Here is a 230,686-nt window from a genome sequence, read left to right on the forward strand (position 1 = left end):
GAATTGTTCCGCCAGGTCTCGCTGGCGGAGATTGGTATGTCCAGCCTGCAATCCCGCGCATTGGCCGGCATGAGCAATGGCGTGCTGGTGTGCTGTCTGCCGGGTTCGCCGGGGGCTTGTCGGACCGGTTGGGAACAGATCCTGGCCGGGCAGTTGGACAGTCGCACCGGGCCGTGCAATTTCACCCCCCATCTCAAGCCCCAGGCGGGCGTCGCGCCAGTGGCCTGCGAGACGCGGCCATGAGCGGCCACGGATGTGGATCGGCGTGCGACAGTGGAACGCTGATGCCGGTGGATGAGGCCATCCGTCACCTGCTCGACCAGGCGCCACCGCCGCCACCGATCCAGCGAGTCGGCCTGGACCAGGCCCTGGGTCATGTGCTCGCTGCCGATGTCCTCTGCCCGATGAACCTGCCTGCCTGGGACAACAGCGCCATGGACGGCTACGCGCTGCGGGCCGCCGACCTGTCTCCCGTCGGAGGATACCTGGCGTTGAGCGGACGAATCGCCGCCGGCGATGGCCCCGGTGAGCCATTGCGGGAAGGCCAGGCGGTACGGATTTTCACCGGCGCACCCTTGCCGCCGGGTGCCGACACCGTAGTGCCCCAGGAGAGCTGCCGGGAGGAGGGCGAGCGGGTCTGGATGCCGGCGGCCAGGCCAGGGGACCATGTGCGCAAGGAGGGTGAAGAGCTGCGCCAAGGCGAACGATTGTTCAACGCCGGTACGCGCTTGCGGGCCCAGGAACTGGGGCTGCTGGCCGGCGCCGGGATCGCCCGGGTGAAGGTCTATCGCCCATTGCGGGTTGTCCTGCTCAGCAGCGGCGACGAACTGCGTGAGCCGGGTGAGCCCTTGGCGCCGGGGCAGATCTATAACAGCAATCGCCGCAGCATCGCCGCGTTGTTGCGTGGCTGGGGTTTCGAGGTGCATGACTTCGGCGTCATGCCCGATCGACTCCAGGCCAGCCAGCAGGCGCTGAGCCTGGCGGCCGCCGACTGCGACGTGCTGTTGACCTCCGGCGGCGTCTCCGTGGGCGAGGAAGACCATCTCAAACAAGCCATCGAGCGCCTCGGCAGCCTCGACCTCTGGCGCCTGGCGATACAACCGGGCAAGCCCCTGGCCTTCGGCGAGGTGGCCGGTACGCCCTGGATCGGCTTGCCGGGTAATCCGTCGGCGGCGCTGATCACGGCGCTGGTGGTAGTGCGGCCGTTCCTGTTCCGCGCCCAGGGCATGGCTCAGGTGCTACCCGTGCCCTTGCATTTGCCGGCCGGTTTCGACTGGTTGCAGCGCAACCGTCGCCGCCAGTACCTGCGGGCCCGATTGGTGCCGGACGCCGAAGGTCATCTGTGCGTGGTGCCGCACCCGCAACAGAGTTCGGCCATGTTGACCGCCGCCTGCTGGGCCGATGGATTGGCGGTGGTGGAGTGCGAAGCCAAGGTGCACAAGCACGACCGGGTGATGTACCTGCCGTTCGCCGACCTGATGCATTGACGGCAATTGACTGCCGTCAAGGTCGCCGGCTGACGGCTGGCTAGACTGGCGGCGCCCCAGGTTTTCTCACGAGGATGCCCCATGCAACTGGTTTGCCCGGCAGGGAATCTGCCTGCCCTCAAAGCGGCGGTGCGCCAAGGCGCCGATGCCGTCTATGTCGGCTTTCGCGATGACACCAATGCCCGGCATTTCGCCGGGCTGAACATGGACGACAAACAGTTCGACGCGGCTGTCGCCCACATCCGCCAGCATCAACGCAAGCTCTATGTCGCCGTCAACACCTACCCGCAACCCAAGGGCTGGGAGCGCTGGCAGCGGGCGGTGGATCGTGCCGCCGATTTCGGCGTGGACGCCCTGATTGCCGCCGATCCCGGCGTGCTCGGCTATGCCAGCCAGCGTCATCCGAACCTGGCGCTGCACCTGTCCGTCCAGGGCTCGGCGACCCACGCCGCCGCCCTGGCGTTCTACGCCCAACGCTATGACATCCGGCGTGCCGTGCTGCCTCGGGTGCTGTCCCTGGCCCAGGTCCGGCAGGTGGCGGCGGGCAGCCCGGTGCCCATCGAGGTCTTCGGCTTCGGCAGCCTGTGCATCATGGCCGAGGGCCGTTGCCACTTGTCCTCCTACATCACCGGCGAATCACCGAATCTCTGTGGCGTCTGCTCGCCGGCGAAGGCCGTGCGCTGGAGCGAAGACGCCGAGGGGTTGAGTGCCCGTTTGAGCGAAGTGCTGATCGACCGCTACACCCCACAGGAGTCGGCCGGTTACCCGACCCTGTGCAAAGGCCGCTTCCTGGTGGGCGGCAAGCGCTTCCATGCATTGGAAGAGCCCACCAGCCTGGACACCCTGGACCTGCTGCCGGAGTTGACGGCCATCGGCGTCGAGGCGGTGAAAATCGAAGGCCGCCAACGCAGCCCCGCGTACGTGGAACAAGTGACCCGGGTCTGGCGCGCCGCGCTGGATGCACACCGGGCCGCGCCGCAGCGTTTTCGCGTGCGCGAAGAATGGCGCCAGGTGCTGGCCGGTCTGTCGGAAGGCAGCCAGACCACCCTGGGTGCCTACCATCGATCATGGCAATGAGGAAGGCCAGATGAAGCTCAGCCTGGGACCGGTCCTGTTCTACTGGGACAAAACACAACTGGGAAATTTCTACGCCGAGATGTCGGCCTTGCCACTGGATGTGATCTACCTGGGGGAGACGGTGTGCTCCAAGCGCCGGGCCTTTTCCCTGGATCAATGGCTGGGGTTGGCCCGCGAACTACAGGCGTGCAGCCAGGCCCAGATCGTGCTGTCGAGCCTGACGCTGATCGAGGCGGCCTCGGAGTTTTCCACGTTGCGTCGCCTGTGCGACAACGGCCAATTGCTGGTGGAGGCCAACGACATGGGCGCCGTGCAAGTGCTGGCCGAGCGCAAACTGCCTTTTGTCGGCGGGCCGGCGCTGAACCTGTACAACGGTCACGCCCTGGCGCAGTTGCTCGACAGCGGCATGATCCGCTGGGTGCCACCGGTGGAATGTTCGGCGGCGCTGATCAGCGATGTACTGGAGCAAGTGCGGGAAATGGATCGTGAAGTGCCCGAGGTGGAAATCTTCGCCTACGGTCATCTGCCCCTGGCTTACTCGGCGCGCTGCTTCACCGCCCGGGCGGAAAACCGACCCAAGGACGACTGCCAGTTCTGTTGCATCAACTACCCCGACGGCCTGGCGTTGAGCAGCCAGGAAGGCCAGCAACTGTTCACCCTCAACGGCATCCAGACCCTGTCTGGCGAGGTGAGCAACTTGCTGGCCGATTACAACGCCTTGAAGGCATGCGGTGCCGACGTGCTGCGCCTGAGTCCGCGGGCCCAGGGCATGGCCGAGGTGGTCATGGCCTTCGACCGGGTCCGCCAGGGCGAGGCGCCGCCGCTGTTTGTGGAAGGGTGTAACGGCTACTGGCACGGCCATGCCGGCATGCTCAAAGTAGAGGAGGCGGGGCTGTGCTGAGTCCGAAGAAGTGGATGCTCAAAGGCGCCGACCGCTTGCTGCCGTTGATCGGCAAGGTACCGTTCGTGGTGCAGCGCCTGGCGTTGCAGCAGGCGCTCAATCGGTGCCTGGCCGAACCGCTGCGCGATGGCGGGTTCGATGTGCTGCGTGATCGTTGGTTGTGCCTGCGGGTGCCTGACCTGGGCTTGCGCTGGTACCTGACGCTGGGGCGCGAGGGCCTGCGCATCGCCGAACGCGCCGAAGCCCAGGTCACCATCAGCGGCAACTGGCGCGAGTTCCTGCTGCTCGCCAGTCGTCAGGAAGACCCCGATACGCTGTTCTTCCGACGGCGGCTGGTCATCGAAGGCGATACCGAACTGGGATTGGCACTGAAGAACCTGATCGACAGCCTCGATCCGGACGTGTTGCCGCCCTGGTTGTGGCGCAACCTGGAGCGGGCGGGGAAAGGCCTGGCAACGGTGGGATGAGATGAAGGCTCTCGATGATTTGCCCCTGGTGTACTCCTGCTCCGGCTGCTCCAACGTCGCGCAGCTGGCCAATACCGTCGCCCTGCGCCTGGATCGCGCAGGCCTGGCCGAGATGTCCTGCATTGTCGGGGTGGGCGGGCATGTCGCGGCGCTGGTCAACAAGGCCCGCTCGGGACGGCGGATCATTGCGCTGGACGGCTGCCCCTTGCAATGCGTGCAGGGCTGTTTGCAGCAGCACGCATTGCAGGCGGATGTGCATGTGATCCTGAGCCAGTTGGGCTTGCGCAAGCGGTATGGGGTCGATTGCACGGATGAGCAGGGGGATGTGCTGTTCGAGCATCTGGTGCCGATGATGAAGGGTGTGCCAGAGACAGACTAAAGGGCGCAAGACCTGTGGCGAGGGAATTTGCTCCCTCGCCACAAAACAGCGGTGCTATTGCTGGTAATCCGCCAGCGCATCCTCGGCCAGGATGCGAATGTTGCGTCGCTCCATGGCGATCAAGCCGCCGTCCACCAGGCGATGGAGAATGCGCGAGAAGGTTTCCGGCTGAATGCCCAGCTTGGAGGCCACCAGGCGCTTGGACACTTGCAGCACCACCTGGCCGTCGCGGGGATCGCGTTCCTGCAACAGGAAATTGATGACACGCCGGCTGGCGCTGGCCAGGGTCAGGTTGTCGATGTCCTTGAGGCGCTGGTGCAAGTGCATGCTGATGCTCGCCAGAATCGCCAGGCAGACCTTGGGCTGGTCTTCCAGGGCCTTGCGATAATGGGTGCCTTCGATACTCACCAGCACACTGTCCTTGATCGCCGCCGCGCTTACCGGATAGCAACGGGCCTGGCTGAACAGCAGCGCCTCGGCGAAGGTCTGGCCGGGCTGGATGATCTCCACGAGGTTCTCCTGGCCTTCGCCAGTGACCCGGAACAGCTTCACCTGGCCGCTGATCAGCAAGAAAAACCGCTTGGCCGGGTCGCCCTGATGCATGAGCGTGCCGTTGCACTCCAGGCGCTTGAGCACGGCCAGGTTGCACACCTCTTCGAAGACGCGCTCCGGCAAGTGGCTGAACAAATGGTGACGACGCAACATTAGAACGATGGAAGGGTGAGTCAGCATGGCGTACCTCCGCGTGCCGTCATGGTAGAACCCCAAGCGCCGCCGGCCTATGCCTCGGCAGGCCTACCTCCGAAGAGGGATGGGGTCGTGAGTTTCCTCCGAACCCACAATGTGATCTGTGCCAGACACAAAACCAGCAGACACCCGGAACTACTGTGGGAGCGAGCCTGCTCGCCAGAGCGGTGTGTCAGCTTGCCCGGATGTTGGCTGTGCCGACGCCATCGCGGGCAAGCCCGGCTCCCACAGGGATTTGTGTCGGACGCAGAGCTAATCGGCACCAGAAACCACTGTGGGAGCGAGCCTGCTCGCGATAGCGGTGTGTCTGCTTGCCGGGATGTTGGCTGTGCCGACGCCATCGCGAGCAGGGCTCACTCCCACAGGGGATCTGGGGCAGACACACTGCCTGCAAGCACCAGGTGGGGGAGCTGGTTCAGCCGGCTCCGCGCAAATGCTCCATCGCCCAGACCGCCGCCTCGACCCGCGAGCGCAAGCCGAGCTTGTGCAGCAGGTTTTTGACGTGGACCTTGACCGTGCCTTCGGTGATGCCCAGTTTGTGCCCGATGACTTTGTTGCTGTGGCCGCTGGCGATGGTCTTGAGGACCTGGCGTTCGCGTTCGGTCAGTTCCACTTCGGGCTGGCGCGGTGGCGAGCGCAGGGCCTGGGCCATGACGCGGGTCAGGCCGGGACTGATCACCAGGGCTCCACCGAGGGCATCGCGGATGTACTGGATCAGCAATTCGGGCTCCATGTCCTTGAGCAGGTAACCATTCGCGTCCAGGCGCAGGGCATCGCGGATGTCGTCCTCGGCGTCGGACACGGTGAACAGCAGTACCTTGCCGCTGTAGTGCATGGCCCGCAGTCGACGCAGGGTCTCGATGCCGTTCAGATGCGGCATGTTGTTGTCCAGCAGCACCAGGTCGGGCTTGAGCGGCTCGATCAGCGCCAGGGCTTCTTCGCCATGGCTGGCTTCGCCGACGATCTGCAGATCGTCTTCGAGTTCGAGCATCTGGCGGATCCCGCGACGCATCATCGGATGGTCGTCGACCAGGAGCAGGGAGTGGCGCAGGGGGGCGTTCATGTGGCAAGGCCTTCGGTGTGTTGACCCAGGAATTCCGGTTGGAAGCGCACCTGGATACGGGTGCCCTGGGGTGTTCGGGAGAGAATCTGCAATTGGCCGCGCAGGCTGCGGGCCCGTTCGTTCATGATGTTCAGGCCATGGTGTTCGCGCTGGTCCACCTCACCGCTGAACCCACGGCCATCGTCTTCGATCGACAATTGCACCGTCTCGCCTTCCTGGCGCAACTGCAGCCAGGCGTTCTCGGCATGGGCATGGCGCAGGCAATTGGACAAGGCTTCGCGGGTGATCTGCAGAATGTGGATCTGCTCGCTGGCCGATAGCTCGAAGGCCAGGGTGTCGATGAACAGATGCACCTGGAAATCCCCGCGGGCGGAGAACTCCTCGGCGGTGTCCTTGAGTTCCTCCACCAGGCCATCGTCATGGATCTGCAAGCGAAAGGTGGTCAGCAATTCGCGCAACTGGCGATAGGCATTGTTGAGTCCTTCGCGCAGCTCGCCGGTGACGGTTTCCAGGGTCTGCACCGGTTCGCCGCGACGCATCAGGGTCTGCATGCGGCTGACTTGCAACTTCATGTAGGACAAGGCCTGGGCCAGGGAGTCATGCAACTCCCTGGCAATGATCGTGCGTTCGTCGAGCAACAACAGGCGATGGTCCTGCTCGCGCTGGCGCTTGAGGGACAGCGAGGTGCCGATCAGGTTGGCCAGGGCCTGGATCAGCGCGGTCTCCCAGGGTTGGGCCGCGTGGCCGTCGACAAAGTGCGCCTTGAGTTCGCCCAGCTCATTGCCCTGGTTGCTGATGCTGAACGTCAGTGGCTGCGCCGCACCGTGTTTCTGGCAGTTGGCGCAATCGCTGCTGGCGCAGATCTCGCGGTTGTTGGCGCCATGAATGGCCAACAGGTGCCGCGCGGGTGCCTGCAACTGCCCCTGCAGGCACAGTGACAGGCGCAGCCCCGGCAGCCGTTGCTGGAAGCGCTGGATCAATTCATCCAGCCCCTTGGCATTGGCCTGTCGCGTCGCCAGGCTGCGGCTGCTCTGGTACAGCAGCTCCAGGGCAGCATTGGCCTGTTGCAGGTTCAAGGTCTTTTGCCGGACCTGGTTCTCCAGGGTGCGATGGGATTCCTCGATGGTCTCGGCCATGGTGTTGAAGCTCGTCGCCAACTGGCCCAACTCATCCTCGGACTGATGATTGACCCGCACCTGGAATTCGCCACGGCGAAAGCGCTGGGTCGCGACCACCAGCTCCTGCAAGGGGCTGACCACGCTGTACTGCAATTCGTACAGGCCGACCAGCAGGATGATCATGGTGCTGAACAACGCCATGCCCTGGATCGTCTGCTGCCAGCCCTGTTTGTGCTCGCTCTGGCGTTGCAGCAGGGTGACGAACTGGTCCAGTTGCTCGACGAACGAACGGGCACTGTCCTGGAAGAACGCCGAGTCGCCGCGCTCGACGGCAGGGCGCAGGGTCTGGTTCCAGCGTTGCAGGAGATCGCGATAACTCTGGTGCAGGGCCGTGCTCGGACCGTCTTCCAGCACGACGCGAAGGGCAGGGCTATTGAGGCGTTGCTGCAGGCTGTCGATGATCGGGGCGATGTCCCCGGTGGCACCGGCCGCCAGTTTCCAACTGAGGTGGTAGGTCTCCATGCGCACCGAACCGGCGGTGTTGATCGCTGCTGCGTCGCCCTGGCTGAACCAGGCGATCAACCCGGCGCTCAGGGAGCTGGCCAGGGCGAGGATGGCGATGAGAATCACCGCGACCCCGGCGCGGGCGGGCAGGGAACTGCGCAGCCAGCCCATCATTGTGGCTGGCTCTGGAAAAAAAGGTTCAAGCCTGACATGGGGCGTCCCGGACCAGGGGTGTTGCAGCCGTCCTGGGCGCACTACCTCTAAAGAGTTGTTGGCCGTTCCGTTTCGATAAAAGCTTCGGCCAACTCGGTCAAGAGATTGATAAACAAAGGGTTTTATCAATTTCAAGGTCTACCCCTTTGGAGGTAGACGGGCCCAGCATAGGCCAGGATGGCTCCAGGGCTCGTTGACCCAGGTCAAGTTTTTAACGGGTTCGCATCACTAGGCTGCGCTCATCGAATCGAGGGGAGTGCAGCGTGATGCGAGCGCAAGTGCAACAAGGGCTGGTACTGGGGATGAGTACCCTGGCCTTCACCGTGTGCTTCATGGTCTGGATGATGTTTGCCGTCCTGGGCGTTCCGATCAAGGAAATGCTCGCGCTTAACGAAACCCAATTCGGCCTGCTGGCCGCCACCCCGGTCCTGACCGGCTCGCTGGTGCGCCTGCCCCTGGGAATCCTGACCGATCGCTTTGGCGGGCGGATCGTGTTCTTCCTGTTGATGCTGTCCTGCGTGTTGCCGCTGTACCTGATCACCCTGGCGACCGCGTTCTGGCAATTCCTGGTGCTGGGCCTGTTCGTCGGCCTGGCCGGCGGTTCCTTTTCGGTCGGCGTCGCCTACGTCGCCAAGTGGTTCGACAAACAGAACCAGGGCTTCGCCATGGGTGTGTTCGGCGCCGGCAACGCCGGTTCCGCGCTCACCAAATTCCTCGCCCCGGGCCTGATCGCCCTGGGCACCTGGCACCTGGTGCCGAAGGTGTTCAGCGCCATCCTGTTCATCACCGCGCTGTTGTTCTGGTTCCTCACCGCTGAGAAGAAAGAGCACCGCAGCGTCGGTGGCGCGAGCCTGCGCGAACAACTCAAGGCGTTGAAAGAACCGGCCGTGTGGCGCTACTGCCAGTACTACTCGATCGTGTTCGGTGGCTATGTCGCCCTGGCCCTGTGGATGACCAAGTACTACGTACAGGAATACGGTTTCAGCCTGCAAAGCGCCGCGCTGCTGGCCGCCTGCTTTTCCCTGCCGGGCGGCGTTCTGCGGGCCGTCGGCGGCTGGATGTCGGATCGCTGGGGCGCCCAGAGCGTGACCTGGTGGGTGCTGTGGATCAGCTGGATCTGCCTGTTCCTGCTGTCCTACCCCCAGACCCAGCTGCAAGTGCACACCGTCAACGGCATCGTCGATTTCCACATCGGCCTCAACGCCACGCTGTTCACCGTGCTGCTGTTCGTGATGGGCATTGCTTTCGCGTTCGGCAAGGCCTCGGTCTTCAAGTACATCGCCAACGACTACCCCAAAAACATGGGTGCGGTATCCGGCATCGTCGGTCTGGCCGGCGGCCTGGGCGGCTTCGTGCTGCCGATCCTGTTCGGTGCCCTGGTGGACCTCACCGGCGTGCGCTCGTCCTGCTTCATGTTGCTGTACGGCGTGGTCTGGGTCTCCCTGATCTGGATGTACCTCAGCGAAATCCGCAAGCGCCCGCTGCTGGGCAAGCAACCACTTGCCAGCCAACCCCCGTTTTCCAGCATTGCCCAAGGAGAAGAACATGTCCGTTCTGCAAACGCCTGACAAAGGCCCGGTCATTCATGACTGGCGCCCGGAAGACCCTGCCTTCTGGGGCCGCAGTGGCAAACAGACCGCGCGCCGCAACCTGTGGATCTCGATCCCGGCGCTGCTGCTGGCCTTCGCGGTGTGGATGGTCTGGAGCACGGTGATCGTGCGCCTGAATGCCATCGGTTTCAGCTTCAGCACCGACCAGTTGTTCTGGCTGGCGGCTCTACCGGGGCTGTCCGGCGCGACCTTGCGCATCTTCTATTCGTTCATGGTGCCGATCTTCGGCGGACGCCGCTGGACCGCCCTGAGCACCGCGTCGCTGCTGCTACCCGCGCTGTGGATGGGCTTCGCCGTGCAGAATCCGGCCACGCCCTACAGCGTGTTCGTGCTGATCGCGCTGCTCTGCGGCTTTGGCGGTGGCAACTTCGCTTCGAGCATGTCCAACATCAGCTTCTTCTATCCCAAGTCCCAGCAGGGCACCGCCCTGGGCCTGAACGCCGGCCTGGGCAACCTGGGCGTGTCGGTGATGCAGTTCAGCGTGCCGCTGGTGATTTCCTTCGGTGTGTTCGGTTTCATGGGCGGTCAACCGCAGGTGCTGGCCGACGGCAGCTCGTTGTGGTTGCAGAACGCCGGGTTCATCTGGGTGCCGTTCATCCTCGCCGTGACCTTGATTGCCTGGTTCGGCATGAATGACCTATCCAGTGCCCGTGCTTCGTTCAGCGAGCAGGCGGTGATTTTCAAGCGCAAGCACAACTGGCTGATGTGCTGGCTGTACCTGGCCACGTTCGGCTCGTTCATCGGCTTCTCCGCCGCGTTCCCATTGCTGATCAAGACCTCGTTTCCGGACGTCATCGCTCTCAAGTTCGCTTTCCTCGGCCCTCTGGTGGGTGCCCTGGTGCGGCCATTGGGCGGCTGGCTGGCGGACAAACTCGGTGGCGCGAAAGTCACCCTGTGGAACTTCGTGCTGATGATCGCGATGGTGTTCGGCGTCATGCACTTCCTGCCGCAAGGCGGCCAGGGCGGTAGCTTCTACGGCTTCCTCGGCATGTTCATGCTGCTGTTCATCACCACCGGCGTGGGCAACGGTTCGACCTTCCGCATGATCCCGGTGATCTTCCGCACCCTTCACGAAAAGGCCGCCCTGGGCAAGAAGCCCGAGCAGCGTGAGCAAGCGCTCAAGAACGCCGGCAAGGAATCGGCCGCGGTGCTGGGTTTCAGCTCGGCCATGGGGGCGTTCGGCGCGTTCTTCATTCCCAAGTCCTTCGGCACTTCGATGGCCCTGACCGGCGGCCCGGAGATGGCCTTCTACATGTTCGTCGGCTTCTACCTGAGCTGCATCGTGGTGACCTGGTGGTGGTACGCGCGCAAGGGCGCCGCGACCCCCTGCTAAGACGAATTCAAACAGTGGCCTGTACGGTTAATTAGCGTGCTCAAGTTCGAGTGTCAGGACTCGTCGGGCAAGGCGCCATGACGAGTCGTAGCCCGCTACGGCGAGGAATGGCAACGCAGCTTGACGAGTCCTGGCGCCGAAATTGAGTGCGCTAATTAGCCACACAGGCCACCAGTGCGTGGGCGGGGCGCAGACCCCGCGGAGCAAGCCTGAGAGGAAAGACATTGTGAGTCATTTACTGGATCAACTGCGGTTCTTCAACCGCAAGCAAGGCGAGTTTTCCGAGGGGCATGGCGAGACCCGCAAGGAGTCCCGGGACTGGGAGAACGTCTATCGTTCCCGCTGGCAGTACGACAAGATCGTGCGTTCCACCCATGGGGTGAACTGCACCGGCTCGTGCTCGTGGAAAATCTACGTCAAGAACGGCCTGATCACCTGGGAAACCCAGCAGACCGACTACCCGCGCACCCGCAACGACCTGCCCAACCACGAGCCGCGCGGCTGCCCTCGCGGCGCCAGCTACAGCTGGTACATCTACAGCGCCAATCGGCTCAAGTACCCGAAGGTGCGCAAGCCATTGCTCAAGCTGTGGCGTGAAGCCCGGCAGACCCTGCCGCCGGTGGAGGCCTGGGCCAGCATCGTCGAGAACAAGGCCAAGGCCGACTCGTACAAGAGCAAGCGCGGCATGGGTGGCTTCATCCGTTCCAACTGGGAAGAAGTCAACGAAATCATCGCCGCCGCCAACGTCTATACCGTCAAGCGACATGGCCCTGACCGGGTGGTGGGCTTCTCGCCGATCCCGGCCATGTCGATGGTCAGCTACGCCGCCGGCGCTCGCTACCTGTCGCTGATCGGTGGCGTGTGCCTGAGCTTCTACGACTGGTACTGCGACTTGCCGCCAGCCTCGCCGATGGTCTGGGGCGAGCAGACCGACGTGCCGGAATCGGCCGACTGGTACAACTCCAACTACATCATTGCCTGGGGCTCCAACGTCCCGCAGACCCGTACCCCTGACGCGCACTTCTTTACCGAGGTGCGCTACAAGGGCACCAAGACCGTGGCAATTACCCCGGACTATTCGGAAGTCGCCAAGCTCACCGACCTGTGGCTCAACCCCAAGCAGGGCACCGACGCGGCACTGGCCCAGGCCTTCAACCATGTGATCTTCAAGGAATTTCACCTGGACAAGCCGAGCGCCTATTTCACCGATTACGCCAAGCGCTACACCGACCTGCCGGTGCTGGTGATGCTCAAGCCGATGCTCGGCACGGCGCCGGGCGCGGGTTTCCAGCCGGACCGTTTCCTGCGGGCCAGCGACCTCACCGCTAACCTCGGCCAGGACAACAACCCCGAGTGGAAAACCATCGCCCTCGATGCGGCCGGCGAACTGGTCTCGCCCCAAGGCTCCATCGGCTATCGCTGGGGTGAGAAGGGCAAGTGGAACATCCTGCCCCGCGAAGGCGGCGAGGGGCGTGAGATCGACCTCAAGCTGAGCCTGATCGGCGGCGACGTAGCCGAAGTGGCCTTCCCGTACTTCGCCGGCGAAACCCAGGAGCACTTCCAGCACGTGGCCGGTGACGCGGTGCAGTTCCGCCGGGTGCCGGTGCACAGCGTAGTGCTGGCCGACGGCAGCGTGGCGAAAGTCGCCACCGTATTCGACCTGTCCGCCGCCAACCTGGCGATCGACCGTGGCCTGGGCGGCGCCAACGTGGCCAAGGACTACAACGACGCCTCGGTGCCCGGCACCCCGGCCTGGCAGGAGCAGATCACCGGCGTCAGCCGCGAGAAGGCGATCCAGATCGCCCGTGAGTTCGCCGACAACGCCGACAAGACCCGTGGTCGCTCGATGATCATCGTCGGTGCGGCGATGAACCACTGGTACCACATGGACATGAACTACCGCGGGCTGATCAACATGCTCATGCTCTGCGGTTGCATCGGCCAGACCGGCGGTGGCTGGGCCCACTACGTCGGCCAGGAAAAACTCCGCCCGCAGTGCGGCTGGCTGCCCCTGGCCTTCGGCCTGGACTGGAACCGTCCTTCGCGGCAGATGAACGGCACCAGTTTCTTCTACGGCCACAGCTCTCAATGGCGCCACGAGAAGATGAGCATGCACGATGTGCTCTCGCCCCTGGCGGACAAGTCGCAGTTCCCCGAGCACGCCCTGGACTACAACATCCGCGCCGAACGTGCCGGCTGGTTGCCGAGCGCGCCGCAGCTCAACACCAACCCACTGCACATCTGCCGCGATGCCGCCGCCGCAGGCATGGAACCCAAGGACTACGTGGTCAAGTCCTGGCAGGACGGGTCGCTACGCTTTGCCTGTGAACAGCCCGACAACCCGGTGAACTTCCCGCGCAACATGTTCATCTGGCGCTCCAACCTGTTGGGTTCCTCGGGCAAGGGCCACGAGTACATGCTCAAGTACCTGCTCGGCACCAGGAACGGTGTGATGAACGAGGACATCGGCCAGGTCGGCGACTGCAAACCGACCGAGGCCGAATGGGTCGACGAGGGCGCCATCGGCAAACTCGACCTGGTGACTACCCTGGACTTCCGCATGTCTTCGACCTGCGTGTATTCCGACATCGTCTTGCCGACCGCCACCTGGTACGAAAAAGACGACATGAACACCTCGGACATGCACCCGTTCATCCATCCGTTGTCGGCGGCCATCGACCCGGCCTGGGAGTCGCGTTCGGACTGGGAAATCTACAAGGGCATCGCCAAGGCGTTCTCGGCCATGGCGGTCGGACACCTGGGTGTCGAGAAGGACCTGGTCACCGTACCGTTGATGCACGACAGCGTCGGCGAGCTGGCCCAACCGTTTGGCGGCACCGACTGGAAAACCGCCGGCGAGGCGCCGCAACCGGGCAAGAACGCGCCGAACCTGCAAGTGGTGGAGCGCGACTACCCGAACATCTACAAGCAATACACCTCCCTGGGCCCGCTGCTCGAGAAGCTCGGTAATGGTGGCAAGGGCATCAACTGGAACACTGACACCGAAGTGAAATTCCTTGGCGAGCTGAACCACCACGAAGTGGACGCGGGCATCAGCCAGGGCCGGCCAAAAATCGACAGCGCCATCGATGCCGCCGAAGTGATCCTGTCCCTGGCCCCGGAAACCAACGGCCACGTAGCGGTCAAGGCCTGGGCGGCGCTGTCGGAATTCACCGGCATCGACCACAGCCACCTGGCCGTATCCAAGGAACACGAGGCGATCCGCTTCCGCGACATCCAGGCCCAGCCGCGCAAGATCATTTCCAGCCCGACCTGGTCCGGCCTGGAAGACGATCACGTGAGCTACAACGCCGGCTACACCAACGTTCATGAGTCGATCCCATGGCGCACCATCACCGGCCGCCAACAGTTCTACCAGGATCACCCTTGGATGCAGGCGTTCGGCGAACAGCTGATGAGCTACCGGCCACCGGTCAACACCCGGACCATCGAAGGGGTGAAGGGCAAGCGCAGCAACGGCGAGCCCGAGATCGTCCTCAACTGGATCACGCCGCACCAGAAGTGGGGCATCCACAGCACCTACACCGACAACCTGTTGATGCTCACCTTGAGCCGTGGCGGGCCGATCATCTGGCTCTCCGAGATCGACGCCCGGCGCGCCGGCATCGAAGACAACGATTGGGTCGAGTGCTTCAACGCCAACGGCGCGCTGACCGCCCGGGCGGTGGTCAGCCAGCGGGTCAAGGAGGGCATGGTGATGATGTACCACGCCCAGGAACGGATCGTGAACGTGCCCGGTTCGGAAACCACCAAGACCCGTGGCGGCCACCACAACTCGGTGACCCGCGTGGTGCTCAAGCCCACCCACATGATCGGTGGCTACGCCCAGCAGGCCTACGGTTTCAATTATTACGGCACGGTCGGCTGCAACCGCGACGAATTCGTCGTGGTGCGCAAGATGGCCAAGGTCGACTGGCTCGACGGTTCCAGCGGCGATGACCTGCCGCGTCCCCTGCCGACTGAGCTGGATTGAGGAGATTGAAATGAAGATTCGTTCACAGATCGGCATGGTCCTGAACCTGGACAAATGCATCGGATGCCACACCTGTTCGATCACCTGCAAGAACGTCTGGACCAGCCGTGAAGGCATGGAATACGCCTGGTTCAACAACGTCGAGACCAAGCCCGGCATCGGCTACCCCAAGGAATGGGAAAACCAGGACAAGTGGAAGGGCGGCTGGATCCACAATGCCGACGGCTCGATCAACCCGCGCATCGGCGGCAAGTTCCGCGTGTTGGCGAACATCTTCGCCAACCCGGACCTGCCGGGCCTGGACGACTACTACGAACCGTTCGACTTCGACTACCAGCACCTGCACACCGCGCCCCTGGGTGAGCACCAGCCCACCGCGCGGCCGCGCTCGCTGGTCTCCGGCAAGCGCATGGAAAAGATCGAGTGGGGTCCGAACTGGGAGGAAATCCTCGGCACCGAGTTCGCCAAGCGGCGCAAGGACAGGAACTTCGACAAGATCCAGGCGGACATCTACGGCGAGTACGAAAACACTTTCATGATGTACCTGCCGCGCCTGTGCGAGCACTGCCTGAACCCGGCGTGCGCGGCGTCGTGCCCGAGCGGCGCGATCTACAAGCGCGAAGAGGACGGCATCGTCCTGATCGACCAGGAAAAATGCCGCGGCTGGCGCATGTGCATCAGCGGCTGCCCGTACAAGAAGATCTACTTCAACTGGAAGAGCGGCAAGTCGGAAAAATGCATTTTCTGCTACCCGCGCATCGAAGCCGGGATGCCAACGGTCTGTGCGGAAACCTGCGTCGGCCGGATCCGCTACCTCGGCGTGCTGCTGTATGACGCCGACCGCATCAGCGAAGTGGCGAGCACCGCCAACGAACAGGACCTGTACGAGAAGCAACTGGAGATCTTCCTCGATCCGAACGACCCGGCGGTGATTCGCCAGGCCCTGGCCGATGGCGTGCCGCAGTCGGTGATCGACTCGGCACAGCGCTCGCCGGTCTACAAGATGGCCGTGGACTGGAAACTCGCGCTGCCGCTGCACCCGGAATACCGCACCTTGCCGATGGTCTGGTACGTGCCGCCACTGTCGCCGATCCAGAACGCTGCCGCCGCCGGCACCGTGGGCATGAATGGGGTTATCCCGGACGTCGACAGCCTGCGCATTCCGCTGCGCTACCTGGCCAACCTGCTGACCGCCGGCGATGAGAAGCCCGTCAAGCTGGCCCTCAAGCGCCTGCTGGCAATGCGTGCCTACAAGCGTTCCGAACAGGTGGATGGTGTGAAAGACCTGCAAGTGCTGGCCGATGTCGGCCTGAGCGTGAACCAGGTCGACGAGATGTACCGCTACCTGGCCATCGCCAACTACGAAGACCGTTTCGTCGTGCCGAGTGCTCACCGCGAAGATGCCATGAGCGACGCGTTCGCCGAGCGCTCCGGGTGCGGCTTCAGCTTCGGCAGCGGTTGCAGCGGCAGTTCCGACACCAACATGTTCGGCGGCAAGAAGGCCAACCGTCGCGACGTGATCAAGACCGTACAGTTGTGGGAGGACTGAGCATGCGCATTCTCAAGGTGATTTCGTTGTTGCTCGACTACCCGACCGAGACCCTGGTGGCCGGTCGTGACGAGCTGGAGCAAGCGATTCTCCAGGCGCGGGAAATCAGTCCCAACCAGCGCGCCGGGCTGTTCGAGTTGCTGGAGGTGATCTGCGCCAAGGACCTGATGGACGGCCAGGAGCACTACGGCGCGTTGTTCGGCCGCGGCCGTTCGCTGTCGTTGTTGCTGTTCGAACATGTCCATGGCGAGTCCCGCGACCGGGGCCAGGCCATGGTGGACATGATGGCCCAGTACGAGGCGGCCGGTTTCGCCATCGGCGTCAAGGAGCTGCCCGACTACATCCCGTTGTACCTGGAGTTTCTCTCCACCCGCGAAGACCTCGAGGCCCGCGAGGGCCTCGCGGATGTCGCGCACCTGCTGGCCTTGCTTGCCGCGCGCCTGGATGAGCGTGAAAGCGCCTACGCCAGTTGCTTCCGGGCCTTGCTGCAAATCGCCGGGGCCGAACCCCAGGGCGCGGTCGCCGAGCTGCGGGAGCAAGTGAAGGCCGAGCCACGGGACGACTCCCTGGAAGCCCTGGATCGGGTCTGGGAGGAAGAGGCGGTGGATTTCATGAAGGCCGAACAGCAGGACCGTTGCAGTTCGCTGCCGAGCTCGCCGGGCAGGGCCCGGGAAGAAAGTGCGGTGCCGTTGCACTGGGTGGATTTTCAGCATGAAGGGCGGGCCGCTGCGCCGGCCGGGGAGGTGGGCAATGTCTAAGTGGGATCTGTTGTTGTTCGGGGTCTACCCCTATGTCGCCCTGGCGATTTGTCTGCTCGGCAGTTGGGCGCGTTTCGACCTGTCCCAGTACACCTGGAAGGCCGGCTCCAGCCAGATGCTGAACAAGCGCGGCATGCGTGTGGCGAGCAACCTGTTCCACGTCGGCGTGCTGTTCGTGTTGGCGGGGCACTTTGTTGGCCTGCTGACGCCGTCGGCGGTCTACCACCATGTGCTGAGCACCGAGAACAAACAGCTATTGGCGATGGTTTCCGGTGGCTTTTTCGGCGTACTGGGCCTGATCGGCTTGCTGATGCTGCTGAACCGGCGCCTGAGCGACCCACGGGTGCGCGCTACGTCCAATACCTCGGACATCCTGGTGTTGGTGGTCCTGTTGGTGCAACTGGTGCTGGGGCTGATGACCATCGTTGCCTCCACCGCCCACATGGACGGTTCGGTGATGGTGATGCTGGCCGACTGGGCGCAGAACACGGTGCTGTTGCGTCCGGTGGAAGCCGCTACGTCGATGGCGCCGGTGGGCCTGGTCTACAAGCTCCACGTGCTGCTGGGCCTGACCCTGTTCGTGCTGTTCCCGTTCACCCGCCTGGTGCACATCGTCAGCGCGCCGGTCTGGTACCTGGGACGGCGTTATCAAATCGTTCGGCAGAAATTCTGAGGAGGCGATCATGGCCAGTGGATGCGGATGTGGTGGCGGTAACGGCGGCAGCGGCGGTTGTGGTTCTTCGGCAAAGGCGGCGCCCGTGGCGGATGTCGCGCCCGTCGGGGCGGTGCAGTTCGAGCCGGTGGCGGTTGATGAAGCACCGCCGCAGTTGATTGCCAGTAGCGAACAGGAATGGCCGATCATCAGCGTCAACGGGGTGTCGATCACCCCGCAGGCGATGGCCCAGGAGCTGCAGTACCACCCGGCGCAGAGCCGGGAGGACGCGGTCTACCAGGCCGCGCGGGCCCTGGTGATTCGCGAATTGCTCCAGCAACGCATCGCCGAGCTGGGCTTGTCCCTGCAGGTCGGTGCCGGTGAAAACGAAGAGGAGGCGGCGACGCGGCTACTGCTCGAACGCGAAGTGCAGGTGCCGCAATGCGACGAGGCGACCTGCCAACGTTACTACGAAAGCAACCGCGCGCGCTTTCACAGCGCGCCGTTGCTGGCGGTGCGGCACATCCTGCTCGAGTGTGCGCCGGACGACGCCGAGGGGCGCAGCCTCGCGCATGTCCAGGCCGAGCTGCTGCTGGAAAGACTGGACCAGGCCCCGGGCAGCTTCGCCGACCTGGCCCAGAAGTACTCGGCCTGTCCGTCCAAGGAGCAGGGCGGGTCGCTGGGGCAGATCAGCAAGGGCCAGACCGTGCCGGAGCTGGAGCGTCAGTTATTCGCCTTGCCGGCGGGACTGTGCGGCAAACCCCTGGAGAGTCGCTACGGCTGGCACGTGATCAGCATCGACCAGCGCATCGACGGCCAGCCGTTGCCTTACGAGGCGGTGGCGGCGGCGATCCGCACCCAGCTGCAGCAGGGCGTCTGGCAGAAAGCGTTGGTGCAGTACCTGCAAACCCTGATCGGTGCGGCGGACATCCGCGGCATTCATCTTCAGGGCGCCGACTCGCCGCTGGTGCAATGAGCATCGACTCGAACAGGGGGGCATTCATGAACGCTGTGCTGCAGGATGGATTTGGGCGCCAGATCGATTATTTGCGGATGTCGGTGACCGACCGTTGTGATTTTCGTTGTGTGTATTGCATGGCGAAGAACATGACCTTCCTGCCGCGTCAGCAGGTATTGACCCTGGAAGAGCTCCAGCGGTTGGCGCGGCTGTTCGTTGGCCTGGGGGTGAAGAAGATCCGCCTGACCGGCGGCGAGCCGCTGATCCGCCCGGGCATCGTCGGGTTGTGCCGCGACATCGCGGCATTGCCCGGGCTGCGGGAGCTGGTGATGACCAGCAACGGCTCGCAGCTCGGGCGTCTGGCCAGGCCGCTGGTCGATGCCGGCGTCAAGCGCATGAACATCAGCCTCGACAGCCTGGACGGCGAGCGTTTTCGGGCTATCACCCGCAACGGCAGCCTCGACCAGGTGCTGGCCGGCATCGAAGCGGCGAAGACGGCCGGGTTCGAGCGGATCAAGCTCAACTGCGTGGTGATGAAAGGACGCAATTTCGATGAGGTGCCGGCGTTGGTGCAGTACGCCATCGAGCAGCGCATCGACATCAGCTTCATCGAAGAAATGCCGTTGGGGGAGGTAGGGCGTTCCCGGGGCGAGTCGTTCTGTTCCAGCGATGAGGTCCGGGCCGTGATCGCCCGTCATCACCGCTTGCTCGACAGCGCCGAGAACAGCGGCGGGCCGGCGCGCTATGTGCGCCTGGAGCGCCACCCCGGCACGCGAATCGGCTTCATTTCGCCGAACACCCACAACTTCTGCGCCAGTTGCAACCGGGTGCGCATGACCGTTGAGGGGCGCTTGCTGCTGTGCCTTGGACAAGAGAACTCCCTCGACCTGCGTGGCCTGCTGCGGCGCTATCCGCTGGAGGATCGGCCTGTGATCCAGGCGGTGCAACAGGCCTTGCGCGGCAAACCCCTGCGCCACGATTTCGACCCGGGTGGGGAAGTGCAGATTGTGCGGTTCATGAATATGAGTGGGGGGTGAGGATAGGCGTCGCCTGGACTGGCGCTATCGCGAGCAGGCTCGCTCCCACATGGGTTTGGGGTGATGGGGAGATTTGTGTTCACCCAGGTCCCCTGTGGGAGCGAGCCTGCTCGCGATGACGTCGGCCCAGTCACATCCCTATCAACTGACTCCCCTCCGATTCTTGACATCAGTCAATTGCAAACCAGCCTCCAACCCGTACTCTCCACTGCATATTGTGTTTTATGAACTTCAAAAGCCTATATGTAGTGTCTGGAGCCCAAATGCAAAGCACGTTGATTTCAGTAGGGTGCAACCGCCTGCACAAGCGCGACGGCAGTGTGGTCGCCTTCGATGCGGACAAGATCCGCCAGGCGCTGATCGCCGCCGGCAAGGCCACCGGCGAGTACGCCGAGGTTGAAGCCGAAGCGCTGCTCAACGCCGTGCTGGCCCGGTTGGAAGGGCAGTCGCGATTGAACGTCGAGCAGATCCAGGATCGGGTCGAGCGGGTGTTGATGGACGCCGGTTTCTTCCTCGCCATGCGCGCCTACATCGTCTACCGCGAGCAACATGGACGCTTGCGCCGGGATCGTCGGACCCTGGTGGAAGTCGCCACGTCGATGAACGAGTACCTCGACCGCGAAGACTGGCGCGTGCAGGCCAACGCCAACCAGGGCTATTCCCTCGGCGGGTTGATCCTCAACGTGTCGGGCAAGGTCACCGCCAACTATTGGCTCGACGAGGTCTACAGCCGTGCCATCGGCGAGGCGCATCGCGAGGCCGATCTGCATATCCATGACCTGGACATGCTCGCCGGCTACTGTGCCGGCTGGTCCCTGCGCACGCTGTTGCACGAAGGCCTCAACGGCGTGCCGGGGCGGGTCGAGGCCGGGCCGCCCAAGCATCTGAGCAGCGCCCTGGGGCAGATGGTGAATTTCCTCGGCACCCTGCAGAACGAATGGGCCGGGGCCCAGGCCTTCAGCTCGTTCGACACTTACCTGGCACCGTACGTGCGCAAGGATCGGCTCAGCTACGACGAGGTCCGCCAGTCGTTGCAGGAGTTCATCTACAACCTCAACGTACCCTCGCGCTGGGGCACGCAAACGCCGTTTACCAACCTGACGTTCGACTGGGTCTGCCCGCAGGACCTGCGTGAACAGATCCCGGTGATCGGCGGCGAAGAAATGCCGTTTGCCTACGGCGACCTGCAAGCCGAAATGGAGTTGATCAACCGTGCCTACATCGAGGTGATGCAGGCCGGCGATGCGAAAGGGCGGGTGTTCACCTTCCCGATCCCGACCTACAACATCACCCATGACTTCCCATGGGACAGCGAAAACGCCGACCGCCTGTTCGAAATGACGGCCCGCTACGGCTTGCCGTACTTCCAGAATTTCCTCAACTCGGACATGCAGCCCAACCAGGTGCGATCGATGTGCTGCCGCCTGCAACTGGACGTGCGCGAGCTGCTCAAGCGCGGCGGCGGTTTGTTCGGTTCGGCGGAGCAGACCGGCTCGCTGGGGGTGGTGACGATCAACTGCGCCCGGCTGGGCTACCTGTACAAGGGCAACACCAGCGCGCTGTTGCAACGCCTCGATGCCCTGATGGAGCTGGCGAAGGAGAGCCTGGAGGTCAAGCGTAAGGTGATCCAGCACCACATGGACGCCGGCCTGTATCCCTACACCAAGCGCTACCTGGGCACCTTGCGCAATCACTTCTCCACCATCGGCGTGAATGGCCTGCACGAAATGCTGCGCAATTTCACCGATGACCAACAGGGCCTGCACACCGAGCAGGGCCGCGAGTTCGCGCTGCGGTTGCTCGATCATGTGCGGGCGACGCTGCTGCGCTTCCAGGAGGAGACCGGCCACCTCTACAACCTGGAAGCCACGCCCGCCGAAGGCACCACCTACCGCTTCGCCAAGGAAGACCTCAAGCGCTACCCCGATATCCTGCAGGCCGGCAGCCCGGTCGCGCCGTACTACACCAACTCTTCGCAATTGCCGGTGGGGTTTACCGAGGACCCATTCGAGGCTTTGGAACTGCAGGACGAACTGCAATGCAAATACACCGGCGGCACCGTGTTGCACCTGTACATGGCCGAGCAGATTTCTTCCACCCAGGCTTGCAAGCAATTGGTGCGCAAGGCCTTGGGGCGGTTCCGGCTGCCGTACCTGACGGTCACGCCGACATTTTCGATCTGCCCGGTGCACGGCTACCTGGCTGGCGAACACGAGTTCTGTCCCAAATGCGACGAGGCGTTGTTGCTGCAACAGCAACAGGCACGCAGCGTCCACTGATCCGATCATCCACCGCAAGGAGTTTCACCATGAATGAATCGCGCAACCTTCCGCAGACCCAGCGCCAACGTTGTGAAGTCTGGACCCGGGTGATGGGTTATCACCGCCCGGTGGCGGCGTTCAATCCGGGCAAGCAGTCCGAGCACCGCGAGCGGGTGCATTTCACCGAACGCGCGGCCGGGCGTCCATGAGTCGAGTGCTACGGGTCGGGGGCATGGTGCCCCTGACCACCCTCGATTATCCGGGCCAACTGGCCTGCGTACTGTTTTGCCAGGGCTGCGCCTGGCGTTGTCGTTATTGCCATAACCCGCAACTGATCCCGCCCCGTGGCAACGAAGAGGTGGATTGGTGCCGGGTGCTGGCGTTCCTTCAACGCCGCCAGGACCTGCTCGACGCCGTGGTGTTCAGCGGCGGTGAGCCGACCTTGCAGGACGGCCTGGGCCCGGCCATGGAGGAGGTGCGACAGATGGGTTTTCGCATCGGCCTGCACAGCGCCGGCATCAAGCCGGCGGCGTTCGCCAAGGTGGTCGGGCAAGCCGACTGGGTGGGCTTCGACGTCAAGGCCCTGGCCGAAGATGCCCTGGACGTGACCCGGGTCGAAGGCAGCGGCACGGCCAACTGGCGCAGCCTCGACCATCTGCTGGACAGCGGCGTGGATTACGAGTGCCGCACCACGGTGCATTGGCATCTGTTCGACCCCGAGCGGTTGCTGACCCTGGCCCGGCGCTTGAGCGAACGAGGTGTCAGCCGGTTCGCCGTGCAATTGGTGCGCACGGCCCGGATGCTCGACCCGCACCTCTCCAGCGTTTCGGCACACGCCTTGCAGCCCGAACTGTGGGCCGCCCTGCGGGAGCTGTTTCCCTCGTTCGTGTTGCGCAGCTAAGCCTGGTCGGGACGAACGACACAGCGGCTCGGGATGACCGGGCCACTCTTTTTTCCAAGGTTTTCAAATGCGCTGCCGGATCGGCAGGTAGTTGAACAGGGAGCATTTGATATGACCAGACTCACCACCGCCCAACGTATCGTGATCGGCTTTGCCATCGCACCACTGGCCTTGATCGCCCTGGCGTTGTACGCCTTGAACGACCTGGCTGTGTTGCGCGACCAGGCCGAGCAGATCGTCCGGCAGGATTGGCCGAAGATCGACCCGATCATGGTGATCGCCACGGGCGTGCGCGATAACGCCAGGAACACCCGGGACTTGCTGATCGACAAGAACAATGCGCAGGTGCAGCAATCCATCGATGCCACGCGGCAGCGCATCACCCAGGCTTTCGCGACGTTGGAGCCGCTGTTGTTTCAGCCCGAAGGCAAGGCGGCTTTTGCCGAATTGAAGAAGCGGCGAGAGGCCTATGTGGCGGCGTTCGTCCAGGTGCAGACGCTGATCCGCCAGGGCGCGACGGATGAAGCGATGACGCAACTCAGGCAAGGTGTGATCCCGGCAGAGCTTGAGGTGTACAAAAGCCTGGAAGGGTTGATGGCGATGCAGGGCAAGCTGTTTGCCGAGCGTGAGCAACTGGCCCAGGCGCGCTACAGCGATGCGCGGCGCAACATGCTGATGTTGGTCCTGGCCTGCCTGGCCGTGGTGAGCACCGTGGCGATACTGGTGACCCGCAGTGTGACCCGTCCGTTGGGCGGCGAGCCGGATGATGCCGCGCGGGTGCTGAGCCACATCGCCCAGGGCGACCTGACGATCCGCGTGCCGGTGGGCGTCGGCGCCAACGACAGTGTGATGAGCAACATGCATGACATGCAGCAGAACCTCAACACCATGGTCCGGCACATTGCAGCCTCGGTGGATCGGGTAGCCAGTTCATCCGAAGAGCTGAGTGCGGTGAGCAGCCAGACCAACAGCACGTTGCAGTTGCAAGGCATGGAGATCGAGCAGGCCGCGGCGGCGGTGAACCAGATGACAGCGGCGGTGGACGAGGTGGCGCGCAACGCCGTGAGTACCAGCGAAGCCTCGCGGGTCTCCGAGCAGACCGCCCAGCGTGGCCGTGAGCAGGTCCAGCAGACGGTCGCCTGCATCTCGGCGCTGGCGGACGGCGTGACGGACACCTCGGCGCGCATCCAGCAACTGGCAGGGCGGGTCGAGGGCATCAGCACCGTACTGGACGTGATCCGCGGCATTGCCGAGCAGACCAACCTCCTGGCCCTGAACGCCGCCATCGAAGCCGCCCGGGCCGGCGATGCCGGACGCGGCTTTGCGGTAGTGGCCGACGAAGTCCGTGCACTGGCTCATCGCACCCAGGATTCGACCCGGGAGATCGAGGACATGATCGGCAACATCCGCCAGGACAGCGGGCACGCCGTGACGGCCATGCAAAGCAGTAGCGAACGGGTACAGGACACCCTGCAAGTCGCCCAGCGTTCCGGCGACGCCCTGGATGAAATCGCCCGTTCGATATCGCAGATCAACGAGCGCAACCTGATGATCGCCAGCGCCACGGAACAACAGGCCCTCGTGGCCCGGGAAGTGGACCGCAATCTGGTGGGCATTCGTAACCTGTCGGAACAGGTGCTGCTGGGGGCAAGGCACACCGATACCGCCGGCCAGGACCTGGCGCAAATGGCCGGCTCGCTGCATGAGACGGTGGCGCGGTTCAAGGTGTAGCCGAGTCGGGGTGAAAGGTATGTGGGAGCGAGCTTGCTCGCAATAGCGGTGGGTCAGCCCAGGAGGATGTTGGATGTGCTGACGTCATCGCGAGCGGGCTCGCTCCCACAGTTTTTGCGTTGTACTGGATGCTGTGTACGCCGCAGACCCCATGTGGGAGCGAGCCTGCTCGCGATGGCGGTGTGTCAGTCCAGGAGGATGTTGGATGTGCCGACGTCATCGCGAGCGGGCTCGCTCCCACAGGTTCTGGCGGCGTATGCACTGTCTCGTGGGATCACCACCCCCAGAACTGCAACCACCAGCCATATCCCACCAGGCCGCAGGCCAATGCCAGGCAGGTCATGGCAGGTAATCGTCGAACCGGGGGCACCTGTTCCAGGCGTTTCCAACCCAGCCACAGGCTCCAGGTCATCGCCGCCAGCAACAGCGCGGCCCGAGCCGGTTGCACCCAATCGAGCGACAATCCTTCATAGCGCAACAGCTTCACCGTAGTGGCCGACAAGCCGAGAAACAGCCCTGCACCACCAAGAGGCGTCAAGATGATGGCTAAGGGCCAATAGTGTGCAGCATCCCCCGAGATTTTCGCCGCCAGACGAATCAGCAGCGTCAACGAACCACCCAGCAGCAAGGCACTCATGCCCAGGTAGGCGAGGATGCAGAAACCATCGAGCCAGCTGAAACTGTCATTGAGCTGCGGGTAGTGCGTCAACAGCCACCAGGGCGCGCTGTCCTGGAGGGGCCAGAGCAGATCGTGAGTCACCAGCCATTGGGCCAGGTTCTGCTTCAAGACAATGAACCACGGGCTGACGGTCCACTGGAAAGCCCCCATGGCCAGGCCGATGACGCCGAACAACAGCAAGCGTACGTCCCACGGCGAGACGCTGTTCGGTGTCGAGTGAAGGATTTCCTGGTTACTGGAACGGGCGATCAGACGCACGGCATCGCGCTGGCCGCTGCAACGACCGCAGGCGTGGCAGTCGGCAGCGCCGCGCATGCGACGAATGTCCAGCAACGGCGCGCAGTTGGGCGGTGGTCGACGGGGCGCCGGGTTTTCCAGCCAGCGTTGTTCGTCCACTTGAAAATGCACCGGCGCCAGGCGGGCGAGCAGGGCGAAGACGCCGCTGACCGGGCACAGGTAGCGGCACCATACCCGTTTACCCCGGGCGAACAGCAGGCCGACGAGCACCGCCGCGACGGTCGAGCCGCCGAGGATCAGCAGCGCTGCCTGGGCATAGTCGTAAACGCTGATGAGTTGCCCATAGATCGTGGTCAAACAGAACGCCAGGGTCGGCCAACCGGCCCAGCGCAGGCCTCGCGGCATGCCCAGGCCTTTGCCGTATCGGCTGGCCCATTCGCTCAAGGCACCCTCCGGGCACAGCACACCACACCAGAGCCGACCGAACAGCACGATCGACAGCAACACGAAGGGCCACCAGAGGCCCCAGAACAAAAACTGAGCCAGCAACGTGAGGTTGTCGAACAGGCGCGCCTGGCTGTCCGGCAAGGGCAGGAACGCGGGGATCACCAGCAACACCCCATAAAACAGCACCACTGCCCATTGCACGGCACGGATGGTCGCGCCGTGGCGGCGCATGCCGTCGCCCAGGCGCTGGAGCCAGGCGTTCAGGTCGGACATGGCAGGGTTTCCACCTTGCGCGGCCGCAGCCAGCCGACGACGGCCAGCCAATAGCCGATCCACACCAGCAACGTCAGTGCGCTGGGACTCGCCCGATACCCGGCAAAATCGGCCAGGAAACCACCGAACCCATGGCCGTCATCCAGGATCGCACTGCTGTCCCACAGGGCATCGCCGATGCCGCGATACACCGCCTCGGACCAGTCCATCGCAAGCAACTGCCCGCCGATCCGCTCGATGCCGCTGACCAGCAACGCCGCTCCTAACAGCAACAGAATTGCCTCGCTGATGGCAAAGAAACGTGGCCATGAGATGAACCGTCGACCGCTGTGCAGCAAGGACACGGTCAGCAGCGCCAGCACCAGCCCAGCCACCGCGCCGACGGCGAACAGGCCCAGTTGCGTCCCGTGCAGACGGGCCCCTGCGCCATACAGGAAAACCACGGTTTCACTGCCTTCGCGGCTCACGGCCAACAGCGCCAGGACCAACAGGCCGAGGCCACCCTGGCGATCCAGGCGCTGGTCGGCGTGACGGGTCAGTTCCTGCTTGAGCGTCCTGGCGTTGCGGCGCATCCAGCCCACCATCTGCACGATCAGCACACTGGCAACCAGCGCCAACGAGGCCTGGAACCAATCGTTGGCCGCGCCGCTCATGGCTTCTCCGGCCAGCAGGATCAGCCCGGCCAGCCCCGCCGAAAGCAGCAGGCCCAAGGCCGCGCCGCTCCAGACGTAGCGCAGCAACGGCCGGGTCTGTCGCTGCCGACTGACCCAGGCCTGGAGGATCCCGAGCACCAACAAGGCCTCGACGCTTTCGCGCCAGACAATAAACATCGATTGAGTCATGCAAACGCCTCCTGCTGACCGATCATTGGGCCAGGATGCCGCCCTCGGGCAGTTGCGGATTGAATTCATCGAAAAATGGATAGCGCCCCGGACGCAGCGGATGAATCACGACGAAGGTGGTCACTCCGGGCGACAGCACTTTCTCCACGCGCAATGGCGTGCTCTCGAACTCCGTCGGGCCCTGGCCGACGTTCTTCAGCACGATCTTGAAGCGCTGCCCGGCCGGTACTTCCAACAGCGGCGGGGTGAAATGTCCGTCGCGGATGCTCAGTTCATAGGTCGGCAACTCGGCTTGGGCCAGCGACGGCAGCAGGCCCGCCAGCATCAGCCAGGCCAGGCGTCCATGCCTCGCGACAGGCTGCCCGCAGGTTCGGCGGGCCATCTTCAATATCCGCCTTTCTTGCCGATCCCGGCGTAGACGAATTCGTAGTGCAACTCACATCGTTCGAACCACGGTGCGACGCCGGTTTCCTTGTCGGTATGACGACCGAGGGCGCCATGGCCGCCCGGGGGCAGGACGGTGAAGGTCAGTTGATATTTGCCGGGACCGAGCAGCTTCACGTTGTCGCCATAGTGCGGTCCGTCATTGGCGACCATGGCGTGGAAATCACCCTTGAGCTCGGTGTCGTTGCCCTGCTTTTTCAGCTGGAACGACACGTTGAGGTAGGGCACGAAACTGCCTTCCTGAAAGCCTTGCGAGTTGTCCGCCGTGGCGCGGATGTCGGCTTCCAGGTGGACATCGGAATCGGCGGTGGCGCGCATCATGCCGGCTGGGGCCATTTCAATCGGTTGCAAATACACCGCGCCCACCTCCAGTCCCGGGCACAGTTGCGGTTCGCCGATGGGGTATTCCTTGGCCTGGGCCAGTGGCGTGAGAACGAGGAGGGCGAGAGACAGGGGAGCGAGCGTGCGCATGATGACTTCCTGGACGACATGAGAGTTGGCCGGAGTCTAGGGAGCTTCGCTGCGAATAATAATGATTATTGTCAATTTCCCGCGTGATTCCGCGGAGGAAATGGCGAGGTGGTTCTTGATCGAAATCAAGGGCGCTCCAGGCCCGGCGCGGTAGGGTGCAGGTACACCCACCTGTCAGCGGGGTTCCCATGGCCAAGCCCTTTCCCCTCAGCCCCAAACACCCTGAACGCATCTGCTGGGGCTGCGACCGCTACTGCGCGTCGAACGCCCTGGCCTGTGGCAACGGCGCCGACCGGACCATGCACCCGGCCGAGATGATTGGGGAGGATTGGTACCTGCATGGGGATTGGGGGTTGGAATTGACTGACATTACAGACCAAAGCGCCAATCCGAAGGAATAGACCAAAGCACCTGTCTGAAGGAATAGACCAAACCTGTGGCGAGGGGATTTATCCCCGCTGGGGCGCGAAGCGGCCCCACAATCTTAGGCTCTGTGTGAAAAGTCTTGAGACGAAGGTCAGGCAAGGCGAAAACAGCCGAGGAAGCGGAGTTTACGGGTTGTAAATGAGCATTCCGAGGCTGTTTTCAACGCAGCATGAACGAGTATCAAGGCTTTTCATACAGAGCCTAGGGCCGCTTCGCAGCCCAGCGGGGCGGTGCGACGTTTCGCTGAATCCCCTCGCCACATTAAACCTGCCAGCCTGGAACTACCTGGCTGGCAGATGTATTCAGAGCTTCGGCATCTGCCCGATCCGTCCCATCATTTCGGTCACGATCTGCAAGTCCAGCATGAACTGCTCGACCGTCTTGAACTCGTTGTCGTTATGACCGGTGTACTTGACGTTGGGCATTGCCAGGCCGAACTGCACGCCGTTGGGCAGGTCGTGGACCGACGTGGCGCCCGCCGAAGTGCCGTACTTGTGCTCCATGCCCAGGTTCTCGGTGGCCACGGCCAGCAGCGCCTTGACCCATTCACCCTCGGGGTTACGGTACATCGGCTCGTCGATGGAATAGTCGAAGGCCACCGCCACGTGGGACTTCTTGCTCCAGGCCGCGAGTTTGTCGGCGATCTCGGTCTTCAGCGCTTCGGTGGACTTGCCGACCGGAACGCGCAGGTTGACGGCGAGCTTGAAGGTCTTGTCATCCATGCCGACAAAGGTCAGCGAGGCGGTCAGCGGGCCCATGAACGCGTCGGAGAAGCCAATCCCCAATTGTTTGCCCAAGTAGTCCAGGCCCCAGTTGTCGGCGGCGTAGCGGGCGGCGTCGGTGATGTGGTTGTGCTTGAGTGCGACCTTGCCATCGAGGCCGTTGATGAAGACCAGCATCCGCGCTACCGGGTTGACGCCGGACTCGGGCTCTGACGAGTGAGCGGAAACACCGGTAAAGGTCAACTGGACGTCCTTGCCGACGACCTGGCTGGCGACCTCGAAGTTGCCGCCATTGCGCTTGGCATAATCGGTACCGGCCTTGAGCAGGCTGGCGGCCAGTTCGGCAGGCTTGTCAGTGACGAAGGTGGCCACCGATGTCGATGGAATCTGATTGGTTGCCAGGCCACCGGTCAACCCAGTGATTTCGGCGCCTTTGCCTTGCGCAGGACGGCGGGCAAAGTTCGCCATGACCGTGCCATAGCCTTTCTCGGCAATCACGACCGGATAGCCGCCATCCAGTGCCAGGTTGTAGTTTGGCGTCGGGTTGTGCTCGAAGTAGTAGGGGATCGCATCACCGGTGGTTTCCTCGGTGGTGTCCACCAGCAGCTTGAAATTCCGCGCCAGCGGCAGCTTCTCTTCCTTGATGATCTTCATGGCATAGAGCGCCACGACAATACCGTTCTTGTCGTCCTCGGTGCCTCGGCCGTACATGCGGTCGCCCACCAACGTGACTTTGAACGGATCGAGTCGCGTGCCGTCCTTCAGCACCCAGTTTTCCGGCGTCACCGGCACCACATCGGCATGGGCGTGGATGCCCACGACTTCGTCGCCACTGCCCGGCAGGGAGATTTCGTAGACGCGGTTGTCGATGTTGCGGAAGTTCAGGTCGAAGGCCTGGGCGAGGCTCTTGATCTTGTCGGCGATCTTGAGGAACTCGGGGTTCTCGTGCTGGGCCACGCCCTCCTTGCGGAAGGTCGGGATCGCCACCAGCTCTTTCAGGGTTTCGGTGGCCGCGGCGCCATATTTCACCCGCGCGTAGATACCCAGCAGGCGATGGATTTCGTTCTGTTGTTCGGTCGAAAGTTCTTTGTTGTCGAGAAAGGCGCTGATGGCCGGCCCCAGGTCAGCGGTTTTGGCAACGTCGCTCTTGGCCACGCTGCCCAGGAACTGCCTGAAGTCTGTGGCCGACGTGTCGGCGAGGGTCTTGACCAGGGTCGCGCTCTGCTGCGCGGTGATGTTGGCGAGTGCTGGCGCGGAAAGCGTAGCGAAGCTGGACAGCAGCAGGGTGGTCACAGCCAGGTGCTTGAGCGAGAAGTCCATTGCTGGGGGCATTCCTTTGCAGGGAGTTGAAGGAAGATGTTTCATTGGCGAAACAACTACGCAACGTAACACTGCAGGTCAGCGGGCGGGGAGTCCACGAAGTAGGATTTGTCGCACACTCAGGCAAAAACGGCGCAGAAATGAAAAACAAGAGTAGGCAGCCCATGTGTGGGAGCGAGCTTGCTCGCGATGACGGCGGCACATCCGACATCATTCCAGGCTGACCAACCGCTATCGCGAGCAGGCTCGCTCCCACAAGTCAGGTGGCGTACCCGAATGTCGCGTACGTCCGAGAACCACTGTGGGAGCGAGCCTGCTCGCGATGGCGGTGGGCCTGTCACTGAGATGCCGACTGGACCGCCGCCATCGCGAGCAAGCTCGCTCCCACATGGAGGGTGTGACGTTGCTTAATGCGGGGCGCGAGGAATCGTCTTGAGCAGGTCTTCAGGGCTGATGTACCCGACCACTGGCTGCGCCGTGCTGCCTGGCAATGGCAGGTCGAGGATGTGGCCCTTGATCTTGCCGACCACGTGCATCTCGCAGGGTTTGCAGTCGAACTTCAGCGTCAGGACTTCATCGCCGTGGATGAGCTGCATCGGCGCGACCTTGGTGCGCACGCCGGTGACGCCCTTGGCCTGCTTGGGGCAGAGGTTGAACGAGAAGCGCAGGCAGTGCTTGGTGATCATCACCGGCACTTCACCGGTTTCCTCGTGGGCCTCGAACGCCGCGTCGATCAGCTTGACCCCGTGGCGATGATAGAAGTCCCGGGCCTTCTGGTTGTAGACGTTGGCCAGGAACGACAGGTGCGACTCCGGGTACACCGGTGGCGGGTTGGTCTCCGCCTTGCGGCCACCGCGTGGGTGCGCTTCGATGCGGGCGGCGGTCAGGGCTTCGATGGCTTCGCGACGCAACGCCTTGAGCTGCGAGTTGGGAATGAAGAACGCCTGGGGCGCATCCAGCTCGATGGCGGTGGCGTGGTATTCGGTGGTGCCCAGTTGGCCGAGCAGGTCGTGCAATTGCTCCAGGGCCTGTTCCGGCTTGTTGGCCACGCCGAATGGACCGTCCAGGCCGACGCTGGCACTGATGCCTTCCTCGCTGGTGGCGGTCAGTTGCAGGCGTTCTTCGCGCAGGCGCGCGACCCAGGCCAGGCCGACACGGCGCTCGGATGAGGTTTTCAGCAGCGCTTGCTGCCAGTTATGGTCCAGGTTGCGGCTCAACGGGTGGTTGGGGCGCAACTGGTACATCCCGGCCGGCATCTCGTTCGGCTCGACGCGGTAGCGGTAGCGCTTCTGGCCGTCTTCTTCGAATTCGCCTTTCGGCTCGGCGATGTTGGCCCGGAAGCCCACCACTTCACGCTTGACCAGCACGTTCAGGCCGTCGCCGTTGGACAGCGGATCGAAGGTCACGACCTGCAGGTCACGCTTGCCGACTTTTTCCACCACGCCCACCGGCACGCCAGTGAAGGTCGGTGAGTCGAAGGCGCCGATGTCGATCTTGCGCTCACTGACGAAGTAGTCGGTGCTGCCCCGGTGGAAGGTCTTGTCCGGGTCGGGCACGAAGAAATGCGCGGTACGGCCGCTGGATGCACGGGCCAGGTCCGGACGGTCTTCGAGGACGTCGTCGAGGCGCTGGCGGTAGTAGGCGGTGATGTTCTTCACATAGCCCATGTCCTTGTAGCGCCCTTCGATCTTGAACGAGCGCACGCCGGCTTCCACCAGGGCGCGGATGTTGGCGCTCTGGTTGTTGTCCTTCATCGACAGCAGGTGTTTTTCATAGGCGACGACCCGGCCCTGGTCGTCCTTGAGGGTGTAGGGCAGGCGACAGGCCTGGGAGCAGTCGCCACGGTTGGCGCTGCGACCGTTCTGGGCGTGGGAGATATTGCACTGGCCGGAAAACGCCACGCACAGCGCGCCGTGGATGAAGAACTCGATGGCGGCATCGGTTTCGTCGGCGATGGCGCGGATCTCCTGCAGGTTCAGCTCGCGGGCCAGTACCAGCTGTGAAAAGCCGGCCTGATCGAGGAACTTGGCCCGGGCCAGGGTACGAATGTCGGTCTGGGTACTGGCGTGCAGCTCGATCGGCGGGATGTCCAGCTCCATCACCCCCAGGTCCTGGACGATCAACGCGTCGACACCCGCATCGTAAAGCTGGTGGATCAGTTGGCGGGCCGGCTCCAGCTCGTTGTCGTGCAGGATGGTGTTGATCGTGGTGAATACCCGGGCGTGGTAGCGGTGGGCGAACTCCACCAGCCGGGCGATATCGCCCACCTCGTTGCAGGCGTTGTGACGCGCGCCGAAACTCGGGCCACCGATGTACACGGCGTCGGCGCCATGCAGGATGGCCTCGCGGGCGATGGTCACGTCGCGGGCAGGGCTGAGCAATTCCAGATGATGTTTGGGCAAGGACATGTGTTTTTTAGTCAGGCTGGTCACGGTCGAAGCGACCATTGTAGCCGCCAGGCGCCTTGCCGGCACCTGTGGACTTGGATTTGCGCGATCCGGACCGATGCACGGCGGTCCTTTAGCGCGTCAACCCGACGTTGCGTTGGCACTGCACCAGCGGTTTCGCCCGGTGTTCTTGGCCAGGTACAGAAAGGCGTCGGCGGCCTTGATCAACATGGCGGGCGTCACGTCCACCGTGCCCGGCTGGCTGGTGGTGATGCCGGCGCTGGCGGTGACGATGCCCAATGGATGATCGCCATGTTCGATGTCCAGCGCCCTGATGGCGTCGAGAATGTCCTGGGCAATCTTGGTGGCACCGGTACTGTCGGTATTGGGCAGCAGGACGGTGAACTCTTCGCCGCCGTACCTCACCGCCAGGTCGCTCGGCCGCTTGACCGCGCCCTGGATCGCCCCGGCGATGGCCCGCAGGCACTCATCCCCGGCGGCATGCCCGTATTTGTCGTTGAAGCGCTTGAAGTAGTCGACGTCGAGCATGATCAGCGCCAGGGACGAACCCTGGCGCTTGGCCAGGCGTAGCTCATCGGCCAAGGCCAGGTCCAGCTTCCGGCGGTTGCCCAGCCCGGTCAGGCTGTCGGTCAACGCCATGTCCCGCATGCTCTGGTGTGCATGACGGATCTGCTTTTCCATGGTCATCCGGTAGCGCAGTTGGCTGAGCACGATGAGCCCGAAGCCGACCAGGGTGACGATCAGGAAGACCAGCACGAAACCGGTCTTGAGCAGGTCGCGGCGCCAGGGCGCGATGATGGAGTCCCGGGACAGGCCGGCTTCCACCACCAACGGATAGGTGGTCAGCGCGCGGTAGCCATACAGGCGTTCGGTGTCGTCGATCACGGCGCGGGCTTCGGCGGTGCCCTGGTTCGACGTCGGCAGGAAGTTCTTGAAGATCACGCTATTGACCAGGCTCTTGCCGATCACCGTCTCGACGAAGGGGCGCCGTACCAGGACGGTGCCGTTGCGCATGGCCAGGACCAGGGCACCTTTGTCGTCGATCTTGAAGTCGCCGTAGTAGTCCACGAAATAGGCGACCTTGACCGTTCCAAGCAGCACGCCGGCGAACGAGCCGTCGGGGTTGTTCAGGCGTCGGGAGATGGGAATGATCAGATCATTGGTGGAGCGGCTCCGGATGACCTCGCCAATGCGCACGTTGCGATCCGTGTGGGTGCGGTGATACTGGAAATAGTCACGGTCCGCGTTGTTCGCCGGTTCCGGGATCGTTTCCTTGTCGGTGACCACCCATTGTCCATCGGGTCCGTAGATGAACAGCCCATGCAACTGCGGCATGATGGCGGATTGCTGCACCAGCAGTTTATGGATGCGCGGGATGTCGATGTTCTTGAGCCCGTCGCCTTCCACCCGCTCGCTGAGCGCGGCGGTTACCACGTCCACCTGGCGGATGGTGTCTTCGGCGTGCTGGGCCGTCGCTCGCGCCAGGTTCGTTACCGAATCGCGGGCGGCCGAAAACGCCGCACGGTAGTCACGCCATGTTCTCCAGCCTTCCACGGACAGAAAGGCGATCACTACCACCAGCATGAAACTGACGGTAAGCCTCAATGCCGCACCTGGCCGCGCAGCCTGGGGGTCGAAATCCTGGACAGGGCTTTCGCTCTTTGGCTCCGGCCGTTTGCGTCCGAGCATTAACATTTCCTTTTACGACAAGTCTGCGCACTATGGCTGCGCAGCCTATCTTATTCAATTCCAGCACGTTAGCCATTGCGACGACGCAGATACAGCGGGAAATCACATGAAAGTTGGCGTCATTTCCGATACCCACGGCTTGCTTCGCCCTGAAGCGCTTGCCGCGCTGGCGGGGTGCGAGCGGATCATTCATGGCGGTGATATTGGGAGCCCCGGGATCCTCGAGCAACTGGCGTCCATTGCGCCGCTGCACGTGGTGCGCGGCAACAACGACCTTGACGCCGATTGGGCCGGTCAACTTGCCGATAGCCTGCAGTTCGATCTGGGTGGATGGCAGGTGCTGCTGGTGCATGACATTGCCGATGTGCCGGCTTCGCTCGATCCGGACGTGAAGATGGTGGTCACGGGGCATTCCCACAAGCCGGGTATCGAATGGCGCGGCGAGCGTTTGTACCTGAACCCCGGCAGCGCTGGCCGGCGGCGTTTCAAGCTGCCGGTGACGCTGGCGTTGCTTGAGGTGAGTGCGGGTTCGATCGAGCCGCGGATCGTTCGTTTATTGGAATGACGACAGGGGCTTAGTACTGGGACTCTCCTGACCCACCGCTTTCGCGAACAGGCTCGCTCCCACACCGGCGGGCTCGCCGCGAGGTCACTGTTTCACCATCAATCCCTGTGGGAGCGAGCCTGCTCGCGATGGCAGTCTGTCAGTCTCATCAGTCTTGGCTGATCCACCGCTATCGCGAGCCGGTTCGCTCTACACTGGTTTCCGGGCTGGGCGCGAGATCGTTGCTCATCTTCAGAATGCCTGACGCACATACAGTTTTTTCCTCTCCAGCAACTACAAAAACCCTCGTTTCGCAAATTCCCGCCTGCCAACACAATCGCTTCACACCCTTCAAGTCCCTGTACCGCAGAACAAAAACAACACAACCGAGGCGGCCGCCATGACCGACCTGATCAACTCTCCTGCCGGAAGAGCAAGACATGACCGTTGAAACCCTACACATCGATACCCTTGTTGTCGGCGCCGGCCAGGCCGGTATAGCCATGAGTGAGCACCTGAGCCGGAACGGCGTGCCGCACCTCGTCCTGGAGCGCAACCGCATCGCCGAAGCCTGGCGCACGGCGCGCTGGGACTCGCTGGTTGCCAACGGCCCGGCCTGGCATGACCGCTTCCCGGGGCTGGAGTTCGAGGGACTCGACCCGGATGCATTCGCAGCCAAGGATCAGGTAGCCGATTACTTCGAAGCCTATGCCGACAAGTTCAGCGCGCCGATCCGCACGGGTGTGGAGGTCAGCAAAGTCGAGCGCAATGTCGGCCGTCCCGGCTTCAGCATTGAAACCTCGGAAGGATTGATCGAGGCCCTTCATGTGGTGGTTGCCACCGGACCGTTCCAGCGGCCGGTGATTCCACCGATTGCGCCGGACATGGCGACGATCACCCAGATCCATTCCGCCCAGTATCGTAATCCGCGGCAATTGCCGGACGGCGCGGTGCTGGTGGTGGGGGCAGGGTCGTCGGGGGTGCAGATCGCCGATGAGCTGCGGCGCGCCGGCAAGCGGGTCTATCTGTCGGTAGGCGCCCATGATCGTCCTCCACGGGCCTATCGCAACCGTGATTTCTGCTGGTGGCTGGGCGTACTGGGCGAATGGGATGCCGAAGCCGTCCAGCCCGGCAAGGAACACGTGACCATCGCCGTGAGTGGTGCCCGTGGCGGTCATACGGTGGATTTTCGCCGGCTGGCCCACGAGGGCATAACCCTGGTGGGGCTGACAAAGGCATTCCATGAGGGCGTGGTGACGTTCGAGGCCAATCTTGCCGAGAACATTGCCCGCGGCGATGAAAACTACCTGGCGCTGCTGGATGCCGCCGACGCCTACATTGCCCGCAACGGCCTGGACCTGCCGCTCGAGCCAGAGGCACGCCAGCTGCTGCCTGACCCGCAATGCCTGACCCACCCGAGCCTCGAGCTGGATCTGGTCGATGCTGGCGTGACCACGATTATCTGGGCCACGGGCTACTCGGTGGATTACAGCTGGTTGAAAGTCGATGCGTTCAACGCCCATGGCAAACCCCGGCACCAGCGCGGAGTCTGCAGCGAGCCGGGTCTGTATTTCGTCGGCCTGCCATGGCAGTCGCGTCGAGGGTCGGCCTTCATCTGGGGCGTATGGCATGACGCCCGGCATGTCGCTGATCACATCGTGAAGCAGCGCACCTACCTCACCTATCGAGACGCAGTCCAGCGTCGGGCCGAGAGCGTTCACGCGCAGTCGCCCGGCACCGATTCACGCAATCCAGAAGCCAGCCTCATGGGAGTCCGCTGATGCCTACCCACACTCGTATCCGCATGTTCAACACCCAAGATACCTACCCGAACCAGACGCTGGACAACGACTTGTGCCAGGCCGTGCGCGCCGGCAACACCGTCTATGTACGCGGTCAGGTGGGCACCGATTTCGACGGGCAACTGGTGGGCCTCGGCGACCCTCGTGCCCAGGCCGAACAAGCCATGCGCAACGTCAAGCAATTGCTCGAAGAGGCCGGCAGCGACCTGAGCCATATCGTCAAGACCACTACCTACTTGATCGACCCGCGCTACCGCGAGCCGGTGTACCAGGAGGTCGGCAAATGGCTCAAGGGCGTGTTCCCGATTTCCACCGGACTGGTGGTCAGCGCCCTTGGCCAGCCGCAGTGGTTGATGGAAATCGATGTGATCGCGGTGATCCCCGAATAAGGAGCGGAACATGACTTTTTCTATCGTCGGGCGTTGCGCCGAAACCGGTCAGTTAGGCGTCGCCATCAGTTCCTCCAGCATTGCCGTCGGTGCCCGCTGTCCCTGGTTGCGGGCCGGTGTCGGCGCGGTGTCGAGCCAGAACATTACGCTGCCGGCTCTGGGACCGCTGATCCTCGATGAACTGGCCGACGGCCTGGATGCACGCGAGGCGGTGGACCGTGCCCTGGCTCGCAATGGCTATAGCGAGTACCGCCAGGTGGCGGTCGTCGATGCTCATGGACATACCGCGATCTACAGCGGCTGCCATGCCTTGGGCGTTCACAATTCGCTGGCCGGTGAGCAGTGTGTGGCGGCTGGAAATCTACTGGCCGACGAGGGCGTGATCGACGCCATGATTGCTGCTTTCGAAGGCAGTGAAGGCTGTCTCGCGGCCCGTCTGATGAACGCTTTGCGAGCCGGCCAGGAGGCGGGTGGCGAGGCCGGGGCGGTGCACTCCGCCGCGCTTTCGGTGGTGGATGATTTGACGTGGCCAATTGTCGATCTACGGGTGGACTGGGCCGAGCAGAATCCCATCGGTGAACTGGAAAAGCTCTGGGTCGCCTACCAGCCACAATTGCAGGACTACCTGATCCGCGCCCTGAATCCGACCCTGGCCCCCCGCTACGGAGTGCCGGGTGATGAGTGATTTGCGCAGCCGCGCATTGCTTGCCAGGCTGGTGGGTTTTGCCACGGTAAGCCGCGACTCGAACCTGGCATTGATCGGGTTCGTGCGCGACTACCTGCACGGCCTGGGGGTGGCCTGCGAACTGGTCTACAACCCGGAGCGGACCAAGGCCAACCTGCTGGCGAGTATCGGCCCGTCGGTGCCTGGTGGCGTGGTGCTGTCCGGGCACACCGATGTGGTGCCGGTGGACGGGCAGGCCTGGACGGTCGAACCGTTCTGCCTGAGCGAGGCAAATGGCAAGCTTTTCGGGCGTGGCACGGCGGACATGAAGGGCTTTCTCGCTTCGGTACTGGCGGCGGTGCCGATGTTCCTGTCCAGCCCGCTGCGGCGACCGGTACACCTGGCGTTCTCCTATGACGAAGAAGTCGGATGCCTGGGCGTGCGCGGCTTGCTGGAGGTACTGCCGCAGCGCATCGAACAACCGGCTCTATGCCTGATTGGCGAGCCCACCGGGCTTCAACCTGTGCTGGGTCATAAGGGAAAGCTGGCGATGCGTTGCCACGTCAAGGGCGCGGCTTGCCACTCGGCCTACGCGCCTTCCGGGGTGAACGCCATCGAGCAGGCGGCGCGCCTGATCGGCCGGTTGGGCCAGATCGGCGCGGGGCTGGCCGAACCGTCACGGCATGACGCACGTTTCGATCCGCCGTACTCGACGGTGCAGGTCGGGGTTATCCAGGGCGGCACGGCGTTGAACATTGTCCCGGCCGATTGCCGTTTCGATTTCGAAGTACGTGCCTTGCCGGACTTTGCTCCCCAGGCCGTCGTCGAGCAACTGCGCGCCTATGCCGAACAATTGCTGCCGACGATGCGGGCCGTGCAAGCCGACACCGCGATCCATTTTGAGCATCTGTCAGCTTATCCCGGCCTGGCAACCTCGCCGGACAGTGCCGCGGCGCGCCTGCTCGCCCGACTGTGCGGCAACGATGCGTTCGGCACCGTGGCTTTCGGTACCGAAGGCGGGCTGTTTCACCAGGCAGGTATTGCGACGGTGATCTGCGGCCCCGGCAGCATGGAACAGGGGCACAAGCCCGACGAATACGTGAGCGTTGAACAAATGGCGGCCTGCGATCGCTTGATGGATCGCCTGGCCAATGACCTCAGCGAGTCCGACGACCGCTGACAAAGGAACCTGCGATGAACGATTTCAATGACTGGAAGAGCCGGGCGGCAGAGCTGCGCCTGAGAGATTGCGCCTTGATCGATGGCGTGCCGACAGAGGCGGTCGACGGCGCACGGTTTGAGGTCATCAATCCGGCCAATGGGACACGGTTGGCGAATGTGGTGGCGTGCGGCGAGCGCGAGGTCGATCTCGCGGTGAAAGCCGCGAGGCGGGCTTTCGAACGAGGCCCTTGGGCGCGCATGGCGCCGGGTGAGCGCAAGACCGTGCTGTTGCGTCTGTCGCAACTGATGCTGGCGCACCGCGAGGAGCTGGCGTTGCTCGACAGCCTGAGCATGGGCAAGCCGGTCATGGATGCCTGGACCATCGACGTGCCCGGTGCCGCCCATGTCTTTGCCTGGTACGGCGAGAGTCTCGACAAGCTGTACGATCAGGTCGCGCCATCGGCGGCGAATGTCCTGGCCACCATTACCCGTGTGCCACTGGGTGTGATCGCGGCGGTGGTGCCGTGGAATTTCCCGCTGGACATGGCGGCCTGGAAAGTCGCCCCGGCGCTGGCCGCCGGCAACAGTGTAGTGCTCAAGCCCGCCGAACAGTCACCGTTCTCGGCCTTGCGCCTGGCCGAACTGGCCCTGGAAGCCGGCTTGCCGCCGGGCGTGCTGAACGTCGTACCGGGCCTCGGCGAGCAGGCCGGGAGGGCGCTGGGCCTGCATCCGGACGTCGACTCACTGGTGTTTACCGGCTCTACGGAAGTCGGCAAATACTTCATGCAGTACTCCGCGCAGTCCAACCTCAAGCAGGTCTGGCTGGAGTGCGGCGGCAAGAGCCCGAACCTGGTATTTGCCGACTGCCGGGACCTGGACCTGGCGGCGCAGAAAGCTGCATTCGGGATTTTCTTCAACCAGGGCGAAGTGTGCTCGGCCAACTCGCGGCTGCTGGTGCAGCGCTCGATTCACGATGAGTTCGTCGAGCGGCTGGTCGCCCAGGCATGCCATTGGCAACCGGGCAACCCCCTGGACCCGGCGAGTCGCGCCGGGGCCATCGTCGACGAACGCCAGACCGCGCGAATCATGCAGTACATCGGGCAGGCACAGGCCGAGGGTGCCCGGCTGGTCTGCGGTGGCCGTCAGCTGAGCTTCGATGGCTCCGGAAATTTCATTGAACCGACGATCTTTACCGGTGTGAAGCCTGACATGCAGTTGGCTCGCGAGGAGGTGTTCGGGCCGGTCCTGGCGGTCAGTGCATTCGAGGATGAAGAGCAGGCCATCGCCATGGCCAACGAGCATATCTACGGACTGGCGGCATCGCTGTGGACGGACGACTTGAACCGTGCGCACCGCGTGGCGCGACGCCTGGATGTGGGTACGGTTTCGGTCAACACCGTGGATGCGCTGGACGTCACGGTGCCATTTGGCGGTGGCAAGCAATCGGGCTTCGGCCGCGATCTTTCCCTGCATTCGTTCGACAAGTACACGCAACTCAAGACGACCTGGATTCAGCTTCGCCACTGAGTGCAATCCGGTCTTAAACCGCAATCGATTTGTTCTCCCCAAGAAAAAGAAAAAGGAGCAACCGATGGACAGTTCTTCAAGCGTGCCGTTGCAATCCGTTGACCCATCCCTGGCCAGGCCTCGCCGACGCCTGGGCCTGAGCGCCCTGCTGGCGGTGGCCGTAGGCCTGGTAGTGTCCCAAGGCGTCATGGTGTTGATGCTGCAAGGCGCCGGTATCGCCGGCATGGGCTTTGTCATACCGCTGGCCCTGGCCTGGCTGCTGGCCTTGAGTTACGCCTGTTCGTTTTCCGAACTGGCGATGATGATCCCTCGCGCCGGCAGCCTGAGCAGCTACACCGAGGTCGCCATCGGGCAGTTCCCGGCGATCCTGGCGACGTTCTCCGGTTATGTGGTGGTGGCAATGTTCGCCTTGTCGGCGGAACTGCTGCTGATGGAGTTCATCATCGACAAGGTCTACCCGCACTCGATGCCGCCGTTGAGCGTGGCGCTTGGGGTGTTGTGCCTGTTCACGGTGCTCAACCTGTTCAACATCGACATTTTCTCGCGCCTGCAAACAGTGCTGGCGCTGGTCATGACGGTGATGTTGCTGGTGATGGGCCTGGGGGCGCTGACAAGCGACGGGGCCGGCAGCGTCTCGACCCTGGTGACGACATCCGGCTGGAACCCCATGGGGCTCGGGGTCGTTGCACTCACGGCGATGGCCGTATGGGGCTTCGTCGGGGCTGAGTTCGTCTGCCCCCTGGTGGAAGAAACCCAGCACCCGGAACGCAACATCCCGGCCTCGATGATGATCGGCTTGACGGTGATTTTCGTCATCATCTGCCTGTATTGCCTGGGGGCCTTGCTCACTGTGCCGCAGGCCGAACTGGCCAGTAATGGCCTGCCGCATTACCTGTTCGCGACCACCGTGTTCGGCGAAGCGGGCCAGGTCTTGCTGGTCAGTGCCGCCATCACCGCCACGTGCAGCACCCTCAACAGTTCGCTGGCGGCCATCCCGCGGATGTTGCTGGGCATGGCGCAGAACGGCCAGGCCTTCGGTGTATTCAAACGCACCGGCAAGCGCAGCGGCGCACCCTGGGTTGCCGTGCTGTTCGTGGCGGCCGTCACCGGTGTGCCATTGCTGTTGATGCACGACCACCCGGACGCCATCAATCTTCTGCTGCTGGCTGCCGCCCTGGCCTGGCTGCTGGCATACGTCATCACCCACATCAACGTGATTGCCCTGCGTCGACGTTATCCCCACGTGCATCGCCCGTTTCGCACGCCGTTCTATCCGCTGCCCCAGCTGTTCGGCATCGCCGGCATGCTGTTTGCCATCTGGCATGTATCCCCGAGCCCGGAAATGACCGTGCCTATCTTCGCCAGCGCCGGTGCAGTGCTGGGCATTGTTTCGCTGATCGCGGTGGTGTGGATCAAGTGCGTCATGGGCAAGCCGCTGTTCAAGCCCGAGCCGCTGGCGGCAGGCCGAGGCACCGACAACGAAAAGATCAATCAGCAAGGAGATTTCCAATGAACGCGTCATTCAACGCAACCCGCAGCACCCGTGAATACCAGGCGCTGGACGCAGCACACCATATCCATGCGTTCCTCGACCAGAAAGCCCTCAATGCCGAAGGGCCCCGGGTAATCGTTCGCGGTGAGGGCCTGGCGTTGTGGGATAACGACGGCAAGCGTTACCTGGACGGCATGTCCGGGCTGTGGTGCACCAACCTGGGTTATGGTCGCCAGGACCTGGCCGCCGCGGCGAGCCGCCAGTTGGAGCAATTGCCTTATTACAACATGTTCTTCCATACCACCCATCCATCGGTGGTGGAATTGTCCGAACTGCTGTTCAGCCTGCTGCCGGGGCACTACAGCCACGCCATCTATACCAATTCCGGCTCCGAGGCCAACGAGGTCCTGATTCGCACGGTACGGCGCTACTGGCAGATTCTCGGCAAGCCGCAGAAGAAAACCCTGATTGGCCGCTGGAACGGCTACCACGGTTCGACCCTGGGTGCCTCGGCCTTGGGCGGCATGAAATTCATGCACGAGATGGGCGGCGTGATCCCCGATGTGGCGCACATCGATGAACCGTACTGGTTCGCCCACGAAGGCGATTTGAGTCCGGCCGAATTCGGTCTGCGGGCCGCTCGCCAACTGGAGGAAAAAATCCTCGAGCTGGGTGCCGACAATGTCGCCGCATTCGTTGCCGAGCCTTTCCAGGGCGCGGGCGGGATGATCTTCCCGCCCGAAAGCTACTGGCCGGAGATTCAGCGTATTTGTCGCCAGTACGACGTGCTGTTGTGCGCCGATGAAGTGATTGGCGGCTTCGGTCGTACCGGCGAATGGTTCGCCCATGAACATTTCGGCTTCGAGCCGGACACCTTGTCCATCGCCAAGGGCCTGACCAGCGGCTACATCCCCATGGGAGGGCTGGTTTTGTCCCGGCGCATGGCCGAGGTGCTGGTGGAGCAGGGCGGGGTATTCGCCCATGGCCTGACCTACTCCGGACATCCGGTGGCCGCCGCGGTGGCAATCGCCAACCTCAAGGCCCTGCGCGACGAGGGCATCGTCAGCCGGGTCAAGGAGGACACCGGGCCGTATCTGCAACGTTGCCTGCGAGAGGTCTTTGGTGGCCATCCCCTGGTTGGCGAAATCCAGGGGGTGGGCATGGTCGCGGCCCTGCAACTGGCCGAAGACAAGGACCGTCGCAAGCGCTTTGCCAACGAGAACGAGATGGCCTGGCAATGCCGCACCTTCGGTTTCGAGGAAGGCGTGATCATCCGTTCCACCCTCGGCCGGATGATCATGGCTCCGGCGCTGGTGGCCAGCCACGCCGACATCAACGAACTGGTCGACAAGACCCGTATTGCTGTAGACCGCACCGCCCGCGCCTACGGTCGCCTTTGAGTCCCGTCGCCGGCTCGTGCGGGCGAGCCGGCTCCAAACAACCTGGCTTCGTACAGGTCATGAGAGGAATCGATCGATGTCCAGATCCTTGCGTTGCACTGTTGCGTGTATGGTGGCGTTGTCGAGTGCCAGTATCGTCGCCGCGCCGCCGAGTCTCACTGTGATCTCCTTTGGCGGGGCCACCAAACAGGCCCAGGACAAGGCCTATTTCCAACCCTTCAATGCCAGCGGCGCGGGAAGCGTCGTGGCCGGTGAGTACAACGGCGAGTTGTCGAAGATCAAGGCCATGGTCGCAGCGGGTCACACCAGCTGGGACGTGGTCGAAGTGGAAAGCCCCGAATTGCTGCGTGGCTGTGAAGAGGGGCTGTTCGAGAGACTCGACCTGACGCATCTGGGGGATCCGGCGAACTTCGTTCCCGGTACGCTCACCGAGTGCGGCGTGGCGACCTACGTCTGGTCGATGGTCCTGGCCTATGACCGGAGCAAGCTCGCCAAGGCCCCTGGATCATGGGCGGACTTCTGGAACGTCACCGACTATCCTGGCAAGCGCGGTTTGCGCAAGGGCGCCAAATACACCCTGGAAATCGCATTGCTGGCGGACGGGGTCAAGGCGCAGGAGCTGTACAAGGTGCTGGGCACCCCCGAAGGTGTGTCCAGGGCGTTCGCCAAACTGGACCAGATCAAGCCGGACATCCAGTGGTGGGAGGCCGGTGCCCAGCCAGCCCAGTGGCTGGTGGCGGGCGATGTGGTGATGAGCGCTGCCTACAATGGCCGGATCGCCTCGGCGCAGAAGGAAGGCATGACGCTGGAGATTGTCTGGCCGCAAAGTCTGTATGACCCGGAGTATTGGGCGGTGGTCAAGGGGACGCCGAACAAGGCCCTGGCTGAACAGTTCATCGCTTTCGCCAGCCAGCCGCAGGCGCAGAAAGTGTTCTCCGAAAACATCCCCTATGGGCCGGTACATCGCAAGACGTTGAGCCTGCTGCCTGTAGCGGTGCAACAGCAACTGCCCACCGCCGAGGCCAATCTGGCTGAAGCGCGGGCGGTGGATGCCGAGTTCTGGGTTGATCACGGCGAGGAGCTTGAGCAGCGTTTCAATGCCTGGGCTGCGCGCTAGCGGCCTAGCCACACTGTTCATTGCAGCCATTGCCGGAACTGCTCCTTGCAATAATCGACGAACAACTGCGCCGGCTTGGTGAGGTGCGCCCGTTTGAGCCAGCCGGCCACCAGTGCCGAGCCGGTCACCTCTTCGGTGATGCTGACGCACACCACCTGTTGCCCGTCGTAGGTGCAGGTGGAGTGCGGCCGGGTGACCAGTACCGAGAAGCCGAATGCCTGGCCGACCATGCCCCGCACCATTTCAATGGACGGCGAGCTGAAGACGATATTGGGCGTCAGGCCCAGCTCTTCGAAAATGCTGACGAAATAGGTTCGGCTGGGTTGTACGTCCAGCAGGATCATCGGCTCCAGAGCCAGGTCACGAAGCGATACTTGCGCCTGGTTGGCAAAGCGATGCCCGGCCGGCAACAGTGCGTAGGGTCGCTGTGGCGCCATCAGGGCCTCGGTTTCGATGGTGCTGTCCAGATCGTGCTCATAGAAAATCGCCAGGTCGAAACGACCGCCGGTCAATCCCTGCATGAGTTCCTGTTGCTCGCCGTCCCGCAGGCGTATCTCGACGCCCGGGAAGCGCTCGCGAAATCCCGCGATCAGTCGCGGCAGATAGAGCGGGGCGACGGTTTCGAAGCAACCGATGTCGATCTGTCCGCTGATCACATCGTTATCGGCCAGCGCATTCTGCTCGAACTCCCGGGCCATGCGCAGCAGTTCCTGGGCCTTGCGATAGAAGCGAGCGCCGCCCGGTGTCAACGACACTCCCTGGGCGTGATGGCGAATAAGCAACTGCACGCCAAAACTGTCCTCCAGGCCTTTGACGGCCGTGGCTATGGACGGTTGGGCGATGTACAGCTTGCGAGAGGCTTCAGCCACGCTGCCACATTCAACCGTCGTGACGAAGTACTTAAGCTGACGCAAGGAATAGGACGCCACGGCACACCTCGATCCGGATGGTTTTCTTGCCTACCTTACCTTGTGATGCGTGGACAGGGGACGTGGATTGACGCGGATTTTCCTGGGCAGTGGCGATATTCAGGCTGGGCAGACACGAAAAAACACCCGCCGAACCATCCATGGCGGGTGTCTGGGAAAAACCGGCTCAGAAAGGAGGGACCTGGCCGGGGTTGGTAGGTGAAATCACGCCACCGGAATCGACGGATCGGCCGCTGCCAGGGCTGCCGCGCGATCGGCGGCGGGCGGGTAGATCCAGATCGAGTTGATCTGGTTCTTGAGGCTCTTGGCTTCCTGGCCCACCAGTTTGAGCTGGCGATCCCATCCTTCGGTGTACACCGCGCCCCAGGCGCCCAGGTCCAGGCAGGTCACGTACTTGGGCTGGCTGTAGGGCATCGGTGCCACGCCCAGCAGGTCGGCGGCGACGTTGTTGCCGGCGTAGCGCCCCAGGGCGATGGCGTGCTGGCAGGACATCGCCGCGTAGTTGCCCACGGTGTCGGTGGCGGCATAGGCCACGTCACCGGCGGCGAAGATGTGATCCTGGCCCAACACCTTCAGGTTGCCGTCGACGTGCAAGCGGCCCTGGCGATCGCGGGTGCCGGGCACGTGTTCGGTCAACGGACTGGCGCGGAAACCCACGGTCCAGACCACCGTGTTGGATTCGATGCGCTGGCCGTTCGACAGGATGACGCCGCCGGCATCCACCGATGCGACCGAGGCGTTGAGGATCCATTCGATGCCCAGGTGAGCCGACGCTTCGATCAGGGACGGGCGGATGCCCTCGCCCAGCGAGGCACCGATCTCTGGGGCGCGGTCGACGACGATGACCCGGATCTTGGCCTGTTCGCCGAGGGCCGTGCGCAGGCGGGCGGGCATTTCGGTGGCGGTTTCGATCCCGGTAAAGCCACCGCCGGCCACCACTACGGTGTTGCGGGCAGGGCTTTCCGGCAGATTGCCGAGGGACTTGATGTGGGCTTCGAGACGGGTTGCCTGTTCGATTTCATCAACGTCGAAGGCATGTTCGACCACGCCCTTGAAGTCAGCGCGCATCAACTGGCTACCGGCGGCGAGCACCAGCCGATCATAGCTCAGCGTGCCTTGGGCACCGGAGGCGTCGCGATAGCTCACCTGCTTGAGATCGGCATCGACGCTCTGTGCCGAGCCCTGCACGAAATTCACTCCGACCGCGTTGAACAACCCGTCCAGCGGGGCCGTCATCGTATGGACGTCCGGCTCGTAGAAACGCGGCCGGATGCGCAGCTCTGCCTGGGGCGCCAGGACAGTAATCTGCACATCGTTGCGATCATGCTGGTCCAACAGGCGGGCCGCGCTCAAGGCGCTCCATACCCCACCGAAACCTGCGCCAATTACCAGAATATGCTGTTTCATGATGTGCTCCCGAAGACAAAATCGATACGTTGAATTGTTCAGCTGTTTCAGCGTGACCGTGTCGCGAAGTACCCGAACGTGCGTGGCTTCATGCATTCAGCTTCGGTTCGCTGTAGGAAATGGTATGCGTCGGTTCGGCGGCCGACACTTCTACATAAGGTCAGCGGCGGCATGTCTGCGTATGAAAGATCTATACGAAGGTGTTAGAGCGATGGGCGAGAGGATTGGCGGGTTGGACGCTGCCTTTGTGCACGCCGCAGAACCTGTGGGAGCGAGCCTGCTCGCGATGACGGCGGTACATTCAAAATGGATGCAAGCTGACCCTCCGCCATCGTCGGATCGCCGCCCGGAGCAAGCTCGCTCCCACAGGAAATGTGTGATTGTTTCAGCCAACCGGCCGATTGAGTACCGATTCGATACTGGCGATCAGTTCAGCGCAGTGAAACGGCTTGGGAAAGAATGCCACCGGCTCCGCTGCGCCGGCCTTGACCCGGGGCATGGGGGCGAGATGGCCGGTGATGAAAATGACCGGGATGTGAATGCCTTGGTCGGCCAGTTGGTTATACATCTGGATGCCGCTCATGCCGGGCATCGTGATATCGGAGATCAGGCAGGCGGTCTGTTCTGGGCCGCTGGAGGAGAGGAAATCCAACGCGTTGGCATAGGTTCGAACGGTGTAGCCGCTGGAGCGCAGCAGACCTTCCAAGGCAATTCGAACGGACTCATCGTCATCGACCACTGAAATAATTGCGGTATTGGACATTTAGGTACCGAAAGTGATGTCAGGTCGCCATAAAGGCCCCGTCTTCCCTGCAAGATACCTTGTCCTGTCACCCCGCCAAGTTATACCTGGGTATGAACTTTCACTCGCCGCGATGCATGTCCAGCGCCTGGGCCATGCGCACCAGATCGGCGAATGAGCGCGCGCGCATTTTGCGCATGGCCTGGCCCCGGTGGATCTTGACCGTGATTTCACTCAAACCGATTTCCCCGGCGATCTGTTTGTTCATCAAGCCCGACGCGGCCAGGGCCATGACCTGTTGTTCCCGGGCCGTCAGGCTGGCGTAACAGTCCTGGAGCGCCCGACGGCTACGATCGGACTCGCGGCGCAACCGATCCCGCTGGAGGGCGGCGGACACTGCATCGATCAGGTCCTGCTCCCGGAAGGGTTTGCTCAGGAAATCCACCGCGCCGGCTTTCATGGCCTTGACCGTCATGGCGATGTCGCCGTAGCCGGTCATGAACACGATCGGCAGATGGGTATCGGTCGTTGCCAGTTGCTGCTGGAAGTCCAGGCCGCTGGTGCCGCGCAGCCGCACGTCGAGCACCAGGCAACTGGGTTGGTCGGGGCGAGGGTATTGCATGAACTCCGTCACCGAGCCGAACAGTGCGACCTGCAGGCCAATGGAGCGCAGCAGGCCGCCGAGGGCCTCGCGCAGCGGTTGATCGTCGTCGACGATATAGACGAGCGGCTCGTCGTTGATGGCCTGGCAGGCGGAGTGGGTGGGCGTCATCGGCTTTCCGAAACGAATCTGTGCAAGTGAGTAGGAGGGGCGAACCTGCACGAAGTGCCTTGGGCTGCGCTCGGATCCTACGGTCATGGGAATCGTTGCATCTTAAAAGTGCCGCTTGCCGCCAGGTAGGACATAAAACCCTGAAATTGCGCCACGGTCCTGAAGCGCTGCATACCGAAGTATCAGTGGGCTTGCCCAAAGGTTGAATGGGTTGTCCCTAGGTACAACAGACAAGCGCGCGCCGCGGGAATAACCTGCCAGGCATACCGTCGCCGGTGCGTCTCGATGAAGGGGCCGGCGATGATCCTGTCCACTCCTGAATCAATGGCCTGGTGCCTGGGACGGCTACTATGATGAACAGAAATGACCTGCGTCGTGCTGACATCAATCTGCTGGTTGTCTTCGAAACCCTGATGCATGAGCGCAATGTCAGCCGTGTCGGTGAAAAGCTGTTTCTTGGTCAACCGACGATCAGCAGTGCACTGGCCCGCTTGCGACTGATGTTCGATGACCCCTTGTTCATCCGTTCGGGCCGGTTGATGGAGCCGACGTCACGGGCCCAGGAAATATTTTCCAACCTGAGCCCGGCACTGGATGGCATTGCCGCTGCCCTGAGTCGCTGCCAGGCGTTCGATCCGGGCACCAGTGAGGCGACCTTTCATGTCGGACTGTCCGATGACGTTGAATACGCGTTGCTGCCGGATCTGTTGCGCCGCCTGCGGGTCGAGGCGCCGGGCACGACACTGGTGGTGCGCCGGGCTGATCAATGGCAGATGTCCCAGTTGCTGATCAGCGGGGAAATCACCCTTGGCATCAGCCACACCCTGGAGTTGCCGGCCAATGCCCGGCGCAAGGACTTGCGGCGGATTCGGCCGATGCTGCTGCGGGCCGACTCGCAGCCCGGCGAATTGTCCCTGGACGAGTTCTGCCAACGACCCCACGCGGTGGTGTCGTCCATGGGCAATGTCATCGATGACTCTGATCGCGCCTTGAACCTGATCGGGCGCCAACGCCGGGTGGTGTTGACCGTGCCACAGTTCAGCGCCTTGCCTGTGCTGTTGGCCCATAGCGACATGATCGCCATCGTGCCGGACTATGTCGCCCAGGCCATGGCGACGGCCGCTGGCCTCAGGGCCGAGCCGGCGCCGATCCGCTTGCCCGAGCACGCGCTGTCGATGGTCTGGGGTGGTGCTTCACACAACGACCCGGGGGAGTGCTGGCTGCGCTCCCGTTGCAGTGCGTTCGTGGCCGAGCACGCCGAACACCATGCCTCGCGGAAGGTCGCCTGAGCGCTGCAAGGCAGGCTAAGAGGCGTATCCTGCCGGGTCGATACGGGCTTGCGCCTTCGCCACCAGGCGCTGCACCCATTCGGCATCCTGCTCGTTGATCACTGCGTAGCGGTCCGGTGGAAAAAAGGTCCAGTGATGGGCTGCTTCGGCAAGGCGCTTGAGTTCATCGCCAGACAACCAGTAAGACGTGTCGATCAAGGGGATCGGTGCGCCGTCGAAACGCCGGCCCAGCGGCAGTTGGGTACCGGGGGCAAAGGCAATCGCCAGTTGCGCTCGTGGTTGAAGCCGCTTGGCCGGCGCAGGCGCCTGCCCGATCCGAGCGTAGGTGAAGTTGCCCGGAAATTGCTCCTTGAGCACCAGCCAGTGCCCCGCCTCGGTCCTGGTCAGGATCCACTGCGATACACCGCTGTCCTGCATGTGCACGATTTTATCGTTGACCCAGAGCATGAGGGTGTTGCAGTCAGGGTCAAAGTCGTTGGACCACAGGCAGAAACCCGAGACCAGGGTATGGCGCTCGAGCTCGACCACCCCCTGATCCGGCATGGACTGCCAGTAGCGTTTGGTCGGGTCGTGCTTGTCCCGCAGGAAATTGCGCAGCGCCCAGGCCGTGGTGAAAAGCACTGTTGCGACCGCCAGCCATCCCAGGGACTCACCGATGATGGTGTCCAGATCGAGGCCAGGGGCGAACAGCGCTTGATAGAGCAACAGTCCCAGGAGGAATGCGATGGGGGGCAACAGGGGGCCGAAGCACAGCGGCGGCACCAGCACCATGACCCAGTTGAAACGGTGGTGAGCCGCGTAGTCATGGGCCCAGGCCTGCTCCTGGGGCAGCATCGGCGCCTGTTCACGCGGGCCGATGGCTGGGTCCGGGGTCCAGAAACGTATGTACTGTGTATAGGAGAAGTCGCTCATGGACGAAGTCATGCTCGTTGAGGTAATCGTTGGGAACCCCAGTCCGGTCAGCGGGAAAAGCGCTTGCGGTAATCCCGGGGTGAAATCGAGAGGTGGCGCTGGAAGGTAAGGCGCATTCGCTCTTCGTCACCGAAACCGCACGAGCGGGCGATCTGGTCGATGTTGCGTTGGGAGTCTTCCAGCAATCTTCGCGCGGCTTCCAGGCGAAACAACTCGATGGCCTTGGCCGGGGTTCGGCCGGTCTGGCGCTTGTAGACCCGGGCGAAGTTGCGCGGACTCATCCGCGCCTGGCGGGCCAGCCGTTCGATGGTCAGGTCGTCGCTCAGGTGCTCGGTAATCCAGAGGTGCAGCTCGTCGAAGCCGGCGCTGTCCTGGGTTTGCAATTGCAGCAGCTGGCTGAATTGCGCCTGGCCGCCGGGTCGCTTGAGAAACACCACCAGCTCTCGGGCCACTTGCAGGGCGACGTCGCGTCCGCAGTCGGCTTCCACCAGTGCCAGGGCCATGTCGATGCCGGCGCTGACCCCTGCCGAGGTCCAGACGTGGTCCTGCTGGATGAAAATCGCATCCAGGTCCACCTCTACCGCCGGGAAACCGCTTTTCAGCATGTCGCACATCGCCCAATGGGTCGCGGCACGGCGTCCGTCCAGCAAGCCGGCCTGGGCCATCAGGAATGTGCCGCTGCACACCGATGCGGTGCGTCGCGCCCTGACCGAGGCATGGCGCAGCCAGTCGACCAGGTCGACGCAATCGATCATCGCCTGGCGGATGTCGGGCGCGCCGGGGACGATCAGCGTGTCGACCGGGACGTCGTCGAACTGGCCCAGGCCGCAGGTCTCCACGACCAGGCCCTCGGCGGTTCGCATCAACCCGCCCGCGAGGCTGGCGGTATGCATGGCGTAACCGGGCAGGCCGCGTTCGACCATGGCTTTGGTCGCGGCCCAGAACACCGTCTGGGCCCCGGTCAGGTCCAAAAGGCCCATTTGCGGGTAGGCCAGGAAGACCAGCGTGCGTGGTTGGGTGATCGACCGGGTGGCGAGGTCGATGTCACTGCTCATGTCATTCATGGTGGCGTGGAGGTTCAAGAAGTCGATTTCATTGTGCTTTATACACCGGAAGGCACTCCATGCCGGGTCGATTATCCATTTTCGGCACAATTGCGCGGTGTTTCCGGGAGACGGAATGGAACTTGCCTGATCTTTGCCCAACAAGCCCAGGAATCGATGAAGGTCGGGTCAATGAATAACAACACCATCGCATCGCCGGTCAATCGGTTCCGTACCGTCGACATCGACGAGCACGCCCGGAACATGGGCGGTTGGCAGGTCTGCTACGACCAATTGACCCCTGGACGCTTCGAAGGCGAGTTGATCGAATTCCGTTCCGACTGGATGCAATTGGTGCGCGACCGCTCTAATCAGGCCATGACCAAGCGTGGGACGGCCTGGGAAGGGGCCATCACCTTCAGCATGCCGTTGGTGGCGGACGGCCCGGTGTTTTGTTCCGGGCACCCGATCCTCGAGCCCAGCCTGCTGGTGGCCCGAGGGCAAAACTTGCCTGAGTTGCGCACGCCCCAGCATCTGGATGTGCTGGGCGTCGCCATCGACGAGCAGGCGTTGGCGCATGTGCTGGAACGCCAGGGCAGTCGTTTTCGAATTACCGATCTTCCCAAGTGTTACCGCCTCGGTGACTCGACGCTGCCGGCTGAGCTGGCGGCGCTGTTCGCCGAACTGGAAAGCGACCAGGGACGGGACTCACTGCTGGGCTACGAGTCGATCCGCCGTGGCCTGCGCGATACGGTGATGCTGCATATGCTGGAACTGGTGGCGCCGGACGAGGCGCCGCCCCTCAGCCCCACGGCGCGCAAGCGCATGGTCGACCGGGCCCGGGAGTACGCGTTGGCCCATGTCGACGAGCCGCTGTCGATCCTTGACCTGTGCAACCACATCGGTGCCAGCCGGCGCAAATTGCAATACTGCTTCCAGGAAACCCTGGGCATCAATCCCGTGGCTTATTTGCGCGCGTTACGCCTCAATGCCGTGCGCCGTGAGTTGCGCAACGGCGATCAGGTCCAGGGTGTGCAGGAGGTGGCGGCACGCTGGGGGTTCTGGCATCTGAGCCGGTTCTCCAGCGACTATCGGGTCCTGTTCGGCGAAACCCCTTCGCAGACTTTGCGTCGCACGCATCTGTGCTGAAAACGGATAACGGCCGATAACGCCTGCTCCCTAGGATGACCCCACCACCATATGGTCGGAAGGGGCATTCGATGAATCACAATAAGAAAACAAACGTCTTGCGCTTTACGTGGTTGACCCTGGGGATGCTCGGCCTCTGCGCCGGCGCCCATGGCACCGAAAACGGCGCGCCGACCACGGCGGTCGGGGTCTATGACTTCGGTGCGGGCATGATGCCGCCGGCCACGCCCTTCGGGACCGTCGGCCTGCGCACGGCGTTTTATTCGGCCAACGTGCAGAAAGACCGCCACGGCAACTCGGCGGACAACAATTTCTCCCTGGATGTGCTGTCCATCGGCGTCGCCTACATGCGCATGACCGATTACACCGTGCTGGGCGCCAAATATGGCTTCGGCACCGTGGTGCCGTTCTTCAAGATGGACGCTTCGGTACAGGTGCAGACCCCCGTCGGCCCGCTGGATCTTGAGGCCGATCCGTTTCGCCTGGCGGACGTCCAGTTCCTGCCGGTGATCCTGCAGTGGACCCTGTCGCCGAACCTGTTCGTCAATACGCAGTTCCAGATCCAGGCACCCACGGGCGACTACGACAAGAATCGCCTGATTTCCCCCGGCCTCAATCACTGGACGTTCTCACCGATCGTCAACGCCACCTACCTCTCCGACAGCGGCTTTGAAGTGTCTTCAAGCTTCGAGGTCGATGTGAACACCCGCAACAACGCCACCGACTACAAGAACGGCGTCGAGTACCGCCACGAGTTTGCCGTGGGCCAGCACGCAGGCCCCTGGACGGTGGGGGTGGGCGGTTATTACTACCGCCAATTCACCGATGACGATGCACCGGGGCTGGAGAGCGGCAACCGCGCCCGGGTGATGGCCGTCGGGCCGGCGGTGAGTTACTTCAAGCCCGGCATCCCGCCGGTCTGGCTGCACGTCTACAAGGAGTTCGACGCACGTAACCGTGCCGAGGGCTACACCGCGGCGTTGCGCATCTCTCAAAGTTTCTGAAGGGGCTCGCCATGAATCAATCAAGTTCCGTTTCAACGGCCGCGACCCCATCGCGCCAGCCTGGCCGGCGCGAGGGCCTGGTGCTGATGCTGGGCAGCAGCCTGACCATCATGGGCTCGGTCATGGTCGCGCCGATCCTGCCCCGGTTGGGCGCCGAATTCGGTCCTGTCGAGCCCCGTGCCGATCTGCTCGTGCCACTGGCCGTCACCGGGCCGGCCCTGGCGATTGCCGTGTGTGCGCCACTGGCCGGTTGGCTGGCCGACCGTATCGGGCGCAAGGCGTTGCTGGTGCTTGCCACCTTGCTTTATGCCTTGCTCGGCGCCTTGCCGGCGCTGCTCGACAGCCTGCCGGCGATTGTCGGCACCAGACTGTTGTTTGGCTGTACCGAAGCAGCGGTCATGACCTGCTGCGCAACCTTGATCGCCGACTATTGGCACGGTGAGGAGCGTTTGCGCTATGTCAACCGGCAGGTGGTGACGATCGGCCTGGTAGGCGCGCTGTTCTTCGTCGTGGGCGGGGCGCTGGGAGAGCACTCGTGGCGTTCACCGTTCCTGCTCTATCTGCTGCCGTTGCTGCTGGTGCCAGCGATGGTGAAAGTGCTGTGGGAACCTCCGCTGGCGAGGCGCCAGGTGGTTCAGCAGCCAGCCGATGAAACGGGTCCGACCAAGGTCGCGGTGCGGCAACTGGTGGTCGGTTACCTGATGATTCTGGGCGGCATGGTCCTGACGTTCGTCGTGCCGGTGCAGGCACCGATGCTGCTGGTCAGCCTGGGCATCACGTCGAGCACGATGATCGGCCTGGCGGCGGGCCTGAGCCTGCTGGCGACCCTCGGAGGGTCGTTGATGTGGCCGTTGTTGCGTCGCCGCTTGGGTGTGGCCGGTTGCAACGCGCTGTTGCTGGGCCTGATCGGCGTGGGTCTATGGCTGCTGATGCGCGGGCAGAGCTACAACGCGGTGCTGGTGGCGGTCTTCATCCAGGGGCTGGGTTCCGGGTTGCTGGTGCCGAATGTGATGGCGCCGGTGATGAACGCCTTGACCGCCAGCACCCGTGGCCGGGGCTTGGGTGGATTCACCTCGTTTCTTTATATCGGCCAGTTCGTCAGTCCGCTGGTGGTGGCCTCCGTGATGGCCTTCGCCGGAGACCTGCGCCACGCCATCCAGTGGATGGCCATCGCCGGCCTTGTCGCGGCATTGCTCTGGGTGATCGCCGGCTTGCGCGCTCGCGGCCACGACCAGGCGAACATTGTCGATCCAACACGCCCGGCTCACGCCAATCGTCATGAATAAGGAATCCGAAGCATGAGTATGCAAGACATCCACCAGTTGATGGATCGCGAAGACGCCATGGGACTGGCCGAGTGGGTCCGGCGCGGCGAGGTCCGGCCTGGCGAATTGCTCGAGGTGGCCATTGAGCGCCTGGAGCGGGTCGAGCCGCAACTCAATGCCGTGGCCGAGCGGCTGTACGACTCGGCGCGGGCGGAAGCGGATACGGCTCAAACGGGACAGGGCCCGTTGGCCGGCGTGCCGACCTTGATCAAGGACCTGTTTTCGCCGGTCAACGGTGCGGCGATGACCAACGGCTCGCGCTCCCTGGGAAGCGCTCGGGCGGATTTCGAGGCGGAAGTCGTGACGCGTCTGCGCCGGGCAGGGTGCCAGTTGATGGGCACCAGCACGTCGCCGGAGTTCGGCACGTCGTACTCCACCGAGTCCACGCGTTTCGGCGCGACTCGCAACCCCTGGAACACCGACTACAGCGCCGGGGGATCCAGCGGCGGTGCGGCGGCGTTGGTGGCGGCCCGGGTGGTGCCGTTCGCCCATGGCAACGATGGCGGCGGTTCGTTGCGGGTGCCAGCGTCCTGCTGCGGCGTGTTCGGCCTCAAGCCCAGCCGTGGCCTGTTGCCGTCGGGGCCGATTGTGGGCGAGGGCTGGGCGGGGATGGGCACGCCCCATGCAATCACCTTGTCGGTGCGTGACAGCGCGGCGTTGCTGGACGCGACCGCCGGGATGGATCTCGGCGCACCCTATGCCGCCCCGGTGCAGGCGCTGCCTTATGTGACCGCGGTGCAGCGCGATCCGCAGCCGCTGCGTATCGCCCTGGTCGAGCAACTCGGCCCCTGGCCGACGTCGCCTGAGAGCTTGCGGGCGGTGGGCGAGGCGGCACGCTTGTGCGAGTCCCTGGGGCATCGTGTCGAGCCGGTGAGCCTGCCGGTGGTGTTGCCGGAGTTTCTTGACCAGGTGTTCACCATCATCGGCGCAAGCACCCGCCATTATGTCGATCTGCTGGGCCAGATGCGCGGCCTCGCGGTCCAGGCCGAAGAACTGGAAGTGCGCACCCGGATCATTCTGCGGGACAAGGGCAATGTGAGTGGCGCCCAGTACGCGGCGGCCGTGGAATGGATACACGGGCTGGGCCGGCAACTGGCGCTGTTCATGCAGGATTACGACCTGATCCTCACGCCGGTCCTGACCCGTGAGCCGGCACCGATTGGCGAGCTGGACATCCAGGATGTGTGCCTGAGCCTTGACCAGTTGATCGAGCGCTACCACAGCTACTCGCCGTTCACCGCGTTGTTCAATGCCAGCGGTCAACCGGCGATGTCGGTACCGTTGTCCTGGAGTACCAGAGGCTTGCCCATGGGGGCGCATTTCGCCGGACGCTTTGGTGAGGAGGCTACGTTGCTGGCCCTGGCCGGGCAACTGGAGCGAGCCCGGCCGTGGCGAGGGCGGATGCCGGCGGTGAATGCTTGTTGGTGAGGTCGGCTGGCTGAAAGGCAAGGCGATGCTCGCCCTGCAGGGAGCGGGCATCGGCAACTTTCTTCAAAACGGGTTAAGCCTTTTCTACTGTCTGTAACCTGCGGTTTAGAGCGGTTTGTCCTTCGCAAGGCACCAAGAAGGCACAGGCCGGCGCAATAATTTCAAATCAATATCAAAGAGCCATATTGACCCATTGTCCTACAATCAGTAACCTTTGCTGAATGTTTCAAGGACTGAAAATATGACTGACGGATTAGTTGCGCCTGCTCGCCTGTGCCTGATAGAAAAATTCCTTTCTTGCCCATCTTCTCGCCTGACCACGGTCCTGGCGCAGGATGCCGTTGTCTCCTTGAAACAGTCCGACATGCTGGCCCGGGTGGCTTGTGCACGCCGGGTATTGCGTCAGCGTGTCTTGGCGCCTGAACAAGTCGTTGCCATCGCTCTGCCTTCCAGCATTGAAGTGCTGGTCATGGTGCTCGCGTGCTGGGCCGAGGGCTTGGCGATTGCCTTGCTGCCCCACGAAAGCAAACGTGAAGGGGCAGGGATAGAGGCGATGCTGGCATTGCTCGATCCGGCCTTGATCCTTACCTCCGAGCACATCGCGCAGCAGCTTGCGCAAGAATGGGCGGAGCGGGTCTTGACGGATGGCGCCCTGGTCGAGCGTATGCAGGCCGTGGAAACACCCGTCGATGAGCCGGTGCTCAGCCGTCCTGAAAACCTCGCGATCCTGCAGTTTACCTCCGGCAGTACCGGCGCGCCGAAAGCGGTGTGCATCACCCAGGCCATGCTCAGTGCCAATTGCCAGGCTATCGCCGAACGCGTGTCCGTCGCAGCGGCGGATCGCATGGTGAGCTGGTTGCCACTGCATCACGACATGGGGCTTTCTGCCTTGACCCTGGCCTGGTGGTGCTCCATCGACCTGGTGTTGATGCCCACCAGCGAATTCAGCCGTCAGCCCTTGGCCTGGCTTCATGCCCTGTCGCGCTACAAAGGCACGCTGTCACCGGCGCCGACCTCGGCTTTCGCGTTGCTTGGCCGTCTGGCGGGACGCTTGCGTGACGGCGATCTGGATCTCTCCCATTGGCGCTACGCGTGGGTCGGTGCCGAACCGGTTTTTCACGCGCATCTTCATCAGTTCGAAACTGCCTTCAGCGCTCATGGCCTGAAAGCGGGCGTACTGCAACCAGCCTACGGCATGGCCGAAGCGGTGGTAGCCGTATCCCTCAATGCGCCAGGCCAGGCGTTGCGCGTGCGTTGGCTGGACACCCAGAGCCTGCATGCCGACGGTGTGGTCCGCGAGCAATCGGAAGGAGCACCCGGCGCCGCAGCCTATCTGGGCAATGGCACCGCGGTCGGGGACGTCGAATTGCGCGTGGTGGACGAACACGGCCTTGAGGCGAGCGCAGGCCTGCTGGGCAGCCTGCAGATTCGTGGCAGCAGCGTGATTCGCCGGTACCTGAAGATGGAGCCCGTGCGCCCGCAGGCCAGCGACTGGTACGACACGGGTGACCTGGGTTTCATGCTGGACGCCGAGGTCTACATCACCGGCCGGACCAAGGACCTGATTACCCGTGCGGGGGTGAATGTCAGCCCGCATGTCGTTGAGTGGTCGCTGGAGCATGAACTGGGTCTTGCGGCAGGTTCTGTCGCGGCGTTTTCCTGCATTGACAGTCGGCATGTCAAAGAGAGCGTCGTGGTGGTGATCGCCGTCAATGCGTTGGGCAATCGTGACCTGGAGGAACTGCGTCGCGAAGTCGCCCGGACGGTGGCGCGTCATGCCGGCGTCCAGGTCGACGACCTGGTGTTGATCCGTCGCGCCGATTTTCCCAAGACCACCAGCGGCAAGATCCAGCGCCAGGCGCTGAGTCGCTTGTACCTGAGTGGCAAATTGAATCCCGCAGCGGTCGCCACAGACGCTGTAACCGCCTGATCCTTCCCTTAGCAGCACGGATTGCATACGTGCAAGGAGCACCTGTGTTTGATGTTATTTGCCAGACCATCCACCGCCTCTCGACGCAAGGCATTCTGCCGGCCCACCTCAATGGCTATCCATTGAAGGCCAGCGACACGCTGTTGGACCTGGGGCTCGACTCGATGGGGCAGTTGACGCTGCTTTCGGAGCTCCGGGGACAGCTGTCGGCGGATTTTTCCGCGTCTGTGATCGACGCAATGACCACCCTCCAGGAGTTGGCGCAGTTGCTCGAACACGCCAGCACATTCGAGTTGTCTGCCGCGGTCTGAAGGGGCTCAAGCATGTCCAATATCATCTCTGACAAGGCAGCGTGGTTCGTCAGTGCGCGAGCCGACACGCTGGCGATCCTGATTGGCGGTCCGCTTATTTCCGTCGCGCTGCTGCTGGCGATCATGCAGGGCCCGGCGTTCCTGATCGGTGCGTTGCTGTTCGCACTGTTCCTGGATATTCCCCATGTGCTGCACACCCACGTCCGGCTGTTCGCCGAGCCGCTTGAATACCAGCGCCACAAGAAGCGCTTCTGGGCGAGCCTGCTCGTGATCTCGGCGGTTTGCGTCGGGTTGTATGCGCTGAACGCCTTGCCTTGGCTGGTCGCGATCTGGGTGTACTGGCAACCCTACCATGTGTGCAAGCAACACTTCGGTGTGGCCGCGCTCTATGCGAAGAAGGCCGGGTACCGGCATTCGACCCAGTCGGTTCGCGACATGGTACTGGCAGGCTTCGCAGCTCCCTTGATGTACCGCATCACCCATGGCGGATTCCACTTCGGCGACTACCAGCTGTTCGGGCAGGCGCTGCCGTTCGCCAATATTTCCATCCCGACACCGGCGCTCGATCCGTACTGGGCCTGGCTCGCCTACGGGGTATTCGCGGTCATGACCGTGAAGTTCATCGTGACCGAGTGGGCCCATCGGCGACAGGGTGAGGGCATGCCCCGCTTTGTGCTGGTGATGCTGGCGGTGTCGTTGGGGTTGTACAACACCGCATACCTGTTGGTGGACGACCTGTATGCGCTGATTCTGATCGGCACCAGCATCCATGCCTTGCAATACCACTTGGTCTGCACCTCGACGGTCCTGGCAGGCCTGCGCAGAACCCAGGCGCAGCCAATACCCTCCGGTGCGTTGGGGGTGGCCCATGACTGGGTAAGGCGCATGGGGGCCAAGCCCTGGATCTGGCTGAGTACCCTGGGCCTGGCCAGCCTGCTGGTCCTGAGCCTGGAAATGCCCTCGGTCGGCTTGGTGCCCCTGATCGTCGTTCTTCATCACTTCTACCTGGACGGTGTCATTTGGAAACGTCGATGAAGACTGTGCCCGAGCGGGAGGGGCGAGCGTTTATCGCGGCGCTGCGGCCATTGATCGAGGACTTGCGACGCCATCATGGGTGGCGTTATCGCCTGGATTTCGGGGTGAGCATCGCGCTGTTCTGGACCGCCTTGTCGCTACTGGAGACCAGCCGCTTTCCGGCCTGGCTGGTGCTTTATTCGGTGGCGGTGTTCACCTTGTACCGGTCGGCCATGTTCATCCACGAACTGGTCCATATGCCTCGGCGAGCCGTACCGGGATTCAACCTGATGTGGAACCTGGCCTGTGGGATTCCATTGCTGTTGCCGTCGTTCCTGTACCTGAGTCACATGGACCACCATACGCTGACGCGATACGGCACCCGGCAGGATCCGGAGTACCTGCCGTTTCAACGACAGTTTGGCCGTAGCCTGTTCACCTTGCTGGTGGGCACGCTCCTGACGCCACTGTTGCTGCTGTTGCGATTTGCCCTGGTCGGGCCGCTGTCATGGTGCATGCCGTCGCTACGGCGGGTGGTGATCGAACGCTACAGCGCCGTCACCCTGCATGCGGCCTATCGAAACAGCGCCGCGCGGTTCAGCGCTTCACAGGGATACAACCGCCTGCTCGAGGGACTGACCAGCCTGTATGCCTGGGGGCTGATCCTGATGGCAGGGAGCGAATGGTTGCCCTGGTCCCGTATCGGCCTGTTCCTGGCCGTCATCTATGGGGTGCTGGGGATCAACATGTTCCGCACCTGCCTGGCCCATCGTTATGCCTCCAGCGGTCAGCCGGTGTCCCTGCAGTGGCAACTGAGCGATTCTTCGACCCATGCCGGCCAGGGGCGCTGGCTGGAGTTGTTCGAGCCTCTGAGCCAGCGTTATCACGCGCTTCATCATCTGTTCCCGGCGTTGCCCTATCACGCCATGCGGCCTGCCCATGAACGCATCGTGGCGGCCCAGGGCATGGCGGCAGATCTCTATCGGCAGACCTGCTGCCATCCATCCTCCGTTTCCACGCCTTACTCCACCGAGAATCCGTCATGAGCCGCTGGCAGCAAATGAGTCCGTTTGAGCAATACGTCAACCCCGAGATTGGCGAGTTGATTCGCCGGGTCGGCCTCGACAAGACGTTCGTCCGCGGCGAAGGCTGCTACCTGTACGATGAAGAAGGCCGTGACTACCTGGACTTCCTCGGCGCTTACGGTGCGTTGCCGTTCGGTCACAGTCCGGATGAGTTGCTGGCGGAGCTGGCCAGTTTCCAGCACACCCGCGAACCGATTTTCGTCCAGCCGTCGAGCCTCGCCGCAAGCGGTCTGCTGGCGCAACGTCTGCTCGCCATCGCACCGGGCCAATACCGCAGCGTGACCTTCCAGAACAGTGGTGCTGAGACGGTCGAAGCCGCGCTCAAGGCATGCCTGATCAAGACCGGACGCAAGCGCATTCTGTCGACGTATCACAGTTTCCACGGCAAGACCCTGGGGGCGCTCTCTGCCACCGGCTCGGACAAATACCAGGCCGGATTCCAGGCCCCGTTGCCGGGTTTCGACTTTGTCGACTACGGCGATATCCAGGCCCTCGAAGCCCAGTTGCAGCAATATCCGGGCGCCTATGCGGCGGTCATTGTCGAGCCAGTCCAGGGGGAGGGCGGCATCAACCTGCCGCCGGCCGATTACCTGCGGCAAGTCCGGGCAGCGTGCGATCGCAGTGGCACGTTGCTGATCATCGATGAGGTCCAGACCGGACTGGGACGTACCGGAACCCTGTTCGCCAGTGCCGGTGTGCAAGCCGATTGCTTGCTGCTCGCCAAGGCCCTGGGCGGCGGCGTCATGCCCATCGGTGCGTGCCTGCTGAGCGAGAACGCCTACAGTGCGGATTTCCAGAACAAGCATTCGTCCACCTTCGGCGGCAATACGCTGGCCTGTCGCATCGGCCTGAAAGTGCTGGATCTGCTGCAAGAGCGCCAGGGCTTGTTGGACAGCGTCCGTGAGAACGGACAGTACCTGCTCGAACAGCTCCAGGCCCTGGCCGCACGACACCCCTCGTTCATCAAGGAAGTCCGTGGCGCAGGTTATCTGATTGGTATCGAGTTCCAGCTTGATCGCAGCCACTATCCGCAATTCCACGGCGGTTTCACCGGCATCATGGGCGAGCAGGAAAGCCTGGTGCCGGTCCTGGCCAGTTACCTGCTCAACGTCGAAGGCATACGCGTGGCGCCGACGCTCAATGGCGCCAATGTGATGCGTGTCGAGCCGCCATTGATTGCCGGGCGCGCCGAGTGCGAACGGTTCATCCAGGCCCTGGCCCGGACCCTGCAGTGGGTCGAGGACGGACGAACGGGCACGCTGCTGGCGCACTTGCTGGACGCCGAGCCCAGCCCTGCGGGACCGGCCGGGCAAGCCAGGCACGCGGTGAACTTCAGCGAGCCGGTGGCCGAGAACCATTTCGCGTTCGTTCTCCATCCGCTGGAGCTGTCGAACTATGCCGAGTTCGATGAAAGCCTCAGCCACTACTCGCAGTCGTCGTTGCACCTGCTGGAGCAGCGCTTGAACCCGCTGCTCGATCCATTCTTCGTCTCCACGGTAACGCTGACATCGCCCGCCACGGGCCGCACGGTCACGGGCGACTTCATCATGGTGCCGCGTTCGGCGGCCCAGCTTGCCGCGATGCCCGTGGAGGAGTCGTGTGCGGTGATTGGCCAGGCCATCGACATGGCGCGGCAGCGCGGCGCTACCCTGGTGGGGCTGGGCGGGCACACGTCGATCGTGACGGGAGGAGGGATGCGCCTGCTGGATAAAGGCGTGGCGCTGACCACCGGCAACAGCTACACCCTGTTGACGGCGGTGGAAGCCGCCTGTCGCGCGGTGCGAATGACCGGGCGGCGGATGCAAGACATGCGCGTCGCCGTCGTCGGTGCGACGGGCAGCATCGGTTCGGCCATCGCACGGTTGATCGTGGCGCAGGCCGGCCAGGTCACCCTGGTGGGCAACCCCAAGAGCGCACGCTTCAACACCCCGCGTTTCGCTTCAGTGATCAACCAGCTCGTGGCCTATAGCGCGCAGGCGACGGCGGCACCGGGTAGCGTGCTGGCGCATATCGCGCAACGCCTGGACGGCCAGGACAGTGCCAGCCTCGGCTCGCTGCTCCTGGCGGAAAACGGCCGTCACACGGCGTTGCGCTGGAGCAACGATGTCCAGCAGTCGCTGGCCGACGCCGATCTGGTGCTGATCGCGACCAACAGTGCCGAACGCTTCATCAGTGCGGACGATATCGCTGCCGACGCCATCCTGTGCGACATCTCCAGGCCGGCCAACGTCAGTCAGGACATCGCCATTCGCCGCCCGGACGTGCTGGTACTCGATGGGGGCATCGTCGAAATGCCCGGCGACGCCCGACTCGGCTCGCGCTACGGCATTCCCGACGACCTGGCTTACGCCTGCATGGCCGAGACCATGATGCTCGCCCTGGAAGGCCTCTCCCGGCATACCAGCCTCGGCCTGGACCTGAGCAACGATGACCTGGAACTGGTCCAGGCGTTGTCCAGCCGCCACGGCTTCAAGCTTGCCGGCTTCCGCAGTTTCGACAAAGCCCTCGACCCTGTCGCCTGGCAGCGATACGCCGAGCGTTTCAATCTCGCCACCGCCGAACCTATCTGACCGAGGAAGCCCGAATGCCGGTATTGGAAAAAACCACGCTGATCAAGGGGCGTAGCTGTGCGGAGGTCTTCGATTTCTGCATGGAGGGGGTCAACTTCCCGAAAATCTTCCCTGAGCGCGTCACCCCGTTGGGCAACATCGACATCGCCGATCTGCGGATCGCCCAGGGGCGCCAGTTCCGCTTCCGGCACTGGATGCTCGGGTTCATTCCGGCCAACTGGACCGTGGCCATTCGCGAGGTCAAGGAGAACGAATACTTCATCGACGAGATGATCAAGGGGCCATTGAGCGCCTTCCGGCACGAGCATCGGGTCGCAGCGGCGGCTGGCGGCACGCTCTATACCGATCGGGTCACCTACAAGGCGATAGGCGGGGCATTGCTGGAGCGGTTGTTTGTGGATGCCTACATGGACCGCATCTTCGAAGCCCGTCATCGCAACATGCGACAACTACTGGATGCCTCATGATCTCGATTGAAGTAGTGAACACCGCCAAGCGCCTGAAGCAGTTCATCGAGCTGCCTTTCCGCTTGTACGCCGACGATCCGAAATGGGTGGCGCCCCTGCGCAGTGACATGAAGCGCATCCTGTCGCCACGCCATAACCCGTTCTTTCGCGAAGCGCAGATCGAGCATTTCCTGGCGGTGGACGGACAGGGCCAGGCGCAAGGCCGGATAAGCGTGAGTATCCATGCCGAGTACAACCAGCGTTTCGGCGACGAGCATGTGTTCTTCGGCTTTTTTGAGGTGACCCCTGACCCTGCCGTTGCGCGCGCGTTGTTCGAAGCGGTTGCCAATTGGGCCCGGGCTCGCGGCAAGTCCAGGTTGTTGGGGCCTTACAGTTACACCTCGACCCAGGACGCCGCGCTGCTGTTGGAAGACCTGGATGGACGTCCTCCGACGCTGCTGCAAACCTATAACCCGCTCTGGTACGCAGAGACCCTCAAGCAGGTAGGCTTCGACCTGGCGTTCACTTTCAGCACCTACGGTGTCGATGCCGAGCAGTATCGTGCGCGACGCAAGGCCAGCCGCAGCGAGAAAGTCCTGCCCGGCAGCCAGTTCAGTGTGCGCACGGCGACGCGGGCCGACCTCAAGTCCAACCTGGAAGAGATCCGCTGCCTGTTCAACAGCGCCTTCGCCGAAAACTACGAAGTCGCGCCGATCTCCCAGCCCAGCTTCAAGTTTCATATCGACAGCGTGAAAGCCTTCATCGACCTGGAAGGGATCAAGCTGATCGAGCTCGACGGCCGAGCGGTGGCGTTCTTTGTGATTCTGCCCGACCTGAATCAGATACTGAGCCAGCTCAAGGGCCACTTCGGTTTGTTCGATCTATTCAAGTTGGGACGCTACAAACGCAGCGTCAATGGGGCGGTCATCGCCTTGATCGGTGCCGATCCGTCGGTACAGGGGCGCGGTCTCGGGCGGTTGATTGGTGATGAAATCGTCCGCTATGCCGAACCGCGTTTCGAACGGGTGGACACCATGTGGATCGACGACCGCAACCCATCCAGCTACGTGCTGGCGCGCAACGTCGGGATGCGCCGGACCAAGCGCTATGGCGTTTTCGGACTCGATCTGGCTGAAGCAGCGCTCTGACCTGGAGTTGTAGACGAAATGGATATCCCTTTGATTTCCTTGACTGGGCTGAAAAAATTCTACCCCAGTGGCGATGAACGCAGCCTGGTGCTCAACAGCATCAACCTGGACATTTCCCGTGCCAGCATGACCGTGATCCGGGGTATATCCGGATCGGGCAAAACCACGCTTCTCAACATACTCGGCGGCCTGGATCGAGCCGACGAGGGCCAGGTGCGCGTGGGAGACGCGAGCCTGGACAGCATGGACTTCAAGGCCTTGACCCGGTTCCGGGCCGAGCGCGTGGGGTTCATCTTCCAGTTCCACAACCTGATCCCGACGTTGACGGTCAAGGAGAACGTGTTGACCGGGCTTGAGCCGATCCGTTCGGTCACGCCACGGGACCATGCGCGTGCCGAGGAGTACCTGCATAAGGTCGGGCTGCATGAGCATGCCGAGAAGTTTCCTTCCAAGCTGTCGGGCGGGCAGCAGCAGCGGGTGGCGATCGCGAGGGCGCTGATCAAGGAACCGCAATTGATTCTTGCGGACGAGCCCACCGGCAGCCTGGATGAAGAGACCGGGATGCGGGTGTTCGAACTGTTGCGCCAGATGCAGGAAGAGAAGCAGATCACCGTGGTGATCGTCACGCACAACCCCGGTCTGGGGCAGCATGCCGATCATGTCTACGAGATGCGCTCGGGCAATCTGCACAGGGCCGACTCATGAACATGCTGGTGCGGCATGTGCTTCGCTCGGTTCTGGTGATTCGCTATCGGTTGCTGACCATTGCGCTGATCTGTGCCTCGACCTTTGGTGTGCTGGTGGGTGCCTACTCGGCCATCGACAGTTTGTTCAGCACCGTCGAGGACATCCAGTCCAACGCCGCCATGGCGGAGCTGGAGGTGATCTTTGCCCCCGATGACCTGATCAACCTGCCGGCGTTCGATGACATCGACGGCGTGACCGCCATTCATCATCGGTTGTTGATGCCCGGGCTGGCGCCCCTTGGTGGTGAGCAGCCGGTCGCCGGATTGATGGTCAGTGCGCCCGCGCAGGATTTCCTGGCGGTCAACCGCTTGAAGGTTCTGCAGGGGCGCCTGCCCGATGCCATGGAGACCACCGGGATCGCGCTGGAGCGAAACTGCGCGCAGTTCCATGGCAAGGGTGTGGGGGATCGTTTCAACTTCACCGCGGGCCGGGCTGAGTACCCGGTGGAGGTGATCGGGATTGTCGAAAGCCCCGAATACCTGGTTGCACCCCTCAACCCCAGCGTCTATGTGCCCAGCAACGGTTCGCTGTGCGTGCTGTTTGCCGACCAGGCGCTGATGCACCAGCAGTTGGGCTTCTCGGCCATCAACAGCCTGTTGTTCAGCCGGTCGCCGGACGCCTCGCTCGCGCAGGTCAAGCAGCGCATCACCGAGCGGGCGCAGTCACGCCTGGCGGTGGATTATGTGTTGCCACGCCAGGAGCAGTTCAGCCAGAAGTTCCTCGAGCTGGACCTCAACACCTTCAAGGTCTTCCTGCCCACGGTGGTGCTGATTTTTGCGTTGTCGTCGACCCTGGTGGTGTTCTTCCTCATGTATCAATGGGCCAAGGAAGAGCGCCCGCTGATCGCCATGTTCCTGACCCTGGGTTATAGCCGTCGACAGGTGGCCTGTGCCTATGGTTTGCCGGCACTGATGTTGATCGTTCTGGCGCTGGTCCTGGGTTGTGGCTTCGCGCTGTTCGACATGTATGCGTTCGGCTTGAACTACGCGCGAGCCATCGGCATGCCCGAGCCGCAGCTGATGTTCAAGCCACCTTATCTGTGGCGAGCCGGCCTGTTGCTGTGCGGTACCGTTGCGTTGGGCATGTACCTGCCCATGCGCTCCATCCTCAGTATCACGCCCATGGACGCCTTGCGTGACGTCGGCGCCGGTCAGGAGCAAACCCTGGCGCTGCGCCTGGTGGCGTGCCTGCGACACATTGGCGGACCTTTCTGGTTCCGCTATTCGTTGCGCAACCTGCTGCGCAGTTGGCGCATCAGCCTGGTGACGGTCCTGGCCATGTCAGCGAGTATCGCGATCACCATCGCGTTCTACATTTCCCTGACGTCGATGGAGCGCACCGCCATCAGTAACGTGGAACGTGACAACTGGAGCCGCGTGGTCGACCTGGACGTGGCCTGGTGGGATGAGGACATCGCCCGTCTCAACGGCCTGGCGCCCGGCAGTCGCTGGTCGACCTTCGTCAAGGGCGGTGCCCAGGTCAGCGGCCAGGGCCAACTGGACAACGCCAGCCTGCTGGGTATCGAGCCGGCGGACGGTGTGCGTCACGTGAACCTCATGGAAGGCCGGATGCTGTTGGACGGCGACCTGGAAGCCCTGGTGATCGAGCGTCGTATCGCCATTGCACAGGGTGTTGGCCCGGGCGACCGGCTGACCCTCAAGGTGCGCGGCAATCTCTATCCGGCCAAGGTCGTCGGGGTGTTTTCCGGGGCGCTGCCGGGCGAAATCATCACCACTCGACGTTTCGCCCAGCGCATGTTGGCCCTCGATGAACAATTCACCGGCGCCTACCTGGTCGACGCGGGAAGCAGCGGCCTGGACGACGCCGCGATCTATGCCTTGCCGGGCGTGGTACGGGTAACGTCCAAGCAGAACATTGTCGCGTCCATTCTCGAAATCAGCTCGCACATCTGGGTGATCATCCATATCTCGGCGCTGATGAGCATCGCCATCGCCCTGTTGTTCGCGATCACCAGCATGAACTTCAGCATCGTGGGGCGGCGCGGGGAGTACGGTGTGCTGCGGATCCTCGGTTTCAGCGACCGCAGTGTGTCGCTGATCATGCTCTGTGAAACCCTGAGCATTGCCGTGGTCGCGGGCGTTGTCGCCATCCCCCTGGGGTATGGCCTTGGCGCCGTCCTCAACCATCGCTTGACCGATGTCTGGTTCAAGATCAACACCGACCCTGCCTTCAGCGATTTCTGGCGAGTCATCCTGCCAGCGTTGGTGATCATTCCCTTTGCGGCGATGCCTGCCATTCGCCACGTATTCCGCATCCCGGCGGTCGACACTCTCAAGCTCAGGAACTTCGGATGAACCACAAGCTGCCTGTTACTTTTTCCCTGTTGATGATGTGCATCGGCTCAGCCCATGCCGACGATGCGCTGTCTGTCATGCGCGATTCCGATCGCCGCATGAAAGCGGCGGATGAAAGAGTCGATTACCGCATGGAATTGCTGGAAGGCGAGCGGTTGACGTTCACCCGCCAGCTCAGCCGGCTGGACAAGCGAATGAGCGATCGCACCGGGACCTTGGTGCGCTTTACCGCTCCGGCAGCCGTGAAGAACGTTGCGCTACTGATCGAAGACAGCGGCAAGGCCATCAACGATATCTGGTCCTACACCCCGTCGACCAAAAGCCTGCGGCGCCTGGCGGGGTCGCAAAAGCAGAATTGGTTCATGGGCACGGACTTCACCTACGAGGATTTTGAAGACTACAAGCTGGACAGTTATCAGTTCACCAGCCTCGCGTCTCCCGAGCCTTGCCTGAGCTGGCCGGCCTGTCGGCGCATCGAGGCGAAGGCAAAGAGCGAAGAGGCGGACGTGTCCGGTTATTCGCGCAAGGTCTACTACCTCGAGGAAGCCAGTCGCTACCCGGTGCAGGTGGACTATTTCGATCGCCAGGGCGTGCTGGTCAAACAGCTGAAGACCGAGGGCCTGCAAGTCGTCGATGGCTTCAGCAGGCCGACGGTGCAGACCATGCACAACCTGGCTGCGAACAAGAGCACACGCCTGATCGTCGAGAAGGTCAGCATCAATCTCGGCGTCGCTGACGCTGAGTTCACCCAACGTGCATTGCGCACTGAACACTGATCCCGGGTAGTCATTTATGTCGACGCAATCGCTGCAAGCACTGGTATTGGAGCTACTGGCCAGCACCCTGGAACTGGATATCACGGAGATGGACGTCCAACTGAGCGTGGAAGAGCTGGGGCTCGACTCGCTGGACGTGTTGAAGCTGACTTACGCGATTGAAAAGCGCTTTGGCGTCAATCTCTCTGCCTACAGCCATACCGACATCAGTTCAGTGCATCGCCTGGTGGAAATACTCGCCGAACAGCTGGCCACCCAGCGAGCCGTTTCATGAATGCCGTCGTCATCACCGGGGTTGGCTGCGTTTCGCCTTTCGGCGTCGGCCGCCAGGCTTTATGGGACGGTCTGGCCCAGGGGCGTGGTGCGATTGGCCCGGTGCCAAGTCTGAGCGAGGCGGTCGGTGCCGCCTGCAACGCCGGCGCGGCTCCCGAGGACGCCCTGGTCGGCCGGTTCAGTGCCAACGAGTTGCTGCTGTTGGACCGGGCCAGCCAGTTCGCCTTGCTGGCTGCCGCCGAGGCCGTGGACATGGCCGCGATCGACCTGGCACAGGTTGATCCGACGCGCTGTGCGGTCTACATGGGCACGGCGGTGGGCGGCAGCGAGTCGCTGCACAACGCTTACCTGGATCTCTACCAGGCCCGCAGTTCCACCCTGGCGCCCTGGACCGTGCCACGGGTCATGGCAAACGCCGCCGCCAGCCACCTGAGCCTCAAGTACGGCTTCAAAGGGCCCGCCCTGACGATCAGCACGGCATGCGCGTCTTCGACCCAGGCGATTGGCGAGGCTTATCGCCTCCTGCGCCACGGTGATGCCGACCTGGTCATGGCGGGGGGCACGGACGCCTGTCTCAACGCACTGGTGTGGAAAGCCTGGGAGGCCTTGCGGGCGATGGCCCCGGATACCTGCCGACCGTTTTCCTCCGGTCGCCGGGGCATGGTGCTGGGGGAGGGCGGCGGTGTCCTGGTCATGGAAACCCTGGCCCACGCCCAGGCCCGGGGGGCACCGATCCTGGCCCAGGTATTGGGCTATGGCGTCAACAGCGACGCCGGCGACTTGCTCAAGCCTTCTGTAGACGGCCCGGCACAGGCGATGCGCCAGGCCATTGCGGACAGCCGGCTGCCCGCCGAGACGTTCGGCTATATCAACGCCCATGGAACCGGCACGTTGCTCAACGACCGTTGCGAGACCGCGGCGATCAAGCAGGTTTTTGGCAGCCACGCATCGCAGCTGTGCGTCTCCTCGGTGAAATCGGCCATCGGTCACCTGATGGGAGCTGCGGGTGTGGTGGAGTTGATTGGCGGCCTGATGGGCTCGATGCAGGGGCAGATTCCCGGCACCCTCAACTACCTGGGCCGCGATGCGGAATGTGACCTGGATTATGTGACCGAGGGCACACGCCAGGCGAATGTCCAGGCCTGGCTGAAAAACTCCTTCGCGTTTGGGGGGCTCAACGTTTCCTTGGCGCTGGCCACGGGGTCGTGTCGATGATTCTGGTCACGGGAGCCAGTGGGTGCCTGGGCAGTCATATCGTGCGCAGGTTGCTGGAGCAGGGGGAAGCGGTGGCGGTGCTGGTGCTGCCGGAGGACCCGGCACCGGCGCTGGCGGGCTTGCGTGAACGCCTGGACTGGTGTGAGGGCGATCTGCTGGATCCGGCGAGTCTTGTCCCGGCACTCCGTGGCGTTACCAGGATCTATCACGCCGCCGGCCTGGCCTTGCCCTATGAGAGCGAGCGCCAACGGATGTTCGCGGTGAATGTGCAGGGAACGGTCAATTTATTGCAGGCCGCCCGCACTGCCGGTGTCGGCCGCATCCTGCATGTGTCGTCCATTGCCGCCGTGGGGTACCCGGCCCGGCAAGCGGATGAAACCATGGCCTATAACGGCGACGCGTTTCGCCTGGCCTATATGCACAGCAAGCGTGAGGCCGAGGAACAGGTACGCCGTTTCTGCGCCGAAGGCATGGACATCGTGATTGCCTGCCCGTCGGCAGTCATTGCCTCCCACTGCGATGTGCTGCACGGCTGGGGCAAGGTCATGCTCGATCTCCAGTACCGGCGTCTGCCGTTCATTCCGCCCGGCGGCATCGCCGTTATCGGTGCGCGGGACCTGGTCGAGGGGCTGCAGGCCGTCATGGACCGCGGGCAGCGTGGCGAGCGCTACATCCTCAGCGCCCACAACATCAGTTACCGCGAACTCTTCAGCTGCATGGCGGATGCGCTGAGCGTCAAGGCGCCACGCTGGCGACCCCGGTCACTGGCCTGGATCGTCGCCTTGCTGCGCCCGTTGGATCTGCTGATTGGCCGGGTCCCGCTGCGGCTATCGGCTGACGTGGTGGCCTTGTTGGGCCGACAGGTCCATTACCGAACCGACAAGGCCCGGCAGCAATTGGGTTTTGTTCCCAGCCAGTCGCTGGAAGATCTGGTGCACGAGACGGCCCATTGGTTGACCCGTCTACAGGAGCGTGAGCGTTGAACGAAAGGATGATGCCCGAGGTGGGTGTCCTGGCCGATACACCGGCGGTGGTGCAGTTGAATGCCTGGCTGCGGAACTGGGCCAAGCGCCTGGATTTCCGCTTGGTGGACGAGCGTCGTTGCCTGCCGCCGCATTGGGTATTGGCGTTGGGCAACAAAGGCTTGCTGGGCATGCAGGTGGCCGAACGCGACGGTGGCCTGTTGGGGTTATCGAATTTCGAACTGCTGCGGGTTCAGCGTCAGTTGGGAGCGATTGACCTGACGCTGGCCTTTTTCGTGGGGCTCAACAACGGGCTGGGCATTCGACCGATCCAGCGTTTTGGCTCGCCGGCCATGAAAGAGCGCTATTTACCGCAATTGGCCAGCGGACGAATACTCGCCGCGTTTGCGCTGACCGAACACGGCGCGGGCTCCAATCCTCTCGGCCTGTCGGCGACGGCCCGGCGGGAGAGGGAGGGTTTCAGGGTGGACGGGACCAAGTCCTGGTCGGGGTCAGCCGCCTGGGCGGGGGTGATCTCGGTATTCACCCGGCATCTCGATGAACAGGGGCGCGACTGCGGTTTCGTCGGCTTGTGTCTGGATGCCGAGCAACCAGGCATGCGCCAGGGCAGCGAGGCGCTGACCCTGGGGCTTAAAGGCATGGTGCAGAATCAAGTGCATTTCGACGCCGCGCTGGTGGACGCGGACCGGGTGCTGGGCAGTCCGTTCGCCGGCATGGCCGTGGCCAGCGACACCATGGCCTATGGGCGCCTGGGCATCGCGGCCACTTGTGTCGGCGGGCTATGGCGGTGTCTGCAACTGATGATGCGTTACAGCACCCGGCGCAGTTTGGGCAGTCACCGGCTTTGGGACCACCAGCACACGCAACGGGTCGTGGACGATGCGCTGTGTGCCGCGACCGCGATTGGCGGTTGGGTCGATGATCTCGCGCTTCGCCTGGACCAGGGCCTGCCCGAGGCGCCGCCGCAGGTGTTGGCGGCGGTCAAATGGATGGCCAGCGAGATGCTCGGTGAAGTCAGTGACGCCGCCTTGCAGATGCTCGGTGCGCGGGGTTACTGCGACAACAATCCCATTGGCCGGTTATGGCGCGACGCGCGCATTACCCGTCTGTTCGAAGGGCCGTCGGAAACGCTGGCAACTTTTATCGGCCAGCGGGTGCAGGAGCAGCCTGTCGCGACGCTGGATTACCTGGAGCAAACGACGCCCGGGAAGATCGCCGCCCAGCGACTGCGGCAATGGCTGGCCGACGCGGGACCGATGGAACGCCTATCGGCTGGCACGCTCCGCCTGGGGGAATGCGTGGCTTGGCTGATGCTCTACGCCCAACCGTTGGATGAGTCACCCAGGCAATGGGTCGAATTCCGCCTGGAACAGGCGCTGCACACCTGGGAGCGGGTCCGTTCACCGGTGCGGGCCATGCCCGGACTGGCTGAGTGGATCAATGCCAACGCAGGCCTGTGCGATGAGCCCCAGCCCGGTGAAGACAGCACCATCGATCCTCTGCTCATGTCACGGGAAGGCCTATGAAAAGCACCGCATTGAAGGCCGGGCTGGCAATGAGTCTGCTCAGCAGTGCCTGCCAGGGTGCCGCGCTGGAGGCCTTGGATATCAATGGCCGCCTGGAAACCCGGCAAGCACTGACGCGCGAGGGCGAATGGGGCCTCAACGAGTACTCGGCCCTGCTGGGCGGCAGTTGGCAGGACGACTCGGGCTGGCGATACAAGGTGCAAGTCCGGGCGCTGCAGGAAAACCAACTCGACGGCGACTATCACGAAGTGGAACCGCGTGAGTTGTTCGCCGAGTACCAGGGTGACCGTTGCACCAATACGTTGGGTGTACAACAAGTGGTCTGGGGCAGCGCCGATCGCCTGCGGGTCCTGGATGTGATTCATGCGTTCGACCGACGCGAAGGCTATTTTGGCGACTATGTCCAGCAGCGTCGGCCACTGGCGATGCTCAACAGCGAGTGTTCGGTGTTCGAGGATCAATCGCTACAGTTGCTGGTGATCCCACAGACGCGCAAGGACCTGCTGCCCGATGCCGGCTCACCCTTCGCCGAGCCCAGCGTCGGGAATGCCTTGGCGGGCATCCCCCGTACCGAGGCGGACGACCCGGACTGGCGCAAGCCCGCCGACTGGACACCGGCCCTGAAATGGAGCGGCAACCTTCAGGGCATCGACTACTCATTGAATGCCTGGCATGGATGGCAAACGGAGGAGAGCTACACCGCGCGCTTGTCCCAGACCGGCCTGAGTTATCGTGAGTCGCTGAAACGCCGCACCCTGTTCGGCGGTTCGTTCGCCATGCCGGTAGGCCCCGTGGTATTCAAGGGGGAGGCGGCGTTGGTTCCCGACGCGTACCGCTATTCGAGGGCGCCGACCGGTGTGCTGGAACTTGAAAAAAACCGCCAGCAACAACTGCTGTTGGGGGTCGATTACCTCAGCGGCGATTGGTTCTTCGGCATGCAGTACTACAACCTCTGGAAAGACGAGGTGAAGGACGCCGTCGATCAGGATCGCTCTGAAATCGTCAGCCTGGCGATCCGGCGGGAGATGTGGCAGGGCCGGCTTTACCTGACGGGCTACCTGGCCCAGGACCTGCGCAATTCTGCGCAATACGCTGCCCTGGAGATGCGTTACGACCTCGATGCCCATTGGCAGTTGCGCACCGGCTTGGACCTATTCGATGGCGACCGGCAGAGCTTCGGGTATTTCGACGAGCAAAGCCGGTGGGTGAATGCGGTGCGTTATTCGTTCTGAGTTTACGCAAAGTCTTGCAGGAGTGATTCACTTCGATGCCTCTGCAAGTTGAACCACTCCCATGCGGATCAAATAGGCTTCAAGCTCCGCTGTCCGGTCTGCGGCAAAGATCGCGCCGACATATCCGTCCGGACGGATCAACACGCATTCGTCTGGCGTCACTTCGTAGCCATCGCGCAAGTGTCCCCAGGTATCGATGAGATCACCTTTCGGGCCGATGGAGTACACGCGCAGGCCCGGTCGTGATCCCAGTGTCTCAAGCTTCGCCTCGTGGACGAGCAGCGTCCAATGGGGTCCTTGAAACAACTGGAACAGCCGCGACGATTGACCCGCCGCGCCTTGGACCCTGGCATCCGGGGCGCGGTCCCCGGCGCGAATTCCAGCTTGGCGTTCGGGCCGTTCCCAGGCGAGCGGTGAGTCCGGGTAACCGATATCGAGTTGGTGCACCTCGCGACCGCGGCGCATTCCGCCCCGTTCCCGGGCATTGAGCAAGCGTGTCGAAAGGCCAAGCACCGACTCGGCCACTGGGCGACGCTCGACCTCGTAAGTATCGAGCAATTCTTCGCCTGCCCCCTTCAACACGGCCGCCAGCTTCCAGCCCAGGTTGTAGGCGTCCTGCACGCTGGTGTTCAGCCCTTGTCCGCCAGTGGGTGGGTGTACGTGAGCGGCATCGCCGACCAGGAATACCCGGCCCACGCGGTAGTGCTCGGCCAACCGGGCATTCATTTGGTAATCCGATGCCCAGGAGACTGAGTGGACGATCAGGTCTGTACGTCCCGTGCGTTCAGCGGCGAGAGCGGTCAGTCCTTCGGCAGAAAGGTCGGCCGGCGCATCTGGCGGGATTGGTGCCTGGATCTGGAAGAGGTCGGTACCGGCAAGCGGACAGATTGCGAACATGCGCGCCATGTCACCGTCGTTGAATTGGTGCCAGGCGTCGCGCTCCAGCCCGGTCAGCACGACATCGGCAACAATGGCGCGTACGCCCAGGGTCTTGCCGGGAAAATCCACACCGAGGGTTTTTCTCACAAAACTGCGCCCACCATCCGAACCGATCAGATAGCGGGCCCGAAGCAGTTCCTCGCCCGCCGGTCCGGCGATGCGCGCGGTGACGCCGTTGTCGTCCTGCTCGAAGCCCAGCAATTTCTGGTTGAAAACCACTTGATGACCCAGCTCGTTCAACCGCTCGCGCATGATCTTTTCCGTCACGCATTGGGCAATCATCAATGGCCGTTGATAGGGCTCGGCCGGGGTGGGAACGGTCTGCTCGGCCATGTCCGAATCGAGATAGCTGCCGTCGTCACGGTAGACCCGCTGGCGGGGATAGGGCCCACCGGCCGCCGTCATCCGGTCGAGGATGCCCAGGTCCTCGAAGATCTCCTGTGTCCGTGGCTGGATGCCCTTGCCCCGCGAGCCCGGGAACGGTGTCGCCAGCTTCTCGATCAGCCGGAACGAGACGCCGCGTCGCGCCAGCTCGATGGCAAGGGTAAGGCCGGCGGTGCCGGCGCCGCAGATCAAGACATCGAGCATTGGTTGATTTGTCATGGCAGCTCCAATATGTGTAGGATGCACGTAATAGGAGCCATGCTATGCCATCGATGAAAAAGGTGCAAGATACACATATTTCCGAGCAGTTGAAGGTGCTGCATGGCGCGATGATCAGTCTCGTCAGTGCAATGAACCGGCCGCAGAACGACGAGAGAATGATCGAGGAGGCCGGCATCCGGCTCGACCGGGCGTTGTTCTTCGTGCTTGTGGGCATCGAGCGATTGGGGCCAATCGGTGTGGTGGATCTGGCTGAGCGTTCGGGACGCGACTACACCACCATCAGTCGTCAGGTAGCCAAGCTCGAAAGCCTGGGCCTGGTGACGCGCCGGGCAAGTCCCGCCGATCGCCGCGTGCGCGAAGCAGTCATTGCGCCGGCGGGAAAGGCGATGACGGATCGAATCGATGCTGCGCGTGAGCGGATGGGGCGTGCGGTCTTCAAGGATTGGGACGGGGAGGAGTTCGAGACATTCGTCAGGCTGATGCGCAAGTTTGCCGATGGCCTGGAGAAGGAACTGTCCGTGGACGCTTGACCTGACCTCAATCAGCGTCCTGCACAGCACCGCGGATAAGCGCCGCGAGCGCTTGAGTCACCTCGTCCTTGCCATGCCGACCCCGCATCAAGGCTCCCGCAAGCGCCTCTCCCGCACCGACCAGGCCGGTACAACGGCGTTCCAGTTCGGTCGCGGGCAGCGCGGTGTGAGGCTTGAGCACACTGATGAACATTTGCACGCAGTTATCCAGCAGCTCCTGGAACACCGCGGCTTTTTCGTTGCTTCCCGCCAGCGCCGCACCGACCGCAAAGAACTCGTCGGTGTTGTCTGCCGCGCATTGGATATAGGCACTGGCGAGCACCTGCGCGGTTTCTTCCAGGGGCCGCTCGCTTCCTGCCATCGCATCACGGAACGCGCTGACCCGCTCGGTATCGATCCATCTGTAAAGCTCGATCAGCAGCCCCGATCGGGTGCCGAAATGATCGTAGACCACCGGTTTGGATACGCCCGCGCGCACCGCCAGATGCCCCAGGGTCAAGCGGTCGGCGCCTTCCTCGCGCACGATCAATAACGCGGTGTCCAGCAATTGCCGCCGCCGTTCGGCTTTTGAAAGTCGGCGAGAAGGGGACGGGCTCGGGGACTCGATGTCGGTTTGCACTTCGTCGCTCCAGGGTCAAAAAACCTACCAATGGTAGGTAGCGCGGTGTATGTTCGGGTTGACTCTTCCTACTAAGAGTAGGTTACGTTTCCAACGCAAGGAGAACATACCATGTCTGTTGATCCTATCTTGTTCATGGGCGGTTCTGGCGCCATTGGCCATCATACTGCCCAGGCGCTGCGCGCCGCCCATCCCGGCGTACCGCTGCTGATCGGTGGCCGCGATCTGGCAAAGGCCCAACGGGCCGCAGAACAGCTCGGCAACGCCCGGGGCGTACTGATCGATGCCGGCGCTGACGACCTGGGGCTCGGCGATCGCGCTGTCAGCGGCGTCGTGGTTTTCTACATGGACCACGCGCTTGCGGGACTGCGTTACGCGCAAAGACGTGGCGTGCCGCACCTCAGCATATCGTCCGGCATTTTCGAGATCGCACCGGAAATCGCGACGTACATGCACCGGCCCGATGCCGCGCCCATCGTCCTCGGATACGAATGGATGGCCGGCGCCACGACGGTGGCGACGCTGAGGGTGGCCGAGGCTTTCAGCCGCGTGCACGACATCAGGATCGGTGCATTGGTCGACGAACAGGACACTGGAGGTCCGACGGTCGCGACTGACTTCGAACACCTGAACAGGATGCTCCCAGCCGCGATGACTCGGCGCGAGGGGGTGTATGTCTGGCGGGAAGGGGAGGAGAACAAGGTCCGTTTCCGCGCGGTGGACGGCAGGGACATCGAAGCCGGCGGGTTTTCCTCCATCGACGTCGTCGGATTGGCGGCTGCCACGGGCGCGCCCAATGTCCAATTTGACATGGCCATCGGGCTGAGCTCGACCCGACGCCAGGGTGGACCCATGTCGACAGAGATCATCATCGAACTGGCCGGCGAGGATCAGAAGGGCAAGGCGCTGCGTACACGCCACGGGCTGACCCACCCGGCGGGCACCGCACCGCTGACGGGCCTCAGCGTCGCGTTGCTCCTTGAGCGACTGCTCGGCCTGGACGGACAACCACCTACTGCGCCGGGTCTCTATTTTCCCTATCAATTGCTGAACGCGGCGACGTATCTACAACGCCTGGAACAGGAGGGAGGCGTGTTGCGCGAGCTGGCAGTGGAATGATTCGGTCTCCTGGCGACAGATGAGCCGCCTTCGCGAGCAGGCTCGCTCCCACATGGGATCGGTGAAGTGTCCGACATTTGTGTATCGACACCGGACCCCTGTGGGACGCTCGGACGAGCGCTTAGCGGTCTACCCGTTGATGGCGAAGGTGGCTGTGCTGACGGCCTCGCGAGCAAGCTCGCTCCCACAAAGAGCTATCGGTGCTGCCTCATAGCCACCGAGGTGTGGTGAAGAACGAGGCCATTTCCGAGCGGGCCAGTGCCGAGCCGAAGTAGGGGCCCTGGACATGGTCGCAGGCGACGTTGCGCAGTTGCCTGAATTGCCGGGCGTTTTCGATGCCTTCGGCGGTGACCATCAGTCCCACGCTGCGGCTCAGGCGGATCATTGCCAGGACGCCTTCCTGATCGTGCTCCAGGCCCAGCTGCGAAAGGATATTGCGGTCGAAGCGGATGCCGTCGAACGGTTGGTTCAGGACTTCGCGCAGGGAGGCGATGTTGGTGCCGAACTTGTCGATGTTGATCCGCACCCCCAGATCCTTGAGGGCATGCAGGGTGCTGGCGACGGTCTTGTGGTCGACCAGCAGAATGCCCTCGGCCACTTCCAGGATCAGTCGATGGGGGGCCAGGTTGCTCGTCTCGAGGGACGTCTGTACCTGGTTGAGCAAGAAGCTGCTGCCGAACCATTTCGGCGACACCGCGATGGAGACGTTGACGGGCGTTGGCCAGCTTGCCGCTTCCTCACAGACGTTGATCAACATCCATGTCCCCAATTCCTCCAACTGGCCTGACGCTTCGGCAACCGGAATGAAGTCGGAGCCACCCAGTTCACCCTTCTCGGGATGGTGCCAGAACGCCTGGGCTTCAAAGCCGTACAACTGCTCGGCGTCGACATCGAAACGTGGCAGATAACGCAGTTCCAGCTGGTCCCGGTGCATGGCGTCGCGCAGCTGCTGTTCATAGCGCCGGCGATCCCGGGCCACGTTGCCCATGGCTTCCACGTAGACGCGCCAGGTGTTGCGACCGGCTGCCTTGGCCGCATACAAGGCGATGTCTGCCTGGCGCAACAGCTCATCGGCGCGGCTGTCACCGGGTTGCGCCCAAGCCACGCCAATACTCACACCCAGGTACAGGGTGTTGCCGTCCAGATGCATGGGGCGCTGCATGCAATCGATCAGGCGTCCACAGAGTTGATCGAGATCGTGGGCACTGCCTGGTTCGGGCATGACAATGACAAATTCGTCGCCGCCCAGACGAGCCACCAGGTCGGACTCACGCACGTTCTGTTGAAGGATATGGGCCACTTCCTTCAGTACTTTGTCGCCCACCGCATGGCCCAGGGAGTCATTGACCGGCTTGAAGCGGTCCATGTCCAGGTTCAGCACCACCAACGACCCGCCGTTGGTCGGGTCCAGGTGTTCACTGAGGCAATCGAACAGCCGGTTGCGGTTGGCCAGCCCGGTCAGCGGATCGTGCAGGGAGAGGTGCTTGATCTGCGCCAATGCCCGCAACTCATCGGTGATATCGGTGGCGGTGCCGCGGAACCCCAGGGCGCCGGCGTCGATGGCCCGGACCGAGATTTTGCAGGTGCGGATGCGTTGATTGCGGGCGGTGTATTCGCACAGCAGCGAATTCGAGGACGTGTTGTTGGCGCCGCCGAGCAACCACTGGGCAATGGAAATCGACCCGCCGTGGGGATGTAGCAGCCGATGCAGGGGCTTGCCCAGCCACTCGGAGGGACTGAATCCGGTCACTTGCTCGAAGCGTTCCGACAGGTAGGTCAATGTCCCGGCCGAGTCGACTTCCCACAGCCAGTCGGAGGACACCTCAGCGATGTCGCGGAAGCGTTCTTCGCTACGCTCCAGCGCCTTGCGATGGGCCAACAGGCTGTCGTACTGGTGTTCCTGGGCCCGAAGCATCATCAGGGCATGCCGCAACACGGCGAGGGCCAGGATCCCCAGGATCAGCAGCGCCAGGACCAGCAAGGGCAGGAGTACCTTGCGCAGATCGTTGCCCGGGGTCGGCGGTCGCCAGGCCAGGGCCTCGTGGATGTTGTCGCCAAGCGACAATTCGGCCGTTCCGTCCGGGCCCGGCTTATGAGCGATGTAGGCATCGGGAAGCGCAAAGTCCCGGGCCAGATTCTCCAGCGAAGCCGGGTCGAGGACTTTCACGAACAGCATCAGGCTGGCCGGTCCCGGGATCTCGCGCACGCTGTTGTCGGTGCCGGTGGTGATGGCCGACGCGGCGACGAACGCGGGTGCGCCGTCGTGATGCAGCAACTTGACGATGACTTCGTCACGGTTTTCCGCTGTACGGGCGGTCTTTCCCAGGCCTTGCAGGTCTCCCGTCAGCCAGGTGCTGGCATCGGCGTCGCTCATTTCGCCGTTGATCACCGAGTAAACGGTTTTGCCCTTGGGGGAAATGACGAACACGGCCTGGTAACCGTAGAGCGAATAAACGCTGCTGCCGACATTTTCCTGGTCGTAGGCCCAGGCTTTATCCACCTTTACATGCAGGTGGCGGTAAGCGTCGCTCCATTTGGAATAGTCGCTCAGGTCGCGACCGATACCCGTGCGGATGCCGTCGATGGCCCGTTGGGCAAAAAACAGACTCTGTTCCCGGGCACGCTTGTCCTGGGCCCCGGTGATGTTGAGCAAAACGGCAATCGCCAGCGCGGACATGACAAACAGCAGGAGCATGATGGCCGGGAAGGTGCGACGGGTGAAACTTCGGGTTGGCTTGCCCGGGGAAAGCTCGGTGGAGTCGTTGCCTGCATCTTCGGTCATAAACAAGTCATCAGCTAAACGCGAAATATCCCGCACGCTCCTGTATCGGCTGCCAGGCCATTAACTTAACTGGCCTGACATCCGATAACTTGATAAGTCGGTCAGGTATCGATGCTTACGCTCGATGACTGTCAGTAACGCCTATTCTTTATCCTTGCGATGGCCCGGCAACAAGGCCCCCAGGACCTGTTTGGCGGTTTCCACCACGATGCCGCGCTCGTTCGGGTCCCCCTGGAGCAGGGTCGAGGCGAACTTTTTCGCTTGTTCCAGTTTGATATGGGGCGGCAGGGGCGGCACGTCGGGGTCGGTCCGGAATTCGATCAGGACCGGGCGTTCGGCCGCCAGCGCTTCCTCCCAGGCCGCAGCGACCTGATCTTCCTGCTCGACGAGGATGCCCTTCAGACCAATGGACTCGGCGAAAAGGTGATAGGGCACGTCCGGTATGTCCTGGGACGCCTCGAATTTCGGGTCGCCCTCCATCACGCGTTGTTCCCAGGTCACCTGGTTCAAATCCTGGTTGTTGAACACCGCGCAGATCCAGGTGCCATTGGCCCAGGTGCGCCAGTATTTGGCGACGGTGATCAACTCGGCCATGTTGTTCATTTGCATCGCGCCGTCACCGACCAGGGCGATGACCGGCCGCTGGGGATGACAGAATTTCGCTGCAATCGCATAGGGCACCGCGGCGCCCATGGACGCCAGGCCACCCGACAACGAACACATCATGCCGCGACGGATCTGGATATCCCGGGCAAACCAGTTGGCGCAGGAGCCCGAGTCGCAGGTGATGATGGCGTGATCCGGCAAGCGGGGTGACAGCTCGAACGTGACTCGTTGCGGATTGATCGGCTTGGCCGAGACCAAGGCGCGTTTTTCCAGGGTCTTGTCCCAGTCTGCTCGCCAGTGCTCGATTTTCTTGCGCCAGGCGCGGTCGGTCCTTTCCTCGATCAGCGGCAGGAGGGCGCGCAGGGTGTCGGCGCAGTCGCCTTGCAGGTTGACCTCCATGGGGTAACGCAGGCTGAGCATGTCCGGTTGAATATCGATCTGTACCCCGCGGGCCTGGCCTTCGGGCGGAAGGAACTCGGCATAGGGGAAACCGGAGCCGATCATCAACAGCGTGTCGCAGCCGGCCATCAGGTTATCGCTGGGTTCGGTGCCCAGCAGGCCGATGGAACCGGTGACCCAGGGCAGGTCATCCGGCACCGCGGCTTTGCCCAGCAGCGCCTTGGCCACGCCGGCCCCGAGTTTTTCGGCGATGGCGATCACTTCGTCGGTCGCCTGCAGCGCACCGGCGCCCACGAGGATGGCGACTTTCTTGCCGGCGTTGAGGACCTCGGCGGCCTGGCGCAGATCTTCTTCGTAGGGTACGACCCTGGGTTTACGGTAGCCGACGCCGGAGTGAACGGTGCCGTGCTTGCGCGGCGGCGGGGTGTATTCCATTTCCTGCAGGTCATTGGGCAGGATCAGCGCGGTGACACGTCGCTCGCCCACGGCGGTGCGGACGGCGCGGTCGAGCAGATGGCGCACCTGGGACGGTGTGCTGGCCTGCTGGACGAACGCCCCCGCCACATCCTTGAACAGGCTGACCAGATCCAGCTCCTGCTGATAATGCCCGCCGAGGGCGGCGCGGGCCTGCTGGCCGCTGATGGCGAGCACCGGCATGTGATCCATCCGGGCGTCGTAGAGGCCCGTCACCAAGTGCGATGCACCCGGCCCCGAGGTGGCGATGCACACCCCCAGCTCGCCGGTGAACTTGGCGTGGGCACAGGCCATGAACGCGGCCATTTCCTCATGGCGTGCCTGGATGAAGCGGATCTTTCCATTGGCACGGTTCAAGGCGCCGAAAACGCCATTGATGCCATCGCCCGGATAGCCATAAATACAGCGAACGCCCCATTCATAAAGGCGTTCCACCAGAAAATCACCGACGGTCATGCTCATGTCTGTCCCTCATTGCTGGGCCGCAGCCGCTTTGGGCGGCGTGCAGCGTTGGATGGCTACACAGGACTGGACCGACGCAAGTCTTCCAAGGTTTCGATTTTTTGAGGGTGGGGCAATGGACGGTTGGCGCTCAGGGTATCCGAGACACCGCCGAAACCTGTGGGAGCGAGCTTGCTCGCGATGACGGCTGCAGATCCGATATTGATGCAAGCTGACCCAGCGCAATCGCGAGCAGGCTCGCTCCCACAGGTTTCGGGGGTCGTCACAAAAAATAGTGACACTACAAGTCCCTTGTGGGAGCGAGCCTGCTCGCGATTGCGGTTGGCCGGTCAGCCTGGAGTCAACGGCCGGGCGAGGTGTCGCGGGGCAGACGCAGTTCGGCGCAGAGGCCGCCGCCTTCGCGGTTGCTCAAGGTCAGCGAGCCGCCCATGGCCGTCGCCAATTGCTGGGCGATGGCCAGTCCCAGTCCGGTCCCACCGGTTTCACGGTTGCGAGAGCTTTCCACCCGGTAGAACGGCTTGAGCACTTCGGCCAGTTCCTGCTCGTTGATGCCGGGCCCGTGGTCCAGGACCTGGATCGCCAGTTGGCCATCGTTCTCGGCCTGCACCTCGATGCGCGCCGCGCCACCGAACTTCAGCGCGTTGTCCACCAGGTTCACCAGCACCCGGCGCAAGGCATGGGGCCGGGTGTCGATGACGGCGGCGTTCTTTCCGGACAGTTGCACATCCTGCCCGGTGTCCTGGTAATCGAACACCAGGCTGTCGAGGAATGCATCCAGGCTGATGCGGCAGCTGGCCTCGGTGGCGCCGTGGATGCTGCGGGCGTAGGCCACGCCTTCGCGCACCAGGTGTTCCATTTCACCCAGGTCGCTCCAGAGTTTGTCCTTCTCGATGCCCTCGTCCATGAACTCCGCCCGCAGCTTCATGCGGGTGATGGGGGTCTGCAGATCGTGGGAGATCGCCGCCAGCAACTGCATGCGCTCCTTCAAATACGCGGCGATACGGTCCTGCATGGCATTGAACGCCTTGGCGGCATGCACCACCTCGGTCGGGCCCTGTTCATCCAGGCGCACGCTGTGGGCGTTCGGGTCGAGGGTTTCCACGGCCTGGGCCAGCCGGGTCAGCGGGCCGACGGCGATGCGCACGGCAAGCCAGGTGCAGCCGATCAGCAACGCCAACTGCCCCAGCAATACCGCCGGCAGCCAGGGGGAGAGGGGCATCATGGCTGGACGGACGTCGATGGTCAGCGGACTGCCGTCGCTCAGGCGCAGGTGCGCCTGGTAATGCTTCTGCGGTCCCGGAATGTCGATAAAGGTCAGGGGATAGGCCTCGCCGATGGCATCTTCGATCGAACTCACCGAGATCGGCGCGTCGTCACGGGCTATCGGCTGGCCGGGTTGTCCTTCATTCAGCAGGTAACCGTAGTTGCGCCGGGTGAGCTTGGGCAGCCAGTCCGGGCGTTCGGTGGCGGGCAGGCGATCCAGGATGGCGACGGAGGTCGAGACATCGGTTTCCAGGTTGCCGAGCATGGTGGACTTGGCGGTCTGATAGCGTTCGTAGTACTGGACGCCGAACGACAGCCCCTGGGCCAGGATCAGGCCGATCAGGAAAATCAGCGACAGCCGCGAGGCGAGGGTGCGCGGCCACCGTAGCGGCAGACTCATGTCGCAGCCTCGAGGATTTCCACCGGCAAGGAGAAGACATAGCCTTCGCTGCGCACAGTCTTGATGTAGGCCGGCTCGCGGGCGTCATCCAGCAGACGCTGGCGCAGGCGGCTGACCAGCAGGTCGATGGAGCGGTCGAACAGATCCGCATCCCGGCCCTGGGTCAGGTTCAGCAGTTGGTCGCGGTTGAGCACCCGCTGCGGATGGTCGAGGAACACCCGCAACAACCGGTATTCCGCGCCGCTCAGGGCAACCATGGTGCCGTCGCTGTCCAGCAGGTGTCGCGCCGTGGTGTCCAGGCGCCAGCGACCGAACGCTAGCAGACGGCCGCTTTCGGTGACCACCAGGTTGGGTGGCAGCATGCGGGTGCGGCGCAACACCGCGTTGATCCGGGCCAGTAGCTCACGGGCGGCGAAGGGTTTGACCAGATAATCGTCGGCGCCCATTTCCAGGCCGATGATGCGGTCGGTTTCGTCGTTGCGAGCGGTGAGCATCAGCACCGGCGTGTTCTTGTGCTTGCCGGCGCGCAGTTCCCGGCACAGGACCAGGCCGTCATCGCCCGGCATCATCAGGTCCAGCACGATCAGGTCCACCGGCGTGGTTTCCAGGAAGGCGCGCATCTGCCGGCCATCGGCGACGACGGTGGTGCGCAAGCCGTTCTTCTTCAGGTAGTTGCCCACCAGTTCTCTGATTTCGCGATCGTCATCCACTATCAGCACGTGATCGACATGATCCATGGTGTCCAGCCCTCTTGGCGTTTCGTTGTGATCAGAATACAGGGGCCGGCGGGCCCGGCTCGCGACGGTTTGTATTGCAGTGTATCTGGCGCCCGGCGGATACACAGCGATGCAAAAAGCCCCTGGTTCGATACAGGCGCGATACCTCAGCGGCATTCAATGGCATCCAACGAGGCAACACACCCGGCCTCGACAGCAAACACACCCATTGAATGAATCGAGGACACCGCCATGAACACCAAAGCCATCTACGCCGCCTGCCTGTTCGCCGCGCTGAACATCTGCACTCTGTCGGCCCGGGCCGAAAGCAACGTCCAGACGCAGACCTATGCCTACGGCAGCCACCTGGACATCCAGAAAGTGCTCTCGGTGTCCGAAGACAGCGGTCCTGCCTGCGGCGTGGTCAATGCCCACATGACTTATCTGGATTCGGCCGGGCATCGCCAGGCGCTGGACTATCGCAAGTTGGCTGACAACTGCAACAACGAGAACTGAAAGTTAAACATTAATAGTGTTATGTAAATGATTGTTTTAAATAAATATTTATCGTTAAGTCTGGTCCGGCCTGACTGACTGACCATGAGGTGATGCCATGCTTCTGATCGCTTTTCTCGGCGGGATCCTGACGATCCTCAGCCCTTGTATTCTTCCCGTGGTGCCGTTTCTGTTCGCCCGGGCCAATCGTACCGCCGGTTCGATGCTGCTGACGCTCGGTGGCATGGTCCTGACCTTCGCCCTGGTATCGAGCCTGGCGGTGGTCAGCAGCGACTGGGTACTGCGTGCCAGCAGCGTGGGTCGGCAGGTCGCCCTGGGCGTGATGGTACTGTTCGCCTTGTCGCTGATCTTCAGTCGGGTTGGCATCTGGTTGGCGCGACCATTGGTCAGCCTGGGCAATCGCGTCGATGCGGGCGCCGGGCGACTGGGTGGGCCGTTGGCCTCGGTGTTGATCGGCGTTGCCACCGGGTTGCTCTGGGCGCCCTGTGCCGGGCCGATACTCGGAGTGATCCTGACCGGCGCCATGCTGCAGGGCGCCAGCGCCGGAACCAGCCTGTTGCTGCTGGCCTACGGCCTGGGCAGTGCCTTGTCCCTGGGAACTTTGATCTTCGCCGGACGTGGCTTGGCCGCACGGCTGAAGCTCTCGCTGCCGGTGACCGCCTGGTTGCGCCGTGGCAGCGGTGTGGTGGTGTTGCTGGCCGCCGTGGCCATTGCTACTGGCGCCGATGATCGACTGCTGGCCAGTACCTCTTCCCAAGGGGCCGCGAGCCTGGAGCAGAGCGTGCTGGAAAAGGTCCCCCAGGCCATCGACTACGTGGTCAGCAAGGCCAGCGCCAACCCGATGCCGAATCTCGAGTCCCAGGGCGCCATGCCTTCCCTGGACGGTGCGGTGCAATGGTTGAACTCGCCGCCGCTGAGCAGCGAATCGCTGAAGGGCAAGGTGGTGCTGGTGGATTTCTGGACCTACGACTGCATCAACTGCCAGCACACGCTGCCCTATGTGAACGACTGGGCCAAGAAGTATGAGAAGGACGGTCTGGTGGTGATCGGCGTGCACACCCCGGAATACGGCTACGAGAAGATCATCGACAACGTGCGCCAGCAGGTTCGCAAGCTGGACATCAACTACCCGGTGGCCATCGACAACCAGTACGCGATCTGGCGCGCCTTCAACAACCAGTACTGGCCGGCGCACTATTTCATCGATGCCAAGGGGCAGGTGCGCTACAGCCACTTCGGTGAAGGTCGCTACGGCGAGCAGGAGCAGGTGATCCAACAGTTGCTGCAGGAGGCCAAGGCGAGCCAGTAAAGCTGTGGCGAAGGGCCAGTCGAGTACTGGCCCCTCGTTCGTTTGAAGGTTGTCAAACTTCTTTTATTTCAGAAAGTTGGACGACAAACCTATGCGATTTTCTATGTGGGGCGCGGCCATGTGGGTCGTAGCGACAACTCTCCTGGCCAGCGTCTCGCTCGACACCCAGGCCCGGGCGCTGACGCAAAACCAGCAGTCCATATGCCGCTGGGGGGCGGACATCGCGGCAGGCGCGCAAGCTTCAAAACTCGCCGGTGTCTCCCTTTATGGCGCCCGAAAAAAGCTGCAAGTGCGCAAGTTTCCCCGGCCGTGGATGCGCATGACCGCCCTGGGCATCACCGAGCAGACCTACGACAGCGCCTCCCGCCTCAAGCCCGCCGCAGTCAAGCAGACCTACTACGAGCAATGCGTGCGTCACGAGTTGGCGCGCCGCTAGTCAGTCGCGTTCACGCCGGGCTTCTGCCAGGCATGTCAATGCCATGCTGGTGCACCCGTCGGTACAGGGTGGCCCGGGAAATGCCCAGGGCCCGGGCGGCGGCGGTGGGTTTCCAGCGATGGCGCACCAGCGCATCGAGCAGTGCCTGGCGTTCCGGGCTGGCGCTCGGCTCAGGGGCAAGGGCAGCGACGGGCGAGCCGTGCAACGACTCGGGCAGGTGAGCGCGCTGGATCACCCGGCTCTCGCATACCGCACAGGCGTAGCGCAGCACATGGCGCAACTGGCGGACATTGCCCGGCCAGTGATAGCCGAGCAGGCATTCCAGGGCCGCGCTGCTCAATTGCACGGCGCCGCCGCAGCGGGCCGACTCTTCTTCGAGGATGCGGTTGATCAGCGTCAGCCGGTCACTGCGTTCGCGCAGCGGCGGCAGTTGGAAGCGGGCGCCGCCCAGGCGGAAATACAGGTCCTCGCGAAACTCGCCGGCGCTGACCAGGGCCTCCAGGTCGCGGTGGGTGGCGCAGATCACCTGGATGTCCACGGCTTTGCGGCGTGACGCACCGAGAGGCGCCACTTCGCCCTCTGCCAGCACCCGCAAGAGGCGGGTCTGCAAGGCCAGCGGCATGTCACCGATTTCGTCCAGGAACAGCGTGCCGCCGTCGGCCTGTTGCAACAGGCCCTGCATGCCCTTGGTCGAGGCGCCGGTAAACGCCCCGGCCACGTAGCCGAACAACTCGCTCTCGATCAGGCTTTCAGGAATCGCGGCGCAGTTCAGCGCGACGAAAGGGCGCTCGCGACGCTGACTGGCCTGGTGCAACTGGCGGGCGAACACCTCTTTGCCTGAGCCGGTTTCGCCCTGGATCAACACCGGCAGGTTGCGATCCTTGACCCGCACCGCCAGGCGCAGGCTGTCGGCCAGGCGTGGATCGACGTCGACCGGCGCCATCGCCACCCGCGTACGCGGTTGCGCCCGCTGCCGTGGCGCGCTCAAGCGGCCGTGCAGGGACGGCTCGCTACCCTGGCGGCTGAAGGGGTAAAGGCTCTCGTCCCGGGCACGATGCAACCAATGCTGATCGAAGACCTGGCTGATGTGCTGCGGCAACTGGCCGTACTGCTGCAGCAGGTACTGGCGTGCGGCGGGGTTCAGGGCTTGCAGGCAGCCATCGTCGTCCCAGGCGAACAGATAGTCAGGCTGGCTGTCGACGTAGCCGGCGTTGCGATGGGCCCGCAGCACCCAATAGCCCTGGGCACTGCTCATGAAGAATGCCTGTTCGATTTCCCGGGCGCTCTGCACCACCATCTGGCGGATCAGGTGCTGCGAGCGGCGCTCATCCGGTGAGCGAACCGCCGACACATCCAGCACCCCGAGCAGTTCCCCCTGGGGGTCGAAGACCGGTGCGGCGGAGCAGGTCAGGCCAATGAACGCGGCGCGGAAGTGATCGCGCTTGTGCACCGTCACCGGCGCCTTGGCCGTGAGCACCGCCGCCACGCCGCACGTGCCTTCCTCGCCCTCCGACCAGCAGGTGCCCAGGTAAAGCCCGGCCTTGCGGCAGTCATTGCGAATGGCGGTTTCGACACGGTAGTCGATGGTCTGGCCCTGGGCATCGGTCAGCAGCACACAGTAGTCGGCATCCCGTACCCGGCCATGGAGGCGCGCCACTTCTTCGCTGGCGATATTGAGGAACAGTTCGGAGCGCTCGCGGCATTGCTTGAGTACGTCCTCGGAGAGGATACGCGGGCCCTGCAGCGAGCCGGGGTCGAGGTGATGTTGCTCCATGGACCGACGCCAGGAGTCGAGGATCAGGTTCGGGACGGGCAGCTGCGGCAACTGGTCCGCGTTCTTCACGACGCGGCTGACGCAATCCACATGGGCCCGGGAGTGAGCGGAAAGCATGACTGGCCTCCGGTTCAGCTTCTTATCGTTGTGCGCCCATTAAGCGCCGTTCGCCGGGCCCAGACAAGCCTGGCGGAATGGGTCGCGGGCGTGAGACGCCACGTCTCACGGTCTCGCCGATGGCTCGTGCAGGCTGACATGTGGCGTCTCACAGCGCCTTGTCCCGGTTCGTCGTTTATCTCGCTGTGAAGGCTCTGTTCCGGGCGTTTGCCGGGATTCTCCCGCAACTGGCACCGTCCTTGCTCTATGCCCTCTGCCCGCACGACGGGCCTTCCAATAATAAGAAACGAGGTACGCCATGTCTTCCTGCCCTGGTCATTTGCCCGTTACGTCCGCGGTGGCGCCATGAGTCGCCGCCCCCTGACGGTAGGCATCATCGCCAACCCAGCCTCGGGACGCGACGTGCGGCGCCTGACCGCCAACGCCGGGCTGTTTTCCAGCACCGACAAGGTCTCGGTGATCCAGCGCTTGCTGGCGGCCTTCGGCGCCACCGGCATCGAACAGGTGCTGATGCCCACCGACATGACCGGCATCGCCGCCGCCGTGCTGAAGAACAGCCACAGCCGCCAGGCCCGCGACAGTCATTGGCCGGCCTTGGAGTTTCTCGACCTGACCTTGCGCCAGACCGTCGAAGACACCCGCAGGGCCGCGCGCCTGATGGCCGAGCGCGAGGTGGCGCTGATCGCCGTGCTTGGCGGCGACGGCACCCACAAGGCCGTGGCCGCCGAAGTGGGCGATATCCCGTTGCTGACCCTGTCCACCGGTACCAACAACGCCTTTCCCGAGCTGCGCGAGGCCACCACGGCAGGGCTTGCCGGCGGGTTGTACGCCAGCGGCCGGATTCCGGGGCCGATCGGCTTGCGGCGCAACAAGCGCTTGCTGGTGTGCGAGGCCCGGCGCGGCCTGCGGGAAATCGCCCTGGTGGACATCGCCGTGTCGCCGCTGCGCTTTGTCGGCGCCCGAGCCATAAGCCGGGCGGCGGACCTGGCCGAAGTCTTCGTGACCTTTGCCGAGCCGCAATCCATCGGCCTTTCCGCGTTGTGTGGCTTGTGGCTGCCGGTGACGCGGCAGGAGCCGGGTGGGGCCTGGATGCGCCTGGACCCGCAATCGCCCGAAGCACTGCTGGTACCGCTGGCCCCAGGCCTGTTGCAGGGCTGCGGCGTGCTCGCGGCCGGTCGCCTGGAGCCAGGCGCGGCCCACCCGCTGGCGCTGTCCAGCGGCACGTTGGCCCTGGATGGCGAACGGGAAATCGAATTCAACCCGCAGGACCGTCCCACGGTCACCCTCGATGCCGGCGGCCCGCTGAGCATCGATGTCGACGCGGTGCTGGCCTACGCCGCGCAACAGCGCCTGCTGGGCATCGGCCGCGAACATCCGCAACACCCCCTGAACCTGCAAATCAGCCTTCAAGACACTCCTGGAGAATAAAAATGTCGACACCGCTCACCCACGATCAACTGCTGCACGCCTACCAGGTGATGCGCACCATCCGCGCGTTCGAAGAGCGCCTGCACGTGGAATTCGCCACCGGCGAGATTCCCGGTTTCGTCCACTTGTATGCCGGCGAGGAGGCCTCGGCCGCCGGGGTCATGGCCCACCTGGGCGATGACGACTGCATTGCCTCCAACCACCGTGGCCACGGCCATTGCATCGCCAAAGGCGTGGATGTCTACGGAATGATGGCCGAGATCTACGGCAAGAAAACCGGGGTCTGCCAAGGCAAGGGCGGTTCCATGCACATCGCCGATTTCGAGAAGGGCATGCTCGGCGCCAACGGCATTGTCGGCGCCGGTGCGCCGTTGGTGGTCGGCGCCGCGCTGGCGGCCCGGCTCAAGGGCACCGACAGCGTCGCGGTGGTGTTCTTCGGCGACGGCGGCTCCAACGAAGGCGCGGTATTCGAGGCCATGAACATGGCTTCGGTGTGGAACCTGCCGTGCCTGTTCATCGCCGAGAACAACGGCTACGCCGAGGCCACCGCCTCCAATTGGTCGGTGGCGTGCGATCACATCGCCGACCGCGCCGCCGGGTTCGGCATGCCGGGGGTGACGGTGGACGGTTTTGACTTCTTCGCCGTCCACGAGGCCGCCGGGGCGGCCATCGAGCGCGCCCGGGCCGGGGAAGGGCCATCGCTGATCGAGGTCAAGCTGACTCGCTATTACGGCCATTTCGAGGGCGATGCGCAGACATATCGGGCACCGGATGAGGTCAAGCACTTCCGGGAAAACCAGGACTGCCTGATGCAGTTCCGCGAGCGCACCACCCGGGCCGGGTTGCTTTCGGCCGAGCAACTGGACCAGGTCGACCGGGAGGTGGAGCTGCTGATCGAAAACGCGGTGCGCAAGGCCAAGTCCGATCCCAAGCCTGCGGCGGCGGACCTGCTCACTGACGTCTACGTCTCCTACCCCTGAACGCCCTTCATAAAACAAGAACAGAGAATTCCATCATGGCGAGAAAAATCAGCTATCAGCAGGCAATCAATGAAGCCCTGGCCCAGGAAATGCGCCGCGATACCAGCGTGTTCATCATGGGTGAGGACGTGGCCGGTGGCGCCGGCGCGCCCGGTGAGAACGACGCCTGGGGCGGTGTGCTTGGCGTCACCAAGGGCCTCTACGACCAGTTTCCTGGTCGTGTGCTTGACACACCCCTGTCGGAAATCGGTTACGTCGGCGCGGCGGTTGGGGCCGCGACCTGTGGCGTGCGCCCGGTGTGCGAACTGATGTTCGTCGACTTCGCCGGCTGTTGCCTCGACCAGATCCTCAACCAGGCGGCGAAGTTTCGCTACATGTTCGGGGGCAAGGCTGCCACGCCGTTGGTGATTCGCACCATGGTCGGCGCCGGCCTGCGCGCCGCGGCCCAGCACTCGCAGATGCTCACGTCCTTGTGGACGCACATCCCCGGGCTGAAGGTGGTGTGCCCGTCGTCGCCCTACGATGCCAAGGGTTTGTTGATCCAGGCGATCCGCGACAACGATCCGGTGATCTTCTGCGAGCACAAACTGCTCTATGGCATGCAGGGCGAGGTGCCCGAAGAGCTCTACACCATCCCGTTCGGCGAGGCCAACTTCCTGCGCGACGGCAAGGACGTGACCCTGGTGTCCTACGGCCGCATGGTCAACACCGCCATGGACGCGGCGCGCAGCCTGGCCGGGCGCGGTATCGATTGCGAGGTCATCGACCTGCGCACCACCAGTCCGATGGACGAGGACAGCATCCTCGAAAGCGTGGAGAAGACCGGGCGCCTGGTGGTCATCGATGAGGCCAACCCACGCTGCTCCATGGCCACCGATGTCTCGGCGCTGGTGGCGCAGAAAGCCTTCGGCGCGCTCAAGGCGCCGATCGAGATGGTCACCGCGCCGCACACGCCGGTGCCGTTCTCCGATTCCCTGGAAGACCTGTACATCCCTGACGCGGCGAAGATCGAACAAGCCGTGCTCAACGTGATCGAGTGGAGCAAGCGCTGATGAGCCAGATTCATACCCTGACCATGCCCAAGTGGGGTCTGTCGATGACTGAAGGCCGGGTCGATGCCTGGCTCAAGGAGGAGGGCCAGGCCATTACCAAGGGCGACGACGTGCTGGACGTGGAGACCGACAAGATCTCCAGCAGCGTCGAAGCGCCGTTCTCCGGCGTGTTGCGTCGGCAGATCGCGCGGCAGGACGAGACCCTGGCGGTCGGCGCCTTGCTGGGCATCGTCGTCGACGGCGAGGCCAGCGACGCCGAGATCGATGCGGTCATCGAGCAGTTCCAGTCCAGTTTCGTGCCGGGCGACAGCGGCGATGAAGACACCGGGGCGAAACCGCAGAAGGTCGAGCTGGACGGCCGGGTGATCCGCTACTTTGAACGCGGCGAAGGCGGCGTGCCCTTGGTGTTGGTCCACGGTTTTGGCGGGGATCTGAACAATTGGCTGTTCAACCACGAGGCCCTGGCGGCCGGCCGCCGGGTGATCGCCCTGGACCTGCCGGGCCATGGCGAGTCCGGCAAGACCCTGCAGCGGGGCGACCTGGACGAGCTGAGCGGCGCGGTGCTGGCCTTGCTCGATCACCTGGACATCAGCGTCGCGCACCTGGTGGGGCATTCCATGGGCGGCGCCGTGTCGCTGAACAGCGCACGCTTGATGCCCCAGCGGGTGCGCTCCCTGACGCTGATCGGCAGCGCCGGCCTCGGCCCTGAGATCAACGGCGGCTACCTGCAAGGCTTTGTCGAGGCCTCCAACCGCAACGCCCTCAAGCCGCAATTGGTGCAGTTGTTCTCCAATGCCGAGCTGGTCAACCGGCAGATGCTTGACGACATGCTCAAGTACAAGCGTCTGGAGGGTGTGGAGGCAGCGTTGAAACAGCTGTCGGCGACCTTGTTCGCCGAGGGTCGCCAACAGGTGGACTTGCGCGAAGTGGTGCAGGCGGGTTACGTGCCGACCCTGGTGGTCTGGGGCAGCGACGACGCGATCATCCCGGCGACCCACGGCGAAGGGCTGGACGCCCGGGACGAGGTGCTCGCCGGCCAGGGCCACATGGTGCAGATGGAAGCGGCCGAGCAGGTCAATCGATTGATCCTTGAGTTCATTGAACAGCACTGATCGAACGGGCGGCGCGCGAGTCGTCGCCCCCCAGCATCCTGGAGAAACGCTATGAACGCTTCAATCAAGCCTACCCGCAGCATGCGCGCCGCCGTCTGGCATGGCCGTAACGATATCCGCGTCGAAGACGTACCGTTGCCCGTTTCGCCGCCCGCCGGCTGGGTGCAGATCCGCGTGCAGTGGTGCGGCATCTGCGGTTCCGACCTGCATGAATACGTGGCCGGGCCGGTGTTCATCCCGGTGGACGCGCCGCACCCGCTGACCGGTATCAAGGGCCAATGCATCCTCGGCCACGAGTTCTGCGGGGAAATCGTCGAACTGGGGGCCGGGGTAGAGGGCTTTAGTGTTGGCGAGCCGGTGGCGGCGGATGCCTGCCAGCACTGCGGCACCTGCTACTACTGCACCCATGGGCTCTACAACATCTGCGAGAACCTGGCGTTCACCGGCTTGATGAACAACGGCGCGTTCGCGGAACTGGTCAATGTGCCGGCCAACTTGCTCTATAAGTTGCCCGCCGGTTTTCCTGCCGAGGCCGGCGCGCTGATCGAGCCGTTGGCGGTGGGCATGCACGCGGTGAAGAAGGCCGGCAGCTTGCTGGGCCAGAACGTCGTGGTGGTGGGCGCCGGGACCATCGGCCTGTGCACCATCATGTGTGCCAAGGCCGCCGGGGCGGCCCAGGTGATTGCCCTGGAAATGTCCGGGGCGCGCAAGGCCAAGGCCCTGGAGGTCGGCGCCACCCATGTCATCGATCCCAACCAGTGCGATGCGCTGGCTGAAGTGCGCCGCCTGACCGGAGGGCTGGGCGCCGATGTCAGCTTCGAATGCATCGGCAACAAGCACACCGCCAAGTTCGCCATCGACCTGATCCGCAAGGCCGGCAAATGCGTATTGGTGGGGATTTTCGAGGAGCCGAGCGAATTCAATTTCTTCGAGCTGGTATCCACCGAGAAACAGGTGCTCGGCGCGCTGGCCTACAACGGCGAGTTTGCCGACGTCATCGCGTTCATCGCCGATGGCCGCCTGGACATCTCGCCACTGGTGACCGGGCGCATCCAGCTGGAACAGATTGTCGGGCAGGGCTTCGAGGAACTGGTCAACAACAAGGAGCACAACGTGAAGATCATCGTGTCACCAGCCCGGCGCTGACTTTTCCCGATGTGGGCGATTGGCGATGGCCGGCAGCGGCCATCGCATTTTTTATGCCTTGGATTCAGTCCGGCAGATAGCTCCGCCAGACGCGGCCTTCATCGAGCTGCAATTGCTGTTCTTCCGTTTGCCGGAACTTGCGGTCGCAGTCGAGGAAAAACTCGTCGAGCTGTGGCGGCTCGATGTCGGTGTCGCTGAGCATCGTGTGGACCTGGCCACGGTGGTGAATCTGGTGTTCGAACAAATGCAGCAGCAACCGGTCGATACGCTCGGGCACCACCGCACCGTCGGCGCGTACCAATTCGACGGACCGGGCGAGGTCTTTCTCCCGCAGGGATTCGCAGAAGGTCACTAACCGCTGGTCAGTGCGAGCCTGGCCTTGCACCAGGTCGACAAAGGCCAGGGTTGCAGCGAAATCCCTGGTCTGACCGTCACGATCGCCTTCGAGGGCGGTGAGGTAATAGCGATCCACTTCCAGGATATGGCAGAGCGTGGCCTGGATGGACGGAAAGAACCCGGTGCGGCGCGTGAGGTATTCGTCTTCGCTCAATTGTGCGCAAGTGCTGAGCAGCCGGTGGTTGGCCCATTGATTGTTCAGGGCCTGGGCCAGGAAATAGTTCATGGAAAGCCTTCCTTGTGGGAGCGAGCCTGCTCGCGATGACGGCGGTACATCCAGCATAGCCGTTCCAGGCAGACCGCTATCGCGAGCAGGCTCGCTCCCACAGGAGACTTCATTCGCCTCGGGTCAGAGCCCGACATCCGGCAGCACCGGCCGGTTCGCCAGGGCCTTGGCCATGATCTGTTCCACATACAGCCGGTCTTCTTCCGGCAGGGCCAGGCGGGGTGGGCGGGTGAGGGCGCTGCCGCGGCCGGCGATGGCTTCGCACAGCTTGATGCATTGCACCAGGTCGGCGCGGGCGTCGAGGTGCAGGATCGGCATCAGCCATTCGTAGATCGGCATCGCTTCGGCAAACCGGCCGGCGCGAGCCAGGCGGAAGATGGTTTCGCCTTCCTTCGGGAACACGTTGGACATGCCCGAGACCCAGCCTTCGGCACCCACGGCGAGGCTTTCCAGCACCACGTCGTCAAGGCCCGCGAACAGGACAAAGCGATCACCTACTTCATTGCGCACGTCGATGAAGCGTCGGGTGTCGCCGGAGGAGTCCTTGAAGCACACCACGTTGTCGCAATCGGCCAGAGAAATCAGGATGTCCGGGGTCACGTCGTTCTTGTAGATCGGTGGGTTGTTATAGACCATCAGCGGCACATCGGCATGCCGGGCGACATAGCGAAAGTGCTCGGCGGTTTCGAACGGCTTGGAGCCGTAGACCAGCGCCGGCATCAGCATCACGCCGTCGACGCCGACCTTGCACACCGCGTTGGCGACCTTGGCCGCCTGTACGCTGGTGAATTCGGCCACGCCGCAAATCACCGGCACCCGCCCCCGGGAGGCGTCCACCGCGACTTCGGTCACGGCGATTTTTTCTTCAGCGCTCAACGAGGTGTTTTCCCCCACCGAACCGCAGACCACCAGGCCCGAGACGCCGTCACGGATGACGTTGGAAATGACCTCATGGGTCTTGTCCAGGTTGATGGAAAAGTCATCGTTGAATTGGGTGGTGACGGCGGGGAATACGCCGCTCCAGTTGATGCGTTTGCTCATGGGTTGTCTCCGGTGGTTAATGGTTTGTGGCGAGGGGATTTATCCCCGCTGGGGCGCGAAGCGGCCCTGAAATCTGGCGACTCGGTGTATCTGAGAGGGCCAAGGGGGCCGCTTCGCAGCCCAGCGGGGATGAATCCCCTCGCCACAAGGGATCGATGTGAGTTCGAAGGTCATGCGCCGGGCCACGTATCCGAAAGCCGATAGCCCTGCGGCCACGGATCGGCCGGATCCAGCAGTAGTTGATGGGTCCCGGTGATCCACGCTCGCCCGGCAATGCACGGGTAGATCGCCGGGCGTCCGGCCACGTCGGTCAGCGAGTCGATGCGGCAGTGGAATTCGGAGCCGATGATCGAGCGCCCGATGAACCGCTCGCCCATCTGCATCAACCCCTTGGCCTGCAGCACCGCCATGCGTGCCGAGCAGCCGGTGCCGGTGGGGGAGCGGTCGATCTTGCCAGGCTGGATCACCACGGCGTTGGCGCCGGTTGCGACACCTGCTTCCATGACGATGGGCGCGGCGATCTGGCAGAACGAGATATGCGACCAGTCCGGGTTCAGCGGATGCTCGAAACCCAATTGTTCATTGGCGGCCCGGGTGATTTTCAGCCCGATGTCTACCAGGTCGGCGGCCTCGTCAGGGCGAATGGCAAAGCCCAGGCGCTGGGCGTCGACGATGACGAAACTGTCGCCGCCATAGGCGGTGTCCACCTGTAGCGAGCCCAGGCCCTCGACTTCGATCCAGGCGTCGAGACGGTCGGCGAAGGACGGCACGTTCTTGATCTCCACCCGTTGCACCTTGCCGTCGCGGCAATCGGCGACGGCTTCGATCAATCCGCCAGGGGCCTCCAGTACCAGGCGAGTCTGGGGTTCGGTCATGGGCAGGATGCCGCTGTCCAGCAGCACCGTCGCCACGCACAGGGAGTTGGAGCCGGACATCGGCGGCGTGTCGGCCGGCTCCATGATGATCCAGGCCATCTGCGCCCGCGGGTCCTTGGCCGGGACCAGCAGGTTGACGTGGCGGAACACGCCGCCACGGGGTTCGTTGAGGACGAAGTTGCGCAGGGTCTCGTCCCGGGCGATCCAGCGCGACTGTTCCCACACCGTGGCACCGGGCGGAGGGGCGACACCGCCGACGATCACATCGCCGACTTCGCCTTCGGCGTGGCAGCTGACGATGTGGATGATTTTCGATGAGCGCATTGGGTTGTTCCTTGTTGTCTGTTGCGGCCTCATCGCGAGCAGGCTCGCTCCCACATGGGATTTGTACGCTGTGGGAGCGAGCCTGCTCGCGATAGGGCCATTGGCTATTTCACCGACTTGAGAAACGCCGCCGTCTCCCGCTGCATCGGATTGCCGATCACCTGGTCCGGCGGCCCGATTTCATGGACCCGGCCATTGCAGAAGAACGCCACACGGTCGGACACGTCCCGGGCGAAGCGGATCTCATGGGTCACCAGCACCATGGTCATGCCGTCCTCGGCGAGCATGCGCATGGTGTCCAGCACCTCGCCCACCAGTTGCGGGTCCAGGGCCGAGGTGGCTTCGTCGAACAGCATGTAGTCCGGCGACATCGCCAGGGCCCGGGCGATGGCCATGCGTTGCTGCTGGCCGCCGGACAGTTTGTTCGGGAAGGCCTTGAGCTTGTCCCCCAGGCCGACGTGCTCCAGCTGTTTAACCGCCAGGGCCTCGGCGTCCTGTTTGCTCTTGCCCAGCACCTTGCGCGGCGCCAGCATCACGTTCTCCAGCACGGTCAGGTGCGGGAAGGCGTTCCATTGCTGGAAGACAATGCCGATCTTCTGCCGCAAGTGATTGAGATCGGTGGCGCGGTCATGGACCTCGACACCGTCCACGCGGATGCTGCCTTGCTGGATCGGCTCCAGGCCGTTGATGCACATCAGCAGGGTCGACTTGCCGGAACCCGAGCCACCGATGATCGACACCACTTCACCCTTGTCCACGGTCAGGCTCACACCCTTGACCACTTCCAGGTCGCCGAAGGATTTGTGCACGTTCTCGATCTCAATCATTTTCCTGCCACCTTCTTTCCAGACGTGCGCCGAGGCGGGCAACCACCAGGCTCATGACGTAGTAAATGAGGCCTGCGATGCACAGCACCAGCAGGGGTTCCTGAATGCGCGTGACGATGGTTTGCGAGGCACGCAGCAGTTCGACGATGCCGATCCACATCACCAGCGCGGTGTCCTTCATCACCCCGAGTACCAGGTTCAGCCAGCCGGGAAACGCCACGCGCGTGGCAATCGGCAGGACGATGAAGCGCAGGTCCTGCAGGTAGCTCAAGCCCAGGGAACGGCTGGCCCGCCGGGTGCTCAGCGGCACCGCCAGTACACCGCCGCGGACGATTTCGGTGAAGTACGCGGCGGCGTACACCCCGAGCACGATGCAGCCGACGGCGAAGGCGCTGAGGTTCAGCCCGGCGATGCTTTTCAGCGAGTTGAACAGCACGAACTGGATCAGCAACGGCACGCTGCGAAACACGTCCAGTACCCAGGCCAGCGGCAGGCTGGCCCGGGGCAGCAGTGCCCGGAGCAGGCCGAACAGCAACCCGGCCAGGGTGCCGAGCAGGATCGACCAGGCGGTCAGTTGCAGCGTGACCCAGGCCCCGTCGAGCAAGAACAGCAGGTCGTTGACGGTGAGGCTTGTTGTAAACATGACCGGCCCTCAATAACGGAAAAGCCGCCAGGACAACAGCCGGGCGAGCCCGACGATGAGCTTGGCGATCAGGTAATACAGCGCGGCCGCGAGGGCGAAGTATTCGAAGGTGCGGAACGTCTTGACGTTGTATTCCTGGGTCACCCCGGTGAGGTCGTTGTTCAGGCCGACCACCACGCCCAGCGAGGTCATCAGCACCGCCCAGACCATCTGGTTGGTCAGCGGGTAGAAGACGATGCGCAGCAGTTGCGGGACGATGATCATCCGGTAGGCCTGGAACGCGCTCATGCCCAGGGAGCGGGCGGCGCGCATCTGGGTGCCGGGCACGGCCTTCAGGCCACCGCGAAAGTTCTCCGCCAGGTAGCCGGCATTGTTGAAGGTGATCCCGGCCAGCAAGGCCAGCCACGAACTGACGTGCAGCCCGAGGGAGCCGAGGCCGAAGTAGAGGATATAGATCTGGAACAGCGACGGTGTGTTGCGGGCGATGGACACCCAGCCATTGCCGATGCCCCGCAGCAATGGATGGCGCGCCTGGCGCATCACCGTCAGCAGCAGCGCGATCAGCACGCCGAAGATCATCGACAGCGCCGCGGTCTCGAACGTGACCCAGGCTCCGGCGAGCATGTCGGGCAACGCGCGCAGGGCCGGGCGCCATTGGAAGCTGTAGTCAAACATGGAAGGGGTTCCCCTGGCGGGTGGCGGGTTGCAGCCAGAGCGGCGGCTGACCATTGGCGGTGGCGTTGCACGCGGCGTCGACGCAGGCCGCTAGGCTGGCGAAGTGCACCCCGCGTCCCACCAGGCCGGGCGCGTAATGGGCGTATTTGCCGGAGTTGGTCATCAGGGTGGTGGCAGCGGGTGGGATGACCGGTTCGCCCAGCATGCACCAGCAGGTGTCGGTCACCAGCGTCGCGCCGAAGGCCTCGATGGCGTCCAGGTGGCCCGCCTGGCGGGCCTGCTCCAGCACCGCACGGCCGCAGGTGATGGCGAGTACCACGTCCGGGTGCTTGCTCCGACCGACGCAGAGCGCCGCCAGGGCGGCAAATTCGCTGAGGGAAAAATGCGGATTGCCCAGGGAGACCACGTCCACCCGGTTGTCCCGGGCACTGTTCAGCTCACGCCAACTGGCAAGCAAGCCCGCGGCATCGACGGTTTCCATCGGTAGCGGACAGTCCACCTCCACGACAGCGGCCGGGTCGAGGGCTTCCGGTGTGACCCCGGCGATGTGGAATAACGGCGCGGCACTGGTGGTGGCGAACGCGGCGCCGAAGGCTTTCAGGTCATCAAGGGTCGGTGCGGCGTGTTCCAGGCCGCGTATCAACGGAATGCGCCGACCTGTCAGGCCGCCGATGTGATAGCCCAGCAACGGATAGAAGCTGTCGTCGATGTCGCGCAGTTCCGAAACATCGACAATCAGCCTGGCCTTGCGCTGATCGTCCAGATGACAACCGCTCAAGGGCGCCCGGCCGCACAAGGCGATGCAGATATCCAGGAAGTCCGGGTACTTCTGCGTGCGAGCCCCAAGCACGCTGTTGGCGTAGACCACCGCGTTGGACTCGGCCCAGACAATTTGCTCGCCGGCCCTGGGCGCGGTGTCCAGCAGATACGGCGCGCAGGTGAAGCTCAACTGCGCGCCCATCGCCATGTAGGCATCGCCCAAGGCACTCGCCGGTTCGCCCAAGGCCGGGTCTACGCCCAGTTCGCGCCAGCGGCGCTGGTCCACGGAGATGGAATTGAGGGTGGTGGACACGCGCACCTTCGCCCCCCATTGCACCAGTTGTTCGGCAAAGCGCAGGCTGGCCGGGCCGGTGTAGATGCAACCGTCGATGTGGGCCTGGGTCACGTCCAGCAGCTGCGTGGCTTCCTGGATCTCGGCCATGCGCAATACTATTTGCATCGCCACCTGGGCAGCCTTGCCGTGGCTGCCGTCGAGCAGTGCACGGTCCTGTTCGGTGAGGCAGACGGTAGACGGCATGGGCGGCTGCAAGGGGACGTCGGCGCCATCCCAGCGATCATTGGGGCGACGGCCGGACAAGGTCAAGCAGTTGCCTTCGATGCGCACGAAACCCTGGCCGCGCAGCCCGTCGAAGGCCTCGCGACCGATCTGCACCACGGGCAGGGAACGCTGGAAAATCAACTGGGCCACCAGCACACCCAGGGTCAGGATTTCATCTGCTTCAGCCAGCACCAGGGCGGCGGGTGCATGGCCGTTGCTGATCAGCTCCATCAGGACGCTGCTGCCGGTGCACGAGCCGCGCCCGCTGGGAATTGCCAGCACGCGTCCCGCCAGGCGCTCGCCGCTGAGGGGGTGATGCCGGTCGATGACTTCACCGCTGGCCGGATCGACACCGCCCCAGAAACTCAAGCCCACATCGGCGAAGAGCAGGGCGCCCTGGGCGGCACCCTCCACCAGACTGCGACCCATGACACGGATAGGCGTGCTTGGCATGCCCCGATCCTCAGTAATAGACCTGCGGGACGGTCAGGTTGGCCGGCGGAATGTCGGTGCCGACCCATTTGACGAACAGCTCTTTGTAGCGGCCGGTGCGCACCTGTTGGTTGACGAACAGGTTGAGGTAGTTGATCAGGCCGAACTCGTTGCGCTTGGCGCCAAGGGACACATAGTCGATGACATAAGGCGCGTCACCGGCGATCTTCAGGTTCTTGTACTTGCCTGACTTGATGGTCGCGGCGGCCACGGTATTGGTCACCACCGTCGCGTCGATGTGCCCTTGGGCGACGGCCAGCAGCGTGTCGTTCTGCGACTGGTAGGCGCGGAAGCTGCCGCTGCCCCAGTTTTTCTGGTCTTTCTCCAGCGCGATGGCTTCGTAGGTGCCACTGGTATTGCCCACGGCCTTGCCCTTGAGGTCGGCGAAGCTGTTGATGCCGGTGTTGTCGCGGGTCAGCACCACCATCTGGAAGGCGAAGTAGGGCACGGTCAGGCCGACGGTCTTGGCCCGCTCCAGGGTGTCGGAGGTGGAGGCGACGATGACATCGGCGCGGCCGGAAATCAGCGCCGGGATCCGGTCCGGGAACGGCGTTTCCACCACTTCGGCATCTACCCCCAGGACCTTCGCCAGGTCGTGGCAATAGTCCACGTCGAAGCCCGCCGGTTTGTTGCTTTCGTCACGAAAGCCCATGGGCGGGAAGTCCAGGGTCACGGCGCAGCGCAGCTTGCCGGAGCCGATGATGTCATCGAGCTTGTCGGCATGGGCGGTGCTGATGAACAGGGGGGCCAGGACAACACTTAACGCCACGGCCAATGCAGGGTTTTTCATAAATGCCTCGCTGTCGAATAAATGCGGTGAAATATCGTATTGAGGATTTCGTATACGATATTAAATAAGCAATCGGCGTGCCTGTCTCGAAGATCTCTCGTTTAAATGGATAACTCGTTGATAACAAAAAGGTAATAGGGCACGGAAGGTTCGAGCGGCACTGCAGGTCGCTTCGAGCGGGTGTTACAGATGGGAGCAATGGGTGCTCCTTCGCCCTGTAAGGGAACAGATTCAATGCTGGCTTTCGCGGTACTGGCTTGGCGACAAGCTGGTCAAGGCGCGGAACTGGCGACTGAACGCGCTGTGGTCGGTATAGCCGCAACGCAAGGCGATCTCGGTGATAGGCAGGTCCCTGTCCAACAGCAGGCGCGAAGCTTCTTCCAGCCGCGCCTTGTGAATCATTTGCCGGGGCGTGAGCTGGAAAATGCGTTTGCAGTGCCGCTCCAGTTGCGCCACCGACAACCCGGCGATGGCGGTCAGTTCGGCAAGGCTGATGGGACGGGCAAAATGGCTTTTGATGTGGGCATCCACTGCCGCCAGCTTCTGGAACGCCGGGTGGCTGGACTGTGGCAACTGCAGGTCCCGGGAGATGCCGGCCAGGCCGACGATCTGGCCGTTGGGTTCGCGCAGGGCGATTTTATGGGTCAGGCACCACACCGGCTGGTTGCCGTAGTACAGATGGAGTTCGAGTTGATCGGCCAGCTCTTGGCCGCTGGCCAGTACCCGTCGATCCTGTTCGGTGTACAGCGGGCCGAAGCGTTCGGGGAATACTTGCTCAGCCGTGCGGCCGAGCAGATCGCTGCTGTGCTTGAAGCCGCAGCGCCGGGCCAGGGTCTGGTTGACGAAGGCGTAACGGGCCTGGGTGTCCTTGATGAAGAACACCACGTCCGCAAGGGTGTCGAGCAGCGGCGCGATGGATTGCAGGCTGTGGAGCAGGGTGTCCAGGTCGCAGGGGGGGAAGGCGGTGAGCGAGGGATACATGGGCCGGCATCATTTGGGTGGAGGCAAGGGTTGCGCAAGAGTAGCAGCAGAATGATCGGCCAACGCCTGTGGGAGCGAGCCTGCTCGCGATAGCGGTGTGTCAGCAACCTGTCTGTATCTGATAAAGCGCTATCGCGAGCAGGCTCGTTCCCACAAATGGATCGCTGTCTGACTCAAATGAGTGGGGTTTCTTCCAGCCCCAGCAAAGTTTCGATTCGCGCCGGGCTGAACGGTGGGCGTGAGGTGGGGGGCGTCCAGTCGAACAGATATTCCAGCGCCGCACCGCAGACCCGGCCCTGGCAGGCTCCCATGCCACAGCGGCTGGCGAGCTTGGCTTCGCGCCAGCTCACGTGACCGATCAAGTCGCCGTAGGGCACGTCTTCGCAGCGGCAGACCAGGGTGTCGGCCCGGGCCAGGGACTTGAGTCGCTCATCGAGTGCGAAGGCCTTGTTCAGTGTCCGGGCGAAACCCTGCCAGCGTTCCCGACGCGGCCATAGGCGTTGGGCGGCCACGGTATCGCCGACCGCCGCGTGACCGGCGATGGCGCCTTCCACCAGCGCCAGTTCGCTGCCGCCGAAACCGGTGCATTCGCCGGCGGCGTAATGGTCCTGGCGAGTGGTCGCCTGCCAGGCATCCACTGCGAGGGCATTTTCGGCAAGCTCGCAGCCCAGGGCCTGGCCGAGCTGGGTATTGGGGATGAGCCCGAAGCCACAGGCCAAGCGGTCGCAGGCCAGTTCGACGATCTTGCCCTGTTGTAGCAAGCGCACGCCTTCGAGCCGCTCTTGCCCCAAGGCCTCCAGCACATGGCTTGCGGTGCGGTAATGCCTATCGAACAGGGTGAACGCTTGCAGGAATTTACCCGGCCAGCGCGGCAATTGCGCGGCGAAACCGGCCACGGCGGCACGGCTCGCCTGTTCGGCCACCCGTAGCACGTGGGCTCCCTGGTGCCTGGCCGTGGCCGCGCTGGCCAGCAGCAGCGGCCCGCTCCCGGCGATCACCAGGCGTTCATCCCGTACCGGCAGGCCGGCCTTGATCAGTGCCTGCAAACCGCCGGCGCCGGTGACGCCGGGCAGGGTCCAGCCGGGGAAGGGCAGCAGCAACTCCCGGGCACCGGTGCACAGGATCAAACGCTGGTAGGTGATCTGCCAACCGCGCTCGGCATTTTCCACCAACAGGGTTTTGTCGGCAGCGCAAGCGATGACCCGGGTACCGGCATGGCAGCGCACATTGGCACAGCCCTGCAACTGCTCGCGCAGGCGGCGAGCCGCAGTGGGCAGGCTGGCCTGGGGACCGTCGCGCCAGATCTGTCCTCCAGGCAACGGGTTGTCGTCCAGCAACACGATTTGCGCGCCGCGGCCGGACGCGGCCAGGGCAGCGGCCATGCCGGCGGGGCCGGCGCCGATGATCAGCAGGTCGGTGGTTTCGTTCATGGTCGGGTCTGCACGTGCATGCCGTCGCGGCACAGGGTCTGGCAGGCCAGGCGGCGCTCGCCGTCGATCATTACCCGGCATTCCTGGCAGATGCCCATGCCGCACAGGGGCGCACGCCGTTGGCCGCTGACCGAGGTGCGACTGCAACCGTCCGCACCCAAGGCCAGGGCGGCGGCGACGCTGGTGCCGGGGGTGACCGTGAGTGGGCGGCCGTCCAGGAGTAATTCAGGCATCTATCGGGCTCCGTACGAAACTGTGGCGAGGGGATTCATCCCCGTTGGGGCGCGTAGCGGCCCTGAAGTCTGGCTACTCGATGTGTCAGGGTAATCCAGAGGGGCTGCTGCGCAGCCCAGCGGGGATAAATCCCCTCGCCACAGGGATCTAGCTGACATGGGCGGACTCCCCCAGAAAACGCTCCGGCCGGTATGCTTGAGGGGCCAACGGCGAGGCTTCGTTGAACAGCTGTGCCACCAATAGGTCAGCCGTCGCGGGGGCCGTTGTGACTCCCAGTCCTTCATGCCCCACCGCCAGCCACAGGCCCTTGCGTTGCGGGTGCTGTCCCACCAGCGGCAGGCCGTCGGGGCTGGCGGCGCGGAAGCCGGTCCAGGCGCGGATGCCGTTGAGCTGTGCCAGCCCGGGCATGTAGTCGACGGCGCGCTTGAGCATCTTCGCCAGCATCCAGCCCTCCACCTGCGGGTCGACGGTGCCGAACTGGCGCGAGGCGCCGATGAACAACTGCCCGGTGGGACGCGGCTGGATATTGCACGCCACCGATGGGCCGCTGGCGTTGTGAGCACTGGTGACGTAACCCAGTTCGACCAGGGTGTGAGTGACGGTGGCGGGGTAGCGATCGGTGATCAGCAGGTGGCCCTTCTTCGGCTCGATCGGCAGTTCCGGGCACAGTTCGATGGCCTGGATACCGTTGGCGAGGATCACCGCCCCGGCCCTCAACCAGCGCCCGTCATCTAGGCGTACCCGCGAGCCATCCACTTCGGCGACCTGCGCCCGTTGCTGGCGGATGTGCGGGCTGCCCAGCATCCAGCGCGCGGTGGCGGGGGCGTAGAGGATGCCGTCGCCCTTGATCAGCAGGCCGCCTTCCAGGCCTTCGCGCAACTCGGGTTCGCGCTGACGCAGGGCCCCGCGTCCGATCAGCTCGCAGTCTTCTCCGTGGGCCAGCAGATTCAGGTATTTGCTGTTGGCGACCGCCATTTCCTCCGGATTGGCCGCCAGCCACAAGGTGCCGTTGTTGCGCCACCCACAGCCTTCGGGAAGAGCCGGGGCCAGCTCGCGCCAGCGCTGCAAGGAATATTGACTGAGGGCCAGTTCCGCCGGGTTGTCGTCCAGCACCAGCAGATGACCCATGCCCGCCGCCGTGGCGCCGTGCCAGCCGGCGTCGAGTACCAGCACCTTCAAGCCACGCTGGGACAAGGCCCGGGCACAGGCTGCACCGACGATGCCGGCACCGATGACGATCACGTCGGCGGTCAACCCCTCGGTCACAGGCGAATGCCCCAGGCGAACGGGTCATCCGCTTCGATGATCAGCGTGGCCTCGGCGCTGACATAGGCGCGCCCGCGAATGGTCGGCACGATGCGCTCGCCCGCCTGCTCATAAGAGCCTTCGAACTCGCTGCCGATCACGCTGGCCTGGCGCCAGATCTGACCGGGTTGCAGCTTGCCGTCCGCGGCCAGGCACGCCAGCTTGGCGCTGGTGCCGGTGCCGCAAGGAGAGCGGTCGTAGGCCTTGCCGGGACAGAGTACGAAGTTGCGGCTGTCGGCTTGCGAGTCGTCGGCGAACAGCTCGATGTGATCGATCAGCCCGCCGTCCTCGCCACGCAAGCCTTGCTGTTCCAATGCTTGCTGCACGGCATAGGTGTAGGCGGTCAGCGCGTCGAGGTTGTCGCTCGCCACCCGCTGGCCGTGGTCGGCGATCAGGAAGAACCAGTTACCGCCCCAGGCCACGTCGCCTTTCACCGGGCCGATGCCAGGCACTTCCAGGCGCAGTGCCTTGCGATAGCGATAGGCGGGGACATTGCGCACGCTGACCGAGCGATCTTCATGCAAGGTGGCCTGGACGGTGCCCACCGGGGTTTCGATGCTGTGCACGCCCGGGCCGATCCGCCCCAGGTGCGCCAGCGACGCCACCAGGCCGATGGTGCCGTGGCCACACATGCCCAGGTAGCCGCTGTTGTTGAAGAAGATCACCCCGGCACAGGCGTTCGGGTCGACCGGTTCACAGAGCAGCGCGCCCACCAGCACGTCGCTGCCCCGGGGTTCCAGTACACAGGCGGCGCGCCAGTCATCGTGCTGCGAGGCCAGGCGCTGCCTGCGCTCGGCCATGCTGCCCTGGCCGAGATCGGGAAAACCGTCGGTGACCAGTCGGGTCGGCTCACCGCCGGTGTGGGAATCGATCACAGTGATGCGCTTCATGGGGCCACGTCCGTTCAGATAAGTGAGCGCAAGCGTGGCCTGCAACAGGGGGCGGCGGCTTGATGGTTTTATCTGTCGCCTATGACGAAATCGGCACAGTGCAGGGCTGCGTTCATCCGTCGGAGGTGTCTCTCCACTGCCAGTCGATGTATTCCGTATTGATGCCCAGGGCCTCGAACTTTTCCGCCACGTAGCGCAGGCAGGCTCCGCCATCGGGGCGGTAATGTCCCGACGCATCGTTGACCATGGCAATGACGTGCTCCATGCGATGTTCCCTGATCCTGAATTCCCCGGCGCACATGACCGGCCTGCCGCTGCCGAGTTGGCTGTGCCGGATGTAGTTGGCCCGGTCAGCATGTTCCCAGCGTTTATAGATGATGGAGTTTTCCGGGGTATACACCCAGGTGTAGCTGTTGGACTGATCGTTGGGGGAGAGTATTTCGCTGGTTTGCGATTTCAGTTGGTTACCGATCAACTGGCCATCCCACATCCCCACCAGTTGACCGACGCCGTCGATTTTCGATGGGTCATAGCAACGCCAGTGCATGAGATCGCCGATGAAGGGCATCCACCGGATCGGGTAGGTCTGGGCGTTGAGATCGATCGATCGCTTGTCCGAATTCATCCAATCGGAAAAATGCACATGGCCCGACCATACGGCGAGCAAGTGCGAGGAAGAGTTCCTGAGCCAACGATGAACCTGTTTGAAGGACAGATTGGTGTAGATGTCATTGGCCTTGATCAGTACGGAGTCCAGCTCCCAGTCATCGGTGGCGATCGGGTGGGCTTCGGGCCTCTGGTAGAAGGTCAGGCCGTCGATTTCGGACAATGAGATCCGCGGGCGGCCGAACAGTCTTGGAATATCGATTTCCACCGTGATGGTCTGCCCGACTCGCGGGGCTTCACAGAATAATTGCATCTGACTGAGAGGGCCCATGGACACATACAGGGTGTCGTCGGTGCCGGCCCAATGTTCGTTGGTGATCGAGGCTGTCACAGTCAGCGTGTCTACAATGGTGTCGGTCATGATTGAGGGTGCGTTCTGTCTCTGATTAAGAAGGCACCGATTCTGCGGCCGCGTTGCCGGGCCCTGGTGGTACATATGTATATGCGCAAAAAAAATGCCGGGTCGCTCAGCGGCCCGGCATTGTCTTTTCAGCGATCGACCTCAATGGCTGGAAGGCAGGAACTCGAACAGCGTCTTGCAGACGCCGGCGATGTGCTCGTCCAGCAGTTTCACCGCCCGTTCGACATCACCGGCCCGGCAGGCATCGAGGATTTCCCGATGCTCGTGGTCGGCGCGTTCCTTGCCGGCCGACAAGCTCATCTGCATGCGCAGGTAACGCTCCAGCTTGTCGTGGACCGAGCGGATCAGGCCGACCAGGAAGGGCCGTTGTGCCGGCTCGTAGAGGCAGGCGTGCAACTGCCAGTTGAGTTCGGCCCAGCGCCCGACGTCATCCTCGCCGATGAACTCGCGACAAATGGCCTCGGCGCGAGCGAAGGTGTCTTCGGTCATGTTGGGAATCGCCAGGCGCAGCACCTTGTCCTCCAGCAACATCCGCACTTCGAACATCTGCGCCAGCTCCACCTCGGACATCCGCGTGACCATCGCGCCGCGATTGCGCTGGAACATCACCAGCCCTTCGGCCTCCAGCCGCTTGAGGGCTTCGCGCACGGGGATCTTGCTGACGTTGAACTGACGGGCGATATCGTCCTGGCGAATCGGCTCGTCCTCGGCAAAATGCCCGGCCACGATGGCCTCGCGCAGGTGCCGGGTGATGATTTCCGAAGTGGAAGGGGTGTTGCCCAGGTCAGGCAGTTTGAACTTGGATAAAGTCACGGCGGCGGGTCGGTTGCTGAGTTGGGGATATGGTATACGACTTGGTGGCGGTGGTGTCGAGGTGTCTCGACCCGGGTCGCCCCTTCAGCGCAGGTGCTCTTGTGGCGAGGGAGCTTGCTCCCGCTGGGTTGCGCAGCGGCCCCAATAGCTGCGATTGCTGCGCAATCGAACGGGAGCAAGCTCCCTCGCCACAAGGGGTTTGTGTTCAGCTGTGGGACATGCGGATTACATAAGCCTCTGTCCGAACGATGACCCATCCCGTTACCAACGCACCCAGCGACAATGCCACCCCAAACAGGACCAACGCCACATCGGCGCCGAACCGGTCAGCCAACAGGCCTGTGACCACCACCGGAATGCTGAACCCGACGTACGCGAACAGGAAGAACCCGGCACTGACCCGGGCCTTTTCCTGGCCGGCCAGTGCGGTGATCGCCGATAGCCCGCCCAGGTACAGAAAACCATAGCAGGCACTGCTGGCCCCCAGCGCCCCAAGCAGTACCGCGATCAGCGAACCGCTGCTCGCGCCCCAGGCCAGCAGCGCATAGCTCAAGGGCAGCACCAGCAAGCCAAACCCGGTGGCCCGGGCCGGGTGCAGGCGACGCACCCAGGGTTGGAACAGCAACCCGCAGCTGATCACGGTGAAGGTCGACAGGCCCGACCATTGCTGCAGATCGTGGCGTGCCAGCACCGAGGGCAGTATCGCGATGACCAGGCCCGAGGTTGCCCAGGCCAGCAGCATGGAGAAGCCGTAGGGCAGGCTGCCGGTGGGGAACAGCGGCAGGCGTAGCATCGGCGCCCGGGTCGTTCTGGCGGCAGGGTCCGGCAGCCTGGACACCACGAGGAACGCGACAGCGGCCAGGAACAACTGCAACCAGAAACTGCCGGGCACCACGCTGTGGTGGACGAACAGGAACAGACTGGTCAACGCCGCCCCCAGGCCGAAGCCCAGGGAGGTGCTGGCGGTGATCCGATTGGCGGCGGAGCGGGTATCGCTGCCCGCCAGCAGTTCGGTCATGTAGGCCGTCGACGTCGCTGAGGCCAGACCCGTGCCCACGCCCATCATCAGCCGTGCCAGGCCCAGCGCGACGAGGTTCGGCCAGATCGAGGTGATGACGGTTGCCAGCATCGACAAACCCAATGCCAGCAATATCAGCGGCCGGCGTCCTACCCGGTCGGCCAGCCCGCCGAAGGCCAGCAGCACCGGCAACACTCCCAGTACATAACATGAGAACGCCACCGCCGTAGCACCGGCGCCGTAACCGGACGCCTGGGCATAGGTGGTGTAGAGCGGCGCCTGCAGGTTGACCGCGAGGGTGATCAGGCAAAGGCCGAAAGCCAGTCCCCATGAATGTCGCTGCTGTGCGTTCAAGCGTGTTCCCCGAAAGTCGTCAAATGGCGTCTACGGGACTATCACTGCCGGGCTTCGCGGGAACAAGGAACAGGCCGAGGGGTTTTGTGATTAACTGTTCGCTCGAAATCGGCGAACACTTCAAGAGCACCCCGCATGGACCTGAACATCGATCGCAATGCCGCCGAGCCCATGACCCGGCAACTGATGAGTCAGCTGGTGGGTTGGATCGACAGCCATCACATCCGCCCCGGTGCCCGAATGCCTTCCATCCGGCAATTGGCCCAGGAAAATGACGTCAGCCTGTCGTGCGTGATCAAAGCCTATGACCAACTGGTCGCCAGCGGGGTGCTGGAGTCCCGGCATGGATCGGGTTTCTTTGTCGCCCAGCAGGTGTTCCGGCCCGGGGAGCCGGATGCTGAAACAGCCGAGGGGGCATGGACGTTGTTCGACAACGAGTCGACGCTGCTCAAGCTCGGCTGCGGCTGGCTGCCTGACTCCTGGCGCGATGACACCGACCTGGGCCAGGCGATCCGCCAGGTGGTGCGCAGCGACAACCACGCACTGTTCAACTACAGCACGCCCCTGGGCTCTGTTCCTCTGCGCCAGCACATCCAGAAACGCCTGGGGCTGATCGACATACATGCCGATCTTGCGCAGATCCTCACCACCCAAGGCGCCAGTCATGGCCTCGACCTGTTGGTGCGCACGCTGCTCAAGCCCGGTGACCTGGTCCTGGTGGAAAGCCCCGGCTACTACAATCTGTTCAATCTGCTGAAGTTGCACGGTGTCAGGACCCTGGCGGTACCGAGGGGCACCCAGGGCCCGGATATCGCCAGCCTCGAACGCGTGCTCGGCCAGCACAAACCCGCCTATTTCTTCATCAACAGCATGTACCAGAACCCCACCGGCACCAGCCTCGCGCCGAGCGTCGCGTATCGTCTGCTGCAACTGGCCAACCAGCACGATTTCCGCCTCATAGAAGACGACATCTACGCCGACTTCCAGAATGGACCAACGTCCCGCCTCGCGACCCTGGATGGCCTGGACCGGGTGATCTACCTGGCGAGCTTTTCCAAGACGCTGTCCAGTTCGCTGCGCATCGGTTACGTGGTCGCCCAGCCCGAGATCGTCAACCGACTGGCCGAGGTCAAGATGGTGACGGGTATCGGCTGCTCGTTGTTGGCGGAAAATGTCGTGGCGACGCTGCTCGCCAACGGGGCCTATCGCAAGTTGCTGCAACGCCTGCGCCAGCGTTTGAACAAGCAGATGGCGAGCACCCTGCGCCAGCTTGACCAGGCGCACTGGGAGGTTTTCGCCGAGCCGACCGGAGGCCTGTTCGTATGGGCCCGGCCCCGGTATGTGGAGAGCGGGCGGGTGCAGCAGATTGCTCGCGAAGCGCTGGTCCAGCTCTCTCAAGGGGCCAGTTTCATGCCGGCGAGGGAGACCTGCGACTGGCTGCGGCTGAACGTGGCGTTCGTTCAGGACGTTCGTGCGCAGACGTTTTTCCGGCGGATAGAAGAGGCGTCGCTGGCTGAACAGAGAAATGAAGCTGTCTGAAAGTTTGTGGGAGCGAGCCTGCTCGCGATAGCGGTGGGTCAGTAGAAAAATTCCAGCTGACACACCGCTATCGCGAGCAGGCTCGCTCCCACAATGGAACTCGCAGACCGTAGAGACAAGATGATAATGGGAATGTATGTCAAACAGGAATGAGTTGCTGTATCTTTCACGACACATTCTTGTCTGCCGTCCGGAGACGGTCGGTGTTTTTCCATTAAGGTTGTGTTTCGATGCGTCGGATTCTCGTTTCATTGTGTGTGCTCCAGGCCTATTCCGTTTCCACCTGGGCTGATGAGCCCACTGCCCCGGACCGGGCGCCGCTGGAGTTGCAGGCCACGGACATCGTGGGCCTTTCGGACAATGAAACCGCACAGGGCCCCGTCAACGGTTATCACGCCACCCGTTCGGCGAGCGCCACGCGCACCGACACCGCCATCCATGAAACCCCGCAATCCATCAGCGTGGTGTCCCGCGATGTGGTGGAAGACCTTGGCGCCACGCGCCTGCAGGATGCCCTCGATTACGCGGGCGGGGTGGGGCGGGCCAACAACTTCGGCGGCCAAGGCCTGACCACATTCACGGTGCGCGGCTTCACCACCGGAGAGTTCTACCGCAACGGTTTCCCGATCAACCGTGGCTACCCGAACATGCCCGACGCCAACACCATCGAGCGGCTTGAAGTGCTGCGCGGTCCGGCGACCATGCTGTACGGTCGCGGCGATCCGGGCGGCACATTCAACGTGGTGTCCAAGCAACCGCTGGCCGAGCGCACGGTGACCCTGGGCAGCCAGCTCAACGACCAGGGCATGCGTCGCGGCACGCTGGATGCGTCCGGCCCGTTGGATGAAGAGGGGCGCCTGGCCTATCGCCTGAACGTGATCGGCGAGGGCGGCGACACCTTCCGTGACCACGTCGAGACCGAGCGCTACGGCGTCGCGCCGGTGGTGACCTGGCAGGTCAACGACACCACCCGCCTGACGTTCGAAGGCGACTTCATGCGCAACAACCATCCGCTGGACCGTGGCCTGACCCATTATCCAGGCCAGCGTGGCACGGCTTCCCGCGATACCTTCTTCGGCGAAAAAGACGCCGGCAAACTGCACAACGACAACAACATGCTACAGGTGCGTTTCGAGCACATGCTCAACGACGACTGGACCCTGGCCGGCGGCACCCAGTGGCTAGACGGCACGTTGCAGGGTAACGCGGTGGAAGGCAACGGCATCGCGGCCGACGGGCGTACCCTGGGTCGTAACTTCAATTACCGCAAACTGGAATGGACCGACCGCGACACGCAGCTCAACCTCACCGGGCATTTTTTAACCGGCGGTTTCGAGCACACGCTGTTGACCGGGGTCGAGTACGAAGACTACGACTATCAATCCATCATCCAGCGTTCCGCCGCCGGAGCGGGCGCCTACCCGATCGATATCTTCAATCCGGTATATGGCCAACCTCGTCCGGCATTGACCCGTACGCCTACCGATGATCAGGAAAACCTCAAGACGTTCGGCGTGTTCGTCCAGGATCAGGTGGCGCTCACCGAGCACTTGAAGCTGTTGGCGGGGGCGCGTTTCGAGCGTTTTGAGCATGAGTACGAAACGTTTGTCCCGCAGAATCCGCCTGGCAGCAGGAACTGGAGCGTAACCGACAGCGCCGTAACCCCGCGCCTGGGTGTGATCTACGATCTGACCGACACGGTGGCTGTCTACGCCAATACCGCTCGCTCTTTCAAACCCAACACCGGCGCCAGCCGTGAGGGACAAGGGAATGGTTTCAAGCCGGAGAAGGGCAAGTCCTATGAAATGGGTATCAAGTGGGAGGCACTGGATCGTCAGTTGAGTGTCGACGCCGCCATCTATCAGATTGAAAAACGCAACGTGCTCGCCACCGATCCAGTGGATTCGACGTTCAATGTGGCGGCAGGCGAAGTACGCAGCCGTGGCTTCGACCTGAACGTGGCCGGCAACCTGACGCCGGAATGGCGCATGATTGGCGGTTACGCTTATGTCGATGCCGAGGTGACCAAGGACATCAGCATCCCTAGCGGCACCCGCCTGCTCAACGTGCCGAAGAACACCTTCAGCCTGTTGAACGTCTACGAGTTCCAGGACGGTGGCCTCAAGGGGCTGGGCCTGGGTGTAGGAGCCAAATACGTGGATGAGCGGGCCGGCCAGACCGCGGCGAATGCATTCTCGATGGACAGCTACACCGTCGTCGACCTGCTCGGCTACTACAAGGTCAACGAACGGATCCGTCTCAACCTGGACCTGAAGAACCTGTTCGACGCCGATTACGAGGAAGGCGCCTTCGGCAACGTCTACGCCTACCCGGGCGCACCGCGAACGGTGCAGGCAGGCATTTCCTACACCCTCTAAAGCAAGTGCAATCCCTGTGGGAGCGAGCCTGCTCGCGATGGCGATAAGTCAGTCAATACTGGGCTGACTGGGATGACGCCATCGCGAGCAGGCTCTCCCACAAAGGCAACTGCGGCGACTCCTACCACTTGCCCGTGCTCATCCCGCCATCCACCGGCAGTACCGCGCCGGTGGTGAAATCGGCGCTCGCCAGATACAGCACCGCCTCGGCGATTTCCCCGATGGTGCCCACGCGACCGGCCGGAGCCAGGTGGTTGAGGAATTCGCGATGGGCCGGGTCATGCATCGGCGTATCGATGATCCCGGGCGCAACGGCATTGACCTTGATGTTGTGCGGCGACAGTTCAAGGGCCAGGGCACGGGTCATCTGGTTGACGCCGCCCTTGATCAACACTGGCAACGCGGCCGGTACCTGGATATTCGGTTGCAGGGCCACGGCGGCGGAAATGTTGATGATGAAGCCCTGCCGACGACCGATCATGTGCGCGGCAGCCGCCTGGCTGGCGTAGACCAAGCCCTTGAGATTGGTGTCCAGCAACGACTCCAGATCCTGGGGGCTGTATTCGATGAAGGGTTTGGGCAGGAAGAACCCGGCATTGTTCACCAGCCCATCAACGGCGCCGAACGCTTCGACGGCCTTGGCAATGAGCTGGGTCGAGGTCGCAGGGGCGGCGATATCGCCGGCCACACCGATGAAACGGGCCGAGTGATCGAGCCGCCCGGCGGCATCCTCCAGCCCCGCGCGGGATCGGGCATTGCCGACCACGTTGTAACCCCGATCCAGAAACGCCTTGACCAGACCCAGGCCGATGCCGCTGGAGGCGCCGGTGATGATGACGGTTTTGTTGAGACTCATGATGTGACTCCTGATCGTTGTGTTGAACCGCTGCGCCGGTAGTGACGCTGGTTGAGATCAGGGTATTGATGCGCTAAGGGTTGATAAACGGGGTGGGCGGTACTTGAGTTGATACCTGATGTAATCAATCGCCCATTCAACCCAAGCCCCTGTGGGAGCGAGCCTGCTCGCGATAGCGGTGTGTCAGCTGGAAATTATTTACTGACACACCGCTATCGCGAGCAGGCTCGCTCCCACAAGGCTAAGTCGGGTTTTGGCAGGCACAAAAAAGCCCGGTCAAATCAGGCCGGGCTCGATAGAAGCAGATCCTCATTCCTTGGGAAGACTTCGATACTGCGTCGTCGTCATGCCCGCATAACCCCAGTTATCCGTATCGACTTCTTCGATCACGATATGGGTCAGGTGCGGATCCTTGCCCAGTACGCGCTGGAGGGTTTCGGTGATTTCCGAGATCACCTGGGCTTTCTGTTCGCGGGTGACGCCATCGCGGGTGATACGCACATTGACGAAAGGCATGTTGCACTCCTGCTGGTTGAGAGAAGCTGCGCAGGCTATTCCTGCACAACCGAAGCCACTGTATTTATACGCCACGGACTGATAAACAGGCAGCTGCGATCTTCAGTTGATACACGGTGTAATGAATCATGAAGCGACATTTCGAAGACCTGCAGTTGGGCAGCATAGAACTGTTTTGCCTCGCGGCCGAAGCGGGCAGCTTCACGGCGGCGGCCCAGGTGGCGGGCGTGACCCCGGCAGCGGTCAGCCGTTCGATCTTTCGCCTGGAGGAACGCCTGGGCTCGCGCCTGTTCGTGCGCACCACCCGCAGCATCCGCCTGACCGACGCCGGCAAGACCTACTTCGAGCAGTGCCGGCAGGCTTTGACGCAATTGGTCGAGGCACAACAGGAAATGATGGGCGCGCAATCGGTGCCGTCCGGGCAACTGCGCATCAGCCTGCCCACCACCTATGGTCATCACCGGATCCTGCCCTTGCTGCCGGCTTTCCGTGCGCAATATCCGCAAGTCAGCGTGGACGTGCACCTGAGCAATCGGAACATCGACTTCGTCGCCGAGGGCTATGACCTGGCGATTCGGGTCCGGGCCCAGCCGGACTCTTCGCTGATCGCCCGGTTACTGGAAGACGCCAGGCTGGTGGTGGTCGCCGCGCCGGACTATCTGCGCAAGGCCGGCACGCCGCGCACCCTCGAAGACCTGGACGATCACGAATGCATTCAATTCGAATTGCCCAGCAGCGGCCGGCGGATTTCCTGGTTGTTCAATGCCGATGGCAAGGAGCGGGAGGTGTTCGGCCAGGGCAACTATTGCTGTTCGGACGATGTACTGGGCGGCGTGACGCTGGCCAGGCACGGCGCGGGATTGTTCCAGACCTACCGCTTCATCGTCGAACAGGAACTGGCAAACGGAAGCCTGGTGGAAGTGCTGCAGCCTTTCAGTGGCCGCTCACGTCCCTTCACCTTGCTCTATCCCCATGGCCGCTACATGCCCCAGCGGGTCCGCGCCTTCGTCGATTTCCTGTTGCAGCAGCGGGAGCAGTGGGCGGGTACCTAGGGACAATCCCTGTGGGAGCGAGCCTGCTCGCGATGGCGTAGTAACTGGACTGACGCCATCGTGAGCAGGCTCGCTCCCACAGGGTGAGGCGATTAGAACTTGAACGCCTGCCGCCCGATCAGCAGCCACTTGCCATTCTTCTGCTTCTGCCAGATCTGGAAGTTCTCGATTTCAGTCGGCACGATGTCGGTGCCCTTGATCGCCTGGGCCGAGAAATGGTTGCGCACCAGGGCGGTGTCACCTGACAGGGTGATTTTCTGATTCTTCATTTCCAGGGTCTTGAACGCGCTCTTGCCGGTTTCGATGTCGGCGATGAAGGCTTGCTTGTCCTGGATGTTGCCGCTGGAGTGACCGTAGGTGAGGTTCTCGGCGGCCAGGGCCTGCAACTGAGGGATGTCCTTATGCAGCATGGCCTGGGTCAGGTGGTCGACGGCCTGGGCCACGTCTTGCTCGGCTGAAGCAGCGGCGGTGGCTGCGTAGCCGCCGAACAGGCACAGGAAGCTCATCACCAATGTCGCTTTTTTCATGGGGGTGTCCTTGTTGTTGTAGGTATGAGGAATGAGTGCTTTGGATTGCACTCATCTGTCATCGTACAACTACTTTGGGGCGCCGGGATAGATCAGATTCGGATCAACCTGCAATCAGCCACCTTGGAAGCGCTTACTTGTGGCGAGGGAGCTTGCTCCCGCTGGGCCGCGCAGTGGCCCCTGGGACTGGCGCCGGAGTTCATCAGATCGATAACGGCGGGGGTTGCTTCGCAACCCAGCGGGAGCAAGCTCCCTCGCCACAGGGGATATGCTGGCTGGACACATCCTAGTCACAGTCCCTCGCGAACCGCCCCACGAATCCCTTCCAGCAACATGGTGAACGCCGGGTTGTCATTGTCCTCGCGCCACACCAGATGCAACTCGCTCTGCACCCCTTCGCCCAGATCGATCTCCCGGAACACCACCTGCTTGAACACCACGCTGGTGGCACAGCGTGGTACCAGCGCCAGTCCCATGCCGGCATTGACCAGTGCCAGGATCGTCAGTGACGACCCCAGCCATTGTACGAATTGCGGCGCGACCCGGGCCGAGCGGAGCATGCCGGTGAGTAATTCGTTGAAGGGCGGGTAGGCGGAATGGGAATACATCAGGAACGGCTGGCCATCGAGGTCCTGGACACTGACGGATTCGGCACGGGCCAGCGGATGACCGGCAGGCACCGCCAGCACGAACGGCTCGCGCACCAGGCACTCGGTCGCGTAGCCGGTTTCCAGCAGCGGCGAGCGGACGATGCCCAGGTCGATGCGCCGCGCGCGCAAGGCTTCATGCTGCTGGTAGGTGTTCATCTCCGAGAGGACGATTTTCACCTGGGGCTGTTTCAGCCGTGCCTCGGCGATGACCTTGGGCAGAAACTCATAGACCGCGCTGCCGACGAAGCTGATGGTGACCGAGCCGATGTCGCCCTGGGCGAAGCGCCGGGCGGCCGTGGCGGCTTGTTGCGCCTGCTCCAGCAGGTTCTGCGCTTCGATGAAAAAAGCCCGGCCGGCGGCGGTGAGGGCAACGCTGCGGGTGCTGCGGGTGAAGAGTTCGACGCCCAGGTGATGCTCCAGCAATTGGATCTGCCGGCTCAAGGGCGGCTGGGTCATGTTCAACCGTTCGGCGGCGCGGCGGAAATTGAGTTCCGTCGCGACCGTGGTAAAGCAGCGCAGCTGGGCCAGTTCAAACATTGATTCAATCCGGGTATCAATCAAGTGCCAAGTTAGATTAGACGGGAACAATACACCCCGTCCATCATCGAGCCGTTCCCCACAAAAACAACGATTGGGAGGCTCCCTTGAATAACGTACCGGACTCCACGCATGACAGTACCCTGGCGCGCGCCGCAGCCAAGGTCAAACGTCATGTACTGCCCCTGGTGGTGGTGATGTTCATCGTCAACTACATCGACCGGGTCAACATCGGCTTCGTGCGCAGCCACCTGGAAACCGACCTGGGCATCGGTGCCGCCGCCTATGGCCTTGGCGCCGGGCTGTTCTTCGTCGGCTACGCGCTGTTCGAAGTGCCGTCCAACATGCTGCTGCAACGCTACGGCGCCCGCGCCTGGCTGACGCGGATCATGTTCACCTGGGGCGCGGCGGCGATGGCCATGGCTTTCGTGCGCGGTGAAACCAGCTTCTACGTGCTGCGCTTCATTCTCGGCGCGGCGGAAGCGGGCTTCTTTCCCGGCATCATCTACTACTTCACCCAGTGGTTGCCGGCCAACGAGCGCGGCAAGGCGATGGCGATCTTCCTCAGCGGTTCGGCCATCGCTTCAGTGATCTCCGGGCCGGTGTCCGGCGCGCTGTTGCACGTCAGCGGCATGGGCCTGCATGGCTGGCAGTGGATGTTCCTGATCGAAGGCTTTGCCTCCATCGTGCTGTGCGGGTTCGTCTGGTTCTGGCTGCAATCGCACCCCAACCAGGCGAAATGGCTGACGGCCGAAGAGAAAGCCGTGTTGACCGCGACGATTGCCGAAGAACAACGGGCCCGGGAAGCCGCCCAGGTGGTCAAGCCATCGATGTTCAAGCTGCTCGCCGACCGGCAGATCGCGCTGTTCTGTTTCATCTATTTCTCCATCGCCCTGACGATCTACGGCGCCACGTTCTGGCTGCCGAGCATGATCAGGAAAATGGGCAGCCTGGGAGATTTCCAGGTCGGTCTGCTCAACTCCATTCCGTGGATCATTTCCATCGTGGCGATGTACGGCTTCGCAGCCCTGGCCGGCAAATGGAAATTCCAGCAGGCGTGGGTGGCGGCGACGCTGGTGATCGCGGCGTTCGGCATGTTCATGTCCACCACCGGCGGGCCGGTCTTCGCCTTCGTCGCCATCTGTTTCGCGGCCATCGGTTTCAAGGCCGCGTCGGCGCTGTTCTGGCCGATTCCCCAGGGTTACCTGGACGCCCGCATCGCGGCGGCGGTGATTGCCCTGATCAACTCCATCGGCAACCTCGGCGGCTTCGTCGCACCGACGGCGTTCGGTTTCCTGGAGCAGACCACCGGCTCCATCGAGGGCGGCCTGTATGGCCTGGCGATTACCTCGCTGGTCGCCGCCGTGGTGATCTTCTTCGCCCGTACCTCACCGGGGCGCGACACGCCCAACTCATTGTCCGGCAAGCGTGAAACCGTCGCGCAGGCCCATCCACCGGAAAACACCCAAGCCCTGAACCCTGGCCTATCGGGAGCCGCTGTATGAAGATCAAACGCGTCACCGTCACCCCCATTGCCTTTCGCGATCCGCCATTGCTCAACGCCAGCGGCATTCATGAGCCGTTCGCGCTGCGCTCGATCATCGAGATCGAGAGTGACAACGGCTACATCGGTCTGGGCGAGAGCTACGGCGATGCGCCGGCCCTGGCGATCCAGCAACAACTGCAGGACCAACTGATCGGCCTGGACCCGTTCAATCTCAACCAGTTGCGGGCCATCGTCCAGGCCACCGTCGCCGCGCAGCGGCCCGCCAGTGTCGCTGGCGCCGAACTGGCGCCGGGCTCCCATGCGAGCAAGGCGGTGAGCAACGCGTACTCGGCATTCGAAGTGGCCTGCCTGGACCTGCAGGCCCACTACCTGAACGTGCCGCTGGTGGATCTGCTGGGCGGGGCGATTCGCGAGGAAATCCCGTTCAGCGCCTACCTGTTCTTCAAGTACGCCGAGCACATCGACTCGCCGTATCCGCCGGACAGCTGGGGCGAGGCGCTGAATGAACAGCAGATCGTCGCCCAGGCCCGGCGCATGATCAGCGACTACGGTTTCAAGAGCATCAAGCTCAAGGCCGGCGCATTGGAGCCGGAGCATGAAGTGGCGTGCATCAAGGCGCTGAAGCAGGCGTTTCCCGGCTACCCGTTGCGCATCGACCCGAATGCCAACTGGTCGCTGGAAACCTCCATTCGCATGGCCGAACTGCTCGGCGACGACCTGCAGTATTACGAAGACCCGACACCGGGACTGGAGGGCATGTCCGAGCTGCACAAGCGCACCGGCCTGCCGTTGGCGACCAACATGGTGGTCACCGATTTCGATGAATTCCGCCGCAGCGTGGCGCTGAACAGCGTGCAGATCGTATTGGCCGATCATCATTACTGGGGCGGCCTGCGGGACACCCAGGCGTTGGCGAAAATGTGCGACACCTTTGGCCTCGGCGTGTCGATGCATTCGAACTCGCACCTGGGCATCAGCCTCATGGCCATGGCCCACGTGGCGGCCGCGGTGCCGAACCTGGATTACGCCTGCGACACCCATTATCCGTGGCAGGAGCCGGATGAGGAGGTGATCAAGGGCGGCAAGCTGCCGATTGTCGACGGCTGCGTGAAGATCACCCGGGCACCGGGACTCGGGCTGGAGCTGGACCGGGATCAACTGGGCATGCTGCATGAACAGTTCCTGCGTTGCGGCATTCGCCAGCGCGACGATGTGCGGCAGATGCAGCGCTACCGGCCGGACTGGAAGACCGTCAAGCCGAGATTCTGAACTGAAGCAAGGGGGCCTGCTGCGCAGGCCAGCGGGAGCAAGCTCCCTCGCCACAGGCTCGCATCCGCGCTCAAGAATGAAGGCGAACCCTGTTTTCGTGGCGAGGGAGCTTGCTCCCGCTGGGCTGCACAGCAGCCCCAAGCCCGGATAACTCGGTATGACTGTCCAATGATCTGATCTGCCCAACCACCTTGCGGCCCCCACCCAAAGTACCGCGCCCGTCGGCATGGCAGTCTTACACCCAAACTGCCGCGCCGGACCGGCGCTTCCAAAGCACCCGCCAATTGCCTCCAAGGCAGCGTATGGCGGGGCCTGCAGCCTTTCGATAATCGCCTCCGACATCCCGTCCCCTGTTGCGGAGCGCGCCATGCACAACAATAAAAATACCCGTCGCCGTTTTATGCCTGCGGTCATCGCCAGCCTTTCGACCCTCGGCCTGACGCCTTGGGCCCAGGCTGAAATCATGCTGTACGACAAGGACCAGACCACCTTTTCCACCGATGGCTACATCAACGCCTTCTACGTCAACAGCGACGTGGACCGGGCGGGGGATCAGTTCGACCGGCGCCAGGCGCGGGTCAAGATGGGTTTCCTGCCCAACTACCTGGGCTTCAACATGAGCAAGCAGGTCGATGACCTCAAGCTCGGCGCCCGCGCGTCGTTCTGGGTAACCATCAACGACAGCGAGACCAACGGTACCGACACCGCCATCGACGTGCGCCAGTTCTACGGCACCGTCGCCAACCCGGAGTGGGGCGAGGTGTTGATCGGCAAGGACTTCGGCCTGTTCGCTCGTTCCAACATCCTGCTCGACGAATTGCTCGCCGGCTACGGCCAGGTCAGCGACACCCTGGGCCTGGTGGACGGCGGTGGCGTGTCGTTCGGCAACATCGGCAGCGGCTATCCCTATCCGTTCCCGACCTCGCAGATCACCTATCGCACCCCGGTCATGGACGGGCTGCGGGTGGCGGTGGGGATCATGGACCCGGTGGACACCAACGACAACAGCGCCACCGGCAAGGCCTACCAGGAAAACCCGCGTACCGAGAGCGAGATCACTTACCAGTTCGACCTCGGCGGCGCGAAGATCTACAGCTGGCTCAACGGCAGCTACCAGACCTCGGACAACACCGATTCCACCGTCGAATCGGTGACCTCTAAAGGCCTGGGTTATGGCGTGCAGGCGAAGATGGGCGGCTTGTCGCTCACCGGCTCCGGGTTCCAGGCCAAGGGCATCAATCCGTTCTTCACCAACAACGCCGGCGAAGCCACGTTGCGCAACGTCGACAGCAAGGGCTATCTGTTGCAAGGCTCGTACAAGCTGGGCAAGAACCGCCTGGCGCTGTCCTATGGCAAGACCGATGACGACGGCAACGGCGTGGTGGGCAGCGGTGCCGATTACGAAACCCGCGGCATTGCGCTGTTCCATGACGTCAACGACAACCTCAAGCTCGTGGCCGAGTACAACCAGTTCGAAATCAACGGCCACGATACCAGCGCGCAGAATGAAGACACCGATACGTTTGCGGTGGGGGCTGTGTTGACCTGGTAATACCTAAGGCAACACAACCCCTGTGGCGAGGGGATTTATCCCCGCTGGGCTGCGAAGCAGCCCCTTTTTCAGTCACCCAGATTTGTGTCGACTGAACTGTTTTCTGGGGCCGCTCCGCGACCCAGCGGGGATAAATCCCCTCGCCACAAAGGTGTTCCAGCTTAGGTCAGTGTTTTTGTGGTGGCCCCAGCCGTGCGCATCGCGGCCCGGGCCGCCACCGTTCTCATCCCATGGAAGCGCACACCCGCTACCCAAGTAGCATTCGTGGGCCCGGCGCGGCTTCGTACACTCAAGGCTCCTGTCACGGAGGCGAAGATGCAGCAGGCCCAGAGCGAAGGCGTGGTAAGCGCGATGTCCCAGGCAACGGATGTCGAGCAAGTGGCTCAGGAACTGGCGCGGCAGTTGCTGCATCCGTACCTGGGCTTCGTGTTGTTTTTCTGTTCCGCCGAATACGATCTGCCGGCCCTTGGCCAGGCACTGTCCCAGAGCTTCGGCGGGATTCGCCTGGTGGGTTGCACCAGCGCCGGGGAAATCACCGCCCAGGGTTATGGTCGCAACTGCGTGACCGCGGTGGGGTTCGACCACCGGCACTTTTCCATTGCCGCCGAGTTGATCGGTGAAATGGGCGACTTCAGCCTGATCGACGCCCAGCAGATGGTCGAACGCCTGGCGAGCGGCTGCCGCAGTAATGCCCTGGCACCGATCAAGGGCCACAGCTTCGCACTGACCCTGCTCGACGGCCTCTCCAGCCGCGAAGAGATGGTGCTCGCGGCGTTGAGTGCCGCCCTGGGCGACATCCCGCATTTTGGCGGTTCGGCCGGCGACGATAACTACCTGACCCACACCCACGTGTACTTCGAAGGCCAGTTCCACAGCGGCGCGGCCGTGGTGGTGCTGATCAATACCTGGCTGGAATTCGAGGTGTTCACCACTCATCACGTCCTGCCCCGGGAAGAGAAACTGGTGGTGACCGGCGCCGACAGCACTTCGCGCCGGGTCTATGAACTCAATGCCGAACCGGCCGCCGAGGAATACGCGCGGCTTATCGGCGTGCCGGTGAGCGCCCTCGACTATCGGGTGTTCGCCGCCCATCCGTTGGCGGTGCGCATCAACGACCAGTACTACGTGCGGGCCGTCCAACAGGTGCACCCGGACCTGAGCCTGAGTTTCTACTGCGCGGTGGAGAACGGCATCGTCCTCACGGCCATGACCCCGGGGCCCTTGCTGAACAACCTGGAAAACCTCTTCGACGGCTTGCAGGCGCGTCTCGGCGATCTGTTGCTGACCATCGGCTGCGACTGTTTCCTCAGGCGCCTGGAGCTGGAAGACCGCGGTGGCCTGGAACAGATCGGCCAGTTCCTGCGCAAACAACGGGTGATGGGGTTCAACACCTATGGAGAACAGTTCAATGGCATGCACATCAACCAGACCTTTACCGGAGTTGCCATTGCCCGACATCGCGTCCCCGGCCATCGCTGATCTGCAGGCGCAGATTGCCGGACTGCAGCACGAAAACCGCAAGTTGCGGCGCATCAATGCAGCGCTGATCGAACGGGTGGAGTCCGGCGTGACCCGGGGCAGCGACCCGTATGCGGCGTTCCAGCATTCGGTGGTGCTGGCCGAGCAGGTGCGCGAACGCACCGATGCGTTGAACCAGGCCATGGCCGAGCTCAAGGCCGGCAATCATTTACTCGGTGAGGCTCGGCTGCGGGCGGAAACGGCCCATCGGCACCTGATCGACGCCATCGAGAGCATTTCCGATGCATTCGTGCTGTTCGACGCGCAACAGCGCATTGTCCTGTTCAACAGCCGCTTCAAGGCATTCTGGGCCCACAGTCGGGTGCGCATCATGGCCGGGATGCGCCTGGGCGAAGTCAAGCGCCTGATGACCGCCAACGGACTGTTCAGCGAGGAAAACCGCGGCCAGGATGACGAGCATGTGCTGTACCGCTTGCAGAACGGTCGCTGGTTGCAGGTCAGCGAGCGGCCGACCCAGGAGGGTGGGCGGGTGATCCTGTTCACCGACATCACCGACGTCAAGCTCAGTGAGACCGTGCGCCGCGAGCAGGCCATCGCGCAGAAGTCCCACCTGTTGCAGCGCGCGGTGGACAACCTCTCCCAGGGCGTGGCGATGGTCAACGCCCAGGGCGTGCTGGAGTTGTGGAACCGGCGCTTCCTGGAGCTCAGCGGCCTGGCTCCGGTGGCGGCTCACCGGCCGTTCAACGAAGTGATTGCCGACAGCGAACTGCAACTGTTGACCCCGGCCAGCCGTGACAGCAACGGTCGGTTGATTCATGAACGCGAGCAGCGCCTCTCCGATGGCCGGGTCCTGGAAATCCGCACCCATCCGCTGCCCACCGGTGGCTACGTCAACACCTTCACCGACATCACCGAGCGCTACCAGCACGCCGAGGCGTTGAGCGAAAGCGAGCGCTGGATCCGCCTGATTACCGACCATGTGCCGGCACTGATCGCCTACCTCAATGCCGACCTGGTCTATGAATTCACCAACAAGGTCTACGAACAGTGGTATTGCTGGCCCCGTGGCGTGATGCTCGGCCAGAGCCTGCGCGAAGCCCACAGCGAGCAGCATTACCAGCGCCTGGAAGCCTACGTGGCCCGGGCCCTCGCCGGGGAGAGCGTGACGTTCGAGTTCGCCGAAACCAACATCAACAACCAGGAACGCTACATGTTGCGTTCCTACGTGCCGAACCGCCTGGCCAATGGCGAGGTGGTGGGGATCTTCGTGCTGATCCGCGACATCACCGAACGGCGCCGCACCGCCGAGGCGCTGCACCAGGCCTATCAGAACCTGGAACAGCGGGTCCAGGAGCGCACGGCGGAACTGACCACGCTCAACGAACAGCTGTTGCGCGAGATCGACGAGCGCAGCCGCGTGGAACTGCGCCTGCGTGAAGCCAAGCGCGAGGCCGAGCAGGCCAACCTGTCGAAGACCAAGTTCCTGGCGGCAGTCAGCCACGATCTGCTGCAGCCGCTCAACGCCGCACGATTGTTCACCAGTGCCTTGCTCGAACGGCGTGAGCCGGTGGCGAATGCGCACCTGGTGCGCAACGTCAGCAACTCCTTGCAGGACGTGGAGAACCTGCTGGGTACCCTGGTGGACATCTCCAAGCTCGATGCCGGGGTGATCAAGGCGGACATTGCGCCGTTCGCCCTCAGCGAGTTGCTCGGCAACCTGGCCGCCGAATACGCCCAGGTCGCCCGCAGTGAAGGGCTGGCGCTGCGCTTCGTGCCGTGTTCGGTGCTGGTACGCAGTGATATGCAACTGCTCGCCCGGATCCTGCGCAACCTGCTGAGCAATGCCATCCGCTACACCCCCAGCGGTCGGGTGGTGTTGGGGTGCCGGCGCCAGGGGCAGCGGGTGTCGATCCAGGTCTGGGACTCCGGCATCGGCATTGCCGAAGATCGCCTGGAGGAGATATTCCAGGAGTTCAAGCGCGGCGATGTGCAGCGTCCCGACCAGGATCGCGGGTTGGGCCTGGGCCTGGCGATTGTCGAGAAGATCGCCGGGATCCTCGGCCACCGGGTCCAGGTGCGCTCGTGGCCGGGCAAAGGCTCGATGTTCGCCATCGACGTACCGCTGAGCGCCACTGCGCCCAAGCCGGTGCCGTGCGTGGACATGAGCGAGCCGATGCTCGAGCGCTTGCGCGGAGCGCGGATCTGGGTGCTGGATAACGACGCGGCGATCTGCGCGGGTATGCGTACGTTGCTGGAAGGCTGGGGCTGTCGGGTCGTCACCGCGCTGTCGGAGCAGGACCTGGCGCGCCAGGTGGACACCGATCACGCCGAGGTGGACCTGTTGATCGCCGACTATCACCTGGACAACGACCAGAACGGCGTTGACGCCGTGGCCCGGATCAACGCCCGTCGCCGCTCAGCGATCCCGGCAATGCTGATCACCGCCAACTACAGCAACGAACTCAAGCAGCAGATCCGCGAGCGCGGGCACACCCTGATGCACAAGCCGGTGCGGCCGATGAAACTGAAGATTGCGATGAGTCATTTGCTGGCTCGTTCCGACAATCATTGAACTGGACACTTTGTGGCGAGGGGATTTATCCCCGCTGGGGCGCGAAGCGGCCCTAAAACCTGACAACTCGCTATGCCAGACAGAATCAGGGGGCCGCTTCGCAGCCCAGCGGGGATAAATCCCCTCGCCACAAAAAGCCAGGTTTCTGGCTAGAAAGCATCAACGCCGCAGATACGCCCCGAAATCAATATCCCCCGCGCTGAGAATCGCCTGCACCCGGTTGTGCACGTTGAGTTTGCGCAGTATCGCCGAGACGTGGGCCTTGACCGTGGTTTCGGCGATGTCGAGGGTGTAGGCGATCTGCTTGTTCGATTCGCCCTTGGTCATGCGCTCGAGCACCAGCAGTTGCTTGCGGGTCAGGGCCTGGAGCAGTTCGGGCGGGAAGGCCGGGGTTTCGTTCAGGCGGCGGCCTACCGGGTTCTTCTGGGTGCGGATGATGTCCGGTGGCAGGTACACGTTGCCGTTGAGGATCTGCTCGATGGCGTCGGTCATCTGCGAGCGCGGCGAGGATTTGGTGATGAACCCCACCGCGCCGTAGGTGATGGCCTGCAGGACAATCTGCTTGTCCTGCTCGGCGGAGACGATCACCACGGGAATGGTCGGGGCCTCGTTGCGCAGGTTGATCAGGCCATTGAGGCCGTGCATGCCGGGCATGTTCAGGTCCAGCAGGATCAGGTCCAGGTCGTCGTGCTCGGCGGTGAGGGCCAGGGCACTGTCCAGGTCGGCGGTTTCCATGACCTCGCTGCCAGGAAAGCCGTCGCTGATGACGTTATGGATGGCTTCGCGAAACAGTGGGTGATCGTCGGCTATCAGGATTTTATACATGGCCATTCACCTCATTATTGTGTTGGGGCTGGAGCAGTTGCACGCACGTTCAAGATCAGGGAAAAGGTTCAGGCCGCGCCGCTTGCAGGGGCAGGTGGGCAGCCTCCCAGGCATCGACGCCGTCGCGGTACCAATACAGATGCTTATAGCCCATGGCTGCGGCGCGTTTTACCGCGTTCCAGCTCAGCCAGCAATCGGAGCGGCAATAAAAGACCAAAGGTTGCTCCGCGCGCCCGGCGGTGGCCTGGCGCAGGTGGTAGGCGAGGTAGTCCTGCCAGGTCGGGTCGAGCTCGCCATCGCCGGTATTGGCCAGCCAGAGGCTGCCGGGGAGGTTGGCATGGGGTTCGTTGTCGATGAAGCGTCCCTGGACCCAGGGTCGACGGTAGACGTCGATCAGCACCGGGGCGGGTGTCTGTTCGAGCAATTGCTGCAACGCCGGGGTATCGACTGTCCGGGCGCCTTCCACTGTGTCGGGCGTGGGGCTGCGATACCGGTCGATGCGATAACCTTGGGGGGAAAACAGTGCCGTGTCGGCCAGCGCGACATTCATCGACAGGCCCAGCAGGACGACCGCCAGTAAACGGAGCATGGGATTGATCCTTGTTGTTATGCGTCCATTACATGACAGGGTCGCGATCTTGGGAATGCGACCATGGACAGGGAAACCAGTACTAAAGTCGTAATTTCAGTCGTGCACGCCGCCGATCCTGTGGGAGCGAGCCTGCTCGCGATAGCGGTGGATCAGTCGGTGAGCATGTGACTGAAGCACCGCCATCGCGAGCAGGCTCGCTCCCACAGTGGGTTCACTTTCGAGAGGTATATTGAGGTTGGCTCAGCCCGCCTTGCGCAGCGCCGCATGCTGCGGGTTGAAGGTCCATACTGCCGCCAGGGCGAACACCAGGGTCAACCCAACGCACACCGTCATCGCCAGCAGGTTGAACTGTCCATACAAGGCATACCGCACCAGTTCCACGCCGTGGGTGAACGGGTTCACCGCGCACAGCCAGTACAGCCACGGGCTGGCTTCGAGCATCTTCCACAGCGGATACAGCGCAGAAGACAGGAAGAACATCGGGAAGATCACGAAATTCATCACCCCGGCGAAGTTCTCCAGTTGCAGGATCGCGTTGGAAAGCAGCAAGCCCAGGGCGCTGAGCATCAGCGCCACCAGCAACAGCGCCGGCAGCGCCAACAACAACCCTATGGCCGGCGGCTGTACGCCATACAGCCAGGCAATGGCGAGGAAGGCGTAGACCTGCAGCAACGAGATCAACGACGTCGCCAGCAGTTTGCTCGCGAGCAGGAAGGCCCGGGGCAGAGGGCTGGTCAGCAGCACCCGCATGCTGCCCATTTCCCGGTCGTAGACCATCGAGAGCGAACCCTGCATGCCGTTGAACAGCAGGATCATGCAGGCCAGCCCAGGCACGATGTACACCTCGTAGGGGATGTAGGTGTCATAGGGCGCAATGATCGCGATGCCCAGTGCCGCGCGAAAACCGGCGGCGAACACCAGCAGCCACAGCAGCGGACGGACCAGGGCGCTCAGCAGCCGTGTGCGCTGCAAGACGAAGCGCAGCCATTCGCGCATGACGATGCCGCTGAAACATTGCCAATACGCGTTCATGCCTGGGCTCCCGAAGTGGTCAAGCGGGTGAAGGCCGAACCCAGGGTGCCGCCGTGTTCCAGGCTCACGGCCTCGGCGCGGCCGCTGGCGACCAGGCGCCCCTGGTGCACGATCAGCAGATCGTCGCAGGGTTGTACTTCATCCAGCAGGTGGGTGGTCCAAAGCACGCTGATGCCCTGTTCGTCGCACAGTTGACGGATGTGCCGGCCCAGGGCCTGGCGGCTGGCCGGGTCGAGGCCGACGCTGGGCTCGTCCAGCAGCAACAGCCGGGGTTCGTGCAACAGGGCCCGGGCGATTTCCACCCGGCGACGATGCCCTCCGTTGAGATCGCGGACCCGTTCATGGCGACGCTCGGTCAACTGTTGCCGGGCCAGCTCTGCGTCGATCCGGGCCATCCCTTCGCGCCGCGACAAACCGTGCAAGGCGAGGTGATAGCGCAGGTTCTGTTCGACACTCAGGTCCAGGTCCAGGGTGCTTTGCTGGAACACCACGCCCAGCTGCTGCAGGGCCGGCCGTGGCGAATGCTGCAAGGAGTGGCCGCCGACACGGATCTCGCCACGCTGCACATCGTAGAGGCGCGTGAGCAGGGCGATCAGCGTCGATTTGCCGGCACCGTTAGGGCCCAGCAGCGCGGCGAAGCGTCCGGCGGCGACGTTGAAGCTCATCTGCTTGAGGGCTTCGCGCGGCCCGTAGGCAAAGCTCAGGTCGCTGACCTCCAGAGCGTTCATGGCGTCACCACCACGCCCCAGGGGTAGCGCCCGACCTTCACCGACTTGAGCACCTTGCGGCTCTGCACGTCGATCACCGAGACATCGCCGCTGACGCCGTTGGTGGCCAGCAACTGGCGCTGGTCCGGGGTAAATGCCAACTGCCAGACCCGGCGCCCTACCAGCAGGTAATCCAGGACCTCGAAGGTCTTGGCGTCGATCACTGCCACATGGTTGGCCGGGCCCAGGGCGACAAAGGCCAACTGGCCGTCGGCACTGAGCTTGATGCCCACCGGCTGGACCTTGTCCGGATGAACGCCCTTGATCTGGAAGGTCAGGGTCTTGAGCACCTTGCGCGTGGCGACATCGAGAATCGTCACGGTGCCGCCGATCTCCGCCGAGGCCCAGAGCTGGCTGCCGTCGCGATTGAACTCGACGAAGCGCGGTCGCTGATCCACCAGCGTGCTGTCGGCCAGGGTCTGCGTGCTGGTGTCGATCCAGTGCAGCATGTTGGTGGTTTCACTGGTATTGACCGTCCACTTGCCGTCGGGGCTGACGGCCATGCCTTCGGGCTCGACACCGACGCCGATCTGGCCCAGCACTTCGGAGGTCTGGGTGTCGATGACGGTCACCAGGGCGTCGTCTTCGTTGGAGACGTAGAGCCAGCGGTCGTTGGGGTGCAGGGCAAACTGCTCCGGGTCCTTGCCGGAGGGCAGTTCCTTGATGATCTTGCGGGTGGCGACGTCCATCACCTGGACCCGGTCCGAATCGCTGGCGCAGATGTACAGCAGGCGATTGTCGTGGGACAGCAGCAGACCCCGCGGACGCTGGCCCACCGGCAGGGTTTCCACCACTTCCAGGCTCTGCATGTCGATCAGGCTCAGGCTGTTGTCTTTCTCGTTCGAAACCCAGGCGGTGCTGGCGGCGGCAGGGCCGGTGGCGAGCAGCACCGCGCCGAGGGCGAGCACCTGGCGCAGCAGGATCGGTTGGAACAGCGGGCGGCGCATGGCGGTTTTCCTTATTGTTGTTGTCGATCAGGGGTAGCGGCAGCTCACTTCGGGCCGGTCGTAGCCCAGGCTGTCCATTTCGTTGCTGGGGTGCAGGAAACCGTCCTGGGGCGAAGTGCTGACCAGGGCCCGTGGCTGGACCAGGGGAATCGGTTGGCGCAGTTGTCCATTCCAGGGGCGATAACTGAGCTTGCGACCCTTGAAGCCGTCCAGCGGCAACTGATCGCTCAAGGCCAGTTGGTGGATGGCGAACGGGTCGGCCTGGCGCAGTTTGCTCACTGCGCTGGCGACGCTGCGCACGGCGATCCAGGCGGCGAAATCACGGTCGTTCATCCAGCGTCCGGCCAGGGCTTCGAAGCGCTTTTGCAACTGCGCCGCGCCGTAGGTTTCCACGGTCTTGTGCCAGCCGGTGGGGGTCAGCCCCTGGGTGCCGGCCACCGGACGCGGGTACCAGGTCTGGTAGGGCAGGTACTCGCCGAAGTCGCCACGCTCATCGGCCACCAGCACCACGTCGTATTCGGCGGTCTGGGTGAACAGCGGCATGTCGGCCTGGGCACTGCGGCGCTGGTCGTTGTCGAACTGCCAGGTCTTCTCGGCCACGGTCTTCAGGCCGAAGCGTTTCATGGCCCGGCGCAGGGCGTCGGCATAGGCCTGGTCCTCGGGCGTCTGCCCGACGATCAGCAGCGCTTTCTGCCATTTGCGCACGACGCTGAATTGCACCAGGGCATCGGCGAGCATGGCCCGGTCGGGCAGGCTGTGCAGGACGTTGCCCAGGCAGTCGGTGGTGCGCAGGCTGTCGTCGGGGCTGCCGGCATTGAACAGCAGGCTGTCGGGCAGGGCGGCGCTGAGCTGGCGCAGGCTGGCGGCGGGGGCATTGACCACGAACAGCCGCAGGCCCTGTTCATGCTGGGCACGGGCGGCCTGGAGCAAGGCTTCGGGGCTGTCGACGCTGGCGCTTTCCAGGCGGTAATCCTGCTTGAGAAAACGTCCGGTGCTGTTGCTGTCGATGATCGCCAGTTCGGCGCCGCGCAAGCCCGCGTCGGCAGGCTCGACAATGACGTTGGACAGCAGCGGCCCCGGATCGGGACGGTATCCCAGGTAACCGATGCGCACCTGCAACGGCATCGCCTCCTCGGCCTGGGCGGTGATGGCTGTCATCAGAGCGATCAAGGTGAAACTGACGAGCCGGCGCATAACACCTCCATTGCGGGTGGCGCCAGCATAGGAAGCCCTTGGTCAGGGGGAAATATGCAGAAAGTACCGCCGGGGCAGTACCAAGGTAGTAGCTCGCCGTCGACGTCGGGGTTTTAGGATGCAGACCATCGTCATTCATCAGGGAGCGGACAGACCGTGCAGACTTTCAAGGCCTTGCTGCTGCCGTTGTTGCTGATCCTGAGCTTGATTGGGGTCGATCGATTGTCCGGCGGTCACCGCGGCCCCCCTGTGGGAGCGAGCCTGCTCGCGATAGCGGTGGTCCAGCCGGCAGAAAGGTTGGATGTGCCGCCGTCATCGCGAGCAGGCTCGCTCCCACAAGGGCTTTGTGTCGATGCCGTGATGGGCTGTTGAGCATGTCGGCCCTGTGGCGGATCAATCTGTGGGTGACGGCCTTCTTCGGCCTGGTCACGCTGGCCTGTGGGGGCTTGCTGCTGCATCAGGCCATGACCGACGTAAAGCGCGAGCTGCAATCGGCCGGTTCCGTGGTGCAATACCTGCGCGAAACCGCCGAGCGCGATCCGACCAGCCTCCAGGAGCGCCTGACCGGCAGCCTGCGCCATGTGCGGGTGCGCTGGTTGGCACCGGGGGAGCACCTGCCGACGGCTGTCGACAGTGGACTGAAGGCCTGGCTTGGCCATCAACTGCTCGTCGGTGGTCCGACGCCTCAGGTGGTCGGCCTGCGGGATGGTCGTCGGGCCTGGATTGCCGTCGACCCGCGGGACGAAATCGAGGAAATCCTCGATTCGCTGGTGCAACTGCTGGGCGTCTGCGCCATGGCCCTGCTGGCCAGTCTGTTGGTGATCCGCTGGGCGGTGCGCCGGGGCATGGGGTTGCTGGATGAACTGCTCGAAGCGTTGTGCCAGGTATCGGCCGGCGATCTGCGGGTGCGTCTGCCTACCGAAGGCATTCCGGAAGCGCGGCAACTGGCCGGGCACTTCAACCGGATGACCGCCGCCCTGGCCCGGTCCCAGGCCGATAACACCCGACTCACCCAGGCGCTGTTGGCTGTCCAAGAGCAGGAGCGCACCCACTTGGCCCAGGCCCTGCACGATGACCTGGGCCAATACGTCGCCGGCATCCGCGCCCGGGCCTGCCTGCTGCGGCTGGTCACCGAACAGCCATCGGTACTGGAGCAGACGGTCAGCCAGCTCGAAGAGCACTGCGAGCACTTGCAGCAAGGCTTTCGGGCGTTGGTGCACGACCTGTACCCGGTGGTGTTGCAGCACTTGCCCCTGGACGAAGCCATCGGATTGTTGGCGCGGCAATGCCAGGACACCCACGGCATCGCCTGCGAGTTGCGGATCGATGCCGCCTTGCCGCCGCTGTCCGGGCCAGACAAGACCCAGCTGTATCGCCTGGTCCAGGAGGCACTGACCAACGTGGCCCGGCATGCCAGCGCCACCCGGGTACGGATCCGCCTGCGCCAGCGCGGCGGACGCTTGCGGTTGCTGGTGCGCGACAACGGCTTGGGGGCGAAGCAGCCGCCCCGACCGGGTGTCGGCCTGCATTCGATGTCCGAACGGGCGCGCAGCCTGGGCGGCGAACTGCGTGTCATCTGCCGCCCCGGAGCCGGCTGGGCGCTGGCGGTGAATATCCCCCTGGAGGCGCGATGAACATTTTGTTGGTGGATGACCATGCAGTGGTCCGGCAGGGCTTCGCCAGCCTGCTGCGGGCCTTGATGCCTGATCTGCAAGTCCGCGAAGCGGCCACGGGTGAAGAGGCGCTGAGCCAGGTACAGGAACAGGTGCCGCACCTGGTGATCATGGATTTCGGCCTGCCCGGCATCAGTGGCCTGGAAACCACCCGGCGCCTGCGCCAACGCCTGCCGCAACTGCGTGTGCTGTTCTTCAGCATGCACGACGAACTACCGTTGGTGCGTCAGGCGCTGGACGCTGGCGCCGCGGGTTACCTGACCAAGAACTCGGCGCCCCAGGTACTGGTGGAGGCGGTGCGACGGGTACTGGCCGGCCATGCCTATATCGAACAGTCCCTGGCGACCCAACTGGCTTGTGCCAGCTCCCGGCACGATGCCGACCCACGCCTGCAATGCATGACCCAGCGCGAGCTGGAAATTTTCGTCATGCTCGCCAAGGGCACCCCCGCCCGTACCATCGCCGAGCAACTGTGCATCAGTGCCAAGACCGTCTCCAACCACCTGACGCTGCTCAAGAGCAAGCTGCAGGTCAGCTCCCATGCCGAGCTGGTGCATCTGGGGATCGATATGGGCGTGGTGCGGGTGGCGGGATGAAGCGCGAGTAGCCCTGTGGCGAGGGAGCTTGCTCCCCCTGGGCTGCGTAGCAGCCCCGAAGCGGCCCCTCACCAGCCGACCCCGCCAACCTGGCCCCATTGAGTTGGCAGGTTTTGGGGCCGCTTCGCGCCCCAGCGGGAGCAAGCTCCCTCGCCACAGGGTGCTGTCGATTACTGTTCCCAGCTGGCCGGGCAACCCGTGCAGCCCTCCATGTTCGCGCCCTGGAAATTCCCGTAGTGCTGACGTGATCCGCTCAGGTTGGCCTGTTCCAGGTTGCTTTCCCCCAGCTTGGCTTCCTGTAGGTTGGCGTCCCGCAGGTCGGCGCCCTTGAGGTCGGCCTTGCTCAGCCAGGCCATTTCCAGGTCGGCGGCTTGCAGATTGGCAGCGTGCAGGCGCGCGCCGGACAGTCGGGAAAATTGCAGGTACGCGGCGCTCAGGTCGGCGCCCTGGAACTGTGCGCCCTGGGCGAACAGCCCCCAGGCCTGGGCAGCCTTGAGGGTGGCGTTGGTCAGGTCGGCCAGGCGCAGGTTGCTTTGTTGCAGGCTGGCGCGGGTCAGGTTGGCGCCTTGCAGACGGGCTTTCTCAAGATTCGCCAGGTCCAGCCGCGCATGGCGCAGATCGGCACCTCGCAGGTCCGCGCCGCTGAGGTTCATCTTGCGCAGGTCCTGGTTCGCCAGTTGGGCACCTCGCAGATCGACGCCGGGGCATTGGCTGGATTCGGCAATGACGCAGCCGTTGAGGGTCAGGGGGGCTTCGGTGTCGTCGGCGTGGGCGCTGAAGACGAGCAGCACCCATGCCAGGGGCAGGTAGTTCATGGCAGTAGACTCGGTCGACCCTGTGGGAGCGAGCCTGCTCGCGATTCGGTGTGTCAGTCGACATCTATTCAGGCTGACACGCCGCTTCGCGAGCAGGCTCGCTCCCACAGGGGAATTGGGTTGAGGTTTTGAGGGGGGCGCGCTATTTCTGCGCCGTGGCCTTGTCCCAGCCCGGGATCTTGAACACCCAGAACGAGCCGCCCTGTGCCACCGGCTTGGTCAGCTCCGCCATGTCGCCGCCCCACAACGGCACGGCACCGCCGTAACCGACGGTCACGCCGATGTACTGCTCGCCGTCCTGTTCCCAGGTGATGGGCGGGGAGACGATGCCGCTGCCGGTCTGGAATTTCCACAGCTCCTTGCCGGTCCTGGCATCGAACGCCTTGAAGAAGCCGTCACCGGTGCCGGTGAACACCAGGTTGCCCTTGGTCGCCAGTACGCCGGCCCACAATGGCAACGGCTCCTTGTGCTCCCAGACCACCTTGCCGGTGCTGGGGTTCATCGCTCGCAGGCTGCCGACGTGATCGTCGTACATGCGCTTGATGCGGAAGCCCATGCCGAGGTAGGCCGAACCCTTCTTGTAGTTCACTTCCTCGGTCCAGTATTCCTCTTTCCACTGGTTGCCCGGGACGTAGAACAACCCGGTGTCCTGGCTGTACGCCATGGGGTTCCAGTTCTTGCCGCCCAGGAACGGCGGCGAGACTTCCACCGGCTTGCCCCGGGTTTCGCCGGGCAATGGCTTGGCCGGACGCTGGCCGGGGTTCTCCACGGGGCGACCGGTCTTGAGATCGATGTGGCTGGCCCAGGTGATGTTGTCGACGAAGGGGAACGCGTTCTGCAGCTTGCCGTTGTTACGGTCCACGACGTAGAAGAAGCCGTTGCGGTCGGCATGGGCGGTGGCCTTGATGACCTTGCCGTCCTTGTCCTTGTAGTCGAACAGCACCAGCTCGTTGTTGCCGGAGAAATCCCAGGCATCGTTGGGCGTGTGCTGGTAGAACCATTTCACTTCGCCCGTGCTCGGGTCGACGCCCACCTGGCCGGAGGTGTAGAGGCTGTCATAGTCGTGGGGGTTGCCATCCTTGGCCGTCCGGGCCCAGGTGTTCCAGGGTCCGGGGTTGCCCGCGCCGACGATGATGGTGTTGGTCTCGGGGTCGAAACTGGCGCTCTGCCAGGGCGCGCCGCCGCCGTGGCTCCAGGCTTCGACCTTGCCCGTCTCGGTGGTCTTGTCGTCGGGCCAGGAGGGCGCCTTCACGTCGCCGGTGGGGGTGCTGTCCTTGCCGTTGAGGCGGCCCATGTGGCCCTCGACGAAGGGACGCATCCAGACTTCCTCGCCCGTCTCGGGATCGCGGGCGAACAACTGCCCGACCACGCCGAATTCATCGCCGGAGCTGCCGTGGATCAGCAGCACCTTGCCGCTGGTCTTGTCCTTGATCAGCACCGGGGCGCCGGTCATGGTGTAGCCGCCGGCGTGATCGCCGAACTTCTTGTTCCATACGACCTTGCCGGTGTTTTTGTCCAGGGCGACCACGCGCGCATCGAGGGTGCCGAAGTAGATCTTGTCGCCATAGATGGCCGCGCCGCGATTGACCACGTCGCAGCACGGGCGAATGTTGTCCGGCAGCCGATGGTTGTAGGTCCACAGACGCTTGCCGGTCTTGGCGTCGAGGGCGAACACCCGCGAGTAGGAACCGGTGACGTAGACCACGCCGTCACTGACGATGGCCTGGGACTCCTGGCCGCGCTGCTTCTCGTCACCGAATGAGTAGGACCAGGCTGGAGTCAGCTTGAACACGTTCTTGTCGTTGACCTGGGCCAGCGGGCTCCAGCGCTGGGCGTTGGTGCCCATGCCGTATTGGAGCACGTCCTTGGTGGTCAGGTGATCGTTGGCGATGTCTTCCCAACTGACCCCCGGCGCTGCGGCGCTGGCCAAGGGGCTCAGCGACAGACTGCCGGCCAGCAGCAAGGCAACGGTCAGGGAGGAGAGGGCGGGTAGCGTTTTTATTCTCATGGTGGCAGTTCCCAGTGAAAGGTTTAGGCCCGACTAGGTTGGGTCGCGCCGGGGCTCGCCGATACGGAAAAAGTCCCGCCTTTGCCGGGAAGACTTCCCGAACCGCCTGTCTTTGCGACCTGCGTCGGATGGGCTGCTACCAAGGAACTAGAACCCGACCACCAAAGCAGCATTCGGCTGGCACGGCACGGTTCCTAAGATGACGGCACGGCCTCTGTAGAGAGGTCAGCGTGCAATCCAGAGGGCATAACAATGACAACAAAACGCAACGCCATCATCGCTACCGCTTTGCTGATGGGGCTGACCGGCGCAGGCTCCGTGTGGGCCCATGGCAACGTAGTGCCCCAGGCAGTGGAGACCAAGGGCCTGACCCCGATCAAGGACACCGGCGTCGCGTTGGATGGCGACGGCTGGGCTTCCGTGAACCCTTACCGCACCTCGCCCGAGCATGACCGGGCGGTGGAGATCGGCGCGTCGGCCTACAACCAGAACTGTGCCGCGTGCCACGGCCTGGAAGCCAAGTCTGGTGGGATCGCGCCCGACCTGCGCATGTTGGACGCCGCTGAAGCCGGCGATGAGTGGTTCGTCGAGCGGGTGCGCCACGGCGCGGTGCGCGACGGCCGGGTCTACATGCCGAAAATGGCCGATTACCTGAGCCAGGAAGCTCTTTGGGCGGTGCGCACTTACCTTGACAGCGTGCACGTCGAGGAGTGATCGCCATGCGCCTGTTCGCGTGGGTAATCTGCAGCGTGCTGCTGTGTAGCCAGGCCGTGCAGGCGCAAGTGCGCAGCTACGACCAGATGATCGCCGCCGGTGAGTTGAAGGTGGCGGTCTACAAGGACTTTGCGCCGTACAGCTTCGAAGCCGACGGTCAGCCCAAGGGCGTCGATGTGGAGCTGGCCCGGGCCCTGGCGAAGGCGCTGGGTGTGCGCCTGAAACTGATCTGGGCGCCGCCCGGCGAGAAGTTGGACGACGACCTGCGCGATTACATCTGGCGCAGCAGTCCGCTGCACGACCGTCAACTGGCCGACCTGATGATGCGCGTGCCCTACGATCACGATTATGTGCAAAGACGCAACGACGTCGGTGAACTGGAAAACGCCCAGGTGGTGATGTTCGGTCCTTACCAGCAGGAGTGTTGGCAGGTGGCCTATGACCGCCGTCGATTGGACTCGGTGGGCAGCGTCGCGGTGTTCCAGCAGCATCCCATCGGGGTCGAAGTCGACAGTGTGCCGTCGTTCTACCTGACGTCGGTGTTCAACGGCATGCTCAGCGCCAGGACCCATCACTACCCCAGCGTTGCCCAGGCATTCAAGGCCATGCAGGCGGGGCAGGTCGACGCCGTTATGGCTATGCGCGGCGAGGTCGACTGGCAGGTCCACGAGGCGGCCGATCCGCAACTGGCGCTCGCGGAAAATGCCTACCCGAACATGGGCAAGCAGCGCTGGGAGATCGGTATGGCGGTGCATGAAAGCAACCGGCAACTGGCCTATGCGGTGGAGGAGGCGCTGGAAGGCCTCATCCGCGACGGTAGCCTCAAGGCCGTCTATGCCCATTACGGCCTGCGTTACGACGTGCCGGAGATGTATCAATAGGAGCGCAGGGATGAAATGGCTCGCGTGTTGCCTGCTGGGGTTCGGCCTGCCGATGATGACGCTGGCAGCGGTCGATCCGGGAAAGGACCCGGTTCCATCGGTGATGTGGGCGTTCTATCACAAGCAGCTGCTGGGCGACGCGCCGTTCGTGTTCGACGAGCGGGTCCGGCTGCTGGCGCCGCCCTTTGCCGAGGATGCCCGCCAGGTGCCGCTGGAAATCGACGCCCGCGCCTTTGCCGGCGACGTGGTCCGGGTACTGGTCTGGGCGGAACTGAATCCGTTGCCCAGGATCGTCGACTTCCAACCGGGCGAGCGGGTGTTGCCCTGGCTGTCGATCCGCATCCGCATCGAGCAAGCCACGCCATTGCGCGCCGCCGTACAGACCCGCGACGGCCTCTGGCACATCGGCTCGACCCTGATCGACGCGGCCGGTGGCGGTTGTACCGCGCCGAGCGTGGTGCGCACCCAGCCGGGCTGGGAGGAACACCTGGGCGAAGTGCTCGGCGCCCGTTATCCCCGGGGCGACAGCAGCCGCCTGCGGGTGCAGGTGGCCCATCCGATGGACAACGGCCTGGTGAGCGGCATTCCTGAATTCTTCCTCAACCAGGCCCAATTGCTCGACGCCGACGGTCAGGTGCTGGCGCGCCTGGAGCTGTTCCCGGCGGTCAGCGAAAACCCCAACCTGGGCTTCGACGTACAAGGCCCCGGACAGACCCGCCTGATGTTGCGCGACAACAGCGGCAATCAATTCGAGGCGGCGATCCCCTGACCCAAGGAGCGCGCCATGCGCTGGATGCTATTGATCTGCTTGTGCCTGCCGGTGTGGTCCGGCGCGGCGGACTATTCGCTCAAGCCCCGGCAGATTGCCGAGGACACGTGGCTGCTGGAGGGCAGCACCGAGAATTTCGCCAAGGCCAACGGCGGCAACATCGTCAACACCGGCTTTATCGTCACCGATGCCGGCGTGGTGGTGATCGACACCGGGCCGTCGAAGCGCTACGGGGAAGCCCTGCGCCAGGCCATCGCGGCGACCACGGACAAACCGCTGGTCCAGGTACTGCTGACCCATCATCATCCGGACCATGTGCTGGGCAACCAGGCCTTCAGCGACGTCCCTATCGGCGCGCTGGCAGGTACCACGGACCTGCTCCGTCAGCAGGGCGACGCCATGGCGGAGAACATGTACCGGTTGGTGGGCGACTGGATGCGTGGCACCGAGGTGGTGCTGCCGACCCAAACCGTGGTTCCCGGTACGCTGAAGGTGGGCAATCATTCGTTGCGGCTGTTGCAACTGGCCGGGCACACCGGGGCCGACCTGGCGATATTCGACGAAACCACCGGCGTGCTGTTCGCCGGTGACCTGGTGTTCTACGAACGGGCCCTGACCACGCCAAACAGCCCGGGATTGGAGGTGTGGCTCAAGGACCTGGACACCTTGCAGGCCTTGCCCTGGAAACTGATCGTCCCCGGCCATGGCCCGGTGGCGAGCGATACCCGGCCCTTCGCGCAGATGCGCGACTACCTGGGCTGGCTCGACCAATTGATGCGCGACGGCGCCACCCGTGGCGACGACATGGCCGAGATGATCCGCAGCCCCATTCCCGAGCGCTTTGCCGGCATCAGCCTGAGCCGTTATGAGCTGATCCGCAGTGTCAGTCATTTGTATCCGCGGTATGAGCGGGTGGGGATGAAGCGGGTGGATGCCAAATAGCAGGGAAGATGAAACCTGTGGCGAGGGGATTCATCCCCGCTGGGCTGCGCAGCAGCCCCAAAAATAGTCCAGTCGCCACAAAGTCGGAATGCTTAAAAAGGGGGCCGCTTCGCAGCCCAGCGGGGATAAATCCCCTCGCCACAAGGGTTTGTACGTGTCTCTTACATGTACCAAGGAACTAGAAAACTCAACACAGCGTGCAATTGTTGGCGGCGGCTCCGAGCCCAAGAATCTGTGGCAGACCGGGAAAATTTCCCGGGTATAACAATAACCGCAGAGGTAGCCGTCATGACTCATCCCGCACGTCGCCAACCCTTCGCCGTGAGCCTGCTGCTCAGTGCCATGCTGCTGTCGGGGTCGGCCCTGGCCGCCGTGACCGATCAGGAAATTCTCCAGGACCCGAAAAACCCGCAACAGGTCGTCACCAACGGCCTCGGCGTCCAGGGCCAGCGCTACAGCCCGCTCGATACCCTCAATGTCAACAACGTCAAGGACCTGCGGCCGGTCTGGGCGTTCTCCTTCGGCGGCGAAAAACAACGCGGCCAGCAGGCCCAGCCGATGATCAAGGATGGGGTGATGTACCTCACCGGATCCTATTCGCGGGTGTTCGCGGTGGACGCCCGAACCGGCAAGAAACTCTGGCAGTACGACGCGCGCCTGCCCGATGACATCCGTCCCTGCTGTGACGTGATCAACCGTGGCGTGGCGTTGTACGGTGACCTGGTGTTCTTCGGCACCCTCGATGCCAAGCTGGTCGCCTTGAACAAGGACACCGGCAAAGTTGTCTGGAGCAAGAAAGTCGCCGACCACAAGGAAGGCTACTCCATCAGCGCCGCGCCCATCGTCGTCAACGGCAAGCTGATTACCGGCGTGGCGGGCGGCGAGTTCGGCGTGGTGGGCCAGATCAGCGCCTTCGATCCGAAAAACGGTGAGCTGCTGTGGACTCGTCCGACCGTGGAAGGGCACATGGGCTACGTCTACAAGGACGGCAAGGCGGTCGAGAATGGCATCTCCGGTGGCGAGGCCGGCAAGACCTGGCCGGGGGACCTCTGGAAAACCGGCGGCGCTGCACCGTGGCTGGGCGGCTACTACGATCCGGAAACCAACCTGCTGCTGTTCGGCACCGGCAACCCGGCCCCGTGGAACTCCCACCTGCGTCCTGGCGACAACCTCTATTCCTCGTCGCGCCTGGCCCTGAATCCGGACGACGGCAGCATCAAGTGGCACTTCCAGAGCACGCCCCACGACGGCTGGGACTATGACGGCGTCAACGAGCTGATCTCCTTCAACTACAAGGAAGGCGGCAAGGACATCAAGGCGGCGGCCACCGCCGACCGTAACGGCTTCTTCTACGTGCTCGATCGCACCAACGGCAAGTTCATCCGTGGCTTCCCGTTCGTCGACAAGATCACCTGGGCCAGCGGCCTGGACAAGGACGGTCGGCCGATCTACAACGAGGCCAGCCGTCCGGGCGCGCCGGGCAGTGAAGCCAAGGGCAGTTCGGTGTTCGTCGCCCCGGCGTTCCTCGGCGCGAAAAATTGGATGCCGATGGCCTACAACCAGGACACCGGGCTGTTCTACGTGCCGTCCAACGAGTGGGGCATGGACATCTGGAACGAAGGTATCGCCTACAAGAAGGGCGCGGCGTTCCTCGGCGCGGGGTTCACCATCAAGCCGCTGAACGAGGACTACATCGGCGTGCTGCGGGCCATCGATCCGAAGACCGGCAAGGAAGTCTGGCGCCACAAGAACTTCGCGCCGCTGTGGGGCGGGGTACTGACCACCAAGGGCAACCTGGTGTTCACCGGTACGCCTGAAGGTTTCCTCCAGGCCTTCAACGCCAAGACCGGGGAAAAGGTCTGGGAATTCCAGACCGGTTCCGGCGTGCTCGGCTCGCCGATTACCTGGGAAATGGACGGCGAGCAGTACGTCTCCGTGGTGTCCGGCTGGGGCGGTGCGGTACCGCTGTGGGGCGGTGAAGTGGCCAAGCGCGTTAAGGACTTCAACCAGGGTGGGATGCTCTGGACCTTCAAGCTGCCGAAGGATCTGGTAGCCAAGCGCTGAGTTGACCTGGCACTCACTGTAGGTGCCAGACCTGTGGGAGCGAGCCTGCTCGCGATGGGGCCTTGACCTTCAACATCGAGGTTGATTGATCCGCCGCCATCGCGAGCAGGCTCGCTCCCACAAAAAAGTCCAACCGAAGATTGCAGCAAACCTACGACCAAATAACGAGAGCCCCTCCTGCCAACGACGCATTCGTCTGGCCGGCGGGGCTCTCTACCATCGGCCTATCGCCTGTCCCGTGACAGGCATCGACCAGGCAGAGGCCCATCATGATCTACGCACAACCCGGAACCCCAGGCGCCGTCGTTTCCTTCAAGCCGCGCTATGGCAACTTCATCGGTGGCGAATTCGTCGCGCCGGTTCATGGCGAATATTTCACCAATACATCACCGGTCAACGGCCAGGTGATCGCCGAATTCCCGCGCTCCAGCGCCGCCGACATCGACAAGGCCCTGGATGCCGCCCATGCCGCCGCGGATGCCTGGGGCAAGACGTCGGTGCAGGACCGCTCCCTGGTGCTGCTGAAAATCGCCGACCGTATCGAACAGAACCTGGAAATCCTCGCCGTCAGCGAAACCTGGGACAACGGCAAGGCCGTACGTGAAACCATCAACGCCGACGTCCCGCTGGCGGCCGATCATTTCCGTTATTTCGCCGGTTGCATCCGTGCCCAGGAAGGTGGCGCGGCCGAGATCAACGAGTTGACCACGGCCTACCATTTCCATGAGCCGCTGGGCGTGGTCGGGCAGATCATCCCGTGGAACTTCCCTTTGCTGATGGCCGCCTGGAAACTCGCCCCGGCCCTGGCCGCCGGCAACTGCATCGTGCTCAAGCCGGCGGAACAGACGCCGCTGTCGATCATGGTCTTTGCCGAGCTGATCGCCGACCTGCTGCCGGCCGGTGTGTTGAACATCGTCCATGGTTTCGGTCGCGAAGCCGGTGAAGCCCTGGCAACCAGCAAGCGCATCGCCAAGATCGCCTTCACCGGCTCGACCCCGGTGGGCTCGCACATCATGAAGTGCGCCGCCGAGAACATCATCCCGTCCACCGTGGAGCTGGGCGGCAAGTCGCCGAACATCTTCTTCGAAGACATCATGCAGGCCGAGCCGGCGTTCATCGAGAAGGCGGCCGAAGGCCTGGTGCTGGCGTTCTTCAACCAGGGTGAAGTCTGCACCTGCCCATCCCGCGCCCTGGTGCAGGAGTCGATCTATGCGCCGTTCATGGCCGAAGTCATGAAGAAGATCACCCAGATCAAGCGCGGCAACCCACTGGACACCGAGACCATGGTCGGCGCCCAGGCGTCCGAGCAGCAATACGACAAGATCCTTTCGTACCTGGACATCGCCCGCGAGGAGGGTGCCGAACTGCTGACCGGCGGCGCGGCCGAGCGTCTGGAGGGGGACTTGTCGAGCGGTTATTACATCCAGCCGACCCTGCTCAAGGGCCACAACAAGATGCGTGTGTTCCAGGAGGAAATCTTCGGCCCGGTGGTGGGCGTGACCACCTTCAAGGACGAAGCCGAAGCCCTGGCGATCGCCAACGACAGTGAGTTCGGCCTCGGCGCCGGCCTGTGGACCCGCGACATCAACCGCGCCTACCGCATGGGCCGGGCGATCAAGGCCGGTCGCGTCTGGACCAACTGCTACCACCTGTATCCGGCGCACGCCGCGTTCGGCGGCTACAAGAAGTCCGGCGTAGGCCGTGAAACCCACAAGATGATGCTCGATCACTACCAGCAGACCAAGAACCTTCTGGTGAGCTATGACATCAATCCGCTGGGCTTTTTCTAACTTTCGGAAACAGCGCTGAACCCTGTGGGAGCGAGCCTGCTCGCGATGAAGCCGGATCAGTCGACAGTTGTGTTGGCCGACCTGCCGCCATCGCGAGCAGGCTCGCTCCCACATTTGATGTGTAGAACCTGCTACCAACGCACCCCACCCACCGCTTCGAAAGTAGCATTCGAAGCCACGGCGCCCCGTGCATTAATGAGCTTGCCGGAATCGCCCGGTACAAGAAGAGGAAAGACCCATGTGGACTAAACCCGCGTACACCGACCTGCGTATCGGCTTCGAAGTGACGATGTACTTCGCCAATCGATGAGCGTCGGCCCGGCCTGATGCATTCAGGCCGGGCTACCCATTGGTCTGATTGCATTAACGGCGGGATGCTTTAGGCTCTGGGTATCCAACACAATAAGAACAGGCTTACCAATGAGCCATGTACCCGAAAAGATGAGCCTCAGCCCGCTACGCAAGTTCGTTTCTCCTGAAATCATGTTCGGTGCCGGTTGCCGGCACAATGTCGGTAATTACGCCCAGACCTTCGGCGCGCGCAAGGTGTTGGTGGTCACCGATCCAGGCGTCATCGCCGCCGGTTGGGTGGGTGATGTCGAGGCCAGCCTCCAGGCCCTGGGTATCGATTACTGCATCTACAGCGACGTTTCGCCCAACCCCCGGGTCGAGGAAGTGATGCTCGGTGCCGAGCTGTACCGGGAAAACCATTGTGACGTCATCGTCGCGGTCGGTGGCGGCAGCCCCATGGACTGCGGCAAAGCCATCGGGATCGTGGTTGCCCATGGCCGCAACATCCTCGAGTTCGAAGGCGTCGACACCCTGCACGTGCCGAGCCCACCACTGATCCTGATCCCTACCACTGCCGGGACCTCGGCCGACGTCTCGCAGTTCGTGATCATCTCCAACCAGCAGGAGCGCATGAAGTTCTCCATCGTCAGCAAGGCCGCGGTGCCGGATGTCTCGCTGATCGACCCGGAAACCACCCTGAGCATGGATCCGTTCCTGTCGGCCTGCACCGGCATCGACGCGCTGGTGCACGCTATCGAGGCCTTCGTCTCCACCGGTCACGGCCCGCTCACCGACCCTCATGCGCTGGAGGCGATGCGGCTGATCAACAGCAACCTGGTGCAGATGATCGCCAACCCGGCGGACGTTGCCCTGCGGGAAAAGATCATGCTCGGCAGCATGCAGGCCGGGCTGGCATTCTCCAATGCGATTCTCGGCGCCGTGCACGCCATGTCCCACAGCCTGGGGGGCTTCCTGGACCTGCCCCATGGCTTGTGCAACGCGGTGCTGGTGGAGCATGTGGTGGCGTTCAACTACAACTCGGCGCCGGACCGCTTCAAGGTGATCGCCGAGACGCTGGGGATCGATTGCCGTGGATTGAATCATCGGCAGATCCGCACCCGATTGGTGGAACACCTGATCGCGCTCAAGCACACCATTGGTTTCCACGAAACCCTGGGCCTGCATGGTGTGAGCACTTCGGATATTCCTTTCCTGTCGCAGCACGCGATGGATGATCCGTGCATCCTCACCAATCCTCGGGAGTCGAGCCAGCGGGATGTCGAGGTCGTCTATGGCGAAGCCCTCTGACGAACAGCAAAAGGCCCTGGCCGGGCTGTTGGGGCTGGGCAATCATTCGACCCGCAAGAGCCATTACCCCGAACTGGCGGCGCGTCTCGAAGACCTGGAACTGGCCCGCCAGCGTCTGCAACAGCTCAACGATCAGTTGGAGCAGCGGGTGGCCGAGCGCACCGATGAGTTGCTGGAAGCCAATCACAACCTTCAACAGCAGATCGCCCAGCGCAAGCTCGTCGAGCAGCAGTTGCGCGACGCCCGCGACGCCGCCCAGGCCGCCAACCGCAGCAAGGACAAGTACCTGGCCGCCGCCAGCCACGACCTGCTGCAGCCGCTCAATGCCGCGCGCCTGCTGATCGCCACGCTGCGCGAGCGCCAGTTGCCGAACGCTGAGCAGGTCCTGGTGGAGCGTACTCACCAGGCCCTGGAGGGCGCGGAAGACCTGCTCACCGACCTGCTGGACATCTCCCGGCTGGACCAGGCTGCGGTTCGCCCGGACATTGCGTCCTATCGCCTGGACGAACTGCTGGCGCCGTTGGTTTCCGAGTTTCAATCGGTGGCGGGCGCCGCAGGGCTGGAGCTGCGGGCGCGTTTCGGCGAAGAAGTGGTCATGACCGACTTGCGTCTGCTGACGCGGATCTTGCGCAACCTGCTCAGCAATGCCTGCCGCTACACCGACCAGGGCGGCATTCTCCTGGCCGCCAGACGTCGGGGAGGGCGCTTGCGCCTGGAAGTCTGGGACACGGGACGGGGCATTGCCGCCGACTGCCTGGAATCGATTTTCCTCGAATTCAACCAGCTGGACGTGGGCCGGGCGGCGGACCGCAAAGGCGTGGGGTTGGGGTTGGCGATCGTCGAGCGCATCGCCCATATCCTTGGCTACCGGGTCCAGGTGCGTTCCCGGCCGGGACGCGGCTCGGTGTTCAGCATCGAAGTGCCGCTGTCGGATGAAAAACCGCTGCCTTTGTCCGAAACGCCTGTGCAGGCGGTGACCGGCAACCCGTTGCCCGGCCGCCGGCTGCTGGTGATCGACAATGAACTCAGCATCCTGCAAAGCATGGCCGCGTTGCTGGGGCAGTGGGGCTGCGAGGTGCTGACCGCCACTGACGAAGTGGCCGCTCTGGAGGTGCTGCAAGGCCATGCACCGGAGCTGATCCTGGCGGATTTTCATCTGGATCACGGGGTGGTCGGCTGCGAGGTGGTCAAACACCTGCGCGAGCATTTCCAACAGACCATTCCGGCAGTGATCATCACCGCCGACCGCAGCGACCAGTGCCGCCGCGTCTTGCGCAAACTGAATGCGCCGCTGCTGAACAAACCGGTCAAGCCAGGCAAGTTGCGAGCGGTATTGAGCCAGTTGCTGGGATAGCATCCACCGCCCCCCCTGTGGGAGCGAGCCAGCTTACATTGATGTTGGATGTGCCACCGCCATCGTCGGATCGCCGCCCGGAGCAGGCTCGCTCCCACAGGGTTTTGCAAGTACCCCCCAAATATTTTCGAACTGAAGACCGCCATCAAAACGCCGCCATTTGGTCGGCGTTTTCGCCCTGAATGTAAAAAGAGGCTTCGGTCTGGTTATTTCATTCTGTAAACTCCCCCCGCTGCGACAATCGGGCACGGCCACGCCAGCCCCGATCAAGACCGTTTTGCAGTGTCCCTCACCCAGCTGAAGCCAAGACCTACAAGAAGTCAGTGCCGGAGAGACAGAAAACTTGAGGCCGCCGTATTGCGCGGCCCTGTAGGTCCATCCTCCAGTCCATTCGAACCCGTCACGCTGGCGTTGCCGGCCATGGGCGTGGTCTATCCTTGAACAGACCGGAGGGCGGAATGGCGTTCCATCCTAGGGATACACACATGTTGAAGAAAACACACACGGCGCTGCTGGGCCTGGCGATGGCGATGGGTCTTGCGACCACGCACGCCGCCGAGGCAAAAAAAGTGGACGTCCTGCTCATTGGTGGGGGCATCATGAGCTCGACACTCGGCGTCTGGCTCAATGAGCTGGAGCCGGGCTGGACCATGGAAATGGTCGAGCGCCTGGACGGTGTTGCCGAAGAGAGTTCCAACGGCTGGAACAACGCCGGTACCGGTCACTCCGCGTTGGCGGAGCTGAACTACACGCCGGAAGACAAGGACGGCAAGGTCGAGATCGCCAAGGCCATCGAGATCAACGAAGCCTTCCAGATCTCCCGTCAGTTCTGGTCCTGGCAGGTGAAGAACGGCGTACTGAAGAACCCGCGCTCGTTCATCAACTCCACGCCGCACATGAGCTTCCTGTGGGGCGACGACAACATTGCGTTCCTGAAGAAGCGCTACGAAGCCCTTCAGGCCAGCCCGTTGTTCGCCGGCATGCAGTACTCCGAAGACCCCGCGCAGATCAGCAAGTGGGTTCCGCTGATGATGCAAGGGCGTGATCCGAGCCAGAAAGTCGCGGCCACCTGGAGTCCACTGGGTACCGACGTGAACTTCGGCGAAATCACCCGCCAGTTTGCCGCTTACCTGCAAACCAAGCCGAACTTCTCGCTGAAACTGTCCAGCGAAGTGGAAGACATCACCCGCAATGAAGACGGCACTTGGCGCGTTTCCTACAAGAACCTGAAGGACGGTACCGAAACCGAGACCGACGCCAAGTTCGTGTTCATCGGCGCCGGCGGTGGGGCCTTGCACCTGCTGCAGAAGTCCGACATTCCGGAAGCCCGCGAATACGCCGGCTTCCCGGTGGGTGGTTCGTTCCTGGTGACCGAGAACCCGACCATTGCCCAACTGCACCTGGCGAAAGCCTACGGCAAGGCTTCGGTTGGCGCGCCACCGATGTCGGTTCCGCACCTGGATACCCGCGTGCTCGACGGCAAGCGTGTGATCCTGTTTGGCCCGTTCGCGACGTTCTCCACCAAATTCCTGAAGAACGGTTCGTACTTCGACCTGCTGACCAGCACCACGACCCACAACGTCTGGCCGATGACCAAGGTCGGTATCGAACAGTACCCACTGGTCGAGTACCTGGCCGGCCAGCTGATGCTGTCGGATGAAGATCGTTTCAATGCGCTGAAGGAATACTTCCCGGAAGCCAAGCAGGAAGACTGGCGCCTGTGGCAGGCCGGCCAGCGCGTGCAGATCATCAAGCGTGACGAAGAGAAGGGCGGCGTCCTGAAACTCGGCACCGAAGTGGTTGCCTCCCAGGACGGCAGCATTGCCGGCCTGCTGGGTGCCTCGCCAGGCGCTTCGACCGCCGCACCGATCATGCTGACCGTGCTGGAGAAGGTCTTCAAGGACAAGGTCGCCAGCCCGGCCTGGCAGGAAAAGCTGCACCAGATCGTGCCGAGCTACGGCACCAAGCTCAACGACAGCCCTGAGCGCGTGGCTCAGGAGTGGGCTTACACCAGCGAGGTCCTGCAACTGGACCCGCCACCGGCGATCGGCAAGCCAGGCGCCCCTGCGGCACCGGCCAAGCCGGCAGCCAAAAACGACGGCAACCCGGCGGCCGACATGGCGCTGTAAACCGGACATTGTCTGTTGATGCATAGAAACGCCGCTCATTGAGCGGCGTTTTTTATTGGGTGATCAGCGGCGTTTCCCGGAAGCGCCGGTCAAAATCCTCCGCCAGCTGCGCCAGGGTAATGCTGCCCAAACGCTTGAGTAGCAACGCCTGGGCCTCATCGAAGGCGTCGGTCAACGCCCTGTTGACCGCCTGTTCCACCAGGCATTGCGGGTGATCGGTGGACAGGCCGATGGAGAAAATCGAGGTGCTGCCCAAGGCCTGATGGATGTCGAGCAAGGTCATTTCCGACAAGGGCTTGCTCAGGGTCCAGCCACCCCGATGGCCCTTTTCCGACGTGACATAACCTTTTTCCTTGAGCAAGGCCATGGTCCTGCGTACCACCACCGGGTTGGTGCTCAGCATCTGGGCGATGGTGTCCGAGGTGGCGGACTGTTGGTGACGGTCCATGTGGATCAGGACATGCAGCATGCGGGACAGGCGGGTATCGGTTCTCATGAGGGACGTGGCGTTCTGTGACTTTCGGCAAGTGCGAGTATCGCCTGTAAGGGTAAACGTTACGAGATCGTTGACAGGTGCTTTTCAAGAAACTTACGATGTGTCGAGACTTTCATCCCGTTCGACACTTCCCTTGGAGATCGATCATGCGCTACGACGTCATCATTGCAGGCGGCAGTTACGCCGGTATGTCCGCAGGGCTTCAACTGGCCCGTGCCCGGCGCAAGGTGCTGGTGATCGATGCCGGCCAGCGTCGCAACCGGTTCGCCGCAACCTCCCATGGCTTTCTCGGCCAGGACGGCCGGGCACCCGCTGATATCGCTGAGGATGCCCGTGCCCAGCTCATGGCCTATCCAACCGTGGAATGGCTCTCGGACAGCGCCATCGACGCCGCTGCCGAGGCGGGCGGCTTCAGCGTGGAAACCGCCCGTGGCCAACGCTACAGCGCCCGGCGCCTGCTATTGGCCACGGGTGTCATCGATGATCTGCCGGAGGTGGATGGGCTGGCGGAGCGCTGGGGCAAAAGCGTTTTCCATTGCCCTTACTGCCACGGTTATGAGCTCGAGCAGGGACCTATAGGCGTATTGGCAACGTCAGAAATGTCGCTGCATCACGCGCTGATGCTCCCGGACTGGGGCCCGACGACGTTCTTTCTCAATGGCGCGTTCGAGCCAGACCCGGAACAGCGGGCGAGTCTCGAACAGCGGGGCGTGGTTGTGGTGTCGGAGCGTGTCGAACGCATTGAAGGAGAGCGGGCCAATGTCGTTCTGGCTGATGGCCGAATGAAGGAGATCGATGGGTTGTTTGTCCTCCCACGCACCCGAGTGGCCGGCTCGCTGGCCGCGTCCCTCGACTGCGAGCTGGAAGACGGTCCCCTCGGGGCCTTTATCCAGACCGATCTGACCCGCGAAACCAGCGTGCCGGGGGTGTTTGCCTGCGGCGATGCGGCGATGCCGTTCGGGTCGGTCGCGCTGTCCGTCGGTGACGGGGTAAGGGCCGGGTCGGGGGTGCATCGGTCGTTGATATTTGCCAAGGCGTAAGACCAGGGCCGCTGTGCGGCCCCTCTAGCAGGCTATTGAGTGCCGAACATGGCAGTCCAATAGATGCCCGCATCGCTCTTCGGATCCACGGCATAACCGGCACCCAGTTCGCGGAACTGCGGGTTCATCAGGTTGGCGCAGTGCCCCGGGCTGGCCAGCCAGCCATCCACCACCTTCAGGGCGGTGTCCTGTCCGGCGGCGATGTTCTCGCCGATCAGTTGGCCCAGATAACCGGCCAGTTCGGCGCGGTCGCCCGGCGTGCGGCCGTCGCGGTCCTTGTGGTCGAAGAAATTGTTGTTGGCCATGGCTCGGGTGTGGTTTACCGCAGCGAGGGCCAGGGTGGCGTTCCAGGACAGTGGCGTGGTCGCGGCGAAAGCCTCGCTCCCGCATCGACGGGGCTGGGCACGGGCGCTGTTGATCAGCTTCAGCAGCTTCTGGCCTTCGGCTTGCCAGTCTGCCAGGCGGGCCGACAACAAGGGCCGCGCCAGGACGATGCGCCATTCGCGATCCAGGCGGCTGACGCCGATGTCGATAAATTGGGGGTCCAGCACCACCTGGCAAAAACTTTCCTGGATGGCTTTCATCGCCGCTTGCGCGTCCCGCGGCCCGGACAGGCTGATTGCCTGCACGTTGACCATCGGATAGGCCGCGCGTGCCAGCGCTTGCTGCAGGTCGCCAATGCCGTTGGCCGACAGGATCAACCGCGAGTCCATCGCCAGCGGCGGCAACTCCAGCGAGGCCTGGCCCGAGCAGCTCTGGGACTGGCTGCGGTAGAGGTTGATGGATTCGACCAGTTGCGTCTCTTCGGTCGCCGCGGCGCCGACGGTAAACGCCAGCCCCAGCGACAGCACGGCCAGGCGCAGGATGGATGAAATGGCACGCATGTAAATCTCCCTTGAGCGGACGGCGCCTATGATGCGCAATTTTTGCCCCGCTGGGGCAACGGTATTCACGCTCTTTTAAGATCCCGCGACAGTACCGTCTGGTACCGTTTGGGACAATCCTCATGTAGTGGGATCAGTTTTCTGCCGAATAAGTCCATGATTGTCATTTCAAAGCCATAAAACCCTGAAGTATCGCCCGGCGCCAGGTGGTATACCCCGAGGGTCAACGGAGCCCGTCATGTTGAGAGTGATCGAGCAGCAGGCCAGCGCATCGCTGCGCCAGCGGATGGAGGAGGCTGGGTGCGCCTTTGAATTTATCGTGCTCGCCCCCGAGGCCGACGAGGTGATCACCCCGGCGCATCACCGTCAGGCCGTGGATCAATTATTCCTCGCCATCAGGCACCTGTGGCTGGAGCGACATCGCCAGATGATCCTCGATCCCCGCTATGCCGATGCCGCGCCTCCCGATATGAGCTGGGACTTGGACAAGGCCCGAGCCAAGCCGCTGGACCGGCAGGAGATCGGGCAACTCATGCGAACCGAGCGGGAGGCGCACAATCCACCCCCTTTCGCCTTGTACGAGGCCTTTTGCGAGCCGCCTTACGGCACCCGCTTCGGCGATGGTCACTTACAAGCGCTGTTCAGGGAGTGGCTCGGCCTGCTCGGGCTCGAGGCGAACGTCGAGGTGCAAGTACTGAGCTGGGTCGATAATTTCAACCTCGACTGGCTGGCCAGTGACGAGCCGGATCCCGCCCGGGACCCCTGGAGTGATTATTTCGACGACGGCCTGGAGTGGTGGGGCGTGTGGTGCCTCAGCATCTGGAACCCGCGACGCCGGACACTCAGCGTGCTGGCGGCCAGCACCACGGATTGAAGCAGTCGCGAGCCCTGGGATGGGTGAAGCGGGGCATGTCAGTGGATGAAATAACCTGTGGCGAGGGAGCTTGCTCCCGCTGGGGCGCGAAGCGGCCCTTCTTTTTTGGGTCTGCTTCGCAGCCCAGCGGGAGCAAGCTCCCTCGCCACAAAAAGCACCTGCGAGCCACGAAAGACTGAGGCCATCAACGCGTTGCGTGCACCCCACCCAGCGGCACTGCACGAACCATCACACTGATCGCCGCCAGCGCCGCGATCAACAAACCCGGCGACGTCGCCAGCAACACCCCGGTGGTTCCCGCCCCGGCCGCCAGGATCTGCCCGGCAGCCAGGGGGCCTGCGACCGAACCCAGGCGGCCGATGGCAACCGCTGCACCGACGCCGGTGGCACGCACGGCCGTCGGATAAGAGGGCGGCGCCAAGGCGTACAGCACCAACTGCGCGGCCATGACAAACAGGCCGGCGCAGAACCCGGCGATGGCCATCGGTACGATGCCGACCGACAAGCCGACCCCGGCCAGGGCACTCAACAACCCGGCATAGACGAACAGCACCACCTTGATCCCGTTGCAGCGGTCCAGCAACAGGCCGCCCAGCAGCGAGCCTAGAGTCCCGCCGATGTTGAACAGCATCTGTACCAGCCCGGCCTGGGGCTTGCTGAAGCCTTGTTCCAGCAGCAATGACGGCAGCCAGTTGAGCAGCATGTACATGACCGTCAGGGTGAAGAAATAACTCAGCCAGAGCGCGAGGGTGGTGCGGCTCCGACCGTCACCGAACAGTGCCTGCCCCGTCGAGGCGCGCGCCTCTGCACCGACATCCCGGGCCTGGCGAAAGGCGCTGGACTCCGGCAGCCACAGCAGCATCAACGGCACTACCAAGAGTGGCGCCAGGCCGCCGATGAAGAAGGTCATCTGCCAGTGTTCACCAAACAGCATCGCGACCACGGCCGCCAACGCACCTCCCAACGGCACGCCCGCGTACATCACGCTGATGGCCGTGCCCCGTCGTTGTTCGCCCACGGCCTCGGCGCACAGGGCGATGAGGTTGGGCAGGGCGGCGCCAAGACCCAGGCCCGTCATGAAACGCACCAGCAGCAGGCTGGCGTACTGCTCGACATAAGCGGTGCTGAGGGAAAACACGCCGAACAGCAGCACGGCGCCGACAAGGATCTTCTTGCGGCCGATGCGATCCGCGATCCATCCGCCGAAGAAGGCCCCGGGCAACAGCCCGATGATTCCCGCGCTGAACACCCAGCCCATCATTTTCGGGTCCAGCACAAAGGTCTGCCGCAGGCCGGCAGCGGCAGTACCGGCCGATTGCAGGTCGAAGCCTTCGATCAGCGCAACGATGAAACACAAGGCAATGGTCAGCGTCGCACGACGCGCCGGATGATTCATGACAAGTCCTCTTATTGTTTTTGTCAGGGCCCGGCTTTCAGCCAGCCGGAAGCGCAATTCAGATTAACAAACCTAACTAAAAAATGAATGGTGTCGATTGATGGCGGCTTTTGTCGAATATTGCCAATAAAAACAGAAGGTTGAGGGTTAATCGAAAAGTAATCTGAAAAACGGTTAATGATATTAATGTTCGATTATCGGTCATTGCGGATTGACGAGGAGGGGGCTCGGTTTCCATTCTCCTGTCCCGTGTCCTCCTCCAACCGTTGGGGACCGTAAAAAACAACAACAATAAAAAGGACTTTCGAACATGCCGAACCTTGTCCGGGGGGCTTGTGCAGCAGCCCCAGCCACACGTCTCGCTCTTCTGCTGGCACTGGGGTTGAGCCTGTCCTCGACCTCGGCGTTGGCCGCGGGATTCATCGATGACAGCCACGGCACCCTGACTCTGCGCAACTACTACATGGACCGCGATTACAAGGACGACGGCGCCAAGACGGCGGCCAGGGAATGGGCCCAGGGGGCGATCATGAACATGGAATCGGGCTTCACCCCCGGCGCCCTCGGTTTCGGCGTCGACGCCCGGGGACTGCTGGGAATCAAGCTCGACTCTTCGCCCGATCGCAGCGGTACCGAACTGCTGCCGGTGTCCAGCAGCGACAAGCGCGCGGCGGACGAGTATTCGCGCCTGGCCCTGACCGGCAAGCTGCGCTTCGGCCAGACGCTGATTAAGACCGGCGATGTATCGATCTTCTTGCCGTTCGCGTTCGCCAGTCCGTCTCGGTTGCTGCCGCAGACCTTCCGCGGCACGACCCTCAGCTCCAAGGACATCGAGGGGTTGACGCTGAACACCGGCTACATCGATCGCATCAACCGACGCGACTCCACCGATTACCAACCGATGAGCATTGCCTCACCCAATCGCCGCTTCAACGGCGCGGCCACCTCATCGCACATGGCGTATGCCGGCGGCGATTACCAGGTCAACAAGGACCTCAGCCTGCGCGCCTACCACGCCGAAGTCGCGGATCTGTACCAGCAGGACACCCTGGCGTTACTGCATAACCTGCCCGTGGGCGGCGGCGTACTGACCACCGACCTGCGCAGCTTTTTCAGCCGTGAAGAGGGTGCCGCCAAGGCCGGCAAGGTGGACAACCGCAATGTCTCGGCGCTGGTCGGCTATCGCTGGGGCGGCCATCGGGTCAGCCTGGGTTACATGCACGCCAGCGGCGATACCGCCACGCCCTATGTGTCCGGCACCGAGTTGATGGGCTTGAGCGAGATGACCATGAGTTCGGATTTCCTCAATGCCCGGGAGCGCACCTGGCAGGCGATCCATGACTATGACTTCGCCGCGGTCGGCGTACCCGGGCTGAGAACGCGTTTGCGTTATGTGCGCGGTGACCACATTGACCTGGCCGCCCTCGGTGCCGATGACCGCAAGGAGCGTGAGTTCCAGATGGAGCTGGGGTATGTGATCCAGAGCGGTCCGCTGAAGAATGTCGGGCTGCTGGCGCGCAAGTCGATCTACCGCAATGACTTTCCGGGCAGCGCAGCCTTTCGCGACGAGAACCAGACGCGGTTCCTGGTGACGTACAGCGTGCCGATCTGGTGACGTTAGCGTGCTTTATGTGGCGAGGGAGCTTGCTCCCGCTGGGCTGCATAGCAGCCCCTGGACCATTGAATGCAGTGTGTCAGGCAGATTGAGTCGACTGTTTTGGGGCTGCTTCGCAACCCAAGAGCATTGCTGTTACTGATAGACCTTCTTCAACAGCCACAAGAGCAATCTGCTACTGATAAACCTTCTTCAACAACCGCAACAATTCTTCCCGCTCCGCACCCGAGAGGGCCGCCGTGGAGTCGAGGTCGCTCTGGGCGGCGATCTGCTTGAGTTCCTTGAGCAGGGTTTCGCCGGTCTTGCTCAGGAAAATCCCATAGGAGCGCTTGTCCGGCTTGCAGCGTACCCGCACGGCCAGCGCCCGGCTTTCCAGCTTGTTCAACAGCGGCACCACTTGCGGCGGTTCGATCGCCAGGGCCTTGGCCAGGTCAGCCTGCATCAGGCCCGGGTTCTGGTCGATGATCGCCAGCGCCGAGAACTGGGCCGGCCGCAGGTCATGAACGGCCAGTTGACTGATGAGGTTCTGGAACAGTTTCAGCTGGGCGCGACGCAAGGCATAACCGATCAGGTCATCCAGCGCGGAGTCCAGCGGCGCTGGCGCGGCGCCGCTGTCAGTCACGATCGCGGCAGGTTCGGCAAGCTTGGAAGACTTGGCCATCGAAAAAAGCATCCTCAAGGTGAATTATTAACAAGGCTATCCAGTTTGCCGAGGTTACGCCGCGATGGCTACGGTCGATTACACATTCATTGATCGAGGTCGTCATTTTTATGAGCGGAAAAACCCGAATAAATCGATTAATAGTTAATTGACATAACTAGTTTTGCGGTTTAGCTTTTGCTCATCTTCAGCCAAGAACAAGAGAGCACGTGTCATGAGCAATTACGAAGGTCGTTGGACAACGGTCAAAGTCGACGTCGAGGAAGGCATTGCCTGGGTCACCCTCAATCGCCCGGAAAAACGCAATGCCATGAGCCCGACTCTCAACCGCGAGATGATCGACGTGCTGGAAACCCTGGAGCAGGATCCGGCGGCCGGTGTACTCGTGCTGACCGGCGCCGGCGATGCCTGGACCGCCGGCATGGACCTCAAGGAGTATTTCCGCGAGGTGGACGCCGGACCGGAAATCCTCCAGGAGAAAATCCGCCGCGAAGCCTCGCAGTGGCAGTGGAAGTTGCTGCGCATGTACGCCAAGCCGACCATCGCCATGGTCAACGGCTGGTGCTTCGGCGGTGGCTTCAGCCCGCTGGTGGCCTGCGACCTGGCGATCTGTGCCGACGAAGCCACGTTCGGCCTGTCGGAAATCAACTGGGGTATCCCGCCCGGCAACCTCGTCAGCAAGGCCATGGCCGACACCGTGGGGCATCGCCAGTCGCTGTACTACATCATGACCGGCAAGACCTTCGGTGGGCAGAAAGCCGCCGAGATGGGCCTGGTCAACGAAAGCGTTCCCCTGGCACAACTGCGCGAGGTCACGATAGAGCTGGCGCGCAACCTGCTGGAGAAAAACCCGGTGGTACTGCGGGCGGCCAAGCATGGCTTCAAGCGCTGCCGCGAACTGACCTGGGAGCAGAACGAAGACTACCTGTACGCCAAGCTCGACCAGTCGCGCCTGCTGGACAAAGAGGGCGGCCGCGAGCAGGGGATGAAGCAGTTCCTCGACGACAAGAGCATCAAGCCGGGCCTGCAAGCCTACAAGCGCTAACAAGCTACAAGCTACAAGTGGCGAGCTATAAGCACGAACCGCTTTTACTTGCAGCTTGAAGCTCGCAGCTTGCAGCTCATCCCCAATGAGGAGAATCCTATGCTGGACGTGCCCCTGTTGATCGGCGGCCAGTCGTGCCCCGCCCGTGACGGTCGGACTTTCGAGCGTTGCAATCCGGTGACTGGAGAAGTGGTGTCCCGCGTGGCCGCAGCCACGGTGGAAGACGCCGACGCGGCCGTAGCCGCCGCGCAAGCCGCGTTTCCCGCCTGGGCCGCGCTGGCCCCCAACGAACGGCGCACCCGTCTGCTGCGGGCAGCCGAGCAGTTGCAGGCCCGCAGCGCTGAATTCATTGCCGCCGCCGGCGAAACCGGCGCCATGGCCAACTGGTACGGCTTCAATGTGCACCTGGCGGCGAACATGCTGCGCGAAGCCGCCGCCATGACCACTCAGATCAACGGCGAAGTCATTCCTTCGGACGTGCCCGGCAGTTTTGCCATGGCCCTGCGTCAGCCGTGCGGTGTGGTGCTGGGGATTGCGCCGTGGAACGCCCCGGTGATTCTCGCCACCCGCGCGATCGCCATGCCCCTGGCTTGCGGCAACACCGTGGTGCTCAAGGCGTCGGAGATCAGCCCGGCGGTGCACCGGTTGATCGGCCAGGTGCTGCAGGACGCCGGGTTGGGCGATGGCGTGGTCAACGTGATTTGCAATGCGCCCGCGGACGCCCCGGTGATCGTCGAACGACTGATCGCCAACCCGGCGGTGCGCCGCGTCAACTTCACCGGCTCGACCCATGTCGGGCGCATCGTTGGCGAGTTGTCGGCCCGTCATCTCAAGCCGGCGCTGCTGGAACTGGGCGGCAAGGCGCCGTTTCTGGTGCTGGACGACGCCGACCTGGACGCTGCGGTGGAAGCGGCTGCCTTCGGGGCGTACTTCAACCAGGGGCAGATCTGCATGTCCACCGAGCGGCTGATCGTGGACACCAGCGTGGCCGATGCCTTCATTTCCCGGCTGAAGGCAAAGATCGCCACGTTGCGTGCCGGTGATCCCGCCAGCGGTGATTCGGTGCTGGGCTCGCTGGTCGATGTCGGTGCCGGACAGCGTATCAAGGCCATGATCGACGACGCCCTGGGCAAAGGCGCCACGCTGGTGGCGGGCAGTCAGTTGGAGGGCAGCATCCTGCAACCGACCCTGCTCGATGGGGTGACGCCGGACATGCGCCTGTACCGTGAAGAATCCTTTGGTCCGGTGGCCGTGTTGTTGCGCGGCAGCGGTGACGAAGAATTGCTGCGCCTGGCCAACGATTCCGAATTCGGCCTGTCGGCGGCGATTTTCAGCCGCGATACCAGCCGGGCACTGGCACTGGCCCAACGGATCGAATCGGGCATCTGCCATATCAACGGGCCGACCGTGCACGACGAGGCGCAGATGCCCTTCGGCGGGGTCAAGTCCAGCGGTTACGGCAGTTTTGGCGGCAAGGCGTCCATCGAGCATTTCACCCAGTTGCGTTGGGTGACCTTGCAGAACGGTCCCCGGCATTACCCGATCTGATATCCATCGCATCGTGGGCGGCCGAGTCTCGAAAAAACGTCGCCCCGATGCAGGCCAGACATAACAATAACAAGGTCGCAGCCAGGTGCTGCCACGTTCCGCTCGCATCGCGAACCGAGCGTGCCTTGGTGGAGGAAATGTACGTGAGTTCCGAGTTCAGATCGTCCTCCCAAGCCGGCACCGGGCGTTATCGCCAAGTGTCGATTGGTCACCCCGCGGTTGAGGTCAGTGAGAAGCAGGGCATCTTGCACATGCGCTCCCTGGAAGCCCTGGCACCGTTGCCGGCGCGCTTGCTCGACCGCCTGGTGCATTGGGCCCAGGTGCGCCCGCAACAGACCTTTATCGCCGCCCGGCAGAACGGCGGCGACTGGCGTCGGCTCAGTTACGCCGAAATGCTCGACAGCGTCCGCGCCATTGCCCAGGGGCTGCTGGCTTACGGATTGTCTGCCGACAAACCCCTGGCGTTGCTTTCAGGCAATGACATCGAACACCTGCAGATGGCCCTCGGCGCGATGTACGCCGGTATTCCCTATTGCCCGGTGTCGCCGGCCTATTCGTTGTTGTCCCAGGATTTTGCCAAGCTGCGGCATGTCTGCGACCTGCTGCAGCCGGGGCTGGTATTCGTCAGCCAGGCGGCGCCGTTCGAGCGCGCGGTCAATGCGGTATTGCCGGCGAATGTGCCGTTGATCACGGTGGATGGCGAGATGGCGGGGCGCTCCCGGACCAGCTTCGCCAGCCTGTTGGCGCAACCCGGCGCTGCGGAGGCCGAGCGTGCCTTCGCCGCGACCGGCCCCGACAGCATCGCCAAGTTTCTCTTCACCTCAGGCTCCACCAAACTGCCGAAGGCCGTGGTCACCACCCAGCGCATGCTCTGTGCCAACCAGCAGATGCTGTTGCAGACCTTTCCGGTGTTCGGCGAAGCACCGCCGGTGCTGGTGGACTGGTTGCCGTGGAACCATACCTTTGGCGGCAGTCACAACGTCGGCATCGTGTTGTACAACGGCGGCACGTTCTACCTGGATGACGGCAAACCCACCGCCCAAGGCTTCGCCGAAACCTTGCGCAACCTCAAGGAGATTTCGCCGACCGCCTACCTGACCGTGCCCAAGGGCTGGGAAGAGCTGGTCAGTGCGCTGGAGCGGGATGTCGAGTTGCGTGAGCGTTTCTTCGAGCGCGTCAGCCTGTTTTTCTTCGCCGCCGCCGGCCTGTCGCAGAGCACCTGGGACAGGCTCGACAAAGTCGCCGAGCAGCATTGCGGCGAACGGATCCGCATGATGGCTGGGCTGGGGATGACCGAAGCGTCTCCGTCCTGCACCTTTACCACCGGGCCGTTGTCCATGGCCGGCTACATCGGCCTGCCGGCGCCGGGTTGCGAAGTGCGACTGGTGCCGGTGGACGGCAAGTTCGAAGGCCGCTTTCGCGGGCCGCACATCATGCCCGGCTACTGGCGCTCGCCGCAGCAGACGGCCGAGGTGTTCGACGAGGACGGTTTCTATTGTTCGGGCGATGCGATCAAGTTGGCCGATCCGGCTAACCCGCAGTTGGGGTTGATGTTCGACGGGCGGATTGCCGAGGACTTCAAACTGTCCTCCGGCGTGTTTGTCAGCGTCGGGCCGCTGCGCAACCGCGCGGTGCTGGAAGGCACGCCCTATGTCCAGGACCTGGTGGTGACCGCGCCGGATCGCGAATGCCTGGGTGCCCTGGTGTTCCCGCGACTTCCCGAATGCCGACGCTTGTCGGGCTTGCCGGCGGACGCCAGCGATGCCCAGGTACTCGCCAGCGCCCCGGTCCGCCAATGGTTCGCCGGCTGGCTACAACGCCTCAACCATGGCGCCAGCGGCAACGCCAGCCGGGTCGAATGGATCGCCTTGCTCGATGAACCAGCGTCCATCGACCGCGGCGAAATCACCGACAAGGGCTCCATCAACCAGCGGGCGGTGCTGCAGTGGCGGGCGGCGAAAGTCGAGGCGCTGTATCGCGGCGAGGACGAGTCGATCCTGCGGGCGACACTCGCTTAAGTACACCAAGAACCTGTGGGAGCGAGCCTGCTCGCGATATCGGTCTACCAGTCGATTCTGCAGTGGCTGACCCACCGCTATCGCGAGCAGGCTCGCTCCCACATGGGTTCTTCAATGGGCACACATTCTGCGTCCGGCTCCGATCCCCTGTGGGAGATTCTATGGTGCAGGACTAGCCCCCTAGATGCATTTTGGTAGGTATTCGCTCTGGTTCTTCAACAGAGCGAATACCACTCGCGCCAGTTTGCGGGCCAGTGCCACCAGTGCTTGGGTTGTGCTAAGTCCTCGAGCCCTTAGGGCCTCATAAAATCCCCTCCACGCCGCGGTGCGGCTCGCCGACATTGCGGCGTTGTGCAGCAAACGACGCGCCTCTGGATCACCTCGTTTAGACAAGCAACGGCGCCCCTTCTTTTTCCCCGAGTCCGCTATTCGCAAGTCCAAGCCCAGAAAAGCGATGAAAGCATCGGCATTTCTGAAGTCCCCACGCTGAAACGACGTGATTAAACGGGCACCACTCAACAAGCCGATGCCTTCGACTTTCATGCAGCGCTTGAGCTGATGAGCCAAACCGGCTTGTTCCAACTGCGTCTGGATTGTTTTGTCGATCAAGGTTTCCAGTCTCTGCATTGCAGCTATCTGGTTCTCGAACGCCGTTTTGAGCAACGGTTCGTTCGCCCAGCTTTGCTTGAGGCTGACACGTGCTTGAACCAAAGCTGCCCGGCGTCGGAAAAGGCTTATAAGCCGGCAATACAGCGGCGATGGTGGAGTCCATGGGTGCAGAAGGTGGCCTTCGTTGCTCAAGTAGCGAGCCAGCAATCGAGCATCCAGCGCATCAGTTTTAGCGCGAATCTTCACACCTTTGCGGTAATGACTGAGCTCGTAACCGTCGATCACATAGATCACACAGCCTTGCGCATAAGCCAGATTGACGAATTCCTGGTGATAGATATTGGTGGCTTCGATGGCAACATCCACTGGCGCGGGCAATGCCTTGAGCCACTTCTTGATCGCAGCTTTAGTGTTGGGGATCGTTTCGAGTCGATCAGATTCGGCGTGATAAATCACCAACTCGTCCTTGGCGACATCGACACCTACGATCGACTGGGTGATGGCGACGGGCATTGCCATTGAAAGTCCTCCGGGCTAAGGTTTGAACACTTGAAGGGGTCACCCAGAGGCGCAGGCTTGTTCCTATCGTCGGTCTAGGCCAGATGCATTCTTTATCGGCGCTTGGGTGAAAGGAGGAGGGGTGATATCTCCCACGGTCTGTACTGCGGCTAACAGTCAGAATCGAGCCTTGTCCCTCCTCCTCCCTTCAAGTCCTACCATACAAGCGAGCACCGTTCGCGATAGCGATTTACCAGTCGATTCTGTAATGGCTGACCCACCGCCATCGCAAGCAGGCTCGCTCCCACAGGGTTTTGCTTTTACTATGGCGGTCTCTTTCCCCTGGAAGTACCCGGATGAGTAAGCCCGGCCAAACGGTGCTGGTTGCGTTGCGCAGAATGATTGCCTCTGGCGAGCTGGCGGCTGGTGAGCGGTTGATGGAGATTCCCACGGCGCAGCGATTCGGCGTGTCGCGGATGCCGGTGCGCATGGCGTTCAGGACCCTGGAGCAGGAGGGCTTGCTGGTACGCTTCGGCGGGCGTGGGTTCCAGGTGCGTTCGGTCAGCGCCGAGGACATCGCCGGCGCGGTGGAAGTGCGCGGGGTGCTGGAAGGCCTGGCCGCGCGCCAGACCGCCGAACGAGGCCTGGATGCAGAGGCTCGCGCTACCCTCGAACAATGCCTGGTGCAGGGCGACGAACTGTTCGCCAAGGGCTACGTGACCGAGGAAGACCTGGAGGTCTATCACGACCTCAACATGCGTTTTCACCAGGTGATCGTCGAAGGCAGCCACAACCCGGCGATTGCCGATGCGCTGGCCCGCAACGATCATCTGCCGTTCGCCTCAGTCACCGCCCTGGCGGTGGATCGGCAGAACATGGCAGGCGAATTTCGGCGCTTCAACTATGCCCACATGCAGCACCACTCGGTGTTCGACGCGCTGGTCCATCGCCAGGGCGCGCGGGCCGAGGCGATCATGCGCGAACATGCCAACGCCACCTTGCGCTACGCCGAGGTGTTCGGCTCGACCCTGGCGGATGAGCGGATGACGGTGATTTTGCGTTCGGAGTGAGCACCCATTGTGAGAGCGAGCCTGGTGGGAGCGAGCCTGCTCGCGATGGCGGTGGATCAGTTACAGATCTTTCGCTGACATACCGCTATCGCGAGCAGGCTCGCTCCCACAGGGCACTGTGTTGCCTGGAGACTAGAGGTCCAGCACCAGCAACGGCGTCTTCGACCTGGAGCAGCACGGTGTGAACTGGTCGTTGCAAGCCTGTTCGGCTTCGGTCAGGAACATGTCGCGATGTTCCGGTACGCCTTCCAGCACACGGGTCAGGCAGGTGCCGCAGACGCCTTGTTCGCAGGAGATCGGAATCTCGATGCCGTGGCTTTCCAGTACCTGCACGACGCTGCGGTCCTTGGGGATTTCGAACACCTGGCCGCTGCTGGCCAGCTTCACGGCAAAGCTGCCATCGGCGTGGGTGTCGGTGGGGGCGGCGGCGAAGTATTCGCGGTGCAGGCAGGTGTCCTGCCAGCCTTGGACCCTGGCAGTGTCCAGCACATGTTGCATGAACCCGCCGGGGCCGCACACGTAGAGGTGCACGTCTTCGCCGGGCTCCGTCAGCACCCGGGCGGTATCCAATGCGGTTTCGGGCACTTCATCGAAATGCAGGAACACCCGGTCGGCATACGGGGCCTGGCGCAGGCGCTCGACGAAGGCGGCCCGCTCCAGCGACCTGGCGCAATAATGCAATTCGAACGCCGCGCCGGTCTGCGCAAGGTGCTCGGCCATGGCCAGGATCGGCGTGATGCCGATGCCTCCGGCAAACAACACGTGGCGTCGGGCTTGGGCAGCGAGGGGAAACAGATTGCGTGGTTCGCTGATGAACAACCGCGCACCGGGCAGGATCTGCTCGTGCAGGCTGCTTGAACCACCCCGCGACGCTGGGTCCCTGAGTACGCCAATGAGATAACGGTGGCGTTCCTCGGGGTGGTTGCACAGCGAATACTGACGAATCACACCACCCGGCAAATGCACATCGATATGGGCGCCGGCCGTGAAGGCCGGCAACGGCTGGCCGTCGACACGGGTCAGCTCGTAGCTGTAGATATCCAGGGCTTCGCTGTGCCGTGCCGCGACCTGAACTTCGATCATGGCCGTTGCTCCACGGGTTGTGGCTGATGGGTACTGGCAATCAATCCCGCCTGGGCTTCGCGCTCACGGGCGATCCAACGCTCCAGCACCCGACGTGACTGCACGCCACCGGCATCGATGTTCAGCTTGAGCAGGTTGCGCTGCGGATGGTCCAGCAGATTGCGCTGCTGGCGTTCGAGCATTTCCAGGTCTTCGCTGAAAATCTTGCCCTGGCCTTCGCGAATGCTCGCGGTCAGGGCTTCGTCCTGGGGCTGGAAATGCCGGGCCATGCCCCAGAAATACCAGATGGACGTTTCGGTTTCCGGCGTAATGAAATCCACCACGATGCTCGACGCCTTGAACTGCGGCGCGGCGTGATAGCCACCGTTGCCGGCATGGGCCACGCCGACTTCGATCATGACATGGCTGGGCGGGGTGAAGCGGCAGATCTGCCAGCGGTCCACCGGCACGTCGTCGGCCAGGTTGTTGCCACGTAGGGCCATGCGCCAGAAGGGCGGGGCCATGATGTTTTCCATGTGCCGTGCGGTGACGACCTCGTCGCCTTCGACCGTGGTCACCGGAGGCGCCTCGTCGATCTCCTTCTGGCCGATGCTCGAGGCATGCACGTAGGTCTCGTGGGTCAGGTCCATCAGATTGTCGATCATCAGGCGATAGTCGCACTGGATATGGAACAGGCCGCCGCCATAGGCCCACTCTTGGTTTTCCGCCCATTCCAGAGGATGGATCTGCGCCGGGTCGGCCAACGCCTGGTCACCGGGCCAGACCCAGATGAACCCATGGCGTTCCTCGACGGCGAAGGTCTTGTTGCAGGGAAACCCGCGCACCCGTTGGCCGGGCATCTCCACCGTCTTGCCGTCACAGCCCATCACCAGTCCGTGATAACCGCACACCAGGTTGCCGTTTGCGACGTAACCCAAGGAGAGCGGGGCGCCACGGTGGGGGCAGAAGTCCTCGACGGCAGCGACCTTGCCTTCATGCCCACGGTAGAAAACCATTTTCTCGCCGCAGATCTGGCGGCCCAGCGGCTTCTCGGCGATTTCATCGGGGGTGCAGGCAACGTACCAGGCATTTTTGGGGTACATGACGGGTTCTCCAGGCGGATTTTGTTTTTCTATGGATCCATTAAGTCTCTTAACTAGTTTTGTTGTCAACGGATTATCGACAAATCGAGTGGTATTTCATTTTTAATGGATCCATTGGTGCCGTCATCCGACGAGCAGAATTTCGAACGGGTTGGCTCGAAGTGTCGCCAAGGACATACTGCGACACGGATTCTTGCGTGGCACATCGGAGTGATTCATGAAAACCAAGGCAGTCCTTACCGAACAAGACGTCGCCCAGCTGCTGGTGGCAGCCAAGGAGCTGGCGCATCAACGTCAATGGGCCGTGTCGGTCTGTGTGGTGGACGATGGCGGTCATCCGCTTGGTCTGTTGCGGCTGGACGGTGCTTCGCCGTTGTCGTCCTACATCGCCACCGAAAAAGCCCGCACCGCCGCCATGAGCCGGCGTGACAGCAAGTTTTTCGAAGACATGATCAACGAAGGTCGCTACGCCTTCCTCAGTGCGCCGCATCTGCACGGCATGCTCGAAGGCGGTGTGAGCATTCGCCACGACGGCCAATGTATCGGCGCCATCGGCGTGTCCGGGGTCAAGTCCGAGCAGGATGCCGAACTGGCGCGACTGGCGCTGGAGGCGGTGTTGCCGGCCCTGGTGCCCGATCCCTGAATGGAAGGTAGATTCGCTGTGGGAGCGAGCCTGCTCGCGATAGCGGCGTGTCAGTCGCTGCAGGGGCGACTGGTAGATCGCTATCGTGAGCAGGCTCGCTCCCACAGGGGGTGTGTGAAGAGGCTGGAATTTTGCTGCACAAATCTTCCAGACCGTCCTCACCTTGAGCAGTTAACCTGCCCATACGGATAAATCAGACAGGACAATCCATGACCTCGCGCAACTGGATCGATCTCAAGCAGGACGCCACGTCCGGCATCGAGACCGTGCGCGCGCATTTTGAAGGGCATGCCTACGATCCCCATTGGCATGACGCGTACCTGGTCGGCATGACCGAGGAAGGCGTGCAGCAGTTTCATTGCCGCCGCCAACAGCACAACAGCACGCCGGGCAAGGTCTTCCTGCTGGAGCCCGGTGAGCTCCACGATGGACATGCGCCCCAGGCCGGCGGTTTTACCTATCGCACCCTGTACCTCGAACCCCACTGGCTGGAGCGAGAATTGCGCTCGCTGTTCGACGTCGCGCCAGACAACGCGCAGCTGGGATTCGCCGCCACCCTGGCCGACGATGCACGCTTGGCAAATGCGACGGCCCTGGCGTTCCAGAGCCTGCACGACCAGGAAATCCGCATCGTCCGCCAGACCGCGCTCGATACGCTGCTGGCCAGCCTGACCCAACATTTGCACTGGCGGACACGGATCAACCCCGACCCGCGCCTGCCGTTGGTTGCGCAGCAGGCTCGCGATTATCTGCACGGTCACCTGAGCGAAGACATCGGCCTGGATGACCTGGCACGGGTCACCGGCGTCGATCGCTTCCGCCTGACCCGAGCGTTCAAGGCGGCGTTCGGCCTGGCACCCCATGCTTATCTGATCCAGTTGCGACTGGCCCGGGCCCGGCGTCTGCTGGCCAGCGGCGAGAGCGCCGCGGTCGTGGCGGCACAGCTCGGGTTTGCCGACCAGAGTCACCTGGGCCGCTGGTTCCAGCGTGCCTATCGCCTGAGCCCGGCGGATTACCGCAAGCGCTGCTCAATTGTTCCAGACTGAGCCCAGTTCCATGGAGGAGGATCGGGTCACGATTCTTCACCGAGAAGTTGCTCCATGGACCAGTTACTGCCGTTTGCCTTGTTTGCGTTTGTCGCCTCCATCACTCCGGGCCCGACCAATATCCTGGTGTTGAGCCACAGTTCGCGCTTTGGCCTGCCGACTACAGTCCCGATCATCCTCGGCGGTTGTGCCGCGGCGGCTCTGTTGGTGTTGCTGGTGGGCACGGGGCTGGGGGACGTACTGGCGCGCCATGCCACGATTCAAACGGCGCTGTCCTGGGCCGGCATCGCCTGGCTGAGCTGGATGGCCTGGCAGATCTTCAGCGCGCCGGCCCAGGCCATCGATCCCGACCAGCCCGTCGAGGGCCCGAGGCTCGGTTTGATCGGGGCGGCCAGCCTGCAGCTGGTGAACCCCAAGACCTGGATGATGGCGCTGGCGGTGGTCAGCGTGTTTGCCGGCGCCGAAGCCGACCGCACCGTGCGGGTCTTGTGGTTGTCCCTGGCGTTTTTTGTCATCTCGATTCCCTGCATGACCGTCTGGGCCTACCTGGGCCTCGGTGCCGCCAGGTTCTGCCGCTCCGCCGTGGCGATGGGACGGTTCAATCGGACCATGGCGCTGTTGCTGCTGGCATCGGCGTGGCTGACATTGCTCGTATGAGAGGGGAGTGACCTCCGTGGCTGCCAAGACCGCGCAACCCCTTGCAACGGTTGCGCGGTTTTAAAAAACGGCCATTTCTTGGAGCATCGGGTTCGCGCCGCTTGAGCGCATCTCGATTCCCAATTGCCCCCAAGGATGGAGGTCCACCATGTCTACCCTCGATACCCATGTCGAGTTCATCCAGGCCCGGCTGCCCGCCTGGTTGAAACGGGCCACACGGCCCCAGCAGGAACGCTTCAAGGTGCTTACCCGGCAACTGCAGCGCGACAGCGACGTGCTGAATGCGTTGCTCGTCGACCTGCCGTCGCCCTATGCCTTTACCCTCGATCTGCTCAAAGTGCAGCGGCAGTTGCAGGGCTGGAACCAGGTGAACGGCGGCGGCAGCGTCGCTGATGCCATACGCCGGGCGCGGGTCAGGCGTGGCCCTTCCGTCACCGATCCCTCGCTGTCGGTGATCGAAGCGGCCATGGGCAATTATCCTCCCGCCGACGCGGTTGTCGGGGGCGATTTCGATAAGAATGGCGAGCTGTTCATCCAGGGCAAGCCGGGAGAGTTCCGCCAAGGGGACACCCCGACGAATCGTGCGCCACTGGACATGACCCCGGCCGGTTTCGCCAGCCTCTGTCGGCAGGTGGATGTCGGCGGGGCATACCGGCTGAAGCTCGAACAGCGGCTGCCCCGCATCGTCGGTGAGGTCCCCGTCGTAGCAAAGGCCTACATGGCATACGCACGCAGCCTGCTGGTCCATGATGCCTATGAAGCGAAGCTGGATGGACGCCTGGATGACACCGGCGAGCGGCTGCTGGCCCACGCCGGTGTTCAGTTGGAAAAGCAGCCCGTTGTGCCCCTGGCTTGCGAGGTCAAGGCGCTGGAGCTGCTTTCCGCACCGTTGTTCGGCGCCCGGGTGTACTGGGGGCTGGCAGGCGACGCCAACGGCGTTCGTCCGATCGTCCTGCACATGCCCCACGATACAGTGGCGCCGCTCAAGCAGTTTCCAAGTCTGCAGGCGCTGTCGGCAGAGCTGACCGAGCGGGTCCGTAAACGCAGTTATCGCCAGGGCCTGTCGCGATACTTTCCTTTGCGTCTGCAGGCCAGCCTGGGGGTAGCCTTGCACGATCAGGTGGAGTGGACGATCACTGACAATCCCAATCTGTTCCAGGAAATCCACGCTCGTATCACCGGGTGGCGCGAGGGCGAGCGGGGTGAGGGCGGCAATCCCCGGCGCATTCGGATCCCTGTGCCCAAGGTGGCCTGGGGCCTGAATGACGTGCGCGAGGATCATTGGCACGCCGCTTACCATGAGTGGCGGGGGCATGCGCTGGGCAACGCCTCGGCGCTGATGGTCTCGACCCGGGATCAGGATTGGCGGGCGCTGCTGGCGCGGCTGGAGTACTGGGAGGCCATGATCGAGCGTTCGCTGATGCTCGCGGCCACCTTCTTCCCGTTCTGCACGCCCATCGGCATGGGGGCCGCGGTGGTCGGTGGGGTACGCCTGGTGTACGAGATCTTCGAAGGTATCCAGGCGTTCAACGAAGGCCACGCGCAAGAAGGGATCGAGCATATTTTCAATGTGCTGTTCGGCGTCGCTCAAGGTGCCTACCTGGGGTTCATAGGCGCAGCCATCGAACCCATGCCGGTGGCCGACGGTAGCACCCGCCTGTGGAACGGCGACGTCCGTCCCTTCGAAGCGCGGCGCCCGCCACCCGTGGAGGCCGAGCAGGACGCCTGGGGTGTCTGGCGCACGACCGACGAGGCGTGGGTGCGGATCGAGGATCGTTACTTTGAAGTACAGGGCGCACGGGACAATCTGAGTCTGCGCCTGCCCTCCGGGCACAGGGGCGTCACGCCGCCGCTGGAATGGAGCCGCGTCCGTGGCTGGCAGTGGGCCCATCGCAACCCGTTGCAGCGCGGTAATCTGGAGTTGTTGCGCACGTTCGCCGAGACGCCTGCCGAACTGGATAACCCGACGATCCTGACCGTGCAACGCCAGGTCGGCATCAGCGAAGCGCATTTGCGCTACCTGCAAGTCGAGGCGAAGCCGATGCCGGCCATCTTGGCCGATGCCCTGGATGAAGCACGAAACTGGCAATGGGTGCGGCACACCATCGAGCGTCTACGCCGTGGCGAAGCACCCCGGGGCATGCATTTTCGCATCGTCCAGACCCTTACGGAATTGCCGGGCTGGCCCGAGGACATGACGTTGCGTTACCACGATGGGATGCGAATTTACCCTGTGGGCGACGCGGCCGACACGCGCTCTATCCTGCTAATGCGAGCGGATCTCGCGCGCGATAACTGGGCCGCTCGGATCCTGGATGGGCTGAGCGTGGATGAGCAGACCGCGCTGCTGGGCCAGAACAGCCTCGGCTTGCGCCCGCTGGAGCGCAGTCGCTTGTTGGCCGGGCGCTGGGCTGCGCGGCTGGAGCGCGAGGCCAAGCGGGTGACCCTGGCCATGGCAACGTCAATCGCCCCCGAGCCGCTGGCCGTTCCCTTGATCCGGGCGTTCCCGGGGTTGCCCGAGTCCATCGCCAACGAGCTTGTCCGCGAGGTGTCAGGCCAGGACCGGCAGCGTTTGCTTGACGGCCGGGTGGCTGGAAACCTCGGCAAACAGGGGGCCGAAGCCTTGCGCGAGCTGCGCCTGAGCCAGGCCCTGCGCGCCCTGGCACGGGGTGAAAGCACGGTCGATCGAGACCGCATCGTCATCAACCTGCTGGCCAATACCCCGTCGTTGCGGGGGCGGCTGCACCTGCGCCTGTGGTTGCGCGAGCTGCTGGATCCGATTGAGGTCGGGCAGGGGGGGCCGTTCAAAGTCATCCGCCAGGAAGGTGACAGCTATCTCCCCTTTGACGAAACCGGCGAGGAACTGGCGAGCGCCATGGGTCTGGAAGACGCGCTTCTCAGGGCCATGCCGGACGATGCCCGCCAGGCACTGGGCTTGAACATCTGGGAAGCGGACAAGCTGCGCAGCCAGTTGTTGGTACAGGCCATGGAGGACCGCCAGGCGCTGCGTCCGTACCTGGCAATGCGCAGCCTGGGCAGCCTTGGGTCGCGTCCGCAATGGTTGAACGGCCATCTGGTCTATCCGCTCAGCGGCCGTGGCCGATTGCCGCTGCAAGAGTGGCGCGGCAGTGTGAACCAGCGGCTTGAACGGCTGTTTCCCGCGCACTCGGGGGATGGCCTGACCCGGCTGCGGTTCGGCCTGGTCGAGCAAGCCCAACGCGAGGCCGTTCACTTCAATGACTTGATCACCCGCCTGGAGAACGACTGGACCACCCTGGACCAAGGGTTGCGCCAATGGGAGGAACAGGAAGGCTTTCACCATCCCGTCGAGCAGGCGCTGGACCGTGAGGCACTGCTGGCGCAACGTCGGAACGTAGCCCGGATCATCCGCCGAGCCTGGCAGCGTGCACCGGATCCGGGGGGCGAGGGCAGTGAGCTGGTACTGCGGATTGAAAACGCCAGTATCGGCCGACTGCCTCCGGTGACCGTTCGCATGGATCATATCGAGTCGATGATCCTGACCAACCTGGGGCTGGTGGAGGATCCTTCGGATTTCCTGCAGATGTTCCCCGGCGTCGATTCGCTGAACCTGCGGGACAACCATCTCACCGCGGTCCCTGTCGCGGTGGCGCAGCTGCGGGCATTGGTGGATTTGTCGTTGAGCCGCAACCCGCTGCACCTGGACGCGAATGTGTTCACGCCTCTGCTGGGTACCGATCCCTATGTCCCCTTATGGACCCTGGACCTATCGGGTATCGCCAGCGCCCAGGCGGGCACCGATGCCGAGGTGATCGCCGCCATCGGCAGCCTGGCCGGGCTACCGTCCCTGCGCGAAGTCATATGGGCCGACAACCTGAGTTTCACCCCTGAACAGCTGCGGGCCCTGACCACATCGTTGCCGGACTTGCGCTCGCTGAACCTGGCGCGTTGTGGCTTGCGCCTGGATGAAGAAGGCAGCGCGTTCCTGCGCACCGCCACGGCTTTGCAGGAACTGCGCTTGAACGAAAACAGCTGTCGGGACCTGCCTGACCTGCCGGAGCTGGTGAACCTGATGACGTTGGAGTTGAGCCGGACCGGGCTCGATCGGGTGCCACAGCTGGCCTTGTCGGTGCTGGCCAGGCACGCCGAGGTGTTCATTTCCGATACGTTCGTCGTCGATCTCAGCGGCAACCGCATCACCAGCATTCAAGATGACCTGTTGCCCGCGCTCGCCCGCTTGAGCGAGCAGGACTCCCTGGGGGTCTGGCTCGACGACAACCCGCTGCCCAGTGTCCAGGTCAATGCCCTTCGGGTGATTTTTCCCGAGTCTTTTCGATACACCGTCGACGATTGGCTCTACATATCGCCGTCGCTCCAGAGGGCCCTGGAGGTGGCCCGCGATGATCCGGGGATGCGCAGCTTCATCGACTGGTTCTCTACGCTCGTGCGCGACGCCGATCACGGGACGACTACCGGCTTGTCGTTCAACGTGCGTCGGAGAGCAGCCACGGTCTTGCAGCATTACATGGGTTATCCAGGCGCCTATGACCGCCTGCCGACGTTGATCGGCGACTTCGACCAGCAACTGCGGCAACTGCGCACGCGCCTGCAAGCCCGTATCCTGGACAGGGAACAGCCGGACCTCCCGGAGCTGGAGCTGCACTTCCGCATGTTCCAGTCGGTGATGCGCGCGCGCCTTTCCCGAGACGGCGCGCCGTTTGCCGGTTTCCTCGCGGAACAGCTGTCCAGTTGGGAGTACGTGCTGATAGAGCGATATCCCAACCCCTCGCAACTCGAGGCGCAGATGACCCGGGAAGCGTTCATCGACTGGCTCTGCGATGCCCAGGATACCTACAACGCCAACGATCAGACCCCGAGGCCAAGCGAGATACTGTGGCGGCCCTACCTGGGATTGATGTCGCCCCAGTGGGCCGAAGGACTGGCGGTCTGGGAAGCCCTCGACGACGACCTGGTGAATGCCTTCAGCGGGCCGGTGAATCCATCCCGATGGCCCCAGGTGATGCTGGATAACCTGGTACACCCGGACCCGAACCTGCCCAGCGCGCTGGAGCCGGTCACGGAAGGTGAGCGAACGGTCTGGCGGCGTATCGGGCTCGAAGCCGTCGCGGACGTGGATTGGGCCGCCGGCCAGCCGGTGACCCTCACCGAGGATCAACTGCGCCGCACCATGGCCATCTACCGCTCGGTCAAGAGCCGGGAGGTGGAGGCCCTGGTGCGTCGGGTGACCACGAGTCTGGTCACCGCCTGGTGGCCGGTGCTGCCGTTTTGAAGACCAGTGCCTTCAGGCCGCACTGACTGTCGATGTCGGGAAACTCCGGCGGGTTGGCCAGGCGTTCGCTGAAGGCCAACCCAGGGGCTTCGCGGGTGACGCCCTCGATGAGAAAGTCCGGGCCGGTGGCCGGGTCATTGCTGCAGGCCAGGACGGTGCCCTCGGCGGCCAGCAATTCCGGCAGCCGGCGCAGCACCCGCTGGTAATCCTTGGTCAACAGGAAACTGCCTTTCTGGAAGGTCGGCGGATCGATGATCACCAGGTCATACGGTCCGCTGTTGATCACCTTGCCCCAGGATTTGAACAAGTCGTGGCCAAGAAAACTCACCTGGCCCAGGTCGTGGCCGTTCAAGCGATGGTTGTCGCGGCCCCGGCTCAAGGCCGCGCGGGACATGTCCAGGTTGACCACGTGCTGCGCGCCACCGGCGATTGCCGCCACCGAGAAACCGCAGGTGTAGGCAAAGAGGTTCAGTACGCGCTTGCCGGCGGCATTGGCCCGGACCCAGTCACGACCGTAGCGCATGTCGAGGAACAGGCCGTTGTTCTGCTTCTTGCCCAGGTCGATCCGGTATCGCAGGCCGCCTTCGGTCAGGGTCCATTCATCGATGGGCTCGCCCACCAGCCATTGGGTCAGGCTTTGCGGCAGATAACGGTGTTGCACTGCCAGGGTATGAGCCTTGCTGTGTTGCCAGGCCGGCGTGGCAGCGATGGCGCGCAGCGTCGACAGCAGGTCGTCCAACTGCGCAGGTGCAGGTTCCTTGAACAAGGAAACCAGCAGCACGCCCTGCAGCCAGTCCACGGTGATCTGCTCCAGCCCCGGCCAGCAGCGCCCGCGGCCATGGAACAAGCGACGGGTTTCTTCCGGCACGGATGCCAGGGCGGTCAGTAAGTGGGTTTGCAGGGTTTGAAGGGCTTCAGGGTTCATCAGGCAATGCCGGCGATTCGAAAGGCCGGCATTTTAACCGCAGTGGCATCGGGCGCAATCTGTGGCGAAGTGGCCTGGGGGGACAGTCAATCAGGCTGTGGAATGTGAGGCCGCTATCGCGAGCAGGCTCGCTCCCACATTGGTCCTTTTGCGCCCGCGAAATCGGCGGTCACCCGATACCTTGTGGGAGCGAGCCTGCTCGCGATAGCGGACTACAGTCAGCCCCCACTGGTAGCCAGAATGCTCGCCACTTGCTGCGGCTGGCAGTTGAGATAGGCCGAACGCTTCAGCCAGCCCGGGTCCGGGTACCAGGAGAACATGAATTGCCCGCCCTTGAGCTTGTCGATCACCTGGCGCGCCACCTGGGGGCGCACGGCAGGGCAACCCTGGCTGCGGCCGATACGGCCCTGGCGCAGGCTCCACAACGGGTTCACATAGTCGGCGGCATGGATGACGATGGCCCGATCACGGGCCTGGTCATTGAAACCGGGTTCCAGGCCATCCATGCGCAGCGAATAACCATGGGTGCCCTGATAACTTTCCTGGGTGCGGAACAGCCCCAGGCTGGACTGGTAACTGCCCAGGCGATTGGAAAATTGCGTGGCGAAATTCTCCCCGGATTTCTGCCCGTGGGCCACCAGGTCGCGCAGCACCAGCTTCTTCTTCTGCAGGTCGAAGATCCACAGGCGCCGGGCCGTGGACGGTTGCGAATAGTCGATCACCGCCAGGTGACGGGCTTGGCGGGCACCGTTGGCAACCGCGCATTGCATGGCGCTCAAGGCACTTTTGAGCGCCAGGGGATTGAGTTCCGGCGCGGCGTGGGCGAGGCTGTTGTAAAGCGTTTGAGAATTCGCTTGCCCGGCCAGCGCCGGAGCGCATACCGCGCCCAATGCTGCCATGGCCAGGCAGAGTCGACGAATATGCGTCAGCGTGGCTGAAAAGAATCCACGCAGGGTTACAGGCTGATGTATGTGTGCGGCATCCCGTCCGTAATTGTTCGTGTGCATCATGATGGCGGGTCGTACCTGTCGCAAAGTCAACCGTCAACGAGACGGCCATGGATTGGAGTAAAGCAGTTGTTCAAAAAGCCCGTATGTTACTTGAGCCTTTTATTGCTCGCTTCGCCATTGGTCGCGACAGCCGGTGACGTTCCGTTTGGCGATCCACCCCCTGTACAGGCCACGCTGGCCCGGTTATCGGTGGCTTGCCCGGCGCTGGCCGCGGGTGTCGACTTTCCGACGATGCTGAGCTTGCAGGCGTTCTACCAGCAAAACGCCGGCCAGGCAGTCTGGTCGGACGACGAACGGTTAACGGCCTTGCGGGTCCAGTTGCAGCAACTGGCCGATGACGGACTGGACCCGGCCCGCTACAGCCTGCCGGCCGCCGATACGTCCCTGAGTGCGGACTGTGTCGATATCGCCATCAGCCAGCGCTACCTGCAGGCCTTGCACGAACTGCGTTTCGGCTATTTGCCCCAGGACCGCCTTGAGCCGGTGTGGAAGGCCAGCCCGCAGCCCCAGGACCGCCAGGCGATGATCCTGGCCATCGCCGGGCCCGGTTTGAACAACCTGGCTGCAGCCTTTGACCAGGCGCGCCCGAACCTGGACCTTTACCGCAATTTGCGGGTGCTTTATGCCCAGCAGCGGCAACAGCCCTTGGCCGAATGGCAAGCGGTGCCCGCAGGTGCCCTGCTGCAACCGGACAAACAGGACGCCCGGGTACCGGCCCTGGCGCGACGGCTGTTCAGTGAAGGCTACCTGAGTGCGCCGCCGGCCGAGGGCGATGAGCACTACAGCCCCAGCCTGGTGGAGGCGATGAAAAGCTTCCAGCTGCGGCATTCGTTGCAAGCCGATGGCGTGGTGGGGCCGTGGACTGTCACCGAGTTGAACGTCAGCCCGGCCATGCGCCGCGAGCAGTTGCGGATCAATCTGGAGCGCATGCGCTGGCTGGCCCAGGACCTGGAGTCTGACAGTGTGCTGGTCAACGTGGCGGCGGCCCAACTGACGGTGTACCAGGGCGGCGCACCGGTCTGGCAAACCCGGACCCAGGTGGGCCGGGCGGGGCGGGAAACGCCGTTGCTCAAATCCCGGGTGACAAGGTTGACCCTCAATCCCACCTGGACCATCCCTCCGACCATCCTCAAGGAAGACAAGCTGCCGGAGATCCGCCGCGACCCCGAGTTCCTCAGTCGGCAGAACCTGAAGATCATCGATCGCGATGGCCTGCCGCTGCTGGCCGAGGACATCGACTGGGATCATCCTGGCGACCTGATGCTGCGCCAGGATGCCGGACCGAAGAATCCGCTGGGCAAACTGGTGATCCGCTTCCCCAACCCGTTTTCCGTGTACCTGCACGACACGCCCAGCCAGGCGCTGTTCAGCAAGGGGCCGCGGGCGTTCAGTTCGGGGTGTGTGCGGATCGAGCAGGTGATGCACCTGCGGGATCTGCTGGTGACCCCGGCCGAGCGCTTGCGCACCGACACCCTGCTGGCCGACGGGCAGACCCATGAGTTCAGGTTGACCAGGCCCATGCCAATCCTGCTGGGTTACTGGACCGTACAGGCGGACAGCCAGGGCCAGGCGGTGTACGTCCCGGATGTCTATGGGCGGGATGGGAAACTGGCTGCTGCTCGCGGCCGAGCACTCTGAGCCAGGCTGACCACCGCCATCGCGAGCAGGCTCGCTCCCACATGGTTCTGCTGCACTCGCGACATCGGCGTTCACTCAATACCCGGTGGGAGCGAGCCTGCTCGCGATGAGGCCCGCTCATTCACCGCTGTGTCGACTGATCCCTTCCGCGAGAAGCACTGCACTTTTATGAAGCCGGCAGCATCGGATCGCACCATGGGAAGGCAGTTGCCCCGGGGCCGCAGCTTCTGAACTTTCCAGGCGACTGGAGGGCCGTCTTCGCGGGCAAGCCCGTTCCCACAGGGGTAGAGCTGGTTCGAACCTCCGGGATTTAAGGGTTGGCACGCTCGCTGCAAGAGAGCATCAGGCCCACCGCGAACGCAATCGAGTGGGCAGCCCCGTCGGTCAACGAAGATCGAATGCCAGCAGGCCGGGGGATAACGGTAGATCGGGCGCAGTCGTCGGGTCGATACCGCACAGAACAGGCAAAGACGCCTGGAACCGCAAGGTTTCAGGCGTCTTTTTTTTGCTTTCAAAACCGTGATGGGCTTTTGTCGGGTGCTTTCTATGAATTCCAACGTTGCTTCCCTGAACAAGCTGCAAACGCTGATCGTGATCGGCAATGGCATGGTCGGCCATCACTGCGTCGAACAACTGATCGAGCGCGGTGCCCTCAACCATTACCGTCTGCATGTGTTCAGCGAAGAGCCGATGCGCGCCTATGACCGCGTGCACCTGTCCGAGTATTTCTCCGGTCGTGACGCCGAATCCCTGGCCCTCGGCGAAGTCTCGTTGTACCGGACCCCAGGCGTCACACTGCACTTGGGCGTGCCGGTACTGGAGATCGATCGCCAGGCCCGTCAGGTCGTCACCGCCGGGGAACGCATCCACTACGACAAACTGGTGCTCGCCACCGGCTCCTACCCGTTCGTGCCGCCCATCGAAGGCGCCGACGGCGACTCCCGCCTGGTCTATCGCACCCTGGAAGACCTGGACGCGATTCGCGCCGCCGCCACCAATGCCCGGCGTGGCGTGGTGGTTGGCGGCGGCCTGCTGGGCCTGGAAGCGGCCAATGCGCTCAAGACCCTGGGCCTGGAAGCCCACGTGGTGGAATTCGCCCCACGGTTGATGCCGGTGCAGCTGGACGAGCAGGGCGGCCTGGCCCTCAAGGCTCGCATCGAAAAGCTCGGCGTCGGCGTGCATCTGTCCAAGGGCACCCAATCCATCACTGCCGGTGAGCACTACCGCTATCGGATGACCTTCGGCAACGATGACTTCCTGGAAACCGACCTGATCGTGTTTTCCGCCGGTATCCGTGCCCAGGACGCCCTGGCTCGCCACAGCGACCTGCAGATCGGTCCGCGCGGTGGCGTGGTGATCGACGACCAATGCTTGAGCAGCGACCCGGACATCTATGCCATCGGCGAATGTGCGGCCTGGAACGGCAGCATTTTCGGCCTGGTCGCTCCGGGCTACCAGATGGCCCGCAGCGTCGCCGCCCAACTGAGCGGTGAAAGCGGCGAACCGTTCACCGGCGCGGACATGTCCACCAAGCTCAAGTTGCTCGGCGTCGACGTTGGCTCCATCGGCGACGCCCACGGGAACACGCCGGGCTCGCGCAGTTTCCAGTTCATCGACGAAACCAGCGCCAGTTACCGGCGACTGGTGGTGGACGCCGACGGCAAGCGGGTCATCGGCGCGGTGCTGGTGGGTGACAACAGCTACTACGACACCTTGCTCCAGTACATGCAGAACGGCATCGCCTTGCCCAAGGATGCCGCCAGCCTGATCCTGCCCACCTCCGAAGGCGCACCGACCCTCGGCCCGGCCTCGCTGCCCGCGGCGGCGACCATCTGTTCGTGCCACAACGTCACCAAGGGCTCGATCTGCGCGGCCATCGACGGCGGCTGCACGGATCTGGGCCAACTCAAGTGCGACACCAAGGCCGGTACCGGTTGCGGGGGCTGCGCCGCGCTGGTCAAGCAGGTGTTCGAACATGAGCTGGTGGCCCGTGGCGTCACTGTCGACAAGAGCCTTTGCGAACACTTCGCCTATACCCGCCAGGAGCTGTACGCCCTGGTGCGGGTGGAAGGGATCATCAGCTTCGACGAACTGCTGGCCAAGCACGGCCGCGGGCACACCGGTTGCGACCTGTGCAAGCCGGCGGTGGGCTCGATCCTGGCCTCGTGCTGGAACCAGCCGATCATGGATCCGTCCCTGGTGCCGTTGCAGGACACCAACGACACCTTCATGGCGAACATGCAGAAAAACGGCACCTATTCGGTGGTGCCGCGCATCGCCGGCGGGGAAATCACCGCCGACAAACTGATCGCCATCGGCGTGGTGGCTAAGAAATACGACCTCTACACCAAGATCACCGGCGGCCAACGCATCGACCTGTTCGGCGCTCAACTGCACCAGTTGCCGGACATCTGGGCCGAGTTGATCGAAGCCGGTTTCGAAACGGGTCATGCCTACGGCAAATCCACCCGCACGGTGAAATCCTGCGTGGGCAGTACCTGGTGCCGTTACGGCGTACAGGACAGCGTGCAGATGGCCCTGACCCTTGAGGATCGCTACAAGGGCTTGCGCTCGCCCCATAAACTCAAGTTTGCGGTGTCCGGTTGCACCCGCGAATGCGCCGAGGCCCAGAGCAAGGACGTCGGCGTGATTGCCACGGAAAAGGGCTGGAACCTGTATGTCGCCGGTAACGGCGGCATGCGTCCACGTCACGCCGAGCTGTTCGCCACCGACCTGGATGACGAAACCCTGATCCGCTACATCGACCGCTTCCTGATGTTCTACATCCGCACCGCCGACAGGTTGCAGCGCACCTCGGTCTGGCGCGAAAGCCTCGAGGGCGGCCTGGACTACCTCAAGGACGTGATCATCGACGACAGCCTGGGCCTGGGGGCCGAGCTCGAAGCCCAGATGCAACTGGTGGTCGACCGCTACGAATGCGAATGGGCCAACGCCCTCAAGGATCCGGAAAAACTCAAGCGTTTCCGCACGTTCGTCAACGACAAACGCGGCGATCCGGATGTGCATTTCGTCCGCGAGCGCGGCCAGCGTCGCCCGGTTCACGCCGGTGAACTTCACCTGATTCCCGTCACTGAGGAGGTGCTCTGATGAGCCAGTCAAACGTCGTTCGTATCCCCACCGCCGCAGCCCAGGTGCAATGGCGCGCCCTATGCAGCCGCGAAGACCTGGTCCCCAACTCCGGCGTGGTCGCCTGGCACGACGGCAGCCAGGTGGCGCTGCTGTACCTGCCCGAACAGCAGGACAAACCGCTGTACGCCATCGACAACCGCGACCCCAAGTCCGGTGCGAATGTCATCGGCCGCGGCCTGTTGGGCAGCATCAAGGGTGAGCTGGTGATTGCCTCGCCGATGTACAAGCAGCATTTCCGCCTGGAAGACGGCCACTGCCTGGAATACCCGGAACAGCGCCTGCGGGTGTGGCCGGTGCGGTTGAATGGTGATGTGGTGGAGATTGGCGAAGAGGCATGACAAGGCCGAGGGGCCTGTGGGAATCCTGTGGGAGCGAGCCTGCTCGCGATAGCTGTGTGTCAGGCAGCATCAATGTTGGCTGACAGCACGCCATCGCGAGCAGGCTCGCTCCCACAAGGGGATCATTGACCAAGCGGCATGCGTCTCAGCGTGCCGTCAATTGAAACCGGGAATTAGCAATGAAAACCGCCGCTCAACTGGTGAAACTCAAGAGTGTGCAGAACCAGCAGGTCCATAGCATCGCGCCCGAGCAGACGGTGCTCGAAGCCCTGCGGATCATGGCCGAGAAGAACGTCGGCGCGTTGCCGGTGATCGAGGATGGCCAGGTGGTGGGGGTGTTCAGCGAGCGGGACTATGCGCGCAAGATGGTGCTGCACGGCCGCTCTTCAGTGGGGACTTCGGTGCGCACCATCATGAGTGCGCCGGTGGTGACCGCCGACAGCCAGCAAAGCATCGAGCGCTGCATGGAAGTGATGACCGACAGCCACCTGCGGCACTTGCCGGTGCTCGATAACGGGCAGTTGATCGGCCTGCTGTCGATTGGTGACCTGGTCAAGCAGGCCATTGTCGAACAAGCGGATCTGATCCGGCAGTTGGAGCATTACATTCGCGGGCATTGAGACCGCACACACAGGTTCCTATGGGTGCAAGGACTTGCCTTGATGCCAGGCAGCCGGCGCAAACCCTGTGGGAGCAAAGCTTGCTCGCGATAGGGGCAGACCAGTCGACATTGTTGCTGGCTGACCTACCGCAGTCGCGGGCAAGCCTTGCTCCCACAGCCCACAGCGCCTACTGGCTCGGCCCGGGCCGATGCTGGCGCAACAACTCGATCTGCTGGGCCGGAATCAATTCGCGCAAGGCTTTGTAGAGCGCCCGGGTTTCCAGCAGGTTCCAGATGCGCAGCATGGTTTCCAGCGCATCCAGGGGTTTGCTGATGAAGTCCCGTGCACCGAGGGCCAGGGCGCGCAGGCGGGTGTCCCGGGTGGCATCGGCGGTCAGTACCAGGATTGGCAGGTAGTCGTTGGCCGGGATTCGCCGGTTGAGTTGCTCCAGCACGGCGAAACCGTCGAACGCCGGCATGTGCAGGTCGAGGATGACCAGATCCGGCTCGAAGCTGTTGAACAGATCCAGGGTGCGCAGGGGCTCGGTGCTGCTCAGCACGTTATGCAACCCTTCCCGGGCCAGCAATTGTTCCATCAGGTCCAGGTTGGGGCGCTGGTCGTCGATGATCAGGATGCGCAAGTCGCGATTCATGCAGGCTCCGGTAAATAACGTTCAAGGTGGGCCAGGAAGGCCTGGATATGGATGGGTTTGGTCAGGACTGCCGTGGCGCCGGCATCCTGAAGGACCCGACGGGTCAGGTCGCTGGCATCGGCGGTGATCATCAGCACCGGGGTGGACGCGGTGGCAGGGGACTGGCGCAAGCGACGCAGGACCTCCAGGCCCTCAAGGTCGGGCAGGGTCACATCCAGCAGGATCAGTTGTGGCGCATGCTGGCGTGCCAGGTCCAGGCCCATCTGGCCTTGCATACTCGACAACAACTGGATGCCGGGACGGCGTTGCATCAGGGTTTCGATCAACGCCAGGCTCGACAGGTTGTCCTCGATACACAAGACCCTGCCGTGGTACTCAACAGGCGGACGGGTGACCGTCAGGGCCGCGATAGGCGGCAAGTGCGCGGTGACGACCTGGGCACCCGGCAACTGCAAGGTGAAACAGCAACCCTGGTCCGGCACGCTGTGCACCTGAAGATTACCCTGCATCATCTCCAGCAGGCTCTTGCTCAGGGACAGGCCGAGGCCGGTGCCTTCGACCTGGGGATCGGCGCCCAAGCGTTCGAACGGCTTGAACAACTGGTCCAGTTGCTCCGGGGCAATGCCGCGCCCGGTATCGCTCACGGCAATGGCCACCCGTTTGTCCAGGACAGTCACTTCAATGCGTACTTCACCTTCGGGCCGGTTGTATTTGATCGCGTTGGACAACAGGTTGAGCAGCACCTGGACCAGCCGCTGACGGTCGGCCAGCACGCCGCTGCCCTCGGGCAGCGACGGCAGTTCGACCAGGCGGATGCCGGCGTCGGCAGCCATGGGTGAAACCAGCGTCAGGGCTTCGTGCAGGACGCTCGCCAGGGCGATGGGCTCGATGTTCAGTGGCAAGCGACCCGCTTCGATCCGGGCAATGTCCAGCACTTCGTTGATCAGTGCCAGCAGGTGCTGGCCGGCGCGCAGGATGTGGCTGACCTGGGGACGTTGGCCGGCGGTGGAGTCCATGTCCAGCAGTTGCGCGAAACCGAGAATGGCATTCAAGGGCGTGCGCAGTTCGTGGCTCATGCGCGAGAGAAATTCGCTCTTGGCCCGGCTGGCGCTTTCCGCTTCCTCGCGGGCCGTGCTCAGGGCAATCTCGGCGGCGCGCCGGTCGGTGATGTCGCGGGTGATCTTGGAGAAACCGCGCAGGGCGCCGGTGCTGTCGTATTGGGCGGTGATGACCACGCTGGCCCAGAAGCGGCTGCCATCCTTGCGGCAGCGCCAGCCTTCTTCCATGTAATGCCCGTCACGGGTGGCTTCGCGCAGGGCCATCTCCGGATGCGCCGGGCACTCTTCGGCCAGATAGAACAGGGAAAAGTGCCGGCCGATGATCTCCTGCTCGGTGTAGCCCTTGATCCGTTCGGCGCCGGCGTTCCAGGTGATCACGTGACCCTTGGCGTCCAGGGCGAAGATCCCGTAGTCCCTCACGCCATCGATGATCAGCCGCAGGCGCTCTTCGTTGTCGCGCAGTGCCCGCTCGCGCTCGGCAAGCAACTGTCCGGCTTCCACCAGGCGGGTGCCCAATTGGCCGATCTCATCCTGCTCCGGCGGTTGCGGCCGTAAGGGTTGGCCCAGCGCCAGGCGCTGGGCATTGCCTTGTACCTGCTGCACCCGGGCGACGATGCCCTTGGACAGGAACAGCACCGCGACAATCGCGCCGAACAACCCGCACACCGCTGCAAGCAGCGTGGCGAACAGCAAGCGCATGCGGGTGGCGGAGGCGGCGGCGCTGCGTTCGGCGAGCAGGGCATCTTCGCGAATGCGCATGGCATTGATCTGCTCGCGCAGCACGTCCAGCACTTGCTTGTTCTTGATCAGGAGCGCGGTGATGGCCTCGGTATCGCCGCTCTTGCCGCCACGCAGTTCCACCAGCCCGCTGAGTTTTTCATCGATCAGCGGGGTGATGGTCCGGAGATGTTCGCGCATCCTGGCGTCGCGCACATTGTGGTCCAGGCGTTGCAGGGCGGCCTCGATCAGCAGCGTGGCCTGTTCATAGCCGGGCAGAAAGTCCTCGCGCCGGGTCAGCAGGTAGCCGCGCACGCTGGCTGCCGCTTCTGCCAGCAGGGTGTGCACCGCCTGGATATCGCCCTGCACGCGCAACACCCGACGAACATCTTCTTCAGCCCGGGCGGTCTGGCGCTCGGTGATGTAGATCAGCACCAGTGACAGCAGCAGCACCACCAGTGGCAGGGAAATCACCACCAACGCCTTGCCCCGCAGTGGCAGGTCGGCCCAGCGGCGGGCAGCGAGGTATTTCATGGCCACTGTCCGGCGGGTTGCGCCACCAGTCCCAGGGCGACGCCGCGTACGGCGGCCTGGGTCCGGTCGGCGGCCCCCAGCTTGCCGATGACCCGTTCCACGTGGGCCTTGGCCGTACCGGCGGCGATGCCGAGCTTCTCGCCGATTTCACGGTTGCTGAAGCCGCCCGCCACCAGCCCCAGCACCTGGCGTTCCCGCGCGGTCAGGGCCTGGAGCGGTGCTGCGGCGCCGGCACCACGTTCGGTCATGCGCCGTAGCAGGCGCGCGCTAACCGAACTGTTCAGGGCTTCTTCGCCCCGGGCGACGCGTTTGAGTGCGTCCAGCACTTCGTCACGGCTGGCGTCCTTGAGTAGATAACCGACGGCGCCGGCACCGATGGCCGCCTCCAGGTGGTCGGGGCTGTCGTCCATGGTGAAGATCACCACTTTGATGGCCGGTTGGCGCTGCTGCAGGATGCGCGCCGCGCCCAGGCCGTTGAGCACCGGCATGCGGATGTCGAGAATGGCGATGTCCGGCTGCAGTCGCTCGCACAGGTCGAGGGCTTCCTGGCCATCGCGGGCCTGGCCGACGACCTCGAACCCGGTGCTGCCGGCCAACAAGGCGATGAACCCGGCGCGGGTGACTTCGTGATCGTCGGCCAACAGCAGCCTTAAAGGAGAGGTCATGGATGTGCTCCGTCGAGAGGCAGTGGCACGCTGGCCAACAATCGGGTGCCATCGCCGGGCTGGCTGAGACAGGTCAGTTGGCCTCCCAGCAGGAGGGTCCGCTCCTGCATGGCCGCCAGGCCCAGGTGGCGAGTGCCGTTGGTTTCGATGGGTTGCTCCAGGGCAAAGCCACGACCATTGTCCTCCACCCGCAGAACGGCCTGGCCAGCGCCGATCGAGAGTCCCAGGCTCACGTGAGCGGCCCGGGCATGCTTGAGAATGTTGTTGATGCCTTCCTGGGCGATGCGGAACAGGGCGATTTCGGTATTGCCCGGCAGCCGCGTGGTGCTGTGTTCGACCCAGTCCACCGTCAAGCCGGCCTCGCGCAGGCGATCGGCTTCCTTGTCGACGGCTTTGTACAGGCCGAAATCGTCCAGCACGTGGGGGCGCAGGCCGCCGATCAGTTGCCGGCCCTCACCGACACAACCCTGGGCCAACGCCAGGATGGTCTGCAATTCGCTCGCCAGGTCGGGCGGCAACACCGGGCAGCGCCCGGCGAACCCCTGCAGGCGCTGATGCAGGCCGGCCAGGTTCTGCGCCAGGCCGTCATGCAGGTCATACGCCACGCGCTTGCGTTCGTCTTCCTGGGCCGTGAACAACCGGTGGACCAGTTCCGACATGGTGCGTTCGCGGGCCTGGAGGGCTTCGAGCAGCCGATGATTCTCCAAGTGCGCGGCCAGCAGGGTCGCCAGCAGTTGCAGGGATTCGATGTCTTCGTTGTCGGGGGCGCTGATGACCACGCTGTTGCCCAGCAACAGCACGCCGAACACCGTGCCGTCGGCGGCTCGCAGCGGGACCCGCAGGACCTGGGGCAGGGGGCTGTCGGGGTATTCCAGCCATTGCGGACCCGGTACCGGCGAATCGGCGAGGCTGGCGAGCCAGTCCAGGCGCTCGCCACTGCCATGGCAGGCGAGGGCGCTTGCCGGCTGATCAGGCGTCCATTCCAACAACAGGCCATGGTCCATGGCGATGAACGCGCAAGCCCGTTGCACCACACGCTGGCGCATCTGTGCCAAGGGCAAGCGGGTCAGTTCGTGGCCGGTGCCCAGCAACAGGCCCAGGCGCGCGGCGCGGCTTTGTGACTGACGATACTGGCTGCGGATGGCCAGGGCGCTGCCGGGATCATGGGGTGGGCTCTGCATGGGGGCTCCAGCGTGAAGGGGACCGGTCCGGTCGTGACGTCGGTATTAGAGCGCGTCATCGGTGCCGGGCCTATCTGCCGATCGGCATAGTCGATCGGCACCGGTTGGCCGATGGCGGGGGCTGTGGCGAACGGCAAAGTGGGGTCATTGAAACCGACGCTATTAATACCGAAAGGAACGCTACGATGAAAATGAAAACCCTGGCCCTCGCCACTTTTTTTGTACTGACCACGCCTTTTGTCCATGCCGCCGATGCCACGCCTTTCGTGTATCGCACCGTGGCCGAACAACCCAAGAACGTGAACGATCGGGAGATCGCTGCGCTGTTCGACCAGTGGAACAAGACACTGCAGACCGGCAGTGCCACCGCGATGACCAGCCTCTACGCGCCGGATGCGATTCTGCAACCGACCCTTTCCAACAAGGTGCGCACCACGCCGGCGCAGATCCAGGACTATTTCGAACACTTCCTGGCGGGCAAGCCGGTTGGCCAGATCAACTACCGGGAAATCCGCCACCTGGGGCCCGACGCGGCGATGGACAGCGGCGTCTACACCTTCACCCTGACCAATGCCGATGGCAGCAAGAAGGACGTGCAGGCGCGCTACACCTACCTCTACGAGCGCCTGAACGGGCAGTGGAAAATCATCAACCACCACTCTTCGGCCATGCCGGAAGTGCTGAAAGTCTTGCACGCCAGCCACTGATACTCCTCACCATCCGAGCGCCCTTGATCCCAAGGGCGCTTTTGTTTGTGCAGCAGAAGATTCCCTGTGGGAGCGAGCCTGCTCGCGAAAGCGCCCGACTAGTCGCCAAAAATGCAGGCTGACCGACCGCCATCGCGAGCAGGCTCGCTCCCACAGGGGATTGGCGGTCAGACGCAGAAAGTGGGTTCACCGGGAGCAATGTGGGAGCGAGCCTGCTCGCGATGGCGGTGGCCCAGCTTGCATCAAACCCTCGGTTTCCCCCGCATTTACACATTTCGCCGCACAAAGGACTTGGATTAGCTCGCGAACATTAATTAGAATCAGTCTCATTTAAGACATTCCACGCCCAGGGCCTCTTGACATGTTCGATGCAGCTACGCCGACGGAGCACTCCCTACATGCGTTGTACCGTGATCATGGCGGTTGGCTGGAAGGCTGGTTGAGACGGCGCATGGGCAATGCCTGGGATGCGGCGGATCTGCGCCAGGATACCTTCCTGCGGGTGCTTTCCAGTGCCCAACCCCTGGCGGACCTGCACGAACCACGGGCCTATCTGCTCACGGTGGGCAAGCGGCTGCTGAGTAATTTCTATACCCGGCGCAACCTGGAACAGGCTTACCTCGATGCCCTGGCAAGCCTGCCCGAAGAGTGCGTTCCGTCCCCGGAGCAACGCTGGCTGCTGCTGGAAACCCTGCATGCCCTGGACGAATTGCTCGATGGCCTGCCGCCCCAGGTGCGGCGGGTTTTTTTGTGGAGCCAGCTCGAAGGCCTGGGCTACCGGGAAATCGCCGAGCGCATGCAGGTGTCCGAACGCACCGTCAAGCGCTACATGGCCCAAGCCTATGAGCATTGCCTGCTGGTGGACTTTTGATGCGTCCGGCCCCGTCGTCCGAGGCTCGGGAGGTCGCCCGGGCGGCTGCCCGCTGGCTGACCCTGATGGAGTTCGGCGGCAACGAGTTCGACTCCGCCGGCCTGCAACGCTGGCGCGACAGCAGCGCTCACCACGAAGCGGCCTGGCAGAAGGCCCAGCGGCTGCGTCAACGCTTCGCCGGGGTGCCGCCTTCGCTGGGCATGGCGACCTTGGATCGTCCAGCCTTGCCCCGGCGTGCCGTACTCAAGCGCGCATTGGGCGTCGTCGCGCTGGTTCCGACGGCCTGGATGCTGGGCCGCACGTTGCCACTGGACGCCTGGCGCGCCGACCTGCACACCGCCATCGGTGAGCAGCGACGCTGGTCGCTGGTCGATGGCAGCCTCTTGCAATTGAACACCGACAGCGCCGTGAACCTGGACCTCAAGGCCCGGCGCCTGGTGCTGGTGCAAGGCGAAATGGCCCTGAAAATCAGCGGCGTCACGCCGTTGGCTGTCCAGGCGCCCTATGGCCTGATTACCGTGAGTCGAGGCGAAGTCTGCGTGCGCCTGGGTGAACGAGGCTGCCAGGTGTCGGTGGTCAGCGGTTCGGCGCGGCTGCACCCGTTGCAGGGACCTGTGCTATCGCTGGAGGAGGGCCAACAGGCCAGCCTTCACGCTGCAGGCGCAGGGCCGGTGACCAGGGTCGACCTGACGCAACCGGGTTGGCGCGACGGGGTGCTCGTGGCGCAGAACCAGCCGTTGGGTGACTTTCTCCGTGAGCTGGGTCGCTATCGCCCGGGCGTGCTGCGTTGGGATGACGCCCTGGAATCGCTTCGGGTAACCGGCAGTTTCCGCCTGGAGAATACCGACAAAATCCTTGCTTTGCTCTCGGCCAGCTTGCCGCTCGACGTGCAGATGCGTACCCGTTATTGGGTCACCTTGTCGCTTCGCAAAAATATCGCCTGATGCCTGTCCCCTTTTTTTGTCTCGCTTGTCATTCAAGGCAAGTGAACAAAAACGAGAGCTCCCTCCAATGTCCGCAGTAGTACCTTTGCATGTTCGCCCGGCCCTTGCCGGCTGGCGTCCGCTGTTGAACCTGAGTCTCATGCTGAGCCTGAGCGCCAGCCCATTCTTCATCTCATCCAGCCAGGCCGAGGAAGCGGCGCGGCGCAGCTATCAGGTGCCGGCGGGCAGCCTCAGCGCGGCACTGACCCGCTTCGCCGGGCTGGCGGGTGTCAACCTGTCGGTGGACCCGGTCCTGGTGAGCGGTCGCAACAGCGCCGGGCTTTCGGGAGAGTATGGCGTGGAGGAGGGCTTTGCCCGGTTGTTGCAAGGCTCCGGCCTGCAATTGCAACCGGTGGGCGAACAGGCCTACATCCTGGCCCCGGCACCGGAGGGCGGCAGCCTGCAACTGGCGCCTACTTCAATTCTCGGCGCCGCCAGCGCGGAGGAGGGCGAGGCGTATGCCGGCGGCCAGGTCGCGCGTCGTGGCTCCCAGGGCTTGCTGGGCTCGCGCGACTTCATGGAAACGCCGTTCAGCATGACCACCTACACCAGCGAGACGGTCAAGAACCAACAGGCCCGAACCCTGGGCGACCTGGTCAACAGCGACCCCTCGGTGCGTGCGACCAACCCGGCGGGTGGGCGGTACGAGCAGTTCACCATCCGCGGTTTCAGCCTGTTCAACAGCGATGTGGCCTACAACGGCCTCTACGGCATCCTGCCGACCTATACGATCGACATGGAAATGGCCGAGCGCGTCGACATCCTCAAGGGGCCGAGCCAGCTCATCAATGGCATTTCTCCGCGGGGTAGCGTGGGGGGCGGGATCAACGTGGTGCCCAAGCATGCCACCGATAAGCCCATCACCTCGTTCACCGGCAGCTACGCGTCCAACAACCAGCTCGGCGGTGCCGTGGATGTCGGCCGACGCTTTGGCGAGGACAACAAGTTCGGCATTCGCTTCAACGGTGTGAAACAGTCCGGCGACACCGAATGGGATCACCAGAGCGTGGATCGCGAGATGGCCGTGGTTGGCCTGGATTTTCGCGGTGAACGGCTGCGTGTCTCCACGGACATCGGCCACACCGAGCGCGATACCGATGCGCCGCAGGAGCGTGTGCAGGTTGCCGCCGCCGCGCCGGTTCCCCATGCCAGCGATGTGCGCAGCAACTATGCCCAGCCTTGGAGCAAGGCACGCACCAAGGACACCTTCGGCATGGTGAATGCCGAGTACGATGTCAGCGACTCGACGATGTTGTATGGCGGTGTCGGTGCGCGTGAGAGTCATCATGATTTTCTTCGGCACGGCGTTATCGTTACGAATGCCGCTGGCGATTTCAGCGTCGCTCCTCGAGACTTCACCCGCGATGAGAATGTCCAGACGGCTAACGTCGGGGTGCGCAACTGGTTCCATACGGGCTCGGTGAGTCACGAAGTCAACCTGGCTGCCAGTTATTTCTACATGGACTTTACCAATGGCGGTGCTCGCTATGCTCCGGGCAGCAGCAACCTGTATGACCCGGTGGAAACCACGACGCCAGGTACCCCTACGCGCAAGGATGACAAGGTCTACACCGAAAACCATTTCAGCGGCGTGGCGTTGTCCGACACCCTGGGGTTCTTCGATGACCGCTTGCTGCTGACCCTCGGCGCCCGCTGGCAGCGGGTGGAAGTGGACGACTGGACCGCGGGCGTCAAAGGTGCAACTGCCTATGATGAGGAAAAAGTCTCGCCATCGGGCGGCATCCTGTTCAAGGCCACCGACAGGTTGTCTCTTTACGCCAACTACATGGAAGGCCTGAGCCAGGGCAAGATCGCGCCGTCGACCTCGATCAACGAGGATGAGATTTTCCCGCCGTTCATCAGCCGCCAAGTCGAGGTGGGAGCCAAGTACGACGCGGGGCCGTTCGCCTTGACTGCGGCTCTGTTCCGGATCAAGCAGCCGGCCTACGCGACCGATGCCACGACACGTGTCTTCGGCCCCAATGGCAAGCGCGAAAACAGCGGCGTGGAATTGAGCGTATTCGGTGAACCTCTAAAAGGCACGCGTCTGCTGGGTGGTGTGATGTACATCGACAGCGAGCTGACCAACACCACCGGCAGCACTTACGATGGCAACCGTGCGCCGGCCACGCCGAAGTACAACGTCAACCTGGGCGCCGAATGGGACGTGCCGACTGTACAGGGCCTGACCTTGACCAGCCGCGGTATCTATTCCAGCTCACAGTACCTGGACCAGTCCAACACCAAGGAAATCGATTCCTGGGTACGCTTCGACGTCGGTGCACGCTACGGCTTCAAGGTCGATGAAAAGAACATCACCCTGCGTGCCAACATCGAGAACGTGGCGGACAAGCGCTATTGGAGTTCGGCCGGGGCTTCGGATGACAGTGAGCCGGGCCTGACGCTGTCGACACCGCGCACCTACCTTCTGTCGGCTACCGTGGATTTCTAACACCGCTGTACAGCTCCATGGAGGGAGCTGTTTTTCTATCGTCATATATCGCTTGGATATAATTGATATTAATCTGCAATTATCGGAGGCCTGTCATTCGATATAAAAGCTGATTAAACGGCTTTCGGCGCTGATATTAAAGTGCCTTTCTCTCAGATGTTTATTCCTGAAACTCCAATTCACTTCGGTGAATTCCTCCTGCGCGTTATTCAAATAACAATCCAATCCGAAAACTTCCAATTTATTTGAAATTAAATATTGCACTCATCAGTGAATGAGAATAATTTGCATATCGGGACTTAATCAGGATTGATTCTCATGTCGAATGAAAGCGTTGCACGCATCGATTCTTTGCAGAAGGACAATGCCCATTATCTGCGCCGCCAGGGCCAGTTCGAATCCAATGTGCGCAGTTACCCGCGCAAGCTGCCCCTGGCCATCGCCAAGGCCCATGGCGTCTGGGTGACGGACGTGGAGGGCAAGACCTACCTCGACTGTCTGGCGGGGGCCGGGACTCTTGCCTTGGGTCATAACCACCCGGACATCATGGCCAGCATCGATTACTTCATCTCCTCGGGCATGCCGATGCATACCCTGGACCTCACCACGCCGCAGAAGGATGCCTTCAGTGAAAAGCTGTTGAGCGTGCTGCCTGGGCAGGGGCGTGACTACTGCCTGCAATTCTGCGGGCCGTCCGGGGCGGACGCGGTGGAAGCGGCGCTCAAGCTGGCCAAGACGTTCACCGGGCGCAGCAGCATCATCAGCTTCAGCGGTGGCTATCACGGCATGACCCATGGTGCGTTGTCAGTAACGGGCAACACCGGGCCGAAAGACGCCGTGGCATCCTTGATGCCGGGCGTGCAATTCATGCCGTACCCCCATGAATATCGCTGCCCGCTGGGCATCGGTGGCGAAGCCGGGATCGAAGCACTGGGTTATTACTTCACCCAGTTCATCGAGGATGTGGAGAGTGGTGTGTCGCTGCCGGCGGCGGTGATCCTCGAAGCGGTGCAGGGCGAGGGCGGTGTCAACTGTGCCCCGCCGCAATGGTTGCGCCGTATCCGCGAGGTTACCCAGCGGCACGGCATCCTGCTGATCATCGATGAAGTCCAGGCGGGCTTTGGCCGCACCGGCAAGATGTTCGCGTTCGAGCACGCCGGGATCGAGCCGGACATCATTGTCATGTCCAAGGCCGTGGGCGGTGGATTGCCGTTGGCCGTGCTGGGCCTCAAGCGAGAGTTCGATGCGTGGCAGCCGGGCGCCCACACCGGGACATTCCGGGGCAATCAGATGGCCATGGCCACGGGCCTGGCGACGCTCAACGCGCTGCAGCAACAGGACTTGCCCGCCCAGGCCGAACGGCATGGCGCCTGGCTCAAGACCCGGCTGGCAGCACTGCAGCAGCGTTATCCGGCCCTCGGCCAGGTGCGAGGTCGCGGGTTGATGCTCGGCATCGAAATCGTCGATGAGCGCCAGGCCCCTGATCGCCTGAACAGCTATCCGGGCGATCCGACCCTCGCCGTGGCCATCCAGAAACATTGCTTCGACAACGGGTTGTTGCTGGAGCGGGGAGGACGGCAGGGCAACGTGATCCGCTTGTTGCCGCCGTTGATCATCGATGACCAGCAATGTGCACTGGTAATGGAACGATTTGAACAAGCGCTGCAATCTGCACTTTCACAAGAACGTCATTAAATAATCATTCGATATATACCTGACGATGTAAGTCATATCCGTAACTTGATAAACAGCGCTAAACAATTTTCCCGAAGTTGGGAAGGCGGGCACCTATTGTCCTGGCGCTGAACAAACGAACTTGCCCAGACATGAAGTCATCCGTAACCCGCAGGTTACGAGGAGTAACTATGCAATATCCCGATCGTACCGCTTTATCCCACCGCGTCAGCGAGTTGGCGAGTACTCGCGCCTTGCTCAATTGTTTGATCAAGGAATTCGCATTGCCGGAAAACTGCCTGGATTATCACTGGCCCCAGGATATGCGTGGCATTGCACCCGGAAGTTATCTGGAAGGCCTGCAATCGAAGGGGATTCCCCTGACGATCAGCCTGCCCAACGGCCAGCAGTTCTTCGTGCTGGTGGATCGTTGCGACCGTCTCGGCAGCCATCGCTACCTGTCCGATGTCTATGCGCGGCAGGGCGATACGTCGTGGAGCAACCTGCCGTTCCCCGAGTTCGTCGCGCAACTGCTCGGCGCCTGTGAGCACATGACCCGCGCCAGCAACGACGAGCTGCTCGAACAGGTGTTGCAAAGCCAGTCCCTGACCGCCGCCATCGTCGCCCACAACATCGACGCTGAGGGGCCGGCGCCGCTGAGCAGCTACCTGGCCAGCGAGCAGGGGCTGTGGTTTGGTCATCCGAATCATCCGGCGCCCAAGGCGCGGCTCTGGCCGGCCCACCTGGCCCAGGAAACCTATGCCCCGGAGTTCCAGGCGCGGACGGCCCTGCACCTGTTCGAGGTCCCGCGCGAAGGGCTGCGGATCTCCGCCAACGGGCTGACCGAAGAACAAGTGCTGGCCGGGTTCGCCGACCAGAGCCGTGCCCGGCCGGGCCGGGCGATCATTTGCCTGCACCCGGTCCAGGCACAGCTGTTCGTGCAGGACCGGCGGGTGCAGCAGCAATTGGAACTGGGCGAATTGCGGGACCTGGGCACCACCGGTGCGCTGGCCAGCCCGACGGCCTCCATGCGCACCTGGTACATCGAAGGGCATGACTATTTCATCAAGGGATCGTTGAACGTGCGCATCACCAATTGTGTGCGCAAGAACGCCTGGTATGAGCTGGAAAGCACCTTGATCATCGACCAGTTGTTCCAGCGTTTGCAGCAGACCCAGCCGCAAACCCTCGGCGGCCTGTCCACCGTGGCCGAGCCGGGCTCCTTGAGCTGGGCGCCGAAGCATGCGAGCGAAGCCGACAGCCACTGGTTCCGCGAGCAGACCGGCGCGATCCTGCGGGAGAACTTCTGCCGTCGCGGTGGCGCCGACGTGAGCATCATGGCCGGTACGCTGTTTGCCCGGGATATCCATTCCCAGCCGCTGGTCCATGAATTCCTGCAAGGCTTCAACGGCCAGGCACTGGAGGACGGACAACTGCTCGACTGGTTCGACCGCTACCAGGCGCTGTTGCTGCGTCCCGTGCTGGCGCTGTTCTTCAACCACGGCGTGGTGATGGAACCGCACCTGCAGAACAGCGTGCTGATCCACGACGACGGCCAGCCACAACAACTGCTGCTGCGGGACTTCGAAGGGGTCAAGCTGACCGAGGAACTGGGCATGTCCGGTATTGAGGTCGGTCTGCATCCCCGCGTGCGCCAGTCGATGACCTATAGCCGCGAACAGGGTTGGAGTCGCATCAGCTATTGCCTGCTGATCAACAATCTCTCCGAAGCGGTGCTGGCCCTGAGCTGGGAGCGTCCGCACCTGGCCCCGTTGATGTGGGAACGGGTGGCGCGACAACTGCGCAGCATCCGCGAGGAGCTGGTACGACCGGCGCCGGAGCTGGATGCATTGATCGCAGGGGAATCGATTCCCTGCAAGACCAACCTCAAGGTGCGCCTGGCCGCCAAGGCCGACCGCCAGGCCGGGTATGTCAGCCTTCGTTCGCCATGGGGCGAGGAGGTGCGTTATGCGTGACCTGCCCGAAACGGTAATGGCCGCCATCGACGCGGCCCGGCGCAACAGCGAAGACCCGCTGGCGCTGTTTGTCTATGACCTGGAGGCGCTGACCCGGCATGTCAGCGAGGTGATGGCGGCGTTGCCTGCCGGTGTCGAGCTGTACTACGCGATCAAGGCCAACAGCGAAGCGCCGATGCTCGCGGCCCTGGCGCCGCTGGTCAGCGGCTTCGAGATCTCCTCGGGCGGCGAGATCGAGCGGGTCGTGGCGTGTCCCACGCGCAAGCCTTACGTGTTTTCCGGCCCGGGCAAACTCGATTCGGACCTGCGGGCTGCGCTGGAGAACCGGGTCGAGGCGATCCATCTGGAAAGCCTCAATGAAATCGACCGCCTGCAACGTCTCGCGCAGCAGGCGGGCCGCGTGCAGCCGGTATTCATCCGCATCAATCCGCAGTTGCCGTCGACCCTGTCGAGCAAACTGGCGATGGCCGGCACGGCGACGCCCTTCGGCATCGACGAAGCCGAATTGCCGGAAGCCGTGCGGCGGGTGCAGGCGTTCAGTCACCTGAGCCTCAAGGGTTTCCATGTGCATGCGATGTCCCACCAGAACTCGGTGGAACGGCACGAGCAACTGTTGGATTTCTACCTGCAACGCTGGACTGAATGGAAGGCGCTGGCGACCGGGGATGAGCAACCGACCCACTTGAATGTCGGCGGCGGCATTGGCGTTGACTACCTGAGCGGGCAGCGCTTCGATTGGCAGCGGCTGTGCCGGCACCTGGGCAAGTCCCTGGCGCAGCACGAGCAGCCGCCGGTTGTGCGTTTCGAACCGGGTCGTTTTATCAGCGCATTCTGTGGTTACTACGTGATCGAAGTGCTGGACACCAAGACCAGCCACGGCGAGCACTTCCTGGTCTGTCGGGGTGGCACCCACCAGTTCCGCCTGCCGGCGGCGCAGAGTCACGATCACCCGGTCATCCACCTGCCTCGTCGACGCAAGCCGCAGCCGGAAACTGCGCAGACCTGGACCGTGGTCGGCCAGCTGTGCACGCCCAAGGATGTGTTGAGTCGCGGCCGCCAATTGCAAGGGGCCGAGGTGGGGGATCTGTTGGTGCTGCCCATGGCCGGTGCCTATGGCTACAACATCTCCCACGCGGACTTCCTCTGCCATCCGCGTCCGCAGCAACAGTTCGTCAGCGCCTCCATGCCGGGAGCGCGGTCGTGAAAGTGCCGCGTCACTGGGTGGTGATCAACGTCATGTTGGGCACGCTCACGGTCAGCCTCAACAACAGCTCGCTGAACCCGGCGTTGCCGGCGTTCATGGCGGCGTTTGCCATAGGGCCGCTGATGGCGACCTGGATCGTCGCGGGTTTCATGACCGCCATGGGCATGACCATGCCGTTGACCAGCTTCCTGAGCCAGCGCCTCGGCCGCAAGCGCTTGTACCTGTGGGGCGTGGCACTGTTCATCGGTGGTTCGCTGATGGGCGCGGTGGCTGACTCGATAGTGCTGGTGATTGCGGCGCGGGTGGTCCAGGGGATCGCCAGCGGGCTGATGATTCCGTTGTCCCTGGCGATCATTTTCTCGGTGTATGCCAAGGACGAGCGGGGGCGGGTGACGGGGCTGTGGAGTGCCGTGGTCATGCTCGCCCCGGCGGTGGGACCGTTGTGCGGAAGCTTGCTGCTGGAGTGGTTCAGCTGGCGCTCGTTGTTCCTGATGAACGTGCCCATCGGGCTGTTGGCGCTGATCCTCGGCTTGGGCGTGTTGCCGGCTTCCGAACCGCCGGAGCGCAAGCCGTTCGATTTCGCCGGATACCTGCTGATCGCCTCGGGCATCGGCTTGCTGATGGTCGCCACCAGTCGCCTGCACCACGTCGATGGCCTGTTGGATCCGCTCAACCTGGCGATGCTGACGGCGGGCGTGCTGTGCCTGATCGCCTTCGTGCGCGTTGAGTTGAGCCGTCCGGAGCCGCTGCTCAACCTGCGGATCTTCAACCTGCGCGGCTATCGCCTGAGCGTGATCATCGCCGTGGTGCAATCGGTGGGCATGTTCGAGTGCCTGGTGCTGGTGCCGCTGCTGGTGCAGATGGTGCTGGGCCACAGCGCGATCTGGACCGGCCTGGCGCTGCTGTGCACCGCCGGGTTCGCCAGCCTGTTCGGCCAGATGGGCGGCAAGCTGCTCGACCGGCACGGACCACGGGCCGTGGTGTCGGCGGGCATGTTGCTGACCGGTGCGTCGACCCTGGCCCTGGGCATGCTCGGCCCCCAGGCCACCCTCGCCACGGTGTTCGTCTTGATGATGGTGCGCGGCGCCGGGCTGGGGCTTTCCTACATGCCGGTGACCACCGCCGGGCTCAACGCCTTGCCGGAACCGATGGTCACCCAGGGCGCGGCCATGAACAACATCTCCCGACGCCTGGTGTCGTCGCTGGCCATCGTTATCGCCTCGCTCTGGCTGGAAATGCGCCTGGGGGTCGAGGTCGGATCCGCACTGCGAACCTCAGGCGCCATCAGCGAAGTATTCATCGCCACCGGCGTGCTGATCCTGCTGGCCTTGCCTTGCGCCTGGCGTTTCCCCATGCCGGAACGGGCGGCCGAGGCGCCGTCCGTGGCCCTCGAACAACGTTAATCGATAAGGAATTCCCATGACGATTTTTGAACAAGCCCCGCAATCCACCGCCCCAGGCGCCTGGCTGGCGGGCACCGATGCCGATGTCCGGGTAAAAGTCCAACAGCGGGCGGTCGGTCAACTGCTGCAAACCCTGCTGTACGAAGACGTGCTGGCGTACCGATGCGAGCCGCTTGCGGACGGCCGGTATCGTTTCATCGTGCAAGGCACCGATGCCGCTCAACAACCGGTGCAATACCACTGCAACGGCCTGCGCAGCAGCAGTTTCGAGCTGATCCGCCTGGATCACGCCAGCCTTGAGCGCGTCGATGCCGCGGGGCAATCCGCGGCACCGGATCTGCACCAGGCCCTGGCGGAACTGCTCGGCGAGTTCGAGGGAAGCGCCCACCTGCCGCGCTTTATCCAGGAACTGGAACAGACCCAGCTCAAGGATCTGCAATCCCGCAGCCAGGGCTACCGTGCGCCGCGTGCAGCCCATCGGCTGGATGTGGATGCGCTGGAACAGCACTTCATGGACGCCCACAGCTACCACCCGTGCTACAAGTCGCGGATCGGCTTCACCCTGCATGACAACACCCGCTACGGGCCGGAGTTCGCCAGCCCCATCGCCATCGTCTGGCTGGCCGTGGCCAAGTCCTGCGGGGCGATGAACCATTCAAGCAAGATGGATTTCGACGCGTTCATCCGCCAGGAAGCCGGGGAGACGCGCCTGCACCAGTTGGCCGCGATCCTCGAAGGCCGCGGTCAGTCGCCGGACGCTTACTGGTTGATTCCCGTGCATCCGTGGCAGTGGGAAAACACCATTGTCCCGACGTTCTACCCCGAGCTGCTCAGCGGCGAACTGATCTACCTGGGCACCTCGCAGGATCAGTACAAGGCCCAGCAATCGATCCGCACCCTGGCCAACGCCAGCGCCCCCGAGCGCCCTTATGTAAAGCTGGCGATGAGCATGACCAACACCTCCAGCACGCGGATTCTGGCGCGGCACACGGTGATGAATGGTCCGATCATCACCGACTGGCTGCAACAGCTGATCGCCACCGATAGCACTGCAGGCGCCCTGGACTTCGTCATCCTTGGCGAGGTGGCCGGGGTCAGCTTCAGCTACGACCACCTGCCGGCCACCCGTGCGCCTCAAGCCTACGGCACCCTCGGCGCGATCTGGCGGGAAAGCATCCACGGCTATCTCAAGGCCGATGAGCAAGCGGTGCCGTTCAACGGTCTGAGCCACGTGGAAAACCGCTACGGCCAGGGCGAGCAGCTGCCGTTCATCGATGCCTGGATCGCCCAGTACGGTTTGCAGGCCTGGACTCAGCGATTGCTGGAAGTCACGGTGCCGCCGATCATCCACATGCTCTACGCCGAAGGCATCGGCATGGAGTCCCATGGCCAGAACATCGTGCTGATCACCCGGGACGGCTGGCCGCAGCGTATCGCCCTCAAGGATTTCCACGATGGGGTGCGTTACTCCCCGGCGCACCTGGCGCGGCCGCAGCTGTGCCCGACCTTGGTACCGTTGCCCGCCAGCCATGCAAAGCTGAACCGCAACTCGTTCATCCTTACCGATGACGTCAATGCGGTGCGGGATTTCTCCTGCGACTGTTTCTTCTTCATTTGCCTGGCTGAAATGGCGATTTTCCTGCGCCAGCACTATCAGCTGGACGAAACCCGCTTCTGGCAGATGACCGCCGACGTCATCACCGCTTACCAGGCTGCGCATCCGCAGCACCGCGAGCGCTTCGGGCTGTTCGACGTATTCGCGCCTTCCTATGAAGTGGAAGAGCTGACCAAGCGTCGCCTGTTGGGCGACGGCGAGCGGCGCTTCAAGTCGGTGCCCAACCCGCTGCACGCCTTCAGGCCGCAGACATGCTGAGAACCAATCAATTGAAGCTCAAACTCGGCGCCGGACAGGCAGCCTACGGCCTGATCAGTTCGATTCCGTCGGCCATGACGATCGAGCTGATCGCCGAGGCGGGCTACGACTTCGTGATCATCGACATGGAGCATGTGCTGATCAACCCGGAAACCGTGGAGCACATGATCCGCATCGCCGAAGCCTACGCCATCACACCCTTGGTACGGGTCGCGGACCTGAATCCGAAAACCCTGCTGCGCCTGCTCGACGGCGGCGCCCAGGGCATCGTGTTGCCGATGATCGAAAGCCCGGAGCAACTGGCCGATGCGATTGCCGCGTGCAAGTACCACCCGTTGGGGCGGCGCAGCCTGAATGCCGGGCGCCCCGGTTCGTTTGGCAAGCACAGCCTGGCCGAGTACGTGGGGCTGGCCAACGAGCAAATCATGGTGGTGGCGATGATCGAAAGCGCCGAAGGCGCACGGCGTGCAGCGGACATCGCGGCGGTGCCCGGCCTGGACCTGATCCTCGAAGGCGCGGCGGACCTGTCCCAGTCCCTCGGCACGCCCTGGCAGATCGACACGCCGGCGGTGCAACAGGCCTTGCTGGACACCTGGCAGGCGGCCCGCGAAGCCGGCGTTCCCTATTGCGCCATTCCCCGTCAACCCGACGACCACGCCCGCTGGCGTGCCCGAGGGGTGCACACCTTTGTATTGGGCGACGAGCGCGGTATCGCGTTCCGCGCCCTCCAGGGCCGTTTGGCCACACTTTCTTCAGAAGGACATGAATCAAGATGACTAGCCTGACCTCACAAGCCCTGGCCCAAGCCGCCGATATCGTCATGCAGGATCTGGTGGACTGCCTGTTGGCCGAACACTTCTTTGGTAACGAACCATCGTTCCTGGTCAGCCTCGGCGACTGGCAGCAGGCCCATCCGCAAGCCCCGGCGCTCGCCGGGCGCGTCTGGGATTGGTGCTACGACCCGGCTGAACAGCGCTTCATCAGCATTGCCCTGCGTGCGGGCATCACCCAGCAGTGGGAAAAGGTGCCGGGCACTCCGGTGTTGGCGCGCCAGGAGCAGCAGTGGACGGTGCTTGCGCCGGAAGACTTCATGAAGCGGGTGTTCGCCTCGATGGCCGAGCGCTTCAAGGACAACGATAAAGGCCTGGCGCTGTTTCTCGATGTGCTGCACACCAGCGTGAAGCAGACGGCGTTGTCCCTGTCCCACGCGGTCGATGACCGTGAGCTGATGGCCCAGGATCCGGCGACGTTTTTCCGCACCATGGAACAGTGGGCCTCGCTGCGCGATCGTCCCTATCACCCATTGGCCAAAGCCAAGCAAGGGCTCGACGACGAGGAATACCTGCGTTACCAGGCCGAATTTGCCCGTCCGGTGGCCTTGAACTGGGTCGCGGTGGACCGCACGCTGCTGCAATGCGGCGATGGCGTGGGGGACCTGGCGCAGTGCTATCCGGCACGTTATCTGTTGCCTGAGCCTCTGCAGGCCCGGCTCGCCGGGGAAATGCAGGCGCGGGGCCTGGCCGACAGCCACATCGCGCTGCCGGTCCACCCCTGGCAGTGGGAACATGTGCTCGACAAGCAGTTGGGTGAGGTATTCACCAAGGGCGACTGTCAGCGCTTGAGCTTCAACGAGGGCGACTTCTTCGCCACCTCGTCGCTGCGCTCCATGACGCCGTGCTTCGACAGCGCCGACTACCTCAAGCTGCCGATGGCCATTCACTCCCTGGGCGCGTCGCGCTACTTGCCGGCGGTGAAGATGATCAACGGCGGCCTGAGCGAAGCCTTGCTCCACGAGGTACTGGACAAGGACGCGCCCCTGCGCCAGTCGCTGCACCTGTGCGACGAGGGCAAGTGGTGGGCGTTCATGCCCCCCGAGGCGACGCTGTTCGACGAGGCACCACGGCACCTGTCGGCCATGGTCCGGGGTTACCCGAGCGCGTTGCTCAACGATGCCGACACCCGCCTGCTGCCCATGGCCGCCCTGGGCACGCCGCTGCCGGGCAGCAACCGTCACTTCTTCGATGACTGGATGCAGTACCGCAACCTGCCGGCGGACGCCGAGTCGGTCATGACCCTGTTCCGCGAACTGGCCCGCAGCTTCTTCGACATCAACCTGCGCATGTTCCGCCTCGGCATGCTGGGGGAAGTCCACGGCCAGAACGCGGTGCTGGTATGGAAGGACGGCCATGCCGAAGGCCTGTTGTTGCGTGACCACGATTCGCTGCGGATCTTCGTTCCCTGGCTGGAGCGCAACGGCATGGCGGACCCGGTCTACCGCATCAAGAAAGGCCACGCCAACACGCTGTACCACGAGCGTCCCGAAGACCTGTTGTTCTGGCTGCAGACCCTGGGCATCCAGGTCAACATGCGGGCGATCATGGACACCCTGGCGCAAGTCTACTCGATGCCGGTGACTGGCTTGTGGCAGGCCCTGCGGGACGTGCTGGACGAACTGATCGAGACCATCGACTTCGACGCCGAGGCCCGGGCGATGCTCAAGGTGCAACTGTTCGACGCGCCCAACTGGCCACAGAAGCTGTTGCTCACGCCTATGATCGAGCGGGCCGGCGGCCCGGGCAGCATGCCGTTCGGCAAGGGCGAGGTGGTCAACCCGTTCCGCCGGCTGTCGCTGGAGGCCTGAGGGCATGGCGACCAGTCGCGTGCTCGGGATTGAACCGGCGTCTACCGACGGGGCTTGCCGGTTTACGGCCGGCGAATGGGCCGTGCTCAGCGGCCCCTTGCGGTTGAAGTCGGCACGGGAGCGCGATTCGTCGCGTTCCCTGGCGGCCCACGAACTGTTGAATGGCGGTGTGTGCCTGCGGTTGTTGGACGAGCTGACGCCGATCCTTGGCTCGCCGTCCCGTGCAATCACCGCCTCGCTGTTGAGCAAGCGAATTGCGTTCCTTACCACCAACCCCTGCCTGTATGCGCTGTCGGCCTGCGACAAGGGGCTGCGGATGTCCCTGGACAACAGCGTCATCGAATACGGTCACGACGCGGGACGCTGGACCTCGTCGATGCCGCTGCTGGACCCGCAGCCGCGGGCCTATGCCGCCGGCGAGCGGGAGGCCTGGCGCGAAGCGTTGGTCGGCAGCCTGTTCGCCGGGCTGCTCAAACCGTTGTGGGATCTGTTTACCCAAGTCAGCGGCATCTCCCGACGCATCCTCTGGGAAAACACTGCGGTGCGGGTTTATTCGCTGTATGAAAAACGCATGGACAGCCTGCAGGACCCGTCCGCGCGCCGGCGTATCGACGCCGATTTCGATTGGCTGCTGAACCACGCCGATCCCGAAGTGTTCGGCCTGGACTACAACCCCTTGCGGCATTTCCATCGTGCCCCCATGCCCCTGGCCGAAGGCGGCTGTCGACGGTTGCGGCGCACCTGCTGTTTCTATTACCAGGCGAGCAACCCGGGCGAATACTGTTCGGCCTGCCCGTTGCTGCGAAGAAGGACAAGACATGAATGATTCAACTGCATCGGCGGCGATCATTGAATCGCTGTTGGCACAGTACCGGGGGATCGCGTCGTCGACCCTTGGGCATTTCACCGACAGCGGATACCTGCGGGGCATCCGCCCGCTGTTCGATAACCTGCGCATGATCGGCAAGGTGGTCACGGTCAGGCTGTTCACGCCTGACGGTAGTGTCTTGCGCGAAGCCTTGCTGCTGAGCGAGCCAGGAGATGTGCTGGTGGTGGAATGCGTGGGGGATCCCGATTGTGCCTGCTGGGGAGAGCTGCGCACCCTGGCCGGGCTGATCAAAGGCCTGGCCGGTGTCGTGGTGTGCGGCGCGGTGACCGACGTGGCTGCCTTGCGGGCCCATCGCCTGCCGGTGTTCAGTCGTGGTGTCAGCGCTTTCACCACCCGCAGCCTTGGGCTTGGCGGCGAAGTCAATCAGCCAATCCGGGTGTCGGGTGTCACCGTGCATCCGGGTGACATTGCCATCGGTGATGACGACGGTGTGTTCATCCTCGGGGTGCGACAGGCCAGCGATCTGCTGCCCAAACTGCTGGCGAAAGAGCAGGCGGATCGGCAGAAAAGAACCGAGTTTCTGCAACGGATCCAGCGCTGAGGCTGAGCCTCAGGCGTCGCGGAACAAGTCGTGGGCATCCAGCAGGCGCCAGGCGATTTCCGGGCGTCTTTCCAGGCCGCGACGAATGGCGGCCGGGATCGATTGGCGAATCTTGCGGCAGAGGCCGGGTTGCGCCTGGAACTCGATGGCGATACCGCGCATGGTCCGGACTTCGTTGTAGCCCGGCTCGATGGTCAGGCGGATACCCAGGTTTTCGTAAAGCCGCTGCTGCAACCGTTCAAGTTCGGCCAGGTCCTGGATGTTTTCCAGCCGTTCGAGCAGGCGTTTTTCTTCCTGGCGATTCAGACAGAGGATGCGCAGGTCGCTGCCCGCCGTTTCCAGCAAGGCCTCGCGCCCGCAGTCGCAGACGCCGGGCGGGCAGGGGGGACGGATCGGAATCGACGCGGTCATGGGCTCCACAGGTCCGGGGTACGACGAAGCCACCGTTGACTCCATCGGCGGCCCAGGCAATGTGATGCCTGGCGACAGTGCGGTCAACCCTGTCATAGGGCCGCCGGTCTGTCACCGGCATGTCCCGCTCGTCTGTTTATCCGCCGATCCGATCAAATTTTCCAGGGCGAGCATCCTCAAGACAGACAGGGCGTTGCGGTCCGTACCGTCATCGGCACCGCGACGGCCCTCGTGGCAAGCATAAGGAGAGTCCGATCGATGCAAGCGAACCTGTCTACATTACCGTTGCTGGAAGAATTGTTGATGGCCCGCGGACCGGGCGGGCAGGAAGACGAAGTCCGGCAAATCTGCATGCGGGAGCTGGAGCCCCATTGCGACAAGACCTGGGTCGACCCGGCCGGCAACGTCATCGGGCTGATCGAGGGAGCCGCCAACGGTAGCGACACTCAAACACCGGTCCGGGTCATGGCTCACCTGGACGAAATTGCCATGCTGGTCAAACGCGTCGAGTCCGATGGAACATTGCGGGTGGTGGCCTTGGGTGGCGCCAATCCGATCAATTTCGGCGTGTGCCCCGTGGACATCCTCGGCGATCAGGATTTCATCCCTGGTGTGTTGTCGTTCGGCTCCATGCACAGCACCGCCGAAACCCATCAGGGGGCGGATGTGCTGTCCGGGAATGTGCATTGGGAAGACGTCCATGTGATCACCCGTTGTTCACGGGAGCAATTGCATAAGCATGGCGTACGTCCTGGCACGCGGGTGGTGCTGAGCCAGCATTGGCGTCGGCCGTTCCGGGCGGGCGATGCGATTGCCGCGCATTTCCTCGATGACCGCGCGCCGATGGTCGCGACCTTGCAGGCCGCCGCGCTGTTGGCCGAGCGCCGGGCGGAGCTGGTCGGTGAGGTGTATTTCGTTTTCACTACCCAGGAGGAAGAATCCAACGCCGGAGCGCTGTACGCCGCCGCCCACCTGCCGGGCGAGGTCACCGTTGCCGTCGAGGTCGGGCCGGTAGTGGCGGAATACGGAACCCGGCTGAGTGTCAACCCGATCATCAACACGGGGGACGAAAAAGGCTGCTACAGCCGCAAGATCGTCGACCAGCTCTACCGCGCGGGAAAAAGCATCGACCTGGAGCCGCAATTCGCGCTGCTGGTGGACTTCGCCAGCGATGCCAGCGCGGTCATGGGCAGCGGCGTCTCGGCCATGGGGGGATGCATCGCCATACCCACCGAGAACACCCACGGGTTTGAGCTGATCCTGGAAGGCAGTATCGAAGCCTGCGCGGGGACGTTGCTGGAGTTCCTGATCAATCGGCCCGAGGGTGAGTAGCACTAAAGCCCCTGTGATCGCTGAACCCCTGTGGGAGCGAGCCTGCTCGCGAGACGCTGGCACAGTCAACGCCGGAGCAAACAGGCCCACCGCTATCGCGAGCAGGCTCGCTCCCACATGGGGGCCCGGGTGCCAGCGGGATTCGAGTCCCACCGCAGCTTCCCTATGGGAGCGAGCCTGCTCGCGATGACGGCGGCACATTCAACACTGAAGCCAGCAGGTCCACCGCTATCGCGAGCAGGCTCGCTCCCACATTGTTTTGCGGTGGACGGCGAATCTGCGATCAGCCCGGACCCTGTGGGAGCCGGGCTTGCCCGCGACGACGGTGGCACAGACCGCATCGATGCAAGCTGATCCACCGCTATCGCGAGCAGGCTCGCTCCCACATTGTTTTGCGGTGGACGGCGAATCTGCGATCAGCCCGGACCCTGTGGGAGCCGGGCTTGCCCGCGATGACGGTGGCACATTCAGCATTGATGCCAGCAGGCCCACCGCTATCGCGAGCAAGCTCGCTCCCACATGGGGGCCAGGGTGCCAGCGGGATTTGAGTTTGACCGTAGAACTGCTGTGGGAGCGAGCCTGCTCGCGATGACGGCGGCACAGTCAACACCGGAGCAAGCAGGCCCACCGCTATCGCGAGCGGGCTCGCTCCCACAAGGGCGGTGTGGCTACAACCCCAACTCGGACAACCCAGGATGATCGTCCGGCCGGCGCCCCAGGGGCCAATGGTATTTGCGTTCGCTTTCCTTGATCGGCAGGTCGTTGATGCAGGCGTAGCGGTTGGACATCAGGCCTTGCTCATCGAACTCCCAGTTCTCATTGCCGTAGGAACGGAACCAGTTGCCCGAGTCGTCGTGCCATTCGTAGGCATAACGCACGGCGATGCGGTTGTCGGTGAACGCCCAGAGTTCCTTGATCAGCCGGTAGTCCAGTTCCTTGGCCCATTTGCGGGTCAGGAAGGCCTTGGCTTCTTCGCGGTTATGGACGAATTCGGCGCGGTTGCGCCATTGGGTGTCCAAGGTATAAGCCAGGGACACTCGCTGCGGGTCGCGGGAATTCCAGCCATCTTCAGCCAGGCGGACTTTTTCGATGGCCGATTCACGGGTGAACGGCGGCAGGGGTGGACGAACTTCAGGGGAGGACATGGCAATTCTCCGGCGAGTGGTGAATCAAGTTTCACGATGTTCAGCGGATGAGCTTTTTATGTCTTCTCAACCAACAACACCTTCAGTATGGCCTGGGCGTGATCGGCGGCACTGTGGTCGCCCATGACCAGTGCGACAGTAATCGCGCCATCGATCAGAATAAGTAACTGTCGGGCCAGGGCCTCGGGGTCTTCGACACCTTGTTCAATACATAACCGGGTGACGTAATCGAGCAACTTCTGCTTATGCAACTTCGCCAACTGGCGGACCGGGTCCTGTGGGTCTCCGGTTTCGCCGCTGGTATTGATGAACGCACAGCCTCTGAAGCCGTCGCTGTCAAACCAGCCCTTGAGCACGGTGAACAGGTTGTACAGCCGCGCAGCCGGGGTAGGGGCCTTGTCGACCTCGGTGCTGAACCAATGCATCCAGCGCTCGTCCCGTCGCTGGAGGGCGGCCAGGATCAGGTCGTCCTTGTTGGCGAAATAGCGATAGACGCTTTTCCTGGAAACGCCGGCGGTTTTCACCAGGAGATCCATGCCGGTGGCCGCTATGCCACTTTTATAGATCAGTTTTTCGGCGACATCGAGGATGATGTCTCGTGTGTCATTGCTGATGATCTCGTTCATGGCGCTTACAGTGGAACGATCGTTCTTCTTGGTCAAATGTTTTTTTCAATGGCTGCGCTTATGGAACCATGGCGTGCTGGCGATGGGGCTTCGCCATCGCGATCGCGAGCAAGCCGTGCTCCCACCCAGAGTCCCAAACCCATCCGCCATGGTGTAAGCTCAGCGACTCTTCGGAATCGACCTTTTGCGAGCCCTATGCCGTCGCTTTTCAAACGCTCCCTGCTGCCCAAGCTGCGCAGCTTTGCACTGACCGCCGATGCCGTGACCATCCTCGATGGCGCAGCCGAGTTCCGCCGTTGCCTGCTGGAGAAAATCGCCCAGGCCACCCAGCGCATCTACATCGTCGCCCTGTATCTGCAACAGGACGAAGCCGGCCAGGAAATCCTCGATGCCTTGCATGCCGCCAAGGCGGCGCGTCCGGAACTGGACGTGGTCGTGGTGGTGGACTGGTTGCGGGCCCAACGCGGGCTGATCGGCGCCAAGAAACAGCCGGGCAACTCGGCGTGGTACCAGGAGCAGACGCGCAGCCATGCCAGCGAGGTGCCGATCTATGGCGTGCCGGTGCAGACCCGCGAACTGTTCGGCGTGCTGCATTTGAAAGGTTTCGTCATCGACGACTGCGTGCTCTACAGCGGCGCCAGCCTGAACAATGTCTACCTGCACAAATTCGACAAGTACCGCTACGACCGCTATCACCTGCTGCAGAACACGGCGCTGGCCGACTCGATGCATCACCTGGTGCAGCATGGCCTGATCACCTCCAAGGCCGTGCATCGCCTGGACCTGCCGAACCTGCCCAGCACCCGCAGTTTGCGCAAGGACATTGGCGACCTGCGCAGCCGGCTCAAGTACGCCGCCTATGACACCACGGCCGGCAGCCTCGACAAGAGCGGCCTGTCGGTGAGCCCGTTGCTGGGCGTCGGCAAGAACAATCCGTTGAGTCGGGTCATAGGCGAACTGATCGCCAGCAGTCGCCAGCAACTGACCATTTGTACGCCGTACTTCAACCTGCCCCTGGCAGTGACCCGCGAGCTCAACCGCGCGCTGGCCCGTGGGGTCAAGATCGACATCATTGTCGGCGACAAGACCGCCAACGACTTCTTCATCCCGCCGAGCGAGCCGTTCAAGATCATCGCTGCGCTGCCTTACCTGTATGAGATCAGCCTGCGTCGCTTTGCCAAGCGCCATCAGCGCTACATCGACAGCGGTCAGTTGAACCTGCATTTGTGGCGTGACGGCGACAACAGCTATCACCTCAAGGGCATGTGGGTCGACGAGCGCTACACCTTGCTGACCGGCAACAATCTCAACCCGCGGGCGTTCCGCCTGGACCTGGAGAACGCCCTGTTGCTGGAAGACCCCAAGGGCGAACTGCTGGGGCCCCGTCAGGCCGAGCTCGAGCAGATCTACCAGCACACCCGCCGAATCGAGCGCTACCTGGACCTGGAAGCGTTGCCGGACTACCCGGCGGCGGTGGCCAAGTTCCTCAAACGGGTCAGCCGGGTGCGGATCGAGCGGCTGCTCTACCGGATTCTGTGAACACCGGCGCCATGGCCGAAAAAGACACCATCTCCATCCAGTTGGTGCGTGAGGCGCTGCTGCAAAGCTGCGCCCCAGGCCCTGCCACCGATGAGGTGCTGAGTAAGGTCGGCATTGCTCCAGCGTGGCTCGACGACCCCCAGGCGCGGGTGCCGGCCGCTGCCTATGCGCGGCTCTGGCGTTTGCTCGCAAGGCGCCTTGACGATGAGTTCTTCGGCATGGACCCGCGCAAGCTCAAGTCCGGCAGCCTGGCCTTCCTTTGCCAGTGCGCCATGGCCCAGCCAACCCTGGCGGCCGGCCTGACGGCGGGGCTGGGGTTCCTGTCGCTGATGCTTGAGCAGTTGCCGGCCCAATGGGTGCGCCAGCAGAGCCTGGCGGAAATCGTCCTGCTGGAAGACGATCAGCAACCACGGCGGGCCTTTACCTACTTCACCTACTGGATGATCGTCCATGGCGTGGCCTGCTGGCTGGCAGGACGACGGATCCCCATTCTGTCCGTCGAACTGCGCTGCCCGGCGCCGGACTTCTGCGACGACTACCGGGTGATGTTTTCCCAGAACCTGCGCTTCGGCCGCCCCCGGACCCGGATGATCTTCGCCGCCGAATACCTGGACCTGCCCATCCGTCGCAGCGCCGAGGAGCTCAAGCGGTTCCTGGCCCGGGCCCCGGCCAACATCCTGGTCAAATACCGTGACCCGCAGAGCCTTGCCAGCCGGATCCGCCACGACCTGCGCCAGCTGCCGGCCGAACAATGGCCGGAAACCGAAGCCCTGGCCCAACAGCTGTGTGTGTCGGCGTCGACCCTGCGCCGGCGCTTGGCAGATGAAGGGCAGACCTATCAGGGACTCAAGGACAGCGTGCGCAAGGAGCTGGCGATCACCTGGCTCGCCGAACCTTCCATCAGTTTCGTCGAGATTGCCTCACGCCTGGGATTTGCCGATGCCAGCTCGTTCTACAAGGCGTTCCGCAAGTGGTCCGGGTCTAATCCGGGACATTATCGCAGCCTGATTCTCAACGACCCCCACTGAGCACGGCCCATCACGGGGCTTCGTCCGATAACCGAGACTATCTGCACTCACAAATCTGTCATTTCTCTTTGATATAAGCCTTCAGGTACAGAAAAACAGGCCATCAGACAGAGTAATGTATGGAAGTGACCGTTGTGGGTAGCGATTGTGTCAGTTTGCCGGTGGGACCCTGTGGCGTGTCGGCAACCATCGCGCAAGGGCGAGCGCGATGAGGATACTGGTCACCGGAGCCGCCGGCTTCATCGGCTTCCATACCGTCAAGCGTTTATGCGCCGATGGTCATCAGGTCATCGGCATCGACAACCTCAATAGCTACTACAGCGTCGAGTTGAAACGGGCCCGGCTCGCACAGCTGGATGCCTGCTCCAACTTTCAATTCCACCTGCTCGATGTCGCCGACAAGCAGGCGTTGCCGGATCTGTTTGCCAGGCAGCCTTTCGACCAAGTGATCCACCTGGCCGCCCAGGCCGGCGTGCGTTACTCCATCGACAATCCGGATACCTATGCCCAAAGCAACCTGGTGGGCTTTCTCAACATCCTCGAAGCCTGCCGTGCCCATGTACCGGCGCATCTGGTCTACGCTTCGAGCAGCTCGGTATATGGGTTGAACGAGCAACTGCCGTATGCCACGACCGACCCGGCCGACCGGCCGATGTCGTTCTACGCCGCGACCAAGCGGGCCAACGAGCTGATGGCGCATTCCTATTCCCATCTCTACGGCATCCCCACGACCGGCCTGCGCTTTTTTACCGTGTATGGGCCTTGGGGGCGACCCGACATGGCGTTGTTCAAGTTCACTGACGCCATCCTCAACGGCCGCGCCATCGATGTGTACAACGACGGCGCGATGTCCCGGGATTTCACCTACATCGACGACATCGTCGAAGGCCTCGTGCGATTACTGCCGCGGCCGCCTACCGACGAAAGCGGCGCGCCGAACAAGGTCTACAACATCGGACGCGGTTCGCCGGTGAAGCTCCTGCATTTTGTCGAGTGCATCGAGGAGGCGACGGGCATCCGCGCCATCAAGAATTTCTTGCCGTTGCAATCAGGCGACGTGGTCGACACCTGGGCGGACACCCGTGACCTGGAAGAGCGGGTGGATTTTCGTCCGCAGGTTCCGGTGTCCAGCGGCGTGCGGTCGTTTGTCGATTGGTACCGCGATTATTACCGCGTTTAACCGCGCATTTCGAATAGGTAAGTCATGCACGAAACCCCTTATGTATCTGTCTTGATCCCGGCGAAGAACGAAGCAGGCAATCTCATTCCGTTGTTGGCGGAGGTGCGTGCGGCGCTGGTCAACGAGGCCTTCGAAGTCATCGTGGTGGACGATGGCAGCACCGATGCCACCGCAGCCGAACTGCGTACGCTGCAAGGTCAGGGCTACCCCCAGTTGCGGGTGCTCAGCCACGCCCGTTCCCTGGGGCAGAGCACCTCTATCCACCACGCCGCCGTGGTGGCTCGCGGGCACTGGTTGGCGACGCTGGATGGCGATGGCCAGAACGATCCGGCCGATTTGCCGAAGATGCTCGACCTGGTGCGCGGTTCGGAGGGCAAGCCCGCAGGCGTCAAGCTGGTGGCGGGGCATCGGGTGAACCGTCGCGACACGGCGAGCAAGCGCTGGGCCTCGCGATTCGCCAACAAGCTGCGCGCCAGCCTGCTGAAAGACCAGACCCCGGATACCGGCTGCGGCATCAAATTGATCGAGCGCGAGGCCTTTCTGCGCCTGCCGTACTTCGATCACATGCACCGGTTCATTCCGGCTCTGATCCGTCGTCATAACGGCCGGATGCTGGTCCAGCCGGTCAACCACCGTGAACGCGGGGCCGGGGTGTCCAACTACGGAAACCTGGACCGGGCCCTGGTGGGCATCGTCGATCTGTTGGGGGTGTGGTGGTTGATCAAACGCACGCGCCTGGACGTCAACGCACAAGAAAGCGAGGCCTGACATGGGCAGGGAATCGATGTGGCTGGCCGTGGGGTTCATGGGCCAGTTGGTCTTTACCGGACGCTTTGCCTTGCAGTGGCTCTACAGCGAGTACAAGAAGCGCAGCGTGATTCCGGTCGGATTCTGGTACCTGAGCATCGCCGGCAGTGCCTTGCTGCTGGCATACGCGATTTATCGCCAAGACCCGGTGTTCATTCTCGGCCAGTCCTTCGGCTTCATCGTGTACCTGCGCAATCTGCAATTGATCGCCAGGCAGCATGAACACAAAGGCCTCGAGCTGGACAAAAGGGGCTGAGCCGGTGCGGATACGATTATCGTCCCCACGCCTGGAATGCCTGGCGCTCGCGCTATTGGCGCTGGTCATGGTGGGGGCCGGGCTCGGCTGGCGGCAACCGCTGAATGTCGATGAGGAGCGTTTCCTCGGGGTAGCCCTGGAAATGCTGCAGAACGGCTCATGGTTCATTCCCCATCGGGCCGGGGAAATCTATGCGGACAAGCCGCCCTTGTTCATGTGGGCCGTGGCGCTGTTCGTGCAACTGACCCACCTGCCCAAGCTTGCCCTGTACTTGCCCGCGCTGCTGGCCGGCAGCGTGACCACGGCCTGCCTGTATGACCTGGGCCGACGCCTGTGGGGACGGCGCATCGGCGTGATCGCCGCGCTGCTGTTTCTGGCGACCTACCAGACCTACAGCATCCTGCGTACCGGACAGATCGATGGCTTTCTCGCGCTCTGGACCATCCTGGGCGTTTATGGTTTGTGCCGGCACCTGCTGCTCGGTCCGGCCTGGCGCTGGTACTACATGGCCTGCGCGGCGATGGGGTTGGGCATCATCAGCAAAGGGGTTGGCTTTCTGCCGGTGTTGATGCTGATTCCCTACGCCTATGCGGTGCGCAAAGGTTGGAAGGGCGTGGCGCCGATGCCCGGGAAAATCACTCACTGGTGGCTGGGGCTGCCGGTGGCGCTGGCTGCCATTGCGGTGTGGCTGGGCCCGTTGTTGCTGATCGTGGCGCAGGGCAGTGCCGACAGCGTGGCCTATGCCCAGGAAATCCTGTTCAAGCAAACGGCGGGTCGCTATGCCAACGCGTGGGAGCATCGCGAACCCTTCTGGTACTTCTTCGTCGAGGTGATCCCGAAGTACTGGTTGCCGATGTTCTTCATGCTGCCCTGGCTGGTGCCGGCCTGGCGCCGGCAATTGCTCAAGCACGATGGGCGGGTGCTGGTATTGCTCGGCTGGGTGGTGCTAGTGCTGCTGTTCTTCAGCCTGAGCAGCGGCAAGCGCAAGCTGTATATTTTCCCGGCCTTGCCTGGGTTGATTCTGCTGGTGGCACCGTTGCTTCCGTGGATGTTGCGCCGCTGGTTCAGCCGGCGCCCGCGAGGCAGGACGGTGTTCGTCGGGTTGACCATGGTATGGCTGTGCGCCTGGTTCGTGCGGGGCTTCGTCGAACCGCACAAGGAGGGCGTCAATCCTCACGAAACCCTCATGGCTGACGTCGCGCGACTGAGCAACAACGCCGAGCTGGTGCTGGTGGGGTGGCGTGAAGGGCACTGGTTGTTCGCCCGACAACCCATCGTGCATTTTGGCTTCTATAGCCATCAGTCCCTGGAACAGTCCGCGTTGTGGCTGCGCAGCCACCCGCAGGCCTATGCGTTGGTGCCGGCGCGGGAGCTGGCGCGCTGCTACGACCCGCAAAAGGCCCGCAGCGTCGGCGAAACCTCCAGGGCCGAGTGGTTCCTGGTGGGGAGCGATGCGGATAACCAGCAGTGTCAGCCTTCGGCGCCGGGGAAGGTGTATTCGTTTGCTTGGAAACAGCCTTTGTAGCGACTGGGAGATTGCTATCGCGAGCAGGCTCGCTCCCACAAGGGAGTTGTATTCACCGCGAAACCCTGTGGGAGCGAGCCTGCTCGCGATAGGGCCATAGCTGGCAATCTATCCTTCGAACCATGGCCAAACCAGTCAGCCAACTTGATAGCTTTGACCATTGTCGCCCAAGCCCTTCGGCGCGAGTATTCCCCTGTTCACGGTTCCCCCAACCAATAAAAAGTACAGAGGGATTCTAGTCATGCGCGATTATTCGTCCGCCACGTCGCAGTTCGATTACCTGCACACCGTCAACGCCGCGCTGCACGGTTCGCTCGAGGCGCTGAACGCCTGTGTCGAATGTTGCGACCGGCATGCGTTGCCGGGGCGTATCGCCTTGTTCTGGGAGGGCCGTGACGGCAGCGAGGCGACCTGGACCTACCGTGACCTGCAGGATAACGCCGCACGCTTCGCCAATTTCCTGCTGGCCCAGGGCGTGACCAAGGGCGACAAGGTCGCCGGCCTGTTGCCTCGCACCGCGGAGTTGCTGATCGTGGTGCTTGCCACCTGGCGCATCGGCGCCGTGTATCAGCCATTGTTCACCGCGTTCGGACCCAAGGCCATCGAGCACCGCCTCGGCAGCTCCGGCGCGCGCATTGTCGTCACCGACAGCGTCAACCGGGCCAAGCTCAACGAAGTGAGCGGCTGCCCCACCGTGGTCACCGTCGGCGGCGAACAAGGTCGGGGAATCGTGCGGGGCGACTTCAGTTTCTGGGCTGAAGTGGCAAACCACTCCAATCAATGCGAACCGGTCATGCTCACCGGTGAAGACCCGTTCCTGCTGATGTTCACCTCCGGCACCACCGGGCCGGCCAAGGCGCTGGCCGTACCGCTCAAAGCTATCGTCGCCTTCCAGAGCTACACCCGTGACGCGGTGGATTTGCGTCCCGAAGATGCCTTCTGGAACCTCGCCGACCCAGGCTGGGCCTATGGCATCTACTTCGGCGTGACCGGACCCTTGGCGATGGGCCATCCGATCACCTTCTACGATGGTCCCTTCACCCTGGAAAGCACCTGCCGGGTCATCAACAAATACGGCATCACCAACCTCACGGGCTCGCCCACCGCCTATCGCCTGCTGATTGCCGGAGGCGAGCAGTTCGCCCGATCGGTCAAGGGCCGGCTGCGTATCGTCAGCAGTGCCGGCGAGCCGCTGAACCCGGAAGTGATCCGCTGGTTCGCCGATCACCTGGACGTGGTGATCCACGATCATTACGGCCAGACCGAACTGGGCATGGTGCTGTGCAACCACCACGGGCTTGAGCATCCGGTGCACCTCGGGGCGGCCGGCTTTGCCTCGCCGGGCCATCGGATCGTGGTGCTGGATGAGAACCACCAGGAACTGGGTGTCGGCCAGCCGGGCATTCTCGCCGTCGACCGCAGCCAGTCGCCGATGTGCTGGTTCGCCGGTTACGCAGGTGGGCCGACCAAGGCGTTCGTTGGCAATTATTACCTGAGCGGTGACACCGTCGAACTGAACCCGGACGGCAGCATCAGCTTCGTTGGTCGCAGTGATGACGTGATCACCACGTCGGGCTATCGCGTCGGTCCCTTCGACGTGGAAAGCGCCTTGATCGAACACCCGGCCGTGGTCGAAGCCGCCGTGGTCGGCAAACCCGACCCGGAGCGTACCGAGTTGGTGAAGGCTTTCGTCGTGCTCAGTGCCCAGTACCGTGCCGCGCCGGAGCTGGCCGAAGAACTGCGCCAACACGTACGCAAGCGCCTGGCCGCCCATGCATATCCCCGTGAAATCGAATTTGTCAGCGACTTGCCGAAAACCCCGAGCGGCAAGTTGCAGCGCTTTATCTTGCGCAACCAGGAAATCGCCAAAGCCCAAGAAGCGGCGGCGCAGAACGTTTCAGCTTGAATCCAAGGAAACCATGATGCAGATCGACAACAAGATATTCCTCGTCAGCGGCGGTGCGTCCGGCCTCGGTGCGGCGACCGGTGAGCTGTTGGTCAAGGCCGGCGCCAAGGTGATGCTGGTGGACCTCAATGCCGAAGCCGTGGCTGCCCAGGCGCAGAAGCTCGGCTGCCGGAGCGTGGTGGCGGACATCAGCAACGAGGCGGCGGCCGAAGCGGCGGTCAAGGCCACCGTCGAGGCATTCGGCGGCCTGAATGGCCTGGTGAACTGCGCCGGTATCGTGCGTGGCGAGAAGATCCTCGGCAAGAACGGCCCTCATGCGCTGGCCAGCTTCAGCCAGGTGATCAACGTCAACCTGATCGGCAGCTTCAACCTGCTGCGCCTGGCCGCTGCGGCCATTGCCGAAACCGAGGCCGATGCCGACGGCGAACGCGGCGTGATCATCAACACCGCGTCGGTGGCCGCTTTCGACGGCCAGATCGGCCAGGCGGCCTATGCCGCATCCAAGGGCGCCATTGCCAGCCTGACCTTGCCGGCTGCCCGGGAACTGGCGCGTTTCGGCATCCGCGTGATGACCATCGCGCCCGGTATTTTCGAAACGCCGATGATGGCCGGCATGACCCCGGAAGTCCGCGATTCCCTGGCTGCCGGCGTGCCGTTCCCGCCGCGCCTGGGCAAACCGGCCGAGTACGCGGCGCTGGTCAGGCATATCATTGAAAACAGCATGCTCAACGGCGAGGTGATCCGTCTCGACGGAGCCTTGCGCATGGCTGCGAAGTAAGGAGGATTTTTGTCATGACCCACGATCCGATTGTCATCGTCAGTGCCGTCCGTACCCCCATGGGCGGTTTCCAGGGCGAACTCAAGAGCCTCAGCGCCCCGCAACTGGGTGCGGCCGCCATCAAGGCAGCGGTCGAACGCGCCGGTATCGCACCGGGTGCGGTGGAGGAAGTGCTGTTCGGTTGCGTGCTCGCCGCCGGCCAGGGCCAGGCCCCGGCGCGGCAGGCGGCGCTGGGTGCCGGGCTCGACAAGTCGACCCGTTGCACCACCCTGAACAAGATGTGCGGTTCGGGCATGGAGGCGACGATGCTCGCCCATGACATGCTCGTGGCCGGCAGCGCCGAGGTGGTGGTGGCCGGCGGCATGGAAAGCATGTCCAACGCTCCGTATCTGCTCGATCGCGCCCGCAGCGGCTTGCGCATGGGCCATGGCAAGGTCCTGGACCACATGTTCCTCGACGGCCTGGAGGATGCCTACGACAAGGGGCGCCTAATGGGCACCTTCGCCGAGGATTGCGCCGAAGCCAATGGTTTCAGCCGTGAAGCCCAGGACGCCTTCGCCATCGCGTCCACCACCCGCGCCCAGCAGGCGATCAAGGACGGTAGCTTCGACGCCGAGATCGTGCCGCTGCAGGTCATGGTCGGCAAGGAACAGGTCACGGTGAGCCACGACGAACAGCCGCCCAAGGCGCGGATCGACAAGATCGCATCCCTCAAGCCGGCATTCCGCGAAGGCGGCACGGTGACGGCGGCCAACGCCAGCTCGATCTCCGACGGTGCCGCGGCGCTGGTGCTGATGCGCCAGAGCCAGGCGACACAGCGCGGCCTGAAGCCGCTGGCGGTGATTCACGGTCACGCGGCGTTTGCCGACACCCCGAGCCTTTTCCCCACCGCACCGATTGGCGCGGTGAAGAAACTGATGCAAAAGACCGGTTGGTCGCTGGATGAAGTGGATCTGTTCGAGGTCAACGAAGCGTTTGCCGTGGTCGGGCTGGTGACCATGGGCAAGTTGGAGATCCCCCACGACAAGGTCAACGTCCACGGCGGCGCCTGCGCGCTGGGCCACCCGATCGGTGCTTCCGGGGCGCGGATCCTGGTGACGCTGCTCTCGGCCCTGCGCCAGAAAGGCCTCAAGCGCGGCGTCGCAGCGATTTGCATCGGCGGCGGCGAAGCCACGGCCATGGCCGTCGAATGCCTGTACTAAGGAATCATCATGCTCCCGACTGAAGAACAGACACAGATCAGCGACGTGGCCCGGCAGTTCGCCCAGGAACGCCTGAAACCGTTCGCCGCCGAGTGGGACCGCGAGCACCGCTTTCCCAGGGAAGCCATCGGCGAAATGGCCGAGCTGGGTTTCTTCGGCATGCTCGTGCCGGAACAGTGGGGCGGTTGCGACACCGGCTACCTGACCTACGCCATGGCTCTGGAAGAAATCGCCGCCGGTGACGGAGCGTGCTCGACCATCATGAGCGTGCACAACTCGGTGGGTTGCGTGCCGATCCTCAAGTTCGGCAGCGACGAACAGAAGGCGCGGTTCCTCACGCCCCTGGCCAGCGGCGCGATGCTCGGCGCCTTTGCCCTGACCGAGCCCCAAGCCGGCTCGGACGCCAGCAGTCTCCAGACCCGGGCGCGACTGGACGGCGATCATTACGTGCTCAACGGTAGCAAGCAGTTCATTACCTCCGGGCAGAACGCCGGGGTGGTGATCGTGTTCGCGGTGACCGACCCGAGTGCGGGCAAGCGTGGCATCAGCGCGTTCATCGTACCCACCGACTCACCGGGCTACAGCGTGGCGCGGGTCGAGGACAAACTCGGCCAGCATGCTTCCGATACCTGCCAGATCCTGTTCGAAGATGTGAAGGTGCCGGTTGCCAATCGGCTGGGGGAGGAGGGTGAAGGCTACAGGATCGCCCTGGCGAACCTGGAAGGCGGACGGGTCGGCATCGCGGCGCAATCGGTCGGCATGGCGCGCGCGGCTTTCGAGGCGGCCCGGGACTATGCCCGCGAGCGCCAGAGCTTCGGCAAGCCGATCATCGAGCACCAGGCCGTGGCGTTCCGCCTGGCGGACATGGCGACCCAGATCGCTGTGGCGCGGCAGATGGTGCATTACGCCGCCGCGCTGCGGGATAACGGTCAGCCTGCTTTGGTAGAGGCTTCCATGGCCAAGCTGTTCGCCTCGGAAATGGCCGAAAAAGTCTGCTCCATGGCGTTGCAAACCCTGGGCGGATACGGTTATCTCAACGACTTTCCGCTGGAACGCATCTACCGCGACGTACGGGTCTGCCAGATCTACGAAGGCACCAGCGACATTCAGCGCATGGTCATTTCGCGCAATCTTTGAACAGGAGTCCTGCATGAACTACGAAACGATTTTGTTGGAAATCAAGGACCGCGTCGGCCTGATCATCCTCAACCGTCCCCAGGCGCTGAACGCCTTGAACGCGCAGATCGTCAGCGAGTTGAACCACGCGCTGGACAGCCTGGAAGCGGACCCGAAGATCGGCTGCATCGTGCTGACCGGCTCGAAGAAAGCCTTCGCCGCCGGGGCCGACATCAAGGAAATGGCCGAGCTGACCTATCCGCAGATCTACCTCGACGACCTGTTCAGCGACAGCGACCGCGTGGCCAACCGCCGCAAGCCGATCATTGCGGCGGTGAACGGCTTCGCCTTGGGTGGTGGTTGTGAACTGGCCTTGATGTGCGACTTCATCCTGGCCGGCGACAGCGCCAAGTTCGGCCAGCCGGAAATCAACCTCGGCGTCCTGCCGGGCATGGGCGGCACCCAGCGCCTGACCCGTGCGGTGGGCAAGGCCAAGGCCATGGAAATGTGCCTGACCGGGCGTTTCATCGATGCGGTGGAAGCGGAACGTTGCGGCATCGTGGCGAGGATCGTACCGGCCGACGAGTTGCTGGATGACGCCCTGAAAACCGCCGCATTGATCGCCTCCAAGTCGGTACCGATCAGCATGATGGTCAAGGAAAGCGTCAACCGTGCGTTTGAAGTGAGCCTGTCCGAAGGCGTGCGTTTCGAACGACGGGTGTTCCATGCGGCATTCGCGACCCAGGATCAGAAAGAAGGCATGGCCGCCTTCGTGGCCAAGCGGCCGGCGGAGTTCCAGGACAAGTAAGCGGCGCCCTGACCGACGCCATCGCGAGCAGGCTCGCTCCCACATTGCACCTGCGCTGTACGCAGCATTTGCATACGCCGCAGCACTCTGTGGGAGCGAGCCTGCTCGCGATGGCGGTCTATTGGCTTGCAGAAAGACTGCCTGGCAGGCACTCGCTACGCAGCCTCGTGGAACTTCGCCTGGGATTTGCCGGCGCGCTTGGCCCGGTACAGCGCTTCATCGGCCTGGGCCAGGGCGTCGGTAAATGCGCCGCCGGTCCAGAGTGCTCCGCCGATGCTGCAACCGATGTTGATCGACTGTCCGGCCAACACCACCGGTTCGGCCAGTTTCGCCAGGATCCGATGTGCAGCACCCTGGATGCTGGCCAGGGACTCTCCGCTGTTCAGGCGCAGCAGGAGCACGAATTCGTCACCACCGTGGCGGACGGCGATGTCGCCCTCGCGCACCGCCGTCAAGAGCCGAATACCGACTTCATGAAGCAACGCGTCGCCAACGGCATGGCCGAAGTCATCATTGACGGGTTTGAATCCGTCGAGATCCACGCACAGTACGCCGAAATCGCATTGCGTTTCGACTTCGCGGCCCACGGCCTCGACATACTTGTTCAGGGCCGCCCGGTTAGGCAGGCCCGTGACCACATCGCGGTAGGCAATGCCTTCGACCAGCGCCAACTGACCTCTTTTTCGGGTCAGGCTGTCAACGAGGTGGCGGATCGCGATGCTCAATGTCTCGACTTCCCGACTGCCCTTGAGTAGCGGGATGCTGACATCGGCGCCTTCGGACAGCCGAGCGGCCGCCTCGGCGATTTTATTGATGGGCCCGGTGATGATGCCCGCCACGAACCACCCGACCACGGCAAACAGGACGGACAGCAGGCCGCCCCATATGAGGATCTCGTTACGCAGTCGATGTGCTTCAGCAAAAGCCGCTTCAGCCGGTTGTCGCGTGACCACGGTCCATCCCAGGCCGCGATAATCGCCGACGCCAACGCTCTGGACCGAACCTGCCAGGTATACGTTACCGTCCTGCCAGCGCTTGACCGACCAGTGTTGCCCGACACCTTCATTGACCGTGATGCCGATAGGTTTGCCGATCATTTCGCTAGGGCCCAGGATGACGGTGCCGTCCTTGCTGATCACCAGGAACTCCAGCCCAGGCAGGCGTTTTTGCAAGGGCACGAACAATGATCGGCCAACCTCATCGGCCCACTTCCAGGACAGGTGCGCCGCCAGTACGCCCAGGAATTGGCCGGAGTCGTCCCGGACCGGCATGCTGATGTCGACGAACTTCATCGCTTCGCCGGAAGGGTTGGGCAGCAGCTTCGCCAGCATGACGGCGTCGTGAACGTCGCCGATAAAGGTCTGTTGCTGGCCATTGATGAACACAGGACGTTGCGAAATATCGACACCTTCGAGCAGGCTGTCGGTGGAGGCGAGCACCTTGCCGTGGGCATCGGTAAGGCCGATCCATGAATAGCTCGGGAACTGGTCACTCAAATGATTGAGCAGCTTGCGCGCCTCGGCGATGTTCGCAGTGTTGCGCAGCGTCTCCAGCTGGCTGAGGACCGTGAGCGCTTTCGACCGGTTGTCCATATCCCGATCAAGACGATCGACCATGGAGTATGCGTATTCGCTCAGTTGAAGACCGGTTTTCTCTTTGAGCCTGGAGATGGATGACTCACCGATCACCGTGCCGAACAGGCAACTGAGGACCAGCACGACCGACGCGACAGCGATGGCAAATCGTGCCCGTAAGCTTTGAAGTGGAAGGAGATGCATCGTAACTCGCCAGAGGATGAAATCGAATGGCCTGTGTCCCTGGCGTGCTTGTTTTCGCTATCGTCGCAGAATTCCCTCGTTTAGGGTACTGCTGTTGATCATGGCCATTACGCGGCGGTTGCCCGCCGGGCTCGTTATGCGCGGGTAACGCATGTGCCGAACCCGGCAGCCGTTCGGTCAGAAGATGAATTTGAGTAGGGCGATGACCACGATCAGGCCGATCAGGAAGATGATGCCAACGGTACTGCCAAGAAATTTCAACATGGGTAGTGCTCTCATCGGTGGGCTTAATGGTCTAGACCCCTGGCGCGAGAGCTCGTTTCGATTATTTTTCGGCGACGTCAGCCCATCCCGAATCATCGGTTTGACGATCCTTCGCATAAGCGGCATGCTTGCTCGGTCATGAGCGTTTATGCTCGTTTATGCAGGTTATGAAGTCATGGGCTCATCGAACGACGTATTTCCCGGCGAACGCCAGCGGTTGATCAGTGAACGCCTTGCACGCTATGGCCGTGTGATTGCGGCCGATCTGGCCAGTGAACTGAATGTGTCCGAGCACTCTATAAGACGCGACCTGGGTGCATTGGCGGCGGCCGGGCTATGCAAGCGCGTCTACGGCGGCGCCATCCTGCTGCCCGCGGCCGAGCGACCGATAGACGTCCGCGTCAGGCAGGACACCGGGCGCAAGAACAGTCTCGGCCAGACCGCCACCGGGTTGCTGAGCGCCGGGCAGCACGTCTTCATCGACGCCGGATCTACCAACCTGGCCATTGCCTGCGCCATTGATCCCCAGCTCCAGTTCACCGTCACCACCAACTCGCCGCTGATTGCGGTGCAACTGATGAAGCTGCCTCGCGCCGAGGTCATTGTATTGGGCGGACGCTTGAACCCCGTTGCAGGCGGCGCAATCGGGCTGGCCGCGGCACAGCAGCTACGGCAGTTCAGTTTCGACCTGTGCTTTCTCGGTGCCTGCGCCATCGACCCGGACAACGGGGTTACGGCCTTCGGCCTTGACGACGCCGAGTTCAAGCGCGCGGTGGTCGCGGCGAGCGGCCAGGTGGTCGTGGCGGTGACCAATGAAAAACTCTCCAGCGTCGCGCATTATCAGGTGGCCGCGTGTGGCGAAGTGTCTACCCTGGTGGTGGAACACGATGCGCCGCGGGAACGCCTGGAGCCGTTTTTCAACCGGATCTCCAACGTCGTCACGGCCGCTCGTTAAGTCGCTGCCTGTGGGGCTTGCCTCAATGCCAGTCGGTTGAGGAGCAAACGGCGCAAAACTGTGGGAGCAAAGCTTGCTCGCGATAGCGGTAAGTCAGTCAGCAACAATGTTGACTGGTCTGTCGCTATCGCGAGCAAGCTTTGCTCCCACAGGTTGTGGCTTAACTGACTGACATCAGGCTTGCCGGGCCTCCACGCGTACAACCAGCCAGATACCCGCTCCAGACACCAGCATCCCCAATGCCATCGGCCATGACAGCGGTTCGTTGAACATGGCCCAGGCCCAAAGCATCGTGACTGGCGGACTGAGATAAAGGATGCTGGCGACGCGGGTCGGGCTTGCGCGGCGCAGGCAGAGCCAGTACAGCCCATAGCCGCCCATCGTGGACAAGGCCACTGTCCAGAGCACGCTCAGGGCGAAGCCGGTGCTGGGTATCGGGGCCAGGCTCCCCGATAGACCTTCAAGAACGGCGAATACCACCGCCGAAACACAGCATTGCAGCCAAAGGTTGGGCATCAGGCCCAGGGATTCGGATGCCGGCAGATACTTTTGCCACAGGGTCGCGACGGCCAGGGAGAGCATGCCCAGCAAGGGCAGGGCATAGGCCCACCCTGGCGCGTGGCCCCAGGTGAGCGCGCCATGGGTGGCCAACGCAGCGCCGGCCAGCCCGATGATCAGGCCTGCCCAGACCTGCCAGGCCAGTCGCTGTCCGAGCACGCAGGCTGCCAGCAGGGCCAGGCCCATCGGCAGCAGATCGGCGAACAGCGCGGCGAGGCCAGCCGGCACGCCCAGGGCAATGCCTTGGGTGATGCCGGCGAGATAGCCGCCCATGGCCAGCAGCCCGATGCCGGCGTTCTTCAATAGCACTGCCGCCGGTGCCCGGCGTAACTGCTGAGCAACGAAGGGAAACAGCACCAGGGTGATCACGACGCAGCGCCAGAACACCACCAGCAGTGCGGGAGCGTAATCGATGGAAAAGCGCGCCCCGACAAAACCGGAGCTCCACGTCACGATCAACGCGGCTTCCAGCAAGGGCAACGGAACCAGCCAGTACCAGGCTGAAGGGGTCGAGGCAGGGCATGGGATCGTTTTCATGACCCCACGCTACAAAAGCGCGGTAATCTGATAAATCAAAATGTATTGCAGTAGTCCTTCATAAAAGGTGAATCATGGCGGCCGTACTCGACATCGAGCTGATTCGTACATTCCACGCCGTCGCGCGTATCGGCAAGTTCAGCGCCGCGGCCGAACACCTGCATAAAAGCCCGGCGGCGGTGAGTGTGCACGTGCAGCGGCTGGAGGCGGTTGCCGGGGGGCGCCTGCTCAATCGCGACAATCAATCGGTCTCGTTGACGGCGCTGGGCAAGCGGCTGCTCACCTCAACCACGGAATTGCTGGACGCCCATGACCGGGTGCTGGCCGATCTGCAGGGTAACCGTCTGGCGGGGCGGATCAGCCTGGGAGTGCCGGACGAATACGCCAACCATGTTATCCGCGACATTCTGCCGACGTTCGTGGCGGCCTGGCCCAACGTGGTGCTGGAGCTCAAGACCGCCCCCAGTTATGCGCTGCGGGACCTGGTACAGCGTGGAAAACTCCAGGCGGCCGTCGTCACCCTGCCAAAGGGGCAGTCCGACGCGCAGGGGCAGGTGTTGGTACCGACCGCGCCTGTCTGGGTCGGACCGATCAACAGGACGCTGACCCTTTCGCAGCCGCTCCCACTGGCGGTGCACGCGGCGCAGTGCCCTTATCGACAAGCCATGCTCGAATCGCTCCGGCACAGCGGCCACAAGGTGCGCATCGTGCTGGAAAGCCCCTCCAATCAGGCCGTCAAGGCGTGCGTCGAGGCCGGGTTGGCAATCAGCCTGATCGATCGCGCCCGTGTGACGGAGAAGATGCAGATACTCGCGGACCTGCCGTTCATTCCGGAGCACGACGTGGTGTTCATACGTTCGCCCGGTGGCGAGGCCGACGAAGCGGTGGTCCTGTTGGGCCAGGCCATGGGGCAGCTGTTTCGGCTCTAGCGATTACCGCTCAGGTGCGGAAGTGTCCCACCCGTTGCTGCTGATGGTTTGCCATCTCATAGAGCTGGAGGCTGGCTTGCGAGGCGTCCTGCATCCGGCTGGTCAATGTTTCGCTGATCGTGCGGATATCGCTGACGCGATGGCTGATGTCTTCGACAACGGTGCTTTGTTCCAGGGCCGCGCTGGCGATCTGCTGGTTCATTTGTTCGATCACTTCCACGGCATCGCTGATGTGCTGCAACGCCACCTGGGTCTGTTCGACCTGAACCACGCTGCCCCTGGCCAGTTCACGGCTGAGCTGGGTGTTGTGCACCACCTCCTGGCTGAGCTGTTGCAACGCTTCGATCACCCGGCGGATGTGTTCGACCGAGTTCTGGGTATTGCTGGCTAAATGTCGGACTTCGTCCGCCACCACCGCAAAACCGCGTCCCTGTTCGCCGGCCCTGGCCGCTTCAATCGCCGCATTGAGGGCCAGCAGGTTGGTCTGCTGGGCGATGGCGCAGATCACGTCCAGCACCTGGTTGATCTGCTGGCTGTTGTCGGCCAGGGTCTGCACCTGGCCGAGGGTGGTTTCGAGGCTTTGGTCAAGGGTGCCGATGCTGCTCACGGCGTGAGCGAACAATGCCCGGCCTGATCGGCTGGCACTTTCGGCGCGGGTGGCGGCATCCGCGGCCTGATGGGAGTGGCGGGCGACTTCCTGGGCGCTGGCGCTCATCTCATGCAGGGCGGTCGCGGCCAGTTCGACATCGCGGTACTGCCTGGACATGCCCGTGCTCACTTCCTGGGCCACTTGCGAGGAGGTATCGGCGGTATTGCGGGTGTCTTGGGAGGCTTGCTGGATATCGCGAATGATGGGCTGCAGTTTGGCGAGGAAGCGATTGAAGCCATTGGCCAGTTGGCCCAGCTCGTCGCTACGGTCGTCGGGCAGGCGCCGGGTGAGGTCGCCATCGCCTTCGACAATGGCATCGAGCATCTCGGCGACGCTCAGCAGCGGCCGGGTCACGCCGTAGGCGGTCAGCCAGATGAGCGACAAGCCCAGCCCGCCGGCGAGCAGGCCCAGGCCGAGATTGACCCAGTTGGCGTATTGCTGCCTTTCATCCAACTGGGCCTGCATCTGCAAGGCCGGCGCCTGCACCAGCGCCTCGGGAACCCGTATCTGCAACTGCCAGGGGGCGCCGTTCGCGACGGTCTGCACGCTCTGGCGCACGTCGACGGAGGTGTCCGACACGCTGCCGCTGTGGCCGGCTAGCTGGCCCGACGGGGACAGGATGCTGATCTCGCTATGGCCTGGATACAGGTCATCGGCCAAGGTGGCGGCGAGTTTCTGCAGGGTGTCGAGGCTGATGTCCATGCCCACGACGCCGATGGCCTGTCCCTTGTCCATCAAGGGCACCGAGATACTGCTCATGAGGGTTTTCCGGCCCTCGACTTCGACCTCGTAGGGTTCCGTCACGCAGGTACGCCGCTCGGTCTGTGGGCAGAAGTACCAGGCGTTCCCCGGCTCGCTGCCCGGCGGGGCATTGTTGGCCACGATCTGGGCTTCGCTGAGCACTTCCTGGACCAGTTGCCCCGGCTGGCTTTGCGACCAATACAAGGCAAAGCGACCTTTTTCGTTCCCGGCCAGGTTTCGCTGGCCGGCGAAACCGGCATCGTCCCCGGCCAGCGCGCCAGGCAACAACACGACGTACAGCCCGAGGATCTTTTCCCGCTTGAGCAGGGCCTGGCGGGTGGCGCCGATCACTGCCTGGCGCAGTTGTGTGGCGGTCAATCGTCCGTCCAGGGCCTGGGCACGCAGTTGAAGAACCTCTTGGCTGAATCCTTCCCCGTACAACGCTGTTTCGTTGAAGAAGCGCTCGACCCGCTGCCCGTGGGCGAAGGCCTGTGCCTGCAGGCGTTCCAGGGCTGACTGACCGAGCAGGAGACTGCTCTGGTGCTTCAACAACTGTGCACTCTGCTGGTTCTGGTAAAGGGAAGCGCCGGTCAATGCGCCGACGACGGCCAGGAGGGACAACCCACTCAAGAGTGTGATCCGCCACTGAATACTGAGACGCGCGAAGAACATGCCGGGACTTCCTGCTGGAGGCTTCAGATCGCACGCAGCCAAGGCCTGGGTTGGCGTTGGAAGGGCGCGTCCCGCCTGATTGTTATTGTGGGGTACCCGGACTTGGTTCAAGGGCGGGCGAGGTCATCTTGCCGGACGCGACGTCGGCGCCGTTAGCCCGAATCGGCAGCCACTGCCGGGCATAGGACATCGCGGTTGCCCCACTTTGGGGCGCTGCTCCCGATGCTGCCGATTTGGGATAGCGAACGGTTTTGGCGAGGGCATAGCATCGATCCGGCAACACACAACAAGCCTGTGCGCAGCGGTGAGTCTGGCGTGCCCGATCTGCAACAGCGGCCTCATACAATAAGGTTAAAAAAATGAGCGTATCTTTTCCGATCAGCAGCTCCACGGAGTTGAAGCGAGGCGCCCTGGGCGTCGGCTTCATCATCTTCTTTGTGGTATCGGCGGCGAGCCCACTGAGTGTCATCGCCGGAGGCTTTCCCATCGGCATCATGCTGGGTAACGGTGCCGGTACGCCGGCCTTGTTGATCCTGGCCCTGCTGGTATTGCTGGCGTTCTCGGCGGGATACACCGCCATGTCCCGGCACATGACCAACGCGGGCGGCTTCTACGCCTTTACTTCCCGTGGCCTGGGCGGCCTGGCCGGCGGCGCGGCGGGGGTATTGGCGATGTTCGCCTACAACATCCTGCAAGTGGGCCTGTACGGGATGTTCGGCGGGGTCGTCAGCGGCACGATGGCCAGCGTCTTCAACCTCGACTTGCCCTGGTGGTGCTATTCGCTGCTGGCCATGGCGAGCGTGGCGATTCTCGGCTATCGCAAGATCGACCTCTCTGCGCGGGTACTCTCGGTGGTGGTCATCGCCGAGTACCTGGCCATCCTGATCCTGGATTTCGCCATCCTCAAGACCGGCGGTGACAGCGGCATCAATCTCGATTCGTTCGACCGCAGCCAGGTGTTCAGCGGCACGCCGTCCATCGGCCTGCTGTTCTGTTTCGCCGCCTTCATCGGCTTCGAAGCCACCACCATCTACGGCGAAGAGGCCCGCGATCCGCACCGCACCATTCCGATTGCCACCTACAGCTCGGTGCTGTTGATCGGCGGCTTCTACGCCTTGTCGGTGTGGGCCATGGTGGTGGGCGTGGGGGCGGACAAGATCGTGCCGACGTTGCAGGCATTGCAGGACCCGACCACGTTCATCTATGGCCTGTCCGATCACTTTGTCGGTCCGCACCTGACCCAGGTCATCCGCGTCCTGTTCATGGTCAGCATCTACGCCGGGCTGCTGGCGTTCCACAACGCCGCGGCCCGCTATTTCTACGCTATCGGCCGTGACGGCCTGTTGCATCGCCAATTGGGCACGACCCACCGCGTCCACCAGAGCCCGCACATGGGGTCGGCGCTGCAGAGTCTGATTGCCGCCGTGGTGGTGCTGATCTTCGCCGCGCTGGATGCCGACCCGATCCTCCAGCTGTTCGCCTGGTTCTCCAACCTGGCGACCTTGTGCGTGATTCTGCTGATGGCGCTGACCTCGGCAGCGGTGGTGGTCTACTTCCGGCGCCACCCGGAACTGAAGCTCGGCGTCTGGCGCGGGCGGATCCTGCCGGTGTTTTCCTGTCTGGCCTTGCTGGTGGTCCTGGCGCTCGCGGTGATTCATTTCGATGTGCTGACCGGGGCCAGCACGCTGCTGTCCTACACCCTCTGCGCGATCATCCCCGTCGCGTTGATCGTCGGCGTATGCCTGGCGGTCCGACTGCGCAGGATTTCCCCCGAGCGGTTCCTGGCGCTGGGTAGCCACAAGCTTTAGAGCCTCACGCGGCACTGTTCAATTCTCACGAAAATACCGATCCGCGTGGTACGGGACGGCCCGTCTGCGCGCGAAAGGGAGGTACTGATGCACGATTATCAAATGCTCATCAACGGAGTTGCGGTCAGCGGTGAACAGGGTGGCTTCGATGTCATCAACCCGGCCACCGGCCGCGCTTTTGCCCGCTGCCCCGCCGGCTCCCTGGCCCAGTTGGACCTGGCGGTCGATGCGGCGCAGGCGGCCTTCAGCGAGTGGCGCCACAGCACCCACGAAGATCGGCGGGAGCGCTTGCTGGGCATCGCTGCCGACATCGAAGCGCAAGCCGACGCGTTGGCCCGATTGATTGTCCAGGAGCAAGGCAAGCCCCTGGCCCTGGCGCTTTTCGAAGTCATGGGGGCGGTGGCCTGGACGCGTTACATCGCCGAACAGCAGATCCCGGTGGAACGGGTGGAAGAAACCCCGACCCAGCGCATCGAGCTGCACCGCAAGCCGTTGGGGGTGGTGGCGTCGATCACGCCCTGGAACTGGCCGTTCATGATCGCCATCTGGCACATCATGCCGGCGCTACGGGCCGGCAATTGCGTGATCAGCAAACCGTCCAGCCTCACGCCCTTGAGCACCCTGAGCCTGGTGCACATCATCGCCCGCCATGTGCCCAAGGGTGTGATCAACGTCGTGACCGGAGAGCAGGGCTTCGGCAGCGCGATCACCTCCCATGCCGGCATCCACAAGATCGTCTTCACCGGCTCGACCGCCACCGGCCAGAGCGTGATGCGTGGCGCCGCGAGCAACCTCAAGCGCCTGACGCTGGAGCTGGGTGGCAATGACGCCGCCATCGTGTTGCCTGGCACCCCGGTGGAAGCCGTGGCCGAGGACATTTTCCAGGCGGCCTTCCTGAACATGGGCCAGACCTGTGCCGCCCTCAAGCGCCTGTACATACACGAATCCCAGTACGAGGCCTTTGCCGACGCGCTGGTGCGGATCGCTGCGCGCCAGGTGGTGGGTGATGGCCTGGAACCCGAGGTCACCTTCGGACCGGTGCAGAACCTCGAACAACTGGAACTGGTCGAGGCGCTGGTGGCCGACGCCCGTGCCCATGGCGGCCGGGTGTTGTGCGGCGGCGCTCGGTTGGACCGGCCGGGGTTTTTCTATCCGCCAACCCTGGTGGCCGATGTCACGGACGGGCACCGCCTGGTCGACGAAGAACAGTTCGGTCCGGTGCTGCCGCTGATTGCCTATCAGGACGTCGAGGACGTGCTGCGCCGCGCCAATGCCAGCGATATGGGCTTGGGAGGCTCTGTGTGGGGCAGCGATCTCGCCCAGGCACAAGCCTTGGCCAGTCGCCTGGAAAGCGGCGTGGCCTGGGTCAACTGCCACGCGCAGATCCAACCGAATACGCCTTTTGGTGGCAGCAAGATGTCCGGGTTCGGCGTCGAGTTCGGCCTTGAAGGGTTGCTGGAGTTCACCGGCCAGCAACTGCTGTTTGTACGCACCCGTGAAACTGAGTGAGGACTTGAACCATGTACGAAAAATACAAGACAGCGCAGAAGAAGTTCTGGCACCCGATGAGTTCCGCGGCACCGGCCCAGCGTTCGAAAACCCTGATCATCGCCAAGGGTGACGGCAACTACATCACCGACATCGACGGCCAGCGCATGCTCGATGGCGTCGGCGGTTTGTGGAACGTCAACGTGGGCCACAATCGGGCTTCGGTAAAGGCTGCGATTGCCGCGCAACTGGACGAACTGGCGTATTACCAGACGTTCGATGGCATCGCCCATCCGCGGGTGTTCGACCTGGCCGAGCGGCTGATCTCGATGTTTGCCCAGGAGAACATGGCCAGGGTGCTGTTCAGCGCCGGTGGTTCGGACGCGGTGGAGACCGCATTGAAAATGGCTCGCCAGTACTGGATCGCCAGCGGCGAGCCGGGGCGTACCCGCTTCCTGTCATTGCGCAACGGCTACCACGGCGTGCACATGGGCGGCACCTCGGTGGGCGGTAACGGTGTCTATCACTACAACCACGGGCAATTGCTCGCCGGATGCCATTTGCTCGACACACCGTGGCTGTATCGCAACCCCTGGGATTGCCGCGATCCGGAAGAGCTGACCGCCCACTGTATCCGTCAGTTGGAAGACCAGATCGCATTGTTGGGAGCGCAAACCATCGCTGCGCTGATCGCCGAACCGGTGCAGGGGGCGGGCGGTGTCATCGTGCCGCCGGCGAACTACTGGAAGAGGCTGCGGGAAGTCTGCGATCGCCACGGCATCCTGTTGATCGCCGATGAAGTGGTGACGGGGTTCGGTCGCTCGGGCTGCATGCTCGGCAGTCGTGGCTGGGGCGTTGCCCCGGACGTCCTGTGCCTGGCCAAGGGCATCACCGCAGGTTACATCCCGATGGGCGCCACGGTGTTCAACCAGCGGATCGCCGATGCCATCGAGAACGGGCCGGGGTTCAGCAGTGTGATCATGCATGGCTACACCTACAGCGGGCACCCGACCGCATGTGCCGCAGCCCTGGCGGTGCTGGATATCGTCGAGGCCGAGGATCTGCCGGGCAATGCCGGGAAAATCGGTACCCAGTTGCTGGAGCACTTGCAGCCGCTGGCCGAACGCTACGCGGTGGTCGGCGAGGTGCGCGGCAAGGGCCTGATGATCGCCCTGGACCTGGTGACGGACAAGGCCACCCGCCAACCCCTCGATCCAGCGACCGGTCTCGCCACGCGGATTGCCGATGAAGCGCGCCGTGGCGGCGTGCTGGTGCGCCCGATCGGCAACAAGATCGTCCTTTCGCCGCCGCTGACCCTCACGTCCGAGGAGGCCGGCCTGATCGTCCAGGCCCTCGATCACGCCCTGACCACCTGCCGCTGACCCTGCAAAACCGGCGCAGCCTGCTGCGCCGGCTTCACGAATAACCAAGACAGCCTTCGAAAGGCGCGCCACAAGGAGCTTCAGCCATGCGGTATCCATCGCGTATCGAGTTTT

General features: G+C 63.2%; 195 protein-coding genes (2 of these 195 running past the window's edge). 124 read left to right on the forward strand and 71 right to left on the reverse strand.

The genetic code is table 11. The annotated features are described in order from the left end of the window. The 6 genes from moaB to N005_RS20505 all read left to right on the forward strand — a co-directional run. Positions 1 to 243 carry the 3' end of a molybdenum cofactor biosynthesis protein B gene (gene moaB, locus N005_RS20480; protein WP_047702854.1) on the forward strand. It extends 312 nt beyond the left edge of the window, so 243 of the gene's 555 nt are visible here — the last part of the coding sequence; its start codon lies beyond the left edge, outside the window; its stop codon occupies positions 241 to 243. Beyond that, positions 240 to 1,487, forward strand: coding sequence for a molybdopterin molybdotransferase MoeA (locus N005_RS20485; protein ID WP_047702855.1), 1,248 nt, complete (start codon positions 240 to 242; stop codon positions 1,485 to 1,487). The genes moaB and N005_RS20485 overlap by 4 nt, the downstream gene beginning before the upstream one ends. 81 nt (positions 1,488 to 1,568) lie before the next feature. Beyond that, entirely contained in the window at positions 1,569 to 2,564 is a 996-nt protein-coding gene (gene ubiU, locus N005_RS20490; protein WP_047702856.1) for a ubiquinone anaerobic biosynthesis protein UbiU, read from the forward strand. Between the two features lie 10 nt (positions 2,565 to 2,574). After that, positions 2,575 to 3,465: a U32 family peptidase gene (locus N005_RS20495; protein WP_047702857.1), complete on the forward strand. Its 891-nt coding sequence runs from the start codon at positions 2,575 to 2,577 to the stop codon at positions 3,463 to 3,465. Next, positions 3,459 to 3,932 carry a ubiquinone anaerobic biosynthesis accessory factor UbiT gene (ubiT, locus tag N005_RS20500; protein WP_047702858.1) on the forward strand — a complete coding sequence of 158 codons (474 nt, stop codon included), beginning with the start codon at positions 3,459 to 3,461 and terminating at the stop codon, positions 3,930 to 3,932. Before N005_RS20495 ends, ubiT begins: the two co-directional genes overlap by 7 nt. A 1-nt stretch (position 3,933) precedes the next feature. After that, positions 3,934 to 4,311 (forward strand): putative zinc-binding protein, encoded by a 378-nt coding sequence (locus N005_RS20505; RefSeq protein ID WP_047702859.1) that lies wholly within the window; start codon positions 3,934 to 3,936, stop codon positions 4,309 to 4,311. Between the two features lie 54 nt (positions 4,312 to 4,365). On the opposite strand, the gene N005_RS20510 is transcribed toward N005_RS20505, so the two are convergent. The 3 genes from N005_RS20510 to N005_RS20520 form a co-directional block, all read right to left on the reverse strand. Continuing rightward, positions 4,366 to 5,043 carry a Crp/Fnr family transcriptional regulator gene (locus tag N005_RS20510; RefSeq protein ID WP_047702860.1) on the reverse strand — a complete coding sequence of 226 codons (678 nt, stop codon included), beginning with the start codon at positions 5,041 to 5,043 and terminating at the stop codon, positions 4,366 to 4,368. A 430-nt stretch (positions 5,044 to 5,473) separates the two neighbouring features. Next, complete coding sequence (narL, locus tag N005_RS20515) at positions 5,474 to 6,121, reverse strand: two-component system response regulator NarL (RefSeq protein ID WP_047702861.1); 648 nt, start codon at positions 6,119 to 6,121, stop codon at positions 5,474 to 5,476. Then, on the reverse strand, positions 6,118 to 7,917 hold the full coding sequence (locus N005_RS20520) for a HAMP domain-containing protein (RefSeq protein WP_047702862.1): 1,800 nt from the start codon (positions 7,915 to 7,917) through the stop codon (positions 6,118 to 6,120). The genes narL and N005_RS20520 overlap by 4 nt, the downstream gene beginning before the upstream one ends. A 305-nt stretch (positions 7,918 to 8,222) precedes the next feature. Here N005_RS20520 and N005_RS20525 point away from each other — a divergent pair, with 305 nt between their 5' ends. The 12 genes from N005_RS20525 to N005_RS20580 all read left to right on the forward strand — a co-directional run bounded on the left by N005_RS20525 (position 8,223) and on the right by N005_RS20580 (position 24,740). Next, positions 8,223 to 9,524: an MFS transporter gene (locus tag N005_RS20525; RefSeq protein WP_392397519.1), complete on the forward strand. Its 1,302-nt coding sequence runs from the start codon at positions 8,223 to 8,225 to the stop codon at positions 9,522 to 9,524. Beyond that, positions 9,502 to 10,899 (forward strand): NarK family nitrate/nitrite MFS transporter, encoded by a 1,398-nt coding sequence (locus tag N005_RS20530; RefSeq protein WP_047702864.1) that lies wholly within the window; start codon positions 9,502 to 9,504, stop codon positions 10,897 to 10,899. Before N005_RS20525 ends, N005_RS20530 begins: the two co-directional genes overlap by 23 nt. 226 nt (positions 10,900 to 11,125) lie before the next feature. Further along, positions 11,126 to 14,893 (forward strand): nitrate reductase subunit alpha, encoded by a 3,768-nt coding sequence (locus tag N005_RS20535; protein ID WP_047702865.1) that lies wholly within the window; start codon positions 11,126 to 11,128, stop codon positions 14,891 to 14,893. A gap of 10 nt (positions 14,894 to 14,903) precedes the next feature. Beyond that, entirely contained in the window at positions 14,904 to 16,442 is a 1,539-nt protein-coding gene (narH, locus tag N005_RS20540; protein WP_047702866.1) for a nitrate reductase subunit beta, read from the forward strand. A gap of 2 nt (positions 16,443 to 16,444) precedes the next feature. Next, entirely contained in the window at positions 16,445 to 17,200 is a 756-nt protein-coding gene (gene narJ, locus N005_RS20545) for a nitrate reductase molybdenum cofactor assembly chaperone (protein WP_047702867.1), read from the forward strand. Further along, positions 17,193 to 17,873, forward strand: a complete 681-nt coding sequence (gene narI, locus N005_RS20550) for a respiratory nitrate reductase subunit gamma (protein WP_047702868.1) — start codon at positions 17,193 to 17,195, stop codon at positions 17,871 to 17,873. Before narJ ends, narI begins: the two co-directional genes overlap by 8 nt. 10 nt (positions 17,874 to 17,883) lie before the next feature. Then, a complete protein-coding gene (locus N005_RS20555) occupies positions 17,884 to 18,828 on the forward strand; it encodes a peptidylprolyl isomerase (protein WP_047702869.1) in 945 nt (314 codons plus the stop codon). 26 nt (positions 18,829 to 18,854) lie between these two features. Beyond that, positions 18,855 to 19,847, forward strand: coding sequence for a GTP 3',8-cyclase MoaA (gene moaA, locus N005_RS20560; protein ID WP_047702870.1), 993 nt, complete (start codon positions 18,855 to 18,857; stop codon positions 19,845 to 19,847). A gap of 263 nt (positions 19,848 to 20,110) precedes the next feature. Next, positions 20,111 to 22,126 carry a ribonucleoside triphosphate reductase gene (locus N005_RS20565; protein WP_047702871.1) on the forward strand — a complete coding sequence of 672 codons (2,016 nt, stop codon included), beginning with the start codon at positions 20,111 to 20,113 and terminating at the stop codon, positions 22,124 to 22,126. A 29-nt stretch (positions 22,127 to 22,155) separates the two neighbouring features. Continuing rightward, on the forward strand, positions 22,156 to 22,317 hold the full coding sequence (gene nrdD, locus N005_RS29820; RefSeq protein WP_047702872.1) for an anaerobic ribonucleoside-triphosphate reductase: 162 nt from the start codon (positions 22,156 to 22,158) through the stop codon (positions 22,315 to 22,317). Continuing rightward, positions 22,314 to 23,009, forward strand: coding sequence for an anaerobic ribonucleoside-triphosphate reductase activating protein (locus tag N005_RS20575; RefSeq protein WP_047702873.1), 696 nt, complete (start codon positions 22,314 to 22,316; stop codon positions 23,007 to 23,009). Before nrdD ends, N005_RS20575 begins: the two co-directional genes overlap by 4 nt. Positions 23,010 to 23,120: 111 nt before the next feature. Then, positions 23,121 to 24,740, forward strand: a complete 1,620-nt coding sequence (locus N005_RS20580; protein ID WP_047702874.1) for a methyl-accepting chemotaxis protein — start codon at positions 23,121 to 23,123, stop codon at positions 24,738 to 24,740. A gap of 274 nt (positions 24,741 to 25,014) precedes the next feature. Here N005_RS20580 and N005_RS20585 read toward each other — a convergent pair whose 3' ends face one another. Genes N005_RS20585 through N005_RS20600 form a run of 4 tightly spaced genes read right to left on the reverse strand, consistent with a single transcriptional unit; the run spans position 25,015 to position 28,133 of the window. Continuing rightward, positions 25,015 to 26,376, reverse strand: coding sequence for a 4Fe-4S binding protein (locus N005_RS20585; protein WP_047702875.1), 1,362 nt, complete (start codon positions 26,374 to 26,376; stop codon positions 25,015 to 25,017). Beyond that, positions 26,364 to 27,218 carry an FTR1 family iron permease gene (locus tag N005_RS20590; protein ID WP_047702876.1) on the reverse strand — a complete coding sequence of 285 codons (855 nt, stop codon included), beginning with the start codon at positions 27,216 to 27,218 and terminating at the stop codon, positions 26,364 to 26,366. The genes N005_RS20585 and N005_RS20590 overlap by 13 nt, the downstream gene beginning before the upstream one ends. A gap of 22 nt (positions 27,219 to 27,240) precedes the next feature. Then, a complete protein-coding gene (locus N005_RS20595) occupies positions 27,241 to 27,600 on the reverse strand; it encodes a cupredoxin domain-containing protein (protein WP_052126420.1) in 360 nt (119 codons plus the stop codon). A 2-nt stretch (positions 27,601 to 27,602) separates the two neighbouring features. Continuing rightward, positions 27,603 to 28,133 carry an iron transporter gene (locus N005_RS20600; protein ID WP_047702877.1) on the reverse strand — a complete coding sequence of 177 codons (531 nt, stop codon included), beginning with the start codon at positions 28,131 to 28,133 and terminating at the stop codon, positions 27,603 to 27,605. 188 nt (positions 28,134 to 28,321) lie between these two features. Between N005_RS20600 and N005_RS20605 the strand changes: the two genes are divergently transcribed. Further along, positions 28,322 to 28,534, forward strand: coding sequence for a DUF3079 domain-containing protein (locus N005_RS20605; protein WP_047702878.1), 213 nt, complete (start codon positions 28,322 to 28,324; stop codon positions 28,532 to 28,534). 327 nt (positions 28,535 to 28,861) lie between these two features. Here the strand turns inward: N005_RS20605 and N005_RS20610 are convergent, their stop codons facing one another. The 3 genes from N005_RS20610 to N005_RS20620 all read right to left on the reverse strand — a co-directional run bounded on the left by N005_RS20610 (position 28,862) and on the right by N005_RS20620 (position 34,698). Further along, a complete protein-coding gene (locus N005_RS20610; protein WP_047702879.1) occupies positions 28,862 to 30,601 on the reverse strand; it encodes a dipeptidase in 1,740 nt (579 codons plus the stop codon). A gap of 407 nt (positions 30,602 to 31,008) precedes the next feature. After that, a complete protein-coding gene (locus tag N005_RS20615) occupies positions 31,009 to 33,009 on the reverse strand; it encodes a peptidase U32 family protein (protein ID WP_047704066.1) in 2,001 nt (666 codons plus the stop codon). Between the two features lie 120 nt (positions 33,010 to 33,129). Next, positions 33,130 to 34,698 carry a sensor domain-containing diguanylate cyclase gene (locus tag N005_RS20620; RefSeq protein ID WP_047702880.1) on the reverse strand — a complete coding sequence of 523 codons (1,569 nt, stop codon included), beginning with the start codon at positions 34,696 to 34,698 and terminating at the stop codon, positions 33,130 to 33,132. Positions 34,699 to 34,804: 106 nt separating this feature from the next. Between N005_RS20620 and N005_RS20625 the strand changes: the two genes are divergently transcribed. From N005_RS20625 to N005_RS20665, 9 genes are all read left to right on the forward strand, one after another. Then, positions 34,805 to 35,263: a metallophosphoesterase family protein gene (locus N005_RS20625; protein ID WP_047702881.1), complete on the forward strand. Its 459-nt coding sequence runs from the start codon at positions 34,805 to 34,807 to the stop codon at positions 35,261 to 35,263. A gap of 419 nt (positions 35,264 to 35,682) precedes the next feature. Further along, complete coding sequence (locus tag N005_RS20630) at positions 35,683 to 37,023, forward strand: flavin-containing monooxygenase (RefSeq protein ID WP_047702882.1); 1,341 nt, start codon at positions 35,683 to 35,685, stop codon at positions 37,021 to 37,023. Then, positions 37,023 to 37,433, forward strand: coding sequence for a RidA family protein (locus N005_RS20635; RefSeq protein WP_047702883.1), 411 nt, complete (start codon positions 37,023 to 37,025; stop codon positions 37,431 to 37,433). The genes N005_RS20630 and N005_RS20635 overlap by 1 nt, the downstream gene beginning before the upstream one ends. Positions 37,434 to 37,443: 10 nt before the next feature. Then, a complete protein-coding gene (locus N005_RS20640; protein WP_047702884.1) occupies positions 37,444 to 38,118 on the forward strand; it encodes a DUF1028 domain-containing protein in 675 nt (224 codons plus the stop codon). Further along, entirely contained in the window at positions 38,111 to 39,277 is a 1,167-nt protein-coding gene (argE, locus tag N005_RS20645; protein ID WP_047702885.1) for an acetylornithine deacetylase, read from the forward strand. Before N005_RS20640 ends, argE begins: the two co-directional genes overlap by 8 nt. A 14-nt stretch (positions 39,278 to 39,291) precedes the next feature. After that, on the forward strand, positions 39,292 to 40,785 hold the full coding sequence (locus N005_RS20650) for an aldehyde dehydrogenase (protein WP_047702886.1): 1,494 nt from the start codon (positions 39,292 to 39,294) through the stop codon (positions 40,783 to 40,785). Between the two features lie 64 nt (positions 40,786 to 40,849). Then, entirely contained in the window at positions 40,850 to 42,298 is a 1,449-nt protein-coding gene (locus tag N005_RS20655; protein WP_047702887.1) for an APC family permease, read from the forward strand. Beyond that, complete coding sequence (locus N005_RS20660; protein ID WP_047702888.1) at positions 42,295 to 43,677, forward strand: aspartate aminotransferase family protein; 1,383 nt, start codon at positions 42,295 to 42,297, stop codon at positions 43,675 to 43,677. The genes N005_RS20655 and N005_RS20660 overlap by 4 nt, the downstream gene beginning before the upstream one ends. Before the next feature lie 109 nt (positions 43,678 to 43,786). After that, positions 43,787 to 44,794, forward strand: a complete 1,008-nt coding sequence (locus N005_RS20665) for an ABC transporter substrate-binding protein (RefSeq protein WP_230166190.1) — start codon at positions 43,787 to 43,789, stop codon at positions 44,792 to 44,794. A 17-nt stretch (positions 44,795 to 44,811) separates the two neighbouring features. On the opposite strand, the gene N005_RS20670 is transcribed toward N005_RS20665, so the two are convergent. From N005_RS20670 to N005_RS20685, 4 genes are all read right to left on the reverse strand, one after another. Next, the gene (locus N005_RS20670; protein WP_047702890.1) at positions 44,812 to 45,723 is read right to left on the reverse strand and encodes a LysR family transcriptional regulator; all 912 of its coding nucleotides are present in this window, start codon (positions 45,721 to 45,723) and stop codon (positions 44,812 to 44,814) included. A 204-nt stretch (positions 45,724 to 45,927) separates the two neighbouring features. Beyond that, positions 45,928 to 47,130: an NAD(P)/FAD-dependent oxidoreductase gene (locus tag N005_RS20675; RefSeq protein ID WP_047702891.1), complete on the reverse strand. Its 1,203-nt coding sequence runs from the start codon at positions 47,128 to 47,130 to the stop codon at positions 45,928 to 45,930. Positions 47,131 to 47,515: 385 nt separating this feature from the next. Beyond that, positions 47,516 to 47,893 carry a response regulator transcription factor gene (locus tag N005_RS20680; RefSeq protein ID WP_047702892.1) on the reverse strand — a complete coding sequence of 126 codons (378 nt, stop codon included), beginning with the start codon at positions 47,891 to 47,893 and terminating at the stop codon, positions 47,516 to 47,518. 100 nt (positions 47,894 to 47,993) lie between these two features. Further along, positions 47,994 to 48,644, reverse strand: coding sequence for a response regulator transcription factor (locus N005_RS20685; RefSeq protein WP_047702893.1), 651 nt, complete (start codon positions 48,642 to 48,644; stop codon positions 47,994 to 47,996). A 350-nt stretch (positions 48,645 to 48,994) separates the two neighbouring features. On the opposite strand from N005_RS20685, the gene N005_RS20690 reads away from it, so the two are divergent. Further along, on the forward strand, positions 48,995 to 49,933 hold the full coding sequence (locus N005_RS20690) for a LysR family transcriptional regulator (RefSeq protein ID WP_047702894.1): 939 nt from the start codon (positions 48,995 to 48,997) through the stop codon (positions 49,931 to 49,933). A 15-nt stretch (positions 49,934 to 49,948) separates the two neighbouring features. On the opposite strand, the gene N005_RS20695 is transcribed toward N005_RS20690, so the two are convergent. Next, complete coding sequence (locus tag N005_RS20695; RefSeq protein ID WP_047702895.1) at positions 49,949 to 50,845, reverse strand: hypothetical protein; 897 nt, start codon at positions 50,843 to 50,845, stop codon at positions 49,949 to 49,951. 47 nt (positions 50,846 to 50,892) lie between these two features. Further along, the gene (locus N005_RS20700; RefSeq protein WP_392397518.1) at positions 50,893 to 51,900 is read right to left on the reverse strand and encodes a GlxA family transcriptional regulator; all 1,008 of its coding nucleotides are present in this window, start codon (positions 51,898 to 51,900) and stop codon (positions 50,893 to 50,895) included. 180 nt (positions 51,901 to 52,080) lie between these two features. On the opposite strand from N005_RS20700, the gene N005_RS20705 reads away from it, so the two are divergent. The 19 genes from N005_RS20705 to N005_RS20795 all read left to right on the forward strand — a co-directional run bounded on the left by N005_RS20705 (position 52,081) and on the right by N005_RS20795 (position 74,365). Then, positions 52,081 to 53,037 (forward strand): helix-turn-helix domain-containing protein, encoded by a 957-nt coding sequence (locus N005_RS20705; RefSeq protein ID WP_047702896.1) that lies wholly within the window; start codon positions 52,081 to 52,083, stop codon positions 53,035 to 53,037. A gap of 71 nt (positions 53,038 to 53,108) precedes the next feature. Next, positions 53,109 to 54,041: a SphA family protein gene (locus N005_RS20710; RefSeq protein ID WP_047702897.1), complete on the forward strand. Its 933-nt coding sequence runs from the start codon at positions 53,109 to 53,111 to the stop codon at positions 54,039 to 54,041. Between the two features lie 11 nt (positions 54,042 to 54,052). Continuing rightward, the gene (locus N005_RS20715; RefSeq protein ID WP_047702898.1) at positions 54,053 to 55,327 is read left to right on the forward strand and encodes an MFS transporter; all 1,275 of its coding nucleotides are present in this window, start codon (positions 54,053 to 54,055) and stop codon (positions 55,325 to 55,327) included. A 12-nt stretch (positions 55,328 to 55,339) separates the two neighbouring features. Continuing rightward, positions 55,340 to 56,794 carry an amidase gene (locus N005_RS20720; protein ID WP_081993303.1) on the forward strand — a complete coding sequence of 485 codons (1,455 nt, stop codon included), beginning with the start codon at positions 55,340 to 55,342 and terminating at the stop codon, positions 56,792 to 56,794. Between the two features lie 241 nt (positions 56,795 to 57,035). Then, positions 57,036 to 58,724, forward strand: coding sequence for an AMP-binding protein (locus N005_RS20725; protein WP_081993304.1), 1,689 nt, complete (start codon positions 57,036 to 57,038; stop codon positions 58,722 to 58,724). 44 nt (positions 58,725 to 58,768) lie between these two features. Beyond that, positions 58,769 to 59,035, forward strand: a complete 267-nt coding sequence (locus N005_RS20730) for an acyl carrier protein (protein ID WP_047702900.1) — start codon at positions 58,769 to 58,771, stop codon at positions 59,033 to 59,035. Between the two features lie 12 nt (positions 59,036 to 59,047). After that, positions 59,048 to 60,070: a hypothetical protein gene (locus N005_RS20735; protein WP_047702901.1), complete on the forward strand. Its 1,023-nt coding sequence runs from the start codon at positions 59,048 to 59,050 to the stop codon at positions 60,068 to 60,070. Then, complete coding sequence (locus N005_RS20740; RefSeq protein ID WP_052126421.1) at positions 60,067 to 61,095, forward strand: fatty acid desaturase family protein; 1,029 nt, start codon at positions 60,067 to 60,069, stop codon at positions 61,093 to 61,095. Before N005_RS20735 ends, N005_RS20740 begins: the two co-directional genes overlap by 4 nt. Then, the gene (locus N005_RS20745) at positions 61,092 to 63,704 is read left to right on the forward strand and encodes an aminotransferase class III-fold pyridoxal phosphate-dependent enzyme (protein ID WP_052126422.1); all 2,613 of its coding nucleotides are present in this window, start codon (positions 61,092 to 61,094) and stop codon (positions 63,702 to 63,704) included. The genes N005_RS20740 and N005_RS20745 overlap by 4 nt, the downstream gene beginning before the upstream one ends. 14 nt (positions 63,705 to 63,718) lie before the next feature. Then, positions 63,719 to 64,171 carry an SRPBCC family protein gene (locus N005_RS20750; RefSeq protein WP_047702902.1) on the forward strand — a complete coding sequence of 151 codons (453 nt, stop codon included), beginning with the start codon at positions 63,719 to 63,721 and terminating at the stop codon, positions 64,169 to 64,171. Then, complete coding sequence (locus tag N005_RS20755; protein WP_047702903.1) at positions 64,168 to 65,298, forward strand: hypothetical protein; 1,131 nt, start codon at positions 64,168 to 64,170, stop codon at positions 65,296 to 65,298. Before N005_RS20750 ends, N005_RS20755 begins: the two co-directional genes overlap by 4 nt. A gap of 18 nt (positions 65,299 to 65,316) precedes the next feature. Continuing rightward, positions 65,317 to 66,003, forward strand: a complete 687-nt coding sequence (locus tag N005_RS20760; protein WP_047702904.1) for an ABC transporter ATP-binding protein — start codon at positions 65,317 to 65,319, stop codon at positions 66,001 to 66,003. Next, positions 66,000 to 68,360 (forward strand): ABC transporter permease, encoded by a 2,361-nt coding sequence (locus tag N005_RS20765; protein ID WP_081993305.1) that lies wholly within the window; start codon positions 66,000 to 66,002, stop codon positions 68,358 to 68,360. Before N005_RS20760 ends, N005_RS20765 begins: the two co-directional genes overlap by 4 nt. Beyond that, positions 68,357 to 69,136 (forward strand): outer membrane lipoprotein-sorting protein, encoded by a 780-nt coding sequence (locus N005_RS20770; RefSeq protein ID WP_047702906.1) that lies wholly within the window; start codon positions 68,357 to 68,359, stop codon positions 69,134 to 69,136. Before N005_RS20765 ends, N005_RS20770 begins: the two co-directional genes overlap by 4 nt. Before the next feature lie 16 nt (positions 69,137 to 69,152). Then, positions 69,153 to 69,410 carry an acyl carrier protein gene (locus tag N005_RS20775; RefSeq protein WP_047702907.1) on the forward strand — a complete coding sequence of 86 codons (258 nt, stop codon included), beginning with the start codon at positions 69,153 to 69,155 and terminating at the stop codon, positions 69,408 to 69,410. Further along, positions 69,407 to 70,624: a beta-ketoacyl-[acyl-carrier-protein] synthase family protein gene (locus tag N005_RS20780; protein ID WP_047702908.1), complete on the forward strand. Its 1,218-nt coding sequence runs from the start codon at positions 69,407 to 69,409 to the stop codon at positions 70,622 to 70,624. The genes N005_RS20775 and N005_RS20780 overlap by 4 nt, the downstream gene beginning before the upstream one ends. Further along, positions 70,621 to 71,607 carry an SDR family NAD(P)-dependent oxidoreductase gene (locus tag N005_RS20785; protein ID WP_047702909.1) on the forward strand — a complete coding sequence of 329 codons (987 nt, stop codon included), beginning with the start codon at positions 70,621 to 70,623 and terminating at the stop codon, positions 71,605 to 71,607. The genes N005_RS20780 and N005_RS20785 overlap by 4 nt, the downstream gene beginning before the upstream one ends. Then, positions 71,604 to 73,133 (forward strand): acyl-CoA dehydrogenase family protein, encoded by a 1,530-nt coding sequence (locus tag N005_RS20790; RefSeq protein WP_052126423.1) that lies wholly within the window; start codon positions 71,604 to 71,606, stop codon positions 73,131 to 73,133. Before N005_RS20785 ends, N005_RS20790 begins: the two co-directional genes overlap by 4 nt. Next, entirely contained in the window at positions 73,130 to 74,365 is a 1,236-nt protein-coding gene (locus N005_RS20795) for a DUF1302 family protein (protein ID WP_047702910.1), read from the forward strand. The genes N005_RS20790 and N005_RS20795 overlap by 4 nt, the downstream gene beginning before the upstream one ends. A 27-nt stretch (positions 74,366 to 74,392) precedes the next feature. On the opposite strand, the gene N005_RS20800 is transcribed toward N005_RS20795, so the two are convergent. Continuing rightward, positions 74,393 to 75,907: an FAD-dependent oxidoreductase gene (locus N005_RS20800; protein WP_047702911.1), complete on the reverse strand. Its 1,515-nt coding sequence runs from the start codon at positions 75,905 to 75,907 to the stop codon at positions 74,393 to 74,395. Between the two features lie 44 nt (positions 75,908 to 75,951). Between N005_RS20800 and N005_RS20805 the strand changes: the two genes are divergently transcribed. Further along, positions 75,952 to 76,440 carry a MarR family winged helix-turn-helix transcriptional regulator gene (locus N005_RS20805; RefSeq protein ID WP_047702912.1) on the forward strand — a complete coding sequence of 163 codons (489 nt, stop codon included), beginning with the start codon at positions 75,952 to 75,954 and terminating at the stop codon, positions 76,438 to 76,440. Positions 76,441 to 76,447: 7 nt separating this feature from the next. Here the strand turns inward: N005_RS20805 and N005_RS20810 are convergent, their stop codons facing one another. Next, positions 76,448 to 77,059 (reverse strand): TetR/AcrR family transcriptional regulator, encoded by a 612-nt coding sequence (locus N005_RS20810; RefSeq protein ID WP_174245315.1) that lies wholly within the window; start codon positions 77,057 to 77,059, stop codon positions 76,448 to 76,450. Positions 77,060 to 77,170: 111 nt separating this feature from the next. On the opposite strand from N005_RS20810, the gene N005_RS20815 reads away from it, so the two are divergent. After that, entirely contained in the window at positions 77,171 to 78,178 is a 1,008-nt protein-coding gene (locus tag N005_RS20815) for a saccharopine dehydrogenase (RefSeq protein ID WP_047702914.1), read from the forward strand. Positions 78,179 to 78,386: 208 nt separating this feature from the next. Here N005_RS20815 and N005_RS20820 read toward each other — a convergent pair whose 3' ends face one another. From N005_RS20820 to N005_RS20835, 4 genes are all read right to left on the reverse strand, one after another. Further along, a complete protein-coding gene (locus tag N005_RS20820; RefSeq protein WP_047702915.1) occupies positions 78,387 to 80,960 on the reverse strand; it encodes a bifunctional diguanylate cyclase/phosphodiesterase in 2,574 nt (857 codons plus the stop codon). A 141-nt stretch (positions 80,961 to 81,101) separates the two neighbouring features. Then, positions 81,102 to 82,901, reverse strand: coding sequence for a thiamine pyrophosphate-requiring protein (locus N005_RS20825; RefSeq protein ID WP_047702916.1), 1,800 nt, complete (start codon positions 82,899 to 82,901; stop codon positions 81,102 to 81,104). Between the two features lie 340 nt (positions 82,902 to 83,241). Next, on the reverse strand, positions 83,242 to 84,564 hold the full coding sequence (locus tag N005_RS20830; RefSeq protein WP_047702917.1) for an ATP-binding protein: 1,323 nt from the start codon (positions 84,562 to 84,564) through the stop codon (positions 83,242 to 83,244). After that, complete coding sequence (locus tag N005_RS20835) at positions 84,561 to 85,301, reverse strand: response regulator (RefSeq protein ID WP_047702918.1); 741 nt, start codon at positions 85,299 to 85,301, stop codon at positions 84,561 to 84,563. The genes N005_RS20830 and N005_RS20835 overlap by 4 nt, the downstream gene beginning before the upstream one ends. A gap of 231 nt (positions 85,302 to 85,532) precedes the next feature. Here N005_RS20835 and N005_RS20840 point away from each other — a divergent pair, with 231 nt between their 5' ends. From N005_RS20840 to N005_RS20850, 3 genes are all read left to right on the forward strand, one after another. Then, the gene (locus tag N005_RS20840; protein WP_047702919.1) at positions 85,533 to 85,796 is read left to right on the forward strand and encodes a DUF2790 domain-containing protein; all 264 of its coding nucleotides are present in this window, start codon (positions 85,533 to 85,535) and stop codon (positions 85,794 to 85,796) included. A gap of 97 nt (positions 85,797 to 85,893) precedes the next feature. After that, positions 85,894 to 87,105 carry a cytochrome c biogenesis protein DipZ gene (locus tag N005_RS20845; RefSeq protein WP_047702920.1) on the forward strand — a complete coding sequence of 404 codons (1,212 nt, stop codon included), beginning with the start codon at positions 85,894 to 85,896 and terminating at the stop codon, positions 87,103 to 87,105. 118 nt (positions 87,106 to 87,223) lie between these two features. Beyond that, complete coding sequence (locus N005_RS20850) at positions 87,224 to 87,541, forward strand: hypothetical protein (protein WP_047704072.1); 318 nt, start codon at positions 87,224 to 87,226, stop codon at positions 87,539 to 87,541. Positions 87,542 to 87,551: 10 nt separating this feature from the next. Here N005_RS20850 and N005_RS20855 read toward each other — a convergent pair whose 3' ends face one another. Then, positions 87,552 to 89,432 (reverse strand): sigma-54-dependent Fis family transcriptional regulator, encoded by a 1,881-nt coding sequence (locus N005_RS20855; RefSeq protein WP_047702921.1) that lies wholly within the window; start codon positions 89,430 to 89,432, stop codon positions 87,552 to 87,554. 345 nt (positions 89,433 to 89,777) lie between these two features. Between N005_RS20855 and N005_RS20860 the strand changes: the two genes are divergently transcribed. The 5 genes from N005_RS20860 (at position 89,778) to N005_RS20880 (ending at position 95,150) form a co-directional block, all read left to right on the forward strand. Continuing rightward, positions 89,778 to 90,860 carry an ATP-NAD kinase family protein gene (locus N005_RS20860; RefSeq protein ID WP_047702922.1) on the forward strand — a complete coding sequence of 361 codons (1,083 nt, stop codon included), beginning with the start codon at positions 89,778 to 89,780 and terminating at the stop codon, positions 90,858 to 90,860. A gap of 2 nt (positions 90,861 to 90,862) precedes the next feature. Beyond that, positions 90,863 to 91,840, forward strand: a complete 978-nt coding sequence (locus N005_RS20865) for a thiamine pyrophosphate-dependent dehydrogenase E1 component subunit alpha (RefSeq protein WP_047702923.1) — start codon at positions 90,863 to 90,865, stop codon at positions 91,838 to 91,840. Between the two features lie 35 nt (positions 91,841 to 91,875). Continuing rightward, positions 91,876 to 92,892: an alpha-ketoacid dehydrogenase subunit beta gene (locus N005_RS20870; protein ID WP_047702924.1), complete on the forward strand. Its 1,017-nt coding sequence runs from the start codon at positions 91,876 to 91,878 to the stop codon at positions 92,890 to 92,892. Beyond that, entirely contained in the window at positions 92,892 to 94,004 is a 1,113-nt protein-coding gene (locus N005_RS20875; protein ID WP_047702925.1) for an acetoin dehydrogenase dihydrolipoyllysine-residue acetyltransferase subunit, read from the forward strand. The genes N005_RS20870 and N005_RS20875 overlap by 1 nt, the downstream gene beginning before the upstream one ends. A gap of 81 nt (positions 94,005 to 94,085) precedes the next feature. Next, complete coding sequence (locus N005_RS20880) at positions 94,086 to 95,150, forward strand: 2,3-butanediol dehydrogenase (protein ID WP_230167274.1); 1,065 nt, start codon at positions 94,086 to 94,088, stop codon at positions 95,148 to 95,150. A gap of 64 nt (positions 95,151 to 95,214) precedes the next feature. Here the strand turns inward: N005_RS20880 and N005_RS20885 are convergent, their stop codons facing one another. The 16 genes from N005_RS20885 to N005_RS20960 all read right to left on the reverse strand — a co-directional run bounded on the left by N005_RS20885 (position 95,215) and on the right by N005_RS20960 (position 110,809). Continuing rightward, the gene (locus N005_RS20885) at positions 95,215 to 95,772 is read right to left on the reverse strand and encodes a DinB family protein (RefSeq protein ID WP_047702927.1); all 558 of its coding nucleotides are present in this window, start codon (positions 95,770 to 95,772) and stop codon (positions 95,215 to 95,217) included. Between the two features lie 123 nt (positions 95,773 to 95,895). Then, entirely contained in the window at positions 95,896 to 96,813 is a 918-nt protein-coding gene (locus tag N005_RS20890) for a dihydrodipicolinate synthase family protein (RefSeq protein ID WP_047702928.1), read from the reverse strand. A 170-nt stretch (positions 96,814 to 96,983) separates the two neighbouring features. Beyond that, entirely contained in the window at positions 96,984 to 98,012 is a 1,029-nt protein-coding gene (locus N005_RS20895; protein ID WP_047702929.1) for a trans-3-hydroxy-L-proline dehydratase, read from the reverse strand. A 104-nt stretch (positions 98,013 to 98,116) separates the two neighbouring features. Continuing rightward, positions 98,117 to 98,839, reverse strand: a complete 723-nt coding sequence (locus N005_RS20900) for an amino acid ABC transporter ATP-binding protein (RefSeq protein ID WP_041024841.1) — start codon at positions 98,837 to 98,839, stop codon at positions 98,117 to 98,119. After that, positions 98,832 to 99,482, reverse strand: coding sequence for an amino acid ABC transporter permease (locus tag N005_RS20905; protein WP_047702930.1), 651 nt, complete (start codon positions 99,480 to 99,482; stop codon positions 98,832 to 98,834). The genes N005_RS20900 and N005_RS20905 overlap by 8 nt, the downstream gene beginning before the upstream one ends. A gap of 9 nt (positions 99,483 to 99,491) precedes the next feature. Continuing rightward, on the reverse strand, positions 99,492 to 100,157 hold the full coding sequence (locus tag N005_RS20910) for an amino acid ABC transporter permease (protein ID WP_047702931.1): 666 nt from the start codon (positions 100,155 to 100,157) through the stop codon (positions 99,492 to 99,494). Next, positions 100,150 to 101,928 (reverse strand): cis-3-hydroxy-L-proline dehydratase, encoded by a 1,779-nt coding sequence (gene lhpI, locus N005_RS20915; protein ID WP_047702932.1) that lies wholly within the window; start codon positions 101,926 to 101,928, stop codon positions 100,150 to 100,152. Before lhpI ends, N005_RS20910 begins: the two co-directional genes overlap by 8 nt. 10 nt (positions 101,929 to 101,938) lie before the next feature. Further along, positions 101,939 to 102,757, reverse strand: a complete 819-nt coding sequence (locus N005_RS20920) for an ABC transporter substrate-binding protein (RefSeq protein WP_047702933.1) — start codon at positions 102,755 to 102,757, stop codon at positions 101,939 to 101,941. Between the two features lie 231 nt (positions 102,758 to 102,988). Then, the gene (locus tag N005_RS20925) at positions 102,989 to 103,738 is read right to left on the reverse strand and encodes an AraC family transcriptional regulator (RefSeq protein WP_047702934.1); all 750 of its coding nucleotides are present in this window, start codon (positions 103,736 to 103,738) and stop codon (positions 102,989 to 102,991) included. A 173-nt stretch (positions 103,739 to 103,911) separates the two neighbouring features. After that, positions 103,912 to 105,168 carry an NAD(P)/FAD-dependent oxidoreductase gene (locus N005_RS20930; RefSeq protein WP_047702935.1) on the reverse strand — a complete coding sequence of 419 codons (1,257 nt, stop codon included), beginning with the start codon at positions 105,166 to 105,168 and terminating at the stop codon, positions 103,912 to 103,914. Further along, positions 105,165 to 105,401: a 2Fe-2S iron-sulfur cluster-binding protein gene (locus N005_RS20935; RefSeq protein ID WP_047702936.1), complete on the reverse strand. Its 237-nt coding sequence runs from the start codon at positions 105,399 to 105,401 to the stop codon at positions 105,165 to 105,167. The genes N005_RS20930 and N005_RS20935 overlap by 4 nt, the downstream gene beginning before the upstream one ends. A 148-nt stretch (positions 105,402 to 105,549) precedes the next feature. Beyond that, positions 105,550 to 106,668, reverse strand: a complete 1,119-nt coding sequence (locus N005_RS20940) for an NAD(P)/FAD-dependent oxidoreductase (protein ID WP_047702937.1) — start codon at positions 106,666 to 106,668, stop codon at positions 105,550 to 105,552. Continuing rightward, positions 106,665 to 107,597 carry a 4-hydroxyproline epimerase gene (locus N005_RS20945; RefSeq protein ID WP_047702938.1) on the reverse strand — a complete coding sequence of 311 codons (933 nt, stop codon included), beginning with the start codon at positions 107,595 to 107,597 and terminating at the stop codon, positions 106,665 to 106,667. Before N005_RS20945 ends, N005_RS20940 begins: the two co-directional genes overlap by 4 nt. A gap of 112 nt (positions 107,598 to 107,709) precedes the next feature. Next, entirely contained in the window at positions 107,710 to 108,624 is a 915-nt protein-coding gene (locus N005_RS20950; RefSeq protein WP_052126424.1) for a hypothetical protein, read from the reverse strand. A gap of 141 nt (positions 108,625 to 108,765) precedes the next feature. Then, positions 108,766 to 109,437: a GntR family transcriptional regulator gene (locus N005_RS20955; RefSeq protein ID WP_047702939.1), complete on the reverse strand. Its 672-nt coding sequence runs from the start codon at positions 109,435 to 109,437 to the stop codon at positions 108,766 to 108,768. Between the two features lie 205 nt (positions 109,438 to 109,642). Beyond that, positions 109,643 to 110,809, reverse strand: coding sequence for an MFS transporter (locus N005_RS20960; RefSeq protein ID WP_047698867.1), 1,167 nt, complete (start codon positions 110,807 to 110,809; stop codon positions 109,643 to 109,645). A gap of 135 nt (positions 110,810 to 110,944) precedes the next feature. Between N005_RS20960 and N005_RS20965 the strand changes: the two genes are divergently transcribed. Next, positions 110,945 to 112,348: an aminotransferase-like domain-containing protein gene (locus N005_RS20965; RefSeq protein WP_047698869.1), complete on the forward strand. Its 1,404-nt coding sequence runs from the start codon at positions 110,945 to 110,947 to the stop codon at positions 112,346 to 112,348. Positions 112,349 to 112,578: 230 nt separating this feature from the next. Continuing rightward, complete coding sequence (locus N005_RS20970) at positions 112,579 to 114,726, forward strand: TonB-dependent siderophore receptor (protein ID WP_047702940.1); 2,148 nt, start codon at positions 112,579 to 112,581, stop codon at positions 114,724 to 114,726. A gap of 121 nt (positions 114,727 to 114,847) precedes the next feature. Here N005_RS20970 and N005_RS20975 read toward each other — a convergent pair whose 3' ends face one another. Beyond that, positions 114,848 to 115,582 carry an SDR family NAD(P)-dependent oxidoreductase gene (locus N005_RS20975; RefSeq protein WP_047702941.1) on the reverse strand — a complete coding sequence of 245 codons (735 nt, stop codon included), beginning with the start codon at positions 115,580 to 115,582 and terminating at the stop codon, positions 114,848 to 114,850. Positions 115,583 to 115,891: 309 nt separating this feature from the next. Next, the gene (locus tag N005_RS20980) at positions 115,892 to 116,098 is read right to left on the reverse strand and encodes a tautomerase family protein (RefSeq protein ID WP_003202537.1); all 207 of its coding nucleotides are present in this window, start codon (positions 116,096 to 116,098) and stop codon (positions 115,892 to 115,894) included. Between the two features lie 128 nt (positions 116,099 to 116,226). On the opposite strand from N005_RS20980, the gene N005_RS20985 reads away from it, so the two are divergent. Then, positions 116,227 to 117,150, forward strand: coding sequence for a LysR family transcriptional regulator (locus N005_RS20985; protein ID WP_047702942.1), 924 nt, complete (start codon positions 116,227 to 116,229; stop codon positions 117,148 to 117,150). A gap of 92 nt (positions 117,151 to 117,242) precedes the next feature. Here N005_RS20985 and N005_RS20990 read toward each other — a convergent pair whose 3' ends face one another. Both N005_RS20990 and N005_RS20995 read right to left on the reverse strand, forming a co-directional pair. Then, a complete protein-coding gene (locus N005_RS20990) occupies positions 117,243 to 117,677 on the reverse strand; it encodes a nuclear transport factor 2 family protein (protein ID WP_047702943.1) in 435 nt (144 codons plus the stop codon). Positions 117,678 to 117,967: 290 nt separating this feature from the next. Beyond that, positions 117,968 to 118,864, reverse strand: coding sequence for a LysR family transcriptional regulator (locus N005_RS20995; RefSeq protein WP_047702944.1), 897 nt, complete (start codon positions 118,862 to 118,864; stop codon positions 117,968 to 117,970). Between the two features lie 107 nt (positions 118,865 to 118,971). Here N005_RS20995 and N005_RS21000 point away from each other — a divergent pair, with 107 nt between their 5' ends. The 5 genes from N005_RS21000 to nahK all read left to right on the forward strand — a co-directional run bounded on the left by N005_RS21000 (position 118,972) and on the right by nahK (position 127,243). Beyond that, positions 118,972 to 120,369: an MFS transporter gene (locus tag N005_RS21000; protein WP_047702945.1), complete on the forward strand. Its 1,398-nt coding sequence runs from the start codon at positions 118,972 to 118,974 to the stop codon at positions 120,367 to 120,369. Beyond that, entirely contained in the window at positions 120,366 to 121,640 is a 1,275-nt protein-coding gene (locus N005_RS21005; protein WP_047702946.1) for a glucarate dehydratase family protein, read from the forward strand. The genes N005_RS21000 and N005_RS21005 overlap by 4 nt, the downstream gene beginning before the upstream one ends. A 367-nt stretch (positions 121,641 to 122,007) precedes the next feature. Beyond that, entirely contained in the window at positions 122,008 to 123,192 is a 1,185-nt protein-coding gene (locus tag N005_RS21010; protein WP_047702947.1) for a porin, read from the forward strand. A 315-nt stretch (positions 123,193 to 123,507) separates the two neighbouring features. Next, complete coding sequence (gene nosP / locus N005_RS21015; RefSeq protein ID WP_047702948.1) at positions 123,508 to 124,671, forward strand: nitric oxide-sensing protein NosP; 1,164 nt, start codon at positions 123,508 to 123,510, stop codon at positions 124,669 to 124,671. Further along, positions 124,601 to 127,243 carry a hybrid sensor histidine kinase/response regulator NahK/ErcS' gene (gene nahK, locus N005_RS21020; protein ID WP_081993306.1) on the forward strand — a complete coding sequence of 881 codons (2,643 nt, stop codon included), beginning with the start codon at positions 124,601 to 124,603 and terminating at the stop codon, positions 127,241 to 127,243. Before nosP ends, nahK begins: the two co-directional genes overlap by 71 nt. Positions 127,244 to 127,402: 159 nt before the next feature. Here nahK and N005_RS21025 read toward each other — a convergent pair whose 3' ends face one another. The 6 genes from N005_RS21025 to N005_RS21050 all read right to left on the reverse strand — a co-directional run bounded on the left by N005_RS21025 (position 127,403) and on the right by N005_RS21050 (position 132,600). Next, the gene (locus N005_RS21025) at positions 127,403 to 128,068 is read right to left on the reverse strand and encodes a response regulator transcription factor (RefSeq protein WP_041021386.1); all 666 of its coding nucleotides are present in this window, start codon (positions 128,066 to 128,068) and stop codon (positions 127,403 to 127,405) included. A gap of 55 nt (positions 128,069 to 128,123) precedes the next feature. Next, on the reverse strand, positions 128,124 to 128,657 hold the full coding sequence (locus N005_RS21030) for a PQQ-dependent catabolism-associated CXXCW motif protein (protein WP_047702950.1): 534 nt from the start codon (positions 128,655 to 128,657) through the stop codon (positions 128,124 to 128,126). Positions 128,658 to 128,900: 243 nt separating this feature from the next. Further along, a complete protein-coding gene (locus tag N005_RS21035; RefSeq protein WP_047702951.1) occupies positions 128,901 to 129,692 on the reverse strand; it encodes an ABC transporter permease in 792 nt (263 codons plus the stop codon). After that, the gene (locus N005_RS21040) at positions 129,689 to 130,420 is read right to left on the reverse strand and encodes an ABC transporter ATP-binding protein (protein ID WP_047702952.1); all 732 of its coding nucleotides are present in this window, start codon (positions 130,418 to 130,420) and stop codon (positions 129,689 to 129,691) included. Before N005_RS21040 ends, N005_RS21035 begins: the two co-directional genes overlap by 4 nt. Continuing rightward, on the reverse strand, positions 130,417 to 131,406 hold the full coding sequence (locus N005_RS21045) for a YVTN family beta-propeller repeat protein (RefSeq protein WP_047702953.1): 990 nt from the start codon (positions 131,404 to 131,406) through the stop codon (positions 130,417 to 130,419). The genes N005_RS21040 and N005_RS21045 overlap by 4 nt, the downstream gene beginning before the upstream one ends. Before the next feature lie 27 nt (positions 131,407 to 131,433). Further along, positions 131,434 to 132,600: an ABC transporter substrate-binding protein gene (locus N005_RS21050; protein WP_047702954.1), complete on the reverse strand. Its 1,167-nt coding sequence runs from the start codon at positions 132,598 to 132,600 to the stop codon at positions 131,434 to 131,436. A gap of 374 nt (positions 132,601 to 132,974) precedes the next feature. Between N005_RS21050 and N005_RS21055 the strand changes: the two genes are divergently transcribed. Next, positions 132,975 to 134,234, forward strand: coding sequence for a sensor histidine kinase (locus N005_RS21055; protein ID WP_047702955.1), 1,260 nt, complete (start codon positions 132,975 to 132,977; stop codon positions 134,232 to 134,234). Continuing rightward, a complete protein-coding gene (locus N005_RS21060) occupies positions 134,231 to 134,869 on the forward strand; it encodes a response regulator (RefSeq protein WP_047702956.1) in 639 nt (212 codons plus the stop codon). The genes N005_RS21055 and N005_RS21060 overlap by 4 nt, the downstream gene beginning before the upstream one ends. A 170-nt stretch (positions 134,870 to 135,039) precedes the next feature. Here N005_RS21060 and N005_RS21065 read toward each other — a convergent pair whose 3' ends face one another. Then, positions 135,040 to 135,684 (reverse strand): pentapeptide repeat-containing protein, encoded by a 645-nt coding sequence (locus N005_RS21065; RefSeq protein ID WP_047702957.1) that lies wholly within the window; start codon positions 135,682 to 135,684, stop codon positions 135,040 to 135,042. 142 nt (positions 135,685 to 135,826) lie between these two features. After that, positions 135,827 to 137,692 (reverse strand): quinoprotein ethanol dehydrogenase, encoded by a 1,866-nt coding sequence (gene exaA, locus N005_RS21070; RefSeq protein ID WP_047702958.1) that lies wholly within the window; start codon positions 137,690 to 137,692, stop codon positions 135,827 to 135,829. Between the two features lie 252 nt (positions 137,693 to 137,944). On the opposite strand from exaA, the gene pedF reads away from it, so the two are divergent. The 10 genes from pedF (at position 137,945) to mqo (ending at position 149,934) form a co-directional block, all read left to right on the forward strand. Then, positions 137,945 to 138,406, forward strand: a complete 462-nt coding sequence (gene pedF, locus N005_RS21075) for a cytochrome c-550 PedF (RefSeq protein ID WP_047702959.1) — start codon at positions 137,945 to 137,947, stop codon at positions 138,404 to 138,406. Positions 138,407 to 138,411: 5 nt separating this feature from the next. Next, positions 138,412 to 139,287 (forward strand): substrate-binding periplasmic protein, encoded by an 876-nt coding sequence (locus N005_RS21080; RefSeq protein WP_047702960.1) that lies wholly within the window; start codon positions 138,412 to 138,414, stop codon positions 139,285 to 139,287. A 10-nt stretch (positions 139,288 to 139,297) separates the two neighbouring features. Further along, positions 139,298 to 140,056, forward strand: coding sequence for a quinoprotein dehydrogenase-associated SoxYZ-like carrier (locus tag N005_RS21085; protein WP_047702961.1), 759 nt, complete (start codon positions 139,298 to 139,300; stop codon positions 140,054 to 140,056). Positions 140,057 to 140,071: 15 nt separating this feature from the next. After that, positions 140,072 to 140,998 carry a quinoprotein relay system zinc metallohydrolase 1 gene (locus N005_RS21090; protein WP_047702962.1) on the forward strand — a complete coding sequence of 309 codons (927 nt, stop codon included), beginning with the start codon at positions 140,072 to 140,074 and terminating at the stop codon, positions 140,996 to 140,998. Between the two features lie 288 nt (positions 140,999 to 141,286). Next, positions 141,287 to 143,062: a PQQ-dependent methanol/ethanol family dehydrogenase gene (locus N005_RS21095; RefSeq protein ID WP_047702963.1), complete on the forward strand. Its 1,776-nt coding sequence runs from the start codon at positions 141,287 to 141,289 to the stop codon at positions 143,060 to 143,062. Between the two features lie 269 nt (positions 143,063 to 143,331). Next, entirely contained in the window at positions 143,332 to 144,852 is a 1,521-nt protein-coding gene (gene exaC, locus N005_RS21100; protein WP_047702964.1) for an acetaldehyde dehydrogenase ExaC, read from the forward strand. A gap of 238 nt (positions 144,853 to 145,090) precedes the next feature. Continuing rightward, positions 145,091 to 145,162 carry a pyrroloquinoline quinone precursor peptide PqqA gene (gene pqqA, locus N005_RS28385; protein WP_003243383.1) on the forward strand — a complete coding sequence of 24 codons (72 nt, stop codon included), beginning with the start codon at positions 145,091 to 145,093 and terminating at the stop codon, positions 145,160 to 145,162. Positions 145,163 to 145,293: 131 nt separating this feature from the next. Next, positions 145,294 to 146,451, forward strand: coding sequence for an alcohol dehydrogenase-like regulatory protein ErcA (gene ercA / locus N005_RS21105; protein ID WP_144402738.1), 1,158 nt, complete (start codon positions 145,294 to 145,296; stop codon positions 146,449 to 146,451). Next, positions 146,435 to 147,805 carry an ATP-binding response regulator gene (locus N005_RS21110; RefSeq protein ID WP_047702966.1) on the forward strand — a complete coding sequence of 457 codons (1,371 nt, stop codon included), beginning with the start codon at positions 146,435 to 146,437 and terminating at the stop codon, positions 147,803 to 147,805. Before ercA ends, N005_RS21110 begins: the two co-directional genes overlap by 17 nt. Before the next feature lie 485 nt (positions 147,806 to 148,290). Continuing rightward, positions 148,291 to 149,934 carry a malate dehydrogenase (quinone) gene (gene mqo, locus N005_RS21115; protein ID WP_047702967.1) on the forward strand — a complete coding sequence of 548 codons (1,644 nt, stop codon included), beginning with the start codon at positions 148,291 to 148,293 and terminating at the stop codon, positions 149,932 to 149,934. Between the two features lie 52 nt (positions 149,935 to 149,986). On the opposite strand, the gene N005_RS21120 is transcribed toward mqo, so the two are convergent. After that, complete coding sequence (locus N005_RS21120) at positions 149,987 to 150,430, reverse strand: Rrf2 family transcriptional regulator (RefSeq protein WP_047702968.1); 444 nt, start codon at positions 150,428 to 150,430, stop codon at positions 149,987 to 149,989. A 146-nt stretch (positions 150,431 to 150,576) separates the two neighbouring features. On the opposite strand from N005_RS21120, the gene N005_RS21125 reads away from it, so the two are divergent. Further along, positions 150,577 to 151,470 (forward strand): NAD(P)/FAD-dependent oxidoreductase, encoded by an 894-nt coding sequence (locus tag N005_RS21125; protein WP_047702969.1) that lies wholly within the window; start codon positions 150,577 to 150,579, stop codon positions 151,468 to 151,470. Between the two features lie 32 nt (positions 151,471 to 151,502). Here the strand turns inward: N005_RS21125 and N005_RS21130 are convergent, their stop codons facing one another. Next, entirely contained in the window at positions 151,503 to 152,354 is an 852-nt protein-coding gene (locus tag N005_RS21130; protein ID WP_047702970.1) for a CAP domain-containing protein, read from the reverse strand. A gap of 238 nt (positions 152,355 to 152,592) precedes the next feature. Between N005_RS21130 and N005_RS21135 the strand changes: the two genes are divergently transcribed. Further along, positions 152,593 to 153,228, forward strand: a complete 636-nt coding sequence (locus tag N005_RS21135; protein WP_047702971.1) for a hypothetical protein — start codon at positions 152,593 to 152,595, stop codon at positions 153,226 to 153,228. A gap of 184 nt (positions 153,229 to 153,412) precedes the next feature. Here the strand turns inward: N005_RS21135 and mhpT are convergent, their stop codons facing one another. After that, complete coding sequence (gene mhpT, locus N005_RS21140; RefSeq protein ID WP_047702972.1) at positions 153,413 to 154,624, reverse strand: 3-(3-hydroxy-phenyl)propionate transporter MhpT; 1,212 nt, start codon at positions 154,622 to 154,624, stop codon at positions 153,413 to 153,415. 310 nt (positions 154,625 to 154,934) lie between these two features. On the opposite strand from mhpT, the gene N005_RS21145 reads away from it, so the two are divergent. Further along, positions 154,935 to 156,239 (forward strand): OprD family porin, encoded by a 1,305-nt coding sequence (locus tag N005_RS21145; RefSeq protein ID WP_047702973.1) that lies wholly within the window; start codon positions 154,935 to 154,937, stop codon positions 156,237 to 156,239. A 175-nt stretch (positions 156,240 to 156,414) separates the two neighbouring features. On the opposite strand, the gene N005_RS21150 is transcribed toward N005_RS21145, so the two are convergent. Then, on the reverse strand, positions 156,415 to 156,900 hold the full coding sequence (locus tag N005_RS21150; protein ID WP_047702974.1) for a MarR family winged helix-turn-helix transcriptional regulator: 486 nt from the start codon (positions 156,898 to 156,900) through the stop codon (positions 156,415 to 156,417). A 214-nt stretch (positions 156,901 to 157,114) separates the two neighbouring features. Here N005_RS21150 and N005_RS21155 point away from each other — a divergent pair, with 214 nt between their 5' ends. The 3 genes from N005_RS21155 to N005_RS21165 all read left to right on the forward strand — a co-directional run bounded on the left by N005_RS21155 (position 157,115) and on the right by N005_RS21165 (position 161,511). Continuing rightward, positions 157,115 to 157,945, forward strand: coding sequence for a p-hydroxycinnamoyl CoA hydratase/lyase (locus N005_RS21155; RefSeq protein WP_024777695.1), 831 nt, complete (start codon positions 157,115 to 157,117; stop codon positions 157,943 to 157,945). 99 nt (positions 157,946 to 158,044) lie between these two features. Continuing rightward, on the forward strand, positions 158,045 to 159,493 hold the full coding sequence (locus N005_RS21160; protein ID WP_047702975.1) for an aldehyde dehydrogenase: 1,449 nt from the start codon (positions 158,045 to 158,047) through the stop codon (positions 159,491 to 159,493). A gap of 143 nt (positions 159,494 to 159,636) precedes the next feature. Then, entirely contained in the window at positions 159,637 to 161,511 is a 1,875-nt protein-coding gene (locus N005_RS21165) for a feruloyl-CoA synthase (RefSeq protein ID WP_047704074.1), read from the forward strand. A 180-nt stretch (positions 161,512 to 161,691) separates the two neighbouring features. Here N005_RS21165 and N005_RS21170 read toward each other — a convergent pair whose 3' ends face one another. Further along, positions 161,692 to 162,639 (reverse strand): IS110 family transposase, encoded by a 948-nt coding sequence (locus tag N005_RS21170; protein ID WP_047702324.1) that lies wholly within the window; start codon positions 162,637 to 162,639, stop codon positions 161,692 to 161,694. A 335-nt stretch (positions 162,640 to 162,974) separates the two neighbouring features. On the opposite strand from N005_RS21170, the gene N005_RS21175 reads away from it, so the two are divergent. Beyond that, positions 162,975 to 163,688 carry a GntR family transcriptional regulator gene (locus N005_RS21175; protein ID WP_047702976.1) on the forward strand — a complete coding sequence of 238 codons (714 nt, stop codon included), beginning with the start codon at positions 162,975 to 162,977 and terminating at the stop codon, positions 163,686 to 163,688. 132 nt (positions 163,689 to 163,820) lie between these two features. Here N005_RS21175 and N005_RS21180 read toward each other — a convergent pair whose 3' ends face one another. Both N005_RS21180 and N005_RS21185 read right to left on the reverse strand, forming a co-directional pair. After that, entirely contained in the window at positions 163,821 to 164,771 is a 951-nt protein-coding gene (locus N005_RS21180; protein ID WP_047702977.1) for a PDR/VanB family oxidoreductase, read from the reverse strand. Next, positions 164,768 to 165,853, reverse strand: a complete 1,086-nt coding sequence (locus N005_RS21185) for an aromatic ring-hydroxylating oxygenase subunit alpha (protein ID WP_047702978.1) — start codon at positions 165,851 to 165,853, stop codon at positions 164,768 to 164,770. Before N005_RS21185 ends, N005_RS21180 begins: the two co-directional genes overlap by 4 nt. A 217-nt stretch (positions 165,854 to 166,070) precedes the next feature. Between N005_RS21185 and N005_RS21190 the strand changes: the two genes are divergently transcribed. The 4 genes from N005_RS21190 (at position 166,071) to N005_RS21205 (ending at position 173,468) form a co-directional block, all read left to right on the forward strand. Further along, entirely contained in the window at positions 166,071 to 166,496 is a 426-nt protein-coding gene (locus N005_RS21190) for a GlcG/HbpS family heme-binding protein (protein ID WP_047702979.1), read from the forward strand. Positions 166,497 to 166,705: 209 nt separating this feature from the next. After that, on the forward strand, positions 166,706 to 167,542 hold the full coding sequence (locus tag N005_RS21195) for an AraC family transcriptional regulator (protein ID WP_047702980.1): 837 nt from the start codon (positions 166,706 to 166,708) through the stop codon (positions 167,540 to 167,542). Positions 167,543 to 167,596: 54 nt separating this feature from the next. Further along, the gene (locus N005_RS21200) at positions 167,597 to 168,199 is read left to right on the forward strand and encodes a LysE family translocator (protein WP_047702981.1); all 603 of its coding nucleotides are present in this window, start codon (positions 167,597 to 167,599) and stop codon (positions 168,197 to 168,199) included. Positions 168,200 to 168,347: 148 nt separating this feature from the next. Beyond that, positions 168,348 to 173,468 carry a dermonecrotic toxin domain-containing protein gene (locus N005_RS21205; RefSeq protein ID WP_047702982.1) on the forward strand — a complete coding sequence of 1,707 codons (5,121 nt, stop codon included), beginning with the start codon at positions 168,348 to 168,350 and terminating at the stop codon, positions 173,466 to 173,468. Here N005_RS21205 and N005_RS21210 read toward each other — a convergent pair. Both N005_RS21210 and N005_RS21215 read right to left on the reverse strand, forming a co-directional pair. After that, positions 173,437 to 174,393 carry a class I SAM-dependent methyltransferase gene (locus N005_RS21210; protein ID WP_047702983.1) on the reverse strand — a complete coding sequence of 319 codons (957 nt, stop codon included), beginning with the start codon at positions 174,391 to 174,393 and terminating at the stop codon, positions 173,437 to 173,439. The two genes, N005_RS21205 and N005_RS21210, sit on opposite strands and share 32 nt — an antisense overlap. A 218-nt stretch (positions 174,394 to 174,611) precedes the next feature. After that, the gene (locus N005_RS21215) at positions 174,612 to 175,292 is read right to left on the reverse strand and encodes a murein L,D-transpeptidase catalytic domain family protein (protein WP_047702984.1); all 681 of its coding nucleotides are present in this window, start codon (positions 175,290 to 175,292) and stop codon (positions 174,612 to 174,614) included. A gap of 177 nt (positions 175,293 to 175,469) precedes the next feature. Here N005_RS21215 and N005_RS21220 point away from each other — a divergent pair, with 177 nt between their 5' ends. From N005_RS21220 to N005_RS21235, 4 genes are all read left to right on the forward strand, one after another. Next, on the forward strand, positions 175,470 to 177,041 hold the full coding sequence (locus N005_RS21220; protein ID WP_047702985.1) for a L,D-transpeptidase family protein: 1,572 nt from the start codon (positions 175,470 to 175,472) through the stop codon (positions 177,039 to 177,041). Positions 177,042 to 177,587: 546 nt separating this feature from the next. Then, complete coding sequence (nirB, locus tag N005_RS21225; RefSeq protein ID WP_047702986.1) at positions 177,588 to 180,149, forward strand: nitrite reductase large subunit NirB; 2,562 nt, start codon at positions 177,588 to 177,590, stop codon at positions 180,147 to 180,149. Beyond that, entirely contained in the window at positions 180,149 to 180,529 is a 381-nt protein-coding gene (gene nirD, locus N005_RS21230; protein WP_047702987.1) for a nitrite reductase small subunit NirD, read from the forward strand. The genes nirB and nirD overlap by 1 nt, the downstream gene beginning before the upstream one ends. A gap of 179 nt (positions 180,530 to 180,708) precedes the next feature. After that, positions 180,709 to 181,149 carry a CBS domain-containing protein gene (locus tag N005_RS21235; RefSeq protein WP_047702988.1) on the forward strand — a complete coding sequence of 147 codons (441 nt, stop codon included), beginning with the start codon at positions 180,709 to 180,711 and terminating at the stop codon, positions 181,147 to 181,149. 169 nt (positions 181,150 to 181,318) lie between these two features. Here N005_RS21235 and N005_RS21240 read toward each other — a convergent pair whose 3' ends face one another. From N005_RS21240 to N005_RS21255, 4 genes are read right to left on the reverse strand one after another with little or no spacing between them, the layout of a single operon-like run. Beyond that, positions 181,319 to 181,783, reverse strand: a complete 465-nt coding sequence (locus N005_RS21240) for a response regulator (protein WP_024777679.1) — start codon at positions 181,781 to 181,783, stop codon at positions 181,319 to 181,321. Next, positions 181,780 to 184,092, reverse strand: coding sequence for an ATP-binding protein (locus N005_RS21245; RefSeq protein ID WP_047702989.1), 2,313 nt, complete (start codon positions 184,090 to 184,092; stop codon positions 181,780 to 181,782). The genes N005_RS21240 and N005_RS21245 overlap by 4 nt, the downstream gene beginning before the upstream one ends. Next, positions 184,089 to 184,757, reverse strand: coding sequence for a response regulator (locus N005_RS21250; protein WP_047702990.1), 669 nt, complete (start codon positions 184,755 to 184,757; stop codon positions 184,089 to 184,091). The genes N005_RS21245 and N005_RS21250 overlap by 4 nt, the downstream gene beginning before the upstream one ends. Continuing rightward, on the reverse strand, positions 184,754 to 185,938 hold the full coding sequence (locus N005_RS21255; protein ID WP_047702991.1) for a sensor histidine kinase: 1,185 nt from the start codon (positions 185,936 to 185,938) through the stop codon (positions 184,754 to 184,756). Before N005_RS21255 ends, N005_RS21250 begins: the two co-directional genes overlap by 4 nt. Before the next feature lie 185 nt (positions 185,939 to 186,123). Between N005_RS21255 and N005_RS21260 the strand changes: the two genes are divergently transcribed. The 13 genes from N005_RS21260 to N005_RS21320 all read left to right on the forward strand — a co-directional run bounded on the left by N005_RS21260 (position 186,124) and on the right by N005_RS21320 (position 203,152). Continuing rightward, positions 186,124 to 186,645: an SgcJ/EcaC family oxidoreductase gene (locus N005_RS21260; protein WP_047702992.1), complete on the forward strand. Its 522-nt coding sequence runs from the start codon at positions 186,124 to 186,126 to the stop codon at positions 186,643 to 186,645. A 361-nt stretch (positions 186,646 to 187,006) separates the two neighbouring features. Beyond that, complete coding sequence (locus tag N005_RS21265; protein WP_047702993.1) at positions 187,007 to 187,516, forward strand: sigma-70 family RNA polymerase sigma factor; 510 nt, start codon at positions 187,007 to 187,009, stop codon at positions 187,514 to 187,516. After that, positions 187,516 to 188,460: a FecR domain-containing protein gene (locus N005_RS21270; protein ID WP_047702994.1), complete on the forward strand. Its 945-nt coding sequence runs from the start codon at positions 187,516 to 187,518 to the stop codon at positions 188,458 to 188,460. Before N005_RS21265 ends, N005_RS21270 begins: the two co-directional genes overlap by 1 nt. Positions 188,461 to 188,527: 67 nt before the next feature. Next, positions 188,528 to 190,951: a TonB-dependent receptor gene (locus N005_RS21275; RefSeq protein ID WP_047702995.1), complete on the forward strand. Its 2,424-nt coding sequence runs from the start codon at positions 188,528 to 188,530 to the stop codon at positions 190,949 to 190,951. Between the two features lie 318 nt (positions 190,952 to 191,269). Next, entirely contained in the window at positions 191,270 to 192,646 is a 1,377-nt protein-coding gene (locus N005_RS21280; RefSeq protein ID WP_047702996.1) for a diaminobutyrate--2-oxoglutarate transaminase, read from the forward strand. Positions 192,647 to 192,816: 170 nt separating this feature from the next. Continuing rightward, complete coding sequence (locus N005_RS21285) at positions 192,817 to 194,601, forward strand: IucA/IucC family protein (RefSeq protein WP_047702997.1); 1,785 nt, start codon at positions 192,817 to 192,819, stop codon at positions 194,599 to 194,601. Then, positions 194,594 to 195,805 carry a type III PLP-dependent enzyme gene (locus N005_RS21290; protein WP_047702998.1) on the forward strand — a complete coding sequence of 404 codons (1,212 nt, stop codon included), beginning with the start codon at positions 194,594 to 194,596 and terminating at the stop codon, positions 195,803 to 195,805. Before N005_RS21285 ends, N005_RS21290 begins: the two co-directional genes overlap by 8 nt. Further along, positions 195,802 to 197,208 (forward strand): DHA2 family efflux MFS transporter permease subunit, encoded by a 1,407-nt coding sequence (locus N005_RS21295; RefSeq protein ID WP_047702999.1) that lies wholly within the window; start codon positions 195,802 to 195,804, stop codon positions 197,206 to 197,208. Before N005_RS21290 ends, N005_RS21295 begins: the two co-directional genes overlap by 4 nt. 16 nt (positions 197,209 to 197,224) lie before the next feature. After that, positions 197,225 to 199,081: an IucA/IucC family protein gene (locus tag N005_RS21300; RefSeq protein WP_047703000.1), complete on the forward strand. Its 1,857-nt coding sequence runs from the start codon at positions 197,225 to 197,227 to the stop codon at positions 199,079 to 199,081. Next, positions 199,075 to 199,857, forward strand: coding sequence for an HpcH/HpaI aldolase family protein (locus N005_RS21305; protein WP_047703001.1), 783 nt, complete (start codon positions 199,075 to 199,077; stop codon positions 199,855 to 199,857). The genes N005_RS21300 and N005_RS21305 overlap by 7 nt, the downstream gene beginning before the upstream one ends. Further along, a complete protein-coding gene (locus N005_RS21310) occupies positions 199,854 to 201,722 on the forward strand; it encodes an IucA/IucC family protein (protein WP_047703002.1) in 1,869 nt (622 codons plus the stop codon). Before N005_RS21305 ends, N005_RS21310 begins: the two co-directional genes overlap by 4 nt. Positions 201,723 to 201,726: 4 nt before the next feature. Beyond that, positions 201,727 to 202,548, forward strand: a complete 822-nt coding sequence (locus N005_RS21315) for an IucA/IucC family C-terminal-domain containing protein (RefSeq protein ID WP_052126425.1) — start codon at positions 201,727 to 201,729, stop codon at positions 202,546 to 202,548. Further along, positions 202,541 to 203,152 (forward strand): RraA family protein, encoded by a 612-nt coding sequence (locus tag N005_RS21320; protein WP_047703003.1) that lies wholly within the window; start codon positions 202,541 to 202,543, stop codon positions 203,150 to 203,152. Before N005_RS21315 ends, N005_RS21320 begins: the two co-directional genes overlap by 8 nt. A 9-nt stretch (positions 203,153 to 203,161) precedes the next feature. Here the strand turns inward: N005_RS21320 and N005_RS21325 are convergent, their stop codons facing one another. After that, positions 203,162 to 203,563, reverse strand: a complete 402-nt coding sequence (locus N005_RS21325; RefSeq protein ID WP_081993308.1) for a hypothetical protein — start codon at positions 203,561 to 203,563, stop codon at positions 203,162 to 203,164. 258 nt (positions 203,564 to 203,821) lie between these two features. On the opposite strand from N005_RS21325, the gene N005_RS21330 reads away from it, so the two are divergent. Then, complete coding sequence (locus N005_RS21330; protein WP_047703004.1) at positions 203,822 to 204,895, forward strand: zinc-binding metallopeptidase family protein; 1,074 nt, start codon at positions 203,822 to 203,824, stop codon at positions 204,893 to 204,895. A gap of 668 nt (positions 204,896 to 205,563) precedes the next feature. On the opposite strand, the gene N005_RS21335 is transcribed toward N005_RS21330, so the two are convergent. Further along, positions 205,564 to 206,040: a nuclear transport factor 2 family protein gene (locus N005_RS21335; RefSeq protein ID WP_047703005.1), complete on the reverse strand. Its 477-nt coding sequence runs from the start codon at positions 206,038 to 206,040 to the stop codon at positions 205,564 to 205,566. Positions 206,041 to 206,096: 56 nt separating this feature from the next. After that, on the reverse strand, positions 206,097 to 206,666 hold the full coding sequence (locus N005_RS21340; RefSeq protein ID WP_047704077.1) for a TetR/AcrR family transcriptional regulator: 570 nt from the start codon (positions 206,664 to 206,666) through the stop codon (positions 206,097 to 206,099). Between the two features lie 195 nt (positions 206,667 to 206,861). On the opposite strand from N005_RS21340, the gene pssA reads away from it, so the two are divergent. From pssA to N005_RS21395, 11 genes are all read left to right on the forward strand, one after another. Next, positions 206,862 to 208,205, forward strand: coding sequence for a CDP-diacylglycerol--serine O-phosphatidyltransferase (gene pssA, locus N005_RS21345; protein WP_047703006.1), 1,344 nt, complete (start codon positions 206,862 to 206,864; stop codon positions 208,203 to 208,205). An 11-nt stretch (positions 208,206 to 208,216) separates the two neighbouring features. Next, entirely contained in the window at positions 208,217 to 209,233 is a 1,017-nt protein-coding gene (locus N005_RS21350; RefSeq protein ID WP_047704078.1) for an AraC family transcriptional regulator, read from the forward strand. A gap of 208 nt (positions 209,234 to 209,441) precedes the next feature. After that, positions 209,442 to 210,413: an NAD-dependent epimerase gene (locus tag N005_RS21355; protein ID WP_047703007.1), complete on the forward strand. Its 972-nt coding sequence runs from the start codon at positions 209,442 to 209,444 to the stop codon at positions 210,411 to 210,413. Positions 210,414 to 210,437: 24 nt separating this feature from the next. After that, a complete protein-coding gene (locus tag N005_RS21360) occupies positions 210,438 to 211,181 on the forward strand; it encodes a glycosyltransferase family 2 protein (protein ID WP_047703008.1) in 744 nt (247 codons plus the stop codon). A 1-nt stretch (position 211,182) separates the two neighbouring features. Further along, entirely contained in the window at positions 211,183 to 211,476 is a 294-nt protein-coding gene (locus N005_RS21365; RefSeq protein WP_047703009.1) for a lipid-A-disaccharide synthase N-terminal domain-containing protein, read from the forward strand. Next, positions 211,439 to 213,001, forward strand: a complete 1,563-nt coding sequence (locus tag N005_RS21370; protein WP_081993309.1) for an ArnT family glycosyltransferase — start codon at positions 211,439 to 211,441, stop codon at positions 212,999 to 213,001. Before N005_RS21365 ends, N005_RS21370 begins: the two co-directional genes overlap by 38 nt. Before the next feature lie 241 nt (positions 213,002 to 213,242). Next, a complete protein-coding gene (locus tag N005_RS21375) occupies positions 213,243 to 214,907 on the forward strand; it encodes an AMP-binding protein (RefSeq protein ID WP_047703011.1) in 1,665 nt (554 codons plus the stop codon). Positions 214,908 to 214,923: 16 nt separating this feature from the next. Continuing rightward, entirely contained in the window at positions 214,924 to 215,685 is a 762-nt protein-coding gene (locus N005_RS21380) for an SDR family NAD(P)-dependent oxidoreductase (protein WP_047703012.1), read from the forward strand. Between the two features lie 14 nt (positions 215,686 to 215,699). Continuing rightward, the gene (locus N005_RS21385) at positions 215,700 to 216,887 is read left to right on the forward strand and encodes an acetyl-CoA C-acyltransferase (protein ID WP_047703013.1); all 1,188 of its coding nucleotides are present in this window, start codon (positions 215,700 to 215,702) and stop codon (positions 216,885 to 216,887) included. A gap of 9 nt (positions 216,888 to 216,896) precedes the next feature. Then, complete coding sequence (locus N005_RS21390; protein WP_047703014.1) at positions 216,897 to 218,024, forward strand: acyl-CoA dehydrogenase; 1,128 nt, start codon at positions 216,897 to 216,899, stop codon at positions 218,022 to 218,024. 13 nt (positions 218,025 to 218,037) lie between these two features. Continuing rightward, positions 218,038 to 218,811 (forward strand): enoyl-CoA hydratase, encoded by a 774-nt coding sequence (locus N005_RS21395; protein WP_047703015.1) that lies wholly within the window; start codon positions 218,038 to 218,040, stop codon positions 218,809 to 218,811. A 155-nt stretch (positions 218,812 to 218,966) separates the two neighbouring features. On the opposite strand, the gene N005_RS21400 is transcribed toward N005_RS21395, so the two are convergent. Further along, complete coding sequence (locus tag N005_RS21400; RefSeq protein ID WP_052126427.1) at positions 218,967 to 220,589, reverse strand: sensor domain-containing diguanylate cyclase; 1,623 nt, start codon at positions 220,587 to 220,589, stop codon at positions 218,967 to 218,969. 177 nt (positions 220,590 to 220,766) lie between these two features. Beyond that, positions 220,767 to 220,868 carry a small membrane protein YohP gene (locus tag N005_RS30100; protein WP_448649300.1) on the reverse strand — a complete coding sequence of 34 codons (102 nt, stop codon included), beginning with the start codon at positions 220,866 to 220,868 and terminating at the stop codon, positions 220,767 to 220,769. Between the two features lie 133 nt (positions 220,869 to 221,001). Between N005_RS30100 and N005_RS21405 the strand changes: the two genes are divergently transcribed. Next, positions 221,002 to 221,808 (forward strand): DeoR/GlpR family DNA-binding transcription regulator, encoded by an 807-nt coding sequence (locus tag N005_RS21405; protein ID WP_392397532.1) that lies wholly within the window; start codon positions 221,002 to 221,004, stop codon positions 221,806 to 221,808. Between the two features lie 174 nt (positions 221,809 to 221,982). Here N005_RS21405 and N005_RS21410 read toward each other — a convergent pair whose 3' ends face one another. Next, a complete protein-coding gene (locus N005_RS21410) occupies positions 221,983 to 222,903 on the reverse strand; it encodes a DMT family transporter (protein ID WP_047703016.1) in 921 nt (306 codons plus the stop codon). A gap of 74 nt (positions 222,904 to 222,977) precedes the next feature. Between N005_RS21410 and N005_RS21415 the strand changes: the two genes are divergently transcribed. Then, positions 222,978 to 223,832: a LysR family transcriptional regulator gene (locus N005_RS21415; RefSeq protein WP_047703017.1), complete on the forward strand. Its 855-nt coding sequence runs from the start codon at positions 222,978 to 222,980 to the stop codon at positions 223,830 to 223,832. A gap of 10 nt (positions 223,833 to 223,842) precedes the next feature. Here N005_RS21415 and N005_RS21420 read toward each other — a convergent pair whose 3' ends face one another. Next, on the reverse strand, positions 223,843 to 225,894 hold the full coding sequence (locus tag N005_RS21420) for a methyl-accepting chemotaxis protein (protein WP_047703018.1): 2,052 nt from the start codon (positions 225,892 to 225,894) through the stop codon (positions 223,843 to 223,845). Positions 225,895 to 226,253: 359 nt separating this feature from the next. On the opposite strand from N005_RS21420, the gene N005_RS21425 reads away from it, so the two are divergent. The 4 genes from N005_RS21425 to N005_RS21440 form a co-directional block, all read left to right on the forward strand. Further along, positions 226,254 to 227,702, forward strand: a complete 1,449-nt coding sequence (locus tag N005_RS21425; protein WP_047703019.1) for an APC family permease — start codon at positions 226,254 to 226,256, stop codon at positions 227,700 to 227,702. 87 nt (positions 227,703 to 227,789) lie between these two features. Next, positions 227,790 to 229,211 (forward strand): aldehyde dehydrogenase family protein, encoded by a 1,422-nt coding sequence (locus N005_RS21430; protein WP_047703020.1) that lies wholly within the window; start codon positions 227,790 to 227,792, stop codon positions 229,209 to 229,211. A gap of 11 nt (positions 229,212 to 229,222) precedes the next feature. Next, a complete protein-coding gene (locus tag N005_RS21435; protein ID WP_047703021.1) occupies positions 229,223 to 230,572 on the forward strand; it encodes an aminotransferase class III-fold pyridoxal phosphate-dependent enzyme in 1,350 nt (449 codons plus the stop codon). A gap of 86 nt (positions 230,573 to 230,658) precedes the next feature. Then, positions 230,659 to 230,686, forward strand: the 5' portion of a protein-coding gene (locus N005_RS21440) for an alginate export family protein (RefSeq protein ID WP_047703022.1). Its footprint extends 1,298 nt past the window's final position; only the first 28 of its 1,326 coding nucleotides appear in the window; the start codon lies at positions 230,659 to 230,661; its stop codon lies beyond the right edge, outside the window.

The organism is Pseudomonas mediterranea CFBP 5447 (genome assembly GCF_000774145.1).
Lineage (GTDB): Bacteria > Pseudomonadota > Gammaproteobacteria > Pseudomonadales > Pseudomonadaceae > Aquipseudomonas > Aquipseudomonas mediterranea.

Bases quoted from the DNA above. Each gene is read 5' to 3' on its own strand.
- N005_RS20635 (WP_047702883.1), top strand. From the start codon at position 37,023: ATGCCTACCCACACTCGTATCCGCATGTTCAACACCCAAGATACCTAC.
- N005_RS20775 (WP_047702907.1), top strand. From the start codon at position 69,153: ATGTCGACGCAATCGCTGCAAGCACTGGTATTGGAGCTACTGGCCAGC.
- N005_RS21380 (WP_047703012.1), top strand. From the start codon at position 214,924: ATGCAGATCGACAACAAGATATTCCTCGTCAGCGGCGGTGCGTCCGGC.
- N005_RS20725 (WP_081993304.1), top strand. From the start codon at position 57,036: ATGACTGACGGATTAGTTGCGCCTGCTCGCCTGTGCCTGATAGAAAAA.
- N005_RS20925 (WP_047702934.1), bottom strand. From the start codon at position 103,738: ATGTATCCCTCGCTCACCGCCTTCCCCCCCTGCGACCTGGACACCCTG.
- N005_RS21175 (WP_047702976.1), top strand. From the start codon at position 162,975: ATGAGTAAGCCCGGCCAAACGGTGCTGGTTGCGTTGCGCAGAATGATT.
- N005_RS20880 (WP_230167274.1), top strand. From the start codon at position 94,086: ATGCGCGCCGCCGTCTGGCATGGCCGTAACGATATCCGCGTCGAAGAC.
- N005_RS20740 (WP_052126421.1), top strand. From the start codon at position 60,067: ATGAAGACTGTGCCCGAGCGGGAGGGGCGAGCGTTTATCGCGGCGCTG.
- pedF (WP_047702959.1), top strand. From the start codon at position 137,945: ATGACAACAAAACGCAACGCCATCATCGCTACCGCTTTGCTGATGGGG.
- N005_RS21255 (WP_047702991.1), bottom strand. From the start codon at position 185,938: ATGCAGAGCCCACCCCATGATCCCGGCAGCGCCCTGGCCATCCGCAGC.
- narL (WP_047702861.1), bottom strand. From the start codon at position 6,121: ATGAACGCCCCCCTGCGCCACTCCCTGCTCCTGGTCGACGACCATCCG.
- N005_RS20705 (WP_047702896.1), top strand. From the start codon at position 52,081: ATGAATAACAACACCATCGCATCGCCGGTCAATCGGTTCCGTACCGTC.
- N005_RS20630 (WP_047702882.1), top strand. From the start codon at position 35,683: ATGACCGTTGAAACCCTACACATCGATACCCTTGTTGTCGGCGCCGGC.
- N005_RS20975 (WP_047702941.1), bottom strand. From the start codon at position 115,582: ATGAGTCTCAACAAAACCGTCATCATCACCGGCGCCTCCAGCGGCATC.
- N005_RS20950 (WP_052126424.1), bottom strand. From the start codon at position 108,624: ATGACCGACACCATTGTAGACACGCTGACTGTGACAGCCTCGATCACC.
- N005_RS20495 (WP_047702857.1), top strand. From the start codon at position 2,575: ATGAAGCTCAGCCTGGGACCGGTCCTGTTCTACTGGGACAAAACACAA.
- N005_RS20850 (WP_047704072.1), top strand. From the start codon at position 87,224: ATGTGGGTCGTAGCGACAACTCTCCTGGCCAGCGTCTCGCTCGACACC.
- N005_RS21390 (WP_047703014.1), top strand. From the start codon at position 216,897: ATGCTCCCGACTGAAGAACAGACACAGATCAGCGACGTGGCCCGGCAG.
- N005_RS21185 (WP_047702978.1), bottom strand. From the start codon at position 165,853: ATGTACCCCAAAAATGCCTGGTACGTTGCCTGCACCCCCGATGAAATC.
- N005_RS20755 (WP_047702903.1), top strand. From the start codon at position 64,168: ATGATCTCGATTGAAGTAGTGAACACCGCCAAGCGCCTGAAGCAGTTC.
- N005_RS20780 (WP_047702908.1), top strand. From the start codon at position 69,407: ATGAATGCCGTCGTCATCACCGGGGTTGGCTGCGTTTCGCCTTTCGGC.
- N005_RS20750 (WP_047702902.1), top strand. From the start codon at position 63,719: ATGCCGGTATTGGAAAAAACCACGCTGATCAAGGGGCGTAGCTGTGCG.
- N005_RS21050 (WP_047702954.1), bottom strand. From the start codon at position 132,600: ATGCGCCGGCTCGTCAGTTTCACCTTGATCGCTCTGATGACAGCCATC.
- N005_RS21385 (WP_047703013.1), top strand. From the start codon at position 215,700: ATGACCCACGATCCGATTGTCATCGTCAGTGCCGTCCGTACCCCCATG.
- nirD (WP_047702987.1), top strand. From the start codon at position 180,149: ATGAGCCAGTCAAACGTCGTTCGTATCCCCACCGCCGCAGCCCAGGTG.
- nosP (WP_047702948.1), top strand. From the start codon at position 123,508: ATGCAGCAGGCCCAGAGCGAAGGCGTGGTAAGCGCGATGTCCCAGGCA.
- ercA (WP_144402738.1), top strand. From the start codon at position 145,294: ATGAGCCTCAGCCCGCTACGCAAGTTCGTTTCTCCTGAAATCATGTTC.
- N005_RS20715 (WP_047702898.1), top strand. From the start codon at position 54,053: ATGAATCAATCAAGTTCCGTTTCAACGGCCGCGACCCCATCGCGCCAG.
- nirB (WP_047702986.1), top strand. From the start codon at position 177,588: ATGAATTCCAACGTTGCTTCCCTGAACAAGCTGCAAACGCTGATCGTG.
- N005_RS20840 (WP_047702919.1), top strand. From the start codon at position 85,533: ATGAACACCAAAGCCATCTACGCCGCCTGCCTGTTCGCCGCGCTGAAC.
- N005_RS20675 (WP_047702891.1), bottom strand. From the start codon at position 47,130: ATGAAACAGCATATTCTGGTAATTGGCGCAGGTTTCGGTGGGGTATGG.
- nrdD (WP_047702872.1), top strand. From the start codon at position 22,156: ATGAATGAATCGCGCAACCTTCCGCAGACCCAGCGCCAACGTTGTGAA.
- N005_RS21195 (WP_047702980.1), top strand. From the start codon at position 166,706: ATGACCTCGCGCAACTGGATCGATCTCAAGCAGGACGCCACGTCCGGC.
- N005_RS21265 (WP_047702993.1), top strand. From the start codon at position 187,007: ATGTTCGATGCAGCTACGCCGACGGAGCACTCCCTACATGCGTTGTAC.
- N005_RS21180 (WP_047702977.1), bottom strand. From the start codon at position 164,771: ATGATCGAAGTTCAGGTCGCGGCACGGCACAGCGAAGCCCTGGATATC.
- N005_RS21325 (WP_081993308.1), bottom strand. From the start codon at position 203,563: ATGACCGCGTCGATTCCGATCCGTCCCCCCTGCCCGCCCGGCGTCTGC.
- N005_RS21125 (WP_047702969.1), top strand. From the start codon at position 150,577: ATGCGCTACGACGTCATCATTGCAGGCGGCAGTTACGCCGGTATGTCC.
- N005_RS21085 (WP_047702961.1), top strand. From the start codon at position 139,298: ATGAAATGGCTCGCGTGTTGCCTGCTGGGGTTCGGCCTGCCGATGATG.
- N005_RS20660 (WP_047702888.1), top strand. From the start codon at position 42,295: ATGAACGCGTCATTCAACGCAACCCGCAGCACCCGTGAATACCAGGCG.
- N005_RS21425 (WP_047703019.1), top strand. From the start codon at position 226,254: ATGAGCGTATCTTTTCCGATCAGCAGCTCCACGGAGTTGAAGCGAGGC.
- N005_RS21285 (WP_047702997.1), top strand. From the start codon at position 192,817: ATGCAATATCCCGATCGTACCGCTTTATCCCACCGCGTCAGCGAGTTG.
- N005_RS21250 (WP_047702990.1), bottom strand. From the start codon at position 184,757: ATGACCTCTCCTTTAAGGCTGCTGTTGGCCGACGATCACGAAGTCACC.
- N005_RS20820 (WP_047702915.1), bottom strand. From the start codon at position 80,960: ATGACCGAAGATGCAGGCAACGACTCCACCGAGCTTTCCCCGGGCAAG.
- narH (WP_047702866.1), top strand. From the start codon at position 14,904: ATGAAGATTCGTTCACAGATCGGCATGGTCCTGAACCTGGACAAATGC.
- N005_RS21170 (WP_047702324.1), bottom strand. From the start codon at position 162,639: ATGGCAATGCCCGTCGCCATCACCCAGTCGATCGTAGGTGTCGATGTC.
- N005_RS21155 (WP_024777695.1), top strand. From the start codon at position 157,115: ATGAGCAATTACGAAGGTCGTTGGACAACGGTCAAAGTCGACGTCGAG.
- N005_RS20825 (WP_047702916.1), bottom strand. From the start codon at position 82,901: ATGAGCATGACCGTCGGTGATTTTCTGGTGGAACGCCTTTATGAATGG.
- moaA (WP_047702870.1), top strand. From the start codon at position 18,855: ATGAACGCTGTGCTGCAGGATGGATTTGGGCGCCAGATCGATTATTTG.
- N005_RS21435 (WP_047703021.1), top strand. From the start codon at position 229,223: ATGTACGAAAAATACAAGACAGCGCAGAAGAAGTTCTGGCACCCGATG.
- exaA (WP_047702958.1), bottom strand. From the start codon at position 137,692: ATGAGAATAAAAACGCTACCCGCCCTCTCCTCCCTGACCGTTGCCTTG.
- N005_RS21300 (WP_047703000.1), top strand. From the start codon at position 197,225: ATGACGATTTTTGAACAAGCCCCGCAATCCACCGCCCCAGGCGCCTGG.
- N005_RS20585 (WP_047702875.1), bottom strand. From the start codon at position 26,376: ATGTCCGACCTGAACGCCTGGCTCCAGCGCCTGGGCGACGGCATGCGC.
- N005_RS20615 (WP_047704066.1), bottom strand. From the start codon at position 33,009: ATGTCCTTGCCCAAACATCATCTGGAATTGCTCAGCCCTGCCCGCGAC.
- N005_RS21260 (WP_047702992.1), top strand. From the start codon at position 186,124: ATGAAAATGAAAACCCTGGCCCTCGCCACTTTTTTTGTACTGACCACG.
- N005_RS21305 (WP_047703001.1), top strand. From the start codon at position 199,075: ATGCTGAGAACCAATCAATTGAAGCTCAAACTCGGCGCCGGACAGGCA.
- N005_RS21235 (WP_047702988.1), top strand. From the start codon at position 180,709: ATGAAAACCGCCGCTCAACTGGTGAAACTCAAGAGTGTGCAGAACCAG.
- N005_RS21040 (WP_047702952.1), bottom strand. From the start codon at position 130,420: ATGAACGCTCTGGAGGTCAGCGACCTGAGCTTTGCCTACGGGCCGCGC.
- N005_RS20700 (WP_392397518.1), bottom strand. From the start codon at position 51,900: ATGAGCAGTGACATCGACCTCGCCACCCGGTCGATCACCCAACCACGC.
- N005_RS20590 (WP_047702876.1), bottom strand. From the start codon at position 27,218: ATGACTCAATCGATGTTTATTGTCTGGCGCGAAAGCGTCGAGGCCTTG.
- N005_RS20625 (WP_047702881.1), top strand. From the start codon at position 34,805: ATGAAAGTTGGCGTCATTTCCGATACCCACGGCTTGCTTCGCCCTGAA.
- lhpI (WP_047702932.1), bottom strand. From the start codon at position 101,928: ATGCCAAGCACGCCTATCCGTGTCATGGGTCGCAGTCTGGTGGAGGGT.
- N005_RS21245 (WP_047702989.1), bottom strand. From the start codon at position 184,092: ATGAAATACCTCGCTGCCCGCCGCTGGGCCGACCTGCCACTGCGGGGC.
- N005_RS20930 (WP_047702935.1), bottom strand. From the start codon at position 105,168: ATGAACGAAACCACCGACCTGCTGATCATCGGCGCCGGCCCCGCCGGC.
- N005_RS20575 (WP_047702873.1), top strand. From the start codon at position 22,314: ATGAGTCGAGTGCTACGGGTCGGGGGCATGGTGCCCCTGACCACCCTC.
- N005_RS21290 (WP_047702998.1), top strand. From the start codon at position 194,594: ATGCGTGACCTGCCCGAAACGGTAATGGCCGCCATCGACGCGGCCCGG.
- mqo (WP_047702967.1), top strand. From the start codon at position 148,291: ATGTTGAAGAAAACACACACGGCGCTGCTGGGCCTGGCGATGGCGATG.
- N005_RS20920 (WP_047702933.1), bottom strand. From the start codon at position 102,757: ATGAAAAACCCTGCATTGGCCGTGGCGTTAAGTGTTGTCCTGGCCCCC.
- N005_RS21320 (WP_047703003.1), top strand. From the start codon at position 202,541: ATGAATGATTCAACTGCATCGGCGGCGATCATTGAATCGCTGTTGGCA.
- N005_RS20605 (WP_047702878.1), top strand. From the start codon at position 28,322: ATGGCCAAGCCCTTTCCCCTCAGCCCCAAACACCCTGAACGCATCTGC.
- N005_RS20815 (WP_047702914.1), top strand. From the start codon at position 77,171: ATGTCTGTTGATCCTATCTTGTTCATGGGCGGTTCTGGCGCCATTGGC.
- argE (WP_047702885.1), top strand. From the start codon at position 38,111: ATGAGTGATTTGCGCAGCCGCGCATTGCTTGCCAGGCTGGTGGGTTTT.
- N005_RS20805 (WP_047702912.1), top strand. From the start codon at position 75,952: ATGCCATCGATGAAAAAGGTGCAAGATACACATATTTCCGAGCAGTTG.
- N005_RS20610 (WP_047702879.1), bottom strand. From the start codon at position 30,601: ATGGACTTCTCGCTCAAGCACCTGGCTGTGACCACCCTGCTGCTGTCC.
- N005_RS21095 (WP_047702963.1), top strand. From the start codon at position 141,287: ATGACTCATCCCGCACGTCGCCAACCCTTCGCCGTGAGCCTGCTGCTC.
- N005_RS21080 (WP_047702960.1), top strand. From the start codon at position 138,412: ATGCGCCTGTTCGCGTGGGTAATCTGCAGCGTGCTGCTGTGTAGCCAG.
- N005_RS21045 (WP_047702953.1), bottom strand. From the start codon at position 131,406: ATGCGCCGCCCGCTGTTCCAACCGATCCTGCTGCGCCAGGTGCTCGCC.
- N005_RS21055 (WP_047702955.1), top strand. From the start codon at position 132,975: ATGTCGGCCCTGTGGCGGATCAATCTGTGGGTGACGGCCTTCTTCGGC.
- N005_RS21415 (WP_047703017.1), top strand. From the start codon at position 222,978: ATGGCGGCCGTACTCGACATCGAGCTGATTCGTACATTCCACGCCGTC.
- N005_RS20565 (WP_047702871.1), top strand. From the start codon at position 20,111: ATGCAAAGCACGTTGATTTCAGTAGGGTGCAACCGCCTGCACAAGCGC.
- N005_RS21335 (WP_047703005.1), bottom strand. From the start codon at position 206,040: ATGTCCTCCCCTGAAGTTCGTCCACCCCTGCCGCCGTTCACCCGTGAA.
- N005_RS20995 (WP_047702944.1), bottom strand. From the start codon at position 118,864: ATGTTTGAACTGGCCCAGCTGCGCTGCTTTACCACGGTCGCGACGGAA.
- N005_RS21420 (WP_047703018.1), bottom strand. From the start codon at position 225,894: ATGTTCTTCGCGCGTCTCAGTATTCAGTGGCGGATCACACTCTTGAGT.
- N005_RS20830 (WP_047702917.1), bottom strand. From the start codon at position 84,564: ATGAGTCTGCCGCTACGGTGGCCGCGCACCCTCGCCTCGCGGCTGTCG.
- N005_RS21410 (WP_047703016.1), bottom strand. From the start codon at position 222,903: ATGAAAACGATCCCATGCCCTGCCTCGACCCCTTCAGCCTGGTACTGG.
- N005_RS20905 (WP_047702930.1), bottom strand. From the start codon at position 99,482: ATGTTTACAACAAGCCTCACCGTCAACGACCTGCTGTTCTTGCTCGAC.
- N005_RS20865 (WP_047702923.1), top strand. From the start codon at position 90,863: ATGTCGACACCGCTCACCCACGATCAACTGCTGCACGCCTACCAGGTG.
- N005_RS21405 (WP_392397532.1), top strand. From the start codon at position 221,002: ATGCTCGTTTATGCAGGTTATGAAGTCATGGGCTCATCGAACGACGTA.
- N005_RS20990 (WP_047702943.1), bottom strand. From the start codon at position 117,677: ATGAAAAAAGCGACATTGGTGATGAGCTTCCTGTGCCTGTTCGGCGGC.
- N005_RS21430 (WP_047703020.1), top strand. From the start codon at position 227,790: ATGCACGATTATCAAATGCTCATCAACGGAGTTGCGGTCAGCGGTGAA.
- N005_RS20845 (WP_047702920.1), top strand. From the start codon at position 85,894: ATGCTTCTGATCGCTTTTCTCGGCGGGATCCTGACGATCCTCAGCCCT.
- N005_RS21190 (WP_047702979.1), top strand. From the start codon at position 166,071: ATGAAAACCAAGGCAGTCCTTACCGAACAAGACGTCGCCCAGCTGCTG.
- N005_RS20860 (WP_047702922.1), top strand. From the start codon at position 89,778: ATGAGTCGCCGCCCCCTGACGGTAGGCATCATCGCCAACCCAGCCTCG.
- N005_RS20965 (WP_047698869.1), top strand. From the start codon at position 110,945: ATGGACCTGAACATCGATCGCAATGCCGCCGAGCCCATGACCCGGCAA.
- N005_RS20760 (WP_047702904.1), top strand. From the start codon at position 65,317: ATGGATATCCCTTTGATTTCCTTGACTGGGCTGAAAAAATTCTACCCC.
- N005_RS21280 (WP_047702996.1), top strand. From the start codon at position 191,270: ATGTCGAATGAAAGCGTTGCACGCATCGATTCTTTGCAGAAGGACAAT.
- N005_RS21005 (WP_047702946.1), top strand. From the start codon at position 120,366: ATGAAGATCAAACGCGTCACCGTCACCCCCATTGCCTTTCGCGATCCG.
- N005_RS20875 (WP_047702925.1), top strand. From the start codon at position 92,892: ATGAGCCAGATTCATACCCTGACCATGCCCAAGTGGGGTCTGTCGATG.
- N005_RS20665 (WP_230166190.1), top strand. From the start codon at position 43,787: ATGGTGGCGTTGTCGAGTGCCAGTATCGTCGCCGCGCCGCCGAGTCTC.
- N005_RS20910 (WP_047702931.1), bottom strand. From the start codon at position 100,157: ATGTTTGACTACAGCTTCCAATGGCGCCCGGCCCTGCGCGCGTTGCCC.
- N005_RS21200 (WP_047702981.1), top strand. From the start codon at position 167,597: ATGGACCAGTTACTGCCGTTTGCCTTGTTTGCGTTTGTCGCCTCCATC.
- N005_RS21350 (WP_047704078.1), top strand. From the start codon at position 208,217: ATGGCCGAAAAAGACACCATCTCCATCCAGTTGGTGCGTGAGGCGCTG.
- N005_RS20690 (WP_047702894.1), top strand. From the start codon at position 48,995: ATGATGAACAGAAATGACCTGCGTCGTGCTGACATCAATCTGCTGGTT.
- N005_RS20770 (WP_047702906.1), top strand. From the start codon at position 68,357: ATGAACCACAAGCTGCCTGTTACTTTTTCCCTGTTGATGATGTGCATC.
- N005_RS20835 (WP_047702918.1), bottom strand. From the start codon at position 85,301: ATGGATCATGTCGATCACGTGCTGATAGTGGATGACGATCGCGAAATC.
- nahK (WP_081993306.1), top strand. From the start codon at position 124,601: ATGGCATGCACATCAACCAGACCTTTACCGGAGTTGCCATTGCCCGAC.
- N005_RS20900 (WP_041024841.1), bottom strand. From the start codon at position 98,839: ATGATTGAGATCGAGAACGTGCACAAATCCTTCGGCGACCTGGAAGTG.
- N005_RS20795 (WP_047702910.1), top strand. From the start codon at position 73,130: ATGAAAAGCACCGCATTGAAGGCCGGGCTGGCAATGAGTCTGCTCAGC.
- N005_RS21400 (WP_052126427.1), bottom strand. From the start codon at position 220,589: ATGCATCTCCTTCCACTTCAAAGCTTACGGGCACGATTTGCCATCGCT.
- N005_RS21010 (WP_047702947.1), top strand. From the start codon at position 122,008: ATGCACAACAATAAAAATACCCGTCGCCGTTTTATGCCTGCGGTCATC.
- N005_RS20485 (WP_047702855.1), top strand. From the start codon at position 240: ATGAGCGGCCACGGATGTGGATCGGCGTGCGACAGTGGAACGCTGATG.
- N005_RS20640 (WP_047702884.1), top strand. From the start codon at position 37,444: ATGACTTTTTCTATCGTCGGGCGTTGCGCCGAAACCGGTCAGTTAGGC.
- N005_RS20735 (WP_047702901.1), top strand. From the start codon at position 59,048: ATGTCCAATATCATCTCTGACAAGGCAGCGTGGTTCGTCAGTGCGCGA.
- N005_RS21060 (WP_047702956.1), top strand. From the start codon at position 134,231: ATGAACATTTTGTTGGTGGATGACCATGCAGTGGTCCGGCAGGGCTTC.
- N005_RS21275 (WP_047702995.1), top strand. From the start codon at position 188,528: ATGTCCGCAGTAGTACCTTTGCATGTTCGCCCGGCCCTTGCCGGCTGG.
- N005_RS21370 (WP_081993309.1), top strand. From the start codon at position 211,439: ATGAACACAAAGGCCTCGAGCTGGACAAAAGGGGCTGAGCCGGTGCGG.
- N005_RS20655 (WP_047702887.1), top strand. From the start codon at position 40,850: ATGGACAGTTCTTCAAGCGTGCCGTTGCAATCCGTTGACCCATCCCTG.
- N005_RS21145 (WP_047702973.1), top strand. From the start codon at position 154,935: ATGCCGAACCTTGTCCGGGGGGCTTGTGCAGCAGCCCCAGCCACACGT.
- N005_RS20745 (WP_052126422.1), top strand. From the start codon at position 61,092: ATGAGCCGCTGGCAGCAAATGAGTCCGTTTGAGCAATACGTCAACCCC.
- N005_RS21355 (WP_047703007.1), top strand. From the start codon at position 209,442: ATGAGGATACTGGTCACCGGAGCCGCCGGCTTCATCGGCTTCCATACC.
- narJ (WP_047702867.1), top strand. From the start codon at position 16,445: ATGCGCATTCTCAAGGTGATTTCGTTGTTGCTCGACTACCCGACCGAG.
- N005_RS21065 (WP_047702957.1), bottom strand. From the start codon at position 135,684: ATGAACTACCTGCCCCTGGCATGGGTGCTGCTCGTCTTCAGCGCCCAC.
- N005_RS21375 (WP_047703011.1), top strand. From the start codon at position 213,243: ATGCGCGATTATTCGTCCGCCACGTCGCAGTTCGATTACCTGCACACC.
- N005_RS20505 (WP_047702859.1), top strand. From the start codon at position 3,934: ATGAAGGCTCTCGATGATTTGCCCCTGGTGTACTCCTGCTCCGGCTGC.
- N005_RS20765 (WP_081993305.1), top strand. From the start codon at position 66,000: ATGAACATGCTGGTGCGGCATGTGCTTCGCTCGGTTCTGGTGATTCGC.
- N005_RS20720 (WP_081993303.1), top strand. From the start codon at position 55,340: ATGAGTATGCAAGACATCCACCAGTTGATGGATCGCGAAGACGCCATG.
- N005_RS30100 (WP_448649300.1), bottom strand. From the start codon at position 220,868: ATGAGAGCACTACCCATGTTGAAATTTCTTGGCAGTACCGTTGGCATC.
- N005_RS20935 (WP_047702936.1), bottom strand. From the start codon at position 105,401: ATGCCTGAATTACTCCTGGACGGCCGCCCACTCACGGTCACCCCCGGC.
- N005_RS20785 (WP_047702909.1), top strand. From the start codon at position 70,621: ATGATTCTGGTCACGGGAGCCAGTGGGTGCCTGGGCAGTCATATCGTG.
- N005_RS21315 (WP_052126425.1), top strand. From the start codon at position 201,727: ATGGCGACCAGTCGCGTGCTCGGGATTGAACCGGCGTCTACCGACGGG.
- N005_RS21330 (WP_047703004.1), top strand. From the start codon at position 203,822: ATGCAAGCGAACCTGTCTACATTACCGTTGCTGGAAGAATTGTTGATG.
- N005_RS20555 (WP_047702869.1), top strand. From the start codon at position 17,884: ATGGCCAGTGGATGCGGATGTGGTGGCGGTAACGGCGGCAGCGGCGGT.
- N005_RS21130 (WP_047702970.1), bottom strand. From the start codon at position 152,354: ATGCGTGCCATTTCATCCATCCTGCGCCTGGCCGTGCTGTCGCTGGGG.
- N005_RS21240 (WP_024777679.1), bottom strand. From the start codon at position 181,783: ATGAATCGCGACTTGCGCATCCTGATCATCGACGACCAGCGCCCCAAC.
- N005_RS21160 (WP_047702975.1), top strand. From the start codon at position 158,045: ATGCTGGACGTGCCCCTGTTGATCGGCGGCCAGTCGTGCCCCGCCCGT.
- N005_RS20580 (WP_047702874.1), top strand. From the start codon at position 23,121: ATGACCAGACTCACCACCGCCCAACGTATCGTGATCGGCTTTGCCATC.
- N005_RS20945 (WP_047702938.1), bottom strand. From the start codon at position 107,597: ATGAAGCGCATCACTGTGATCGATTCCCACACCGGCGGTGAGCCGACC.
- N005_RS21150 (WP_047702974.1), bottom strand. From the start codon at position 156,900: ATGGCCAAGTCTTCCAAGCTTGCCGAACCTGCCGCGATCGTGACTGAC.
- N005_RS21135 (WP_047702971.1), top strand. From the start codon at position 152,593: ATGTTGAGAGTGATCGAGCAGCAGGCCAGCGCATCGCTGCGCCAGCGG.
- N005_RS20890 (WP_047702928.1), bottom strand. From the start codon at position 96,813: ATGAGCAAACGCATCAACTGGAGCGGCGTATTCCCCGCCGTCACCACC.
- N005_RS20530 (WP_047702864.1), top strand. From the start codon at position 9,502: ATGTCCGTTCTGCAAACGCCTGACAAAGGCCCGGTCATTCATGACTGG.
- N005_RS21110 (WP_047702966.1), top strand. From the start codon at position 146,435: ATGGCGAAGCCCTCTGACGAACAGCAAAAGGCCCTGGCCGGGCTGTTG.
- ubiU (WP_047702856.1), top strand. From the start codon at position 1,569: ATGCAACTGGTTTGCCCGGCAGGGAATCTGCCTGCCCTCAAAGCGGCG.
- narI (WP_047702868.1), top strand. From the start codon at position 17,193: ATGTCTAAGTGGGATCTGTTGTTGTTCGGGGTCTACCCCTATGTCGCC.
- N005_RS20600 (WP_047702877.1), bottom strand. From the start codon at position 28,133: ATGCGCACGCTCGCTCCCCTGTCTCTCGCCCTCCTCGTTCTCACGCCA.
- N005_RS20695 (WP_047702895.1), bottom strand. From the start codon at position 50,845: ATGAGCGACTTCTCCTATACACAGTACATACGTTTCTGGACCCCGGAC.
- N005_RS21025 (WP_041021386.1), bottom strand. From the start codon at position 128,068: ATGTATAAAATCCTGATAGCCGACGATCACCCACTGTTTCGCGAAGCC.
- pssA (WP_047703006.1), top strand. From the start codon at position 206,862: ATGCCGTCGCTTTTCAAACGCTCCCTGCTGCCCAAGCTGCGCAGCTTT.
- N005_RS21310 (WP_047703002.1), top strand. From the start codon at position 199,854: ATGACTAGCCTGACCTCACAAGCCCTGGCCCAAGCCGCCGATATCGTC.
- N005_RS21205 (WP_047702982.1), top strand. From the start codon at position 168,348: ATGTCTACCCTCGATACCCATGTCGAGTTCATCCAGGCCCGGCTGCCC.
- N005_RS21215 (WP_047702984.1), bottom strand. From the start codon at position 175,292: ATGGCAGCATTGGGCGCGGTATGCGCTCCGGCGCTGGCCGGGCAAGCG.
- N005_RS21090 (WP_047702962.1), top strand. From the start codon at position 140,072: ATGCGCTGGATGCTATTGATCTGCTTGTGCCTGCCGGTGTGGTCCGGC.
- N005_RS21030 (WP_047702950.1), bottom strand. From the start codon at position 128,657: ATGCTCCGTTTACTGGCGGTCGTCCTGCTGGGCCTGTCGATGAATGTC.
- N005_RS20685 (WP_047702893.1), bottom strand. From the start codon at position 48,644: ATGACGCCCACCCACTCCGCCTGCCAGGCCATCAACGACGAGCCGCTC.
- N005_RS20885 (WP_047702927.1), bottom strand. From the start codon at position 95,772: ATGAACTATTTCCTGGCCCAGGCCCTGAACAATCAATGGGCCAACCAC.
- exaC (WP_047702964.1), top strand. From the start codon at position 143,332: ATGATCTACGCACAACCCGGAACCCCAGGCGCCGTCGTTTCCTTCAAG.
- N005_RS21035 (WP_047702951.1), bottom strand. From the start codon at position 129,692: ATGAACGCGTATTGGCAATGTTTCAGCGGCATCGTCATGCGCGAATGG.
- N005_RS20870 (WP_047702924.1), top strand. From the start codon at position 91,876: ATGGCGAGAAAAATCAGCTATCAGCAGGCAATCAATGAAGCCCTGGCC.
- N005_RS20595 (WP_052126420.1), bottom strand. From the start codon at position 27,600: ATGGCCCGCCGAACCTGCGGGCAGCCTGTCGCGAGGCATGGACGCCTG.
- N005_RS21365 (WP_047703009.1), top strand. From the start codon at position 211,183: ATGGGCAGGGAATCGATGTGGCTGGCCGTGGGGTTCATGGGCCAGTTG.
- N005_RS20510 (WP_047702860.1), bottom strand. From the start codon at position 5,043: ATGCTGACTCACCCTTCCATCGTTCTAATGTTGCGTCGTCACCATTTG.
- N005_RS20520 (WP_047702862.1), bottom strand. From the start codon at position 7,917: ATGATGGGCTGGCTGCGCAGTTCCCTGCCCGCCCGCGCCGGGGTCGCG.
- N005_RS21120 (WP_047702968.1), bottom strand. From the start codon at position 150,430: ATGAGAACCGATACCCGCCTGTCCCGCATGCTGCATGTCCTGATCCAC.
- N005_RS20650 (WP_047702886.1), top strand. From the start codon at position 39,292: ATGAACGATTTCAATGACTGGAAGAGCCGGGCGGCAGAGCTGCGCCTG.
- N005_RS20895 (WP_047702929.1), bottom strand. From the start codon at position 98,012: ATGCGCTCATCGAAAATCATCCACATCGTCAGCTGCCACGCCGAAGGC.
- N005_RS20525 (WP_392397519.1), top strand. From the start codon at position 8,223: ATGCGAGCGCAAGTGCAACAAGGGCTGGTACTGGGGATGAGTACCCTG.
- N005_RS20710 (WP_047702897.1), top strand. From the start codon at position 53,109: ATGAATCACAATAAGAAAACAAACGTCTTGCGCTTTACGTGGTTGACC.
- mhpT (WP_047702972.1), bottom strand. From the start codon at position 154,624: ATGAATCATCCGGCGCGTCGTGCGACGCTGACCATTGCCTTGTGTTTC.
- N005_RS20980 (WP_003202537.1), bottom strand. From the start codon at position 116,098: ATGCCTTTCGTCAATGTGCGTATCACCCGCGATGGCGTCACCCGCGAA.
- N005_RS20800 (WP_047702911.1), bottom strand. From the start codon at position 75,907: ATGACAAATCAACCAATGCTCGATGTCTTGATCTGCGGCGCCGGCACC.
- N005_RS20680 (WP_047702892.1), bottom strand. From the start codon at position 47,893: ATGTCCAATACCGCAATTATTTCAGTGGTCGATGACGATGAGTCCGTT.
- N005_RS20855 (WP_047702921.1), bottom strand. From the start codon at position 89,432: ATGCTTTCCGCTCACTCCCGGGCCCATGTGGATTGCGTCAGCCGCGTC.
- N005_RS20970 (WP_047702940.1), top strand. From the start codon at position 112,579: ATGCGTCGGATTCTCGTTTCATTGTGTGTGCTCCAGGCCTATTCCGTT.
- N005_RS21395 (WP_047703015.1), top strand. From the start codon at position 218,038: ATGAACTACGAAACGATTTTGTTGGAAATCAAGGACCGCGTCGGCCTG.
- N005_RS21210 (WP_047702983.1), bottom strand. From the start codon at position 174,393: ATGAACCCTGAAGCCCTTCAAACCCTGCAAACCCACTTACTGACCGCC.
- N005_RS21360 (WP_047703008.1), top strand. From the start codon at position 210,438: ATGCACGAAACCCCTTATGTATCTGTCTTGATCCCGGCGAAGAACGAA.
- N005_RS21340 (WP_047704077.1), bottom strand. From the start codon at position 206,666: ATGAACGAGATCATCAGCAATGACACACGAGACATCATCCTCGATGTC.
- N005_RS20985 (WP_047702942.1), top strand. From the start codon at position 116,227: ATGAAGCGACATTTCGAAGACCTGCAGTTGGGCAGCATAGAACTGTTT.
- N005_RS21270 (WP_047702994.1), top strand. From the start codon at position 187,516: ATGCGTCCGGCCCCGTCGTCCGAGGCTCGGGAGGTCGCCCGGGCGGCT.
- N005_RS20620 (WP_047702880.1), bottom strand. From the start codon at position 34,698: ATGCTCGGACGCAAACGGCCGGAGCCAAAGAGCGAAAGCCCTGTCCAG.